Genomic DNA, 230,686 nt, shown 5'->3' on the forward strand with positions numbered 1-230,686 from the left:
TACGTTGCTTCCATTCAAGCTGCGACGTAATAAATTCCTGATCAATCATCAGCTCCGTAGTCATCTTTACCAGCTCTCCAATATCTTCCATATCATCTGGATCTCCGGTAACCCCGATGACTCCAATGATATTGTCATGAAAGACGATTGGGAGATTAATTCCTGGCTCCGATCCTTTCCATGCATCCCCCTGATCAGGATAAATAGTGAGTGTTTCTCCGCTTTTTAATACTTCTACGGCCCCCTCATGAACTGTGTGCAATCTTGATTTATCCCGAGTGGCAATAATCTCTCCTCTAATGTCCATAATATTAACATTTCTATTTAAGCGCAAAGAAGTTTCTCTGACAATTGCATTGGCAATTTCCTTTGTTAACATATCCATATTTTATTCTCCTTAAGCTATATCATACAAAAGTGAGTAGAATATTTCCTTTATTTTTGTATGATATAGCCATATACAAATTAAGTCAAGATTCGTATAATTTAAATTACATATTAATGAAAACGCTTACTGAAGGATGTGATTTAATGAAAATTATCGTCGCTCCAGACTCATTTAAAGGAAGCTTAAGTGCAGTCGAAGCAGCTAATTCCATAAATAAGGGAATCAAAAATGCTTTTCCAGAAGCAGAAACAGTGTTGATTCCTGTTGCTGATGGTGGAGAAGGAACTTTAGAAACACTTGTGGCTGCTACACAGGGGGAGATAAGGAAAGTGGTTGTCATTGACCCATTAGGGAATAAAGTTGAGGCAGAATATGGTGTTTTAGGAGATAAGAAAACATGTGTCATTGAAATGGCAGCAGCTTCAGGGCTTACCCTGATTTCTAATGAAGAGCTCTCACCCTTGGAAACAACAACTTATGGGACTGGCCAGTTAATTAAGCAGGCTCTTGATGATGGTTTTACTTCTTTTGTAGTTGGATTAGGCGGTTCCGCTACGAATGATGGAGGAGCTGGTATGCTGCAAGCATTAGGATTAAAAATTTCAGATGCAGATGGGAATGAAATTGGATATGGAGGTGGGGCTTTAGACAAAATTGATTCGATAGACACAAGTTCGTTTGATTCAAGGGTTAAAAGTTGTCAATTTTTAATTGCCTCTGATGTGGAAAATCCACTAATTGGTCCGAACGGAGCCTCTCATATTTTTGGACCTCAGAAAGGCGCAACACCAGATATAATAGAGCAGCTTGATAAAAATCTTGCACATTGGGCCGATCAAGTTGCTCAAGTCACAGGATTCAAACTGCACGATATGCCGGGTGCAGGAGCTGCGGGCGGTATTGGAGGAGCTTTTCAGGCTTTCTTTCCTTGTGAATTAGAAAGAGGAATTGATGTTGTCCTGGATTATAGTAACATAAATCAATCTTTAGCAGGAACAGATCTAGTCATTACCGGTGAAGGGAGAGTAGATGGGCAGACTGCTTCAGGAAAAACCCCGCTGGGTGTGGCACAAAGAGCAAAAACGCAAGGAATTCCAACAGTTATTTTAGCGGGATCAGTAAGTGAGGATGCAGGAGTGCTTCACAATTTTGGTGTTGTAAGCATCCATAGTATTATCAATAAACCAATGACTTTAGAAGAATCTGTCAGAAATGCATCTGTACTATTGGAATTAAGTGCCGAACAAGTTGTACGGTCTTACTTCCATTCTGCTAATTATATAAAAGGGGGAGCGATTTATGAGAATTAAGGATACGATTGAAAAAGTACCAGGAGGATTAATGGTAGTCCCGCTTCTGCTCGGAGCTTCTTTAAACACAATTGACCAAATGCATATTCCGGCAGTGATGAGAGTTCTAGAATTTCTTGGTGCACCGCAAACGGAAGAAGGTTACTATGAGTTTTTAAGAATTGGCGGATTTTCACAAGAATTATTTAAAGATAGTGCACTCGTACTGATTGCTTTATTCTTGTTCTGCGTTGGAAGCCAAATGAACCTGAAGGTTGGCGGGAAAGCATTGAAGAAGGGGGTATTACTTACCGGTTCTAAATATGGAGCAGGGGTAGCTGTAGGAATGGCATTTGGAATCTTCTTTGATCCTATTACAGGATTATTTGGACTATCGACACTGGCATTAATTGCTGGAATGACAAATAGTAACAGTGGGATGTATGCTGCCTTAACTGGAAAATTCGGGAATAGATCGGATGTTGGAGGTCTTTCTATTCTAGCTATCAATGACGGGCCGTTTCTGACATTAGTTGCACTAGGCGTATTAGGTACAGCCTTTCCGATGATTTCATTTATTGCTGTTTTACTACCAATTGGAATCGGAATGCTTTTAGGAAATTTGGATCCAAAAATCAGAGAATTTCTTAAACCGGGTGAGGCTGTTACCATCCCATTTTTCGCATTTGCTCTGGGTGCAGGTATGGATTTAGCAAACTTCTTCAACCCTGCTGTACTTACAGGAGGATTAACTCTAGCAGTTCTTACATTTGTTTGTTCAGCTGGTACAGGTATCCTTGTATTTAAATTATTTAAAGAAAAAAGTTATATTGCACCAATTTCAGAGGCTTCTACAGCTGGAAATGCTGCTGCAACACCTGCAGCTGTGGCAGCAGCAGCGTCTGTAGCCGTTGGAGCTGGAGCGATGACACAAGCAGAGTTTGAAGCAATCCAGAGTATCGTACCAATTGCAACTGCACAGATTTCTATATCAACAATTACGACTTCGCTACTTTGTCCTTTAGGTGTTATTATGATGGATAAGTATCAAAGGAGAAAAGGAATCGATGGTACAAGGGAAGATTTGGGGTTAATAAGGAATAAAAATGAAACAAAACATGCAGTGAACGACTGAAATTCTGTTTAACAAATAATTTTATGCACGTTTGTTAATTTTTTACTTACAGTTTCCTTTTAAATTTCAAGAATCTACAGGATTCAAGCTATTAAATGAAATGAGGTTTTTATATGAAAACAGATCTATTATATGGGAAGAATGGAATTTCATTAGATTTACCTGAAGATGCTTTGCTTATTGAACCAACAAATTTGCCAAAATTAGAAAATGATAAAGAAGCTATCAGACAGGCTCTGCGAAATCCTATTGGAAGTGAACCCTTGAAAGAGTCAGTAAAGTCAACAGATACAGTATCTATTGTTATTAGTGATATAACAAGACCAACACCGAATCATATCCTTGTCCCATTATTAATTGAAGAATTAAATCATGTCCCACTTGAAAACTTTGTTATTATTAACGGGACTGGAACGCATCGTGATCAGACAAAAGAGGAATTTGTGCAAATGTTAGGAAGCTGGGTTGTAGATAATATACGGATTATAAATAACCAATGTCATGATAAAAATACACTTGTTAACCTTGGCAAAAGTAAATTTGGCTGTGATGTCTATCTGAATAAAGACTACGTGGAGTCTGACTTTAGAATTGTTACCGGCTTTATTGAACCACACTTTTTTGCGGGGTTTTCCGGCGGACCAAAAGGAATTATGCCAGGAATAGCGGGAATTGAAACGATTATGACATTCCACAATGCAAGAATGATAGGAGACCCTCTCTCTACATGGGGGAACATGGAGAATAACCCTGTTCAAGACATGACCCGGGAAATTAATGCGATGTGTAAGCCTGACTTTATGCTAAATGTTACATTAAACCGGGAAAAAGAAATTACTAATGTATTTGCGGGTGAACTGTATCAAGCACACGATGAAGGCTGCGCTTATGCAAAAGACCATGCTATGTTCCGATGTGATAAGCGGTTTGATGTTGTTATTGCATCAAATTCCGGCTATCCGTTGGATCAGAACTTGTATCAAGCTGTAAAAGGGATGAGCGCTGCACATAAAATTGTAAAAGAAGGCGGAGCGATTATTGTGGCATCAGAGTGTTCTGATGGTCTGCCTGATCATGGAAACTATGCAAAAATTTTTGATATGGCTGAGAGTCCGCAAGATTTGCTGGACATGATTAATAATCCAGAATTTAAAATGTTTGATCAGTGGCAGGTGCAGAAGCAGGCGGTGATTCAGGTTTGGGCAGATGTCTATGTTTATTCAACGTTATCCGATGAACAAATAACTAATACAATGCTAAAGCCAACTCATGATATTGAACAGACATTAGAAGAATTAAAGGAAAAGCATGGAGATTCTATGACAGTTGCTGTTCTTCCACTCGGCCCGTTGACGATTCCTTATGTTGAAGAGAAAGTAAATTCCTAAGCTGAGAATTGTATATTGACAATAGAATTGAATCTGTTTGACAACTGAACGAAACAAAAGGTAAGATTTTTAGTATAAGTATCTATATTTAGATTTGTGAAAATTTTGTAAAAATAAAATAAATCCCCTATCAAGTCAGGGGAAATGAGGTGAATGAAATGATGGAAATCCGTGATAAAAATCGTCATTTAGGTAACACATTGAGAGAAATGGGCCGTGTAATGGTTGCGTTTTCAGGAGGTGTAGACAGTGCTGTCGTTTTGAAAAGAGCCCAGCAGGAACTAGGCGATAATGTGCTTGCAGTGGTTGTAGCTTCAGAGCTGTTCCGTGAATCCGAATTTAAAGCAGCTGTTCAATTAGCGGAAGATTTAGGGGTGAAGGTATATCAAACAGAGATAAAAGAACTGGACAGCCCACAAATTACAGCGAATAATCCTGATAGCTGGTATTACAGTAAAAAAATGCTCTACACACATCTTAATCAGCTGGCCCAAGAATTGGATTACCCATATATTTTAGATGGAATGATTATGGATGATGAGGATGATTTCCGTCCAGGACTGAAAGCGAGAACGGAAGAAGGCATTCGCAGTGTACTTCAGGAAGCGAATATTTATAAATCGGAAGTCCGTGAACTTGCAAAAAAGCTCCATCTTCCTGTGTGGAACAAATTAGCTTCTTGCAGTTTAGCATCGAGATTCCCATATGGAACAAAACTGGATAGGCAAAAAGTGAATCAAGTGAACCAGTCAGAACTTTATTTAAAGCGTATCGGTTTTGAAGAAGTTCGCGTACGTTATCATGATAATGTGGCGCGTATTGAAGTAACAGCCGATAAAATTGTGGAGTTACTGGAAAAACGCATGGAAATTCAGCATAAACTGGAATCTCTTGGCTTTGACTATGTGTCTGTGGATTTACGTGGTTATCGTACAGGCAGCATGAATAAAGTATTACCGGAAGCTGCTGCAGAACAAAAACACGTTGCCAACGCATAAAATAAAAATACTTGTTCTTTACGTGAAAAAGCAGTTGAAGCAACTGCTTTTTCACGTAAAATGAAAGTCAGAAATTACATAAAAAGGAGTTTTGTTATGAAAATTTTATATTTAGATTGTTTTTCTGGAATCAGCGGGGATATGACAATAGGAGCACTGCTTGATGCTGGCGGAGATTTTTCTCATTTGCAGAAGGAATTACAGAAACTGCCTTTGCAGGATGAGTATGAATTGAAAGTACATAAAATAGTGAAGAACGGTATTACGAGCACGAAATTTGATGTTATATTGAAAAATGGAGAGCATGTGCATTCTCGACATGGTCATAGTAAACATATCCACAAGCATTCCCGCGATCACGATCATAAACATCACCACCATGATGAACATGATCATCCTGGACATACCCACCATCATCGTTCATATCGGGATATTGTAAAAATGATTCAGGAAGCAGATCTATCAGAAAAAGTAAAATCTATAGCATTAAGGATCTTTAAAAAAATTGGTGAAGCGGAAGGCTGTATCCATGGTGTACCGTTGGGGGATGTTCACTTTCATGAAGTTGGAGCAGTCGATTCAATAATAGACATTGTTGGAACTGCTATTTTAATAGAAGAGCTTGATATTGATGATATTAAATCAGCACCTGTCCCCACGGGATCCGGAAAAATCCACATTGACCATGGGATTTACCCTGTCCCTGCACCAGCTACTTTAGAAATTCTACGCGGGGTGCCCATTGCGCAAAGTGACTTGAAAGCCGAGTTGACAACGCCGACTGGAGCAGCATTTGCTGCTGTATTAGCAAATGAATTTTGTGATCTTCCTTCCATGAAAGTGATGAAGGTAGGCTATGGTGCCGGAACAAAAACATTCCCGGACCATCCAAATGTACTTCGGATTATTCTGGGTGAACAAGCATAAGCGATTAAAAAAGTTTGAGAGAGTAGGACATCACATGGAGGAAATTTTAAAGGAAGTTCAAAATGGAACATTAAGCATAGATAACGCAAAGAAAAGATTGGCAACATATGAAGATCTGGGTTTTGCAAAAGTTGATCATCATAGGAAAAAGCGTCAAGGCTTTCCGGAAGTGATTTACGGAGAAGGAAAAACAATAGAACAAATCACTGCCATTCTCCGAGCAATAAAAGCAAAACAAAATGATGTTTTAATTACAAGAGTTTCTCAGGACAAGGCAGAAGTAATATTAGAAAGTCATCCTGAACTAACTTATCACGATATAGCGCAGATTCTTTCATGGAAAGCAAAAGAGAAGAAAGAAAATAAAGAAGGCTTTATTGCCATTATTTGTGCAGGGACATCTGATTTGAGGATTGCGGAGGAAGCAGCGATTACAGCTGAGGTATTGGGAAGCAATGTGCGCCGATTTTATGATGTTGGTGTAGCCGGAATTCATCGTTTATTAGACCAGGCGCAGATGATTCAGGAAGCAACGGCTTCAGTAGTTGTTGCAGGGATGGAGGGAGCACTTCCGAGTGTTGTTGGCGGCCTTGTTTCTCATCCGGTCATAGCAGTACCGACAAGTGTCGGCTATGGTGCGAATTTTCAAGGCTTGTCTGCACTGCTGACAATGCTGAACTCCTGTGCGAGCGGTATCAGTGTGGTTAATATTGATAATGGCTTTGGCGGTGCATATAATGCTGTACTAATTGATCGGCTGGCTCAAGGGAAGGAAAAGTAGCATTAGTTAATTAAGAAGGGAGTTTTCTGCTTGACATCAAAACATCCTCCAAACCATGAACATATTGATGATAATATGATGAAAATGGAAGTGAATCTGGATGATATAACGGGAGAGTGGCTTGGGTTTGTAATGGACCGTTTATTTGAAGCCGGGGCAAATGATGTCTTTTATACGCCCATTTATATGAAAAAAAATCGACCGGGTATATTATTGCAATTACTCTGTTCTAGTCAAGCTTTATCTAAAATAAAGGGTATCTTGTTACAAGAAACGACAACGCTTGGAATCCGCTACTATCCAATAACCGTTCATCGGATGGAACGAAGATTTATTAAAGTAGAGACGGAGTGGGGCCCTGTTACGGTAAAACAAGGAATCTCCAAAGGAGAGATTTTCCAAAGTTCACCAGAGTACGATGACTGTAAGAATATAGCTGAAAAACATCATATCCCATTAAAACAGGTGTATGAATCCGTTTGGAAGCAATTATAGAAATTTATCCAGGCTTTTTAACTTTGAAATAGTTTAAAGGATGTATGCTTTTATCTAAAAGTGGCAGCTCATAAGGCGTAATAAATTTTTAAGTAATTATGCTGGAGTTTTATGAGATAGTAAAGAAATGGAGACGTTAATAAGAAATGTCTGTAAAATATAGTATTAAACAGGTAGAAACAAAGGAAGCTGCACAAGTAGCAGAATTTATGAAATCCATTCGAAAAGAATTGTTTCCAATGTTGAACCATAATCAATTACCAGCGGATTTGGTTCATGTTCATACATATTATTTGGGTAGAAATGATTCTGCGTTATTTGCCGCTATAAGTGAAGAAGGAGAGGTACTTGGAACCATAGGGTATTTACCCTACGATAATCGGTTTGAGTATTTGCAGGATTATTATGCGCAAATACAAACGACAGAATTGGTAAGATGCTATATAGATCCCGGATATAGACGTTTAGGAATTGGCTCCGCTTTATATAAAACTGCTTTAAAATCTATTTGTGCAGCTGGTTATGAGAAGATTTACCTGCACACCCATCCATTTCTTCCAGGCGGGGTCCCATTCTGGAAAGCGCTGGGTTTTGAAGAAAAGCTGGCTGAACCGGATCCGATTTGGAAGACCTTACATATGGATAAGAAGCTGTAAAGACGGTTCAGTGTCAGATACTTCATTAGGTATAACACCAAGAGAATTAGGAGAACTCGAATGAGAAAATTTAGTATAGTACTGCTTGCAATATTGTTTTGTCTTTTACTGGTAAGCTGTAGTAATCAGGATAATGCAGAAATAGCTAAAGAGGAAATTGTATATGCCAGCTCTAAAGATATTCGTGATATTAATCCGCATTTATATAGTGGAGAAATGGCAGCCCAAAATATGGTATTTGAATCATTGGTTATTAATACGGAAGATGGGGTGGAGCCTTGGCTGGCGGAGAGCTGGGAAATTTCAGATGATGGTATGGAATATATATTTCATTTAAGAGAGGATGTTACCTTTACAGATGGAGAAAAGTTCAATGCTGAAGCAGTAAAACAAAACATGGATGCAATTCTGGATAATGAAGAACGGCATGCCTGGCTTGATTTAGTCAATTTAATAGAAGAGAATATAGTTGTTGATGAATATACCTATAAACTGGTCCTGAAGCATCCGTATTACCCAACATTAACTGAATTAGGACTTACACGTCCATTTCGTTTCTTGTCTCCAAATGATTTTGTGGATGCAACAACAAGAGATGGAGTTGATGGTTATTCAGGAACCGGGCCCTGGATTCTAACAGAGCATAATGAGAATCAGGAAGCAGTATTTACTGCAAATGTAGAGTATTGGGGAGAACAGCCGGAAGTTGACAATGTAAGGTGGAAAGTGATGCCTGACCATCAGACCATCCTGCTTGCACTTGAAAAAGGGGAAATTGATCTGATTTTTGGTTCTGATGGAGATATGATCGATCTTGACTCATTTTCAGCTTTGGAGGAGCAAGGGAAATATATAACGGAAATGAGTGAACCAATTGCTTCAAGGGCTATTTTATTGAACTCCAATCGTCCAATTACGAAGAATGTTGATGTGAGAGAAGCTTTGCAATATGCGATTGATAAACAATCGATTGCTGATGGTGTTTTAAACGGGACTGAGTCTGTTGCACCTACACTGCTTTCTTCAACAGCTCCTTATAGTGATCTTGGACTGGAGGCGCGGGAGTATAATCCCGATAAAGCGAGTGAATTACTAGATGAAGCCGGTTGGAAATTGGATGACAGCGGGTACCGGTATAAAGATGAGGAGAAATTAGAACTCAGCTTGTATTATAATTCAGACAATGCTCAAGAAAAGACAATTAGTGAATATATTCAGCATGATTTGAGAGAAATAGGTGTAGACCTGCATATAACAGGGGAACAGAAACAAGCATTTTTAGACAGGCAAAAATCTGGAGAATTTGACCTGCAATATTCTTTATCATGGGGCACGCCTTATGATCCACAATCCTATCTGTCATCCTGGAGAATTCCGGCACATGGTGATTATCGGGCGCAAATAGGATTAGACAGGAAAGTATGGCTGGATGAAACAATAACAGATTTGATGATTGAAAATGATGAAGCTGAGAGAGAAGCTATGTATGATGAGGTATTATCTTATATTCACGATGAATCCGTGTATATTCCACTCGTGTATTCACGTACAAAAGCTGTTCATCGCCCAGAGCTGCAGGGAGTCACTTTTAATGTTTCTCAGTATGAAATACCATTTGAAAAAATGTATTTTGAAGCGGAATAAGCCAAAAAAGCGGATTTCTATCCGCTTTTTTGGTTCTTTAGCGTAAGAATGTAGGTGAACTAAATGAAGCGTTATATTATTAAAAGATTATTAAGCGTCATCCCTTTATTAATTGGAATATCTTTTTTAGCTTTTATTTTAATTAATTTAAGTGAAAGTGATCCAGCTGAAGTAGCACTGCGCGTAAATGAAATCACACCAACCGATGAAGCTGTTGCACAAATGCGGGAGGAGCTGGGTCTTGATAAATCTTTTATAGAAAGATACTTAACGTGGGTGACAGGCAGTATCAAAGGCGACTTTGGAAACAGTTTTATTAATAATAAACCAGTGATAAATGAAATAGTACAAGCTTTACCGGCAACGTTACTGCTTGCGCTGGTTTCCTTCATTATTATTGTTGTTATCAGCGTCTCCGCATCCATTATATGTACTATTTTTGAGGAGAGCTGGATTGACCGTACGATTCGCGGACTTGTATTTATAGGCGAAGCTATGCCGGGCTATTGGATTGGACTTTTACTTATGTGGTTTTTCTCTATTAAGTTAAATTTACTGCCGACAAGTGGAATGACTTCATGGGCATCTGTTATCCTCCCTGGGGTAACATTAGCACTTGCTTATATTTCAACCTATGTAAGACTATTACGGAATAATATGGTACAAAACAAAAGTGAAAATTTTGTTTTGTACGCAAAAGCGCGGGGAATGAAAAAGAGAATTATTTTAAAGCGTATTTTTAAAAACTCCCTTCAAACAACAATTACAGCGCTGGGAATGTCTATCCCAAAATTAATTGCAGGTACGGTAATTGTAGAAAATATTTTTGCGTGGCCAGGAATAGGAAGACTAAGTGTGGCGGCGATTTTTAATTATGATTATCCAGTTATCCAGGCGTATGTTTTTCTGATGGCGGTATTATTTGTTGCTTGTAATTTGCTGGTAGACATCGTTACTGCTATGTTAGATCCAAGAATGAGAAAAGAGGTATAATCATGGGGACTCTAAATAAATTGATACAAAATCGTTTCGCCATGATTTGTATCATTTTTCTAGTCACTGTGGTATTAACAGGTTTTTTTGCACCGTGGCTAACACCGCATAATCCAGTTGATGTGAATGTAAAAGAAAAGCTTGCGGGAATAAGTACGACCTATCCAATGGGGACGGATCAACTAGGAAGGTGTATTCTTTCAAGACTGCTTTATGGTATTCGCACTACTGTATTAATTGCATTTATCACAATGGCGGCAACGATTATAATTGGTACTTTAATTGGTGGAATAGCAGGATTATTTCGAGGGAAAATAGATGAAATAATAATGCGAATCTGTGATATTTTTATGTCTTTTCCAAGTGAAGTAATGATTCTTGCTATCATCGGAATGATGGGACCGGGAATTACTAATATCATTATTGCCAGTATTATAGCAAAGTGGGCATGGTACACCCGTATGATTCGATCGATTGTAATAAAATATACAGATAAAAATTATATTCAATTTGCACGTGTTTCTGGTTTCAGCAGATGGCATATTTTCAGAAAGCATATTATGCCGAACGCCACTGGTGAAATAGCTGTGCTTGCTACCCTTGATATTGGTTCCGTTATTTTAATGATTTCAGCTTTATCATTTTTAGGTTTAGGTGTACAGGCACCAACGCCTGAATGGGGAATGATGCTAAGCGAAGCCAAGAACGTTATGATTATACATCCAGGGTTAATGCTTCCGCCAGGTATAGCAATTCTTTTTGTTGTAGCAGCTTTCAATTTCTTGGGAGACAGCTTACAAGATGCCTACAACGTGAAACATAGGAAAAGATGGAGGTGATTAATTAATGCTGCTGGAAGTGAAAAATTTATCGATATATGATGCAGAGACGAAAGACACTATCGTAGAGGACATCTCTTTTACATTAGAACAGCAACGTAATCTGGGAATTGTCGGAGAAAGCGGCAGCGGAAAATCAATGACAGTAAAGGGAATATTAGGTCTTGTTGCTCCCTGGATGAAAGTTTCCGGTACAGCATATTTTGAAGGGGAAGATATGTTAAAGATGAAGGCAAAAGCAATGCAAAATATACGAGCTCGACATATCAGTATGATTCTGCAGGATGCAATGTCTGCATTTGATCCCTTAGATACGGTTGGAAAACAGATGATGGAAACCTTATGCGAACATTTGAAAATATCCAGGAAAGAAGCAAAACAAATATCCTTGAATGAACTGGGAAGCCTGGGAATTCAAGAAGCATCACAGATGATGAAGAAATATCCGCATCAATTGTCTGGCGGGATGCTGCAGCGATGTATGATTGCCATCGCAGTTGCTATAAAGCCTGATGTTATCATTGCCGATGAGCCAACAACTGCGCTGGACGCAATTACACAAAGTGAAGTCATTGCCACATTTCAAAGGCTACACGCCCAAAAGAGAATAACCTTTATTTTTATTTCTCATGATCTTGGAGTAATCCGGCATTTGACCGAGGAAGTGCTTGTAATGAAAGATGGAAAATCTGTGGAATATGGCAGGACGAGGGAGGTATTTCGCTATCCTCAAAATAAGTATACAAAGTATTTGGTAGATACAAGATTAAATCTGGCCTGTTCTTTCGAAAAAATAATGAGAAAGGGTCCTTACGATGCTTGAAATGAAAAATGTCTACAAAAGTTACCCAAAAAAAGGAACAGGTTTTAGAAAGGAGAAGCTATCTGTATTAGCTGATTTGTCATTTCAGATAAATACTGGGGAGTGGGTCGCATTAGTAGGTGAAAGCGGCAGCGGAAAAAGTACATTAGGCAGACTGATATTGGGCTTGGAAGAAGCAGATAGAGGCAGCCTGCTGCTGGAAGGGAGAAATGCAACCGCATGGCGGAAAGAAAATAGAGGACAAATGAGCGTTGTTTTTCAGGATTATACGTCATCCGTTAACCCTGCATTCAGGATAAAAGATATTATCAATGAGCCTTTGAAGGTATCCTGCCGAAATAATTGCATTCGCGAAACTACGAAAAGTTTAATGGGAAAAGTCGGTTTGCCTTTATCATTATTGAATCGTTACCCGCATGAGTTAAGTGGGGGGCAGCTGCAAAGGATATGTATCGCAAGAGCGATTCGTACAAATCCGAGGTTTTTAGTTTTAGATGAAGCAGTCAGTTCATTGGATATTTCTATTCAGACTCAAATTCTGGATTTACTCCATCAACTCAAAGAAGAGATGGATATAACCTGTCTATTTATTGCCCATAATCTACAAACGGTTACTTATCTCTGTGATCATGTAATATTTTTAAATGAAAGAAAAATTGCTGAACAGATAGAGACAAAAAAATTGGCAGATGTTCAGAGTGATTATGCAAAGCGGCTATTGGCATCTGCGGTTCAATTTAATGGTTTAGATGAGGAATTAAGAATTTGAAGAAATAATCGATAATGTATCTAAGCGGGGGGGTTAATAGATGTCGATTGATAATCTTAATGGTTTAAGCAATAATTTAAGAAAAATTGAAAGAGAATTTAAACAGATAATAGAACCTTATCGCACCGATTTGTGGAGATATTGTTTAAATTTAACGCAATCACCATGGGATGCTGAGGATCTGGTTCAAGAGACACTATTAAAGTCTCTGTCGGTGCTGGCAAAATTATTTCAGTCCGTAGATACAAAAGCTTATTTATTTAAAATCGCTACAAATTTATGGATTGATCAGAAAAGAAAACAGAAGCATATTGATTTACCTTATAATGATTTGCTGTTTCAAGATATAAGTGCAACAGAATCATTTCAGCTTATGGAAAACCTTAGTGAATTAGTGAGTCACTTGACTCCAACTCAATATATAGCACTTGTTCTAACGGAGGCTTTTCAGTTTAAAGGAAAAGAAGCTGCAGAGATTATGTCCACCTCTGAATCTGCTGTATATACAAACATAAGCAGAGCACGACAGACTTTACGTGACATTTCAAATCCAGAAATAGCTGCCGCTTCCAAAAGAACAAAGCCGATTAATAATATTTCTCCAACAGCTGCTGTGGAATTATTACTGAAGGGCTTTAGAAATAAAAATCCAGAATTAATTGCCTCCCTCATGGCTGAAAATGTCATCACGGATATTACCCATTCAGGGTTGGAATATGGTAAAGATGAAGTGGAGAAGAATTCTTTAAAAGATTGGGCTGAAATTGTTCAGAAACAACATGAAATTGTTTCGGATTATATTGAGTTATGGGGACGTCCAGTTATTATAGAGTTAGAAAGAAAACTAGATACGCATCTTTATCTTAATAACATTCATTATGTGGAAATGAATAATGATAAGATTACTTATTGGAAGTTTTATTGTTTTTCGTGGGATATGATGCAATTAGCAGCTAAAGAACTGGATGTAAAATTGAATGCAGCATATTTTTATCATATTTTTTAAAAGAAAAACAAATTTGGCTGTAAGGTTTTCACTCTCAAAAACGTTATATAAGCTGAAGGAATTTTAAAATAAAGAGGAGTGAAAATATGAGCAGTCCAATAATGAATAAAATGAACACGATTTTTGTACATGTCAGTGATTTGGAGAGGTCAGTAAAATGGTATGCAGAATTACTTGGTCAGGAGTATGATTTAACTGCTGTAGAAAGACCGGTATATAATATCAAAATTGCTGATCATACCGGTTTAACTTTGGATGCTGGTCCGGAGGGGATTACAAAAAGGCAATCGTCCAGTATGTATCCAATATTCAATTTCCATACAGATAATATTGAGGAGTCCTACGCCTATGTAAAAGAGTCAGGATATGATGTTGAATCAGAAATTACCCGCCTTGATGATTTTTCATTTTTTACAATTTGTGATCCAGACAGGAATATTATTATGATTTGTACTGGCTAATTTTTTGAGATGTAAAGCTTTACTATCAGCTATTTAGCTTAGGGAAAGCTGAAGTGATATAAGAAAAGGAGCTGTTTCAGCAGTGAGAAAAAATGAGGTGATGAATGAAACTCCCAATATGAACCTTAATACGGAACGAATCTTTTTAAGACCAGTCATTGCCGAAGATATGAAAGAGTTTTACGAAATAGTGAAGAAAGACAGTGTAGGAAAATGGCTTGGTATAGGAAAAGGCATGTCGTTGGAAGAAACAGAGCAGTACGTGAGTAAAATTATAAAACATTGGAATCAATATGATTTTGGCGTATGGGCGGCAGTAAATAAATCCAGTGGGAAAATAATGGGACATTGCGGCTTAAGGTATATTGATGATACAGAGGATATAGAGATTATATACCTGCTTGATCCTGGTTTTTGGGGGATGGGATATGCTTCAGAAGCAGCGGACAGTATAATTAAATATGCATTTCAATCGCTTAAAATTGAAAAGCTGACTGCACGTGTAAGGATAAATAATATGAAATCAAAGAAGGTAATAGAAAAATTGGGATTTCAATTTATCGACGATAAGCATTATAACAATCGTAAGCTATCTTACTTTGAATTGTTTCAGGAGAATTTGATTAAATACTAGTAAAAGGTAAATGATTTTGAATTTCTAAAGTGTTAAAAAGGAAAAGAGCCGGCTATCTCACTCTTTTCCTTGTTTTAATAGGTAAATACTTATATAACCGGTATAATTTTGACACAGCGTACATAGCCCATTTGGGGATTTTTTTCGGGAAAAATGGATGTTGATAATACCGTATATATCCGCTTTTTAGGTCCTCCCATTGGGTACACATTTTCTTTTGTGAAAAGCGTGCTACATCAATAATACGTACTTCATCTTCCTTTGTAAGGATAAGATTATGCAGATGAATATCTGAAGGATTTAATCCTGCTGCTTTTGCAAATTCTAACCCATTGTCAACATGTTCAATATAGTGTGGCTTTAATGGGATTCCTTCTGCCAGGCATTCAAAGAATGTCTTTCCTTCAATAAAATCCATAACCAAGTAATTGGTTCCTGCTTCATATACAGTGGGATAATAAGGATTCCCATTTAATCTTTCGTAGTTTTGTTTTTCTTGAATTGCTGTTTTTTCAAAATTCGGGTAAAAAATTTTAATCACTCTATTTTCATTTTTTATTTTGAATACAGCAGCACTTCTTCCTGTTCCATGTAACTTTAAGTCATCGTGATGTCTGAGTACTTTTATACGTCCATTTCTTTTAGCAAATAAAACAGTGGATGCTAAATCATTGTATCTGGACTGATTCATTATTTCTTAAAACTGCCTTTTCTTTTTGCTAACTCTTTTTTGATGACAGGAAGGGCATGTTTTTGTGCCTGCTTAATTCCTTCTTTTACCATTTTAGATTTTAGAAGCTTTGTTAGTTTTGACATCTCTTTTCCTCCTTGAAGTAAGTGTGGCAAAAGCTAACAAAAAAGACCTTTGCCCACATAATTTGGACAAAGGTCTCGCAAGCAACGAAATGAAACTGCTGCCAGCAGTGCCGAGGATTTCTCCTGTAATGACGACAGCTGCTATTATGCTACTCCCCTTTGGGATTTATTTCAATTTAATATTTTAATTTATTATATAGGGCTAGTACGATAAGTGCAAATTTTAAAGTAATAAAATTTCTGATGAAGAATATTCCTCCCATTTTAATGATGAAATAGAGTAATGTGAATGCAGAGGTTATATTCATCATTTTCTGTGTTTTCTTGAGGAGAAGACACGTATAAAAGACACTGAAAGGAACGGTGAAGCGCGCTGGAAAAATGGTTTTTTATTTGCTCTGACAGGCTTTGTAATGATGTTTATTGTCAGCTTTATTCTTGGAGGGGAACCTTATTGGATCAATATTATTGGTTTTGGGACAGGTGGATTTATTTACGGAGTATTTATTCATCCAATGATGGAGAGGAAAATGAAGTATTGTCGTACTTTAAAGAGCGTGAAGACAAGAATGATAAAATGATTATTCTATGTATAAAATAGCTTTGTCAAAAGAAATGGATTGCTCTTAACACTATAATATACAGTTTAACTTCATTTGATATGTGTAATAAATACTATATAAGCATATTCTAATCAGGACAGTATATTTTAAGGAGGAAGCAACATGCAGCTTAATGCAGCTCAAAAATTAATTCATGATCATTTGCTGTCAGGAGAGATGAAGGCCGGAGAAGAAATTGGAATAAAGATTGATCAGACATTAACGCAGGATGCTACAGGTACGATGGTGATGCTGGAGCTGGAAGCAATGGGAATTGATCGGGTGAAAACAGAGGCTTCTGCACAATATGTAGATCATAACTTGATTCAGGAAGATTTTCGTAATGCGGATGACCATTTGTTTTTAAGAAGTGCAGCACAGAAATTCGGGATTTACTACAGCAGGCCGGGGAACGGAGTCAGTCATCCTGTTCATATGCAGCAGCTGGCACGCCCCGGGAAAACCTTATTAGGGTCAGATAGTCATACATGTGCGAACGGCTGTATGGGAATGCTGGCAATTGGTGCAGGCGGAATTGATGTGACAATGGCGATGACAGGAGAACCTTATTATGTAAAAATGCCCCGTATTATGGGGGTAGAGCTTACAGGGAAGCTTCCAGACTGGGTCAGCGCTAAAGATGTCATTTTAGAAATGCTGCACCGTCATGGCGTAAAAGGCGGAGTCGGTAGGATAATTGAATATTATGGACCGGGTATCAAAGAATTATCTGCTATGGATCGGCATGTTATTGCCAATATGGGTGCTGAGCTTGGGGCGACTGCAACCGTATTTCCTTCTGATAAAGAAGTGAAGCGTTTTCTGAAAACACAGGGACGTGAAGATCAATGGGTAGAATTAAAAGCTGATAACGGAGCGACATATGATGAACATGAAAAAATTGATTTATCTGCGCTGGAACCATTGATTGCAAAACCATCAAGCCCGGGTAATGTTGTACCAGTTACAGAAGTTGCAGGAGAAGCTATATATCAGTCTTATATCGGCTCCTCGGCCAACCCGGGATATCGTGACTTCGCGATTGCCAGTGAAATTGTTAAAGGGAAGCAGGCTGCTAACGGGATTTCTTTTGACATTAATCCAACCTCCCGTCAGTTGCTGGAGCAGCTTGTAGAGAATGGACATATTGCAAATCTTTTGTCCGCTGGAGCCCGGATGCATCAGGCAGGCTGTAATGGCTGTATTGGAATGGGTCAGGCTCCGGCTACAGGACGAAACAGTTTACGTACAACACCAAGAAACTTCCCGGGCCGATCCGGTACAAGAGAAGACAGTGTCTTCCTATGCAGCCCGGAGACAGCAGCCGCTTCTGCATTAACAGGTGTTATTACAGATCCAAGGACATTAGATATTTCTTATCCGAAAATAAAAGAGCCAACTACCTTTTCAACAAAAGGAATGCTGGAAGCACCACCGGAAGATAACAGTCAAATCAAATTGGAAAAAGGACCGAATATCACCGCTATACCAGATTTTCAGCCAATTGAAGATAACTTCGACTTGCCTATTTTATTAAAAATGCAGGATAATATTTCAACAGATGAGATTCTTGCCGGCGGTTCCCGAGTATTACCATTTCGCAGTAATATTCAAAGAATCAGTACTTTTGCGTTTGAGATTATTGATGAGGATTATTACGAAAAGGCCATGAAAAAACGTGATGATGGCGGCCATATGGTGGTAGCAGGCTTTAATTACGGACAAGGATCAAGCCGGGAGCATGCAGCGCTCGCACCACGTTACCTCGGATTAAAGGTTGTACTTGTGAAAGATTTTGCCCGTATTCATCTGCAGAATTTGATCAACTTCGGTATTTTACCGTTAACGTTTGTGAATGAGGAAGACTATGATCTGCTCCATCCGGAGGATATACTTGAATTTCGTCATATCCATCAAACAATTCAAAATCAGCGTACATTTGATATAAAACTGAAAGGAACAGATCGCACGATTACCGTCCAGCATGACCTTACCAAACGGCATCTTGAAATCCTGCTGGCCGGCGGGATTATAAATTGGATTAAAGAAAAACAATAGAAAGGAAGTCAGCTATGGGATCTCAGAAACACGCCTGTAAAGCTTGTGACGGGACTGGGTTATTAATGGACGACGAACAGTGGCACTATACATGTACCGTTTGTCATGGTGACGGGTTTGTTGCCGCTGTAGAAAAGACGGAAAAGCTGCAGGTAGATGAAAACCACAGAGTAATTGATTAATTTGAAGCGGCCGGAGCAGTGCTGTTCGTTTTTACAGTGCTTCTTAATCCGGCTGCTTTTATTATGTTTAAAATAAAAATTTTAAATCCTATCGACAGGAATCTGCTCTTGTGAAATAATATATAAAAAATCCCGTGGTCATATATATTGGTGTGGCACATAGAGAGAGGATGCTGTTTTGATGATACATATTGCTTCGCTGCAAATGGAGGATGAGGATAAGCTGTATGCATTTGAATCAAATAACAGAAATTACTTTGAAAAATTTGTTCCTTCCCGGGGCGATGATTATTATCAAAAGGATTATTTTCGTGACAGGCTTAAAGAATTACTGAAAGAACAAGCTGATAAGCAATCTTATTTTTTTTTAATTAAAGATACCAATGGAGAAATTTTAGGAAGAATAAATTTAACAGATATTGATTATTCTTTGAAGAGCGGTTTTTTAGGATATAGAGTAGGAGAAGCTTATACAGGAAAAGGAGTCGCAGGACAGGCATTAGAGCTTCTTAAAAAAGAAGCAAAGATGCTGAAATTGAAGGAAATCAAAGCGCAGACAACTGCTGATAATATAGCTTCTCAAAAAGTATTGAAAAAAAGGGGTTTTGAAGAAATAAGCAGAGAAGAAACTACTTATGAAGGGAAGCATCTCACTTTTGTATACTATCAGGCTGACTTATAATTTAGAAGACAGCTTTAGATCTTAATAAAATTTTAGCAAGTGTTAGAACAGAAAGAAAGACATTCTATGGGATATTAGTAGCACATGAAATATCTATTTAGCGGGTTCAGAATAGATCTGCTATATTCTCCAACCAGTACCTGAAGTGGTAGTGGTTTTTTATTTTTTAAAAGTCTTGAATGAATGAAATTCAGAATAAGCATATCCTCTTTTAATAATTATCTATCCCATTTAGAGATTTGAAATAGAGAGGTGATTTATCAGCCTCTCTATTTTCTTGCATGATGGAAAATATATAAGCTTCTAATTAAACATCCGTACCTAAAGTAAGCCCGCCGTCCACCACAATTTCTGCGCCGTTACAATAAGCACTCTCGTCAGAAGCAAGAAAAGCAGCTACTTGAGCTATATCATTAGCTTGGCCCAGTCTCCTTAATGGAATGGCATCAGCTTCATTGATATTCAGATTACTGCCGCTCACCATATTTGTTTGAATAACACCTGGATGGATAGAATTCACTCTAATCCCTTTTGGACCTAATTCGATTGCAGCAGATTTAGAAAGGTTGGAAACAGCTGCTTTTGATGCTGCATAAGCAGCTGCGTCGTTGATTGGCGCATAAGCAGAGATGGATACATTATTAACAATAGACCCTTTTTGCTGTTTTTCCATGTAAGGTGCGACTGCCTTTATTCCCATAAAAACACCGAGCTGATTCACATTGATTAACTGTTGAAAATCTTCCACAGATGTATCTAACAAAGGTTTTTTAATGAAAATACCGGCATTATTAATAAGTACATCTATTTTATTATAAGCTTCGATAATAGATTGGACAGCAGCAGTCCAATCAGCTTCGTTTGTCACATCCAATTGGACAGGAAGACTTTGATTCTTTCCGATTTCTGCGGAGAGTGCTTCAGCATCCTCAAAACTTCTGGCTCCTACTGCAACTTTTGCACCGAGTGAAGCGAAGTGTTTAGCAATACCTTTCCCTTGTCCGCGATTTGCTCCGGTTATTAGTACGACTTGATCTTTTAAATTTGGCATAATTTCTCCTTTGGTCTCAATTATTTTCAATTAGAATTTACCATAGTTTGTCTGTTTGTAAAATTTAATTGCTTTACTAAGGAGAGAATGGAAGGATGGACTCTTTTATGAATTGAATAGATGTCAAAAATGCATTCAGCATGCTATTATTATTTGGTAATGATCCTATTTATATTATTAATGTAAGAGGTGATTTTGAAATAGAAATGCTTGACCTCTTCTTAACAAAACAGAACGCAATCTCAGAGGAGGGGTAATAATTGAAACAGGGAACCATTAATCTACTATTAGTTATCACAATTATCTGCATATCCTTATCGGCAATACTTGTGAAATTATCGGATGCACCTTCTACCATCATGGTAATGTATCGGATGTTTTTAGCATGCGTATTAATTTTTCCTATGGTTTTTAAATATCGAAAATCATTTTTTAAGATAAACAGAAAAGAGTGGATAGCCATTGTATTTGCCGGGATTTTTCTGGCTGGTCATTTTGGATTATGGTTCGAGTCTTTAAATCATACGTCAGTGGCAAGCTCCACTTTGATCTTAGCGCTGCAGCCTGCAATTGCTTTAATTGGAGGTCTGATTTTCTTTAAAGAAAAATTAGATGTACGTATAGTAATAGCAATGGGAATTGCTTTTATGGGTGTCGTTATTGTTGGAGGAGGCAGCTTAGGAAGCGGCAGCTCTGCTTTGATGGGAAATATTTTATCCTTCCTGGCTGTTGTTTCTGTGGTACTTTATTTAATGATCGGTCAACGAAATGTAAAATCAATTAATCACTGGGTATACAGCTTTTTAGTATTTCTGGTAGCAGGGATTGCGGTTGCTGTTTTTAATCTTATTGGCGGAATAGCTTTTACAGGTTATACTGGAAATGATTGGCTGGTCTTTATCATGCTAGCTATTTTCCCGACCGGGGCACATATTATTTTTAACCTGCTGTTAAACTATGTAAATACCACAACAGTCTCTATGAGTACATTGGGAGAACCGGTTGGTGCATCTATCCTGGCTGTTATTCTTTTACATGAGATGCTTACTCATGTAGAGATGATAGGCGGCGTGCTGATTATTACCGGGATATTTTATTTCCTACGGCTGCAGGCTGGATCGAAACAGCCTGTACCAAAGGAATCGGAAAGAATATACAATGAGTAAGAGGGTGGACATTATTTTAGTTCATCCTTTTTTATAATAAAAAGGTTGGAGGTGGATATCATTGAAAGATAATAATTTTAAAAATGCAAGGAAAATCATTGAAAAATACGATATATACAAAAATGATCCAATCCAGGAAATCCAATTGGCTCACCGGGTCCATCTGGTGGAAGCTTTTGATATTAAAGAGGGGATGCATGTGCTGGAAATAGGATGCGGGCAAGGGGACACAACGTTGGTACTTGCAGATGCTGTCGGGGAAAGCGGAAGAGTAACAGCCATTGATATCGCAAGTAAGGAGTATGGAGCTCCATTAACTTTGGAAGAGGCGGCCAATCGAATAATGCGAACTTCACTTGGGGATAGAATTACCTTTCATTTTGAAACGGACTTTTTAGCCTTCGAGGAAGAAACAGCCTTTGACGCAGTCGTTTTATCGCATGCTTCCTGGTACTTTGAAAATGAACAGACTCTTATTGATTATATTGATAAAGTAAAGGAGATAGCGAATCAAATCTGCTTTGCAGAATGGGATTTGGATTATACAAGAAGCGGGCAACGGGCACATTTTTTAGCGGCATCATTATTAGCACTTCACAGCAGTCAAATCGGAAATGGTGGAAATATTCAATGCCTGTTTGGAAAAAGACAAGTGAAAGGAATTCTGGAGAACATAGGATTTCAAATAACCAGGGAGACCATTGTTGATGCGGCATACCTTCAGGATGGAGGCTGGGAAATCAATGAAGCAAATGATATCCGGACTGATTTTGATCAAAATGGAGAAGCATATCAATCTCTTATAAATATTTATTATCATTTAATGAATCATCAGCAAGAGGAAGCAAAATCTTTGGATAGCTTTGTTATCTGTGCGAAGTGGTAAGAAATTAGCTGTAATGGATGTATATACTTCATAAAATATTAAAAAGAAAAATCATTGACAATGAAATGAAATCGTTTTACAATATTGTGTAACGGGTTACATAAATCCGTTTTAAATTTATAATTGTATGTAACGGGTTACATAAATAATAGAAGGAGGAATGTTATGGCGACTATCCGAGAGGTTGCAAAGCTTGCCGGCGTATCTGTTGCTACTGTTTCCCGTGTGATGAATAAAAATGGTTATATCAATGAAAAAACAAAAGAAAAAGTAGAAGCTGCAATTAAAGAATTAGATTATCGGCCAAATGATGTAGCCAGGACTCTTTTTAAGGGGACGTCTAAAATGATTGCATTATTTGTACCGGATATTATGAACCCCTTCTTTCCTGAGCTGGCTCGGGCGGTAGAGGATACTGCAAATAAGTCGGGTTATACTTTTATTCTTTGTAATACAGACAACAACCGGGAAAAGGAAATGAAATATCTGTATGCCCTTCTGCAAAAAACAATTGGCGGTGTGGTAATGGTTTCAAGCTCTATTCCTTTAGAAACGCTAAATAAAGTAAACGTTCCAATTGTTGCTTTAGACAGGGAAATTGTGGATATGATTTCTGTTACGGTGAATAACCGGACAGGTGCAATAGAAGCAGTAAGGCATCTGCAGGAGTCAGGCTGTAAAAGGATTGCACATATAAGTGGTCCGGAAGATACAACAAGTGCAGTAGAACGTAAAAAAGGTTATTTGGAAGCAGTGGAACAAGAGAATTGGTTTTCAGAAGATTTTATTACCTCGGGAGAATATACCTTTGAGGGCGCCTATCAGGCAGTAAAGGAATTAATAAAAAAACACCCTGAAATTGATGGCATTTTTGCTGCGAATGATTTAATGGGGGTGGGCGTCTTAAAGGCTGCTGAAGCTTTGAACCTGCGTGTTCCAGAAGATTTATCTGTTATTGGATTTGATGGAATTGAATTAGGGAAAATTACAACACCGGCACTGACAACGATGGGGCAGCCCATTTATGAAATTGGACAGCGGGCTGCTGAAATAATTATTGACCGGATGGAAAATAAGCAGAAGGAAGTTACTTCTGAACAATACACTGTTCAATTAATCAAAAGACAATCAACAAAGTAAGGGAATGAATTGTATGAAAAAAAATCCAAGAGTCTGTGTTGTCGGAAGTATCAATATGGATATGGTAACAACAACGGATAAAGTGCCTGAACAGGGTGAAACGGTTCTTGGTGAGTCGTTTACAACTTACCCCGGCGGTAAGGGAGCAAATCAGGCAATTGCAGCAGCCAGACTGGGAGCTGAGGTTGTCATGGTTGGAGCTGTTGGTGATGATGCATTCGGAAAAAGCCTGAAAGAAAGATTTCGTAATGAAGGCGCTAATGATGAAGCAATTATAACCGTTTCTCATGAATCAACAGGTGTAGCAACCATTATTCTTTCTGATGGTGATAATCGAATTATTGTTGCTCCAGGCGCAAATAAATATGTAACACCGGAAATGGTGAAAGATAAACAGGAAATTATTCTTTCCTGCGATATCATATTAATGCAATTTGAGATACCGATGGAAACGATTGAATATACGGTAGAACTTGCATATAAGCATGGTATTCCTGTTGTTATTAATCCGGCCCCATATAACAAGGTTATGAAGAAAGTTGTAGAAAAAGCAACGTTTATTACACCGAATGAATCAGAGCATTCGGCAATGAAGCAATCCATAGATACTTTATCTATAAAAAAGAAGATTATAGAGACAAAAGGAGAGCACGGTGTTGCCTTCACCTTACCGGATGGGGAAGAGAAGACAATTTCTTCTTTTCAGGCAAAGGTAAAGGATACTACTGGAGCAGGAGATACCTTTAACGGAGCCTTTGTAACGGAATATGCAAAAGAAAAAGATATAGAGAAAGCAATTGAATTTGCGAATGCCGCAGCCTCTTTAGCTGTAGAGAAAATGGGAGCTCAGGAAGGAATGCCGACAAGAGCAGAGGTTATCAAAAGAATAAAGAGTCAATAAAGCAGCAAGGTTTTCTCTCAGGTAAGAACAGTAATTATACAGAAGAAAGATGCAGGCATCTGTTAAGCCGGGAGAGAAGATGTCCTGCTTATTATAAAAAAATATTTTTAAAGCATTGAACAAAATTCAACATAGAAAAATATTGGAGGAATTGTCATGAATAAGAAACCAGTTATTATTGATACAGATCCAGGAATTGATGATGCAGTTGCGCTGGGAATTGCTTTATACAGTGAAGAACTCGATGTCCGCTTAATTACAACGGTAAATGGAAACGTCAGCTTAGAAAAAGTTACGTATAACATGCTCCGATTAATGAAATTCTTTGATAAGCAGGTTCCTATTGCCAAAGGTGCTGCAATACCATTAATCGTTGATCCAGTTGATGCCAGTGATATTCATGGAGAGACAGGCATGGATGGTTATGATTTTGAAGAAGCAGATGAAAGCCTTCTTTTAGATGAACATGCTGTAACTGCGATGAAGAGAGAGATTCTAACAAGCGATGAACCAGTGACACTTGTACCGATTGGTCCATTAACAAATATTGCATTGTTATTTAGAACTTATCCGGAAGTGAAGCAGAACATTAAGGAAATTGTCATGATGGGAGGATCAACAGGCAGAGGGAATTCCTCGGTAATGGCTGAATTTAATATTTATGCAGATCCAGAAGCTGCTAAAATCGTTTTTGCAAGCGGTGTCCCTATTGCTATGGCTGGATTGGATGTTGGTCTAAAAGCACTTGTTTATCCGGAAGACAGCGAAGTTTTAAAAGATATGAATAAGACAGGAAATATGATTTATCATTTGTTTAAAAAATACCGGGGTGGAAGCTTCAATCATGGTTTGAAAATGTATGACAGCTGTGCAGTTGCTTATTTGCTAAAACCGGAGCTGTTTGAAGTAGCACATTCCTATGTCGATGTTGAATTAGATGGTGCTTTAACAAAAGGAACAACCGTTGTTGATTTAAAAGGAAAAATGAATAAAACGCCAAATGTAAACGTTTGTGTTGATATTGATGCGAAAGAATTTAAAAAATGGTTTATGGAAAGCATTCAAAAATGTAATTAAGCATTAACCATTCTTCGGAGGGAAGACATCATGTTAGATAATCTTATTATGTACGGTTCCGCTATTTTAGCTGTTGTCGTTATTGTCTATATGCTGATCAAGAAAATGGATATTAAAATTGCCTTATTTTTAATGGGAATTGTTCTGCTTTTGATTAGTTTAGCAATGGGAAAAGATATTGTATTTCAGGACTTTCAGTCTACCGGCTCAGCCCTGCTCGATCCATTACAGGTAATTGTTGAACAGTTCAAAGCAACACTGAGCTCAGCTGGATTAATTATTCTTATTCTTGGAGGATATACCGCTTATATGTCTTCCATTGGTGCAAATGATTTAACCGTTCAAGTATTGACAAAACCTATTAATAAAGTAAAATCGGTTTATTTTCTAGTTCCACTTACATTTTTGCTTGGAAACGTTTTATCTTTGGTTATTCCAAGTGCGTCGACTTTAGCAATTCTGCTTCTTGCAACCTTGTATCCTGTATTAAAACAAGCGGGGATGTCTACATTAAGTATTGGTGCTGTTATTGCCACCTCAGCAACGATCGTACCGACACCGCTGGGCAGTGATAACGTTGCTATTGCAGAGGAACTTGCTAAATATCCTATGTTTAATGATATGACAGTAACACAATATGTATTTAGCTATCACGCGCTTGTATCGATTCCTACCATTTTATTTATCGCGTTAGTTCACTATTTCTGGCAAAAACGAATGGATAAAAAAATGACGGCAGCGGAGTCAGAGGAACAGGTGGAATTAAAAGATATTGAAAAGGTAGAGGGTAGTAAACTTTATAAAACAGTTTATTCGATTCTTCCAGTATTTCCGATTATTATTTTACTCGTTTCTTTTATTGTTGAAATGACAACCTCAGCTACGATAGCTGTTAATGTAGAAATTGCTGTGTTAATTTCATTTATCCTGGCAATTGTCTGTGAATTGATTCGTCATCGTAAGGCGAAAGAGGTCTTTGCAAGCACAGAGAAATTCTTTACAGGAATGGGTAATATGCTCCCAGTTGTAGCATTACTGGTTGCTGCTTCTGTCTTTGTTGCAGGTTTACAATCGATTGGTTTGATTGACACATTGCAGGAAACAATGCAAAGCACACATGGCGAAGGAAACGGATTTATTCTGCCGCTTATTTTAGTAGCTGTCACAGCGTTAATAGTCCTGTTGAGCGGGAGCGGCATTGCCTTATTCTTTGCAATGGTTCCGCTGGTTGTACCACTTGCCGAGGCAGCAGGTATCAGCCCAATTGCTATCAGTGTTCCAATGGGAATGGCAGGGAACTTATTCCGGGCCGTATCCCCTGTAGCTGCTGTTATCTTAATTGTAGCTGGAACGTTAAAATTAAATCCAATTCATATTATTAAGCGTACTTCTGTACCGATGATATCAGGTGTTGTGTTTATGTTTGTGCTATCGATGATTCTTTTCTTGTAAAAGGATAAAATGAAGTTTGCTTCTATTAGAGTTTTACGAACGTTTATCTATGATGAAATTTTAAAAGGCTGTTCCTGATTGCCAGGGACAGCTTTTTTTATGTATGAAAATTAATTTTAAATAATAATGATTATTCCGAAAATATATATTTAGATGAAAAAAATAGCAATATACGAATGTTTAAGTATATCTTCCATATTATAACTTAGGACAACTTTTGTTAAATAGATTCATAATATTTATTGATTAAAAATTTAGAATATTATGTATTATGACGTGGATTTTAAGATCAGCTATTATCACTTTTCTTAGAATTTATTAATTCAAAGAATAAAACAGGGGGAGTATGAATGTCAGAGATAGTCCTGGAATTAAAAGAGTTACATACACATTTTTTTACTGATAATGGAGAAATACCTGCAGCAAATGGTGTAAGCATTAAGGTACACAAAGGAGAGGTAGTAGGTATTGTTGGAGAATCAGGAAGTGGAAAAAGTGTTACTTCTCTTTCCATTATGCAGCTCATTCCCAGCCCGCCGGGAAGAATTGTGAGTGGTGAAATAAATTTCAAGGGAGAAAATCTTGTAAGATCTTCCGAAAAGCGGATGAAAAAATTACGGGGAAATGAAATATCAATGATATTCCAAGAGCCGATGACATCGCTAAACCCGTTGTTTACCATTGGAAATCAGCTGATCGAAGCAATTCGTATTCATCAAAAAATAACGAAAAAAGAATCAAGGCAAAAAGCAATTAAGATGTTGAAACTTGTTGGAATCCCCAGAGCTGATGCGATCGTGGATGAATACCCGCATCAGCTTTCGGGCGGTATGAGACAAAGAGTTATGATTGCGATGGCGATGTCCTGTGATCCGGAGTTATTGATTGCAGATGAACCAACCACGGCACTGGATGTTACAATCCAGGCACAAATATTGGATTTAATGCGGAATTTAAATAAAAAAGAAAATACGGCTATCTTGCTGATTACACATGATTTGGGAGTAGTTGCAGAGATATGTGACAGGGTTGTTGTCATGTATGCCGGGCAGGTAGTAGAACAGGGGACAACCAGAGAAATATTAAAAGATCCACAGCATCCTTATTCTCAAGGATTGATTAAGTCGTTACCTAAGATTCATGAAAGAGAGCAAAAACTGTATTCCATACCCGGGATAGTTCCGAAACCGAAAACAGGAGGGATTGGATGCAATTTTGCTCCAAGATGCGAATTTGCCTTTGAACGCTGTTTTCATGAAGCTCCAGAGCTTTACTCTTTGGAAGATAATCGAAAAAGTAGGTGCTTTTTACATGATAACAACGAAGGGGAGGTAAAAAAACATGCAAAATCCGATATTGAAAGTTGAGGGTCTGAAGAAATATTATGATATCAAAGGTGGACCACTCGGAATAAAAGTCGGTGAGGTAAAGGCGGTAGACGATGTATCATTTTCAGTCATGGAAGGAGAGATTCTGGGGATTGTAGGTGAATCAGGGTGTGGTAAATCTACTACCGGAAAGTCTATTTTGCGCCTGGTGGAACCCACAGAAGGCAAAGTTGTATTTAACGATAAAGATATTACGAATTTAAATAATAATGAAATGCGTAAATTGAGAAGAGATATGCAAATTATATTTCAGGACCCCTATGCTTCTCTGAACCCCAGACATACAGTAGAAAAAATAATTGGTGAACCGTTGTTAGTGCATGGTATGAAATCTGCTAAAGAACGGATTGAAAGAATCCGGGAGCTATTAGAGGTTGTTGGTCTCAGTCCTTATCATGCAAAAAGATATCCACATCAATTCAGCGGAGGTCAGAGACAGCGGATTGGAATTGCCCGGGCACTTGCCAATAATCCCAAATTAGTTATATGTGACGAGCCGGTTTCCGCATTGGATGTATCTATTCAATCGCAAATACTTAATTTAATGGAAAAATTGAAGGATGAATTTAATTTAACATATATCTTTATTGCACATGACCTAAGTGTGGTTAAGCACATTAGTGATCGAATCGGTGTGATGTATTTAGGAAGAATGGTTGAGCTGACAAATAAAGACAGCCTCTATGATAATCCAAAACATCCTTATACGCAGGCCTTGCTTTCCGCTGTCCCGCTGCCAGACCCTGATTTGCGGAGAGATAGGATTATTTTGAAGGGGGATGTGCCAAGTCCTGCTAATCCTCCATCTGGCTGCGCCTTTCATACAAGATGTCCTTACGCTTCAGATATTTGCAAGGAAGTAAGACCTGAATTTAAATCTGTGGAAGATAATCATTTTGTTGCCTGTCATTTATATGGATAAGCAGGCTGACAGAATATTATTTTTATAAACTAAAAATGAGGGGGAATAGGAATGAGGTTGAAATATTCACTTTTTATTGCACTGCTGTTTGCTGTTTTATTGGTGCTGGCTGCATGTACAGGAGATGGCGGACAAAAAGGAGAGGATACCGCAGAAAATGAAGATCCGGCTGCAGAGGGCGACGAAGGAACAGAAGCTGAAGGTGCAGAAGGAGATCAGGTGTTGATATTTGCTCGAGGAGGGGATTCGGAAAGTCTTGATCCGGCGAGTACAACGGATGGAGAATCCTCTCGTATTACAAAGCAAATTTATGAAAGTCTTTTGGAGTTTGACAAGGATTCCTTTGAGATTATGCCGGGACTTGCCCATGACTGGGAGGTTGCTGATGATGGGTTAAGTTATACCTTCTATTTGGAAGAAGGTGTCACCTTCCATGATGGAACTGATTTTAATGCAGAAGCTGTAAAGATTAACTTTGAACGCTGGGCAGATCCTGAACATGCATATGCCTTTGCGGATGATGGCTATGTTTATTCCATGTATGGAACGATGTTTGGAGGATTTAAGGGGGATGAGAATCATGTCATTGAAGAGATTAATGTAGTCAATGATCATGAAATCGAATTTATATTGAGTCAACCTTTAGGGTTTTTCCTGCAAAATATGGCTATGACCTATTTCCCGATTACTTCACCTGCCGCATTAGAGGAATATGGTGCCGCAATTAATGAAAATCCTGTTGGAACAGGACCGTTTAAATTTGTCAGCTGGAGCAAAGACGACTCTATTGTACTGGATAAATTTGAGGATTATCGTAAGGACGGACTTCCTAAATTAGATCGAGTTGTATTTGAAGTAATTCCGGACAATGCTGCCCGCCTGATTGCTCTCCGGTCTGGAGAAATTGATATTATGGATGGGTTAAATCCTGATGATGCAGCAAGTGTAGAAGCGGAGGAAGGTCTGGAACTGTATGAACGGGAGGAAAATAATATTGGATATGTAGGATTTAATGTCCAAAAAGAGCCGTTCGATAATAAGGATTTAAGGCATGCAGTCAGTCATGCCATTGATAAAGAAGCTATTGCAAATGCATTATATGCTGGATATGCGACACCTGCTTCTGTTCCGCTTCCTCCTAGTTATATGGGTTATAACGATGAAGTAGAGAGTCTGGAGTATGATCCGGAAAAAGCTAGTGAATTATTGGCAGAAGCTGGCTATGAAGAAGGTTTGGAAATCGAATTATGGACCATGCCTGTAGCAAGACCATACATGCCAGATCCAGAAACAGTCTCAGAGATTATCCAGAATAATCTTGAGCAAATTGGTATAACAGTTACGATTGTCAGAGAAGAATGGGCTCCGTATTTGGAAAAAACGATGAACGGGGATCATCAAATGTATATGCTCGGCTGGTCAGGAACGAACGGGGATCCTGATTACTTCCTTAGCAGCTTATTGCATGGTGATAATGTAGGAAGCAGTAACAGGGAATTTTATGCCAATGATGAAGTGGATGGGCTTTTAAACCAAGCGAAATTATCTATAGACCAGGATGAGCGGGCTTCTTTTTATCAGCAGGCGCAGGAAATTATTGCAGACGATGCGCCAATGGTTCCTTTAGTACATTCCAGACCGGTGCTTGCGACAACAAATGCTGTAGAAAACTATGTACCGCATCCATCGACAAGCGAATCTTTAGCAGAAGTAGAACTGGTTGACTAATTAATAGAAATAAATAAAGGAGTCCCTTTTTCTACTGGAAATCTATCCTTCTCTTAAAAATCAGCTGATAAGTGCAATAATGATTTCTTTGATTCTTCAAGAGGAGGGATGCAGGACTTTTAGTAAGGGGCCTCCATTTCTTTACTCTCGGAAAGAACTAAAACTACGTAAAGTAGAATAGAGGTGAAATCATGGTTTCCTATATTATCCGACGATTATTGATGATGGTTCCCGTTCTGATTGGTATGACATTAATCACCTTTTCCATTGTTCATTTGATACCTGGAAATCCGGCCCAAGTCATCTTGGGAGAAACTGCCAATCAAACAGCAATAGAAAATCTGGAAGAAAGTATGGGGCTCAATGAACCTTATCTGAATCAATATGGATTATATGTAAAAGATCTGCTGCAAGGGGATCTGGGAACTTCCTTGCGTTCCAATGCAGAAATATCTGCTGAAATTTGGCCTTATATTGCTGCTACGTTTGAATTAACGATTTTTGCGATGCTTTTTGCAGTATTTATAGGTGTTAATGCAGGAATTATCAGTGCCTGGAAGCAAAATTCCTGGTTCGACTTTCTTGCGATGCTTTTTGCTTTAATTGGTGTTTCCATACCTGTTTTTTGGCTGGCGTTGATGGAACAATGGATTTTTGCTCAGGAGCTTGGATGGTTTCCGGCATATGGCAGGCAGGACAACAGAGATCCGATGGCGCCGATTACTTATTTTTATGTACTTGATTCACTGATTCATTTGGACTTTTCCAGAACAGGTACGATACTGAAGCATTTAGTTCTTCCAAGTATTGCATTGGGTACAATTCCAATGGCTATTATTGCCAGAATGACAAGGTCTAGTATGCTGGAGGTTATGAAATCAGATTATATTCGTACAGTACGTGCAAAAGGTTCAGGGCAATTTCTTATTATATACAAACATGCATTAAAAAATGCAATGATTCCGGTGTTGACTGTTATCGGTCTGCAGGCAGGAGTCTTATTAGGCGGTGCCATTTTAACTGAAACAATTTTTAGCTGGCCGGGGATAGGAAGATATGTATTTGAAGCAATAAATTATCGGGATTATCCAGTTATTCAGTCTGGCATTTTAGTTGTTGCATTTATTTTTGTTATTATTAATCTTGTTGTAGATATTCTATATAAAATCATTGATCCAAGGATTAATTATTAAGGGGGAGCTGTGATGAAACGACATGAGAGAAAACCGAAAGACACTGAGCAGCCACTAACGAACCCCATAAATAGAGAAGAGCCGGCAGATGAGGAGCAGTTAGAGGCGATATCTTCCTGGAGAGATACCTTTCGGCGCTTGAGAAAAAATCGTTTTGCTGTGGCCGGCCTGATTATTATTATTTTCTTCCTTATACTTGGACTTGTTGCACCGCTTCTTACATCATATTCATTTCAAGAACAAAATCTGGCCAATCGCCTCCAGCCTCCTTCTGGTGAGCATTGGATGGGAACTGACGATTTAGGAAGAGATATATTTACCAGAATAGCTTATGGAGCAAGAGTCTCGTTGCAGGTTGGTTTTTTTGCTGTTACAGGTGCTTTGGTATTCGGGACATTGCTTGGGATTATCGCAGGCTATTTTGGACGCTGGGTCGATATGATTATCTCCAGGGTATTTGATATACTTCTGGCTTTTCCAAGTATTTTACTAGCTATTGCAATTGTTGCGATTCTTGGGGCTTCCTTGCAGAATGCACTCATTGCAATTGCAATAATTAATATCCCGATTTTTGGAAGGATTGTTCGATCCAGAGTCATTAGCTTGCGGGAAGAAGAATATATTATGGCCGCCAGGGCGCAGGGAATGAAAAATGGCCGGATTATCTTCCGGCATATTTTACCCAATAGTATTACGCCAATTATTGTTCAGTCCACGCTTGGCTTTGGGACTGCCATACTAGAAGCAGCTGCACTTGGATTTCTTGGGCTTGGGGCACAGCCTCCAACACCAGAATGGGGACAAATGCTTGCTAGTTCCAGGGAATTTATTCAGCTGGCTCCATGGACATTGCTTATGCCGGGACTTTCTATCATGCTTGTTGTATTAGGATTTAATTTGATTGGTGACGGGTTACGGGATATTTTGGACCCTAAAATGAGAAATTGATACAGTTAATGTTTGCCGGGGAAAGACATGCCTTCACAACTTATAGAGTCTGCTGTACAGGAGAGGCTGGTCGGATAAATGTTTATAAAAAACCTCTAATCTGTTATTAAATTTTTTACACAGATTAGAGGTTTTTTAGAGCAGCAGATCAAATCATCTTTTGTCTATTCAATCGTAATTCCACCGTTACTTGTATGAGCTTTAATCAATGTCTCCCCATTTCCGTAAGTGATATCCCAATCCTTAGAATCAAATACGCGAATGGTTCCGTTATTTGTACGTAAATCAAAGGTTGCATTTTCAGGCTTTTTATTAGAAATAATAGTGATTTTTCCATTACTTGTTTCTAAATTCATTGGATAATCAAATCCTTTTGCCGCAATGGATACTGCTGCATTATTCGTTTTTGCTGTAATTTCCCCGGAAATATTCTGTAAATCAACCTTCCCATTTGTCGTTTCTACATTTACATTTCCTTGTATAGAATCCAAGGTCAGCTTTGCGTTATTTGTATTTGCTTTCACTTCGCCAATAATATTTTCTAAGGTGATTTTTCCATTTGAAGTTCTAACATTTGTATCTCCTTGTATATTATCCAATTCAATTTTTCCGTTGGATGATTGCAGATTGAATAAAGAAGTTTCTATATCTTCACCTTCAATTCGGCCATTACTTGTATGGAGCTGCAGTTCATCAACTTGCAGATGAACTGCAGCAATTTTTGTATTCGTTGTCTTCACTTTTATTTTATCTATTGTATCCTTAGGCACAAAAATTTTTAATGTAGCTTTGGAACGAAACAAAAAATCTAAATCGAAGAAAGAGAAGGAGGTTTCTTCGATTTGAATTGTTAATTTATCTCCATCAACTGAAGTAAGGATCTCTTGATCTTTAATCTTTTTTCCTGTTGCAGTATATTCTGCCCTGGGTTCTTCGCTGTTAGCTGCTTGAAGATGTATTTCTGTATTTTCAGCATCCACTTCAATTTCATTTATTTCATTAGCATTGATAGGAATAGATTCGGATTCTTCATAGAAAGCAGACTGCTTGTAAGATGAAAAAGTAGCAACCATGCCAATAATTCCGATAAGAAGCAGGAATATTGCTAAAATGATAATTCGTTTTCCATTTATCATGCTCGATCCTCTCCTTTTACCAAACGTACATTGAAAGCAATATACCTAGAAAATATGCGGATAGCTGCATTTGTAACATAATTGATTACGATAAAGATTAATAATCCTGATCCTGCCAGTGTAATGGAGGAAAATAGTTCAAATAGATAAAATGATTCAGGATGGATAATCCATTGAACACCTGCTATAAAAAGTTGTGCAACAAAAGAAAAAGCAATAACCCATATGCCCAAAATCGTCCCGGCAATACCGATAGAAGGGCCGAGGATAATAATAAGATTGAAGAAAAAGAGTCCAATGATTATACCTATTCTGGGAAATTGGTTTTGTTCAGAATGATTTACCGGCACTTTTTCATATTGTTGTGTGGACTGCAGGTCTTTCGCAATCTGTTGGGGAGAACCCAGCGAACGAACAATCTCTTCATCTGTTTTTCCTTCTGCCCGCCCCATTTCAAAATGCTCTTCAAAGTCTTGAGTAATCTCTTTTTGATCTTGTGATGATAAGTTTCTTAAGTAGTAGCGAAGTTCTTCTAAAAAATCTAATTTATTCATTATTCTCCTCCTTCATTAACGAATCAACGCCTCGCGTGAATTTCTCGTATTCTTCTTTAAGTTCCAGGAGGTAATCTTGCCCTTCATTTGTTAAATGATAATATTTTCTGCTCGGTCCTTCTGTGGACTCTCTAAGGTAAGTTGTGCAGTACCCCTGTTTCAATATTCGGCGTAATACTGGATAGACAGATCCTTCCGATATTTCGATTTTATCCGTAATACGTTTAATCAACTCATATCCATAGAAATCTTGTTTATCAAGCAATACTAATACACAGAGTTCAAGAACCCCTTTTTTTAATTGTGCAGACACTAAAGTCACCCTCTTTATAGGTTAGGTAATAAGCTGATTCATTTTACTATAGCATTTTGTTCAGTACTATTCAATAACAAGTAGTGGTGTTATTATTTTATGGCTTAATTTACCTCTATAGAAGTATGTGTTTAAAAAGTACAATGAAAGGAATTAAGAGTTTTAAGGAAGCGGAGAAGGAGTAACAGTTTTGATAAACTGAGTAATTGGAAATGTTTTAGATGGGGAAGTACCCGTGCCGCCAAAAACATTTGTGATAATTTTTACGTAGTTCATATGATATGAGCGATTTTAGTAGAAGGTCATTATCTTACCATGGCTATTTTATTGGATTTATTGACTCTTCTATAGAAGAAAGAAAAAGCTTAAAAGAAATAGACTATTATATTTAATGGGTGAAAGATAGCATGCAGGTATTTGCAGCTTAATTTTACTTCAATAGCGAACAAAGGTTTGATGCTGGAAGTTCAGGTGATTTTTACTTTATAATTTATGAGGCTAAAAGTTTAAATTTCTGAATTGAAATAACTATCAATAATAGAAAGGGGAGTCTTTTTTGAAAGAATAGTTTGATTATATTTTTTTGAGGATTTCCCCTTGCATCAATGATAAGGACATGCTATAGTATTAAAAGTCGATTGATTGCACAGGTGGTTGAGAGATTGATTGGAAAATTAACTTTTAAAAATTTATTGCATTGATTTAAGAGATGTGATAGTATATAAAAGTTCGTTTATAATGCGCCCGTAGCTCAATTGGATAGAGCGTTTGACTACGGATCAAGAGGTTAGGGGTTCGACTCCTCTCGGGCGCGCCATCGGGAAGTAGCTCAGCTTGGTAGAGCACTTGGTTTGGGACCAAGGGGTCGCAGGTTCGAATCCTGTCTTCCCGACCAGAAGAAAGTTTGGTTTTTTATTTGTATAAGCGGGTGTAGTTTAATGGTAAAACCTCAGCCTTCCAAGCTGATGACGAGGGTTCGATTCCCTTCACCCGCTCCATAAAGATTATGGGCCTGTAGCTCAGCTGGTTAGAGCGCACGCCTGATAAGCGTGAGGTCGGTGGTTCGAGTCCACTCAGGCCCACTCAACAGCTTATGTTTAAAAAGTTGTTGACAATGGTTTTGAAACATGATATATTAATTTGGTCGCTGTTTTTAAAAGCGACAAAGAAATTGCTCTTTGAAAACTGAACAAAACAACCAGTACGAAAGAAGAAAAACACCTCGTTTTTCTTGAATATTTAAGTCAGAAGTTGACTTCTGAAAGCTAAAGAAACAAACACTTTTATGGAGAGTTTGATCTTGGCTCAGGACGAACGCTGGCGGCGTGCCTAATACATGCAAGTCGAGCGCGGGAAGCGGACAGAACTCTTCGGAGGGACGTTCGTGGAACGAGCGGCGGACGGGTGAGTAACACGTAGGCAACCTGCCTGTAAGACTGGGATAACTCGCGGAAACGCGAGCTAATACCGGATAATACTTATCATCTCCTGATGGTAAGTTGAAAGGCGGCTTTTGCTGTCACTTACAGATGGGCCTGCGGCGCATTAGCTAGTTGGTGGGGTAATGGCTCACCAAGGCGACGATGCGTAGCCGACCTGAGAGGGTGATCGGCCACACTGGGACTGAGACACGGCCCAGACTCCTACGGGAGGCAGCAGTAGGGAATCTTCCGCAATGGACGAAAGTCTGACGGAGCAACGCCGCGTGAGTGATGAAGGTTTTCGGATCGTAAAACTCTGTTGTCGGGGAAGAACAAGTATGATAGTAACTGATCGTACCTTGACGGTACCCGACCAGAAAGCCACGGCTAACTACGTGCCAGCAGCCGCGGTAATACGTAGGTGGCAAGCGTTGTCCGGAATTATTGGGCGTAAAGCGCTCGCAGGCGGTTCTTTAAGTCTGATGTGAAATCTTGCGGCTCAACCGTAAACGTGCATTGGAAACTGGAGGACTTGAGTGCAGAAGAGGAGAGTGGAATTCCACGTGTAGCGGTGAAATGCGTAGAGATGTGGAGGAACACCAGTGGCGAAGGCGACTCTCTGGTCTGTAACTGACGCTGAGGAGCGAAAGCGTGGGGAGCGAACAGGATTAGATACCCTGGTAGTCCACGCCGTAAACGATGAGTGCTAGGTGTTAGGGGGTTTCCGCCCCTTAGTGCTGAAGTTAACGCATTAAGCACTCCGCCTGGGGAGTACGGCCGCAAGGCTGAAACTCAAAAGAATTGACGGGGACCCGCACAAGCGGTGGAGCATGTGGTTTAATTCGAAGCAACGCGAAGAACCTTACCAGGTCTTGACATCCTTTGACCGCTCTGGAGACAGAGTTTTCCCTTCGGGGACAAAGTGACAGGTGGTGCATGGTTGTCGTCAGCTCGTGTCGTGAGATGTTGGGTTAAGTCCCGCAACGAGCGCAACCCTTGATCTTAGTTGCCAGCATTTAGTTGGGCACTCTAAGGTGACTGCCGGTGACAAACCGGAGGAAGGTGGGGATGACGTCAAATCATCATGCCCCTTATGACCTGGGCTACACACGTGCTACAATGGACGGAACAAAGGGAAGCAAGCCCGCGAGGTCAAGCAAATCCCATAAAACCGTTCTCAGTTCGGATTGTAGGCTGCAACTCGCCTACATGAAGCCGGAATCGCTAGTAATCGCGGATCAGCATGCCGCGGTGAATACGTTCCCGGGTCTTGTACACACCGCCCGTCACACCACGAGAGTTCGTAACACCCGAAGTCGGTGAGGTAACCTTTTTGGAGCCAGCCGCCGAAGGTGGGACGAATGATTGGGGTGAAGTCGTAACAAGGTAGCCGTATCGGAAGGTGCGGCTGGATCACCTCCTTTCTAAGGATATATAACGGAATTTTGTACTTGGTTGTTTGGTTCAGTTTTGAGAGAGCAATCTCTCAAGGAACTTCTGTTAAAACCGTCACGTCCATGTGACAACACAGAAGTCACCACATCCGTGTGGAAGCTTGTACCTTGAAAACTAAATAAGAGTAACAACGACATCAAACTTTAGAAATAAGGCAAAAAAGCTATTGATATAGCAACACAACTGATTACGAAGTAATCAGCAAACTTATTCCAAAACTTTAGTTAAGTGAATAAGGGCGCACGGTGGATGCCTTGGCACTAGGAGCCGATGAAGGACGGGACTAACACCGATATGCCTCGGGGAGTTGTAAGTAAACTTTGATCCGGGGATTTCCGAATGGGGGAACCCACTGTTCGTAATGGGACAGGACATCTATCTGAATACATAGGGTAGATGAGGCAGACCCGGGGAACTGAAACATCTCAGTACCTGGAGGAAGAGAAAGAAAAATCGATTTCCTGAGTAGCGGCGAGCGAAACGGAAAGAGCCCAAACCAAGAAGCTTGCTTCTTGGGGTTGTAGGACACTCCATTGGAGTTACAAAGAAATTCTTTAAACGAATCGACTTGGAAAGGTCAGCCGAAGAAGGTAACAGCCCTGTAGTTGAAAAGGAATTTCCTCCGGAGTGTATCCTGAGTACGGCGGAACACGTGGAATTCCGTCGGAATCCGGGAGGACCATCTCCCAAGGCTAAATACTACCTAGTGACCGATAGTGAACCAGTACCGTGAGGGAAAGGTGAAAAGCACCCCGGAAGGGGAGTGAAATAGAACCTGAAACCGTGTGCCTACAAGTAGTCGGAGCCCGTTAATGGGTGACGGCGTACCTTTTGTAGAATGGACCGGCGAGTTACGATTGTATGCAAGGTTAAGTGGAAGACACGGAGCCGTAGCGAAAGCGAGTCTGAATAGGGCGAATGAGTATGCGGTCGTAGACCCGAAACCGTGTGATCTACCCATGTCCAGGGTGAAGGTCAGGTAACACTGACTGGAGGCCCGAACCCACGTATGTTGAAAAATGCGGGGATGAGGTGTGGGTAGCGGTGAAATTCCAATCGAACACGGAGATAGCTGGTTCTCTCCGAAATAGCTTTAGGGCTAGCCTCAAGATCGTGAGTACTGGAGGTAGAGCACTGATTGGACTAGGGGCCCCTACCGGGTTACCGAATTCAGTCAAACTCCGAATGCCAGTTACTTCAACTTGGGAGTCAGACTATGGGTGATAAGGTTCATAGTCGAAAGGGAAACAGCCCAGACCGCCAGCTAAGGTCCCAAAGTATACGTTAAGTGGAAAAGGATGTGGCGTTGCACAGACAACCAGGATGTTGGCTTAGAAGCAGCCATCATTGAAAGAGTGCGTAATAGCTCACTGGTCGAGTGACGCTGCGCCGAAAATGTACCGGGGCTAAACGTATCACCGAAGCTGCGGATTGTTCTTACGAACAATGGTAGGAGAGCGTTCAAAGTGCAGAGAAGTCAGACCGTGAGGACTGGTGGAGCGCTTTGAAGTGAGAATGCCGGTATGAGTAGCGAAAAAAGAGTGAGAATCTCTTTCACCGAATGCCTAAGGTTTCCTGAGGAAGGCTCGTCCTCTCAGGGTTAGTCGGGACCTAAGCCGAGGCCGACAGGCGTAGGCGATGGACAACAGGTTGATATTCCTGTACCACCTCATGATTGTTTGAACAATGGGGGGACGCAGGAGGATAAGGAGTGCGCACTGATGGATGTGCGTCCAAGCATGCGAGGAAGTCAGATAGGCAAATCCGTCTGACATATTTCTGAGCTGTGACGGGGAGGGAAATATAGTACCGAAGTTCCTGATTTCACACTGCCAAGAAAAGCCTCTAGTTAGATCATAGGTGCCCGTACCGCAAACCGACACAGGTAGGCGAGGAGAGAATCCTAAGGTGAGCGGGAGAACTCTCGTTAAGGAACTCGGCAAAATGACCCCGTAACTTCGGGAGAAGGGGTGCTCACTTGTGAGTGAGCCGCAGTGAATAGGCCCAAGCGACTGTTTAGCAAAAACACAGGTCTCTGCGAAGCCGAAAGGCGAAGTATAGGGGCTGACACCTGCCCGGTGCTGGAAGGTTAAGGGGAAGAGTTAGCGTAAGCGAAGCTTTGAACCGAAGCCCCAGTAAACGGCGGCCGTAACTATAACGGTCCTAAGGTAGCGAAATTCCTTGTCGGGTAAGTTCCGACCCGCACGAAAGGTGCAACGACTTGGGCACTGTCTCAACGAGAGACCCGGTGAAATTATACTATGCGTGAAGATGCGCATTACCCGCGACAGGACGGAAAGACCCCGTGGAGCTTTACTGTAGCCTGATATGGAATGTTTGTGCAGTTTGTACAGGATAGGTGGGAGCCTTTGAAGCGTGAGCGCCAGCTTACGTGGAGGCACCCGTGGGATACCACCCTAACTGTATGACCATTCTAACCCAGGACCGTAATCCGGTTCGGAGACAGTGTCAGGCGGGCAGTTTGACTGGGGCGGTCGCCTCCTAAAAGGTAACGGAGGCGCCCAAAGGTTCCCTCAGAATGGTTGGAAATCATTCGTAGAGTGTAAAGGCAGAAGGGAGCTTGACTGCGAGACCTACAAGTCGAGCAGGGACGAAAGTCGGGCTTAGTGATCCGGTGGTTCCGCATGGAAGGGCCATCGCTCAACGGATAAAAGCTACCCCGGGGATAACAGGCTTATCTCCCCCAAGAGTTCACATCGACGGGGAGGTTTGGCACCTCGATGTCGGCTCATCGCATCCTGGGGCTGTAGTCGGTCCCAAGGGTTGGGCTGTTCGCCCATTAAAGCGGTACGCGAGCTGGGTTCAGAACGTCGTGAGACAGTTCGGTCCCTATCCGTCGTGGGCGTTGGAAGTTTGAGAGGAGCTGTCCTTAGTACGAGAGGACCGGGATGGACACACCGCTGGTGTACCAGTTGTTCCGCCAGGAGCATAGCTGGGTAGCTACGTGTGGAAAGGATAAGTGCTGAAAGCATCTAAGCATGAAGCCCCCCTCAAGATGAAACTTCCCATCACTTCAAGTGAGTAAAATCCCTCAGAGACGATGAGGTTGATAGGTCCGAGGTGGAAGCGTGGCGACACGTGCAGCTGACGGATACTAATCGATTGAGGACTTATCTAAGTTTTTTGATGTCACGTTACTCTTATTTAGTTTTCAGGGTGCAAATCCTAAATAAATAAGTCTGGTAGCGATAGCGAAGAGGTCACACCTGTTTCCATGCCGAACACAGAAGTTAAGTTCTTCAGCGCCAATGGTAGTTGGGGGCTTCCCCCTGCAAGAGTAGGACGCCGCCAGGCACAATGAAAAAGAGTTAAGCATACTAATGCTTAGCTCTTTTTTTGAATAAGTAAGTATTAATGCGGCTGAAAAATAAGCCCAGTGTGCTTTGAGGATGGGCTTACTTGCTCCGCTAAGAAATGTTTAAATATTTTTTCACCTCATTCTTTTTATTTCATTGTTTTGGCCATTGCTGCCAACTTATTGACTGTTTTCCAATTACGAGTTGTAGATTGAATATCTAATTTTTGAAGCTGATTTGCCAGTTTAGAGTTACGGACGCTGTCATAAAACAGAAGATAGATTTCTTTGTTTTGAATATGATATTTTTCTTTTTCGTTTTGGAAGCTTTGTAAGCTTTCTAAATTAACTATAGACAGATTGCTTGGGAAAAAGGCCACGTAGAGACTCTCTCCTACAGAATCTGCTTCAGCTATTTTGATTTCTTCAGCGGAGAAGGGACAAGCTGTCGTTAATTGTTCCCATTCCTCTGCGGTTCTCAGAATGACTGGAATAGAGAGTCTGTAATCTTCCATAATTTTATGCTTTATTTCCTCTCTAAGTTTCTTTTCCTGCTTATCTGATTGAAATAAAATATTTCCACTCTGTATATACGTTTGAACGTTTTCTAAACCTATTGCTGTAAGGGATTCTCGTAATTTCGCCATCTTAATCATATTTTTTCCACCTACATTAATACCCCGTAACAATGCAATATATACTGTCATATTTCGCAAGCTCCTTTAGCGTGAGTGTAGTCAGATATTTTTATATTATTTTACTCTATGACCTAAAGTAATACAAAAGCAAAATAATAATAATTTGCTTTTTTTCTCAAAGTAGCTGCAGATAGGAAATCCTTTATTTTTTTGATATAATTAACTTAAACGTTAACTTTTAAATTAGTAAAGGAGGTGAGTAACTATGTTTTTAGAGTTGTTTAATAATACTTTTATAGATTCTTCCATCTTTTATATGTACTTTGGTGTTGTTTTGATGACAATGGGAATTATGTATTTTGTTAATCTGCATCATAATACCCCTGTTGTCTATGAATATTCTTTTGGGGGCAGGCACCAAAATATTAAAATTAATAAGAATCAAATGGGGAAGACGTTAATTATTAATGAACCCTTTATGATTTGGCTTATCATAACATTTAAAAGAATAGACCAAAAAGATGATAAAATAGACAACCTATCCTCTTGTTTTAAAAATGAGTTTAAAATAAGAGGAGGACAATTATGGAAAAACATGGCTTACTCACAGCCTTTAAAAAATACAGGTTTTTAATTTTAGTACTATTGCTTGTCTTTGTACTTGCGGGGTGCGGAGGTAATAACGCACCTATTGACAGCTCATCAACGGGGTTCTTTGATCATTATTTTGTATATTCCTTTTCTCTGTTGATAAAAAAGATTGCTTCTTTGTTTCAGGGTAACTATGGGATTGCTATTGTATTGATTACAGTTATTATCCGATTTGTGTTAATGCCGTTCTTTATTCGTCAGTCAAAGAATAGTAAAGACTCGCAAAAGAAAATGGCTGTTATGAAGCCTGAGATGGATGAGATTCAAAAAAAATACAAAGGGAAGAGCAGTACAGAAGATCAGTTAAGTATGCAGAGAGAGTTAAGTGAGGTTTATAAAAAGCACGATTTTAATCCTGTAAAGATGGCTGTAGGTTGTTTGCCGCTGATCATTCAGATGCCTATTCTCCTGGGATTCTATTATGCTATTATGCGAACTCCGGAAATAGCTGAACATTCATTTCTTTGGTTTAGCTTAGGTGAAACAGATATTTTGTTTGTTGTTTTTGCTGTACTTATTTACTATCTTCAAGCAAGAGTAAGTCTTATTGGTCTGGATGAAGCTCAGCGAAAGCAAATGGCAGTTATGAGCTTTATATCCCCAATTATGATTGGAGTAGTTTCCTTAAATGCGCCTGCAGCTTTGCCTTTGTATTGGGCTGTCGGAGGAATGTTTATGATTGTACAGACGCTGATTATAAAAAAATATGTGATTTAATATGAGAGAATGATAAATGAATATAAAAATATAGATTCCTTTTTCATACTGGAGTCAGATCGATAAGGTCTATTATTCTCAATAACAGTCTGTAAAAAACGCTTATTTTGTCTATTAGACTTGACAAAATAAGCGTTTTTTTTATAAATAATATCATCAGACAAGCAATTTATTTGCCTGATATTACTGCCTCAAAGGTTTCAACCTTTTGCTTTGTAGTAAACGAATGCTCGTTCCATTCACTGGCCTGAAAAGAATTTTTTCTTGGTTCTATGAGGAGATGTTCAGAATTTGGGTAATTGTTATATCCTCAAATAACTTTACAATAATTAATAGGATGAGGATAAAAGCAGTTATAAAGGTCAATTCAATATTCTCCTTATTTTTATTTGGTGCTTTTTGAAATTATAGATGATATAGATTAAATGGCACATATTAACAAATTATATCAGATGATATTTTGAATGATAATAGCTGCTTTAAAAAAAACATATATCGGTATCTTCTATCAAGTAATTATTTAATATCATTCAAAATAGTTATAATCACTCCACATTCTGGATAAACTCATGATAAGCAAATAAAAATAAAAAATTTTTTAAAAAGGTATTGCATTACTCCTTAAAAGGAGATATAATAAACCTTGTCCTTAAATAAGGAATTGAAAAAAATACTAATTATTCATATCGCGGGGTGGAGCAGTTCGGTAGCTCGTTGGGCTCATAACCCAAAGGTCGTAGGTTCAAATCCTACCCCCGCAACCAAATAAGATCCAGATTCACCATCGAAGTACTGGATAAGCTTTGATACTTTACATACTTTAGGTCCGGTAGTTCAGTTGGTTAGAATGCCTGCCTGTCACGCAGGAGGTCGCGGGTTCGAGTCCCGTCCGGACCGCCATGATTTTTTAAAATAATAGTAAACTGCAACACATGGTTTCCGCTAAGAAACATGTGTTTTTTTAATGCCATAAATGGGCCGGTATACTAATCAGCCTGTAAATAAGTAAAACGTTCTGCAGCAATAATTTGTAGCTATTTTTATGACATAAATTTTTATTTTTTGTCTTTGATTTGCTATGATAAGTAATAGATTAAAAAAGATTGTATTAAGGTCTCCTAATAACATAAAAATATGGCTGATCCAGTATTTCCGTAAATGAGCGGGGAATTGCAGAATCCAGTTCATAAGGAATGAAGCCGAACATTCTTTAACCTGTAATCTTTCTTATACTTTTCCAACCAGAAATAAAGGAATTGGTGATATCGTGGATGAATTTTCATTTATTAATGCTATTAAACCAAAAGCATATAATCAGCCGACATTGATCAAAGGAATTGGAGATGATGCCGCCGTTTTTCGCAGTACTTCAGACATTGTCACAACAGTAGATACTTTTGTGGAAGATATTCATTTTTCTTTAGATACGATGGAGCCTTTTCATATCGGATATCGCGTATTGGCTGCAAATATTAGTGATCTAGCCGCAATGGGGGCTGAACCGGCCTTTTATTTGGTTTCTATGTGTATTCCAAAAAAGTGGAGTCAGAAGGCATTAGAGGAAATTTATCAAGGAATGCATGAACTTGCGTCGATATATCAAATGGACTTAATTGGCGGAGACACGGTGTCGAGTGATCGTTTAATGATTTCGATTACAGCAATGGGCTATGTGCCAAAAGAAAGAGCAAGGTATCGAAGCCATGCCAAGCCGGGAGATATTATCTTTGCGACAGGAACATTAGGAGATTCAAGAGCTGGACTTGAGATATTGCTGCATCAGCAGGAATGTAAAGACAAAGACTATTATATAAGACGCCATCGATTACCGGAGCCAAAAGCAGCATTTGCATTAGGGTTACGGGAAATAGAACGTGTGGCATTAAATGATATTAGTGATGGAATTTCAAATGAAGCAAATGAAATAGCAGAGGCTTCCGGAGTGGAGCTTATTATTATAGAAGAGAAGGTTCCTGTTTCTCAAACCTTTTATCAATTTTCTGAAGAGCAGCAATACGAATGGAAGCTGTCAGGAGGAGAAGACTTTGAGCTTTTAGGGACAGTGCCAGAAAAGGAATGGTCAAGGGTGCAGGAAATCGCTCATCAGGCAAATACGCCGATTAAGCAGATTGGCTATGTTCGCAAAACAGAAGAACCTCGTGTTCTTATTCAATCAAAGGAAGAGATAAAGCAGTTAACGAAAAGTGGATACACACATTTAAAGTAGGTGGATACGTTGCAAATGCTTTTAAGAACAGAAAACGATACACAGGATTTTGCGTATCGTTTAGCGAAAGAATTACAACCAAATGATGTCTTGACACTTGAAGGACAATTAGGTGTTGGAAAGACTACCTTTACGAAAGGTCTGGCAAAAGGGCTGGATGTTAAGCGAAATATCAGCAGTCCGACTTTTACCATTGTAAAGGAATACCGTGGCCGTCTGCCGCTTTATCATATGGACGTGTATCGTTTGGAGAATTCGATGGAGGATATTGGCTTTGATGACTATTTCTTTGGGAATGGCATCACCGTGATTGAATGGGCCAGTTTTATTGAAGATTTTCTGCCAAAAGAGCGTTTGGATATTACGCTTTGTTATACAGGTAACGATAATCAGCGTGAAATAACACTTACTCCTTTCGGGGAGCATTTTGAACAAGTTGTCAAAGCATTGAGTTAGGAGTTTTTTTATGAAAATACTTGCGATGGATACTTCCAATCAGGTTTTAAGTGTGGCATTATTAGACGATAAACAATTAATCGGTGAAATCACGACCAATATTGCTAAAAATCATTCCGTGCGTTTAATGCCGGCAGTGGAAAAACTGATGAAGGATGTGAATGTTAAACCTTCTGAATTAGATCGGATTATCGTTGCCAAAGGCCCTGGTTCTTATACAGGAGTCCGAATTGGTTTAGCCACAGCGAAAACAATGGCCTGGGCATTAGATATACCGGTTATTGGTGTATCCAGCTTAGAAGCATTAGCTTATCAGGGGATTTTATTTGATGGAATCATTTGTCCATTTTTTGATGCCAGACGCGGTTTAGTATATACGGGTGCGTATCAATGGAAAAATGAAAAGCTTGAAACTGTGATGGAAGAAGAAAATATATTAATGACAGAATGGCTGGCAAAGCTGAAGAAGTCAGGCGAAAAAGTATTGTTTTTAAGTCAGGACACAGAGGTTTTTAAAGAGCTTATTACAGAGTGTTTACAGGACAAAGCTGTATTTGCTGATGCGTCATTGCAGTTTCCCAGAGCAGTACATTTGGCTCTATTAGGTAGAGAAAGAGAAGCTGGTCCTGCTCATATACTTGTGCCGAATTATCTCCGTTTGGCAGAGGCTGAAGCAAATTGGCAAAAGCAGCAAAAGGAAAAAGCAGATTCATGAGCGAGGCTATTATTCGGCAGATGAATTTGGAGGATGTTCCAGGGGTAATGAAAGTAGAAGAGGCGTCATTTTCAGGTCCATGGGATGTGGAGATTTTTCATAAAGAGCTGTGTGAAAACGATCATGCTTATTATTTTGTAGCCTGTCTGGATGAAAGAATTATTGGCTATATTGGCACGTGGATCGTATTTGAAGATGGACAAATTACAAACTTTGCTATACATCCCGATATGCGTGGACGCAAAATTGGTGAAAAGCTATTTGGGTATGCTCTAACATTTATGACGGGTAAAGGAGTAGAGCGGTTGTCCTTGGAGGTGCGCATTTCAAATATGGCTGCACAATCCTTATATAGGAAATTCGGGCTTGTTCCCGGCGGGATTCGAAAGCATTATTACACGGATAATTTTGAAGATGCTATTGTAATGTGGGTGAATTTAAAATGAAAAAAGATACAATAATTTTAGGCATAGAAACAAGCTGTGATGAAACAGCAGCGTCTATTGTAAAAAATGGGCGTGAAATCCTTTCTAATGTGGTTGCTTCTCAAATCGAAAGCCATAAGCGTTTTGGCGGAGTTGTTCCCGAAATAGCTTCCAGACACCATGTAGAACAAATTACAATGGTCTTGGAAGAAGCAGTAAAACAAGCAGAAGTAATCTGGGATGATATTGATGCAATTGCTGTTACAGAGGGACCGGGGCTAGTAGGAGCACTTCTTGTTGGTGTTAATGCAGCAAAAGCTCTCGCCTTTGCAAAAAATAAGCCGCTTATCGGTGTACATCACATTGCCGGCCATATTTATGCGAACCGTTTGGAAAACGAGTTTGTTTTTCCTTTATTAGCCCTGATTGTCTCAGGAGGACATACAGAGCTTGTTATCATGAAAGACCATTATGAGTATGAGCTGATTGGTGAAACAAGAGATGACGCGGCAGGAGAGGCTTATGATAAAGTGGCAAGAATGCTGAAGCTTCCTTATCCAGGCGGTCCGGAAATCGACCGTTTAAGTGCTGAAGGAAAAGTAACGATTGATTTCCCACGTGCATGGCTGGAGGAAGGAAGCTATGACTTTAGCTTCAGCGGTTTAAAATCGGCTGTTATCAATACGCTTCATAATGCAGAGCAGCGTGGTGAAACATTAGATCCTTCAGATGTTGCAGCAAGCTTTCAACAAAGTGTAGTTGAGGTATTAACTGAAAAAACATACCGCGCAGCACAGGAATATAATGTAAAGCAGGTTATTGTTGCGGGTGGTGTTGCAGCAAATAAAGGCTTACGGGAAAGTCTGAAAAAACGTTTTAGCAGCGAGGATATTGAATTGTACATTCCGTCGATTCATTTATGTACGGATAATGCAGCAATGATTGCAGCTGCGGGGACAATTTTATACAAAAAAGAAAAATTTGCTGCACTTGATTTAAACGCAAATCCTTCTTTAATGTTAGAATAATAATAGCTAATCAACGAAGTCTATGGATAAATACGTGATGAGGTCTTTATGGAATAATGGCTATTTTGAATTTTCGCTAATGAGAATTATGAAGAATTAAGGCTGGAATAGCTTCATAAAACGACAGGGTAGCGACAGAAGAAATTTGGTGGGAGTCCGATGAATAAAAAACAAAATTATTACTTTCAAACCGATTTAATCTTATTATTGATAGCTTTTGCGATAATAAGTTTTTTAGCGATATATAATGCACAGCAGCTGGAGCAGTATAATACAAACTTTGTGATCCGGCAAATGGTTTTCTACTGCATTGGAATTGGAATGATTGCAGCTGTGCAGTTTTTAGATTTAGAGCAATTATATAAAACGAGTCTTTATATTTATTTAGCAGGTGTTGTATTATTAGGTTTGCTTCCAATCAGTCCGGAATTTATTGCGAGATCCATAAACGGTGCAAAAAGTTGGTACACATTTATACCAGGGCTGACTTTACAGCCAGCGGAGTTTGTTAAGATATCTACAATTCTTTTTTTGGCAGCAGTGATTAGCAAACATAAAGAAAAATTTGAAGTAAGCACCTTTAAAACAGATATACGGCTTCTTGGAAAATTACTGTTGTATACGGCTATCCCTGTGTTTCTGATTATGCTGCAGCCGGATTTTGGAACAGCAATGGTATATTTATTTATTTCTGGGATGATGATTATTTTATCAGGGATTAATTGGAAAATTATCTTTTCTTTAATTATATCAGGAGTTGTCGTTGTTGCAGGTGCCTTACTAATAGTAATTGAATTTCCAAACTTTGCAGAAGAAACAATTGGGGTAAAACCTTATCAAATCGACCGTGTAATGACCTGGTTTGATCCGTCTCAGCAGTCATCGGATGCCAACTTTCACTTTGAACGTTCCCATATGGCACTTGGTTCAGGTCAATTGTTTGGAAAAGGAATGGGAAGCATTGAGGTGAATTATCCGGAAGCCCAGACCGACTTTATTTTCTCTGTTATAGGAGAAAGCTTTGGTTTTGTTGGCAGTGCCTTTGTTGTACTTCTTTATTTCATGTTTTTATATAAATTAGTAACACTTGGTTTAAATATTTATAAGCATTCGCCGTTTGGAGCATATTTTTGTTTTGGATTCTTAAGCTTAATGCTTGTCCATGTTTTTCAAAATATCGGTATGACAGTTGGAATTATGCCAATTACGGGTATTCCTTTACTCTTAATAAGCTATGGAGGAAGCTCGGTGATGTCAACGATGCTGGGTGTAGCAGTTATTTATAGAGTAGCCGTAGAAGAAACCATACAGAATGACTATTTATTTAAATAAAAATAATAAAGCAAAAGCGCATGAGAGATTTTTTAATCTTGATGCGCTTTTGCTTTATAATTAAAACTAACCGATAAATTGATGCTCTATAGTATCCTCATCATGCACGGTAACAATTACTGATTCAATTTTTCCGTTCTTCACAGACTGTATATTAAATAACAGATGTTTAAAGTGTATTTTGTTCTGATTTTCAGGCTGACTGGCAGTTAAATCAGATAAAAAGCTGTCTAATGTTTGATGTGGTGTATCTATGGGAAACTCTATACCGAGTGTACCTTCTAAATCAAATAAGCTGGTTGATCCATTAATCAGATAACGGCTGCCGGTAAGAGGCAGAATATCCTTTGATTCAGCCGCAATTGGCTTTTGATCCTCCAACAAGTCTTTTGTAATATCTCTGATAATATCTTCTAATGTAATTAATCCATGCGTTCCTCCAAATTCATCGAGAACGATGGCAATCGTATAATTTCTTTCCCTCATTTCCTTAAAAATATCATCAATTTCCTGGTTCATTCTGACATATACTGCAGGACGAATAATGTTTTTTAAGGAGAAGAAGGCAGGGGACACGCCTGTTTTTAGAACACGAAAGAAGTCTTTTACGTATAATATACCTGCAATTTGATCAATATCCTCTTCGTAAACCGGAATTCTTGTAAATTCTACCTCTTGAACGAGGGAAAATACTTCCTCCAGTGTTGCATCTATTTGCAGAACAGTTAAGTCGGTACGATGCGTTGCAATTTCTCCTACGTCTTTTCCACTGAATTCAATAATATTTTGAGCTTCACCTGGGCTTTTGTTCGAAGATGTCTGTAAATTTATTTCTGCTTTCCCGATGGAATTGCGGAATACCAGAGATAATCCTTTCCTGACAAGCTGAGGATGATTTTTAGTCAGCCACTTTGGTAATAAGAATCCCAAACTGACCCAAATTCCAAATAATAGCATGCTAAAACCAAGCACAATAATGAATTCATTTATTGCTTGAGAGAATGGCGAAACAGAATTGGAGAAATACCGGGCAATTGGAAGTGAAACAGCCACAGTAAGCCATACGCTGCTGAAGAGGCCGATAAAAATGACCGCAAAGGGAAGAAAACGAAGAATAGAATCGGAACGTACTTCTTCAGTGATTGGGGCAGATAACGTTGTTTCCTTAAATGCGTAGTACGTTAAGCTAACAAGAATAAAAAACAAAAAAGTAACGATGGGTATCGCCACGGGACAACAACCTCCATTTATCACATTAGATTATCTATCATAGGAAGAGTGATTACTGCTTTAAACCTGTACAGTATATAAAAAAAGCAGGCCATCATTATGCCTGCTCTATACAACAATCTGAAAATTATATCAATTGCTTAATTCTCTTCTAATACTGCCCATTCATTCATAAAGACATCCAGCTCTTCTTTTAAAGCTGATAATTTATCGGTTAATTCCATCGTCTTTTTATGATCATCAAATACATCTGGATTGGTCATTTCCAGTTCAATCGCAGCAATTTCTGCTTCCTTTTCTTCAATCAATGTTTCGAGTTCTTCAATTCGTCGTTTTCGTTTTCGTTCCTCGCGTTGGCGTTGTTTATCTTCCTGAAAGCTGAGCTTTTTTGCAGTGGAAGCAGGCTCTTCCTGATCCATCTGCTGTTCTTGTAATTTTAACAAACGCCGTTCTTCTTCTTCAGCCTTTTTTTCTAAATAATAATCATAGTCGCCAAGATATATTTTTACATTGCCAGCCTGCATTTCTGCAACTTGATCAGCGATTCGGTTAATAAAATAACGGTCATGAGAAACAAATACAATTGTTCCAGGAAAATCAATTAAAGCACTTTCCAATACTTCTTTACTATCAATATCTAAATGGTTTGTCGGCTCATCAAGTATCAGTAAATTTGCCTTTTGCATTTTTAATTTTGCCAGAGCCAGTCTTGATTTTTCACCGCCGCTCAGGGCTGATACAGGCTTTAATACATCCTCACCAGAGAACAGAAAATTTCCCAGGATAGTACGAATATCCTTTTCATTAATTAAGGGATAATCATCCCAAAGCTCCTGAAGAACCGTTTTATTAGAATTTAAATTTGCCTGTTCCTGATCATAGTAGCCTACTTGAACGTTTGTACCTAATTGTATCTCACCATGATTAGGCTGATGCTTACCTACAATATTTTTTAATAACGTTGTTTTGCCGACACCATTTGGACCGACCAATGCAATTCGGTCGCCGCGGTTGGCATGAAGTGAAATATTTTGAAAAATCGGCTGGTCTGTATCTGGATATTGAAAAGCTAAATCCTTTATTTTTAGTACATCATTTCCGCTTAAACGGTTAATCTGGAAGGAAATAGATGCAGAGGATTCATCACCCGAAGGGCGGTCGAGGCGCTCTATCTTTTCAAGTTTTTTTCGTCTGCTTTGTGCACGCTTGGTTGTTGAAGCGCGTGCCAGATTACGCTGGATAAAATCCTCCATGCGCTTGATCTCTGTCTGCTGCTTCTCGAATTCTTTCTTCTCCTGTTCATAATCCAGGGCTTTCTGAGTCAAATAATTACTATAGGTCCCATGGAACTTTTTGGAATGGTGTCTGGAAATTTCATAAACAATAGATACGGTTTTATCCAAGAAATAACGGTCATGCGATACAATAACGATGGCACCCGGATAATTTACTAAATAGCCTTCTAACCATGTGAGTGTGTCAATATCCAAATGGTTTGTCGGTTCATCCAGAATAAGAAGCTGCGGCTTTTGCAGGAGAAGCTTCCCGAGTGCTAGTCTTGTTTTCTGTCCACCGCTTAAATCCGTAATCAATGTGTCATAATCATAATCTCCAAAGGATAGTCCATTTAATACGGACTTGATTTCTGCTTGATAAACATATCCGCCGCTCAATTGATAATCATTTTGAAGCTTGTCATATCTTTCAAGCAGCTGTTGGTAAGCTGATTGATCGATTGCAGAAGGATCTGCCATCTGTGATTCCAGTTCACGTAATTTTTTCTCCATTGCCAAAAGCGGAGTAAATACATCCAGCATTTCCTTCCAAATTGTTTTTCCAGACTCTAAAGTCATATGCTGCGAGAGGTAACCGAATGTTAAATCTTTTGGTTTGAAAATCTCTCCTTCATCATAAGAGGTTTCGCCCGCCATGATTTTTAGCAGGGTCGATTTTCCGGCTCCGTTTCGGCCGACTATTGCAATACGCTCATTATTTTTAATCTCAATTTTTATATTAGAAAGAATCTCTTCTGCTCCAAAGGATTTAGAGATTCCATTTAATTGCATTAAAATCATCATTGCCATCCTTTCTAACTCACAAAAAAGCTGTTCAAAAAGTAAATAAAATAATGAAAGGATACATGCAGTTACTATCCTTTCTTTTTGAACAATCCTGTACAAGGGAATAGGGTTCCATCTATAAGTGTAACGTATCCAAATGGAAGCTACAATAAAATTATAATAAAGTTCGCCAACTCGGCTCTATTTCTGTTAATATTAATAGTATAGAATGCGCTAGCGCATTATTTATTTTTTGAAATATAAGAGGATGTTCAAAAAGTCCAATAAAGATGACGCAGCGATAAGAGGATCTTCTACTAAGAACGCCCACGTCGTGTGGGCAACGCAGAAGCCATCGCAACACGTGAGAAGTGCGTTGACTAGCTTTTTCCATTGGGACTGGGACTGCGATTACTCGTCCCACGGAAAACATTTGCGGACAACACAGAAGTCATCACATCCTGTGAAAGTCCGTTCGGAAAAAGCTAGTCGCCTTGAACTTCTTGATCCTATTTATCGAACTTTTTGAACACGCACTACAAAGAAAACTTATATTTACAAATATTTGATTATGGTAAAATATTTGTTTTCTATACTTAGTAACCGAAGAGAGGCCGTTTCAATGGAACAAAATAAAATTCCACAGGCAACAGCAAAGCGTTTGCCTTTATACTATCGATTTCTCAATAATTTATATCAGCAGGGGAAGATGCGCGTATCTTCTAAAGAGTTAAGTGATGCTGTTAAAGTAGATTCTGCAACAATCCGCAGGGATTTTTCCTACTTTGGGGCTCTTGGGAAAAAGGGATATGGATATAATGTTGAGTATTTATTAGGTTTTTTTAAAAGTACACTGGATCAGCATGAGATAACCAACGTTGCTTTAATCGGTGTCGGAAATCTGGGTACTGCATTTTTACATTATAACTTTTTAAAAAATAATAATATTCGGATCACGATGGCATTTGATGCAGATAAATCAAAAGTAGGGACAGAAGTTGGCGGAGTTCCGGTTTATCATGTGGATGAATTAGAAGAGAAAATAAAGGGAATTGAGGTCGCCATTTTAACTATCCCGGCTGAAGAAGCAGATGCAACTGCAAAGAGACTTGTTGATCTAGGTATTAAAGGAATCCTGAACTTCACGCCGGCACGTATTACTGTTCCAAATCATATTCGTGTGCATCATATCGATTTAACAGTAGAATTACAATCGCTTGTATATTTTCTCAAGCATTATTCCTTAGAAAAGGAATAGGATAGTCTGGACATTGTTTATCCATAAAAAAACTAGCCCCTTAAAGGTCTTCTGAAATGAAAGAGACTGTTTAAGAGCTAGTTTTTTATTTTTTATTCTTTATTTTAAAATAAAATCGCAGCATCCGAAATCCGGCATAAAAATTTAATGCTGCAAATGCGGCCAATATAAGTGTAATAGTATCCCAGACGGTTGCCCCTTTGCTTAGGATACCTAAATAAACAAATAAAGCACCGAATAAAACATAAACAATTGCTTTAACTAAATAAGGTCGATGCATGTTACCCTCCAAAGAATAAAATTGTTTGTTCAAGCTGTTGTTGAATTTTTTCCGGATCTAATGTAAGTTGAGCCACTACTACAAGAGTATTCATTCCTGCATGCACGATGATTGGTACAATAATACGCTTTGTCTGTACATAAAGGAATGCAAAAACAAATCCCATTGCTGTATACACTAGTATATGCAGAAAGTCTAAATGAATCACGGCAAAGATAAGAGATGAAATAAAGGCTGCAAAGAAAAAATTCATTTTTTTATACAAAGATCCAAAAATGATTTTCCGGAAAATAATTTCTTCCAATATAGGCGCAAAAATTGCTGGAAGAATAATGAATATAGGTGCAATACGAGCAAGATCCATAAGAACCTGTGTATTCTCTGAACCAGGATCTATTCCAAATACCTCTAATTCAATCGTAGCAGCCAGTCCTTGAGCAAGAAGTGCCATAATAATTCCTAGAACAGACCAGACAATGATAGCACCAGCGCCAGCAGCGTCGGGATGAGCCCGAACCTGCATATCTGGTCTTAACAGCCATAGAACAATCACAAGGCCGGCAGCAAAACTAAAAACAGCCCAATAAATATTAGCAAGCACCGGGTCTGCATGGAATACCAATACCAGTAATGGTACTGCAAGATAAACAGAAATTTGCATAATGATATATGTAAGCATGACATATATATATCTTCGAGTCATAAAAACGCTCCTTTAATCTAAAATTAAAAACAGCTGTAAAAAAGCATTGGGAAAAGGAACTGCCCATCTTGTCCCGTAAAGCAGAAAACATCATAAGTGATTTTGCTGGACGGGTAATGATACCACTGATCTAAAGACGTGCAAGTTCATCATAACGTATATTCTAACACAACTGTCACTGAAAATTATAATCAGAAGTACATGAAATCATGCATCAAACGATGAAAAAAATCAATTTTGCATATTTGTATTACAAAATTACTCCCAACGTTTTACGATGAGATGAGTAATCACTGCCTAAAAAAGTATTTTATCATAGTAAAAGTTTTAAAGTATGAAGTATAAAGAAAACAACGTATTCTCAAAAATGAATATAAGTTTTTCTAAAAATTCAACATCATGATGCTTGCATTTTTTACAAGAATTAATTATTATATTAATTGGAGTTAGCACTCACTCGACAAGAGTGCTAATAAAAATAAAATGATTTGGAATTAAGGAGGCAATTCTACATGATTAAACCATTAGGAGATCGTGTTGTTATCAAACTTGTTGAACAAGAAGAAACAACTGCAAGCGGAATCGTACTTCCAGACTCTGCAAAGGAAAAACCGCAAGAAGGTGAAGTAGTTGCAGTAGGATCTGGACGTGTGGAAAATGGAGAAAAAGTTGCTTTAGAAGTTTCTGAAGGAGACCGCATTATTTTCTCTAAATTTGCTGGTACTGAAGTAAAATATGAAGGTACTGAATACTTAATTCTTCGTGAAAATGATATTTTAGCTATTGTAGGCTAGACAAATATACGATGAATCTTTAAAAGGAAATTCAAAAAGTCCAATAAAAATGACACATCGAATTTCTTCGTTAGCTTGCTTTTCCGGTGCTCACGTATTAAAAGCATACGCTGCGCTACTCAAAGCTGCGCTGCCTTGAACTTCTCGGTCATTTTCATCGAACTTTTTGAACATGTATTTTAATGAAACCTTGAATCAATTTGAAGGAGGAATTTTTAATGGCTAAAGATATTAAATTTAGTGAAGACGCTCGCCGTGCAATGCTGCGTGGTGTTGATACATTAGCAGACGCAGTAAAAGTAACATTAGGACCAAAAGGCCGCAACGTGGTTTTGGATAAAAAATTCGGTTCACCGCTAATTACAAATGACGGTGTAACAATCGCAAAAGAAATTGAATTAGAAGATGCATTTGAAAACATGGGTGCCCAGCTTGTATCTGAAGTAGCATCTAAAACAAATGATGTTGCTGGTGATGGTACAACAACTGCAACAGTACTTGCTCAAGCAATGATCCGTGAAGGACTGAAAAACGTAACTTCTGGTGCTAATCCAGTTGGAATCCGCCGCGGTATTGAAAAAGCAGTAGCGTTAGCTGTAGAAGAATTAAAAAATATTTCTCAGCCAATTGAAAGCAAAGAAGCTATTTCTCAAATTGCAGCTGTATCTTCAGGCGATAATGAAGTAGGACAATTAATTGCTGAAGCGATGGAACGTGTAGGTAATGACGGTGTTATCACTATTGAAGAATCAAAAGGCTTCAACACAGAGCTTGAAGTAGTGGAAGGTATGCAATTTGATCGTGGATACTCTTCTCCTTATATGGTTACTGACCAGGATAAAATGGAAGCAGTATTAGAAGATCCATATATCTTAATTACTGATAAGAAAATTGGAAATATCCAGGAAGTATTACCAGTATTAGAACAAGTTGTTCAACAGGGTAAGCCGCTTCTTATGATTGCAGAAGATGTAGAAGGCGAAGCACTTGCTACATTAGTAGTAAACAAATTACGCGGTACATTCAACGCTGTAGCTGTTAAGGCTCCAGGATTCGGTGACCGTCGTAAAGCAATGCTTGAAGATATCGCTGTTCTTACAGGGGCAGAGGTAATTACAGAAGATCTTGGTTTGGATCTTAAATCAGCAACAATTGAACAATTAGGTCGTGCTTCAAAAGTTGTTGTAACGAAAGAAGATACTACAATTGTTGAAGGTTCTGGCGATCCAGAAGCAATTTCCGGCCGTGTTGCACAAATTCGTGCACAAGCTGAAGAAACAACTTCTGATTTCGATAAAGAAAAATTACAGGAGCGCCTTGCTAAATTATCTGGCGGTGTAGCAGTAATCAAAGTTGGTGCGGCTACAGAAACAGAATTAAAAGAACGTAAACTTCGTATTGAAGATGCGCTTAACTCTACCCGCGCAGGTGTAGAAGAAGGTATGGTACCAGGAGGCGGTACAGCACTTGTAAATATCCACGGTAAAGTAAGTGACCTTAACCTTGAAGGCGATGAAGCAACTGGCGCAAGCATCGTATTACGTGCTTTAGAAGAGCCTGTTCGTCAAATCGTTCATAATGCTGGATTAGAAGGTTCTATTATTGTAGAGCGTCTAAAAGGTGAAAAAGTCGGTATTGGTTACAATGCAGCTACGGATGAGTGGGTAAACATGGTTGAAGCTGGTATTGTTGACCCAACAAAAGTAACTCGTTCTGCACTTCAAAATGCAGCATCTGTAGCAGCTATGTTCCTGACTACTGAGGCTGTTGTAGCAGATAAGCCTGAAGAAGGCGGAGCACCTGCAATGCCTGATATGGGCGGCATGGGTGGAATGGGCGGAATGATGTAAGTCATTCTTAAACCCTTGATATATAAGGTGTTCACATCCTTTTTATGAAGCCTAAAGGCAAAAAGGTAACAAAAAAGTAACATTTTATTTCAAAAAAATATCTGAAAGGGCGTTTTCGTATAAAGTTTTCACTTTTGCGGAAGCGCCTTTTTTTATTTTCTTTGTAACATGTGTATATATTTATGATGTAGGTAATTAAACTTTATCTAGTAAGTGTAGCTATTGTGTATTGTCTATTTTAAGAAAAAAGCAGCGTCTGCCTATTTTTGCAGATGCTACTCTTTTTACCAGGTTTTGTCCCAGTCTCTATTAAAAAATATAATGCTTATTTGTTTAAATCTATTTCAACATCTATATCTTCACCAATAGTTTCGAAATTTTCATCACTTGTCCCACTGAAGATTAAGCGTACTGATTCAACATCTTCGGCTTTGGAATTCTCAAGTACATAATAGGAAGAGCCTGATTTATTAACATTACCGAAAAACTCACCATCAATATGATCACTCATAAGAAAATCTGGTTCTAATTGTTCTCCTGTGGAAGTTGTTAAAATAGCTTGTGAAGCATAAAAATCTACGTTATCATCAGATGTATTTTCCACTTCCATATCAACTTGTATATATTCCAATTGATCTGTTTCAAAAGCATCTACATAATCTTCATTTACAGCCATAGAAACTCCATTAACTTTATTAATAGTCAACTCAATTGGCCCAGATTCAAATGTACCAATATTATCTGTTTTGCTGACTAATGTTGATTCTCCACCTTCATTTGTTACAACGTCTCCAACTTCAGATTCAGTATTTTCATCATTTTCTTCTGTTGCTGATTCTTCGTTTTCCTCACTATTGCTTTCTTCTTCTGCACTTGCTTCAGCTGTACCTTCATCTTCCGTAGAAGTTCCAGCTGAAGAATCTTTGCTGTCATCACTACAAGCTGCTAAGAATAACATCATACCTACTAATAAAAATAATAATTTCTTCAAAAAATCGACCCCTTATAATTTTATATCTATATCAAAGCCAAACTACTTGCTGGCTATTAAACTCTTCTTCATTTTTATGAGAAGGCTATAAGTCTAGTAATTGCTTCTACATAAAGAATTTAAAGTGCACTTACCAATATTACCAGTTTCCATACCTGCAGAAACGTGATGAATTATAATAGTATCTAACGTTTAAACTCTCCTCGTTCTAATTAATAAATTATAAATCACACGATTACATAGCATGATAATTAACATCTATATAACAGAAAATATTTCTAATTACTAATAAGATAATATCATGAACGTACGTTCCCTTGTGATTACATATACCTAATTCGATTGTAAAAATTTTTGAGGTGATTTACCTCAACTTTTACTAATAGACATATTTCATTTGTTATTCGACAATTACCTTCCATATATTATCTATTTTACACTATTTATCAAATAAATACTATTGGATCAAATAAATAAAAATTATTAACTTTAGACTGTCTATGATTATTAGTTTGTTAAAAAATGTTCAGAGAGTCAGTGATTAAATGGGTTGTTCCTAACTCTTAAATAGCAGAGGTAAGAATTTAAATAAAATTTACTTAAAGTGGGGGCATATCCTGTATCCTTCAAAAATACATAATGATAACCGAATAGTTTACTCAATTAATACTATCCATATTTTGCAAGTGCTAAGAGGCTCTCCTGAAAATATAAGTGTACAATTATATCTGGCATGCCTGCTAATCAAAATACAATTTTAACAAGAAAAGGAAAGCACAATCTATGTAATCTATTCCAACATAAGTTGTGCCTAAACGTTGTTGTGACAATGTTGTAAGCGTTTTATAATTATAGTGAGAGGTGAGAGTAACATGTTAGATCAGCGCTCAATTCGACTAGTTGAAGAAATAATGAACCATGAACAGATTACGAAGCTGGAGCTGATGCAGCAGTTAAAATTATCCGATCGACAGCTGATGTATGACTTTGAGAAGGTGAATGGAATATTGGAAGGTTTTAATATTCCAAAGTTAGAAATCAGTCATCGATACTTTCGGATTTCGGCAGAAGCGAAAGAGGTTTTAAGGAAAAAATTACATTCTGACAGGAGCATAGGACAATATAACTTTTCAGAGGATAATCGAATTTATATGATTTATCTTTACGTTTATATCAAGAAAGAGCCTGTATCTAATTTTCACTTACAATCTCTGTTTAAAGTAAGTAAAAACACCGCTCTAAGTGATGTACGAAGGTTAAAAAAGAGTTGTCAGAATAAGGGTCTAATCTTCAGGTACAGCCGAAATGAAGGATACTGTATTGAAGGAAGTGAGATGGAGAAACGAAGAAGTGTTATTTCATGTATCCATCAATTGTTAGGCCAATCCATGGGAGAGGAATTTATCATTTATATTCTCAGAGCATGGAATCAGGAGGAGTCTCTAAAACAGACAAGGGACATCATGCAAAGATGGCTTGCAGAGCATGGGGTGCAATTAGTTAAAACAAGAAAAATAGAATTGATTTATTATTTTACATTTTTTCAGGCAGGTGGAAAAGAAGAACTATTCTTTTCGGAGGAAGAGAAGGAATTGCTGACAAAACAATCATTACTTCCTTTAGCAGGTTCTCTTTCTGAGCAGTTGTATGGAGAGGCGAGGGCAGTACAAGAAGTATATCTTGTAACGATTTTATTATTAACAGCAATAGAACATATTCAGCGGGTGGATACCCCTGAGCTACTAACATTATCAGAGGAGATTATTGAGGAGTTTGAAAAAAATACACTGCTTCCTGTGAAGAATAAACAGCTTTTGAAAGAAAGTTTATTTAATCACTTAGTTCCTGCCTACTTCCGAATTTTATTTGAAATTCCTTTTCATAATGCTTTATCAACAACTATCCAATCGGAGTATGCTGAGCTGTTCCAATTTGTAAAACGCTCCTTATTACCACTGGAGAGCTGGACAGGAAAAGAAATAAGTGAGGATGAAATTGGATTCTTCACCATGCATTTTGGCAGTATTATTGATCGTCAAAATACAATGGAAATTGGACGGGTTACGGGATTAATTGTTTGTGCAAATGGAATCAGTTCATCCATGATGCTCGCTTCTCAACTGAAAGAATTATTTCCAGAAATATATTTTTCAGAGGTGTTTAATGGAGATCAATTTGCTGATATATCTGTGCAAAACTATGATTTAGTATTTTCAACCATACCGGTAGAATCTTCTAAGCCGACATTTGTAGTGAAGCCGTTGATGACTCAGGTGGAGAAGAAGCATTTGCTGCAATCCGTTTATAAACATTTTCCTAATTTATCGAGCCATTCAAAGCATTTGATGATTGATGAGATTATGACTGTCATCAAAAATAATGCAACAGTCACCAATGAAGAAAAACTTTATGGAAGTCTCGTTCAATTATTTTACGCAACAAGTAATCAAAAAGAGGTGTATAAACCTATGTTATCCGAGTTATTGACAAAAGATATGATTCAAATCACAGAAGAGCATCTGGAATGGGAAGAAGCAATCCGTAAAGCTTCTATTCCATTACTTGACCAAAATAATATTCAAGAATCATATGTAGAAGCCATGATTAATAATGTGAAAGAATTGGGAACTTATATCCACGTTGGAAAGGGTGTAGGTATCCCCCATGCAAGACCTGAGAATGGTGTAAATAAGTTAGGTATGTCAATGCTTAAATTAAAAAGACCAGCCGCATTATTAGGAAAAGAGGAGCACCAGATTGATTTAATCATTTGCTTAGCAGCAGTGGATAATGAAGCACATTTAAAAGCTTTGGCCCAATTAACCAAAATATTAGGAAATGCTTCTTTCCTTAATCGTTTGAAAGAAACAGATTCAATAGACGAAATGATATCAACTATTCAAGAGGGGGAAAAGGTGTTATGAAAATTTTAACAGTGTGTGGATCAGGGTTAGGTACGAGTTTTATGGTAGAAATGAATATTAATCAAATTTTACAAGAATTAGGCGTGACGGGGATAGAGGTGGCACATTCAGATTTGAGTTCTGCAACTCCAGGTGATGCGGATGTCTTTTTCTTAGCGAAGGATATTGCTGACGGTGGAAGTCATTTAGGTGAAGTTATCGTCATGGAAAGTATTATTGATATGGATGAGCTGCGTGAAAAGGTAGAGAAATTGGTACGTGAAAAAGGTTATCTATAAACAGTCACTTAACTGAAAAGGGAGGTTTTCCATGTGAGTACAATGATTGATATTTTAAGTGAACCGGCGATACTTGTCGCTTTAATCGCTTTAATTGGTTTAATTGCTCAGAAGAAAGGTATTGCGGATACCGTTAAGGGAACAACAAAAACTTTTGTCGGTTTCCTTGTTATTGCAGCTGGTGCAGGCATTCTATCTGGATCTCTAACACCATTTGGATCGATGTTTGAAGAGGCTTTTAATGTATCTGGTGTAGTGCCGAATAATGAAGCAGTAGTTGCTTTAGCTTTAACGGATTATGGCACAACAACAGCCCTGATTATGTTTTTTGGGATGATTGTTAATATATTAATTGCCCGCTTTACCAGATATAAATATATCTTCTTAACAGGACACCATACGCTTTATTTAGCTTGTATGCTGGCTGTTATTATGGCAGTTGCCGGTTTTAATACATTCGGATTAATTGCGGCAGGATCAGTTGCTTTGGGTATTGTAATGACATTATCTCCAGCAATCTTGCAACCTTTTATGCGTCAATTAACAGGAAACGATAATGTTGCGTTGGGCCATTTCAGTGCTGTTGGATATGCAGCAAGCGGCCTAGTTGGAAAACTATTTAAAGGCAGTAAAGAAACGTCTACAGAGAATATCAAATTCCCAAATGGGTTAGGTTTTTTGAGAGATAGTACAGTAAGTATTGCTTTAACAATGATTGTAATGTATTTAATTGTTGCTTTTTTTGCCGGGCCAGCGTTTATTGAAGCGGAATTAAGCGGGGGGACGAACTTTCTTGTCTTTTCATTAATTCAGGCCGGTACATTTGCTGCAGGAGTATTTGTTATTCTATCTGGAGTACGTCTTGTATTGGCAGAAATTGTACCAGCATTTAAAGGTATCTCTACAAAACTTGTTCCAAATGCAAAACCGGCATTGGATGTACCTATTATTTTCACTTATGCACCGAATGCCGTATTAATTGGCTTTTTCTCCAGTTTTCTTGGTGGTATTGCAAGTATGGTAGCCATGATTTTTTTAGGAGGAGTAATTATTCTTCCGGGCGTAGTTCCCCACTTTTTTACCGGAGCAGCAGCTGGGGTGTTTGGTAATGCTACCGGCGGGTTTAAAGGATCAGTTGCCGGTGCCTTTGTAAACGGAATTATCATTTCCTTCTTACCAGTTTTCTTAATGCCGGTACTTGGAGATTTAGGGTTTGCCAATACAACCTTCTCTGATGCTGACTTTGGTGTATCAGGTATCTTCTTTGGAAGCCTGGCAAACTATGCAGGTCCGATTGCTATTACGATTAGCTTAGCAGTGATTATTCTTCTGATGATAGTTCCAGGAAAAAAGAAAAATAATAATCAATCAGAAGAATCAAAGGTTGGTTAAACAGAAAAGACGACAAAGAACAAGTACATATAAGTGAGCAGTAATTGTATGCACTTGTTCTGCTATATCAATAAACGAATCTTATCTTATATTGGAGGCAGATTTTTATGACTACAAAGGATTACACTATTTCTGAATTATCCATTAACACAATTCGAACACTAACCATTGACAGTGTAGAAAAAGCGCAGCATGGTCATGCAGGAATGCCGATGGGGGCAGCGGCAATGGCTTATGCTTTATGGAAAAAGCATTTAACGATTAATCCTGAAAATCCAAGCTGGTTTAATAGAGATCGCTTTGTACTCTCAGCAGGGCATGGGTCCAATCTTCTTTATAATTTATTACATTTGTCCGGTTATCCTGTTACCATTGACGATTTAAAGCAGACAAGACAGTGGGGAAGTAAAACACCTGGGCATCCAGAATACGGAATCACTCCGGGAGTAGAGGCAACTACAGGTCCATTAGGTCAAGGCATACCAGTAAGTGTGGGGATGGCCATTGCAGAAAAACATTTGGCTGAGGTTTATAATAGACCAAACTTTAAAATGGTAGATCATTATACGTATACAATTTGTGGTGACGGTGATCTAATGGAAGGCGTTTCCTATGAAGCTATCTCTCTTGCAGGTCACCTTCAGCTGGATAAGCTTATTGTTCTCTATGATTCTAATGATATCAGTTTAGATGGTGACTTAGATATTTCCTTTAGCGACCATATTCAAAAACGCTTTGAAGCAGCCCGCTGGCAATATTTAAAAGTAGAAGCTGGCAATGATACAGAAGCAATTTCAAAAGCAATTGAAGAGGCAAAACAAGATCAAGAGCGTCCAACTGTGATTGAAATAAAAACAACCATTGGCTACGGCTCTCCAAGCTTACAGGGAACCCATCATGCGCATAGTGATCCATTAGGAAAAGAGGAAATTGAACGTACGAAAGAAGTATATGGATGGCAATATGAACCTTTTCATGTACCAGAAGAAGTGTATGAGGATTTTGCGTCTATTAAAGAGAATGGAAAGGCTGCTGAAGAGAATTGGCATAAACAGTTTGAAGCCTATAAAGCAGATTATCCTGAACTTGCAGAGCAATTAAAACGAATTATTGACGGCGAACTGGCTGATGACTGGGATACAGAACTCCCAGCATATTCTCCAGAAGACACACTGGCAACACGAGTAGCATCAGGGGACACATTGAATAAATTAGCACAGAAACTCCCTGAATTTATAGGCGGTTCTGCAGACCTGGATTCCTCTACGAAAACAAGGTTAACGAATGAAGCTGATTTTAAAAGAGGTCAATATCAAGGAAGAAATCTCCGTTTTGGTGTTCGGGAGTTTGCAATGGGGGCGATTGCCAATGGCTTAGCACTTCATCATTTACGTCCATTTGTCAGCACATTCTTTGTATTTTCGGACTATCTGCGTCCGGCAATCCGTTTAGCCTCTTTAATGGAGCTGCCAGTTACGTATGTATTCACACATGATTCCGTTGCTGTAGGACAGGATGGTCCAACCCACCAGCCAATCGAGCATTTAGCATCCTTCCGGGCAATGCCGGGATTGTCTGTCATCCGTCCGGCTGATGCAAATGAAACGAAAGAGGCGTGGAAGCTGGCTGTAGAAAATACTTCTCAACCAACAATGCTTGTTCTTGGCAGACAGGGTTTGCCTACATTAAAGGATTCAGCGGAGCTTGCCAAAGAAGGTGTTGAAAAAGGGGCTTATGTGATTTCTAAAGCAGCTCAAGAACCAGAAGGAATTCTAATTGCTGCCGGCTCAGAAGTCAATTTAGCTGTAGAAGCTCAAAGAGAATTAGAAAAACAAGGTACATTTGTCAATGTTGTAAGTATGCCGAGCTGGGACCGTTTTGAAAAACAGCCGGAAGCTTATAAAGAGAGTGTTCTACCAAAAAATATAAAAAAACGAGTATCTGTTGAAATGGGCTCTAAGCTTGGCTGGAGAGAATACGTCGGGGATAGTGGAATTGTTATGAGTATTGATTCATTCGGCGCATCTGCACCTGGAAATGAGGTTATTGAAAGATATGGTTATACTGTTGAAAATGTAGTTAATACGTATAAAAAATTATAACGAAAAAGGTTGGGAGAAGAATAGTTAAAATGACAAATAGTGACTTTCCACTTTGAAGTGGGAAGTCACTATTTTTGTGGTGTGTAAATATTTATAAAAAAGCGGTCAATCGATATATTTTTAACTAAGATAATTACACAGTTTGTTTTAGAACTTTAATGAACGTGGGATACTGAAAATAAATAAGTCTTAAATAATAAAAAAAACACTGGCAAGGATAATTCCATATGATATTAAAAAAAATAAAACAAAAAACAGAATCTGATAGTTCTTTCCCTTGGATTCTACTCCAAAAATGGGAGCATATCTTGTTTCTTCACTATCCAATATCACCTGAAACAATAAAAACCTACCTTCCAAGAGAAGTAGAGCTGGATACATATAATGAACAGGCATGGATCAGTATTGTCTCTTTTACAGTTAGCAGGAACCAGTTTCGTTTTTTCCCAAGAGTTCCTTATACATATCCAATGCAGCAAATAAATGTAAGAACTTATATAAAGAGAAAAGGAGAAATAGGTGTTTATTTTTTTACAATGGATACAAATAAATTATCTGCTGCTTTGGGAGGAAGGATAGTAAACGCTCCTTTTCTTCATGCAGATATGGTTATGAGGAAATTTGCAAACACATATCATATATACAGTGCCCGTAAAGGAGAGCTGTCTGCTGAATTTGAGGCAAGGTATTTTCCAGCAGGAGCTGTTTTCTATCCTGAAAAACAGAGTCTTGATTATTGGCTGTTGGAGCGGTATATTTTCTGGTCTTATAAAAAAGGCAGGTTATATCGTGGAGATATTAAGCATGATCGATGGGAAATAAGAAATGCTGAGGTAAATATAGAAAAACAATCTTTATTTTTACCGGAGAATGCTATAGGAGAGCCCCAATTAGTACATTATGCCAGTTCTAAGGTTGCGCTAAACGGAGTGATTAAAAAAGTAAAATAAGATTCCATGTAAGACCAAAACTTAACATGGAATCTTATTTTTTATAGCACTATTTGAAATTAAACCAGCCGCTTCCTGATCTGCGCACTGATAATATCAATCAATGTAACTACAACAATAATAACCAGTAAAATCAATCCAACCTCGGACCAATTCCGGTTTGTTGTTGCAATGGTAATGAGTGTTCCAATACCGCCGGCTCCGATGATACCTAAAATGGTGGAGGCGCGGACGTCAATTTCAAACCGGTAAATTGCATAGGATAAGAATTCCGGAATAATCTGTGGAATAATTCCATACACAAGTACCTGAAGCTTATTCGCTCCGTTTGCCTCTAATGCTTCAACTACATTCATATCGATTGATTCAATAACTTCACTATAAAGCTTGCCCAGCATCCCGATGGATCCGATTGCGATGGCAATAACCCCGGCGAAGGGTCTCGGACCTACAGCTGCTACGAACATTAAAGCTAAAACAAGCTCCGGGAAAGCACGGATCGCATTCAATGCCCATTTTGAGGCAGTGTTTAAGAATTTATTTTTCACCATATTACGTGCAGCAAAGAAGCCAAAAGGAATAGCTAAAATTGCTGCCATCAAAGTACCTGTATAAGCCATCAGCAATGTTTCCCACATAAGCCCCATTACTTTCCCGAAGGCTGACCAGTCGGGAGAGAACAATTGAGGTATAACACGTGTTAAGCTTTCAATTGTATGCTGACTGAAAACACGGCTCCAGCGGATTTCAATACTTGTAAACGTCCAGATATAGATGGCAAGAAGAATAATTCCAATAATATATGGTCTCATTTTTTGCCAAGATGTTTTCTTCGGTTTAGGAGGTAGCGTAAATTCTGTCATATTAGTCGCTCCCTTATTTTGTTACTAATGTAATCAATAATCACAACGGATATAAAGATAATAATAATAATTGTCATTACGTTTGGATAGTTGGCCCAGCTTACCTGCTGATTTAACAGAAGACCGATACCTCCGGCTCCTACAAAACCGAGAACAAGAGATGCGCGGACATTTACTTCAAATACATACAGTCCAAACGAAACAAATTGAGGGAGTACCTGCGGCATGACCGCATATGTAATAACCTGCAGTGTATTTCCACCGGAAGCACGTATTGCCTCAATCGGATTCATATCAATGGATTCAATAGTTTCGTACAATAATTTAGCTAGTAAACCTAAAGAGAAAATGATTAATGCCATAATACCCGGAAAAACGCCAACGCCAAAGATACCTACAAAGATCAGTGCAAGTAATATATCTGGTATTGTACGTAACACGTTCATAATAAAACGAACCGGCTGATGAATAAATGGATTTGGAAAAAGGTTAGCAGCCGATAATAGGCTGATAGGAATACTGATCAGTGCAGCGACTGTGGTTGCAATGATTGCCATATGTAAGGTTTCAATCAGCTGTGGCATCACAGTTGATGCATAACTCCAATGTGGAGGAAAAAGGCTTTGGGCAATATTAATAAAACCATTTTTTCCGATCCATAAATCAAGAAGAGAAGATTCCGTTTTTATTGAAGTAAACAGATAAAAACCAACAATGATAATGAAAATAGCAGATATCCGTAATTTCGTTTTATTGGATGATATGCCCTGCAATGTTGGCTGATTTGTTTTACTCATCATCAGAACCTCCTACTCGGTCCTCATCACGAATTTTTCTTCCGTAAATCTCTTCGAATGTTGCCTCATTTACATCACTGACAGGTCCGTCATAAACAACTTCACCTGCTCTCATTCCGATAATACGATCTGCATATTCCATTGCCATGTCAATAAAATGCAGGTTGACGATGGTAGTAATATTGTCTTCTTTATTTACTTTCCGCAAATAGGTCATTACCTGATGGGACGTTGGCGGGTCAAGGGATGCAACCGGTTCATCCGCCAGAATGATATTGGGCTGCTGTGTAAGTACGCGCGCAATGGCTACTCTCTGCTGTTGACCGCCGCTTAATTGATCAGAACGCTGATACAGTTTGTCAGCTATATTTACGCGTTTTAAACTGCGATATGCCAAAGCCAGGTCTTCTTTTGGATACAGGTTAAACATACTCCTTAGCGTCCCTGTATGACCTAAGCGGCCGGAAATAACATTTTTCATTACGGAGGAGCGTTTTACAAGATTATAATTTTGAAAAATCATACCGACCTTTGTCCGCAGTTTACGAAGCTCACGGGACCCGTAATTTAAAATATTCTCATTATCAATCAGCAGCTCGCCGCCAGTTGGCTTAACCAGACGATTTATACTGCGGATCAATGTTGATTTTCCGGCACCGGATAATCCGACAACAACAACGAATTCTCCAGGATTGATTTGAAGATTGATATTTTTTAAACCTTGTGTTCCATTTGGATAAACAAGGGAAACATCTTTAAATTCTATCATGATGGAAATCTCCTTTTTATTTAAGGGTTATCAGGAGTCTATGAAGATGAAGTGCCTCCTTTTTTCAATAAGATTCTAAGAGAAAGATAATCTCTTCCTCTTAGAATCATAAGAGTATCCGGCAATCCTCTTGATTATTAAAGGTACTGTTTACTCGTCAAACTGATCTTGGAATTTTTTATAAACATCACGGACAATATCATATTCTTCATCTGTTGCTTCATCAAGACCAGTCCAGTTGTACACTTCATCCATTACGTTAATCATTTCTTCATCATCATTGAAGCCCAGAAAGATTTCTTTTATCTGTGCAATTTCTTCTTCACTTAACAGATTTGTATTTGCGCTGATTGTATCATTAGGAATACGCTCGGTGAAATCCAGCTGCACGAGCTCGTCCATTGCTTCTGGATAATCCTCGACAATGTTTGTACGTGCATCTTCAAATGTTGTTGCAAAGTCTGCATCACCTTCAAGGACAGTAACTAATGCTGCATCATGCGAACCGGTCTGAATTTGATTGCTGAAGTATGATTCTAAATCTTCTACACCATAGTCGTCCATTAGCTGTGCCGCCGGGAATAAGTATGCGGATGTAGATCCTTGATCAGCAAATGCCCAGATTGTTCCTTCTAAATCTTCTAAACTCTCAATACCTGAATCAGCACGGACAGTGTATTGAGCACGATAAGAAGATTCTCCGTCACGGATTGATTTTGCGAAAACTTCAACTTGATCATAGCGGTCAGTTGCCTGAACATAGCCAAAAGCGGGAATAAAACCAATATGAACCTGATCATTGCCTAAAGCTTCCACGAGTCCGCTGAAATTAGTCATTACACGTCCTTCCACATCACGATCAAGCTCTTCCTCCAGACGTTCTACCATCGGCTCGATATTGTCTGCGATTTTATCAGAATCTGTAGATGGAACAAACCCTAAGATGAGCGTGTCGTCCCCATCTCCTGAATCAGAGCCGCATGCTGCCAGCATAAATACCATTATTAATGTGAAAAATAAGAATATTCCTTTTTTGAACAATCTATTTCCCTCCCGGTGAAATAATTTATTTTGTTTCATATTTATTATAAGTGATTATGATAAAAGAAATCTACCGAATTTTGAGGAATTTTATCAAGATACGGAATTATTTGTAATTTAAAGACTCACTTTCCCTCTGTTGAACACATAATATATGCTATGATAAAAGGGATTGGGGGGGCGAATGTAATGTTGGAAGATTATAAGCTGGTTATCTTCGATTTAGATGGGACGTTATATGAAGGAACGGAGCATTTTGACTATTATGCAAAGCTCCTGCAAGAAAAAGTTACACCTGCACTTCGAGACGAATATTTACAGGAATATGAAGCGATGAAGGCAGGAAAGCATCTTGTTTCTATCGGGAAGATATATGATGTTGCACGGGATTTGATTTTAACAATAGATTCTTTAACCTTTGAGGTTTCCGCAGCATATCGCTGGAGTGGTGAAAAATTGTCTAAGACAGAGACACGAGAGTTCTACCCTGGACCACAGCAATTTGATTTCAATCATTTAGTTGCTATTGGAGATGGCTGGTGGCTGCCTTTTGCCAGTGCCAAGCATTATGGTGTAAAAGAACACTACAGCAGTTATTTGGCAACAAAGGAATTCATCGTGTCAGATGATTTTACAATAGAAAAACTGCAAGGCCTGCGTACTTATTTATTGCAATTAAAAGAAAAAACACAAATTGTATTGATGACGAACAGTGACCGGGAGGATGTAACACGTTTATTGAATGAGCTTGATTTAACGAATGTTTTTGACCATATTATTACCTCGGCGAAAAAGCCTGCATATACAAAAAAACTGATGGAGCACCTGATTGAACAGTATAAAATTGAACCGGTTGAGGCGGTATCGGTCGGAGATAATTTTATTAATGAAATTGCTCCGGCATTGTCACTGGGCATGGATGCTGTTTATATTCAGCCACATGGTCATGATGAGGAAGTAAAAGGTTTGACGGTAATAGATTCTTTAACGGATTTTATTAAGGAAAAGTAATTGGTTATATTTGAAAGGCAGGTTGTCATATGGCAGGCGGGGATTAATAGAATATTGAGCTGTGCTCATAAACTTAATTCATATCAGTGAGGAGCAATTGGTGATGCTCTGTTATATTATGCACAAGCGCCCATGCAAAAAGTATGTAATGAATTAGTAGGAGAGGAGGGAAACCCTCCTGCTAACCCTATATCTATTCATTCGTTTTGAAATGAAGTTAATTCAGCCATATTTTGATAGATAACGTTTCTTGCTAAAAACACCATCTTACTGGTATTTTCTTGAACAATGGATTTCATTTCTTCCGTATAGCCCATACAGTCCAGCACAATTGCTTTTATTGGCAGTTTTTCCAATTCACTTGCTACTTTAATTAACTCTGACTTATTAAAATTATATGGAGAGCATGCTTTTGGAATAGCAGTTAATCCTATGGTTTCCCATTTTTTAATGATGGAATCTTTTTGTTCAGGAAGGGGGACAATCACTCCGAGTGTTCCCTCTTGAATGACTCCTTTCACCACATGATTTAACAGATAATCTGGATAGATTAAAGGAACGTTACTGGTGAACTTAGGAAATTGTCCGGTACAAGCCAATAATATCATTGTTGTACCTGACAGGTTTAATTCAGAAATTAAATCTTGTATAAAAGGAAGTATTTTTTCCTTGGCAATAACTGTTTTATCTCCATTCGATAAACGAGAAACTAGAACAGTCTGATTTTCATTCGGAGATAAATTTAATATTTCCTGCTCTGTTTTATAATCAAGTACACCTCTTTCCACGATAGCTGTATTATCAGGGAAAATATGTTGCATCGCCGGTATCATATCCACTCTTGGTGTTTGTCCGACAGTAATAACGCCTATGGTTGGATGCATGATTTTTCCGTCTCCTTAGTGTAATAGTTTTTACCATTTACGTATGTCTCCAAAACATTGGCGTAGGTATGGAAAGGATGGTGGGACCATATAACAAAATCTGCATCTTTTTGTTCCTCTAGTGAGCCAACGCGATGTGCTATTCCGGTTAACTTTGCTGCTTCGATCGTGATACTTCTTAATGCAGCTGTTTCATCTAAGCCATATTTTACTGCTTCAGCAGCACAGATAACTAAATAATTAATCGGAATAAATGGGTGATCTGTCATAATTGCAAAAGGTATTCCTGCTTCATAAAATAGTCTGGGAGCTGCGGGAGTAGAGTTTCTGGTTTCATATTTTGTTGAAGGCAGCATAAATGGGCCTAATGTAACTTTGGCACCGCTTTTTTTAATTGCTTCCAACATGAAATGTCCCTCAGTGCAATGCTCCAATGATAATTGAATATTAAATTCTTTAGCTATTCGAATTGCTGTAGCGATATCATCGGCACGGTGAGCATGTAAATGTAATGGCATTTTATGATCAAGTACTTCTATAAATGGTGACAGCTCTGAATAATTATTCAATGCTTCTTCCTTTTCTTCGTTTGTCAGTTGACTTGCTTTTTCAAATCCATCACGTATTATATTGGCAATCGACATTCTGGTATACGGCTTTTTATGATAATTTTGACCAAATGTATTTTTTGGATTTTCTCCAAGTGCACCTTTAAGCCCGCTTTTCCTTGTAATCAACATCTCCTCCAGATAATTTCCGCCTGTTTTTAAAATGGTCCATACGCCGCCAATTGGATTAGCACTGCCGGCGCCGGTTTGAACTGTGGTTACGCCTCCTTTTCTTGCCAGGTCAAATGAAAAATGATGTATATCAATGCCATCTACCGCAGACATCATGGGAGTATAAGGCTCAGAATATTCATTGGCATCATTGACTCGTTCATTAATTTCTCCCCAAATTCCAACATGCGTATGAATATCAATTAATCCAGGAGTAATGAGAAGGCCATCCAGGTCTCTTACCTTTGCTTCTTCAGGGATGTCTGTGTTCACTCCAACTTTAATAATTTTTTCATTCTTAATCCATAAATCTGCGTGCTCTAATATGGTATTCTTTTCATCCATTGTATAAATTGTTGCATTTTTAAATATATGAAGCATTTTTTTCCGCCTCCCGATAAACTTCTTTTCCTTTTATAAACGTACGAACTGCTTTTGAAGTTAGACTTAGGGGGTGGCCATTCCATAGAACAAGGTCAGCAAATAAGCCTTCTTGAATATCACCGGTTTTGTGATCGATATTTAATAGTTTAGCAGCATCTTTTGTTAAAGCATTTAATACCTGGTGTTCTGGAACACCATTTTTTACTGCAAGAGAGCCTTCTAATTGCAGATGGGTTACAGAATTAGTCGGATGGTCTGTAGAAAATGTATAATTTATTGCTTGTTTATGGAAGAAAAAGCAGTCGGCAGGGTCCAGGTTTTTTAGTTCCGCTCTTTCTATTGGCTGAAAATAAGGACCTGCAACAATTGCTTTAGGGTAATTTAATATTGGTTTTTTTAATTTTCTATATTCTGTAGCATGGACAAATACAAAATCTATGCCAAATTCTTCTGCAATTCTATAAGCAGTCGCAATATCATCTGCGCGATGACAGCGAATAAATAAGAGCTGCTCTTTAAGATTCTTTTCTTTTTGTAAATCATTTAAAGATCGCCGGATTTTATGGGCAATCCCCATGCGGGTTAGGGGAGTACCAGTTCTTTCCCAAAATGTCTTCTTGGGGAGATCTCCCATGGAATAGGAATACCCCAGATTTTTATGGAGAGCCATATCTTCAACGGTATGGCCATGGGTATGAATGACTGCAGTACGTGCTCCGACAATACTTTCGGCCGATGAAACAATATGAGCAGCTGTGACACCTGAAGAAACAGCATCATGAAAGGCTTTATCAAATGGATAAATACCATCCAAGACATGCAGCTTTTCACTTTTTGTTTCGTCTGGTTCCATGCCGTCGTCGCCTTCCCAGCGAATTCCTTTTTCTTTCAATCCAATTTGCGAACAAGTATCAATAAAACCGGGAGTCAGAAATAAGTCAGAGCCATTAATAACAGAAATATGCTCTGGAATATGGTTTGCCGGTAAAATGGCATTAATTTTCTCATCTTTTATGAGAATGTTCTTTTTGGAAAAACTGCCGGATTCAGAAGAATATGTATTGATATTTGTGATAGCAGTTTCTGTCATTTTTACACCTGCTTTCAAAGTTTTATATAAGAGGATGTTCAAAAAGTCTAATAAAGATGACACGGCGAATTTCTTCGTTGATGATCTTTTTCCGATACTCACGTATTATAAAGCATACGCTCCGTTCGTAAAAGATCATCGCCTTGAAATTCTTGGTCCTATTTATCAGCCTTTTTGAACACACACTATAAGAAAGAAAAGCAGAGAAATAGGCTCTACTTTTCTTTCTTTTGTAATTTTATTCTTGAAAATTATTCGTCCAGCCAGACATTTGCTCCATTCGGACTTACTACGTTAATGGACATGTCAGCAGATATTTCAAAGCCTTTCACCTTTGGACTGATAGCTGCTGTTGAGTCTTGATTGTCAATTTCAATCCGGGAGTAATCACCCATTATAATTTTAATTGCTTCTTGGTAAAGCGCAGTTCTTTCTTCTTGATCGACACTTTCTGTAAGAGCCTGATCTAATAACGCATCTACTTCTTCATTAGAATATCCTCGGCCGTTACCTAACGAGCCGATTTGATCAGAATGGAACAGCTGATTTAGAAAGAAGTATGGGTCGGGATACCATGACCACCCGCCAATAGACATAGGGGCGTTATTTTTGGAAACAGTGTCACTGAGTGTTCCCCATTCTACTACTTTGATTTCTACATCTATATTTAAATTTTCTTTCATTTGGTTTTGGAAAATAGTAGCGGTTGGAACACGAGCTTCGCCAACATAGATTTCTGTATCAAATCCATCTGCATATTCGGTTTCAGATAAAATTTCTTTTGCTTCTTCCGGATTATATTCTGGTTTGTATTGCTCCAGATCCTCGGTGTACCCCCATGATTCTTGCGGGATAGGTGCGTAGGAAACAGAAGCTCCTCCATATTGATTGGCGCCGGAAACAAGTTCTTCTACATTGGTAGCCTTGTAGATGGCTTCGCGGACTTTTGGATCGGCAGTTGGCCCTTTCTGGTTATTCAGGTCGAGATAAGTAATCGACAAGCCTGGCTCTGAAAGCAATTCGAGTTCAGGATCCTGTTCAATAACTTCTCTGCTCTGCCCTTTAATATCCGTAGCAAGATCAATATCGCCTGACCGCAGTGCATTTGTCATCATGTTAGGATCTGAAATAATGGTATAAGCAACACTATCAAGGTGTGGTTTTTCTCCCCAATAATTGTCATGCCTTTCCAGTTCAACCTTCTGATCTGTTTGCCAATCTTTCAGCTGGAATGGTCCAGTGCCCACTAAATGAGACCCAAACTGTTCTCCCCAGCCTTCCACTTCTTCTTCTGGCACAATAATATTTCCTTTATCTGTTAACATAGCCAGTAATGCTGCATTTGGTTCTGTCAGATGTATAGTTACTTCAAATTCATCAGTTACTTCTACGCTTTCTACACCAGTCAGCCTGTTCATAACCGATTCATTTGCTGAGCGTTCAAGACTATACTTCACATCTTCAGCAGTCATCTGCCTGCCATCCTGATACTCTCCCGGCTGAAAATAGACATCATCTCTTAATTTGAAGGTGTACGATTTCAAATCTTCTGAGGTTTCCCATTCTGTAGCGATAGATGGTTCAAAATCACTAAAATCTTTATTATAAACGATAAGTGTATCTCCAATTGATCTCATAATTTGAGATTCATAAACACCTGTATAGCGTACAGGGTCTAATGTATTAGGATTGGAAGAAAGCCCGATGTTCAAGGTTCCACCATCCGTCGGTTCTCCTGACTCATCTTCTGCACTGCCATTTCCTGAAGAGTCTGCTTCTCCATTAGAGGAACAAGCTCCTAAAGTAAAAAGGATACATATAAACCCAAAGACTAAAAGCCACGACTTTAAATTGAGTAATTTCATTTTTTCTCTCCTTTTTGGTTTATTTGATTCATAATGTGAATCAGCAATTCGAATAAAGAATTAATAATAAATCTAGCACAACTATGAATGTAATGTAAAGAGTTTTTTGTAAATTCTAATTAGAATAATTAATTTAATAAGTTTGTATTTACAAATATATTTTCAAGTGCTAAACTATTTTCTAATTCATATATCAAACCATTGATTCACATAATGAATAAAATTGGAGGGGTAAAATTGGGAAAGTACATTTTCAGCAGACTGATAAATATGATACCAACATTATTTATTGTTGCCATTATCGTATTTTTGATTACCAGAATGATTCCTGGAGACCCGGCTTCCGTTATGCTCGGACCGCAGGCGAGCAGAGAAGATGTAGAGGCGTTAACAGAAGCTCTAGGATTAAATGAACCAATCCATATTCAATTTCTGCAGTACATTGGTAATTTATTGCAAGGAGATTTTGGAGTTTCACTATCTTATAATCAGCCAATTACTGATTTAATTATCAATCGTTTCCCGAATACAGTTGTTTTAGCAGTAAGTGCATTAATCATTGCATTTATGATAGGTGTTCCGGCTGGAATAATTTCTGCTTCAAAGCAAAATTCTCTCATCGATTATTCCATTACTACTATTTCTTTAATCGGAGTATCCATGCCGATTTTTTGGCTGGGAGTCATGCTTGTTCTGTACTTCAGTGTTAATTTAGGTTGGTTTCCTGCAACTGGGATGGGGTCAATGGACGACGGGTTTATCAGCTATCTGAAGCATTTAATTCTGCCAAGTATCACACTGGCTACAATACCGACTGCGACATTTGCGCGGATAACACGGTCAAGCATGCTGGAGGTAATTACACAGGATTATATTAAAACGGCACGTTCGAAAGGAATCAGTGAATTTATTGTCATTTCTAAGCATGCATTTAAGAATGCATTTAACCCGCTATTGACAGTATTAGGCCTGCAAATTTCCTCTTTGCTTGGCGGGGCTGTATTGACTGAGACAATATTCAGCTGGCCGGGAATGGGACTTTTAATCATGGATGCCATTGAAAAAAGAGATTTTGTAGTAGTACAAAGCACCGTATTATTTATCGCTTTAATTTTTGTAATGGTTAATTTAGTTGTAGATATCTTGTATAAAGTTGTCAATCCGAAAATTAGCTACTCTACGAACAAAGGAGGGACAAAATAATGACCTCAATACAAGCTGAAGAAGAGATTGTTAAAACAATGGAGGATAAAAGGAAAAAAGAACAATCTTTATTTAGAAAACTCATTAAAAATAGACTTGCTGCCTTTGGATTAATCGTCATTTTTCTACTAACCATTACTGCGATATTTGCACCATTAATAGCCACACATGATCCAAATTCAATGGATGTGACGAAATCACTGCTTGGTGTGGGAGAGCAGGGCTATCTATTAGGAACGGATAACTTTGGGAGAGATATATTCAGCAGAATAGTTTATGGTTCGAGGATTTCTTTGATTGTTGGCATTGCTGCAGTTTTATTTGGGGCAGTATTTGGATCATTATTAGGAGTTGTTGCCGGATATTTTGGCGGAAAATTAGACTCTATTATTATGCGATTTATGGATGGGTTATTTGCATTTCCTTTTATATTGCTTGCTATTACGTTAATGACAGTTTTGGGACAAGGTCTCTTTAATGTCATATTAGCAATCGGGATTGCTAATATTCCAGGGTTTGCAAGGGTAGTGCGTGGTCAGGTGCTGGGAGTAAAAGAATCCGAATTTATAGAAGTCACCCGGTCATTAGGTGCTAAACACAGAAGAATTATTTTTCAGCATGTATTACCAAACAGCCTTGCTCCAATTATTGTTTACGCAACGATGAGCGTAGCTGGTGCAATTATTTCTGAGGCCGCCCTAAGCTTTTTGGGTCTTGGTGTGCAGCCGCCGACTGCTTCATGGGGAAGTATATTGAAGGATGGAAAAGATTTTCTTGTATTAAACCCTAACATGGCAACTTTTTCAGGACTTTCCATTTTAATAACAGTCCTTAGTATTAATTTGTTTGGAGATGGTTTACGTGATGCGCTGGATCCAAAAATGAAAGTATAACTAAAGGAGGGTACTTGAATGTCAGATACGCTGCTAACAGTGGAAAACTTAGAGGTTCAGTTTCGTTCAGGCTCATCGACAACAAAGGCTGTGAACGGAGTCAGTTTTTCATTAAATAGAAAAGAAAATATTGGAATAGTGGGTGAGTCCGGTTCTGGAAAAAGCGTAACAGCCACTTCATTGCTGCGGCTGATTCCAAATCCTCCAGGAAAAATAACAGGCGGGAGGATTGTTTTTGAAGATAAGGATCTGCTGAGATTATCTGATAAGGAAATGAGAAAGATACGCGGGAATGAGATTTCGATGATTTTCCAGGACCCTTCTACAAGCTTGAACCCAGTTTATACAATTGGGAATCAAATTGTAGAATCGATAAAAACGCATCAGCATCTAAATAAGAAAGAAGCAAAAGAAAAAGCAATCCATATGCTTGAATTAGTCGGCATACCTGAAGCGAGAAAAAGATTCAGTATGTACCCGCATGAATTCTCAGGAGGAATGCGGCAGCGGGTAATGATTGCTATAGCTTTAGCCTGTAATCCCAAGCTATTAATAGCCGATGAACCTACAACTGCACTAGATGTAACGGTGCAGGCACAAATTTTAAATTTAATGAAGGATTTACAACATTCTATTGATACTTCTATTGTCATGATTACACATGATCTTGGGGTGATTTGGGAAACCTGCGACAAGATGCTTGTTATGTATGCAGGTAATGTAGTTGAATCTGGAACAGTTCAAGAAATATATGATAATCCATTGCATCCCTATACATGGGGATTATTAGATTCGCAGATTACAGAAAGTGTATCCAGTGAGGAAGAATTAAATGCCATTCCAGGGAGCCCTCCAGATTTAAGCTTAGATATTACTGGATGTCCTTTCGCAGCAAGGTGTCCTTTTGCAGAGGAAATATGCCTGAAGAAGACCCCTGAAATGATAGAAGCAGCGGAAGGCCATTTTACTGCCTGTCATTTTCAGACGAAGGAACACCGGTTAGATAGAAAGGAGGGGAAGGTGCATGACAGAAGCAATATTAAAAGTTAGAAATTTAAAAAAACACTTTTATCTTGATAGCCCGATACCTTTTAAAAAATCAGATCAAAGTGTCAAAGCTGTAGATGGTGTCAGCTTTGACGTATTCCCTGGAGAAACGCTTGGGGTTGTTGGTGAATCTGGATGTGGAAAATCAACAATGGCCAGATTGGTGAATCAGTTGATTGCTCCAACAGAAGGTACGGTAGAGTTAAATGGAGAAAATCTGGTGAATATGAATAAAGAGAAATTAAGAGTTTTCAGAAAAACAATTCAGATGGTATTCCAAGATCCATTTGCTTCGTTAGATCCAAGAAAAACTGTTGGGGAATTAATTGCTGAGCCGCTGGTTATTCATAAGATTGGGAATAAAACTTCCCGTAAAGAACGTGTGAAAGAATTATTAGAAGTTGTCGGGCTGAGAGGTTCTCATTCAGGGAGGTATCCGCATGAGTTTTCAGGAGGACAAAGGCAAAGAATAAATATCGCCCGGGCTCTGGCACTTAACCCGGATGTCATTATTTGCGATGAGCCGGTTTCAGCGTTAGATGTATCCGTCCAGGCACAGGTTATTAATCTGTTAAAGAAATTACAAAAGGATTTTAACCTAACTTATATTTTTATTTCACATGATCTTAATGTAGTTCGTTATGTGTGTGACCGGATTGCAGTCATGTATTTAGGAAAAATTGTTGAGATGGGGACTTATAAAGAAATTTATGAGGATTCCAAGCATCCTTATACAAGGGCTCTTTTATCCTCAATTCCAAAAGAGAGTCCCAATGAGATAAAAGAAAGAATTATTTTGAAAGGCTCTGTTCCAAGCCCGATTAATCCGCCATCTGGGTGTCATTTTCATGAAAGATGTCCATTTGCAATGGACGTTTGTAAAGTGAAATATCCGGAATTAATGGAAGTTGGGAATGGGCATCAATCATCCTGCCATTTATTAGAATTGGAAAATAATCCATTGTCAGATATACCAATAAAGAAAAAAGAGGAGGAAATGGAATGTCATTAAAATATGTTATGGAAGTTTATGAATTAATGGATAGTCTACATGTTACAGGGGAAGATGTAAAAAACTTTTTATGGGGAGTAAACAGCAATAGCCAGGTTGAAGTAAAAACAGTAGAAGGGGATGAAGGCTCTACTGATTTTGTTAAAATAACGATTCCAGGAGAAAATGGTAAATCAAAAGGAGGAGACGCACCGACCTTAGGGATTATTGGCAGGCTTGGAGGAATTGGAGCACGTCCCGAATTAAAGGGGTTTGTTTCCGATGGAGATGGTGCACTTTCCTGTATTTCCGCAGCTGCTAAATTGCTTGATATGCAAAATAAGGGTGATACTTTAAATGGAGATATTATTTTAACTACACACATTTGCCCAACAGCACCGACATTGCCTCACGATCCAGTTCCATTTATGAATTCACCGGTGGATATTTTAACAATGAACAAGCATGAAGTTACAAAAGAAATGGATGGAATTCTTTCTATAGATACAACGAAAGGCAATATGATTACAAATCACCGGGGATTTGCTCTGACACCTACTATAAAGGAAGGTTATATTTTAAAAGTAAGTGATGATTTGTTACATATTTACACTCAGTCTTCCGGAATTCTGCCAGTAACTATGCCAATTACTATGCAGGACATTACACCATATGGTAATGGAGTCTATCATGTAAATAGTATTCTTCAGCCGTCAGTAGCTACATCCAGTCCGGTAGTTGGAGTAGCAATCACAACAGAAACAGCTGTAGCAGGATGTGGAACCGGTGCTACGCATTTAGTAGATGTAGAACAGGCTGTCAGGTTTGTTATTGAAGTGGCCAAGTTATTTGGTGAAAACAAATGCTCTTTTTATGATAAGAAAGAGTTTACCCGTTTAGAAAGTTTATATGGAAAAATGACACAGCTGCAGACGCCTGGAAAAAAGGAGGTAATAAAATAGTATGGTTAATAAACAGGAACTAAAAGATAAGGTTATTAACGAAGTAGAAGCATGTAAAGAAGAGTTAGTTGACCTGTGCAGCTCTTTAATTAAAATACCCAGTGAAAATCCGCCTGGGGATTCAACGGAAATAAGCAGGTTCATAGAAAATTATCTGAAAAAATTTGATACGGAGGTAGATTTCTATGAATCCGCTGATAAAATGTATAATCTCGTTTCCAGCATTGGTTCGGAAGAGGGAAAACATTTAATCTATTGCGGTCATACGGATGTTGTTCCAGCAGGAAATCTGGAAAAATGGGATTTTGATCCGTTTTCCGGAGAAGTGAAAGATGGCTGGATGTTAGGAAGAGGAGCAAGTGATATGAAGGCAGGTCTTTCCGGAATTATATTTGCTTTTACTATATTAAAGCGCCTTCAAATTAAATTACCCGGGAAGCTTTCCCTTGCTATTGTTCCTGATGAAGAAACTGGCGGGGATTTCGGTGTACCGTGGTTACTTAAAAACAAAATCATTCATGGGGACGGCTGTTTGATTGCGGAGCCATCATCACCGTATAATCCAACCGTTGGACAAAAAGGATCCTATTGGTTTGAACTGGAAGTATTTGGCCAACCGGGCCATGGAAGCTTATCCCCTTTAGCTGGAAAAAATGCCATTACAGATGCTGTACTTGCCATAAGGGAAATCCAAAAATTATGGGATATTCAAATAACAGTACCAGATGAAGTGAAGCAATTAATTCATGTATCACAAAAATATATGAGGGAAGTTGAAAAGGACAGAGAAGCCTTTATGCCGGTTCTTGAACATATTACAGTAAATATAGGTACAATTGAAGGCGGGACAAAATCAAACGTGATTCCGGAAAATTGTAAGGTAGAAGTAGATTGCCGGCTACCATTTGGTATTACAGAGAAAGAAGTAACAGATTTTTTACATGAAAAACTGGGAGAACTGGGTATTAATTATAAAATTCGTCCCTTTGGTTTCAGAAGCAACGCCAATTTTACAGACCCTGATGACCCTGTTTGTAAAGCGATTATAGATAATATTTCCTTTGTAACAGACCACGAGGCATATGGAGTGATGCAGTGGGCAAGCAGTGATGCTAGGCATTTCAGGGATTATAATATTCCTGTTCTTCAATATGGTCCGGCGTTTCTGCCAACCATTCACGGCTATAATGAGAGAGTGCAGGTCGAACAAATAATCACTTGCGCAAAGGTCTATGCGGCAGCTGCAATCGATTTTCTTTATTCGGAGTAATAAAAAAGTGTGAAAATATGTAATTACTCTGTTTATTCAATTTTATATGTTAAGATAGGTCTAAATACTATTAGTTTAGATGATAAGTTGGGGATGCTTATGTTAAAAACATTAAACAGTGCACTAGAGGTGCTCAAAATGTTTACAAGGGAAAAGCCAAAATGGGGCGGTAGAGAGCTTGCTAATGAGATGCAGATGAATCATACAAAAATCTACCGTATTTTAGAGACCTTGGAAAACAACAATTTTCTTTTTAAAGATCCGGTGACCAAGAAATATTCATTGGGATTTGCTGTATGGGAGCTGGGAACTATTATGTATGAAGATCTTAGTGTAAAACAGCTGATACGGCCAATTTTAAAAGAGCTGAGCCGCCAAACAGGGGAATCTGTGTTTCTTACCTTATTAGATAAAGAAGAGGCAGTCACTCTTGATGTATTGGAACCGGAAAACAAAGTGAAATTTTCCGTTTCTGTAGGCAGCAGGGCACCTTTATATGTCGGTGCTTCCTATCGATCTATTTTGGCGTATTTAGATGAGGAAACTATTGAAAGAATTTTAACTCCTGAAAGATTAATAAAGTATACGAACGATACGATGACTGATCCGGATGAATTAAGAACAGAGCTGGACAACATTCGTCAGCAAGGGTGGGCGAAGAGCCAGAGTGAATACACGGAAGATATTATTGCGATTGCTGTTCCGTTATTTGGCAGTAAAGGTATTATTGGCTCCATTACTGTTTCTGGGCCAATCTATCGGATGCAGGATGAAAAAATAAAGAATTATTTATCTCTATTAATAGAGACCAGAAATGAGGTTGCTGAAGTAATCGATAAGTATCAATTACAGTTAAACAGCAGTAATTAAAAAGTTATACCTTTGAGAGGGAGTTTTATGGATGCTGGATTATTTAAATGTGGCTGAGAACGTATTAAAGAATAATTTATTTGTGAAACAAGATGAACAAATATTGATTATTACAGATATAGAGCTAAGGGATATCGCAAATATATTCTTCCAGGCAGGCTTAAGGATGAAAAATGAAACGATACTTATGGAAATGTCTCCCAGATTGAAGTCTGGGGAAGAGCCTCCTAAAACTGTAAGTAAAGCAATGCAAGCAGCGGAAGTGATACTATGTATTACAAAACATTCTCTCACTCATACAAATGCAAGAAAAAAAGCTTCTAATGCCGGGGCAAGAATTGCAACTATGCCGGGTGTTACCCTGGATATGCTAAAGAATGGCGCTATATCAGCAGACTATCATGAGGTTGTTGAACGGACAGCAAAATATTGTGAATTACTCAATCAGGGTAATCAAGTTGAAATAAAAAAAGGAGATACTTGCTTATCTTTTTCAATAAAAAACAGAGCTGGAATTGAAAGTACGGGTGTTTTTAAAGAAAAAGGAGAGGCGGGAAATCTTCCTTCTGGTGAAGCCTATATTGCACCAATAGAAGACTCGGCTAACGGTACAATAATGATTGATGGCTCCATTGCCGGGATAGGCGTTATAGAAGAGCCTCTAACTTTAGAAATCGAAAATGGCAGATTAACAGCTGCCAGTGGAGATAAGGGGAAGGAGCTGCTTGAATTATTGGGGAGCGGAGCCGGAAGAAAAATTGCAGAATTTGGGATTGGTACAAATAACAAGGCACGGCTGATTGGAAATGTTTTAGAAGATGAAAAGGTTTTTGGCACAGTACATATAGCTTTTGGCAGTAATAAATCCTTTGGCGGAGAAACAGAAGCAAATGTACATATTGACTGTGTTATCAAAAATCCGATTGTATCTATTGATAATAAGGAAGTACGATTTAATTAGATGAGCGGGCAGGAAAAAAGTCGATGTAGTAATTGCAATAACTTCCGTTTTCGTTTATACGGGAAGTTATTCTTTTAAAAAAGACTTAAGTCACAAATATAATAACTAATATTAAAATAGGCAATCTAATATATAAGAAAGAAGCTGTCACAAAATGCATATTACACATTTTGTGACAGCTTCTTTTCCATTTTTACCGCCGATTATAAAACACAATAACAATTTTTTCGATGTAAATCTGATATTCTATTTCAATTTTAACAAGCATATCCTAATACAAACCAAAAGCATGTTAGGATTCTCATACGAGAAATTCAATGTATAAGAACGATAACACCAAATGAAAGAAAAGGAGGGCAGATAATATATGAAGCTTCAATTAACAGGAGAGCTATCACAGGTGAAAAAAGGACTGCATCATCTGTTGAAAGATCTGGATATTGAATTGGCGAAGGAAGGACATCGGATCCATGTGACGCAAAGAGAAGGTCCTCTTTTGGTGAAAAATTATAACGGAAAAGGTGAAATTGTATTTCAGGATAAAATTCATTTTTTCAGAGGGCTTGGATTATGGCTGGAGCATTTTTATTCAGAAACAGATTTTGATCTTATAGAGAAACCAAAGTTTACAATGAATGGTGTGATGCTGGATGCTTCCCGCAATGCAGTAATGAAGGCAGACGGAATAAAGGATTTATTGCGTAATATAGCAGTAATGGGACTCAATACATTGATGGTATATACAGAGGATACATATGAAGTAAAAGCATATCCTTATTTCGGTTATATGCGTGGAAGATATACAGAGGAAGAGCTGAAGGAATGTGATCAGTATGCTGCAGAATTAGGAATTGAAATGATTCCCTGCATTCAGACATTGGCTCATTTAACAGAAGCTTTGAAATGGAATTATGCAATTGATATACGGGATACCGCTGATATTTTATTGACAGGCTCAGAAGCGACGTACACCTTTTTAGAGCATCTCATTGAAGCTGCAAGTTGTCCATTTCAATCGCAGCGGATTCATATCGGAATGGATGAAGCGCATCAGCTTGGTTTAGGAAAATATCTTGATAAACATGGTTATGAAAAAAGGTTCGATATCATGAATAAACATCTTCAAGAAGTAGTTGCCATTACCAATAAGAAAAATCTAAAGCCGATGATTTGGAGTGATATGTATTTCCGACTCGGATCCAAGCATGGAGGTTATTATGACTTAGGTGCTGAGATTCCGGAATCAGTCATAGCATCTATCCCGGAAACACAGCTTGTTTATTGGGATTATTATCATGATGATGAAAAATTCTATTGCAGCTTTATTCAAAAGCATAAAGCATTAAAAGCTGATCCTGTGTTTGCAGGAGGCGTATGGACATGGAATGGGATCTCTCCTAACTATGGAAAAGCCTTTGCTGCAAGTGAAGCAGCTTTACGTGCCTGTAAAAAAGAGAAAATCAGAGAGGTTTTTGCTACTATGTGGGGAGATAATGGTGCGGAAACACCCATGGTGACAGCTTTACCGGTTTTACAGTTGTTTGCTGAACATTCCTATCATGAATCCATCTCTGAAGAACATTTACATCGACGGTTTTGTTTTTGTACGGGAGCCGATTTTAATGACTTTATGCTTTTCAATCAATTGGATGAAACACCTGGGGTAGCTAAGAATAATCCGCAGACCTCCAATCCTTCCAAGCTTTTATTATGGCAAGATATTTTGATTGGTTTATACGATGCGAATATTAAAAATTTGCCGTTGAACAAACATTATACAGAGCTGACAGCTAAGCTTGAGAAAGCAGTGGAAAGAAATACAAATTGGAATTTATTATTTGATTTCTATAAACAACTATCGCGTGTTTTAAGTGTGAAAGCAGAATTGGGAAGACGTTTGAAGGAGATGTACGATGATCAGGATCGAAGTAAACTCCAGAAGAATGTGCTGCCTGATTTAGAGGACGTGAAAAATCGTGTCGATACATTAAGAAAAGCCCATCGTAAACTATGGTTTTCACTCAATAAGCCCTTTGGCTGGGAGGTTATCGAAATACGGTATGGCGGTGTACTGGCGCGGATAGATACTGTGATTTACCGTCTAAATCAATATATTGAAGGAAAAATTAGCAAAATTGAAGAACTGGAAGAGGTACGGCTGCATTTTGAAGGCCCGTATCCTATGTCGGAAGGTTCCTTGGGCAGAAATTTATATCATCGTATTGTAACAGCAGGGAATTTATCTTAAAGAGAATGTTCAAAAAGAAAATGAAATAAAGAAAAGGAGGCTGCTCCATGAGCAAGAAGGAATTAGAAAGAAAAATTGGTCAGCTGTTCGTTGTAGGTTTTGATGGGACGACAGTGAACCCAAAAATAAAAAAATTAATCCATGATTATCATGTAGGTTCTATTATTTTGTTTAGCCGGAATATTGGGGAGCCGGAAGAAGTTTTGCAATTAACCTCCGATTTACAAAAGGAAGCAAAAAAAGCCGGATATGAAAAACCATTGCTAATTTGTCTGGATCAGGAGAACGGCGTTGTCAGCAGAATTCATAAAGGATTAACTACCTTTCCTGGATCGATGGCATTGGGGGCAACAGATAATCCGCAATATGCCTATAAAATAGGTCTGGCAACAGGGAAAGAATTAAAAGCGCTCGGGATTAATTGGAATCTGGCACCTGTTTTAGATGTGAACAATAATCCCGATAATCCTGTCATTGGTGTCCGCTCCTTTAGTGAAAATGCTGAAAAAGTTGCTGCATTTGGAGAAGCCATGATGAAAGGACTGCAGGATGCCGGAGTGATGACATCTTTAAAGCATTTCCCTGGTCACGGGGATACCAATGTAGATTCCCATCTGGATTTGCCGGTAATTTCGCATGAGATGGAGCGTTTGGAAAATATCGAATTGGTACCATTTAAAGCTTGTATCGAAGCAGGTGCAGATTCTGTGATGGCTGCTCATGTGTATTTCCCGGCGATTGAGCCGGAGGAAGATATACCGGCGACTTTATCCAAACGGGTTTATGTTGATCTTTTACGTAAAAAGCTTGGATTTACAGGAGTAATTACAACAGACTGTATGGAAATGAAAGCGATATCGAATTCGATTGGAACTGAAAAAGGAGCTGTAAAGGCGCTGCAGGCAGGTACGGATTTTGTCATGATTTCTCATACGTATGCTGTTCAGGAAGGAGCTATACAGGAAATCGTAAGTGCGGTTGAAAATGGAAAGCTGTCTCTTTCCTGTATTGAAAAATCCATTCAACGCATCCAGATGTTGAAAGAAAAATATACGAGCTGGAGAGATTTTCATTTTCCGGAAGCAAAAGACGCCTTGCAAATTGTCGGATCACAAAAACATCGACAGCTGGCACAAACTGTTTATCGGGAAAGTGTAACGATGGTGCATAATCATCAGCTGCTGCCGTTAAACACAGAGAAACAGCCAAAAATCCTTGTACTTGAACCTGCACAAGGAGCCATGATGCAGGTGGAGGATAACAAGGGAAACCAAAAATCACTTGGCGCTGCGGTAAGAGAGCATGTCCCTGGTGCAGCAGTAGAAATATATGACTTGGATGAAATCAAAAAGGCTGTAAAAGGAATTATCACTTGTGTGCAGAACTATGATTATATCATTTTAGGAACATTGACTGTGACTGAGAATAGTCCGGTGATAACGCTTGTTAATCAGTTACTGAAGGAAAATAAGAAGGTTATTGGGGTTGGCATGCGGAACCCATATGATTTTCATTTTCTTCGTAATGTGCAAGCATTTATCAACACCTATGAACCCAGCTTCCCTGCCTTGCAAATTGCTGCAGGTGCAATTTTTGGTGAAGAAGAGGCAAAAGGAACATTGCCGGTCAACGTTTGATTTACTTTCATCTGCAAAGGGAGGGAGGAAAAAATGTACAACAGAGGCTAATAAACAGATAAAGAAAATCTGAGGGGGATTTTAGAATGAAATTCCAGAAAAAAGTCCTGTTTCTATTATGCATTTCCTTTATATTTATGCTGGCTGCCTGCAGTAACAATGAAAAAGAGGATGTGGGTGGAAGTGAGGAAGCACTTGATAATTTGAATCAAGAGGGTATGCCAATTGTAGAGAATGAAATTACATTGGATGTATTTGCTGGTCATGCAGCTTCCACAGCGGAAGATTGGAATGATGTTCCTGTTTTAAATGAATATGAAAACATGACGAATATAAACATGAACTGGAATCAAGTCCCTGTTGACGGGTTACAGGAAAAAAGAAATCTGGCTCTCGCAAGCGGTGATTTACCAGACCTTTTCTATGGATCTTATATGCCAAATTCAGATTTATATAAGTACGGTGAGCAGGGGATTTTTATTCCTCTGAATGATTTAATCGATGAGTTTGCTCCGAATATTAAGGCGTACCTGGAGAAATATCCGGAAATTAAAAAAGGTATTACCTTTCCAGATGGAAACATCTATGCGATTCCCAGGTTGAGAGACCCTGATTCTCCAACCTCATTGATGGATGATAAACCCTGGATTAACAAAGAAATTTTAGATGAATTAGGGATGGATAACCCGGAAACAACAGATGAATTTTATGAATATTTAAAAGCGGCAAAGGAATTATCCGTTGATGGCAATGATGTCATTCCGTTCAGCAGTGTCTCTATGGATCGTTTATTTCATTGGCTGACTGGTTCATTTGGCGTTTCGAATAAAGGAATTTTACATGGTTCGATTGATGAAGATCCGGAAACTGGAGAATTACGCTTTTATCGTACAGCCGATGAATACAAACAATTGCTGGAATACATGAACAAGCTTTACACAGAAGGTTTGATTGAACAAAATATCTATTCTATTGAAGTGGATCATTTTCTGGCCAATGGTGCAGAAGGAAAGTATGCTGCAATGAACTTTTTCAACCCGAAAGATTATTTTGGAGAAGAAGTGGGTGGCCGATATATTCCGGGGAACGCGCTGGAAGGCCCGGATGGAGATAAACTGTTTACTTCCGTCATTTCACCTGTAAACAGCCTGGGACACTTCTCCATTACGAATGTCAATGAAAATCCGGAAGCAACGATTCGCTGGATTGACTATTTCTGGAGTGATGAAGGGGCGAAGATGTTCTTTATGGGATTAGAAGGAGAAACCTATGAAGAAACACCTGATGGGCCGGAGCTGACAGAGGAAATTACAAATAATCCTGATGGATTAACCGTTCAGGAAGCATTGGCACAGTATATCATTAACCCGGGCGGAGGACATCCGGTTATTGAAAACCCTGAATATTCGACTGCACCGGAGTTTCAGCCTGAAGATCTCGAAAATGCCGAGAATATGGCTCCATACTTGATCGAAGAACCTTGGCCGTTTTTCTTCTATGAAGAAGAGGAGCAGGCAACATTAGAGTCTTTAGGAGCGGATATTCAGAAGTATGTTGCAGAGATGGAAGCGCAATTTGTTACAGGAGAAACACCATTTGATGAGTGGGATAACTATGTGAAGACATTGGAAGAAATGGGGCTTGATGAGTATATGGAAATTCAGGAGAAAGCATTGGAACGTTATGAAGAAGGTCAGTAATTAACACATTCATAAAAAGAATAAAAAGCCTGGAGGTATTTCCTGTGAATATCAAGAAGAAATTTATTATCTTAGCGGCGGTGCCATTCATCGCATTAGCCGCATGTAATAAAGAAAATAACAGTGATGTCGGCGGCAGTGAAGAGGCTTTAAATAATTTAAATACAGAAGGCATGCCAATTGTGGATGACACAGTTGAATTAGAAATCTTTGCCGGTAAAGCAGCAACAACAGCGGACGATTGGAATGACGTTTTACTTTTAAATGAATATGAAGAAATGACAAATATGGATATTACATGGAATATGGTACCGGCAGATGGGCTAGAGGAAAAACGAAATCTGGCTCTTGCAAGCGGGGATTTACCGGATGTTTTCTACTCTGCCAACCTGCCAGTTTCCGATGTTCAAAAGTACGGTGGTCAAGGCACATTTATCCCTTTGAATGATTTGATTGAAGAATACGCGCCAAATATTAAAAAGGTTCTGGATGAAAACCCGGATATCCGAAAAGGAATTACATTTCCGGATGGAAATATTTATTCTATTCCGACCGTTTACTCACCAGATTTTTCATCCTTACTAATTGGGGCTAAAGGATGGGTGAATGGAGACTGGTTAGAGCAGCTGGACATGGATAACCCGGAGACAACAGATGAATTCTATGAATATTTAAAAGCGGTAAAAGAAACAGACCTAAATGGCAATGGAAAAAATGATGAGATTCCATTAAGCAGTGTAGCGGAAATGTCCCGTATTATTCACTGGATATCTGGAGCATTCGGCGTTCAAAACCGCGGGCAGCTTCATACTTTGATTGACAGTGATCCAGATTCAGGGGATATCCGTTTCTACCCTATTGATGATCAGTATAAAGAAATGTTGACGTATCTGAATAAGCTTTATGAGGAAGAGCTGATTGAGCAGAATATTTATTCCTTAGAGGTTGATCAGCACTTGGCAAATGCAGCAGATGATCTTTATGGAGCTGTACAGTTCTATAATCCGATGGAATTGTACGGGAAAGAAGTAGGCGGCCAGTTTATTCCGGGGAATGCGCTGGAAGGTCCAGATGGTACGAAAATGTACACAGGAATTACCTCTCCTGTCCTTTCATTGGGTAATTTCCTGATTACAAGTGAAAATGAAAACCCGGAAGCTACGTTGAGATGGATTGATTATTTCTGGAGCGAGGAAGGGCAAAAAATGTTTTTCATGGGTATTGAAGGTGTGACCTATGAGGAAACAGAGGAAGGTCCGAAGCTGACAGAGGAAATTACAGATAACTCGGAGGGGTTAACGCTGACGCAGGCACTGGCGGAATATATTATTAATCCGGGCGGAAATCATCCGGTTATTATCACAGATGACTTTTTTACCGGCTCTGAGAATGCGCCAACTGATGTAGAAGCTGCAGAGCAATTAGAACCGTATTTAATTGAAGAAATTTGGCCGGCGTTTACGTATACAGCAGAAGAAAATGACCGTATTGCTGTACTGGAAACAGATTTACAGAAATATGTAGAAGAAATGCAGGCTGGTTTTATTACAGGGGAGAATGATTTCTCTGAATGGGATGCATATGTGGAGACTGTGAAGAACATGGGCTATGACGAATACATGGAAATCCAGCAAGCCGCTTATGAACGCTATAAAGAAAATTAAAAGCTTGTCAATTTGAACTGAAGTTGAATTTATCGATGGCTGGATCTATGTTCAGCCATCGATAAATAGGGGGTTAAAGAATGAAGGGAGTAAAAAATGACGTTTCTGTACCAGCCCAGAGTAAATTTTATCAAGTAAAAAAGAACTTCGCCCGAAATTGGCAAATATATGTTTTCTTACTTCCGGCGGTTGCGTATTTTATCTTATTACATTATATCCCAATGTATGGCGTGCAGATTGCCTTCAAAAACTTTTTTGCCAACCTTGGAATCTGGGGAAGTCCCTGGGTCGGGTTTGATCACTTCGAGCGTTTTTTTAATTCATACTATTTTTGGAGACTGCTTAAAAATACGTTGATATTAAGTGCGTATCAATTAATCTTATTTCCATTGCCTATTATTTTGGCACTCTCCCTGCATGAAGTGAAAAATAGTATATTTAAGAGATGGGCTCAAACATTAACCTATGCTCCGCACTTTATTTCCGTCGTTGTTGTAGTAGGAATGATTGTTATCTTTTTAGACCCTACAACCGGCTTAGTGAACCGTCTTATTTTATTCTTTGGCGGAGATCCTGTAAATTTTCTGACAAGCCCAGGCTGGTTCAGACATGTTTTTACATGGTCCGGTGTCTGGCAGACTCTCGGATGGGGGTCTATTATTTACCTGGCAGCATTATCCGGTGTTAATCCCGAATTACATGAAGCAGCAAAAGTGGATGGTGCATCAAGGCTGCAGCGTATTTTTCATATTAATATCCCAAGTATTCTTCCGACGATTGTTGTGTTATTTATTTTAAACATCGGCAGCTTTATGACAGTCGGCTTTGAAAAAGTATTACTTATGCAAAATAATTTAAATGCCAAAACATCTGATGTGATCCAGACATTTGTGTATCAGACGGGTCTCTTGGAAGGGCAATACAGTTTTGCGGCAGCTATCGGACTGTTCGATTCAGCAATCAACATTGCACTGCTTGTCTTATTTAACTCTGTAGCCAGAAAGGTAAGCGATAACAGTCTATGGTAAGGAGGTTTGGAAGATGAAGAGGTTTACGTTGTCGGATAGAGGGTTTGATCTGATAAATACGATATTTCTTCTCATAATTTTAGTATTAATTGTCTACCCATTAATTTTTGTTCTAAGTGCCTCTATCAGTGATCCGCAGGCAGTCAGCTCTGGTAAAATGTGGCTATGGCCGGTCGATATTACATTTAAAGGGTATGAGCGTGTATTTGCCAACGATGCCATCTGGCTTGGATACAGAAATACCATTATTTATACCGTTGTAGGAACGGCCATTCATTTATTTGTGTTGTTACCGTGCGCCTATGCTTTATCACGTAAAGAATTAATGGCGAAGAAGCTTATCCTTTGGTTTGTCTTATTTACAATGTTGTTTAATGGAGGTTTAATTCCAACTTACCTCGTTGTGAAGTCAATGGGGATGCTTGATACGATGTGGGCGATTATTATTCCGAACGTTGTAGGGGCCTGGTCTATTCTTGTAGCAAGAGCCTTTTTTCAGCAAAGTATTCCAGATCAATTAGTGGAAGCATCCAAAATTGACGGTGCCTCTGATTTCTATATTTTTATCCGGATGGTATTACCGCTGTCTCTGCCAATTATTGCAGTCATGGCGTTGTTTCATGCAGTGAATTTATGGAACCAGTATTTTAACGCATTGATTTATTTATCAGATCGTGATAAGTATCCGCTGCAGTTAATTTTAAGAGAGATTCTGGTGGTGAATCAAATGCAGCTGAATGACCCGGGCGGATCAGCGGAATCACTGGTAGATCAGGTGAAAACAGCCGGTCTTATCAAATATGCAGTGATTATTGTATCATCGCTGCCACTATTATTAATATATCCATTTGTCCAACGATTTTTTGTTCAGGGTGTTTTAATAGGTTCGATTAAAGAATAGGAAAGAATCCGGCAGTTGGGAGAGGAGTTTAGAAGGATTGGAGGGGGTACGATGAGTGGTTTTATTGATGGATATTATCGATTTGCCGTATGGGTTACCAAATTTGCTTATCTAAATTTACTATGGATTGCTTTCTCGCTGCTCGGACTTGGTTTATTTGGTTTATTTCCTGCTACGGCAGCGATGTTTGCAGTGGTAAGAAAGTGGATTAATGGAGAAAAGGATATACCTGTATTTCATGTTTTTTGGAGGTCTTATAAAAAAGAATTTCTGAAAATAAATATTTTAGGATATATTTTGGCTGGAACAGGCTATTTGATGACAATGGAATTTCAAATTTTACGGACACAGGAGCATATCGCATATACGATGGCAAGTTTTGCAGTTGTTGGCTTATTTTTGTTATTATCTGTGATTGCTCTCTATCTTTTCCCAATCTTTGTACATTTTCAACTACGCACATTGGACTATATTAAATGGGCATTACTCATCGGAATTGGACATCCTTTATTAACGGTGTTTCTTCTTGGAATTATTATCGCTTTAACGTATCTTTCGTTTATGACAATCCCTGCGTTATTATTTTTCTTCGGGGGAAGTATATTCGCATATATCATCATGTGGGGTGTTCATTTAACCTTCTCAAAAATGGAAGAAACCCTTGCGTGAAATAGATATGGAGGTGCTTAAGAATTGGTACGATCAGGTCTGGATATTTTTTTAGAAAAAGGATATAAGCGGGTGGAGGGTCTGCGGATTGGTCTCGTTACCAATATGACAGGTGTGAATGGAAGGCTTCAGCCCGCTGTCGATTTATTTGCTGAACATCCGGGAATTAACCTTGTTGCCTTATACGGTCCTGAACATGGTATTCGCGGAGATGCGAAAGAAGGGCAGAAAGTAACATCTTCAATTGATGACGCCACAGGATTACCTGTTTACAGCTTGTATGGTGAAATGAGAAAACCGAGTAAAGAAATGCTGGCAGATGTGGATGCCCTCCTATTTGATTTACAGGATATCGGCTCCAGATACTATACGTATATTTATACAATGGCTTATGTTATGGAAGCCTGTATGGAATACGGAAAAAAACTGATTGTCCTTGACCGGCCCAACCCTGTTTCCGGGCTGGAAATGGAGGGAAATCTGGTAGAAAAAGAATTACGTTCCTTTGTGGGTTTACTTCCAATCCCGAATCGTCACGGTATGACGATAGGGGAATTGGCATTATTATTCAAAAATGAGTTTGCTTATTCATGTGATCTTTCTATCATACCGATGGAAGGCTGGAAACGCAGTATGTATTTTGATGATACGAGTTTATTTTGGGTTCCACCGTCTCCGAATACACCTGCTATCGATACAGCTGTTTTATATCCTGGCACTTGCCTTATCGAAGGGACGAATGTATCCGAGGGGAGAGGGACCGCAAAGCCATTTGAATGGATTGGGGCTCCATTTATCGACGGGCAGAAGCTGGCAAAAGTATATAACGATAAAAAAATACCCGGGGTCCTGGCCCGCCCTGTTTCTTTTGTTCCCACCTATCAAAAACATGAAGGTGAACCCTGCAGCGGCGTGCAGCTTCATATTGAAAACCGCAATAAGCTGCATTCCTTAAAGGCAGGTCTAGCCTTAGTTGAAACAATCGTAAATTTATATCCCAACCAATTTCAGTTTATCCAAAATGAAAATGGGAAGTATTTCTTTGATTTACTGGCGGGAACAAAACGATTAAGAAAATATATTTTAGATGGGGAATCGGAAAGCTATTTGGAGGAAAGTCAACAAGAGCTGGAACTATTTAAAAAAATGAGGAAAAAATATCTTTTATACCGTTAGAAGAAATACAGCTTCGATGAGAGAAAAAGAAATGAGTTGATCATATTGCCTTTTATGAACGGTGGAATAACAAGAATGAACGAGATGCTGCCCAGTCTCCCCCCATCTGAAAAAAAGATTGCTGAATACATTTTAAAGAATCCGGAATCGGCTATATCATTAACTGCAAAGGAGCTTGGGAAACGCAGTGAAACAAGCGGGGCAGCAGTAATTCGATTATGCAAGTCTTTGAATCTGAAAGGCTTCCATGATTTAAAAATCCGCATCGCAGGTGATTTGCAAAGCAAAGAAGAATACGGCTTCCGCGACATTGATCCCGATGAGACATCTTTATCCATTATTGAAAAAATGACGAATAACAGTATTCAAACAATACGGGAAACAGCACAATTAATTGATATTGATCAGCTGCAGGAAGGTATACAATCGATGAATGATGCATCAAAAATACTATTTATCGGTATTGGTGCATCAGGAATGATTGCTCAGGATGCGGTACAAAAATTTATTCGGATTAATAAAAATGCCTATGCATTTGAAGATATGCATACGGCAGCATTAGTGCTGGCCAATATGAGTGAAAATGATGTCGTTGTCGGTATTTCTTTTTCTGGAGAAACCATTGAAATTGCAAATATGCTTCACCTTGCTAAAAAAAGAGGGGTGAAAACAATCAGTCTGACAAAATACGGGAAATGGCCTGTCACGGAGCATGCAGATATCAAATTGTATACGTCTACGACAAGAGAGCCTATTTTCCGAAGCGGAGCTACATCCTCCAGGATAGCACAGTTGCAGGTTATGGATATTTTATTTATGAGTGTGGCAGCATTGCAGTATCCTGTTACAGTGAAGCACCTGGATGAAACAAGGGCTGCTGTTGATTTCTTTAAACAAGGAAATGAAAAGATAAAAAAATAAGGATGCTAATGAATGCGTTTTTATTTGGGTTTTATTACGGTATGATAAAAGAAATAAATAAATTTTAGTATCAACACCCATCCAAAAAAGAAGGGATAATCAATAATGAGGTTAGAACCATGGAATGAAGAGCGGATAGAAGATATTGTTCAATTATGGAATCAGGAAATTGGAGCCGGATTTCCAATGCGTAAAGAGTTATTTAAACAAAATAGTTTCACTGACGAAAATATATGCAGTATAGCCTCAATGATTGCCGTCGATAATGAAGATAATGTTATCGGATTTGTTGCCGCAAAAATATATCAAGAAAAAGAGAAGATTGGTATGAGCAGGACGACCGGATGGATTCAGGTGCTTCTTGTCAGCCGGAAGCACAGAAACCAGGGCATAGGCTCAAAATTATTAGCAAACGCTGAAACATATTTAAAGGTCGCTGGTGCAAATCAAATTCTCTTGGGGCGCGACCCATGGCATTATTTCCCTGGTATTCCGGATGAAATGGTGGAAACAAAAGCCTGGTTTGCTCATAAAGGATATGAAAATTATGGTACTGAGCATGACATGATTAGAAAGTATAACGTTAATAATGAAATAAAAACCCCGAAAATAGAGGGGGTAGAATTTAGCGTTTTAAAGCTGGGAGAGAAGGAATTATTCCTTGAATTTTTACATCGCTGTTTCCCGGGAAGATGGGAATATGAAGCGATTCATTATTTTCAAAAAGGCGGTACAGGAAGAGAATTTGCTATTTTAAAGAAAGAGGAAAGAATCATTGGGTTCTGTCGCATGAATGATGAAAAATCCTTGTTAATTGCTCAAAATGTATACTGGGCGCCTTTGTTCAAGGAGAGCTTAGGCGGTATTGGACCTTTAGGAGTAGATGAGAGGGAACGCGGACAAGGATACGGCTTGGCAATAGTTGAAGCGGCTATTTCATTTTTAAGGCAGCGTGGTATTTCTCGCATTGTAATTGACTGGACAGGGCTGGTGGGATTTTATAATTTATTAGGGTATGATGTTTGGAAAACATATGCTGCGTATAAAAAAGATATCTAACATACTTATTTTTTATAAATAATTACTATTTTACAAAGTGCTTTCCTGAAAATAACAGGATGGCGCTTTTTATATTTCTTTTTTCGTTTAACTAGTCATGGCAGCATCGCAGTCACCTAGTTCCTTTGTATAGCACAGATATCATGCAGCTTTTGGAAGTATTTATTCATTTTATTACAGGTGGCTGTGAACGATAAATAAATACAACCTGTTTTATTATTTTTCCTTTTACAGTTGTCATTTTAAAAAATACATGTTAAAGTTCTAAATATAAAAATCATATACAAGATGTTAAATCACATATGTGATGGAGGAGATTTTATGTCAGTTAAATCCGCAGAACGTGTTTTAAGAATTTTTGAATTATTAAGTGCAAATATTGATGGGATGACAATTAAAGAAATTAGTGAAACTTTGCAGCTACCACAAAGCAGTACATCAGGGTTAATAAAAACACTGCTTAATGAAAATTACTTATCAGTTAATCAGCAGAATCACTTTATTTTAGGACCGAAACTTATTCCGGTGGGAAATGCAGCAATGGAGTCCCTAGATATATCTTCTTTAGGGCATTCTTCTTTAAAAGAATTAATGGAATTAATTGAAGAAACTGTATTTATGGCAGTGCTGGCAGATCAAGAGCTGGTTTATGTTGCTAAAATTGACAGTAACCGTTCAATCAGAACTTCAGCTTACCCAGGGGGACAGAAGCCGCTATATTGCACAGGACTTGGAAAGGCTTACCTGGCATTTATGAATGAAGCTGACCGGGCTGACTATTTAAATACTATTGAATTAAAGCCAATTACGAAGCAGACAATCACTGATAAAGAAAAATTAGAGGAGAAGCTCCAAGAATACAAACAGCAGGGATATTCCATTGATAATGAGGAAAATGAAGACGGTCTTTACTGTTTAGCAGCACCAATATTTGATATGAAGGGAGCTATCCAAGCAGCAATTAGTGTAGCTGGACCTAAAGAGAGGATGCTTAGACAGGAAGATAGCATTATTAAGCATTTAAAGCAAAAAGCAAATGATATTTCCGCAAAACTGGGATATGTGCGTAAGGAAGGTGTGTAAATGGACGTTTTAAGTGTTGGAGAAACAATGGTTCTATTTTCTCCTAAGACAAATGGACAATTGCGATATGCAAATGACTTTTCAGCAAGAATTGCTGGTGCAGAAACGAATACATTAATAGGCTTAGCAAAGCTTGGGCACAAGACCAGCTGGATCAGCAGAGTAGGAAACGATGAACTTGGTGCAAAAATTGTAAGCGCTGTAAGAGGGGAAGGAGTTGACACAACGCATGTAAAACACGATAAGGAAGCAGCTACCGGGCTTTTCCTGAAAGAAAAAACAAATGCACAAACAAGCTCAATTTTTTATTATAGAAAAGACTCCGCTGCCAGTAAAATGACTTCAGAGGATATTGAAAACATAGATGTTTCTGATACAAAGTACCTCTATATAACAGGGATTACTCCTGCGTTGAGCAAATCCTGTGAAGAGATGATTTTTGCACTTCTGCATAAGGCAAAGAAAGAAAAAGTAACAGTTGTTTTTGATCCAAATATAAGGAAAAAATTACTCGATAAAAACAATGGTGTAGAACTGATAAAGAAGATAATCGGCTTATCTGATATTGTGCTTCCAGGAAAGTCAGAAGGTGATTTTTTATTTGATACAACCGATGCAGCAGAAATTAGCAAGTACTGTAGAAATCTTGGAGCTGGGGCAGTGGTAGTCAAACTTGGGGAAAAGGGAGCTTACTATGAAAATAAAGATCAAAATGGATTTGTGGGTGCCTATTCCGTTCCTTATGTTATGGACCCTGTTGGTGCAGGAGATGGTTTTGCAGCAGGATTGTTATCAGGATTATTGGATGAGTTAGCTTGGAAGGATGCTGTGAAACGGGCCTGTGCTATGGGAGCTTTGGTAACTCAGGTTGATGGCGATATCGAAGGTCTGCCAACTCAAGATCAGCTACAGGCATTTATGGAATCAGACAATCAGGATGATGTAAATCGATAAGGAGGGTTTTTTTGAATACACTTGAAGCTATTTATCTGCATAAAATTATTGCGATTATCCGTGGAGCGAAGAAAGAAGATTTGTTGCAAATTGGAGCAGCTTTAAAAGAGGGAGGTGTCCGTCTTATTGAGGTGACATTAAATTCTCCAGGCGCAATAGAAGGAATTAAACAGTTGAAGGAAGCATTTGGAGAAGAAATGAGGGTTGGTGCCGGGACGGTTCTAGATCCGGAGTCTGCTAAAGGAGCCATAGATGCAGGTGCGGATTTTATTTTATCGCCAACAGTAAGTAAAGAAACAATAAAAATAACAAAACGCTATGGGAAAGTGAGTATTCCCGGAGCTTTTACGCCGACAGAAATATTGACAGCTTACGAAGAAGGAGCAGATTTAGTAAAGGTCTTTCCCGCAAGTATTGGAGCATCCTATATTAAGGATATACGTGGGCCTCTTTCTCATATTCCATTAGTTCCAACTGGGGGAGTAGGTCTGGATAATATTGTTGACTTCCAAAAGGCTGGAGCAGCAGCATTTGGAATTGGAAGCTCACTGGTAAATACAAAGAAAGACTTCGATGAAGCATACTTGTCAAAATTAACAGAAAATGCACGGGCATTTGTTCAGGCAGTTTCTGTTGAGTAGATAAAAATCTTTTGATTTTAAGAATTTAATAAAAAAGGATGATAAAAGCTATGAAAATTACAAACTATGAATTATTCCAGGTACAACCAAGATGGTTATTTTTAAAGATAGAGACGGATGAAGGAATAACTGGATGGGGAGAGCCGGTTATTGAAGGACGAGCTGCTACCGTAAAAGCTGCAGTTATTGAACTGATGGAGTATTTAATAGGGAAAGATCCATTGCAGATAGAAGATCATTGGAATGTAATGTATCGTGGTGGATTTTATCGTGGTGGACCTATTTTAATGAGTGCTATTTCAGGTATTGACCAGGCACTTTGGGATATTAAAGGGAAATATTTAAACGTACCAATCCATCAGCTGCTTGGAGGAAAGGCAAGAGAATCTATTAAAGTATACTCCTGGATTGGCGGGGACCGTCCATCTGACGTTGGAGCAGCTGCTAAGGAAGTAGTTGATAAAGGATTTACAGCTATTAAAATGAACGGTACCGATGAACTGCAATACATTGACTCTTATGAAAAGATAGATCGTGTATTAGCTAATGTTTCAGCTATTCGTGATGCAGTAGGTCCTTATATCGGAATAGGAATTGATTTTCATGGACGTGTTCATAAACCGATGGCAAAGGTATTGGCAAAAGAGCTGGAACAATTCCGCCCAATGTTTATTGAAGAACCTGTTTTACCAGAAAATAATGAAGCATTACGTGATATTGCCAATCATACAGTAATTCCGATAGCAACAGGGGAAAGAATGTATTCTAAATGGGATTTTAAAAATCTGTTAAAGGATGGATATGTGGATATTATCCAGCCGGATTTATCTCATGCCGGGGGAATTACAGAAAACAAAAAAATCTTATCCATGGCAGAAGCATTTGATGTAGCTGCTGCTCCACATTGTCCTTTAGGTCCAATTGCCTTGGCAGCTTGCCTACAGGTAGATGCGACATGTCATAATGCATTTATTCAGGAGCAAAGCCTGGGTATTCATTATAATCAGGGCTCTGACTTACTGGATTATTTAAAAGATGACAGCGTATTCAAATATAAGGATGGATATGTTGATATTCCAGATCGTCCAGGTTTAGGAATTGCAATCAATGAGGAGCATGTTCGTGAGATGGCTAAAAAAGGGCATAATTGGAGAAATCCGGTTTGGCGTCATAGAGATACTAGTGTTGCTGAGTGGTAAGAAGCAGATAGAGAAGGAGGAAAATAAATGTCATCAACTGGTTTAATATTAATAGCAATTTTGGGTATAGCCGTCCTATTGTATTTAATTATGCATTCAAAAATGCAGGCGTTCCTGGCTCTATTAATTGCCAGTATCCTCATCGGCCTTTTCACAGGAATGGAACCAGCTTTCCTGTTGGAAGTAATAGAAGTTGGGATGGGGGGAACTCTGGGATTTATAGCAATCGTAGTTGGACTTGGTGCCATGTTCGGGGAAGTACTCAGAGCATCCGGAGGTGCAGAGCGTCTTGCGTTTACCCTGGTTGATAAATTTGGTGAAAAACGTGCACAATGGGCACTTGGATTAACCGGATTTATTGTAGCTATTCCGGTATTTTTAGATGTTGCCCTTGTTATTCTGATTCCTATTCTTTATAGTTTGGCAATACGTACGCGTAAATCGTTACTTTACTATGGAATCCCGCTTCTGGCAGGCTTGGCAGTAGCACATAGTTTTATTCCTCCTACACCTGGTCCGATTGCGGTAGCATCTGTATTAGGCGTTGATTTAGGATGGATGATGCTATTTGGTGTTATTGCCGGGATACCAGCAATGGTTGTAGCTGGACCAATATTCGGGCGTTATATTGGAAATAAAATTCATGTTGATGTTCCTGAACATATTAAAGAGGAAGAAGAGAGAAAGAAAGCAAATAATGAGGAAGGTAAACTGCTTCCTAGCTTTGGAATGATTTGCTTCTTAATCTTGTCCCCATTAGTATTAATCCTATTTAACACAACTGGAGGTATCTTGCTGAAAGAAGGCATTTTTAAAGAAGTTGTAACATTTATTGGCCATCCATTTGTCGCTTTAATAATTGCAACATTACTTTCAATGTACTTTCTCGGTAAACGCCGTGGTGTCACAAAAAATGAAATGCAATCAATGACAACTAAAGCACTTGAGCCTGCAGGTATTGTTATTTTAATTACCGGGGCGGGTGGTGTCTTCAAAGAAGTGTTGATTGAAAGCGGAGTCGGCGATGCTATGGGAGAATTAATGGCTTCTTCCGGTTTCCCCTTAGTGCTGCTTGCTTTTTTGATTTCTACTTTTGTCCGCGTAGCTCAAGGTTCAGCAACAGTAGCAATGATTACAGCAGCAGGATTGATTTCTCCTATTCTTGACATGACTGAGCTTTCTCAGCCAATGCTGGCGCTTATTGCTATTTCAATCGCCTGTGGAGCAACTGTCTTATCTCATGTAAATGATTCTGGCTTCTGGCTTGTAAACCGGTTATTTGCGATGACAGAAAAAGATACCCTTAAATCATGGACAGTTATGGAAACCATTATTGGTTTAGTTGGATTTTTTGTGGTATTTGGATTAAGCTTTTTCATATCATAATACATGTAGAAATAAAAGATTATCATTATAGGGTACTCTCCTTAAAGATCCGGAGAGTACTTTTATTTTAATACTTACAAAGTCTAAGCTATAATTGCATTATAACCGGAATTTTTAAATTATTAATATTAGGCGTCTTTAAAAGGGGAAATGAAAGATGAGTAGTAAAGCTATTTTAAAAGAATTTGGATTTAATGTCGCTGAAGAACAAAAAAGCATTTATCCATTTTCTCCAGTCTATAAGCTTCATAATTATATAATCAAGAAAACGCAATACCCATTGGAAAGAGCACGAAATCTCGTCAGATATACTACGTACTTAAAAGAAAAAGGTATACCCGTCGTCACTCCAGTTAACGTAAACACCTGCAATCCAAAACAAATAGATGATGCATGCTATATTTGTTACCCGTTTATAAATGGAAGTAATTATCAGGGAACAGAGAAAGAAATTATCCGGGCAGGAGAGCTTCTTGGCCGTATACATGCGCTTTCCTCTTCTAAAAATACGTTTGGTTTAAGCGAATATGATGTTTTTGATTTTTATCATCATGAAGTGGATAATGATATGCAAAAGATTAGCAACTTTGTCAGCAGCTATCAAGTCAACATTCCTATTCAGAAGTTGAAAGAGTTATTACATATGGCAGTGGAGAATCAGGAAACATTGAAAAATACCTCATTAAAATGGGTGGAGACACCACATGATTATAAAGCGAATAATCTGGTATTTCAAAATAATCCTGTTCTTATAGATCCTGATAATGCCAAGTGGATTCCGCGCACTTTTGATTTAGCATTGGCATTATTATTGTTTCATAATGAATTATCTTCTGCCCCCAACCGTACTTTTACACCAAAAGAATGGAAACTGTTTTTAGAGGGCTATTCCAAACATCAAACTTTAACCAATGTAGAGATAAAAGCTTGGGAAGAAACAGTATTGCATGTATTTTTGGACGAAGTAATGTGGCTGATGGCCGAAGTGGAAGAGGATTGGGAAAGGAAAGAGCAAAGAGATCTATTCGTCAGTGTTACAGAAACGCTGTTTCATATAAAAGATTATTCTGTTTAAAAGAATAGAAGTAAGCAGAGGTTCATTAAGCCGCCGTATAGACAATGCAAAAGATTAAAATTGGAGAGATTAATATGAATATAGAACAGCAGCTATACAATGCTGCAGTAGATTTAATTAAAAAAAGATACCCATCTGGCTGGGGTGGTGCAGCAGCCATGTACACAGAATCAGGTCAGATATTAACAAGTGTTGCTCCTGAAGTTATTAACGCCTCTACAGAATTATGTATAGAAACAGGAGCAATTTTAGAAGCACATAAGCTTAATACAAAAGTAACCCGTTCCATTTGTGTTGCCAGAGAGGACGAAAATGCCCCATACCTCATTTTAACGCCATGTGGTGTTTGTCAGGAACGGCTATTTTATTGGGGAGAGGATGTAAAAGCAGCTGTAACAAATCCAGATAATGAGCTTGAATTTAAAACATTGAAAGAATTGCAGCCTTATCATTGGCTTAAAGCATATGAGAGTGGAAATTTAACTTGAAGAGAATAAAAAGAACGGCCAAATACAACATGTATCAGCCGTTCTTTTTTACAAAATTATTCATAAGCCTTTTCAGCAGATCTGAATAAAGACTTATCTTCCATTTTATGCGTAACAAACATCAATATCACTCCAAAGAAAATCATCCCGCCGGCGACAAAAGTGATTTGTCTGAATGAAAATTGATTCGTCAGCAGAAGACTTCCAAGGGTTGCCCCAATCGAGTTTGCCAGGTTGAACACCGATGCAGCAATTGTTCCTGATAAAGCTGGAGCTTCCGTTGCTGCCAGGATAATCTTTGCATTTAATATCGGTGTTGTTCCAAATGTGCCAGCTCCAAATAAGAAGCAGGCAACATACGTGAAGAAAGGGTTCGCAAGCAGGAAAGTGAAGCCGATCAGCACGGTGCCTAAAATAGTCATCGCTACAATTAAGCGCTCTGTCAATACCTCAGGCTGAATGCTTCCAGAAACAAAATTCCCTATCACAGCGCCAAGCCCGAATAAGAATAATCCAATCGTTATACTTGTTACATCAAAGCCTGCAATTTCTCTGAGCATCGGCTCTGTGAACGTATATGCTGTAAACACACCGGAAAAGCCTAAAACAATCACGGCAATCAGCATCCAGACATTTTTATTCTTTACTATAGCCATTTCGTTCTTTAACTTAGGAATTTCTTTTTGCTGGATATCGGGTGTGACAATCATGATTCCAATTAAATTGATAATACCCATCAATGCAATAAACCAGAATACGAGTCTCCAATCCAGCATGCCGCCGATGTATGATCCAAAGGGAACTCCAAGCATAATAGCAATAGTAAGACCTCCCTGCACAGCAGCAATTGCGCTGGTGCGTTTGTGAGGCGGAGAAATATCGACAGCCATGCTCATACACAACCCAAAGAATGGTGCGTGCATCGTTGCAGAAAGAAGTCTGGATAGAAGTAATATCTCAAATGTAGGAGCTGTGGCAGCCACAATATTACTTATTATAAAAATAGACATGAGTGCGATTAATAATGGTTTCGGTGAATATTTAACCGTCAGTATCCGGAGCACCGGACCGCAGACAGCGACACTGATGGCGTAGACACTGAGCAATAATCCAGTTGCAGAAACTGCTACATCCAGATCAGCAGCAAATTGTGTTAATAAGCCAGTTACAGCATATTCTGTCATCCCGATTGCAAACGTACCAATCATAAATACGGATAAAATCATATTACGGGAGAATTTCATTGTCACTATATAACACTTCCTTTCGTTCTAACTAAAAAAACAATAGCACTATCATAGTGGAAGAGATGTTCTGTGTCTAGGCATCTGTTTAAGAAAAAGAAAGAAATAATTTTCAGATTAATGGAAGCGTAAATCATTGGTTTAGCACGATAACAAGCGGGTTTAAAAAAGACGAAAAAAAGAGCAAACTAGAAGAAGCAGAGCAGGTTAGAAAATGGTATATTAAAAGTATCTTTTATCTTAAAGGAGGAAAAATAATGACAACGATTACGAAAAATATTGTTCCACATCTCTGGTTTGATAAAGAAGCAAAAGAAGCTGCGGCATTCTACACTTCCATTTTTCCTGATTCGCAGATTATCAGTGAAATTGTTTTAAAGGATACACCATCAGGAGATTGTGATTTGATATCCTTTGATTTATGGGGACAGCGGTTTATGGCAATCAGTGCAGGTCCATATTTTTCAATTAATCCGTCGATTTCCTTTATGGTAAATTTTGATCCGGCCAGGGATAAGAATGCATCCAGTCAGATTGAAGAGGTTTGGGAGAAGCTGTCCGATGGCGGGCAGGTACTTATGCCGTTTGATGCGTATCCTTTCAGTGAAAAATACGGATGGATACAAGATAAATACGGGCTTTCCTGGCAGCTTATCCTGACCAATCCGGAGGGAGAAGAAAGACCGCCAATATTACCGTCCATGATGTTCATTGGTGAAAATGTAGGGAAAGCGGAAGAAGCTGTACAATTTTATCAATCTATTTTTAAAAATAGTAAACAGGGAGTCGTTGCCCATTATCCGGCAGGGATGGATCCAAACAAAGAGGGAACAGTAATGTTTTCTGATTTTATGCTCGAAAATGTCTGGATGACAGCAATGGATAGTGCTCTGAATCATGATTTTCAATTTAATGAAGCTGTTTCTTTACTGGTTAATTGTGAAACGCAGGAAGAAATTGATTATTATTTTGAGCATTTATCGGCAGTACCTGAAGCAGAGCAATGTGGCTGGCTAAAGGACAAGTATGGTGTATCCTGGCAAATTTCTCCCAAAGATATGGATGAAATGATGAGTGAGAATGCAACAACAGAGCAAATTGCCAGAGTAAACAAGGCAATGATGCCAATGAAGAAATTGGATATAGAAACATTGCGAAAGGCATATGAGGGGTAAATAAATGTACAAATTAAAAACAAAAGAAACAGATAACAGTGTATTGAATTTATTGAACAGGTAGAGCAGCCAAAGAAGCGGGAGGATGCATACCGCCTGCTGGATATATTCGCGGAGACAACCGGATTTGAGGCAGCAATGTGGGGCCCGAGTATTATTGGCTTTGGTAAGTATCATTATAAATATGATTCAGGCCATGAGGGAGACGCACCTTTAGTCGGCTTTTCTCCAAGAAAGGCTAAGATAAGTCTTTACTTTGCAACAGGAGATACAGAGCGTGAACACTTGCTTGAAAAATTTGGTAAACATACAACAGGTAAGTCCTGTGTCTATATTAATAAAGTGGCAGATATTGATGAAGAGGTATTAAAGGAATTAATTAAGCAGTCTGTGCTTTTTTTACAGGAGAGATATCCGGGGAAGTAGGGGAAGCGCTATATATACAATCAGAAAAATAGAGCAAAGCCGGAAAGATACTGATTTTTTAACGGATATGCTATACGAATCTATATATATCCCGTCTGATAAGCCGCCAAAAGAAGAGCTGCTCCAAGCAGCGTATTTACGTAAATATCATCAAAACTGGGGAAGAACAGGAGATATGGCTCTTATTGCAATAAATCAACAGAATCAGGCTGTTGGAGCGGTATGGTGCCGCCTGTTTAACGAAAATGAAAAAGGATATGGCTTTGTCAGTCCTGATATTCCTGAGCTCGGTATTGCAATTGTTGAAAGTGAAAGAGGCAAGGGATTAGGAAAGCAATTATTGATTGAAATAATAAAAGGAGCTAAGAAAGCAGGATACATTGGGCTGTCTCTCAGTGTCGATCTAAAAAATACAGGAGCAATCAGCCTGTATCATCAATTGGGTTTTGAAGATATAGAGATAGAAGGAACATCAAAAACGATGTTATATTCGTTTTAATTATAGGAAAAGGTCGTGTGAGAAATTGAAAAATTTTTTCATGCGGCTTATTTTTTGATTCTTTAAAGATGTAGCAAATATAATTTTCTTTCTTATATTCACGATGTTTACTATGATTTATTTTTATTGTGAAAATGAATTACATAATTTAGTAACCCAATTTACATAGTTGTATTATCTAATAGTAGAGGTAATTATTTCATTGCACTCTATTTTGCTATAAAATATATAATAGCACTAAAGAAGAAAGGAATGTATGAGAACAATGAGTATTATCAGCCAAATCGAAGAAATAATCGAACAGAAGCGGGAAGCTTTTTTTAAAGTAAGTGATCAAATTTGGGAAACACCTGAAATTCGTTATGAAGAAAAACAGTCTTTTAAATGCTCAGCTGATTTTATGGAGGAGCAAGGCTTTCAGGTAGAACGTGGAGTAGCCAGTATTCCGACTGCATTCACTGCAACCTTTGGAAACAGTGGTCCGGTGATTGCAATATTAGGAGAATATGATGCTTTACCTGGTTTAAGTCAAAAAGCCGGTGTGACTGAATTTGATCCGGCAGTACCATATGGTCCAGGACATGGCTGCGGTCATAATCTGCTTGGCGTAGGTTCAATGTCTGCTGCAGTTGCTGTAAAAGAATACTTAGAGAAAAATAATTTAGAAGGAACGATCCGGTATTATGGCTGCCCGGCAGAAGAAAGTGGTTATGCAAAAACATATATGGTCAAAGCAGGGTTATTCGATGATGTAGCTGCATCCTTTTCCTGGCATCCGCATTATACAAACAGCTTGTTTCATGGACCATCACTGGCGGTTATCCACTCCACCTTTACATTTAATGGGATAAGCTCGCATGCAGCAGCTTCTCCAGAACTGGGGCGGAGCGCATTAGATGCTGTGGAACTAATGAATGTCGGTGCCAACTATATGCGGGAGCACATGATTGACGAAGCCCGGGTTCATTATGCAATCACAAACTCTGGAGGAATGTCTCCAAACGTTGTCCAAAAAGAAGCAGAAGTTTCTTATTTTGTCCGTGCTCCTCATGCAGATCAGGCCCGTGCTTTGTTTAAACGTCTGATAAAAATCGCGGAAGGTGCAGCGTTAATGACAGAAACCTCCATGGATTACCGTATCGAAGGCGTATGTTCTAATCTTGTACAAAATGCTACATTAGATAAACTGCTTCATAAAAATATGAAAGCTTTAGAACGCCCGCATTTTACTGAAGAAGAGCTGGAATTAAGTAAAAAATATTATAATACATTAAATGAAGATGATATCGCATTTGCTGCCTCACTGGTCGGCAAGAAGAAGGCGAAGGAGCTTGCTGAACGCCCGCTTATTCATGAAGTGGATGCCTACCGCGAGGCACCGGAATATGTGAAAGGGTCAGGTTCTACAGATGTTGGTGCTGTCAGTTGGGTGACACCTACTGCGCAGCTGATGGCAGCAACATGGACATTCGGTACACCATTCCATACTTGGCAGGTCGTATCTCAAGGAAAAACTTCCTATGCGAAAAAGGGGATGCTTTTTGCAGGAAAAGCGATTGCGAGCACTATTATTGACGTTCTGCAAAATCCAGAAGTACTGCAGAATGCTGCGAAAGAGCTTCGTGATCGTGAGGCAGGACCGGAAAATTATGATTCGCTGCTTCCTGAAGATCAGGATATGCCGTATATACTGAAAAAATAAATATATAACTATATAACAAATATAAGCTAAAACCCTCTTTGTATCAATGGAAGATGCAAAGGGGGTTTTTCGATTGAACCAAGTATAAATATTTGGTTTTGTGGAAACGTAAATAAGGATTTTATAAGCTTATTTATTGTTAAAATTATCCCCTATATTTCACTTGGAATATAGGCGGGGCTTGGGGTAGGAGGTAACCTGGAATGAGCCAATCTGTATTTACAAAATTAAAACAGCAGGAAAAAAAGGAAGAAGAAAAGCAACTAGGCAGTCATCCTGTCCAGCCAAAAGTACGTTCGAAGCTTTCGAATAAAGTCAGCGATAATCTCGATACATTAAAGAACGCGATTGGTAATCCAGAAGATTTAAATCTCCGTTATATCTCCATTGGAAAACTGCAAAAGAAATGTGGAATTGCTTATTTATCGGGAATAACAGATACAAATATGATTAATCAGGATATTATCCAGACTTTGCAGCAGAATTTAAAAGAAATGGAAGGCAGCCCTTTAGAAAATGTAAAGCTCGAAATGATTGCAGTTTCCTCCGTGGCAGAATTGAATGATATGAAGGAAATCATTAACCTTGTGCTGGACGGACAAACGGTATTCTTTCTGGAGGAAGAAGAAAATGCGTTAGTCATTGGGACATCTGGTGGAGACAAACGTGCTATTGAGCAGCCGCAATCGGAAAATTTAATCCAAGGGCCAAGAGAAGGATTTGTGGAGAGTTTAGAAGTCAATTTAGCGATGATTCGTCGTAATCTCCGTGATCCAAATCTGCGCTTTAAAGCATATGAAGTCGGTACGAGGTCAAAGCAGAAGCTCGTACTTTGTTATGTAGAAGATGTGATCAATCCCCAGATTCTGGAGGAAGTTATTTATCGGCTTGAATCGATTGAACTGGAATATATCACAGATGTTTCACAAATTGAACAGTGGATTGAGGATAGCTCTCTTTCTCCATTTCCGCAAATGTTAAGTACGGAAAGGCCGGATAAAGTTGCTTTTGAAGTTTTACATGGGCGTTTCGCGGTTTTGGTAGATGGGAGTCCTTTTTCGGCAATAGGGCCAGTTGTTCTCAGCGATATTAACAAATCGATGGAAGATTATAACCAGAGATGGATTACTGCATCCTTATTACGTATTCTTCGAGTTGTAGCAAGCTTGATAGCACTATTATTACCTGCTTTTTACATTGCAATGGTTTTATTTCATCCGGGGATGCTGCCGACAACATTGGTATTCTCCATTGCAGCCAGCCGTGAAGGAATGCCATTTTCTGCGATAGCAGAGATATTATTAATGGCAGCTACCTTTGAAATGCTTCAGGAAGCGGCTATTCGGCTGCCCCGGATAATTGGACAGACGATTGGTATCGTTGGCGGTATTGTTATTGGAGAGGCTGCTGTTAGTGCAGGAATAGCAAGCCCGATTATTGTCATTATTACCGCGTTAACTGCAATTGCCAGCTTTTGTTCCCCTTATTACAGTGTAGCTATCAGTTTTCGAGCTGTCCGTTTTGGTTTTATGCTGATTTGCGCTCTTTTTGGATTATTTGGACTGATTCTTGCGTTTCTTGTTCTTGTTATACACGTTACAAATTTAAAAAGCTTCGGTGTTCCATATAGCTTTACAGTTTTTCCTGCAGTAAAGCAGGATATGATGGACAATGTTATCAGAGGACCAATAACGAAAGTGGAAGAACAGTATATCTTTTTACAGGATGAGTTAAAAGATCCCAACAGACAAAGGAATGAATAATAGATGCGAACAGTAGGGTATGCCGATGGTAAAATATCAAACATAACTATATTAACAATTGTTCCCAGTATTGTTGTTGCTGTCGGGATATTGACTTACCCGCGTACGCTGGCCAGCCAGACAGAGGGCGCAGATGGTTGGATAACATTATTAATTGGAGGGGCAGTTTGTGCATGTTCTACTTTTCTGATTGCTAAAATTGCCTCTTTATTTCCTGGACAGTCTTTTTATACGTATACTTCTTCAATGCTGACGAAGCCGATTGCGATTCTGTTAAGTATGTTGTTTTTTTTATTATCAGTAACCATTGTCAGCTATGAGGCAGCTTTTATTGCTAATATATCTCATCATTATTTGTTTGAAAAAACCCCATCGGAAGCCATTAATCTCGTATTCTTATTTGTGGTTTTGTATGCTGTATGCGGAGAGCGTGTAGCAATTTTTCGGACTGGTTTTGGAATAATTATTTTGACTGCTGTTGCAACAATTGTTTTAGTTATTACGGCTCTTCCTTCTGCAGATTGGAACCGGATGCTCCCGGCCTTTACTACGGATTTCAAATCGTATTTAGGTGAACTGCCAAATAGCATTTTATCTTATTCTGGTGTTTTCGTCCTTTTCTTTTATATGAAGCTAACCAGAACACCATCGAAAAGTGTAAAGTCAGCAGTAATTGGTGCAATAGCCGTGACAGGATTTTATATCACTGTTTATCTAATGTGTATCGCCGTACTTGGAAATGTATCAACAGCTAATACTGTTTATCCGCTGGTTGAATTGGCGAATATGGTGCGATCTATAGGTTTTCTGGATAGAATTGAATCCTTATATTTTGTTATCTGGATTACTACTGTATTTATGACAACTGCCATTGCTTATGATATCAGTGTGTTAATCATTACAGATATTTTTCCGAAAGCAAATAAAATTTTTGTCGCTTTCAGTTTATTACCGTTTGTATACTTTATATCGCTTCTTCCAACCGATTATTATCAAGTGTCAGATTTAGGCACAATAATTGGGTATGCAGCTAAATGTTTAACTATAATCACCCTAGTTTTCTTATGGATAATGTACTGGGGAAAGGGCAGAAAAGGAAAGCGAGGTAAATCATGAGATATCTTTTTTTCTTATTTTGTGTTCCACTATTGTTAATATTGTCAGGGTGCTGGGACAGCTTGGAAATAGAGAATAGGGCTTTTGTGTCTGGAGTGGCAATTGATCCGGTTAAGGATAATGGTGATAAAAACTTAAAAATGATGACACAGGTTGTTATTCCAAACGGACTCGTTTCACTGCCAAATAACAGTAGTGGGGGAGAAAAAAGCTTTCGTAATGTCTCAAGTATTGGTAAAACTATTTTTGAAGTGAAATCGTCCATCGAGGAAAAAGAAGATGGAGATCTTGATAACAGTCATATTGAAATTGTAATTATTTCAGACGAGCTGGTAAAAAGTGAATATAAAATATCAGATATTATAGATGTGTTTATGCGGGAAAGCAGAATGAACCGGGATATTATTTTAGCAGTAGCCAACGGAAGCTCAGAGGAGCTGTTAAATATAGATCCAGAAAATGTAAAGCTTCCTTCTCAATACATTACAGAGCTCATTAAATCCAATTATAAATTAGCAGATTTAGAACCGGAAACTGCAGGAGTTATGCAATATTTTTTTATTAAGAATAAAAGTTTTTACCTTCCTTATTTAGAAAATACGCCCTCAACAACTGGTATTCAGTTAGGTGGAGTAGCTGTTTTTGAAGGAGAGAACGGGAAAATGGTTGGCATACTAAAAGGAGATGAAATAACGGGATTAGCATTAACGCGCCCCAGTTTTAGTGAAACGCTTATAGTAGATCATAACGGACAAAAGGGATCGTTCACCATTCCTGATGGACGGACCGAAATAAAACTTCTTAATAGTGATCCCGAAAACCTCCACTTTCAATTTGATGTATTTTTGACTGGAGAGCTTGTAGAAGCTTCTCAAGGACTGGATTTTATCAAGGAAGAGAGTATAGAGAATTTGAAAAAGAAATTCAGGCTGGAAGCGGAAAAAGTGATGTCAAAGACAATATCGAAGTTGCAGAACGATTATGGTGTAGATATATTGGAATTTCATGAATTTTTGTTTAGAAAGCATCCTGATATCTGGAAGCAGGTAGAAGGCAATTGGGACAGCGGGAAAAATTATTTTTCCAATGTAGACGTAACATTGAATGTAGACGTGACTATACGTGAACCAGGAAATACGAATTGATACAGAGCAGGTGAAAAAGAATGATGTGGATGAATTTTATCGAAAATAGAATTTCTATACAGGCGATAATTGGCCTAATATTAGCTATTGTTGTTCCTATCACAATTTATTGGATTAACCGGAAGTATCATGAATCGACAGACCCTATATGGAAGAAAGAAAGAAGACAGAAGGTACAAAATGACAATCCAGAAAGTAAGGTGTAAAGGAGTGTACAGACGATGCTTGACATAATTATTCTTATTCTGCTGATTCTGTTTTTAGTAAGCTGGCTGCTGCTTTTTATCATGCGACGGCATCTGATAAAGAGGATGGTTAATAAATTTGGAAAAATTCTGATGGAGGACCGTTATCAGGAGAATATATTTGAAATGGTAACAGGCTTTAAACATATGGGATTCCAACGAACCTTTGAGAATAATCTGCGGGCAGAATCTGGAGATGTCCTGCATCGGCCGCTTGGATCTGCAAAAACATGGCCCGATTTTGAAAAGCTGACCTTTATACCGGCTCAAGTAGCTAAATTTCCAACGGAGTACACGGAGCAAATAGATATGAAAGTAACGATCGGTCCAAAAGCCAAGAAACCGATGAAATTAGATATCCCATTAATGATCAGCGGAATGGCATATGGCATTGCATTAAGTAAAGAAGTAAGACTGGCGCTGGTTGATGCGGTGAACCAGCTTGGTACTGCGCTTAATTCCGGTGAGGGCGGGGTAATGGAAGAAGAAATTGACGGCACAGATAATTATATACTGCAATTTTCGAAGACAAGCTGGTCGAAGGAAAAAGAGCTGATTAAGAAAGCTTCCATGATTGAAATAAAATTTGGACAAGGAACTTTAATGAGCTCAGGTGTTGTTATCCCGGCTGATGAGCTGCAGGGCGATATTCGGAAGGTATTAAATTTGGATGATGGAGAAGAAGCGATTATTCATAATCATTTCTTTGAGAATCAAACATTAGAGGATTTTAAAAATCTTGTCCAGGAGCTAAGAGATATGACAGACGGCGTTCCAATCGGAGCGAAGATTGGCGCAGGCGGCAAAATTGAAGAGGACATAGATGCTCTGTTAGAAATCGGTGTAGATTATATTGCTGTGGACGGAGCGCAGGCAGCAACACATGGAGCACCGCCGATCTTATCAGAGGATTTTGGAATCCCGACTATTCATGGCTTACAGCGCGCTCATCAGCATTTGCTAAAACGGAAGGCGAGAGAGGATGTCAGTCTGGTTATTTCAGGTGGTATGTTCAATGCAGGTCAATTTTTAAAAGCAATTGCATTAGGCGCTGATGCTGTTTATTTAGGATCCGTTGTCTTATTTACCCTGTCTCATAAGCAGGTTTTAAAGGCTGTTCCCTTTGAACCGCCTACGCAGGTTGTCTGGTATGACGGAAAATATAAGGATGATTTTAATAGACAGGAAGGGACGAAGGCTTTAGTTAATTTTATCAATGCTTCCACAAAAGAAATGGAAGAAGGTATCCGGATTATGGGGAAAACCGCCTTGTCAGAGGTGAAAAAGGATGACCTCGTTTCCTATGATGAAGCAGTTGCCCGCGATATTGGCGTTCCGTATAGTGCACATTCTTATGAAGAAGAGGCTGCTAAACAGAATAAACCAGGTCCGATGATTGAACTGTAAAAATACTTGTTTTCTGGAAAAGAGAACCATTTGACGTATTCCTTCAAACTGTCTTATAATGAAAAAGTAAACTTAGAACGGAAGGGAAAATGTGCTGAGATGAGATTTCGATTCCTAGACTTGAACAACTAATTTGATAATATGTTCAAGCTCTGCCTGTGCTTTTTGCGCCTGCAGAGAAATAGGAGTCGTCTGTCTTTTTTCAGCTATTATAATAAAGGTATACATAAGGTATATCTTTTTCCTGAATGCAGTATGTGAAAAGGACAGCAGACCATTTGCTGTTCTTTTTTTCAATTTCAATACAGATATAACGAAAACTTCTATTTCTTAAAAGTGGGAAGCAGGGCATTCGTTCTGAAAAAAATAAAAGTGAGGGGAGATTTTTTATGCAGATGCTATTGTTCTTTTAATAGATACGGGCTTGTTATAAGAAAACACAAGCTCGTATCGATACAGTTTCAGGCTATCGATACGAGAAATTCAAAATCTCGGAGGTAGCAAAAATGCAAAACATTCAATTTGAAATAAAAGATGTAGAATTAACGTATTTAGACAGAGAAATCCTTTCCATCGACCGTTTAGCAATTCATTTTATGGACCGGATTGGAATTGTCGGTCCGAATGGATCAGGGAAAACAAGTCTGCTCCGTTTGCTGGCCGGTGAATTAGAACCGGCAAAAGGAAGAATTCACCGGCATGCGGACTTTGCTTATTTAAAGCAAATGGAAACACCTGGCGGAGAAGCAGCAGATCCAAAGGTTTTAGGAAAGCTTCAGGTGCCAGATTTAGAAGAAGGCATCAGTGGAGGAGAGCAGACCAAAATAAAAATTGCACAGCTCTTGGCAGATTATAACGAAGCATTGTTGATTGATGAACCAACAACGCATCTTGATCAGCAGGGAATACGATACTTGCGCAGAGAACTGGAAAATTATTACGGGACGCTTGTTTTAATCAGTCATGACCGTAAACTTCTGGATCAGCTGGTCACAACAATTTGGGAAATACGAGATGGAAAGATTCATGTTTATTCAGGGAACTATACCGATTATGAAGAGCAAAAAATATTAGAAGAACGTCAGCAGCAGGACGCACATGAACAATATCTGAAGGAAAAATCCCGTTTAGAAGCAGCAGCGCAGGATAAAATGCAAAAGGCTGCGAAAATGATGAAAGGTGAGAAAGCAAATGCCCGAAAAAAGCAGGGTGTAAATCGGATGTTTGCTACAAAGCCTAAGGATGCTTCACAAAAATCGATGCAAAAAAGTGCCAAAGCAATGGAGAAACGGCTGGAGCAAATGGAAAAGGTTGATGCTGTACAGCATGAACGGCCAATCACGTTTCATCGCTCTAAGGCGTTAGAGCTGCATCATTCCTTTCCCGTAATGGGAAATCAGCTGACCTTGAAGGCTGGTGAGAAGACTCTTTTAGAGAAAGTTCGTTTTCAATTTCCATTAGGCAAAAAAATTGCAATAACTGGAGCAAACGGTTCTGGAAAAAGCACCTTGCTTCAGGCGATTTATCATCGCCGGGAAGGGATGGAGATTTCTCCTAAAGTGGAATTTGGATTCTTTGAACAGCTTGCTTATCAGGAAAAGTCGAATGAAACGGTACTAAACAGTTTGAAGAAAACGACTGATTACGAGGAAGGCTTTTTACGCAGTGTTCTTCATTCTATGTATTTTAAAGGAAATGATATTTATAAAAAGCTTCGTTATTTAAGCGGCGGTGAGGCTATCCGGCTGCAGCTGTGCCAATTATTTCTCGGCTCCTATCATGTATTATTATTAGATGAACCAACGAACTTTTTGGATATCCAGACAACGAAAGCATTGGAATCTTTTTTTGAAGGGTATCCGGGAACGATTATTTTTGTATCACATGATGCTGCCTTTGTCGAAAACGTAGCGGATCATGTTTACGAAATTAAAAATAACAATATAATTGAGAAGTAGAGAAGGGCGCAGGAGCAGCTATTTGCTCCTGCTCTTTTATTATCCAGTGTAAATTCAGTGACCTTCTTGATGGACAAAACGTTTCATTATATTAATAATGAAAACAGACAATTAATTAATAGCAGGAAAAGGTGGAAGTAAGCATGAAAAAAATACTTATTATTTCATTGCTGATTGCAGTGGGAGTGTTTTTCTTCGTCGGAAAATTTGAGGGAGACAATAAACTATTTGCACAGGTGTTACCTTCTAATATAAATGAAGCTAATGAAATTAAAGAAATTATGATATATGAAGTAAATCCAACAGGAAAACCAAAAGCAATTTCGCTGACTGAAAAAGATGATATTAATAAGATATTAGAAGCTTCTGAATCGATGGAGCTCAAAAAAGGTGATGAATTTGTCAGCACGGGGTATCTGGTTCTTTTCCAGGGCTCCAAAGAAAGCTATACGATGACAGTTGACAAAGAGGGGAATCTTGATATGAATGATCATGAAGAACATTATGAGATTAAAGGAAAAAATGAATTACTTCATATTATTCAGGCGTTCAAGGACAAATGGGAGCCGATGGATGAGGAAGATAGGTAAACTTCTCACTCTCAGCATGTTAAGAAGGATAAAATTTTACGGATAAGGCGGGCAGAAAAATGCTGTTAATGATTGATAACTATGATTCATTTACCTACAATATTGTACATTATCTGGAGAATTTAGGTGAGAAGGTTGTTGTGAAATATAATGATCAGCTGACCATAGAAGAAATTAACCAGTGGAAGCCTGAATCCATTATCCTGTCGCCGGGGCCTCATTCACCTCAGGAAGCCGGTATAACCTTAAAAGTCATTGATCAGTTTAAGAGTAAGATCCCTATTCTTGGTATTTGCCTTGGTCATCAGGCGATTGGACATGCCTTTGGTGCAGAAGTGATAAAAAATGCTCCTGTTCATGGGAAGCAATCTCGTATTCTGAACGATCAGAATGGTGTATTTTCACAGCTTCCTGAAAACTTTACTGTAACAAGATATCATTCCTTAAGCATTCAGCCGGATACGGTACCGGATACCCTTATTGTCACTGCAACAACAGAGGATGGAACAATAATGGGCATCCGTCATAAAACGTATCCAATTGAAGGAATCCAATTTCATCCTGAGTCTGTATGTACAGAACACGGCTATGCGCTGTTAAATAATTTCCTGATGCAATATAAAGGGGCAGGAGAGCTGCAAAATGATGGATAATACAAAAATGATTTTTGATTTTTCTTTTGAAGAGGAAGCAGGCGTACGTCGTATTTTTGAAAATCCGGCAGAAATTTTAATTGCAAATACACATGCCGAGGTCGGTCAAGTATTTGAACAAATGGAAATCTATCAGCAAAGGGGCTTTTATCTGGCTGGTTATATTTCCTATGAAGCTGCAGCTGCTTTCGATAAAAATCTTATGACACATAGAAAAGGCAGCCTGCCTCTTATCATTATGGGTGTTTTTAAGCGAATGGAGCTGGAAAGTGTGAAGCCGGCAGCCAATCGAGCTTATCCTCCTGTAAATTGGCAGATGACAACAGAGAAGCAGCAGTATCAGCAAAATATCAAATCCATAAAAGCTGCCATTGCTGAAGGAGATACATATCAGGTGAATTACACTGTCCGAATGAAGGCAGATAGACCAGTGGATGCGGATTTATTATATGAACAATTATCGGGTGCCCAGCAAGCAAATTACTGTGCACATTTACAAATTGGCAATTATCAAATTATATCAGCTTCCCCGGAACTGTTTTTTGAACGAAGAAAGCAGTCTATCCGCACTAAGCCGATGAAAGGGACTATAAAACGGGGACAGACACCAGAAGAAGATATCCAAAATAAAAGAATGCTTTCTGAATCAGAAAAGGATCGGGCAGAAAATTTAATGATTGTCGATCTGCTGCGGAATGATTTATCTAAAATTGCTGTACCGGGTTCTGTCCAGGTTCCAAAGCTGTTTGAAATCGAGGAATATCCTACCGTATATCAAATGACATCAACGGTTATGGCAGAATTAAAAGAAAGCCTCAGCAGCTTTGATATTTTTAAAGCATTATTTCCCTGCGGTTCTATCACCGGTGCTCCAAAGCAAAGTACAATGAGTATTATTAAACAGCTGGAGGATTTCCCTAGAGAGATTTACTGCGGAAGTATCGGTTTTATCACGCCAGACCAGGAATCATTGTTTAATGTTGCCATTCGGACTGCATGGATGAAGAATGGAAAAAAAGCTGTCTATGGGGTAGGCGGAGGTATTACATGGGATTCAGAGACAGAAGCAGAATATGAAGAAGCATGGGCAAAAGCAGCGATTTTAAAAGGAAGCGCATCTTCATTTCAGCTTTTAGAAACAATGAAATATGATGGAACACAGATTCACCGTCTGAGCAGGCATCTGGCCAGACTTGAGCGGGCAGCCAATCAGTTTCAGTATCCTTATTCGATTGGAAAAATAAAACAGCAGCTGAAGGAACAAATGAAAAAATATTCTGGAACACACCGCATCCGTCTGTTGTTGGAGCAAGACGGAAAGATAGATATAGCGTTCACAGCACTTTCAGAAGAATCAAATGCTGTGAGGCGAGTTAGTTTGGCATCATCTCCCATTAATCGTAAGGATATATTTTATTATTATAAAACAACCAATCGCCAGAATTATAATGACTTTCGCGAGCAGGACAGTACATCATTTGATGTTCTTTTATGGAATGAGGAAGAGCAGCTGACGGAGTTTACGATTGGTAACTTAGTCGTTAAACTGCACGGGGAATACTATACACCTCCGATTTCTTCTGGATTGCTTGCCGGAACTTACAGAGAAGAACTGCTGGAGTATGGAAAAATAAAAGAGAAAATCATCTGGAAGAAAGACATCCCATCCTTTGAAGAGGTGTGGCTGGTTAATAGTCTGCGCGGCTGGGTAAAAGTAGAATTTTAAGAGGATGTTCAAAAAGTCCAACAAAAATGACACGGCGATAAGAGGATCTTCTACTAAAAACGCCCACGTCGTGTGGACAACGCAGAAGTCACCACATCCTGTGGAAGTAGCTCGTCGCCTTGAACTTTCGACGCACAGGACGTGCTAGTGTCGGCGGTGTAACACGATGTTACGGTCTTAGCCGACTGGTCCTTTTCATCGTACTTTTTGAACACAAATTTTAATAAAAATTTTTCAGGAAAAGATTGCATGATTAACCGATGCAATCTTTTTTTATGCATCCTGAAATAATAGGAATATCGCCATGACAAAAGGCTTTTTTAGCTATTCGTTTATTAACATGCATTTTGTATGCAGGTGAAAATAATAATAAAAATAGGTATAAAAATTTTGAGCAAAAGTATATCTGAAATGAAAAAGTTATGATATGATGTATCAGATTCCTGAGGGAGGTTTTAAATGAAATTTATAGTTAAGGAGAAATGAATTATGAAAAAACAAAATATGACGCTGTCTATCTTGCTGATGAATTTGTTTATTGCATTTTTAGGTATTGGGCTGGTTATTCCAGTTTTACCTACTATTATGAACGAGATGAATTTATCCGGTTCCGTTGTAGGTTATTTGGTAGCAGCTTTTGCAGTTGCGCAGCTTGTTGTTTCACCGCTGTCTGGAAGATGGGTTGATGTGTTTGGACGTAAACGCATGATCGTTATCGGACTCTTAATTTTTAGTTTTAGTGAGTTTTTATTCGCTATTGGGAATACCGTAGAAATCTTATTTATTTCCAGAATCTTAGGTGGAGTGAGTGCTGCTTTTATAATGCCTGCAGTTACAGCATTTATTGCAGATATCACTACACTTGAGTCCAGACCGAAAGCGTTAGGATATATGTCAGCAGCGATTAATACAGGATTTATTATCGGTCCTGGACTTGGCGGATTACTGGCAGAAATAGGCCCAAGAATTCCATTTTTCGCAGCAGCAGGTTTAGCGTTATTTACTGCGATTCTATCAACGATTACATTACGCGAACCAGAAAGAAATCATGAGGAACAAAAAGAAGAAGTTGGAGCGAGAAAGCCCGGCTTGGGAAGAATTTTTGTTCCAATGTACTTTATCGCGTTCATTGTTATATTTATAACAGCATTCGGTTTATCTTCATTTGAATCGTTATTTTCTTTGTTTGTGGATCATAAATTTGCATTTACGCCAAAGGATATTGCGATTATTATTACTGGAGGAGCAATTGTTGGAACAATTGCCCAAGTTGCTCTGTTTGGCAGATTGACAAATAAATGGGGAGAAATTCGTCTGATTCGTTATTGTCTGATTTTCTCTGCCATTCTTGTAACAACAATGACAGTTGTAGAAAGCTATGCAATGATTTTATTTGTAACAATTGTTGTTTTTATCGGTTTTGATTTATTAAGACCGGCTGTTACTTCTTATCTGTCCAGAGTAGCTGGAAATGAACAAGGATTCGTAGGCGGTATGAACTCCATGTTTACCAGTATCGGAAATGTATTTGGACCAATTGTCGGCGGGATTTTATTTGATATAAATTTAAACTACCCATATTATTTTGCAGCAATGGTACTCATGGCGGGTATTGCTGTGGCGATGGTCTGGAAAGAGCCTAAAGCTCAGGTCGAGCAGGCTGTAGAAGAATTAAAATAATTGCTAAAAAGAATAAATGGATAGAAGAAACGCACTTGTGAGGGCAGAAGCTCTGAAGCACAGGTGCGTTTTTATTTTTCGTAAAATGTAAATAAAGTGAAGTTGCAGCCAGTTATATTGCAATAAAATTAACGATCAATATTATCAATATTATCAATTGTAATCGAGTTCGATTTTCTTGCATCTCTTTGCTTATTTAAATCTTCTGTAGAAGCCCGCATAAATGACCATGCCAGCAAGATCATAATAAAAATGACCGGGAAACCGGCAACAATACTGGCAGTTTGTAATGTCTCCAGTCCACCGATAAACATGAGCACCATGGGTAAAATCATTAACGTAAATGCCCAGAAAATTCGATGCCAGCGGAGCGGCTCGCCGCCGATAAGTCTTTTTTGAGCAACGGCTGCCAAAATATAGGAAGCAGAGTCAAAGGTTGTTGCCAGAAAAATAATTGCAAGCACCGTGAACATTGGAATAATAAACCAGGAAATCGGCAGCTGATCCAAAATAGCTATAATCGCAGCTGATGCGCCATACTCGTTCATAAAGCCAATAACATCAAATGATTGCGACAGCTGCAGATAAAGGCCATAGTTTCCTAAAATTCCAAAGAACAGTACACAGCCGAGTGTTCCATAAATTAATGTATCCAGCGTCATTTCTTTGATAGTTCTCCCCCGCGAGATTCTTGCAACAAAAAGCCCGACAAATGGGGCGTAGACGACCCACCAGGCCCAATAGAAGATTGTCCAGGTTTCAGGGAAATTCGTCGCTTCATATCCCGGTATAGAAGCAAGCGGCTCAAGCCAGGTAGCCATTGTAAAAATATTATTAACGATTCGGCCAAGACTTGTGAAAGTCATTTCACTGATAAATAAGGTTGGTCCAAAGATAAATACAAAAACTAATAGAAAAAGGACAAGCCATATGTTTAGATCGCTGAGCACTTTAATCCCTCTGTTAATTCCAGAATAAGAGCTAGCTGCAAAAATGGCTGTACAAATGAGCATAATGATAGCCTGCATTCCCAGAGATACAGGAATTCCGGTGACATGATTAACTCCTTCTGCAATCATCGGAGTTCCTAATGCCAATGTTGTTCCTGCCCCGCCAAGCAAACCAAAAATAAATAAGACGTCAATTAAAGTACCAAGCGGCCCATCCGCATATTTTCCAATTACCGGTCTGGAGGCTTCGCTAATTTTAAGGATAGGCTTTTTCCGGACATAGTAAAAGTAAGCAATCGGCAGTGCAGGTAATGTATATAATGCCCATGCAATTGGCCCCCAGTGAAACATTCCATAACTCGCTGCCCAATTAATGGCTTCTTCGGATTCAGGCGTAATGCCAAATGGAGGTCCCTGATAATAGTACGCCCATTCGATCATTCCCCAATATAAAATACTGGATCCGATACCTGCTGAGAAAAGCATGGCGGCCCATGAAAATGTTCCGAACTCTTTTTTGGTATTTCTTGCACCAAGTTTGATATTACCGTTTTTACTAAAAGACACATACAGTAAAAAGATAAGAGCGCCCAGCCCTAATAATAAGTATAGAATACCAAAATTTCCTGTAATAAATTCATTTGCCTGATTAATGACAGCTGCGCCAGCTTCCGGAAATAAAGTTAAAGGAATAACAACACTAAACAGGATAACTAGTGCAAATATAAAAGTAGGCCAGTCAATTAAACGTTTATTCATTATTTCATCTCCCATCTATGTTGAAGCATGCTTTTAGCAGATAAAAAATGGTTGTTTAAAAAGCATAGTTATGTTTAAAGGGTGCCCTATTTATCAGATAAAAAACATTATTTAAGGCATTCAGCCCTGTATCTGAAGACAGTAAAGTACTCACTCCAGCAAGGCTGAATTTTTCACTGCTGTCTACAGATTTTTAAGTTATAAGTAAAAGCAGCATCATATCTGAACCTTTCTTAGGAGATTATAACTGTATCGTTTATACTGTAAATACGCTAAAATGGAGTTAGATAAGTTTTGTTCAATAAATTAAAAAGTATATGAAATTATTGGAGGAGAAGCTCATGACTATTTCAGAACAAATGAAAAAGATTCAAGCAGATGAAAATGTCCAAAAGGCATTGGAGCAAATTAAGGAAGAAGACAGTCTTACCATCGAGCAGCAGAAAATGCTGACAGAAATTCCTGCTCCACCCTTTAAGGAAGAGAAACGGGCGGAAGCATATAAAAAATTATTAGAAGATTATGATTTAGAAGATGTACATATTGACGAAGAGGGAAACGTCTTTGGAAAAAGAAGCGGAACAGGAGATGGACCGATACTGGTTGTTTCTGCACATCTGGATACCGTTTTTCCAGAAGGGACAGATACAACTGTCATAGAAAAAGAAGGCAAGCTTCATGCACCAGGTATCGGAGATGATACAAGAGGGTTAGCAGAGGTGTTAGCTGTTATCAGGGCATTGCAGGATTCCAATGTAAAAACAGTTGGTGATATTATTATCGGCGGAACAGTCGGTGAAGAAGGGGCTGGAGATCTGCGTGGGGTGAAGGCATATTTTAAAGAAAATAAAGCAGACGGCTATATTTCCGTTGACGGTTCTAATTTAGAGACGATGATATATTTGGGGACAGGCAGCTTCCGGTATCGTATTACTTTTCAAGGAAAAGGCGGGCACAGCTTTGGTGATTTTGGAACACCAAGTGCAACGCATGCCCTGGGCAGAGCAATTGCGGCAATCGCAGATTTGGAAACAAAGACAGATCCGAAAACAACCTTCTCCGTTGGACCAATTGAAGGCGGTTCATCTGTAAATGCAATTTCTGAGCAAGCATCGATGGAGGTCGATCTTCGTTCTAACTCTATGGAAGAATTAATAGAGCTTGATAAAAAATTCCTAGCCATTGTGGAAGAAGCATGTCAGAAGGAGAATGAGCGCTGGGGCAAAGACTCTATGACTGTAGAGGTTAAAAAATTTGGAAACCGTCCCCCGGCATCACAAAGTAAAGAGGCGCCTATTGTTCAAGCGCTTGCTGAAGCGATTAAAGGTGTAGGGAAGGAACCAGTATATGGCGAGCCAGTCAGTACAGATGCAAACTACCCGATGAGTTTAGGCATTCCTGCTGTTACTTCCGGTTTAGGCGGGAAAGCAGGCGGCACACATACGTTAAAAGAATGGTTCGATCCAGAGGATGCTTATCTTGCTGTCCAAAAGCATTTCTTATTTATTCTGAGTCTTGTTGGTGTGGATGGACTGACAACACCAATTCTTACAAAGGAAGCATAAAAGACACTCACCAGCTGCCTGTTTAATCAGCCAACTGGTGAAATAGAGTTAACTGTAAAAGGAGTGAGAAGGTGCAGTTTCGTGAATATAAAAACTATGATGCAACCGGTTTGGCAGAGCTTATTCAACGTAAGGAGGTCCACCCATCTGAGTTAATGAATATTGCTTTTAAACAGCTGCATCAAGTTAATCCGCAATTAAATATGATTACACATCATCGGGAAGAAGCAGCCAAAAAAGAAGCAAATCAATTTCCTGTTCAGCACGTAGCATTTTCAGGTGTGCCTATTTTGATGAAAAATATATCTCAATCTATCGAAGGTGAAAAATTAACCTCTGGCTCAAAGCTTTTACAGAATCATGTGGAAAAGCATGATAATTATTTTGTGAAAAAATTTCGGGATGCAGGATTTTTATTTATGGGGCATACAAATAGTCCTGAGTTTGGCTTGAAAAATATTACCGAACCAAAGCTGTATGGGCCGACAAGAAACCCTTGGGACCAATCCTGTTCTCCTGGAGGCTCAAGCGGAGGGGCTGCAGCTGCAGTAGCCTCTGGAGTTATTCCAATTGCAGGAGCGAGTGATGGAGGCGGATCTATCAGGATACCTGCATCCTTCAGTGGGTTAGTCGGATTAAAGCCGACAAGGGGAAGAACACCGGTAGGACCCGGAGCTGGCAGACAGTGGCAGGGAGCATCCATTAATTTTGTATTAACCAAAACCGTACGGGATTGCGCTGCAATGCTGGATCAATTACAGGTTGTTGAACCACATGCCGCTTTTCAGGCACCATTATATGAAAAAGGTTATCGAAATACTATGTCTGAAAAACTTCCTAAACAGCTGCGGATTGCCTTTAGCACAGAATCGCCGGTAGGAACCCCTGTTTCAGAGGATGCGAAAAAAGCGGTGCAGCAATTTGTCCGTAACCTGGAACAGGATGGGCATATTGTGGAAGAAAAACAAACATCAATTGACGGTATCCAGTTAATGCGTGATTACTATGTCATGAACAGCGGCGAAATGAATGCTGTCATTCAAGAACTGGAGAAAGCAATGCGAGCACCTTTAACTGCAGAAGATATGGAAATAGAATCCTGGCTGCTTCATCAAGCTGGGAAATCCGTTTCAGCTGCAGATTACTCTGACAGCCTGGCATCATGGGACCGAGCAGCTGAAATCATGTCTATTTTTCATCAGACGTATGATTTTTATATTTCTCCGGCAACAGCTTTCCAAGCGCCGAAAGTTGGAGAGCTGACGATGACAGAAAAAATGGAGCAGGAGTTTAAAGAAAGAATGGCTGTAGAAAAAGAGAAGCTGAGTATTATTTATGACATGTTTTTACCAAGCTTAACGTACACACCATTTACGCAGCTTGCTAATTTAACAGGACAGCCTGCGATTTCTCTGCCGCTACATCTGACTGAGGATGGATTGCCAATCGGTGTCCAGATAATGGCGGGAAAAGGTGAGGAACATCGTCTATTGCAGCTTGCTTATGAAATAGAACAAAGTGAATTATGGCAAGGAATGCAAGGAAATCCTTATTTTCAAGAATAATCTGTTAACCCCCTTTTGAAGCTATTTTTTTCAGCTTCAAAAGGGGTTTGTTATTCAAATGAGTTTAAGCAATTAACATAACAAATCAGCTATGCTGTCTTACTTTTCCACAAAATGAAAATCTGATTACTTGACCTAAAGTAGGCTTTAGGTATTAAGATAGGAATTATAATAAAAAGGAGATGAAAAGCAATGGAAAATAATTGGACAGAGGAACAGCTTCAACTATTTTCGAAAGCCGATGATATGTATATCTCGCCATTTTACGACGATGGAAAAACACCTGGAACACCAACCTGGATCTGGTCTGTAGTAGCAGATAATGATTTATATGTCAGAGCTTACAATGGACAGAACTCCAGATGGTATCAATCGGCTGGGAAACAAAGAGCAGGAAAAATAAAATTAGCAGGTCAGGAATATGACGTCTTTTTCGAGCCGATAGAACCAGGCTCTGCACTGACTGAAAAAATTGATCAAGCGTACAAAGAAAAATATAGTTCCAGCAGATATCTGGCACCTATGATTGGAAAAGGGCCGGTGAGTGCTACAGTAAAAATCTTGCCGCGAAATGAATAGATTATATAAGAAGCCGCCTAGCTTAAATTTTGTTTAGGCGGTTTTTATGTTTTTAGGCTTCCTATCTTTTCTCGAAAAAGTGTTGAAGATTTTAATTATCATTTTATTTATTCATCTGGAAAGACAAATAGGGAGGATAAGCATTATTAAATCATAGCAATGAATATCAGGCTATGTTTAAATAAAAGTAAGTTTGGCCGGGAAACATAGACATTACAAGGCCTGGTTTGAATAGCGGATGAAATTATAGATGGAAGGGAACGGTTAATATGGAATTAGAAGAACTTTTGTCAAAAATGGCGGCAGAAGGTGTGATTCAGGGTGGGTCAGAAGTTAATAAAGCAATGGTTGAAGTATCAAATGAAACAAGACGCTTATGTGCCATCCTGAATAATGGCGTTTATACGGATGAAGAAATCAGGAAGCAGGTAACTCAAATTATCGGGCAGGAGTTAGATGAAGGCTTTTCTTTATTTGTACCATTCACCTCTGATTTTGGGAAGAACTTAACAATAGGGAAAAATGTATTTATTAACTCTGGATGCCGATTTCAGGATCAGGGAAAAATCATTATCGGTGATGAAAGCTTAATCGGGCATAATGTTGTTTTTGCAACCATAAATCATGATTATAATCCCTTAAATAGAGGAACGATGTATCTTAAAACGATTGAGTTAAAGGAGAGAACATGGATAGGCTCTCATTCAACCATTCTGCCGGGTGTAACAGTTGGTGAAAATTCTGTTGTCGCAGCAGGATCAGTAGTTACGAAGGATGTCCCGCCAGATACGATTGTTGGAGGAAACCCAGCAAAATTCCTGGCAAATTTAGAGGATAAAATAAAGTAATCATTGTTATTAGTTTTCACCAACTGCTGTATATTTAAATATGAATTTGATACAGAGGAACAAACCTTTACCTTAATAGACTCGATTAGACCTGTTTAAGAAAGCAGCTGATTACCCTTTCTCATCTTTTTCGTGTTTCACCACCTTCCAAGAGTGGAACAAACATAGAAAGCAGATTGTAAAAAAGGAGTGCAGAAAATGAAAAAGGTGAAAATTGCGGGAAGAGAGGTATTGCCAATCGGGTTGGGTACCTTGAATATGGGAGACAAATCTGACACATTTGACCAGGAAGTGCAGGCAATCCGCACCGGTCTTGATAATGGTGTCCAATTAATTGATACTGCTGAAATGTATGGCAGCGGGAATGCTGAAAAGCTGATTGCCAGTGCTATTAAGCCTTATTCCCGTGAAGAGCTGTTTCTTATTTCTAAAGTACTTCCATCCAACGCATCGAAAAAGGATTTGCCAATCAGCTTAGATAACAGTTTAAGAAGGCTGGAAACAGACTATCTCGATTTATATTTACTTCATTGGAAGGAAGATGTTCCATTGGAAGAAACGGTGGAAGCTTTAGAGAATGCAAGAAATCAAGGTAAAATTAAAGCGTGGGGAGTTTCTAATTTAGATGTGTATGATCTGGAGCAGGCTATCCAATCACCCGGTGGAGAAAATTGTAAAGTGAATCAGGTACGCTATAATGTAGCGAATCGAGGTATTGAATTTGATTTAGTGCCCATGATGGATAAGTATGACATGCCAGTGATTGCTTATTCTCCTATTGATCGCGGTGATAGTTTTGGTGCGGATTTAACAAAACAGCAGGTGCTGAAGGATATTGCGGAAGAGCATAAAGCAGATGTATTTCAAATCCTGTTAGCCTGGTCCATTCGGAATGGAAAAACGATAGCTATACCGCAATCAAGTAATCCTGATCATGTGCTAAACAATGTGAAGGCAGCGGATATTTCATTAACGGATCAGGAGCTGAAGCATATAAATGATGCGTATCCTGAGCCTGACACCAAACAGCGCCTTACATTATGGTAGGGAGTGCACTTAAGAATTTTTCATAGTATATCAGAATAGGAGCAGCTGGGGAAGAAGAACCTCACGCTGCTTTTTATTTAGGAATGAAGAGAATTTATTCTAAAACTAAAAAGATAGAGTTATTCATTGACCTGAAGTTTACTTTATCCTGTAAGGTTTCATTATCGAAATAGAATGAGGACTGCTGAATATCTGCAGCGTAATTTGTCAATAATAAAAGATAACTAATTTAGAAGGCAATTCGTTTAAATATTGAGCCTGTTATAGTAACATAAAAGGTAGAAAGGTTCAGGCAGATGAGGAGGGTGATGATGGAACAGGAGAAAGTAATAGAAAATACACAGATTCAAGAAGTTTTAAATAATGTCAATAGCGTCATTTTCGGTAAAGCGGAAATTGTAAAGCTTAGTTTAGTTGCCTTATTAACAGAAGGTCATGTCCTGCTGGAGGATGTTCCTGGTGTAGGGAAAACGATGCTGGTCCGTACGCTGGCAAAATCGGTGAATTGTGATTTTACTAGAATTCAATTTACACCAGACTTGCTTCCGTCTGATGTGACAGGCGTTTCTATATACAACCCGAAGGAATTAGAATTTGAGTTTCGGAAGGGTCCTGTCTTTGGCAATATTCTGTTGGCAGATGAAATTAACCGGACATCTCCAAAGACCCAGTCAGCGCTGCTGGAGGCAATGGAGGAAAAAAGTGTTACAGTGGACGGAGAAACACGACGGCTGCAGAGCCCCTTTTTTGTAATGGCGACTCAAAATCCAATTGAATATGAAGGAACCTACCCCTTGCCGGAAGCACAGCTGGATCGTTTTCTATTAAAGCTGCGTATGGGCTACCCAACCTATGAGGATGAATTAGAGATGCTTGCGAGAAACACAAGCCACCATCCGATAGAAGAAATCCAGGCAGTCATGTCTCAGGAGGAGCTGCTGCTGGCACAAGGAGAGGCAAAGGATATTTATATGGATGAAACCATTCAGGCGTATATTCTGAATATTGTCACACGCACGAGATCGCATAGCTCTATTTATTTAGGAGTGAGCCCGAGAGGATCACTTGCTTTAATGGAAGCTTCAAAGGCTTATGCGTATATCGAGGGCAGAGATTATGTTATCCCGGATGATGTGAAGTACTTGGCACCGTTTGTTTTATCCCACCGGGTTATCCTGAAGGCAGAAGCACGTTATCAAGGAACAACCAATGAAGCATTAATCGATTCTATTATTCAATCTGCACATATTCCGATTAAGAAAGGCATTGCAGAATGAGAAAGAATCTTCGTATCATCTTTCGCAGCATTGGCGTTTTAGCACTGATGATTATTCTCTTCTGTTATGCCATGTTCCAGGGCGGATTTGTAAGCTGGTTTTTATTTTACAGCTTCCTTCCGATTGGAATATATCAGCTTCTGTTTGCCTGCTATCCATTAAGGACATGGCAGGTTTACCGGGAAATTGAACAGCCGGTCCGACAGGCCGGAGATGAAATTATAGTGAAGGTGCATATGAAGCGGAGGCTTCCCTTTCCTTTATTGTATTGTACCTTTGAAGAGAATTTTCCACAGTCTCTAATGAAGGAGGATACAAAAAAAGCGAAATATCTTACTTCCCAAACGTCTGGAAAAATGACAGTTTCCCGCAGACTGATACGCATGTTATTTCCTCTATTCCGCAGAAAATTCACATTCAGCTACTCACTGCAATCCTTACCGCGCGGAGAGCATACATTGGAGAAAATAACGATCCAAACCGGAGAAATATTTGGTTTTATAAAAAAAAGCTATGATTTTAAGGTTCAAAATACATTTGCTGTCTCCCCATATGTACACGACATCCGTTTAATGAGTGATATGGCAAGCTATGAACAGGGCGGAGTTATATCTAATCAGCTGCAGCAGACAAATACAACGGTTGCTTCAGGAATTAGAGAATATGCCCCGGGGGACCGCTTTACATGGATTGACTGGAAACAGACAGCCAGAAAACAAACGATGATGACAAAGGAATTTGACAGGGAAAAAAGCACAGATATTTTACTGATTCATGACAATTACAAGCATGAGAAGGAGAATCAACTGCTCTATGAAGCTTCCATTGAATTGAGCTTATCACTTATTGAAAAGCTGGAAAAGAAAGACTATGAAACAAGCTTTCTTTCTATCGGTAAAAGAGCACATCTATTTGAACTGGGGCATAATGAGCATCAAAAATCATTAATGAAGAACTATCTTCTGACAGTCAGACAGGAGGAAGAGAAAGCTTTTTCCATACGATTCCGAGAAGAAATGTCTCATTTAAATAAAGTCGACAGTATTTTCCTGGTGTTAACATCTATTGATCCCTTTTTGGCAGAAGCCATTTTAGAAGCAAGACAGCGTATCAAGCATTTTGCCATTATTTATATCCATCCGGAAAAGCTGCTATCAGGAGATGAAAAGCGTATTTTGGAGCCGCTTCGTTTTTCAGATATTGCTGTACAGGAATTAAGTCTGGAACAGCTGGCAACGGATCCTGTTGAGGTGAATTTCAGATGAAGAGGAGTCAGAAACAAGTAAAGACGCTGCATACGCTGTTATTATACATTGCAGGATTTTGCCTCTTCTTAGAATGGCTCTATCCGCTTGGTGATATTTCTGATACAAGCATCGGAGTATTTGTTTTATTTGCGCTGTATTGCTTTTTTATTTCCTACTTTCAATTACATTGGCTGATAAGTGTACCTGTAAAGGGATTGGGTTTACTTTTTATTATCCATATGCTTTATTTTGAAACGAGCTTTTTGGATCTTAACTGGATCGGGGAATCGCTCCAGGAAATAACGTATAATATAGAGCTGATGTTTTCCGGCCAGTGGTATATGCTCACTACCTTTTTCCGGAGTGTATTATTCCTGCTTCTTATTTGGCTGATGAGTTATCTGCTTTATTATTGGTTTGTCAGAATGAAAAATATTATTCTATTTATTATTTTGACATTTATATATATAGGGATCCTCGATACATTCACGGTATACGAAGGCTCTATAGCAATTGTACGTATTTTTATTATTTCTTTTCTTGCACTGGGGATGTCCAGTTTGAGCAGAGAAATCGAAAATAAGGACATTCCAATCTCTGTAGGGCAAAGGCTAAAATATTGGCTGTTGCCGCTGATTTTATTGGTTGCGGTTGTTACCTTCATTGGTTATCAAGCACCAAAAGCTGATCCGCAATGGCCGGACCCGCTGCCCTTCTTAGAAGGAGCTGCAGGTAATTTTGGGAATGGAAGTTTTGGAACTGGACGGGTTGGATATGGAGAAGATGACACGCAGCTGGGAGGCTCCTTTGTCCAGGACGATACGGTTCTATTTGAAGCTGTAGTAGAGGAAGATCATTACTGGCGGGTAGAAACAAAGGACGTATACACAGGCAAAGGATGGGAGACGTCTCAGGAGAGGTACCTTCTTGATCAGATGGACGGTCAGATTTCATTATCGACCTTCCGTAATAATGTGGAAACAGAAGCATTAGAAGCAGAAATCAACTTTACGGGAAGCAGCCGGCTGCCAAAGCTGGTCTATCCTTATGGTGTTTCCTCTATTACAACAGGAGAGAATGTGAGGTTCCAGCTTGATGAAAGTCTGGAGTCCATAGAAACGACACTAAATGGAGAAGAGAGAGTTCTGGAATCTTATGAAGTATCCTATGAGAATCCATCCTTTGATATTGACACACTTCGAGATAATTCTGAACAGGATTCCAGAACAATTCGTGACCGTTATACACAGCTGCCGGAGAATCTGCCGGCCAGAGTGGGTGATTTGGCAGAAGAAATAACAGCCGGACATGAAACGAGATATGATAAAGCAAGAGCTATCGAGCGTTATTTCAGCGCAAATGGCTTTGAATACCAGACAACGAATATTCCCCGGCCAAGAGAAGAAGAGGATTATGTCGACCAATTTTTATTTGAGACGCAGATTGGCTATTGTGACAACTTCTCCACTGCAATGGTTGTTATGCTCAGATCAGAGGGCATACCAGCCAGATGGGCGAAAGGATTTACAAGCGGCGAACGGATTGATTCAAACTTAGAAGAAGAAAATCATGTGAATCAAATTACCAATAGCAATGCCCATTCCTGGGTGGAAGTATATTTTCCAGGAGTTGGCTGGGTGCCTTTTGAACCGACACAGGGTTTTACAAATATGGCTGATTTCGATGCAGATGTAGAAGAAAATGATTCCCAAGTTAACGAGGAAGAGGATCCGGTAGAAGCACCGGATGTGGAACAGGATGAAGAAGCTGAAGAGGAAGAAGAGACAGATGAAACAGCAGAACAGGAAGAAGATACTGCTGCATCTGATGAAGAGACAAGCAATTCAATCCAACCGGGCTATGCTTTCATTGGGATAGGAATTATTCTTCTGCTCGCAGGATTTGTCGTTTTTAAGAAGAGAAGACAGATACGCATCTATTTCATCCAACGAAAGCTGGAGCATGATTTTGATGATACAGCATTCCAGGAAGCATATCTCTATCTGCTAAAGCTTGCTGATAAAAAAGGATACCAGCGGGGCAGTGATGAAACGTTGAGAGAATTATCCCAACGAATAGATGATGATTTACGCACCAAAGAAATGAGCAAACTAACCAGGGTTTATGAACGAATGATTTACAGTAAAAGGTTAACAGGTGGAAAAGAAGAAATAATTCAATTATGGAAAAATTTAATCAATCAAATAATGGCTTGACCCGGGGAGCATCAATTAGTAGAATGAAAAAGGAAATAGTGTAGGAAAGATTAAAATCTGCACATAAAATAGATGCTTATTAACATCTATGTAATAAAATTATTCGTTTGAATATGCCTTTCGTATATCCTCGAAAATAAGGTTCGAAAGTTTCTACCGAGTCACCGTAAATGATTCGACTATGAAGGCAGAAGAAGGTTCGTTTATGCTATCCGGATTCTGCCTTTCTATTATTTTTTGTGCGTCAGCTGCAGGAAATAGAAAGGTGAAATCCGGTTTTTTTATAGGTGAAACAGAGGCAAAAGAACGTATAGTTCATAAGTTATCCTTTAGAAAAGATATAGATTGGAGTCTAGTTATGGAAAATAATGAATTAGTACTGGTGTTAGATTTTGGCAGTCAATATAACCAATTAATCACACGCCGCATCCGTGAATTTGGCGTGTATAGTGAGCTTCATTCACATAAGCTTACAGCTGCAGAAATTAAAGAAATGAATCCAAAAGGAATCATTCTTTCTGGCGGACCGCATAGTGTTTATGGTGAAGACAGCTTCCGTTGTGATGAGGAAATTTTTGAGCTTGGAATTCCTGTCCTTGGTATTTGCTACGGCATGCAATTAATGTCCCTGCATTTTGGCGGAAAAGTCGAAGCATCCAAAAACCGTGAATATGGAAAAGCATTAATTGAATTAAATGAAAGCCCGGCTTTATTTAAAGATACACCGACAAAGCAGACTGTATGGATGAGCCATGGTGATAAAGTAACAGCAGCACCGCCTTCATTCATCGTAGATGCAACAAGCCCGTCTACACCTGTAGCGGCAATCAGTGACCAGGATAAAAAGATGTATGGTGTGCAATTTCATCCAGAAGTACGTCATTCCGAGTACGGAAATGATTTATTAAACAGCTTCGTCTTCGATGTATGTAAATGTACAGGTGACTGGACTATTGCTAACTTTATCGAAATGGAAACAGAAAAAATCAAAGAAACTGTCGGCGACCGTAAAGTACTTTGCGCATTAAGCGGCGGCGTAGACTCCTCTGTTGTTGCAGCTTTAATCCATAAAGCAATCGGCGACCAGCTGACTTGTATCTTTGTTGACCATGGTCTTCTTCGTAAAAATGAAGCAGATGATGTAATGGATGTCTTTGCAGAAGACTTCCAGATGAACATTATCAAAGTCGATGCAAAGGACCGTTTCTTAACTAAATTAGCAGGCATTTCCGATCCAGAGCAAAAACGTAAAATTATCGGAAATGAATTCATCTATGTATTTGATGATGAAGCAGCTAAATTAAAAGATATTGACTTCCTGGCGCAGGGAACACTTTACACAGATGTAATTGAAAGTGGTACAGATACAGCACAAACGATTAAATCACATCATAATGTAGGTGGCCTGCCGGAGGACATGCAATTTGAATTAATCGAGCCGCTAAATACATTATTTAAAGATGAAGTACGTGAACTAGGCTCCCAGCTTGGAATTCCTGACCGTATCGTTTGGCGTCAGCCATTCCCGGGACCAGGTCTTGCTATCCGTATTCTGGGTGAAGTAACGGAAGAGCATTTGGAAATCGTTCGTGAATCCGATGCAATCCTTCGTGAAGAAATTGCTAAAGCGGGTCTTGACCGTGATATCTGGCAGTACTTCACTGTTCTTCCAAACATCAAGAGTGTTGGTGTCATGGGAGATGCTCGTACGTATGCACATACAATTGGTATTCGTGCAGTAACTTCGATTGATGGAATGACTTCGGATTGGGCGAGGATTCCTTGGGATGTTTTGGAGAAGATTTCTACCCGTTTGGTGAATGATGTAGATAATATAAACAGAGTAGTGTATGATGTTACTTCTAAGCCCCCGGCAACGATCGAGTGGGAGTAGTTGGTAAATAATGTAAAATAATTTCAGAAGGCTATAAATCCTTACTATACAAGGGTTTATAGCCTTTTATGTATTTTTATAAAAAGGGAAGTAACATGGACAGAAGTAGTACATATTGAAAATGATAAGGGCACCTTGACGGAATCAAAGATTAACCACTTTAATATTCAGCTTGTGACAGTCAGAAATGAGTTTGTCTACACTGCGAAATTAGGAGACTAAAGAAAACAGCCCCGACAGCCTGCTGGTAGAGTATACTATTTAGCAGCTAATACTTCAAAATTCAGCGTACCCTGCTCGGTGCCGTTCACAATAAGTGTAACCGAATGGAGGCCGGTGTAATGCTTTCTTGTACTTAGATTTGCAAAGGAATGTGTTTTTGTGTAAGCCTTCCTCTCGCTTTTCTTTAAAGAAAGCTCGGATATTTGGAATATTTTACGGTTTCGCTTACCATTTGCTTTCACATAATCCATGCCATATTCCAGCCGTATCTTGGTTGCTTTTTTTGCTTCAATCTTAAAGGAAAAGGCCAAATTCTCTCCAATGGAAATGGATGTAGTATCCAGCGCGAAGTCGGCAACATTTACATAATCGGGATTTGCAAACCCAAAGATGCCTAACACATCTCTGTTGCCCTTTTTAAGAAGTGTCCTGCACCCATGTTTTACAATCCAATCAGTATGTTCGTTTTCACCGTACCAATCCTTGGCAATTTCTACAACCAGGTCAGGATGTGTTTTGGAAATATCGTTTAGGTTATTGGCCACGCTTTTACGGACATAGAGCGACGGGTCACCTTTCAGCTGCTCTAAAATACTAATAACTGGTGACGGGTCTTTTTTGAAACTAGTCAATGCTTGTCCCCATGGCAGCTGAGGGCGACAACCCTCGCTGGCAAGCCGACGGACATGCTCATTGTCATGCCTGGCCCAAGCCGCCATTTGAGACATCATACGCTCTTCATGGTTTATGATAAAGGGCCTCACGGCAAACTCAGAAGAGGAGGATGGGGTATATCTTTCTAACGCAGCAATTGACAAATCCCAATGGCACTCAGCCTGCCCATAGACTTCAACAAAATTCGGAAAGTACATTAAAGAAAAGTCGTTAAATCCTGCAGGATTTAACGCAATGACCTTATCAAGGATACCGAGCGCCTGTTCATAATCAGTTGGCAAATACTTTCCTAGATTTATAGCAATTTGCCGCATGCGGTCTTTTAGTCCTAACCCTTCCCATGTTTCGTCCATAATATCGTTGACAAAATCATCAACCTGAAACGAATGATATACAGCTCTAATATTTAAAGCCAGCCCGTGAACCGACTCGTAATTATACTTGCTCTTTAGTAATTCTGCCATATATTTGGTACTCCTTTTTAAATGGTGTTTAGCCGAGGAAACTCTCACAATCAATGGTATAACAAAGGAATACTGCCCTTATAATAAGACAGATTTACTCCCTTTCACATGCCAATATGTGACTATTATAGCTTAATATATTACAAAAGCATAGACACGTCATCATTCTTGAAGTGTCTACCTTTATATATTCAAATTCTAAAGAAAGGAGAATTTGTTTGAGGAGAATATGTTAAATATTGTGGTTCGGACAATCATTATTATGCTCTTTATTACTAGTTTTTGCTGGCACTATATTTCCAATAATCCAATCACTATTCGTATTATGGGGAGGATTATTACTGTATTACTTCATGATTTCAATTTATTCATTATCTATGTTTTATACTATCCAAAATTAGTGGAACAAAATAAAACACCCCATGATATGATATTCGAACAAGTACATTTATTGATACCTTTCCATTCGGAGAAGGCCTATCTTAATTATGAAAACTACCCAAAATCATAAAATCCACAACAATCCCACTCATTGGATTTTCCGAACCCAATACATTTATGCCTAGAACGGTGACACCACTAATATTTGTAACATTGGCCGAAACATATTTTCCAGTAATATTCTTCTCACGCATTTGCACTCTTGGTCTTGCATTTATCGTAGAATTTGTTGAATATACGCTTGACACTGCATAATCAATCGTATCTAATAATGGATTTCCATCAGCTAATCCATTGTCTGTGAAATAGAGTGTAGCTACACCATTTGCATTTGACGTAGCCTGTCCATAAACAATTCGTTTTGCTCTCCTGCCTTAAATATTTGAATAGCTGTCGGACCCAATGTAAAGAATTCAATACTCATAACTATCCCCCCAGTTATTCTTTAAAAGAAATTAAAAGTATGACAGTATAATGTTATTCAAGAGGATGTTCAAAAAGTATCAAAATGATAAGCTGCCAATCTCTACGTTGACGTGGCTTTTCCGATACTCACGTGTTTAAAAGCATACGATCCGTTCGTAAAAGCCACGTCGCCTTGACCTTCTTGCTTCTAATTTTCCTACTTTTTGAACACACACTTCAGACTTCCAAAAAAGTGCGGTAATTTAAACAAACTTTTATTTATATGAGGTGTTTATGGCGAAAATAGATAAATTTCTTTGTGCCCTACCAGTATCTGATGGGCACAAAGGTAGTACTTTTATTTTAGGTGTCAAATGTCCCTGAGGATGTTGCTGCGAAATTAACGACTTGCAAGATAACGGTTTGGTTTGCTGGAATTGACCCTCCACCAGCAGGAACAGCAATGTCTAATGAACCAGTTCCTGTAGCACCTGGTGTATATGTTGATATGCCTTGCATTTGTTCAACACCGTTAATTTCCACAGTGAAATAACTATTATCTTCTGCAAGTTCTGGAAGTGTCGTTACCTCTACACCATCATCCCCCAGAAAACTTGCAGCATCAATAGATAAGGTACTTCCTGCTGCCGTATCTTCTGTTGTGATGTAAAAGAATTTCGCGGAATCAGGATTAACATCTGTGTCAATTGTGCCGCTAATAGCGATTTTCATTAACTGAAGTGCCATGTTTATTTTCACCTCCAATTTTCTATCAACCACATTTTATTCTATGAAGAGGAGTTGGAAATGCTTGGTCAGACTAACTAGTCCGTATTGGAAGTTAACGAAATGTCCCATTAAAAAAGGCATATTTACTAGATGGAGAGGTAATATTATCTTTTAACCGTGACAAACAGAAGCGTAATTGGGGCATCCTTTGGAGGGAGGTCACTAGATTCTAAGTGAAGAATACCTTCCTCGACATTGTAAACAGATTGGGGCTGCAACACTCCATTGACAAATAAATTTAGAGTGGAAACATTGTCCGGATCAAGTATATCACTACTTCCATATTGCTTTAATGCATCTTTATTCGTGTAAACCTTTTTCCCTTCTTCGGCAAGGGTAAGGTATTGGACAGTCTCCACTCCTATGGGGGCTAGTGTATATTCAGGGGATATATTGACTGTAATGGATGGATTAAATACAGGATTAAATGTATTTGTATTGGATGTGCTATTTTCATTTCCCTCATGAATCTTTTTGCGCTCTTTACTGCAATGATGGCAGTGGCAATTTGGACAGGAATCCCTGCCACGTAGCTTTCTACTATGATAATAGCTTTCATTCAACGGTATTTCACCCCCTCCTACATGAAATTTTGATGTGCTTTTCTGTATCTTATTTAAAAAGAGGGTGATTTGACTGTGCAACTGGCTGTATTTGGCAAGTAAAAAATGTATGTCGCTTGCTGTCTCGAATTATTGGTGTATGAATGAATCCTTGTAACGGAAATTTTCACCGTTAAAAAGGAGTAAATGTGAATGATGAATAAGTCGGTCAATCACCGCTTCTGTTAATATTGGATCTTAAAAAACATGATTCCATTGTCCAAATGGAAGGTTAGTAGTAATCACCAAGCTTTTATTTTCATAAAGATGGAATTAGTTCCCTGCCAATAAAAAATTTTGACAGGGAATTTTGTTTTTTCATTGAATTTTGGTAGGGAGCATTTTCTGTGGACAACTTTGATATATTATAATAAATGGATTCAACTAATTTAATATAAAAAAGTAGGTTAGTGAGATATTTTTAAGCAAATTAATTAATATAAATTAGGGCTGCTAAGAGAATAAGTTCTATAGTTTATCTGTATTAACATTATTCCGTTTTAAAAAATGTAATAAATCTTTATTTAATTTTAATACTTCATTGTTTGCACTATTTGCAAATTCTGAAACTAACATATCATTTACCATTTTAGTGCGCAGCCAAATCATAAAGAAAAAATCGAGAATAAAACCTGGACATTTAAGTATGATTTTATAGAGTGATGGTTCAAGCGTAACACCAGCTTTTTGTATTGCATTTAAATATTTTTTTAAAGTGACTGTGATTCCATGTGCAGTTTTTCTGGATCTAATTGTTTTTTCATCGACTATCTTATTGTCAAGATGTAAAGCACCGATCATTGCAATATCTGATACAGAATGTGTTATTAAATAATCATTCATATTATTATTCATTTTGTAAGGAAGATTTGCTGCTTCAAATAATTCAGCAAGACTTTTTATCCGTTCTGTGACCGAACCGTTTACTTCTCCAAATACAGCTCCTGCCAGAAATTTAGGTGGAAATCGAGCATACAATACGCCATCTCTGATTTGACCGCCAATTCCAGGAAAAGCAGGTAAAAGTTTATCTCCAATAATACGTTGCCACAAAGAAAATCCAAATGAGTTATTCATCATTGTAACAATATTTTTGCTTTTGTTATTCTTTAAAGTTAGTAAAGCTGCTTCAGATTGTTCATAACGAACGGTAACAAAAATGAAATCATACACATCGTCATTTTCAAGTTTATTAATCACATTTACTTTTACAGATTTAGTCTCACCTTTCTTGTTGTATTGTAAGCCCTTTTCCTTCAATGCAATAAATCTGTTAGAACGTGCAAATAAGGTGACATCAAATCCAGCCTCTATGAATTTGGTTGCATACGCACTTCCTATAACACCTGCACCAAAAATTAAAATTCTACTTTTAGCTATCATATTTCTCCTCCATTTATTTCACTTTGATTATGCAACAACGTGTTGTATGATGAAAAGTATATGATTATAAACTAATTTCATCAACCATCAATTTTTTTATTATTGTTGGATAGTCTATTTATCAAAAAAGGAGACGAACTATGAAAAAGAAACCAGAAATCACCAAAAAAACGAAAAGAAATATTGTAGATAATTTTTGTGAATTGTACATGGAAAAGCCAATAGAAAAAATATCAATTCAGGAAATAACAAATAAAGCGGGGTATAACCGCAGCACTTTTTATCAATACTTTTCTGATATCTACGAATTATTAACATATGTTGAAGATGAATTACTGAGTTATATAAAAATGGGGTTAGAAAACAAACAACTATCTGCAAAGGAAGCTGTTAATAATGCGCTTTCTTGTTTAGAGGAAGAGAAATATATGCTAAGTTTTCGTGCTATTTTAGGGGATTATGGAAGTGTCCGTTTTTTAGACCGTTTAAAAAAAGAGGTTTTTCAAGATAGATTGAAATTAGATTACTCAAAAAATGATTTACTGACACCATACTTAATTGAATTTCAAATAACAACCTCATTTTCTTTGTTTCGTCTTTGGATTCAACGAAATAAGGACTTATCTTCTGAGGAGTTTTCTCAATTAGTTGATACATTATATAGAACTGGAGCATCACTTTACTTTGAAAAATGATGCTCTTTAGAATGTATAAGGATAAAATTAAGATTCTTGATTTAATTTTCATATAACTTAGCTAGATCATCTATTTTCCGTTTTAATGCTGTCCGGATATATAAAGGCTCTAAGCATTCACATTTATCACCAAAGCTTAAAAGGATATTGTAATAATAGTCGTTTTCTATAAAAGGAAAAGTAACAATGTAGTGCTCAGCACCATCTGGTGAAAAATCTTCATACATACAATAATCAAGTGCTCTATCCATGACAGATTTATGAATACGAAGTTTGATCTTTGATTGTATCGTTGACAAAATATCCGTGAAATCCAATAGTGGTTTTTGATAATCTCTTGGTGTAAAGAAAATCTCTTCTAATTTTAAATTTGATATACGAGCTAATTTGAACAGACGGAAATCATTTCTTTTATAACAGTATCCTTGAAAATACCAATGATTACTCTTCAATACAATTTGATAGGATTCAACTTCCCGTTTCGTTTTATTTCCATGACGGTCGGCATATTCAAACGAAAGCAGCTTGTTTTCTTGCAAAGCTATTTTTATGATTTCTAAATATGGCTGTACGTTCCTATAACCTATCCACTGACTTAAATCGATATGTATTTGATCTGTTTTTAATTTTATCTCGTCAGCTCTATCCACCGGGATAAAACTTTTTACTTTCGCAAGAGTATTTACCAGTTCGTTACTTTGCATCATATTGGAGAGGCTAGAAAGTCCTGTCAAAATAGTAGAAATATCAGTAGTTGAAAAAACCTTACTATCCATTTTATAGTTTTTCATGATTTCAAAGCCGCCTCCTACTCCTGATGTTGAGTAAATTGGAATACCTGCCATGTTGATGGCATCTATATCACGGTAGATTGTGCGTTTCGAAACTTCAAACATATTTGCTAACTCCTGTGCGCTTATCCGTTCTTTATCGAGTAGTACCATAATAATGCTAACAAGCCTGCTAACTTTCATCTGTTAACCGCCTTTCAAAAAAATTCTCCATTCCAGATTGTTGCCATATTGGTGTCAACAATAGATACGTATAATAATAGTGAAACAACCAATCTATTACAATTAAATGGAGGAAAATGATGAAAACAATTTATATTTATGTACTTGATACTTTAGCTGACTGGGAACTAGGATATGTTACTTCGGAGTTGCATTCTAGGAGGTTTTTCAAAGAAGAAGCGAACCAAGTATCGATTAAAACAGTCAGTTACTCCAAACAATCAATCCGTACAATGGGCGGAATGACAATAGTTCCTGACTACTTAATTGATGACATTAATGTAAGTGAAGCAAGTATGCTGTTATTACCAGGTGCAGATACATGGAATGATCCAAAGCATGAAGCTATTCTCGTAAAAGCAAGCGAGCTGCTCTCTGTAGGCGCTGCAGTATGTGCAATCTGTGGAGCTACCGCAGCACTTGCTAATTTTGGGATACTAGATAACCGTCCACATACTAGCAATGGTCCGGGATTCCTTGAAATGGTTTGTTCTGATTATAAAGGACAAGATTTTTATATAGACCAGCCATCTGTTGCATCTAATAACCTTATTACTGCCGGTTCTACTGAAGCTTTGCTATGGACGAAACAAATCATTGAGTACTTAGATGTTTTTAAGTCAAACACATTAGAATCTTGGTATAACTATTTTAATACGGGCGATTCTAAATACTTCTTTGAACTTATGCAAACTCTGCCAGCTAATAATAAAAATTAAACAAATGAGGATTGCATTTATGATTAAGTTTCTTATTCAACAAAAAGGGTCCATTAATAGAACAAGAAGACCGTCTTTTAAATATATAAAGAAGACGGTATCTTTTTTGAGTGACATGTGTTATGCTATAAATAACTTAATTGTTCGTGCTAGCAATACAGGATTTATGTCATAACATCACAATTTATATCATCGTCTTGAATTATTATCAGAACAACCAAAGTAATAAACGTGTACATTGTGCACAATGGAGGAATTTCATATGAACACAGGTTCAGTAAAATGGTTTAACGCAGATAAAGGTTTTGGATTTATCGAGGTTGAAGGTGGAGACGACGTATTCGTACACTTCTCAGCAATTCAAGGCGAAGGTTTCAAATCTTTAGAAGAAGGTCAAACAGTTACTTTCGACATCGAAGAAGGTAATCGTGGACCACAAGCAGCTAACGTTGTTAAATAATAATTTATAATCGATAAAAAGAGGCTGGGACAAAAGCCAGTAAAAATAGAAAAAGTGACTTTCTACTATGATTTTAAGTAGGAAGTCACTTTTTTAATTTGATTAAAAAATGAAATAAACGTACAAAAAAAGGATACCTTCTGATAAAGTTAAAGTACCACTACAAAAACAGAATCGAGGTATCCTTATGTTTAAATATTATAACGTAAATCAAGTCGTTTTGCCATTAGATTTCGAGATGAAATTACAAGAAAATGATATTGCTTATACCATCCATGAATTTATCGAACAGATTCCAGAAGAAGCTTTCACCGGTTTTACCCGTCAAACAGGCTGTCCCGCCTATCACCCGCGTATGATGATGAAAATTATTTTATGTGCTTATACCCAGTCGGTGTTCTCTGGCCGAAAAATCGAAGCATTATTAAAAGATAGTGTGCGAATGATGTGGCTTGCGCAAGGATATGAGCCGAGTTACCGTACTATCAACCGTTTTCGTGTGAATCCAGAAGTAAAAGAACTATTGCGTCAGTGCTTCGTCCAATTTCGTTGTCAGCTGGTGGAAAAAGAGTTGATCGATGCGGAGGCTATCTTTATTGACGGGACCAAAATTGAAGCCAATGCCAATAAATTCACCTTTGTCTGGCGAAAATCGATCGAGCGTTATCAAACGAAACTTGTAGAGAAGTCCCATGCCCTCTATGAAGAATTAGTGGAAAAAGAAATTATTCCAGAAATCAACCGGGAAAACCCGGAAGCTCTATCGACGCAAGAACTTCAACAGATGGCAGCGAATTTGGATAAGTCAGTCCAAACGTATACGAAACAAATCGAATCGATTGAAAAAGCACAAGACCGAAAAGCCCTGCGTTCGGAACGAAAGCAGCCAAAACAAGCCTTAAAACAGGTGCACGATTTCATCTGTCGTCAAGAAAAATATGAAGAAGCCTTGGAGATTTTAGAAGAACGTAACAGCTATTCCAAGACGGATCACGACGCAACCTTTATGCGATTGAAAGATGACCATATGAAGAACGGACAGTTGAAAGCTGCTTATAATGTGCAATTGGCAACAGAAGGACGTTACGCATTAGCCTATGATATTTTTCCGAACCCTACCGATACACGAACGCTGATTCCTTTTTTAGATCGTATTGAAAAGGATTATTTTGCGTTGCCTGATGTCCTCGTAGCTGATGCGGCTTATGGAAGTGAACAGAATATAGAAGATGTCACCCTGAACCGGTTACGAACTGCCTTGATTACCTATAGTATGTACCGCAAAGAGAAGAAGAAAAAATATAAAAATAATCCCTTTAACACCGCTAACTGGGATTATGATGCCGAAATAGATGCCTTTACTTGTCCAAATGGTCAAGCTGTTACTTATCGCTATAACTCCAAACGCACAGACAAGTATGGTTACCAGCGACAATTTAAGGTCTATGAATGTGAAGATTGTACAGGCTGTCCTTTGCGAGAGCAATGTACCAAGGCAAAGGAAGGTAACCATCGGAAAATATTTTATAATGAAAAATGGGAAGCACAAAAGAAAATGATACGAGAACAGCTTTCAGATGAAGAAATGGGCAAGCTTTACGGAAAACGTAAGATAGATGTGGAGCCTTTCTTTGGATTTTTGAAGGCTAATTTGGGTTTCACTCGTTTCTCTGTACGAGGAAAATCCAAAGTGGATAATGAATTGGGATTCGCCTTAATGGCAGTGAATCTGAGAAGATACACTGCCTCTAGCTGCTTTTTTATGTATCTACTTATAAATGATTTCAAAAAAGATGGATTTCACATCAAAACCCAATGTGAAATCCATCTTTTCATTATTTTTGGCTAGTTATGTCCCAGCCTCTTTTTATTTTTTTTCGTATAATATAAATAGAAAATAATTTGAGCTGAAATAAGTTAAAATAGTTAATATAAATATTCCATATGAACAAAGGAGAACAGAAAATGAGCTGACTTGTTCTATTTTTGCACACATCGCAGACGGTTTTACAGAAGGTCCAAATGGTGAAATGGGCATAGGCTGGGTTTTCTGCGATTCTGATTTGGAAAAAACCAAACGAAAGAAATTCTGAGTACTGCCGGCCCTGTTATTTGAAACGTGGGACTTATCAGATGATGCACAGTTACTGGCCGGCTGTACCTTCGAATTCATCTGCTTCAGAGTATGAACTAACTCGTGCCCAATAGATCGAAAAACAGCAAAAAATCGTACCGCTATATTCATTAGTAGATAGCAGTACGATTTTTATCAAACATTTTGAATTTTTTCCATTTGCTCTAGCCTTGGTTTGGATACCGAAAACGAACAAAAGTTACTTAGCAGGCAACCCAAGCGCTTTAGCTATTCCATCCGCATGCGCTTGTGCTATTTCTTCTATAAAGGCAACGCTTTTTAGCTTGTTCGCATCTGCTGCATTATCAATAAATCCATTTTCTGTTAAGACGGCTGGTGCACTTGATTCACGTAAGACATGTAAATTGGCTTGTTTTGCGCCGCGATCCGTAAACCCTGTTTGTTCCACTGTTTCATTGTGGATTGTTCTTCTTATGGCGTTGGTTCTTTCTTTATTATCATAGCTTCCGTTCCATGTATAAGATTCAAAGCCTGTAGCCCCGCCTGCATTGATATGTATGGAAACAAAAAAGTTAGCTCCCCAATTATTTGCTTCATTTGTTCTCGCACCTAATGACTTGGTAATATCGGACGTTCGCGAAAGCTTAATCGTGTGACCGCTATACTGTTCATTTAAAATGTCTCTTGTTTTCAATGCGATATCTAACGTTACATTCTTTTCCTGTAACCCGTTCGCTGATGCTCCAGGGTCAGATCCGCCATGTCCTGGATCAATATAAATGCGTGTGTCTGCTGCTTCTGCTGAATCATGAGGGATAGTCATACCTGTTAAGGCGATTCCCAAAATGATAGAAATAAACAGAAACTTTTTTAATTCTGGTTTTCCTTGTTTTGAAAAGATAATACTACTCCTCCTTCTAAATAGTTATTCACCCATTTTAGATTCTATAGAAAAATTTGTCGATAGGTCGATATGTTGATAGAATATATATTTCCGTATGGTTGAAAGTTTGTAAAATAGGAATAATTGTAATTTAAGTTTTTCCCTGTTAGATAGCAAGCTTATTAGAATAGGGGCAACAAGCTATACTAGAAAAAATTGCAAGTTTAAGCATTTTTAAACTTACCATGCAATTTTTCTTGATTTTAATGATAAAAATGAAGTGCAAAAATTTGATTTTTATTGTATCCAATAAGCTATTTTGCTTTTTGTCAGTAAAAAAATAGTTGTTCATTTTTGTCTTGTGAAGATGGAAGAACTATACTGGCATTAGTGCAGAAACGAAACTTATGATTAGGCTTGAAAAAATCTGTTTCATTAATTTGGAGGTAAGATTAGATGAATATGAAATTTGATCCAAATAATGCCGTTATTAAACTTTGTATGCGTGGGATGAGTCTGGAAGATAGCGGAAGCATTGAAGAGGCAATTACGATGTTTCATAAAGCATGGCACGAAGCAACGGATGGCTATGAAAGATTCCTTGCAGCATATCATTTAGCACGTCTGCAAAAAGAGATTGCAGATAAATTGAAATGGATGGAAGCCTCTTTAAAGTATGCCCAGGAAATAAATGATGAAAATGTTAAAAGTGCATACGCGACGTTATACCTAAATATTGCCCAATATTATGAGGAATTAGGTGATTCTGATAACGCAAAAAGAAATTTTGAATTGTCAAATTCTTATAAGGGTGCACCTTCTGATGAAGGGCCATTCTATCACGGGACAAAGGCAGATTTGCAAGCCGGCGATTTACTGACAGCGGGTGGAAATTCAAATTACGAACCTGAGCTTAAAATGAACCACATTTATTTTACTGCTAACGCCAATGGCGCAGGACTTGCAGCAGCATTAGCAAAAGGAGAAGGAAGAGAGCGCGTTTATATCATTGAACCAACAGGTGAATTTGAAAACGACCCAAATGTTACTGATAAAAAATTTCCTGGAAACTTAACACGTTCTTACCGCTCGAAATCTCCTTTAAAAATCGTTGGTGAAGAAATAGAGTGGGCGAAACTAACAACTGCAGATCGACGTAAATGGCACAAAAATTTAGCGGAAAACAAAGGAGACATTATTAACTGAAGAATGTATTCCTAATGACTGGAGTAGTTCCTATTGCAAGTTTGTCTGCGGTCTTACACATAAAATGAAGGCACTCAACTTTGTAATTACTTAGCGTGCCTTTATATTTCCAGGTGTATATATTTCACCATGTAATCATACAGAATGTAGGTTACATGGTGAAGTAGTATGCGTAACCAGTGATTATTGTTAGGTTGCCGGGCAGTCTTACAGAATAGAATGGAACAATTCCAGACTGGTGAAAGAAAATATTGAGGAAGAAATCAACAACCTTAAACAGCAGCCAGGAGAAGATATGGTCATCCTCGGAAGTCCCAGGTTTGCACACTACCTTATGCAGCTTAATTTAATAGATGAGTATAAAATTACGGTTTCCCCCGTCCTGATTGGCAGCGGATTGCCGTTATTCGATGGCATCGAGGAGAAGGACAATCTTAAGCTGATCGAAAACAAGTCCTTTAATTCTGGAGCCTTAGGTCTTGTTTATCAGACGGTAAGATAACCTTGTCATATAAAGACGGTTAAGGAATAATAGCTCAATAAGAGGCTGGGACAAACCCATTAAATAACAAAAGACGTGGTGCTTACACAAAAGTGTGAGTCCCACGTCTTTTATTATTTTAATCAAGTTATTTTGCATATAACGTAATAGACATCAATGGTAATTACTTATCTATACCCTTAAAACACAATATTAAAGAGCTGTACCTTTTGCAGGAATAAACAATTGGGACATGTCAGCACCCTCTAATTCAAGCAATTTTACTTTTGTGGCAAGCCCGCCGGCATAACCTGTCAAGCTGCCATTCGTACCTACAACTCTATGACAAGGAATAATAATAGAGATGGGATTATGACCAACAGCGCCGCCTACTGCTTGGCTTGACATGGTTTTCTTGTTCATTTTAGCCGCTGCCTTTTTGGCAATTTCACCATAGGTGATTACCTCGCCATATGGTATTTCACATAAAATATCCCATACGATTTGCCGAAATTCTCCGCCGATAGGAGATAGCGGCAATTCGGAAATGGCAGGATTCTTCCCCATAAAATATTGATCCAGCCATTTTTTTGCTGCTTCAAATACAGGGATATCATCTTTGATGTTCATTTCTGCGGGAATACTAGCACCGTAATATTTCTGTCCTTCATTCCATAGACCAACGATAGTATTACCGTCACACGCCAGTGTAATTGCACCCACAGGTGACGTATAAGTTGTTTTATAATACATTTGAATCCCTCTATTCCGTTTTATAACATAATCGTAGCATAACTGTGCCAAGGCCGTCATGCTTCCGACATCACAAAAATATAAAAAGAATTTACCAGGCAAGCAGTCAAAAGGAAAAGTCATATGCATAGCATGCTTCAGCACGTTATTAATCTATTGAACAGGACATTTACAAATATATTCCGTTATGATAATATGTATGATGTACCAATCATCCTACAAATTTTCTGGAGGCAAAGAAATGATTCTCAAAACCAATCGCAAATCGCTTGTAGAGCAGGTTGCTGAACAGATAGAACAATTAATTGAACAGAAGCATTGGAAGGTGGGGGACAAGCTTCCGCCGGAAATGGAATTAATAGAAGAATTCGATGTCAGCCGTAATACATTAAGAGAAGCGGTACGGGCATTAGTACATGCTGGGTTATTAGAGACAAAACAAGGAAGCGGAACAATGGTGCGTTCAACAAGTGCGCTTGATGCCGCATTGAAACGCCATGTCAAAAAATCAACCATGCTGGAAACATTGGAAGTACGATTAGCCTTGGAAAAACAAGCGGCTCAGATGGCAGCTGAACGCAGAACCGAATCAGATTTAATAGATTTGGAAGTCTGTATTAACAACTGTAAAGAGGCTTCTGCAAAGAAAGATTTAGAACAGTTTATTTCTTCGGATATCCAGTTTCACAAAACAGTTGTAGCAGCTTCCAATAATCAGCTGCTGATTGATTTATATGAAAATATGACAGAGGTATTATTTTCTTTTGTACAGGATTTTATGACTATCGAACCCCTTTTTCCATTTGAACAGGGAATACATCTGGAGCTTTTTAAAGCGATACAGAAACAGAACAAGGAATCTGCAGCAGCCTATGTAGAGAATGATATGGAAGTATTAAAAGAAAGCATCATAAAGATATTGAAAGAATAGAGGATTAAGATGACGAAACAAGCAGGAACATTAACAGATCAAAACAGCACAAAAGCCAGATGGTTATTGCTTATCGGCGTTATTTTGGTTGGAGCAAACTTAAGAGTGCCTATTACCTCCGTTGGAGCATTGATTACCTTTATTCGTGAGGATCTTGGCATCAGCAATGCCTCAGCTGGAATGATAACAACGTTGCCTTTGATTGCATTTGCATTGCTTTCTCCGTTTGCTCCAAGAATAGCGAATAAAATAGGGATGGAATGGACAATTGCCTTATCTTTAGTATTACTTATCACAGGCATGATCGTACGGTCCATTGCGGGAATAGGATATCTATTTACAGGTACCATTTTCGTAGGATTGGCTATTGCGATTGGAAATGTTTTAATTCCAGGTATTATCAAAATGAGTTTCCCTTTAAAAATAGGAATCATGACCGGTGTATATGCTGTTTTTATGAATATATTCGGTGCCTTGGGCTCTGGTCTCAGCGTCCCGATTTCTTCTGTTGGCAGTATGGGCTGGCAGGGAGCATTGAACATTTGGGGAATAATTACAATCATCGCATTACTCATTTGGTTACCGCAGCTTCGCAAACATCCGGATGAATCACCTAAAGCAAATGTGGAAAAAGATAAGAAAACCAATTTATGGCGTTCACCAATTGCCTGGAGTGTGACCTTATTTATCACCCTATGGTTAATAATCTTAAAAATTCAAAAGAAGAGGATACTCCTTCACTGGAAATGGAGGATTATGGACGTAAGTATTTTAATGGAAGTATTTTATGGTTTTGTATTAATGGCGATATCAGAATTTTTTCAGATGATGAAATACTTGTTATTTGCACCAATCAAGAAAGCTATCAAAGAAAAATAGCAAACTACACGTATTTTTCATCTTTCTTTCGAATTCCTGCGTTACTCAAGCAAGATGCTAAGCACAATATGGTGACGGAAGCATTCATTCATTTTGAAAATCAAACAGAGAACGATGAAGCGTTCATTTTAAAAACAATATATGATGATTACTATCGTTATTTCAATTACCTAATGCTTCATTCAAAGGTTGACTATCAAACGTTGAATAGCTTATTCGATACAAGTTCAAATGTGGTTCATATTCAGCAATTTGAAAAAATAATAGAAAAAGTTGCCCCGGAATTGCTTTCCCTGAAGCTGCCGTTTATCGACCTGCATGGCGATTTGTGGTCTGATAATATTCTTTTAAACGATGAGGCAGGGGAGAAGACCTTATGGTATATCGACTGGGAGACTGCGGATAAATATGTTTTCTTCTACGATTTCTTCAAATTTATTTGGAATGAATTAGATGTCCATGATAATTATTCCTATTATAAGAGGTATATTGCTGGGGAATTTGATGAAGGCCTGACCCGCCTGTTTGCTATTTTTCATCTGAAGTTTCAGCCCAAATACAGGCAATCTTATTTTTGTCTCTTTTTCCTAAATAGTATTCTAAATGATACAGACAATATTGCGTTTAAATTTAAACTTGAGGAAATAAATGACTTTAAGCGTAAGGTTTTTCCGTTAATGATTTAATGAGGTTCCCAATACTTTATAATGTAGTAAACCGAATTGAGCGTATTATTTAGGAATAGGCAACTTGAAATAATATCGTTTTCTACAAAAAGTCCTACTGATAAAATTTTAGCAGGATTTTTTGTGTTTCCTTTTTTCTTAGAAAAGATTTGACGCTTACATCGATTTGCTCGTATAAAATTTTTCGTATCTTAATTGTGTTGAATAAAATTGAAATGAAAGCCTGCCTATATAATAAAAATTGTTAATTTCAAACATTTAACCCTGCTTATTCAAATAATTAAGTAAAAAAACTTGAAATTGACGTTACGTCATTTTGTATAATGAACATAGTAAAAATAAAACAAGGGGTTGGCTATACTTGATTTCGATTAAAGAAGTAACAAAACAAACAGGGATTACAGTCAGAACGATGCGCTATTACGATCAGATAGGTCTTCTCCACCCAGCAGATAAAACAGAGGGCGGCCATAGATTATATGGAGAGAAAGAAATGAAAAAGCTGCAGGAAATCCAATTTTTAAAGACAATAGGGTTTAGTCTGCAAGAAATCAAAGAAATGTTAGCTGATAAGAATCATGATTGGTTCACTGGTCTAAAGAAACAATTGGGCTATATTTCAAAGGAAAAAGAGAGATTAGAACAAATTGAAGGAACATTACGAGGGTTAATAAATGAAATAATGCTGAATGGCAATATTGATTTGTTTAGTGTGCAGAAGCTCATCCAATTATATCAACAAAATATGGACAAAAGAGAAGGGTATTTAAACCAAATATTTAATGAGGAAGAAAGTAAATTGCTTCAAAATCTTCCAAATATAAATAGAGACGATCCTGAAACGCTGGAATGGATTGCCTTAATAGCACAATTAAAAAAGCATATGTCAAAAGGAATTTCGGCACCGGAAATACAGCGACTCATAAAACGTATGTATGAAAAAGAACAGGAAACATTTGGGGATAACAAAGAATTTGTAGAAAAGATATGGGATATTAGAAAGTCACCTCAAAAATCGGAGAGCGTCGGGTTTTATCCTATCGATGTGGAAACATTGGATTTTTTTGAGAAGGCATATGAATTTTATGTAAACAAGAAAAGCAATTTTTGAATGAGAAAGTGACAATCCCTGATGAATTTACAGAAAAGCTGGTTATCAATGGAAATTCAGGAGATGTTTCTTCAGACCAGCTTTCAACAAATAACCTGGATATAGAAACGAAAAGCGGGGATGGAATGATCAATATCCCTATTTCATCTGATGAATCACAAGATGAAAAAGAAATAAAGGACACTGCAGGTAAAGGAAGTTTTGAGATTGACGTTGAAACAATATCAGGTAACATCACAGCCAGGCAGAACGCAAATGGCATTCGACGAAGGACGAATTTTGCTGGAAACGAATATTATCAAAGAGTTTCATAATATAAATGATTAGATTTGGGGTGTCTTTTTGAATTTTATTGCTTGGATGATTGTTGCTTGTGAAATAGGGTTTTGGATAGTAATTATCTTAGGTTTATTTACAAGATATGTTCTCAAGAAGAATAAACTTGGATTATTTTTCTTAGCCTTAACACCAATAATTGATTTAATTTTATTAATTATTACGGCTGCCGATTTATATCGAGGGGCCACTGCAACAGCTGCACATGCGATTGCGGCAGTTTATATAGGCGTTTCGATTGTATTTGGAAAAAGTATGATTAGATGGGCTGACGAGAGATTTCGCTACTACGTGATAAAAGAAGGTCCAAAACCAATTAAACTGTATGGAATAGAATATTCAAAGCATTATTTAAAGGGGTGGGGGAAACACGTTTTATCTTATTTGATTGGTGCTGGTATTTTGGCAGGAGTCATTTTCTTAATCAATGATCCTTCTCGAACAGAAGCATTACTTAGGGTCTTACAAATATGGACATTTGTGTTAGGTATTGACTTTATTATTTCTATTTCATACTTCGTCTGGCCAAGAAAGAAGGGTGTTTAATTAGTAAGATAGATTTACAATAGGTGTGATAAGCTAATTAATAAAGACTCCATTATAGTATTCCCGTTATATAAAGATTTATGTTTTTTATTTCATCTTAGATGGAGTCTTTTCATCAATTGTAATGAAAGATTGGTAATGGTTTATACATTTGTGATGGTAAACTATCGTATGCAACGGCACTAATGATAATCGCTATGAAAGCAGTAACAATTGAAACAAACCATTTTCTCATTGATGATCATCTCTTTTTGAATGTTGAATATCAAGCATCCATTTAATCAATTCTTGAAATACCTTAGTATTCAAACAGTATATAATGTGTTACCCCTTTCGCTCTGCCCAGACCAACTGGGCATTTTTTAATAGATTAAGCTGATTGGAAACGCTTGGCTTTGACTTTTCAAAATGTTCAGCGATGTCACCGAGGTTAAATCAGAGAAACAATCAATCCGCTTGATCCGCTTCAAGGTATAATTCATTTAGTATGTTAAGAAATTTGTAAGATTTATATACATAAGATTGAAAGATTAAATCATTAATCTAGATATATAGGTTATAGGAGGTACGTTATGGAAGGTGCAAACATATTAGTTGTGGACGATGACAAGGAGATAGCAAATGCACTAGATAAGCTTCTGACGATGGAAGGATTTAAAGTTATGAAGGCTTATAATGGCTTAGAAGCATTGGATGCTTTAGTTCAACATGATATTCAATTAATACTCCTGGACGTTATGATGCCAAAGCTGGATGGTCTTTCTACTACTTTGAAAATTAGAGAGGAAAAAAATATACCAATTATTATCATATCAGCAAAGTCAGAGGACAGTGATAAAATACTGGGGCTATCTATGGGAGCAGATGATTATATAACAAAACCATTTAATCCAGATGAGCTGGTTGCCAGAGTAAAAAGCCAGCTGAGACGATATATCACTTTAGGGAATATCGGCAATATCACTCCAGGTTCTCAAATTGTGGTTGGAGGATTAAATCTAAATAAGGAATCTAAGCAATTATTCGTGTACGGTACCCCGATTCGGTTAACTCCTACTGAATACAAAATTTTAGATTTTCTAATGACGAATGCTGGAATGGTTTATTCATCTGAACAAATCTATGAAAAAGTGTGGAAAGAGCCTGCGTATTCTGTTGAAAACACCGTCATGGTCCATGTAAGACGTATCCGCGAAAAAATTGAAATAAATCCTAAAGAACCTAAATATTTAAAGGTGGTGTGGGGTATTGGGTATAAAATTGAAAAACTTTAGCAGAAATACAATTACTAAATTTGCAGTATTTTTGATAACAGCTGCCATGATTTCGATGGCTGTCATCCAAATATTTTATGTGGATTGGAATAGGTATAATATAGAGCCGCTGATGATAGAAACTTATGAAGAAAGCAATACATTTATGAATGAGCTGCAAAATAATTTCAGTGAGATAGATTCGCATTTTAATAAACCTGAAATATTAGAAATAGAGGATTTAAATTATATATATTATATAACAGATGGTAACGAAACACAGACGAACAGAGAAGACTTTAGCCGTGAGGATTTCCTAAACTACAGCAATTATGTCTATGAGTATAATCAGGGCAGAGTCACATCAAATGGAAATGTTTTTGAAAATTTTACGTATTTGTTTAGTGAGGATGTAACCATATATATCGGCTTTCCAGATGAATATATGAAGGGGAAGCAGGAGGAATGGAATAATGCTAATGAAATATTAAGTGCGCAGGTAATAGATTTTGCTTTGTATACCATCGTAGCGTTAGCACTCATTATCTATTTAATCACTGTTACAGGGAGAAAACCAAATAAAGAAACATTACAAACGAATTGGCTGGACTTATTATATAGTGAAATTTTATTAGCACTAGTCGTGTTACCAATCATAGCTTGCTGCATTTATCTATTCGATCTCCACTATTATTACAATTATGTACTTCGAATATCTGCAATTCATAAGTCTTATATGTATTTAATTGGAATAGTAACAGCTATAGCTGCCTTATTATCTGGAGCAGGATTATTAGCACTGGTAAGAAAGATCAAGGATAGAAGGTTTATAAAGGGTTTTCTTTTATATAAAATTGGTTATAAGATAGTAGTCTTCACAGTAGACTTTACAAAAAGTTTTTTTGATGGCAGAAGGTATGTAAAATCTCCGCTAACCAAGAATTTGCATCAAAGGCAGTTAGCTTTCATTATAGCTAGTTTTATTTTAGTATTACTGACTCTTATGTTCATCTTTATAGTATTAATAAGTGGTATACTCATCTTTATCCCTTTAATTTTTATCCCGCTAGTTCTTGAAATTGTGCTTATTTACTGGTATGTGAAATATAATAATAAGACATATGACGAAATAAATAAAGGCTTCAATGAAAGCTTGGAGGAACAAATGAAATCGGAGAGAATGAAAATTGAACTGGTGACCAATGTTTCTCATGATTTGAAGACTCCATTAACGTCCATCATAAGTTATGTAGATTTACTGTCTAAAGAAGAAAACCTTTCAGAAACGGCAAGAGATTATATTAAGGTGCTAAGTGAAAAATCTGACAGATTAAAGAATATCGTTTCAGATTTGTTTGATTTAGCGAAAAGTAACAGTGGAGATATAAATCTGCATTTAGAAACGATTGATATGAAAACACTAATTGAACAAATTTTAGGAGACATTGAGGACGATATAGAAAGAGCAGGAAATAAGATAAAATTGAAGCTTCCTGAGTCATCTATAGAAATCGTTGCAGATAGTAACAGACTTTACAGAGTTATTCAAAATGTACTTGATAATGCACTGAAGTATGCTTTAAATGGAACACGGATATTTATAGAGATGGAAAAGAGAGAGGGCAGGGGAATAGTCACTATAAAAAATACTTCCTCTTATGAAATAGATTTTACAGCAGAAGAGATACTTCAGAGATTTAATAGAGGGGATAAGGCCAGAACGGCTGATGGAAGCGGTCTGGGATTGTCTATTGCAGAAAGCTTTACAAATGTAAGCGGGGGAAGTTTCAAAGTAGATATAGATGGAGATACATTTAAAGTCATTATTAGTTTTCCTTTGGCATCAGAGTAAAAAAATAGTTTTGTTCCAATTCTATAAGAAATTGGAACAAAACTAACCCAGTAATCTTAGTATGTTTTCAGCCCTTGGATTCCTCCGCAAGCTTTTTAATAACCTCTATCGTTTCTTCCCAGTTTTTATCCGAATGCTCATACATCGTTGGCGTAGCAAAGTTGCTATGTTTTAATCTCAGTGTTGTGTGTTTGCTATTGTTACTTAGGTTAAATGTTATGATTGAGTAATTTTCCGGGCTGTCAGGAGTACCTGAAAAGCCGCTCCAGTAATCATAGGAGAAAACGCTCTGCGGCTCATATTCCAGGATATGACCTTTGTCTTCATATTCTGTACCGTCCCATGTGAATGAGAAAGTAATTGGGCTGCCTACATTCCAATCTGTATTCACAGTTACCCCTAACCATTGTTTGATGAAGTCAGGATTAGTAAGTACGTTCCATACTGTTTCGGTTGCTGCCGAAATTTCCCTTTGCTTTTCAATGGATAAATTACGCACACCTTTACACTCCCCTTATCAAATCGGTCATAGCTAATATTGCATCGCGATGTTGAAATATCATTTGTAAGTTGTCATCAATTATAGCATGAAAATAGAGTTGGCAGAGCGAATTATTCTAGTGTGTATTGTGTTTTTACAAAAGGAACGATATAGAAAACCATAATTTTTAACACTTCTTTCAAAGATTGTTAAAAGATACGCTAAGTTACAAGTATAAAAAATTCAAGTAAAGGGATTGAAACACTTTCATATCACCTATCGGGCAAATATTAATATTAGAATTGTTGATGGAAGGGTATATAAAAATAGAAACAGCTGCTGAAAATCAATCACTAAAAAATAATCTGAGAAGGAGTGCCCAAATGTCAACAATATATTCTATCAGTGATATTCACGGATGTTATGAAGCTATGCTTGATACTTTGAATTTAGTAGATTTAGAGTCTGATAAGAATAATAAACTTCTTTTTTTAGGAGACTATATAAGTCGAGGAAAGAATAGCTGTAAAGTTCTTTATCATATTAAAAACTTGGAAGAAAAATATCCAGATCAAGTAGTTGTGTTAATTGGAAATCACGAGCAGATGTTTTTAGACTGGTATTGTAATGAGCAGGAATTTTTATGGTTATCACAAGATCAACAATTGGTGACGACAAAAAGTTTTTTTAAAGCAGAACAATGGGATTATGTTTTTAGAGAATTGCTCCATCTGAAACGTTCTACAGTAAGAATGAGCAGTTTTATCAAAGCTGAGATAAAAAAAGAACATCCGGAATTACTGCAATGGCTCTTTTCTAAAAGGAAAGAATTCTATTATGAAACGGAACCCCAAATCTATGTACATGCCGGAGTATATGAGGCCGAACCAGAATTATGGAAGCATGCAACAGAGCCATACGAATTTATATGGAAATACCCGGCGGAAACAGGTTCGTTTTATAAAGACATCATTGCGGGGCACATCTCCACAGTTGAGGTTTCCAATGATAACAGTTATTTAGGTAAGGTATTTTGGGATGGTCAAAGCCACTTCTTTATTGATGGTGAAACGGTAGAAAGTAATATAGTTCCTTTGTTAAAGTTTGATACTTGTACGGGTGGCTATTCGAGCTATGAGAAGCAAATGGATGGTTCCTGGATGGAATATTCAATAACAAAAAGATTGTTTAAAGATTAGTATTATTGCTTACCTATAAAGCTTATTTACATTAGTTTTTATAGGATTATCATTTATTATAGAGGGGAAATAAGAACAAAACTTAATTTGAAAGGAGAATACCTATATATCTGCATCTATCCATATATAATATGAAAAAAATTAGCTCAAAATAATCCCTGCCAGGCGATAATTTGGCAGAGATTATTTTTCGTTATATATCAAACCAGTTTTTATTGAAAAAACACCAAAAAGCATACCCCTTACCCCATATAAACACTTTCACACGTTCCAGGAGCCGGTTCATAAAAACAATGATCCATAAATTGACCGGAAAAGGGCTGATCATACCATGTTGGAGGACATGGGGCATATGGATTAAAGTACCAAAGAGCATATTTTGCCGGGTGACTTCTCCAGCTTTCCAACGTCTGCCTTGCTAATTTTCTTTCTGTTTCTCTTGCTCTCTGATAAAACATATTCCCTTTTTGAACAGCTTCGAAAGAGTAATTTCCTCCCTGTACATGAAAAATGACATCATCAACTGTTCTCAAGTCAATAAAATCGCCACAATCTGCTACGACACGGTTAACAATAACATTTCCTACATAAAGCATTCCTTGTTTTCCTTCACCCTCAGCTTCGGCTCTCATCATTCTTGCCATTAAGTCAACGTCTGCCTCTCGGTAAGCTATTCTTCCCATTATCTCACCTCTAAAATATGTTATGACGGAAAACTTGCATTCATGACTTGGGGGCTTGTATTTTTTTAACGTAAATGAACGCTTTATAATGTGTCTTGGCATTTTAAACGAATCAAAACAAATCTATTGACCTAAAGTCCACTCTAGGGACTATAATAAATTTCAAAATGGGTATACAACGAATATAGTTTATTCATTTTACCAAAGGAGATGTTCAAATGATTTTAAATGAAAATTATCAGCTGTCCAATGGGATTGAAATTCCTAAATTAGGTCTTGGAACATGGTTTATTGATGATAAAGATGCTGCTCAGGCAGTAGTTGACGCTGTAAAGGCAGGTTATCGCCATATTGATACAGCGCAGGCATATGGAAATGAAAGCGGCATTGGCCAGGGAATAAAAAATTGTGGTCTGAACAGGGAAGATTTATTTATTACGACTAAACTTGCTGCAGAAGTAAAATCTTATGAGGAGGCTGTTTCATCCATTAATCAATCTCTGGAGACACTGGACCTTGACTATATTGATATGATGATCATTCACAGCCCGCAGCCATGGGCGGATTTTGATGAAGAAGAGCGCTTTTTTGAAGGAAACCGGGAAGCTTGGCAGGCTCTTGAAGAAGCCTATCAGGCAGGAAAACTTCGTGCCATTGGTGTATCTAATTTTCAAAAAGAGGATTTGGATAACATTCTAAGTAACTGTACTGTTAAACCAATGGTAAATCAGATTTTAGCGCATATCAGCAATACACCATTTGATCTGATTGCCTATACGCAGGACCAGGGCATTCTTGTTGAAGCTTATTCACCAATTGCTCATGGTGAGTTGTTTAAAAACGAGAAAGTGGCAGCTATTGCTGAAAAATATGATGTTTCGATTCCACAATTGAGTATTCGCTATACGCTGCAGCTGGGCTTACTTCCACTGCCTAAAACAGCTAATCCGGAGCATATGAAAAATAATGCCGAAGTGGACTTCACTATTTCAGATGAGGATATGGAAGCTTTGAAAAATGTAGAGCGTATTGAAGATTACGGTGAAGCGAGTGATATGCCAGTATTTGGCGGGAAATTAAAATAACAAAATCCTAAAGTACCTTATAATAAAACTGCATTTCATGGGAGCTTTGATTTTTTCCTTTGAAATGCAGTTTTTTATGTCTCTTCTAACTTAGTAAAAGCTGATTGTTGAGCCAATAATCACTTGTCATTCATATTTGTTTTGTTACAATTATTGTGGGGTAATACAATCTTAAGCATATAAAAATTAGGAGGAGTTTTATTGAAGAAATTCATATTTTTAGTATTAATTTTCTTAATGCTGGCAGCATGTAATAATGTGGAAGAAAATACAGAAATGCAGGAAAAAGAAAGTACAGATACAACAGAAGAAACGGATACAGTGACTTCAGAAGAGGAAGAAGAAAAGCCTACATATCAGATTGGTGAAACAGCTGCAATTACAAGTGATTTATATGAGTTTGACTATGAGGTAACAGTGAATGATTTTCAGTTAACAAGAGAAGTAGATGAAGTACCTATCGAAGACTACCTTATCGGGGCAAGAGAAGAAGACAGGTTTGCGGTTGTTGATGTAACCATAAAAAATATATCGGATGAAGCTTATGTGCCGAATCAAATGTTTTCTGCCAATTTTTCAGCAATAGATGAAAATGGGGGAGATATATCTGATGATGAATTCTTTACAGGGGGAGATGAAGAATTAGCTCCCGGTGAAGAGCTGACCGGACATTTAGTATACTTAACGGATATTAATTACGCGGATACATTTGTATTAAAATATGAATTGATGTCAGATCAGGAAACACATTTCGAACTGCCTAATCCTGAACAATAAGATTTTGGATAATCTAAATTAATCATGTTAAAAATGATTACAGCTGGCGGGAGAGGAATACTCTAAAACAAAATTGCATTCCATGGGAGTAAAGCTATAATTCTCCCGGTGGAATGCAATTTTTATGATAAACTTTAATTTAAAGAGTATTTAAAGGAGGGTGCTATGTCTAAACAATATCAAAATTTACTTGCTGGAAAATTGTACAAAACAGATGATAAAATTCAAAGCATAAAAAATAAAGGCAGATATTTATCCAGACTTTTTAATGAGACGACAGAGGAAGAAAACATTGAAAGGAAGAATTTAATTAAACAACTATTTGGAAGCACAGGGGAAAACTATACTGTAAAACCGCCATTTTATTGCAGTCATGGTGTACATATTTTCGTGGGGGATAATTTCTTTTGTAATTTCAATTGTATTTTTCTGGACTTAAATACGATTCATATTGGTAATAATGTTGCGATTGGCCCAAGAGTCAGCATTTATACTGCTCTTCATCCAATTGACCGGGGTATAAGGAATACAGGTTTAGAATATGCACTGCCAGTTACCATAGAGGATGATGTTTGGATAGCAGGAGATGTTGTAATTAATCCGGGAGTAACAATAGGAGAAGGCAGCATTATCGGCTCTGGATCTGTTGTGACAAAGAGCATTCCCAAAATGTGATTGCCATGGGAAATCCTTGCAGAGTTCACAGGGAAATTACAGAAGAAGATAAAAAGCAATGGGAAGTGATGTACGAAGAGTATCAAGAAAGTATTGAATAAAACTTCCTACATTAAAATATACTGTACAAGCTGGCTAAAGAGTTTGCTTCCAGAAATTTTATTTGCTATTATCATTAATATATACTTATTAAACCTATTTAATAAGTATATACTTACTTTTTAAACAGATTAAATAAGTGTGTGATATAGGAGGCATTGAATTATGGAATCCAGCCCAAAATCTATGAAGAAAACAATCCAGATAAGCATTCGTAAAGCTCTTTTAGAACTGGGAAGTGCTACCAAGGTTGAACTTAATGACTATTTAGAAATAAGTTTCCCTACCATAAGCAAGTTCCTTACTCAAATGGAGAAAGAAGGGGAAATCTTATCTGCAGGATTCGATAATTCAAGCGGAGGTAGAAGAGCAAAACGCTATAAATATAATCCTGAGCATATGTTAGGTCTGGCTATTTTTTTAGAGGAAAAAGAAATAAATTATATTATTTTCAATTGTTATGGAGAACTAAAAGATAAAGGAACAAATACTGGTATTTCAGATTTAAATTCTTTCACTAAATGTATTCAGGACATAACAAATCAGTACAATAAAATCAGTTCATTATCCATTGGTGTACCGGGATCTGTTGATAATGAGCGTATTTTCTATATTCCAGATTACAAGCATCTTCAAAATGTAGATTTAAAAGGATACTTGGAGGATTATTTCTCTATTCCTGTAGTGGTAGAGAACGATATGAATGCAGCAGTGCTTGGATATTACAATCGTTTAAAAATCAAAGAAAACAAATCAGTTGTCTATTTATATTTAGGTAAAAATGGACCGGGTGCCGGAACGATAGTTAATGGCATTGTTTTGCGGGGCAGCACGAACTTTTCAGGAGAAATTTCATTCGTGCCGCAATATGATGATAAGCGTTTCTGGCAAACCTTAAGTGAAAATAAAATGAATACTTCCCCGGTACATAAGGATTATATGATTGATGTCATAAGCAGACTGGTGGCATCATTTACGGCCATCATAAACCCTCATATGATTATTTTTTGTAACGAAGAAGTAGAACAAGAAACATTAAATAGAATTGAAGAATGTAGTTCCGGATATATTCCGTCAGAACATCTACCTGACCTCGCTCTAAGCGATTGGAAACGGGACTATTTATATGGATTACAAAGTCTTGGATTAGATCTCATGATAAAAGAGACGGTCTAAAAAGGAGAGAAAAAGAATGAAAATTGAACATGTGGCGATTTGGGTCAAGGATTTAGAAAAAATGAAGAATTTTTATGAAACATATTTTCATGTGGATACAAGTGCTAAATACCATAATGAAAAGAAGGAATTTGAGTCTTATTTTTTAACATTTGATGAATCGGCACGTTTAGAAATTATGCGTAAAACAGGCATTGATAAAACAAGTACAACGGAACATCTGGGCTGGGCTCACATTGCTATTTCACTGGGAGATAAGGAGCTCGTTGACCAAATGACAGCCAGATTGAAAAAGGATGGTTACCCACTCGTAAATGGTCCACGTGTCACTGGGGATGGCTATTACGAAAGTGTCATTGAAGACCCTGAAGGCAATCTTATCGAACTGACAGTTTAACCGAAAATAACTTCCAACGCCTTTTTAGTTACAGAATTTATCTTATAGGGAGAAGAGAAGATGAGGACAGAAAAGGAAAAGATGTTGTGTGGAGAATTATATGATGCTGCCGAACCGGAATTACACGGGGAAAGACAATATGCAAGAAAAATGACCAGATTATTCAATGACTCACATGAAGAAGATGGAAATATTAGACGTGCATTATTAAAAGATATATTTGGAACTACTGGAAATAATCTAAGTGTACGACCGCCGTTCCGTTGTGATTATGGCTATAATATACACGTCGGTGAAAATTTTTACGCTAATTATGATTGTGTGTTCCTGGATGTATGTGAAATCCGTATAGGTGACAACTGCTTTATTGCACCGGGAGTACATATTTATACAGCAAGCCATCCCTTAGATGCAGAAGAAAGGATTTCCGGTGCAGAGTATGGAACCCCGCTATCTATTGGTCATAATGTATGGATTGGCGGAAGATCTGTTATAAATCCCGGTGTCACAATAGGAAATAATGTGGTGATTGCTTCGGGTTCCATCGTAATAAAAGACGTACCCGATAATGTTTTGGTTGGTGGGAATCCCGCAAAAATAATTAAAAGAATAGATTGATTTTATTCTATAAAAAAGGAGCAAGAAGCAAATGAAGATGAAAACAGAAAAAGAAAAAATGATAGCTGGAGAGATGTACAATCCCGAGGATCCGGTTTTATTAAAAGATCGAAAGGAAACGAGGGGAAAGGTTCGAATATATAATCAAACTTCGGAAACAGAAGAAGAAAAGCGAACGAAATTATTGAAGGAATTGCTTGGTTCAACTGGGGAAAATGTATATATGGAACCAAATATAAGGTTTGATTATGGATACAACACGCATGTAGGAGAAAACTTTTTCGCAAACTTTGATTGTACTATTTTAGATGTTTGTGAAGTTCGGTTTGGAGATAATTGCCTGCTCGCGCCAGGAGTGCAAATTTACACTGCAACTCATCCAATCGATCCAATAGAGCGTAATTCAGGAAAAGAATATGCAAAGCCAATTACTATTGGAAATAATGTATGGATTGGAGGAAGTGCGGTAATTAACCCGGGAGTGACTGTTGGAGATAATGCTGTTATTGCATCAGGGGCAGTGGTTGTGAAGGATGTTCCAGACAATGCTGTTGTAGGTGGAAATCCGGCCAGGGTTATTAAAATGATTGACGATGTAGCAGGTGAAAAAGTATCGGAAAGCATTCTCACGTAAAAAAGGGGAAAAATATTAGATGTATTTTTGCAGTACATCAAGTGATGCCCATGTGGTAACATGACTTTTGAGTATAAAGCATCAGGTGATATTAAGCTGCTGCTTTTGGGTCTCTTATTCAATCCTCAAAATTGTATCATCATGAGTATGGCGCGTTCCCTTAGTATTTATCCAAGTCTAATATGATGGATAAAACAAATTGATATCATTCCTTACCCGAAATCCCTGTCATTCTATTTTTGACGGGGATTATCTTTTAGAATTGAATTAATCTGAGTTCTAAATTATATACAACAGATGGCTTAGCCTACTTAGGCTTTATCGAATTTCTTACCTCAAAAAGCTATTTAAAAAATACGAATACTTCTTTTTAGCATATGATATACTGTTAGACAATATCCGATATAAATTGTAAAAAATTCAAATTATGAGAATTGAATTTTCAGAAGATAGTCTGGAAAAGATTTCTTTTTAAAATGGTATGGTAAAAATATTTAGTGTGTTTTTAGGAAGTAAAAGAGGCTGTAAAGTCTCTTTTAAACAAGCTATTGAACATGCAATATTATTATGGTTAAATCATAGAGCCTGAATAAGCGCCAAGTAATCTTGAAAGAACAGTGAAATTTCAATAAAGGAGATTCAAGCTATGAGTCGTATTCTGATTGTGGATGATGAGAAGGATGAAAGAAGCGTCATTCGTTTCCTGTTAAAAAAATTTAATTTCGAATTAGAAATAGTGGAAGCGGCAAATGGGAAAGAAGCTTTGGAGGAGTTGATGAGAAGCCCTGCTGATATTTTACTTACTGATGTGAAAATGCCTTTTGTAGACGGAATGGAATTAGCAACGAAAGCAAGAGAGCACTATGATGATATGGAAATTATTTTTTTTAGTGGCCATGATGATTTCAGTTTTGTGAAGAAAGCGCTGACATTAAGAGCTGATAATTATATATTAAAGCCTGTTAAACCAGAAGAGTTTAAACAGACAATGACAGAAGTAATGAGGAATATTAGAAAACATAAGGATGAACAGGAAAAAAAAGAAGCAAATCAACAATTTATAAAAAAGCATATTCTATATCGTTTATTAAATCAAACGCCGGTAGAGGTATTACAAAATGAATATCCTTTCCTAAGCTTTGATTTTTTGAATGATTATCATCGGATGATTCTTGTTCATTCTGATACTGCTTTTTTGGATAGTTTGTTTGAAGAAGAAAATGAATATTTTTATGAGTTAATAAGGAAAGTCACATTAGACAGTAAATACGACGTAATCAATCTAAATCCTTTTCAAATTGTCCTGCTATTTAAAGATAATCCAAATAGCTTCATTACATATAAGCAGGCTGCGAAGCAAATACAGCAAAAAATTCAGGAAACGTATGGCATCAGCTGTATTCTATCAGTAAGTAATCATATGAACAATCCAGTTCAGATGGCTCAAACGTATTGTGAATTAGAAGGCTACTTAAAAGATCGTTTTTTTTATTCAGATGTTTTTATTTATCCAATTGATACACCGTTAACAGATAGTCAAGAGTATAAAGAGGACGAGTATTTATTAGAAGAAATGGAAAGAGCGATTCAACAGGCGGATACGATAGAGTTAGAGAAAAAGATAAGTCTAATTATTCAAAAGTACGATAAAAATACAAAGACTTCACAGGGGTATCTCCGCTTCTTGTTCGCCCGGATGCTGCAGCTGTTTTTTCAGACAATGCCGGAATACAGTAAAGACAGTATGAATAGATATATTGAATTAATATACTCCTATAAGCATTTCTCTGCTATCAAACAAACTTTATTCGAAGTGCAAAGAGAAGTAATAAAGAGATTAGAAGAAGAAAAGAATTCACCAAAGCATGTCATTGATGTAGTGAAACAATATATTATAGAAAATATGGAAAAGGACTTAGGGTTAGATATGTTAGCGGAAAAAGTATACTTAACGCCGGGTTATTTAAGTGATAAATTCAAACAAGAGACCGGGTCGGGAATTAACAAATATATTAAACAGGTGAGGATGAATAAGGCGGAGGAATTACTAAGTAATACCAATATGAAAGTGAATAATATTAGTAAAGCAATCGGCTATAAAAACGATTCCTATTTTATTAGGATTTTTAGAGAGCATTTCGGCGTCAGCCCGAAGAAGTATCGGGATATGAAAAGAGTATAAAGGTGAAGTGAATGTAATGAATCTTTTTAAACGAGGCTTTATTAATTTAAAATTCCGGAAAAAAGTATTATTGATATGTATTGTTGCAAGCTGCTTGCCTATCATTACATTAGGAAGTATGTGGTATTATCAAATACAAGATTCATTAGTTGCCCGTGAGAATGAAAATCTATCTGAAGCATTAAATCAGTCTATTTTAAATATAGATTATAAACTCAACAATTATGTAAATATTATTAATCAAATTGTATGGAATGATGAAATTAAAAATGGATTAACAGCAGAGTATAACAATAATTTTGAAATGTATAAGTTTTATAATGATACATTGGCTCCTTTGCTGGTTACCCCTCCGACTTTACAGACGGACATTGATTCTATTACCATCTATACGGACAATCAAATGAATCCTTATGGCCAATTGCTCAGACCGTTGGCAGACATTAATCAAAATAGCTGGTTTGGCAACATCATGGATTCGAATCAGCCTAATTTGATAGCATCATCGGAGGATGAAACATTTAAGCTGATTTATAAAATATTTGATGAGAGCAGAAAGTTTAATAATATTGTTCAAATGGAAATAAATTATCAGCAGTTTTTTGCTTCCATGCCGAGTTTATTTGAAGAGGATTATGGTGTCGTTATTTTTGATAACGAAAAGAAGCCAGTTTATTCATATGAAACGTTTTCCGATACAAACCTGGCAGGTCAATTCCTATCTTCAGAGTTAGCTGAGAATAAGGATTCACTGGAAGGTGATTTTGTTCTCCAACAGGATGAATTACCGTCCTATGGATGGACTGTTTATTTATATCGGCCAACGGATATTATTTCTGCTGCCACGCTTCCGATGAGAATAACGGTTGTATTGGTTATCTTTTTAAGCATTGCAATTATGGCAGTATCTATTTACCTGCTGGCAAAAGTTGTGGTTAGACCACTGGAAAAGCTGTCGAAAAATATGGAAAAGATAGAAAAAGGGGATTTAACGGTTTCCGTCTTTAATAGCGGTACGGATGAAATCGGGAGTTTAATTAAACAATTTGGGAATATGGTCAACAAATTAAAAGATATGATTAATCAGGTATATAAGAGCAAAATTGCTCAGCAGGAATATGAAATGAAAGCTTTACAGGCACAAATTAATCCGCATTTTTTCTACAATAGTCTTTCATTAATTAATAGTAAGGCTATTATGGCTGAACAAGAGGATATAAGCCAGATGGCTCAGCATCTGTCCACTTTTTATCGGACCACTTTAAATAAAGGGAGAAGTATTGTAGAGGTGGAAAAAGAACTTGAAAATGTGATTTCTTATATAAATATTCAACAATTGATGCATTCGAATTCATTTGATGTATACTATGAACTGGACAAATCAACCTATCATTATACTATACTAAATTTGCTCTTACAGCCCTTAGTAGAAAATGCCATTAATCATGGTATAGATCATAAAGAAAGTTCTGATCGCGGGAAATTGATTATCAGATTAAAAAGGATAGAAAACACTTTGGAATTTTCTGTGTTTGATAATGGCGCAGGAATAGACCCAACGAAGCTACAGTCCATTTTGACTACTGAAACAGAAGGATATGGTGTTAGAAATGTCCATAACAGAGTGCAATTATATTATGGTTCTTGCTACGGTTTAACGTATGAAAGTGAGAAGGGTCACTATACGAAGGTAACGTTGGTTATACCAATTGTCCACGGGGAAGCACAATCGTTTCACCATGTAAGAGAATAGGAGAAAACTCCACAAAATAGTTGTGGGGTTTTTTAATTCCAGAGTTTAAATAATAGGAGGTTCCGGAAAATAGGATATGAAAACGGATTATTTGATATTTCGCATGAATCAGACATCAATTAAAATAAAATTATACGAAATCAATGGCCATGATTTTGCTCTGGAAAGACAAAATAATAAGGGGGATTACATGAAATGAAAACGGATTCATTAAGAAGGATGAAATTGCTATTAATCTTATTACTGCTTACTAGTGCACTAGCTGCATGTGTACAGAAATCTTCCAATGAAGGGGAAACAACTACAGAAGATGGTAAGGTTATTATAAATATTGGGCGTTCGGTTGGTTCAAATCCTAAATTACCTGAAGGGGATACCTTTGAAGATAATGCCTATACTCGTGCCGCAGAAGAACAATTAGATATTGATATTCGGAATGCTTTTGAGGCAGAGGGCGCAGACTATGACAGGCAGGTAGCCTTGGCTATTTCTTCTGGGGATTTACCAGATATGATGATCGTTTCCCGAGAAGAGTTAAAAGATTTAGTCGATAATGATTTAATTGAAGATTTAACGGATGTATATGAAGATAATGCAAGCGATTACATTAAAGAAACCTATGCCAGTTATGATAATCGGCCTTTGGAAGATGCAACTTTTGATGGCAGTCTGATGGCAATTCCGGGAACTGAATCGTTGGCAGCTCCGCAAATGACTTGGATACGTGAGGATTGGTTAGAAGAATTAGATTTATCTATAGATGAGGATGGAGATCGTCTTATTACTTTGGATGAATTAGAAGAAGTTGCCAAAACTTTCATTGAAAAAGATCCAGGAGATTCTGGCAACCCGGTTGGAATACCTTTTGAAAATTATCTGAATGCTGGAGATTATGGTTCATTTACGATGAATTCTATTGCAGCGGTTTTTGAGGGACAGCCTAAAAGATATTTAATAGAAGATGATGGCAGTATTACTTATGGATCAACATCAAAAGGTACAAAACAAGCACTTGAATTAATGAATAACTGGTTTGAGGAAGGTATCATTGACCCGCAATTTGGAACGAGATCATTTGACGACATTATGGCATTACTTACAAATGGTCAAACAGGTATCGCAACGGGTCCTTGGCATATACCAGACTGGGGATTATCGAATGTCAGGGAGATGGATAATAACGCAAGATTTGCAGCTTATGTATTAGCTGATGACGAGGGGAGAGTAAACGTACCTGAACAGAAAACAACAGGCGGCAGTTTTATAGTTGTCAGAAAAGGATATGAGCATCCAGAAAAAGCAGTTCAAATGTTGAACTTCTTTTATGATGATATTGAAAATACAACGGAAGAGGACATGGAAAGTACGTTTCCTGAGGTAGCAGAATATTTGGAACAGGGTGTAGATGATTCGACGAAACCATTTAATATCGTAGTTCTTCCTATGCAGACATATTTGGAAGATTATCAAGATGTTCAAGCTGTTTTGAATGAGGAGATGGCTGTTGAAGAAATTACTAATTCTCAAGTTAGACAGAAGTTAAAAGGGATTGAAGAATATATAGAAAATCCTGAAGACACTTCAACGGGCAACTGGTCCAGCTATCATTCCCGTATTGTAGGGTGGGGGCTAATGAATAAGGTGACAGAGGAAGATCGATTTAATTGGGCAGAAGCAGCTTATGTTGTTAATACACCAACTATGGAGCAAAAAGGTGCTAATTTAATAAAGCTAGAAGAAGAGGACTTTATTAAGATTATAACAGGAGCAGAGCCAATTGATTATTTCGATACGTTTGTTGATAAATGGAATAACCAAGGCGGTAAGGAGATTCTGGAAGAAATAGAAGAAGAGCTGGCTCAACAAGAATAGATAGGAAAGAGGGGCTGATAAACAGCCCCTCTATTAAAAAGGGGGGACGGAGGTTGGCAGTAAATAATCAGGTTGCACCTGCACGTGATCGGAAGAAAGATGTAAAAAAAGCGAAATTAACCTATCACGCTATGCTAGCGCCAGGAATGATTTTCTTACTTATTTTTAGTTTTGCGCCAATGTTTGGGATTATCATGGCTTTTCAAGATTTTGTGCCGGCAAAAGGTTTCTTTGGCTCGGAATTTGTAGGACTGGAACATTTTAAATATATGTTCAACCTGCCTGATATTGGAAAAGTGTTTCGAAATACAATTGTGATTGCATTAGGAAAGATTATTTTTGGTTCTTTACTGGCAATTGCATTTGCGATTTTACTAAATGAAATTCGTTTAAAATTGGTTAAAAAATCTGTACAGACAATTGTTTATTTACCTCATTTCTTATCATGGGTGGTTTTGGCGACGGTAGTAGTCAATTTATTTAGTCTGGATGGAACGGTTAATCAAATTTTGCATTCGTTCGGTCTGGATAGAATTAATTTTCTTGGAAGTAATACATGGTTCCAGCCCTTATTAATCGGGTCGGATGTCTGGAAAGAGTTTGGCTTTAACTCAGTAATTTATTTAGCGGCTATTGCTTCTGTGGATCCGGGTCTGCACGAAGCTGCCAGTATAGATGGAGCAAATTGGTGGAAGCGTGTTTGGCATATTACCTTACCAGGGATGCTGCCGATTATTCTGCTCTTGGCGATTTTAAGTTTGCCAAATGTATTAGAAGGCGGCTTTGATCAGGTATATAATCTCTATTCTCCGATTGTATATGAAACTGGAGATACGATTGATACCTATGTATACAGGGAAGGTTTAGTTGGACGGGATTACAGTTTTGGAGCGGCTGTAGGTTTGTTTAGATCCGTAATCGGTTTGATTCTAATACTGTCAGCTAATAATGCAGCTAAAAAATTCACAGAAAGAAAATTATTCTAAGGGGGAGTATAGATGATACAAGGAAATAGTCTCTCCACAAAAATTGGGAAATTTATCATTTATTTTATTGTTATTTCTTTGGGGTTAGTTTGTCTATTACCCTTGTGGAATATCGTTGCCATATCCTTCAGTGGCGGGGCAGCAGTGGCAGCCAATATAGTTGGGCTTACGCCGGTCAATTTCTCGACAAAGGCTTATGAAATGATTATGGAGGATGCACAATTCTGGAGATCATTCTTTATATCTGTACAACGTGTGGTGCTTGCTTTGGCAATTAACCTGATACTGATTGTGTTAATGGCTTATCCATTATCAAAAACAAAACGCGAATTTAAGAGTAGAAATATTTATATGAATATTATTATTTTTGCGATGTTATTTAGCGGCGGGCTAATTCCGACATATATTGTAATCAGAAATCTGAATTTATTGGATACAATTTGGGTGTTAGTTTTACCAGGGGCGGTGCCGATTTTTAGTGTGATTTTAATCATGAATTTTTTCGTCGGTGTACCAAAATCCCTGGAAGAAGCAGCGGTTATTGACGGTGCCAGTCCACTGCAAATATTATTTAAAGTCTATATTCCGGTATCTTTGCCGGCTCTGGCAACAGTGGCATTGTTTAGTATTGTAGGTAACTGGAATGATTTTATGTCGGGGCTGATTTATATGAGTCAAGTAAGTAATTACCCGATTATGACCTATATTCAGTCTCTTACAATTGATATCGCTGAATTAGTGAGATCTGGCACAAACAGCGACGCACTGCAGAATATTGCAGAAGTACAGAACCGTAATCTTAATGCTGCCAAAATAGTAATTTCTACTATTCCTTTATTGTTAATTTATCCTTTTCTTCAAAAATACTTTGTTACAGGTATTGTTGTAGGATCTGTTAAAGAATAGTGTCAACAGGGGGCGAACAAAACATGAATAGTATTTTAAGTATAGATGGTCCAGTGTATCACTTTTTGTCTAGAGCAGTAGAATTAATTTTATTAAATATATTGTTTCTCCTTTGTTGTTTGCCAATTGTTACAATTGGTGCTTCCCTCACTGCCATGTTTTCCATCACATTGAAAATGGTCAGAGGGGAAGAGGGTGGAATAATTAGCGGATTTTGGCTGGCATTTAAAAAAAATTTTAAACAAAGCACGCTTGTATGGGGATTTTTATCTTTATTCGGTATGATTTTAGCCTTGAATTATTTCTTTCTACAATTCTATACAGGAGATTTTTCGACGTTAATTTTAATGAGTTTAGTCATGTTCTCGATGATTTTCTGCATGTATCTTGTATTGATTTTTCCTTATATTGCACGTTATAAATGTACTATAAAGCAAGCATGCGTCAATGTATTAAAATTAGGTATAGCTAATCTTTATCCAACATTACTAATTATAGCTATTACACTTGGTCCAACTATTTTAATGTTTTATTCGCCGTATGTATTCGTAATAAAATTATATTTAGATATTTTTATCGGCTTTTCTTTAATTACTTATATTAGCTCCTTTTTGATTAGAAATATGTTTGAAAAGTATGAGGGATAACATTTTTTAATCTATTCCTGTTAAAAAATTCTGTCCAGACATGACACAAATAAGATAATGCGAGGAGAATAAATATGAATATAGTTGTATGGAATGAAAATAGACACGAAAAAACAAATGAAACAGTAGCTTCTATTTATCCAGATGGTATTCATGGAGCCATCGCCAACTTTTTAAAAGAAGCAGGACATGATGTCACAACAGCTACTCTGGATGAACCGGAACATGGGTTGACTGAAGAATTATTAGAGAAGACAGATGTTTTAATATGGTGGGGGCATATGGCGCACGGAGAAGTGCAAGATGACATAATTGAGAGGGCCAAGCAGCGTGTTTTAGATGGTATGGGATTAATTGCACTTCATTCAGCGCATTTTTCTAAAATATTTAAATCTTTAATGGGTACAGGCTGTGATTTAAAATGGCGTGAATCGAACGATAAAGAGCGTGTTTGGAATGTGGACCCATCTCACCCAATCGCCAGGGGCGTTGGTGAATATTTTGAAATTGAAAAAGAAGAAATGTATGGAGAGCATTTTGATATTCCGGCACCGGATGAGCTGATTTTTGTCAGCTGGTTTACCGGCGGAGAAGTATTCCGCAGCGGGGCAACCTTTAAACGCGGCAAAGGAAAAATATTCTATTTCCGGCCCGGCCATGAAACCTATCCGACTTATCATCAGACTGAGGTACAGCAAATAATTAAAAACGCTGTAGAGTGGGCGCAAAATCAAGATACACCTAAGCATACGTATGGCAATGTTCAACCAGTTGAACAAGGATAAATAATATGAGATAGAGGGGGAAATAAGTATGATATTAAATATAGCAGTTATCGGATGCGGGAGCATTGCAAAGTATCGCCATTTACCGGAATACGCACAGAACAAACATGTTAACATTGCAGCTGTCTGCGACATTGTCGGGGAACGTGCGGAAAAAGCAGCCCTACAATTTGATGCCAAAGCTTATACGGATTATAAAGAGCTTCTAAAAAGCGAAAAAATTGATGCAGTAAGTGTGTGTTTACCTAACTATTTACACGCACCTGTGAGCATTGATGCGCTAAATGCAGGCGTGCATGTGCTTTGCGAAAAGCCGATGGCAACCTCTGAAGAAGAAGCGGATAAAATGATTGAAGCAGCGGAAAGAAACGGTAAGAAATTGATGATTGGGCATAATCAGCGTTTTGTAGCTTCTCATCAAAAGGCAAAAGAATTAATTGAATCAGGAGCTATTGGAAAAATCTACAGCTTCCGTACAGCATTTGGACATGGTGGTCCTGAAGGATGGAGTGCAGATGGAAAGGACAGCTGGTTCTTTCAAAAAGATAAAGCTTTCATCGGCGCAATGGGGGATTTAGGCGTACATAAAGCAGATTTAATCCGTTATCTGTTACAGGATGAGTTTGTGGAAGTCGGTGCCTTTGTGGAAACAAGTGCGAAGGAGGGCACAGATGTAGATGATAATGCAGCCTTAATTCTGAAATCGAAAAAAGGCACGATTGGTACGTTAGCAGCAAGCTGGGCATATACAGCGAAAGAAGATAATTCAACCATCATTTACGGTGAGAAAGCGATGCTCCGCTTAGAAGATGATCCAGCCTATTCTTTGGTGGCTCAATATGCGAATGGAGAAGTCGTAAAGTATGAACTTGGTGCGATTCAGTCTAATGACGAAGGCGGACAGACGACAACACATGTAATTGATCATTTTATCGAATCCATTCAAAACGATACAACGCCATTAATTAATGGCGAAGAAGGAAAGAAATCGTTAGCAATTATCCTGGGGGCATTGGAATCAGTTCAAACGAAAAGAATCTATTCATTGGAGAAGTTATGACACTGAAGCGGTTGATGCCGATGACCATGTGAGCGCGTATATCCGTTTTGATAACTAGAGCACGCTTTTTTTGAATGTTCCTGGGCAGCGAAGATCAGACACATATTTCGATATCCGGAGATAAAGGCAGTTTAAGTGTTTTTCCTTATGAGGTCTATCAGCCAAAGTACGGTAAAATGATGGAAACACATACAGAAATAATAGAAGATCATCACCAGGCAGGTATATTACAAGCGAAGAATTTTATTGATGCTTGTTTAGGAAAAGAATCACTAAAGAGCAGCCCTGAAGAAGCATTACGCGTAACGAAGGTAATCGATGCTATTTACGAAAGCAGTGAGCAAGGAAAAAGCATTTTTCTATCATACTAGGGGAGGTAAAGTTAATGAAACTAGGTGTATTTACCGTTTTATTTGCAGAAAAAAAGTTTGAGGACATGCTGGACTATGTAAAGGACGCCGGATTAGATGCGGTGGAGATCGGAACAGGCGGAAACCCGGGGGCAGCACATTGTCAAATTGATGAGCTCTTAGAAAATAGTGAGAAGCGAAAAGAATTCAAGGATAAGGTGGAATCACGGGGATTAACAATTAGTGCATTCAGCTGTCATGATAACCCTGTTTCACCGAATAAAGCACATGCAAAAGCCAGTCATGAAGCTTTTGTAAAAACGGTTCGTCTGGCAGAAATGCTCGATGTTCCTGTAGTGAATACTTTCTCCGGGACACCGGGGTCTAATGTAGATTCTAAGTACCCGAATTGGCCGGTCACACCATGGCCAACGGAATATTCCGATATTTTGAAATGGCAATGGGAGGAAAAATTAATTCCATATTGGAAAGAACAAGGACAATTTGCTGAGGATCATGGTGTGAAGGTCGGTTTAGAGCTGCATGCAGGTTTCTTAGTCCATACACCGCATACAATATTAAAGCTTCGTGAAGCAACAAATGATGCTATTGGTGCGAATCTTGACCCAAGTCACCTATGGTGGCAGGGAATTGATCCTGTTGCAGCAATTAAAATTCTGGGGAAAGCAGGAGCGATTCACCATTTCCATGCGAAGGATACCTATATTGATCAGGATAATGTCAACATGTACGGCTTAACCGACATGCAGCCGTATGGAGATGTGCAGACCAGGGCCTGGAGCTTTCGCTCGGTAGGGTATGGGCATAGTATTCAGGAGTGGTCAAATATTGTAAGTGCATTAAGAACGTACGGGTATGATTATGTGATTAGTATCGAGCATGAAGATCCGATTATGTCTATTGATGAAGGTTTTCATGCAGCAGTGAAAAATCTGAAACAGGTGAATATGGAAGAAGCACCAGCAGCAATGTGGTGGGCTTAGATTGAGAGAAGGTTTAATATGTTATACAAGGAAAAGAGGCCACCATAAAATATGTAGAGATTGGCAATAAGTAATGCCATCAGAATAAAGTCTTACTAGCCCAATCCAGCTAAAAATTTATTTTTTCTGGATTGGGATTTTTTTCTCAAAAAAACTGCTAACTTTAACGATAAAACAAAAAGTCTTCCCTATTTAAGGAAAGACCCGATTAGAAAAATATTAAGACTTTTCGCTAAGCTTTATAATGAAGATCAGAGATACTTTGCTCTTCATTATAAAGCAGTGGAAGGTATTGCTTATTTTGAACTGGCTTTTTATGTTTAGATTACAACAAAAGTCAGCCTCAATCTGGTCCTTAGATTAAGCAGAAAACCACTATCCTTAATTGTTTAACAGCCATAATGAGAACCAAACAATCTTTATAGGAAGAAATTCAAAATATAATAAATAACTCCACCTAATGTAGCGGTAATCGGCAAGGTGATTACCCACGTAACAACCATCCGTTTTGCTACACCCCAGTTAACACCCTTGGGCCGATGAGAAGCTCCAACCCCTAAGATACCGGATGAAATAACATGGGTTGTACTTACAGGTAAATGAATAAGTGTTGCTCCGAAGATAACGGCAGCACCAGTAAGGTCAGCTGCAACGCCGTTTACTGGACGGATTTTCATAATTTTTCCGCCAACCGTTTTAATGATTCGCCATCCGCCTACAGAAGTTCCAAGTGCCATTGCTGCAGCACAGGAAACTTGTACCCAAAATGGGATATCTGTGGTTGTGTGCATACCTCCGACAATCAATGCCATGGTAATAATCCCCATCGATTTTTGCGCATCATTCGTACCATGAGCGAAGGATTGCACAGATGCAGTTAATACCTGCACAAGTCGGAATCGTTTGTTTGTCTTTGCTAAATTACTGTTTTTAAAAATAACTTTAATAATCCCATACAGGATAAACCCGACTACAAAAGCTAAAACAGGGGAGAAAATCAAGGCTTCAAGTATAGAGAGGAATCCTTGGAAATGAATCGCATCAAACCCTGCTGACACAATAACTGCACCAGTTATGGCACCGATAATTGCGTGAGATGAGCTGCTTGGGATTCCTGCATACCACGTAACCAGATTCCAGATAATCGCCGCAATCAAAGCGGCTAAAATGACGGCCAGTCCATTATCCAATTTAAATGGGTCGGTAATGCCGCTGGTAATCGTTTGAGCGACACCAGTAAAGGTTAATGCTCCGACAAAATTCATTACAGCAGCCAATATAATTGCTCTCCTGGGTGTCAGGGCTTTCGTTGATACAGATGTTGCAATTGCATTTGCTGTATCGTGAAACCCGTTTATAAAGTCAAAGAGAAGAGCAAAAATTACAATCAATACAATAATTACAGTAAGAAACTCCATATTTTAACCACACTTTTACGCATTTTTCATAATGATGCTTTGTAATGTACTTGCTACGTTTTGACAATAATCGGCTATCTCTTCCAGAATTTCATAAATTTCTTTATACTGGATTACTTTAATGGCATCCTTTTCTTTTTGGAATAAATTCCTTAAGGATTCACGATATAACTCGTCACAGTTACTTTCATAATCTTTAATACGGATAGCATGCTCTTCCACATCTTTTAATTGATAATTCGCGATCAATTCCATTGATGTCAAAATTTCTTTGGAGCATTTTAGTATATAATTTGTAAATTGATCGATGTAATCATCGGAAGATATTATATTATAAATATCCATTCTGGAAGAGAAATCCTCCATTCCATCCATAATATCATCCAGATTATTTACAAGCTGGAGAATATCCTCCCTTTCAATAGGAGTAATAAAAGCCTGATTTAAATCTTTAATGATTTCATGAACTTTATCATCGGCAATGGATTCATGTTTTTTTATGGTATCGGAAAACTGTTGCAGTGTATCCGAATCTTTCACCTTAAAATGAAAGAAATAATCTGCCGTTTCATGTAAGTGCTTTGCGAAATCAACGAGATAAAGGGAAAATTTATCTGGTTTTTTCTTGAACATATTTTTTAACCTCCATATTAACAAAAGAAAACTTAGTATCCTTGATTATTATATATTTTTAATCCGCGTTTTGCACGAAATAAAAAAATAGCTGGCCGATTTTGTCGATTTTTCGTCACGAATTTCATTATACACTTTCATTGGATATTTTGTCGCTATCAAGTGAAGAATATCCAAAATTTTTTCTTATCTTTTTGCCGTTGGCCGATCATATTTATTTTCAATCTGGAAACTTCTATTATATATGCCCTGAAAAAATCCGCTTAAGTAGAAGGGAAATCATAAAAATATTACTTCAACCAGCATGTCCTAGACTTGGTTTATCTAATGTTATGGATTTTTAATCGCTGTAAGTTATAAGGAGAATGGCGAAGTATTTGGAGGAAACAAAAAATCCATCTTTCTCAAGATGGATTATAAATAGGAAAGTATTCTAATGGAATAAGGGAACTGGCCGTATAAAAGTATAATTAATAACACTTGTTCAAAATGGGTACAGTAAATAGAGATAAATTCTAGTCTTATATAGATAAGACAGATTGTTTTGTTTTTAAAAATTTATCATCATTTACCATCCTTTTTAAATGCTTCTTTCTCCATCAATCTTAAGTTCATTACTTTGTTATTTCTCAGCTCTTTGGATGTTTTAGTTAAATAATCATTTAATCTTTTTTTATAAAGGTATTCAGCGACTTCTCTAAAATGGTCATTTTCCCATGCAAAGTGATCTATAATTTCATGTAAAACTTTAGCTTCTTGCTTTTCTTCTCCATCCTCTTTATATTTTTCTGCCTTTGCCCATAAATCTTCAACTATTGTCATTTCCTGTTCCAAACCTTTTATGGAATATTCTAATTGATCAGGGCTCTCTGCTACCCATTGTAACCGTTGTGAATCCTCCAATAGCAGTTCGTTAGGAGTTGTATATAGTTCGTTACATATTTTGACTAACAGTGAAAAGGAAGGAGAGAAAACACCGCGTTCTATTTTGGAAATGGTCTGTTTTATAGCTCCTACTTTGTTCGCTAATTCTTCTTGTGTAAGCTGACGTTCGTTTCTAATTCTTTTGATATTCTTTCCTACATTTTTATCGATGCTCATTTAATTACCTCTCCTTATGAAACAATATAATTTATTTTGATAAAAGAGAACGTACGTTTGTTTTTATAACTAAATATGTTATAATAAATTTAAAGTAACCTATAAAGTTATTTTTAAATAAAAAATAAAAGAGGTGATTTTGAATAACCCCAATTATCACCAAATATAATTTGATAGAAATTGAATGATGCGACAACTATTGAACGAATTAAATTGATCATCTTACTGGAATTTGATAACAAGTTTATTTTCATTTCTTTAATAAAAGATTATCTATTCACAGAAAGTATAACATGAAAGATATTGACTAAGGAATCTTCTTAGGGAGAGTGATAAAATGACATCAGAAAAAACACCAAAAGATTTATTAATAGACAAATTAAGCCGTAAATTAGATTTTGCAGAAATGGCAGAGAAATTACTTCATGTGACTTATAACCTGGCTTCAGATAAATTATATACAATAGATGATGCACTTCCTGAGTTAATAAGAATTATTAGATTATTGGATTATGAACAGGAAAGCATAATGGATGATATAATCCGCTTAGAGGGAGCGGTATTTGAACAAAATGAGTAAAAAAGCAGATTTTGCAAATCCAGATATTCTGTTCGTTATATTATGAGGAGGTATACAATATGATTTTTCGGAAGGCTCAAAAAGAAGATCTGTCTATAATTGTCCGCTTATTAGCTGATGATGCATTAGGTTCCGGACGTGAAAGGTATGAAGAGCCATTACCGGAGGAATACTATCAAGCTTTTGATGCGATAGAAGCGCAAACAGGCAATCAAATTCTTTTAGCCATTGAAGATAAAACGGTAATCGGATGTCTTCAATTAACCATTATACCCGGATTAGCAAGAAAAGGGATGAAGCGTGCGCAAATAGAGGGCGTACGTATTGACAAGAATTTTCGTGGGAAAGGAATAGGAGAGGCTTTGTTTAAAGAAGCAATTGCTATTGCAAAAGCTGAAAAATGCGGTCTTGTACAGCTGACAACAGATAAGCAGCGGGATGATGCACATCGCTTTTACAAAAAATTAGGATTTTCAGCAAGTCATGAAGGAATGAAGCTAGTCTTTTAAGTAATAAAATGAAGATACTCATATAAAAGGGTGCAATCCTGTAAAACAGGGATTTGCGCCCTTATTTAGTTTTTTTAATTCGTTGACATAATGTCAACATTCGTATATATTATCTAATAGATTATTATTAGAATACCTAGGTGATTATATTTAAAATGATGTAGAAAAAATATTAGCAGTGTGTGCCTTTTGTGGACTGTCTTAATTCGGAATACATGCATCGTGACCAATCACCAAATATATAAATGGAAGGATAATGCATATGACTGCGGACAATTTCGGAAATAGATTAAAAGAGTTATTGCATACCCGTGCAATGTCGATAAGAAAATGCAGTGAGCACACTGGCATAGATAAAGCGACCATTTCACGTATTATCAATGGAAAACGTAAAGCAAACATTCAGCATTTAGAGAAATTTGCTTCCTATTTGGATGTACCACTGGCGGAGCTTATGGAGGCTGCCGGTTATCCGATCCGTTCAGCAGAATCACAAGGCACTTCGGATATGTATACATCTGTAAAAGAGATTCAGCAAACGCTAAAAGCATCAGAGCTTTATGATGGTAATTTTAGTATGGATGAGGTTCAACAGCAATTAGGCAGTTATGAAAAATACGCTCAAACAGAAGAAGGAAAACAAATCATCCACAATAAATTTAAGAAAAAGATTGATGAAGTAGGCAGTATTGGACCATTTATCAAACAGCTGAAGAATTTTTATGCCCAATTTGAGCAATATAAGGGGACACCCTTCACGCTTACAATTATGGGAGGCGTACTATTGTACTTTATTACACCGGTAGATGTTGTCCCGGATTATATCTTTCCGATTGGATATATGGATGATGCTGTTGCTGTACAAATTGCTTTAAAATCACTTTCCAATTAAAGAGGAAGTTCAAAAAGTCATCAAATGATAAGCGGCGAGATAATGAATTTCCACAGGAAGTGCGTTGACGTGGATTTTTCGATGGGCTGGGACTGGGACTGCGATTACTCGTCCCACCGAAGAGCTTTTGCGATTACTCGTCCCACCGAAGAGCTTTTGCGATTACTTGTCAGAATAAAAAAACGATGTCTACTTTTTGAACCCTCGATTAAAGAAAAATACAAGGAGCGTTACATATGAAAAGACGTGAAAGAAAATCTGCGAAACGTAAATGGAGACGTCGTGTCCTGTTGTTTATTTTTGTATGTATTATTGCAGTGGGAGCTTATGCCATAACGCAATACTACCAAGGTTTATCAATAGCAAAAGAAGGCCCATACAAAGATGACGGCACAACCTTTGTTCCTTTTGAAGGTTCAGAACCGCAATTTGGAGAAATCAATGTTTTAATGATTGGCAGTGATACTCGCGGGGAAGAACGTGGTCTTTCCGATACGATTATGATTGCCCATTATAATCAGGACACACATGACATTAAACTTGCCTCTATTATGCGTGATACTTATGTAGAGATCCCTGGACACGGAATGCAGAAGATTAATGCTGCCTTTGCATTTGATGGTCCCGAGCTGCTCAGACAGACGCTGAAGCAAAATTTTGATATAGATTTGAATTATTATGCTGTTGTCGATTTTGAAGGTTTTTCAAAAATCACAGACATTATTGCACCAAATGGTATAGAAGTGGACGTCCCGCATCAAATGTCAGAAGGTATCGGTATGACACTTGAACCGGGCAGACAAGTATTAAATGGCGATGAGCTGCTTGGGTATGTACGTTTTCGTAAAGACGCAGACGGTGATTATGGAAGAGTACAGCGGCAGCAGGAAGCAATTACCAAGCTGAAGGACGAAGCGGTTAGTCTTCATGGTTTGGTGAAATTGCCAAAGCTGTTAGGGGTTGCTGATCCGTACGTTGACACAAATGTAGATAATAAAACCATTCTTACAATAGGCAAAGGATTAATTTCCGGAAGCGATCATCCAATGGAAACCTTAAGAATTCCTGTAGATAATTCTTTTTGGAATGCCCGTACAGACGCTGGAGCTGTATTGGAAATTGATATAGAGCAAAATAAACAGGCACTGCAGGAGTTTTTATCAGGGGATACTGAATAGAAAAAGTTATCAGTCCAGACTCTAATGAATTTGTGCAAGTATAAGACAAGGCGCTATCCTGACATAGTAAGGGTTAGCGTCTTTTTTATGAACTATTTTAAGAAGCTTGCCTGTTTGCATATAGAAAAATAAGGGTGAAAATATTATATAACAAAATTATGGCTTACGATCAGCCTCTTTCTAAGAAAAAGATTTACTCTATGAAAAGGAGTGATTGGAAATGACAAACAGCAAGATTAAATTAAAGAAAAAAGAATTAGTTGCGAAAGATACAGTGGCTTTCCATTGGGAAATGCCAGAAGGATTTGAATTTAAAGCAGGCCAGCTGACGCACATCAAACTAATCAATCCAAGTGAGATAGATGAGGAAGGAACAAAAAGAGCATTATCATTCGTTTATGGACCAAGTGAAAATGAATTAGTTACGACAACCCGTCTGAGAGATACCGCTTTTAAACGGGAGTTAAAAAATCTTCCAGAAGGCAGTGAAGTTGAGTTTGATGGGGCAAATGGAAGCTTTACCCTGCATAAAACGGAATCAACCCCAGCTGTATTTATTATTGGCGGTATTGGTATAACTCCTATTCGAAGCATGATTGCGGAGGCAACAAATCAGAAAACAGGTCATGACCTTACGTTGCTGTATTCGAATAAAACGCCGGAGGATGCGCCGTTTTTATCTGACTTGGAGGATTTGGAAAAAAGAAATCCTAATTTTAACTTTGTCCCGGTCATGACGAGAGCAGAGGCCGGCGAATGGGACGGAGAGCGTGGGCATATTGATGCGGAACTGCTTAAACGCCATGTCTCAGATGTCAATAAACCAATCTATTATTTGTCCGGACCTGGTGATATGGTAGAAGCAATGCAGAAAATGCTTGTGGAAGCCGGTGTAAATGAAGACAATATTCGTTCAGAGGAGTTTGCAGGCTATTAAGAGAGATGAACTGCCTTTTTAATCATGCAGTATTCAAAACTTCTCAGTATGTTAACTAATATAAACCAAGTGAAATGATTTAGACTCAAACGAGCTGGAAAAGATACCAATCTAGTATCTTTTCCAGCTCTTTTTGTGCTTTATAAGAATATAACAAGTATTCTCTTATCTATCTGTTTAATTGATTAAAAAATACTATTGCCAGGTAATACAGAATCTGTATATGATAATAACAACTTCTCCTCTGTACGGAGATAAAAGAAGGAGCAGATTATGATAACAGATGAAATTCTTTCTACTCTTTTTGTAGTTGGCGGCTGTGTTGTACTTTTTATCATTATTTATATTTTCAGTAAAATACCCGGTTCCGGCCTTATTTTTGGGCTTATTCGAAGACTTTTCTTAATTCTCTGGAGTATTGTTGTTTTATGTCTCACCTTTTTTATGTTTTTTATGGTCGGTTATATGGTTATTGTATTCTTCACTTTTAACGGAAGTGAAGAAGGAATTCTGTTCCAGGGCGAGCCAATAAACTTTCTTATTGGTGATAATGCGAAGGATGCAGTATTTTTTACAATGCTCTATGCAGGGTTTTGTCTCGTGTCTGTGTATATTATTTCCTTTATCCTGGTGATGGGGCGGAAAGTTACACGTATCAGCGGCAGATTTCATGCTGAAATCATTTTAGTTATTATGATAGGCCTGTTGTTTACTGTTTTCCCTATTGTAGTTGAGGCTATTTTGCCAGATTTTGAAGTTGGACGTTATGGGAGGTATGCACTTGGTGTATTGCCGCTGATGATGTATATTCAGGCACAAATAAAAAGAGCCAGAGAGCGCAGGGGACACGGACGCTATCTTTCTCGTAAGGAGCGATTTTACAGGGATTTAGATGAGAAACAGTCAAATAGAGCGGGGAAACAATAAATTATTTTATATCGGTTGTAAAGGTATAGAGAAAATGATAGGAATGGAAAAGCCTCATTTATCAGGTTTATCGTGATGATAGACTTTGTAAATGAGGTTTTTTATATCGTTGACAGTTATATCGGGTCGCGATATAATATATTGTATCGGAATACGATATAACGTAGGTAGATATAAAAAGGAGATAATAAGATGCAAAATGAACAGATAGCTTTAACAGAAGCGATTTATTATACGCTGCTTTCCCTGTATGAGCCTCTCCATGGCTACGGTATTATGCAGAAAGTAGAGAAGATGTCGGAAGGAAGAGTAACCCTGGCAGCAGGGACGTTATACGGAGCTTTAAATAACCTCTTAAAAAAGGGCTGGATTGAAGCATTACCAAAAAGCGTAAACAATCGCAAAAAAGAATACCTTATTACCACGCAAGGAAAGGAAATAGTGGAGATGGAGCTGTTAAGATTGCAGGAGCTTATTGACAATGGAATGAAAATAGTTGAATCCGGAGGTGAGAAATAATGGAGAAAAAAATAAAAAAACTATTCACCGTTTGGAAATTTGCAGAAGAAGAACAGTGGCTAAACGAAATGGCTGCAGATGGCTGGGAATTGACCAAAGTAAATGTACCTCAGTATACATTTAAAAAGAGCACTCCTAATGAATATATATACAGATTAGAACTACTTGATCCAAAATTATCGAAAAAAGAACGTGAAGATTATATCGATTTTATTGAAGAAACTGGCGCGGAGAAAATTGGTGAGTTTTCTAATTGGATTTATTTTCGTAAAAAGTCCGAACTGGGAACATTTAATCTTTTCTCTGATTTGGATTCAAGAATTGGTCATTTAAAGAGGATGTTCCGCCGCCTTTTGGGAGGATTCATTTCTATTACAGCAGTTCTGCTTTTTCTAATTATTTTAATTGCAAATCAATCTTATTCAATTATTTTACCAATCATCACAGTTACCATATTTGCACTCATTCTGTGCTTGTTCGGATACGGGTTAACCCAAATAAATAATAGAAAAAAAGTACTGGTAGAAGAACGGAAATTCAGAGAGTAAAAAAATACAAGCTTCTTTTATCCCCGATATTCAATTCCATTATCCATCATGAAACAATAAAATGATCTGCCACTTCATGTGAAAAATATCTGAGATTTTGTCTCAGGTATTTTTTATATTCAATAGCGTTGATTACTGCAATTTAAATAAGAAGAATTGGAATTTCTAAAACTGTTCAGCCAGCTCCAACTGCTAAATCGGACAGGTGTCTATCGTTTACATTACTTTATGATTTCTTTAATGCCTTTACATGAGTTTTTCTCTTATTTTTATTTCCCCGGAATTATCTTTTCTTTATTTATGGATACAACTCATCCCACCGAATTTTGATATATGTCTCTTAATTGTGAATTTACCATGCTTTCAATAAAATTTGTCACCATTTCTACAAACAATTAAAAGAAAAGTATGCTATACTATTTATAATAATTATAATTTAATATTTGTTATAAATAAATGAAAATGAGAATCAATATCAGAAATACAAATCGCATTAAAGGAGGCTTATAAAATGGAAGAAATAAAAACAAATCAGTATCCTTTTTTTATACCCAACCTTAAAATACATGGAGAAATAATTGCCGCAGCCATAAGCGGAATCCTTATTTTAATAGCCTGGGTGTTATCCAGCCGTATAGATTATGCTCTATGGGTGAGTTTATTAATTGCTTCTTTTTTGATTGGGGGCTTTGCCAAGGCAAAGGAAGGAATCACAGAAACATATAAGACAAAACAATTAAATGTAGAATTATTAATGATTATTGCAGCAATTGGAGCTGCTTCTATAGGCTATTGGGCAGAAGGGGCTATATTAATTTTTATCTTTTCCTTATCCGGTGCATTGGAAAGCTATACAGAAAATAAAAATAAGAATGAATTGCAAAGTCTGATGCAGCTGCAGCCAGAAACAGCGACCCTGCTAAACGGTGAGGTGGCAGCCATTGACCAATTAAAACCTGGAGATCAGATTACTGTGAAAACAGGAGAAAGAATCCCTGCTGACGGGTTCATTGTCAAAGGTCATACAACAGTTGATGAGAGTGCTTTATCTGGTGAATCAATCCCAATTTCCAAGGAATCAGGCGATGAGGTGTTTGCTGGAACGGTTAATCTCAGCGGCAGTCTTCAAATTGAAATAAATACATTGCCAACGGAGACGATGTTTCAAAAAATTATTGAGTTGGTTCAAAATGCACATGAAGAACGCTCGCCTTCCCAGCAATTTATTGAAAAATTTGAAGGATTGTATGTCAAAATAGTTCTTCTAACAGTCGCGGTGATGATGTTTCTTCCGCATTATCTATTCGGATGGACCTGGACGGATACCGTCTACCGTGCAATGATTTTACTGGTTGTTGCTTCACCTTGTGCTTTAATTGCTTCGATCATGCCGGCAACTTTATCTGCTATTTCCAATGGAGCCCGGCAGGGTATTCTATTTAAAGGCGGCGTCTATGTAGAAGCTTTAGCTAAATTAGATGCTGTTGCTTTAGATAAAACAGGTACGTTAACCAAAGGAGAACCAGTTGTCGTTGATTACTTTATTAATCAAGGGCAGGATACTGCGTATCTGGCAAATATAATCTATATGATGGAAAGTGAATCCATCCACCCGCTGGCTCAGGCAATGAAAAATTGGGCTGATGAACATCGGAAAATCCAAAGGGAGATAACTGCATCTGTACAACATCATAACGGCAGAGGACTGTCAGCGGGAGTAGATGATGACTACTGGATGATCGGTAATGCAGAAATGGTCGGAAAGCAAGAAGCAGATAAGTTTCTACAAACCTTTACTACTCAAGAACAAGCAACGACCAATATCTTTGTGAAAAGGAGTAAAAAAATTATTGCCGTATTTTTGCTGAAGGACACACTTCGGCAGGATGCGGTAGAAGCTATTCAAGAATTACATGGCCTTGGTTTAAGAACGATTATGCTGACTGGTGACAATCAGGCTACAGCAGAAAGCATTGCTCAGGAGGCTGGTATAACAGAGTTCCATGCCAATTGCTTACCGGAGGACAAAGTAAATTACTTAAAGCAGCTGAAACAGCAAAAGCAGCAGACCGCAATGATTGGCGATGGAGTAAATGATGCACCGGCTCTGGCTACAGCAAATATTGGTGTTGCCATGGGGACAGGAAGCGATATTGCTTTAGAAACCGCCAATGTTGTGCTTATGAAAAATAATCTGGCAAAAATGGTAAATGCGATTTGTTTATCTAAAAAAATGAATGCGATTATTAAGCAGAATATCATTTTTTCCCTTGCTGTTATAAGCATTCTGATTGCCAGTAATTTTTTACAGATTATCAATATGCCGCTTGGTGTGATTGGGCATGAGGGGAGCACTATTCTAGTTATTCTAAATGGCTTGCGGATGTTAAAGGGGAATTAAAGAATCGGATAAAAGGCTTTGAGTGTTGATTAGCATTCAAAGCCTTTTTTATTGGATAAAAATATGGTTGTGGCTTTTATCAACCTTACAATAAGTTTACAAAAGTAGTGAATTATCTTAATAAACAGTAAGTATATTAAGAGTTGTAAGTATATAGATACATTGAATATGCAAAAGGAGGACAAAGGATTGTCATTTATTCGCAGACACCAGAAATCATAAATTACTATTTGGAGGGGTCTCACAGCATAATCAGATAAAAGAGCACAATAATTCACATTGAAGGAGCATAAACAATGTATAAAAATTTATTTAAAAGTTTTCTACTTATTGGATTGATTTTATTTTTAGCAGCTTGCGGCAAGACTGGAGAAGCATCCTCCGGGAAAGGGGAAAATGGCGATTGGCCGGAGGAAATAGCTATCGTTCAAATGCCAAATGAAGACAATCCCAATTCACCAACGCTTCATACCCAGCTCAGAGAGCATATTGCAGAAGAAGTCGGTATTGATGTAGTGGAGTATCAGGGAGGAAGTTATGCAGTGGGTATTGAAGCAATGGCGAGCGGGAATATTGATGTGATGCTTGCAAGTCCGATGAGCTATTATCAGGCACAGAAAAAGGCAGGTGCAGAGCTGCTCGTAACACCGCAAGCAGATGATATCCCAGAATATTATACTTCTTTTATTACACAGGGTGATAATGACGATATTAATAGTATAGAAGATTTAGAGGGCAAGAATTTCGCTTTTGTAAATGCAGCGTCCTCCTCTGGTTATCTATATCCAAAGGGGACGCTTGTTCAAGAATTAGATCTTGATCCAGCTTTAATAGAGCAATCTGGATACTTTTTCGAAAATGTAACGTTTACAGAATCTCATCCAAACAGCCTGATGGGGGTAGCCATGGGAGACTTTGATGCGGCAGCAGTTGTTAATGGACAAATTGATCAGATGCTGGAAGCGGCAGATCTTAATCCGGATGATATCAAAATAATTGGCCGTACACAAAGTATTCCTGATGCATCTTATATCATTCGCGGTGACATGCCGGAAGACTTAAAGCAGGCTATTGAAGATGCATTTGTAAGCTTTGAGGATGAAGAATATTTTGAAGCATTACATCAGACGCCGAATGCACGCTTCTATCCGACTGAAGATAACTATTATGAGGAAACGATTGAAATGTTAGAAACGATTAATGCTTTAGAGGGGGCAGAATAATAAATGGAACCATTATTATCCATTAAAGACTTAGTGAAGGTATATGGAAAATCAACACGTGCTTTGAACGGTATTTCCATCGATTTTTATCCTGGTGAATTCATTGTAGTTATTGGTCCTTCCGGTGCTGGTAAATCTACCTTTATCCGCTGTATTAATCGTCTGATTGATTCAACAGAAGGGAATCTGGTTTTTCATGGAGATAATCTGGAAAAAGCCAGTGGAAGTAAGCTGAGAAAAGAACGCTCGAAAATAGGGATGATTTTTCAGCATTATAATTTAATTGGCAGGACAAATGTGATAAAAAATGTGCTGCATGGCAGATTGCACGATACGCCACTGTACAAAAGTATCTTTGGGCTTTTCAAGCATGAAGATAAAAAGGAAGCAGTAGAGCTTTTAGAAAAAGTAGGTTTAAAAGATCAAATCTACAAGCGTGCTGATGAGCTGTCCGGAGGGCAAATGCAGCGTGTAGGAATTTGCCGTGCGCTGCTGCAAAGACCAAAGTTATTGTTGGCAGATGAGCCGATTGCATCCCTTGATCCAATATCAGCTAATATTGTTATGGAGCAGCTGCATAATATTTCAAAGGAGAAGAAGCTGACATGCATCGTTAATTTGCATCAAGTGGATTATGCGAAGAAATATGCAAGCCGGATTGTCGGCATTAAGAAGGGCAGGGTTGTGTTTGACGGGAAGCCGGCAGAATTATCGGATAACATAATTCGTTCTATTTATGAAGGAAAAGAATCACAAATGACGCTGCAAAATGATGCAGCTCAAACAGGGATATCAACCGGAGTTAAGGAAGGGCCGGCGTTACAATTAACTGGGGGACAGAAGGCATGAGTAATCTCAACCAAAAAATAAAGCTTGATCAGGAAGATTCGAAAAAGCCGTTGTTAATTGCTGCTCTTATCTGTGCAACAATTCTATTTTCTGTAATTTACCTGAAGATATCTATGATTGATATGATGATGGGGCTGCCAAACTTTATTCTCTTTTTCTTCCAGAATTTCTTTCCGCCTAGTCTAGAAAATGTGCAGCAATATATTCCGGCAGTTTTGGATACGATTGGTTATGCTGTGATTGCCACCTTTTTATCAAGCATTCTGGCGCTTATTTTGGGAATTCTTATTTCGGAGAATACGAATAAGTATAAAAGCATCCGCATGATTTGCCGTGCACTTGTCTCAGTTATGCGTAATATTCCCTTTGTTATCTGGGGAGCATTACTCGTCTACATATTTGGATTAGGCGGTATCGTCGGTGTGCTGGCACTGATTTTTGTAACCATCGGATTTTTAGGAAAAAGTTATGCCGAATCCATTGATGAAATCTCTGGTGAAAAATTAGAGGCACTTCGGGCAAACGGCGCATCTTATTTTCAAATTTTATTGCATGGGGTCCTGCCGCAATTTGTCCCTTCATGGATAAACTGGACGTTATTTTCATTTGAGATCAATGTCCGTGCTTCAGTAGTGTTAGGTCTTGTCGGAGCTGGCGGAATCGGTGTCCTGATTGATACAAACATTAATTTATTCAACTATGGTGAGGCATTGGGGATTATTATTGTGATTGTTTCTATCATTCTGTTAACGGAGTTTGTCACCAATACACTTCGTAAAAAACTGATATAATGAAGGGAGTGAATTTCAATGGAAATGAATTATATCCGTGTAACATCTAAAGGATCTATTTGGAAAATGATTCTATTGGTTGCTGCACTTGTATCGATATTTGTATTAGCTGCAATGTTGATAAATCTCAATTTAGAACAATTTTTTGCAAGGCTGGAGAATGTCCCTGGCGTTTTGAACAGTATGATGGCGATTGACGCTTCTATTATTCCAGCTGCGCTATTAGAGCTTGTGACGAGTTTATCTTTAGCCTTTTTAGCATTAGTCGTTGGGGTATTTTTAGCGATAATTCTTAGTTTCTTAGCAGCATCAAATATAACACCAAATAACTTTTTATCCAGTTTTATAAAAGGTTCCTTTGCGGTTATTCGTTCGATCCCATCATTGGTCTGGGGATTAATGGTTATCGCAAGCCTGGGTTTTGGAAATACATCCGGCTTCATTGCCATGTTATTTTCTGCCATTGGCTACCTGGTAAAAATGTTTACAGGAAGTATTGAAGATGCTGGATATGATGTTATTGAGGCAATGCGTTCAACAGGTGCTTCTTGGTTTAATATTGTCTATCACGGGCTGTTGCCGCTTTGCATCACTTCCTTTGTCGCTTGGATTACGGTCCGGTTTGAAGGAAATATATCCGAATCTATCAGTCTGGGAATCATTGGTGTGGGTGGAATTGGACTGCTGCTTACACAGGCAATAGGAACATACAATTATGCGCAAACAACAACAATAGTTATTATTATCTGCAGCTTTATGCTTATCATTGAATTTTTAATGACACGAATTAAAAGTAAAATTACACATGGCAGCAGGTAATGAATGAATAAATAAAATTATAGTGGAGGAGAGAATACTTTATGAAAAATGCAGCATTAAACTGGGTTCGTTTACCGCTTGAAGGTGTGGAGAATTGCCGTGAATTAGGCGGGTACAGTACTGAAAATGGAGAACAGGTGAAATGGCATGCATTCATAAGATCAAGTGATATGCATAATTTAACGAAGGATGACAGTTCCTTTTTAGAAGCTTATGGTGTGAAAACGGTCATTGATTTACGCGGAACAGATGAAGTGGAAGAGCACCCGAATCCGCTCGCTGAAGCTAATTTTTGTGATTATCACAACATCCCGTTTGCTGGGCAGCCGATATTGGAGGCCGGCGCTTTGAAGAATCTGACTATGGGCGATTTTTATGTAAAAATGCTTGAGGAAAGTCCTTATGTACAGGTAGTTTTTAACATTATTGATCAGGCAGCAGACGGAGGCGTGCTATTTCACTGTGTAGCAGGAAAGGATCGTACCGGAGTTTTAGCCATGTTATTGCTGGGACTAGCCGGCGTGGGGAAAAAAGATATTATCTCCAACTACGAAGTGACATATACCAATTTGGAGTCTTTTCATCAATTTGATAAAGGTGGCACAGCTCTTTTTGAGGTACCTAAAGAATTCCTGTATTCCAGCAGAGAATATATAATCCGTGCTTATGATTATCTTGAGGAAACATATGGAAATGTTGAGAAATATTTATTAGCAAAAGGTGTGGAACAGGATGCTTTGGATCGGGTAAAAGGAAGGCTTGGACAAGAAACTGGTGCAGCTTCTGTTGTTGAATAGAATTTCTAGTGAAATAGCATTATACTTATGGATACATATTACTGATTGAATGATTTATAGATAGATAATTTTAATTGAAAAAGGATTTTCGTATCGAAATATGACGCGAAAATCCTTTTTCTACGGGTAAATTTTCTGTGCCCGATTCTTTTAGAGCTTACTAGCTAAAAATATCTAACGCAGATAACGTATTCTTCAGGGTTATCTCATCCCAAGGTAAAAACTCTGCTACAGTCAAGCCTACAACTTGATTTTCTTTAAAAATATCTGTCAGTATATTTAATAATTCTTCTGGTGTCATTTTGCCAGATTCTGAAGGGAATTCCGTAACTCCTGGTTCGGAAAAGTATAAAGACCGGAACAACGCAGGGTCTAACACGTCTAAATCAAGATGAACAGCTATTTTAGTAAAACCATTTTCGTTAATCCATTTTTGGATGCCTTCCATTTTTAAATGCTCTTTATCCTGCACCGTATAATTTAATTTTAAATCATTTAATATATTCGCTTCTAAATCATTTGGTGCCTGCATTCCGACATATAAAAAGGAATCAGGAGTAAAGGGGAATTTTACATCTTTAGATAATTCTGGATCTCCTTTACCTAAGAGATTACCTAGCACCATAGCATGTTCATGATAAAAGATATCTGGAGTAGAAACATCAGGATGAGAATCTATCCAAATAACACCAAGTTCATTTCCATATTTGCCATGCAGATAATCAAAAGGGGCCTGAGATACTAAGCAGTTTCCTCCAAATGTAATAATTTTATCGGTCATTTCTTCAGCTAGCACCTGAGCTGCCATATTTACATTTTCTTTCACAACAGATTGAGCAACGACACCATTTTCTTTTTCTAATCCCTCGCCTTTTGGCTTTTCAATCTCTAATTTAATCTCTTTTTGATTATCATTTTTCGGAGCTAAACATGAAAGCAGCTCCGCACCCAAATAATACGCCTGCTTGTTACCTCCTTGCCAGTCGGGAGCTATTAACCGAATTGTTTTCATCATATTATCTACTCCTTTCATGATTAAATCATAAAGTCTATAGCAGCTATAGAGTCAATCTTTTTCTTTTAATTTAATTCTAAGTTCTGTTATAAAATCATCTTCTTCATAGGAGAAGTATCTATTAGGCAAAGAAACCTCGTAGACAGGCCCTGTAGTATTCAGTTTATTTTTACGAAGGTAATCATATAACGTTTTGTAGTATTGAAAATATTGAGCCTCAGACCATTGAAAGCAAATGCAGATATACCTTCCTTCTGAAATATGTTTTTTTGTTATATCTGATTGTGATTCTTCAGGTAATTGTTCATCTCCAAGTAAGGTTGTATAGATACTGGAATAAATAATGTGATCAGTACCCTGATAGTCTTTCAAATCATAAACACATCCATAGAAGTTATCAACGGACCTATTTTTCTGTGTTTCTAATAAGTATGCCAAATCACGCATGTATACGTCCGGATTGCCGTAAGGGGTAAGGTCTGTTGTAGAGAGATGCAGCTGAACCTGTTCTGCTACAGAACGGATATAAATTTGTCCATGTGGCCGATTTGCTAACGTGTTTTGTTCTTTTATCTGGAGTTTGCGGTGATGAAGCATTCTTTGGGCTTGTTTAAGCTGATGTATTTTATTATCAATAATACCCCCTTGCTCCTCTAAAAAAGGCAGCATTTGTACGGCGTCTTTTTTCATTACTTCTCTAATTTGATTTAGTGGTGTATCTATATATTTTAGGTATTTTATAATATCCAGATAAAAGAATTGTTTTTCATGATAATATCTGTAATTACTTTCAGGATCTATAAAAGCGGGTGTGAATAAACCCATTTTATCGTAATATCTTAATGTCTGGATAGGAATATTATTTAATTTAGCCGTCTCTCCAATAGAGTACAAATTTTTGTACATATAACATTCTCCTCGTTTGGTTAATCTCTTTCTAATAATAAGGTAAACAATCGCTCTAACAAAAGAATTTAACTTCAAATAAGAGCATCAAGACATAGTCATTGCTATTATTTCTGCGAAGTATATCCCTGTTTGTTTATATTGTGATTATTATAAAGTCATGAAAAATGTCGTTTTCTCAGTATTTATTGTCGCAATATTTTGCCCTTTTTGTCTCACTTTGTAATATTTTAGATAGATTCTACTTCTGATTATTCTAAAATCAAAGGATTCAAAATGCAAATGTGGGAGGAATATCCATGAACAGTCTCAGGCATTTGTCAGATGAACTCTTAAAGGAGTCTCTGAGAAATGCAACCGAATTAAAGCTGGAACAGAATTTTTGTACAACTTTAAAGAATGAAATCAAGAAACGGGAAGAAAGCAGTGGGGAAAAATACTACGAAAGCGGTGACATGAAGAATACTTTAGAATGATGATAGAGATAGAATAATTATAGTTTCACCGCTCTGTAATCAGTAATTGTCGAAATCAGAAGTAGAATCCTTCCAGCCTTATACTGAGGCTGGAAGAGGCAGCGTTCGTACTGAATTGTACGTAACGCTGTCTTTTTTTATAGCTAGGTCATTATTTGTATATAGGCGGGCAGAGGAAGCATAGTTTTTACTTTTTCAAAAAACGGGTATATGTAGAAGCAAGACATTCATGTGTTATAAAGAAATATTGAATAATCTGGGAGGAGAGAAAAACATGGAACAAATGATATTTATTCAGACAGGTACAGGAGTAGATTTACATGGGCAGGATGTCAATCAGGCAGCAGAGCGCGCTGTTATTAACGCGATTTATACTAATTCAATGCCAGGCATTCAGAACAGCCTGCCTGATCAAAATCTAAATAATATGAAGGTAAATGTGAAATTAGGTATTCCTAGGGATATAGAACATTTGGATGAGGAAAAAATTAAAAAATTGGTACCGTATGGAACAGTAACGGTGGAAAAATTAGAGGGCGGATTAGCTACTACGAGTGGAATCTATTTAAGCGATCAAGAAGATAAAAATGATTTAATGTACATTGTTAATGCAGTAGTTGAAGTGGGATATTAGGAAGAATGGGAAGGTCATGAAGGCAAATCTTTGAGCAGTACCAGTATCCCATATTGGCATGAAATATGACTAGTTATGCAAAAGAAGTTGGGTGACCCCCAGCTTTTTTTGCGCCAAAGTATAAAACTCTCCTACTGCATAAGCGCAACTAACGGTTATCATTTAAAAGCTTGATGACTACTAAGTTTTATAATAAAAAAACCACCCTTTGTAAAAAGAGTGGGAAATTCCACAAGAACCAGTCACGAATCACAGAAATTACCTTAGCCAGGTTGGCGAGGCTTCTAGGTTAAGATAGCTTTTTTGAAGAAAAAAGGATTAAAGAGTCTAAAGCTGGTCAAAAGAAAATGTAGAAGAGCACTTTAAGCATTAATCTTTCTTCGGCGCAATTCCTTTAATTAACATTTCTGTCCACTCTTCCGTATAAGGTGCAATTCTTTCATATATCTGCGGGCTGGAAATTCCTTCTACAATCGCTTGAAAATACAAAAGCAGAAATTCATCTGAATATTTTAAGTCCACCTTTCCTTCTTTACGGCCCCTATGAAATAAATCCAGCATCATGCCGTAATTTTCCTGAGTATATTTTTGCATCATGACGGACCAGCCTTCCTCGTCTTTTTCCGTTAAATATGCCATCATTTTAAGATAGAAGGATTGATTAATTTGATTTAAAAATTTGATTTTATTTTGACTTAATGCAATGAGTGTTTCATCAAATGGCTTATTTTCATTCATAATATCACTTGCAGTATCGATCATTTTTTCTAAGTAATACTTAAAAACCTCATGAATAAGATTGTCTTTGCTGCCAAAATACTTAAAGAGGGTGGCTTTCCCCACATTGGCATGTTTAGCAATTTTATCCATGGTTATATTTTTGCCTACCTCATTTCTATTCATCAGCTCAAAGGCTGCTTCCAATATATTCTTTTTCTTTTCTTCTGTTCTTTTTTCAAAACCATTCAAATTTATTACCTGCTTTCTGTCACGCATTCATTTCAAAAATTTCTTCACAGAAGCGTGTTTCTTCCTATTTATTATATATGTCTAATTATGAACTGGCAAATAAAAAATAGTATTTATCTTATTGACTAATGACTAAGAAAGGAATAATATTGAACTATAAAATATTGTTATGGTTTAAAATTTTATTTTTAATGCATTAAAATGAACTGAAATCATATTAATAGTTTTATTCGGATGTATTACGTTCTTAAATGAAAAAGCAAGCTAAAACAGGATATTAAATTGCAGAAAGAAGGAGTGTCAGCATTATGACAGAAATTGTGAAGATAAAAGGTCTGCAAAAGAAGTTTGGTAAATTTCAGGCGTTAAGTGATGTGACATTCAGAGTTGGAGCAGGAGAAGTTGTCGGCTTTATCGGCCCCAATGGAGCTGGTAAATCAACAACAATCCGTGCTTTATTAGGAATTATCAAGCGCGATGCCGGGATAGCAGAGATTTTTGGAAAGGACGTCTGGAAGGATAGCTTGGAAATTCATAAACGTATTTCATATGTTCCAGGAGATGTTGCACTTTGGGGGAGCCTGACAGGTGGAGAAATTATTGACTTGTTTATGAAGCTGCATGGCGGCGGAGATAAGCAAAAACGTGATTATTTAATTAAACGTTTTGAATTGGATCCGAAGAAAAAATCGAAAGGGTACTCGAAAGGCAACCGTCAAAAGGTTGGGTTAATTGCAGCATTATCCGTGGATTCTGACTTATATATTTTTGATGAGCCGACTTCCGGACTTGATCCTTTAATGGAAGCAGTTTTTCAGGAGGAGGTAGAAAAAATCAAGGAAGCAGGAAAATCTATTTTGCTCTCTTCTCATATTTTGAGCGAGGTAGAGCGTTTAGCTGACAGGGTTGTTATTATTCGTCAGGGGGAGATTGTAGAATCGGGGACATTGGATGAATTAAGGCATCTGACCCGTTCTGCTGTAACCTTAGCAACGGAAAAAGATGTTTCGAAAATGGAGACTGTAGAGGGTGTGCATGATTTTATGCAAAAAGATAATCAAGCAACCTTTTCTGCTGACAACAAGTATATCAATGACATTTTAATGGAAGCAACCAAGCTGGGTGTGAAGAAATTTGAAGCGGTTCCGCCAACACTTGAGGATTTATTTATGCGTCATTATGAGGGTTAAGCGTTGATGGGGAGGTGAAAGAACAATGAAAGAAAAATTTGCACGATGGGATATATTGTTTTTGCAATATCTGAAGCGTGATTGGAAAAAAATTATTTTTTGGATTCTCGGAATTGGCTTATTTTCAGGAGGATTTGTACCTGCTTTTGAAGAAATAGCAAAAGGGCAGAGTTTGATAGGGATGTTTGAGACATTGCAAAACCCGGCGATGGTTTCCATGGTTGGTCCTACCCCGGTTGAAACAGCGGCTGATTATACAATAGGCGCGATGTATGCGCATGAAATGTTATTGTTCTGCAGTTTGTTTGCAATGATTATGGCTGTTTTACACGTGATTGGACATACCCGTAAGGAAGAAGATCTCGGATTGACAGAGCTGGTACGCTCCTTTCAAATTGGACGGCAGGCCAACTCACTTGCGGCAATGGCAGAGGTTGTTGTCATTAATATCATATTAGCGCTTTTCATTAGTGCTCTGCTTATCGTTTTTAATGTAGATACGATTTCATTCCAAGGCTCCTTTTTATTTGGAGCATCTATTGGAATGGCTGGTGTCATTGGAGCAGTAATCGGCCTGGTGATGGCGCAAATTATGCCGGCTTCCTCCAGTGCAACAGGTTCTGCCCTGGGAATCGTTGGTCTGCTTTATATTGCTCGTGCCGGCACGGATGTTTCCAATGTGGACTTTTCTATGTTTAATCCGCTCGGCTGGACGTACTTGACCTATCCATTTACAGATAACAACTGGCTGCCAATTATTTTTGCCTTGATTTTCAGTGTTGTGATGGTAATCCTTGCTTTTGCGCTCGAGGGCGGTCGTGATATAGGCGCTGGTTATCTGCCGGAAAGAGAAGGACGGGAAAATGCAAAAAGGTCTCTATTATCTGTTCGGGGATTATTCATCAAGCTGAATAGAGGAGTTACTATCGGCTGGCTGATTGGTTTTGGAGTAATGGGCGCTGCTTACGGTTCCATTTACGGAGATATGCAAACCTTTCTGGAAAGTAATGAGATGATGAAGCAAATGTTTGCCCAATCTGGTGTATCCATTGAAGAATCCTTTACTGGTACGATTATGATGGTGATGATGGTGTTAGTTTCGATTCTTCCGATTGTGGTTGTGAATAAGCTTTTCGCTGAAGAAAGCCGTCAGCATTTAAGTCAGCTTCACGCTACCAAAGTCACCCGGGGCCAATTTTACTGGACGACAATCGGTTTAGCTGTTATTGCCGGATTAATCGGTACGCTGCTAGCTGCGGGAGGGCTTGGCGGTACAGCTATTTCAGTAATGGAAGACAGTGCTGCAATGGATATCAGTGATTTTCTGGCAGCGGGTTATAACTTCCTTCCATCGGTTTTATTCTTTACGGCATTGGCAGCTTTAGCACTTGGCTGGGCTCCTAAACTCGGGAAGGTTGTTTATGCGTATCTCGGTTATTCCTTTATCTTAAATTACTTTGACGGTATTTTGGATTTACCGGAGTGGTTTTTAAAAACAGCTGTACAAAGCTGGATTCCACAAATGCCGACAGACAGCTTCGATGCGCCTGTGTTTATTACGATTACCGTAATCAGTATCGTTCTGATGATTGTTGGTTATCTCGGCTATAACAGACGGGATATGATAGAAGGAGCTTAACCCTGAGTAAGTAAATATATGTTTAAATATTAAAAGTCAATTTGATCCATATGTATATGGGGCGGATTGGCTTTTTCTATATTCGATTCGTTTGTAAAGTTTATGTAAAGTCTTATTGTAATGGGTTGCAAGGGTTATGTACCGATGATAAATTAATAACGAAATCCGATATCAAGTTTAGATATTGATAGTGCAGGAGACGATTCCATTGGAAGATAAATTATTAAGAAAGTTATTTTTAGGATTTATGCAAATACATATTCTGTATCATGCAATGGAAGAACCTATTTTTGGTGCATGGATGCTGGGTGAGTTGAGAAGGCATGGCTATACGATAAGTCCTGGCACCCTGTACCCAATTCTTCATTCCATGGAAAAGGATGGACTTTTGCGTATGGAGGAACGTAATGTAGACGGGAAAATAAGAAAATATTACACTGCTACAGAAAAAGGGGAGGAGGTTCTGGTGGAAGGCCGGGAGAAGGCATATGAACTGTTTAAAGAAATAATAGATTGATAGGAAAGGGTGTGTAAAATGAAGCATAGTGAAGAAAAAGGAAAATTAAAGCTTCTATTAGAAATTCTGTTTATTTCTGCACGGCTGGGATTGACATCCTTTGGCGGACCGATAGCGCATCTTGGATATTTTCATGAAGAATATGTCCGGAAAAGAAAATGGATGGATGAAAGAAGTTACAGCGATCTGGTTGCCCTGTGTCAATTTTTGCCGGGGCCTGCCAGCAGTCAAGTCGGTATAGGAATCGGCGTCATGCGTGGAGGGGTACCCGGAGGAATTCTTGCTTTTATCGGCTTTACACTTCCTTCTGTACTGGCATTAATTATACTTGCTTTGTTTTTACAAGGCTCATCTATGGAAGGAGCCGGTTGGATTCAGGGACTAAAAATTGTCGCAGTAGCTATAGTGGCGCATGCGATTTTGGGAATGGCCCCAAAATTGACACCTGATTTAAAGCGCAAATCGATTGCATTGTTTGCTTTAATAATAACTTTATTATGGCAAACTGCCTTTATACAAGTTGGTGTTATTTTACTAGCAGGACTGATTGGCTATATAGTTTATAAAAATCATGCTGATAATGAGAAAGCGGATTTTATTTTCCCGATTTCCCAAAAGCTGGGGGTAATCTGTTTATCGTTATTTTTTGGACTGCTTGTTTTTCTTCCTATTTTAAGAGAGATGACCACATTGAATTGGATTGCTATGTTTGATAGTTTTTATCGCTCTGGATCTCTTGTTTTTGGTGGAGGACATGTTGTTTTGCCGTTGCTGGAGCGTGAATTTGTCCCGACAGGCTGGATGGACGAAGCTTCGTTTTTAGCTGGCTACGGGGCCACACAGGCAGTTCCCGGTCCATTATTTACATTTGCTGCCTATATCGGAGCTGTTATCAGCGGGTGGAAGGGTGGATTAGTAGCAACTGTGGCTATTTTTTTACCGGCATTTCTGCTTATCTTAGGCGCACTGCCTTTTTGGAATCAAATAAGAAGCAATCATAAAATGAAAGGTGCGCTTATGGGTGTGAATGCTGCTGTAGTAGGAATATTAATTTCCGCTTTCTATCATCCTATTTGGACGAGCACAATTCTTGAGCCGATTGATTTTGCTTTTGCTGCCATCCTTTTTAGTATGCTGGTTTACTTCAAGCTGCCTCCTTGGATCATTGTTGTGACTGGAGCTCTTGGGGGTACGTTTATATCCATGTTATAAAGTAAATTCTAAAAACAGTGGGCTACGAAGAAGAACCCGCTGTTTTAGGATGATAGCTGAAGCTGTTTCACCATATAATGCCAAGCTATTAAATGTGATTAAATTCCTAACGCTTTATGAACAGCCTCTATGGCATGTATTTCAGCAGTATCAAATAAAGGTACTTCGGAATCCTCCTGCTTAACTAACATTCCAATTTCCGTACATCCCAGAATGATTCCTTCTGCACCCTGATTAATTAAGTGATGGATAACTTCCTTGTAATCGTTTCTTGATGATTGTTTAATATTACCCAAACACAGCTCTTCAAAGATAATCTTATTAATTATTTCTCTTTCCGTATCGTCAGGTATTAAAATGTTTATCCCATTTGACTTGATCCGCGCTTTATAAAAATCCTGTTCCATCGTGTATTTGGTGCCCAGCAATCCAACTGTATGCAGATTGGACTTTGCTATTTGATTGGCGGTTGCATCTGCAATATGAAGGACAGGAATATCAATTCTTGCTTCTATATCCTTCACTACTTTATGCATGGTGTTTGTACAAATAACGATAAAATCTGCTCCTGATTTTTCTAATGAATAAGCTGCATCTCCTAAGCGTTTCCCTGCTTCGTCCCATCTGCCTTCTGCCTGGAATCGTTCAATTTCTTCAAAATCAACGCTGTATAAAAGACATTTAGCAGAGTGTAATCCACCTAACTTACTTTTAACTTCTTCATTGATGATTCGATAATATTCAGCTGAAGATTCCCAACTCATTCCACCTATCAGGCCAATTGTTTTCATAAGAATACCTCCGCTATCTGCTTTTTTTATTTCCTTCATTATACAGTATTATATATATACTATCTGCTGGTATATAAACCTTTTTTGTTTTTTAGACAAATAATAATAATTCGACATACCTTATAGGGGTATAGTATGATGGATTTATAAACAAATTAGTCTTAACTAATCCTTGAAATAAGAGAGGAGAATAGATATGGGGAAAACAGCGGAACAAATGAATCCGATAGATCAGAAGAAAATGTGTTATATGGAAGAAGGAGAAGAGTCCGGCACGCATATGCCGGATGAGCTTCAACGAAATTTAATGAATCGCATGAGCCGGATTGAAGGACAGGTCAAAGGAGTTAAACGAATGATTGACCGGAATGTATATTGTGATGATATTTTAACGCAAATGTCGGCGGTACAATCTGCACTGCATTCTGTTTCACGTCTGCTTCTGGAAAGTCATATAAATACTTGTGTAATTGATAGGTTAGAGAATAAAGATCCTGAAATCGTAACAGAATTTATGACAACTATCTCAAAAATAATGAAATAAAAAATTTTATTATTGACAATACCTATCTAGGGTATGGTAATATAAAAGTGGATTTAAAATTAGGAGGTAATTTACATGGAAAATATAACACTTAATGTACAAGGAATGTCATGTGGCCATTGCGTCAATTCTATTGAAGGAAACGTAGGAGAATTAGATGGAGTTGAATCAGTAAAAGTGCATTTAGAAGATGGAAAAGTAGATGTAACATACAATGCTGATAAAGTAGAATTAAAAGATATTACAGAAGTAATAGAAGAACAAGGCTATGATGTTGCTTAAATAAAAGGGAGTAATCGTGCTGCTTCAGCACGATTCCCTTTTTGAAATTTAAATACCCCTATGCGGTATATAGAGAGGTGAGAACAATGGGAGCACAAAAGGAAGTAAACTTACAAATACAAGGGATGACTTGTGCTGCATGTGCCAATAGAATTGAAAAAGGTCTCAATAAAATAGACGGCGTGGAAAATGCAAATGTCAACTTTGCTATTGAAAAAACAAAAGTTGTTTATGATCCTGACAAAACAAATGTACAGGATTTTGAAGATAAAATTGAGAAATTAGGCTATCACGTTGCACACGATAAACAAACATTCGATATTTCGGGTATGACCTGTGCTGCATGTGCTAATAAAATTGAAAAACGTTTAAATAAAATGGAAGGCGTCTCTAACGCTTCTGTTAACTTTGCTTTAGAAAATGTGGCAGTAGATTATGATCAGGGTCAGGTCACTGTCAACGATATGATGGAGGCAGTAAAAAAGTTAGGATACAGCTTAAAAGTACAGGCATCTAAAGAAGAAACAGCAAATAATAAAGAGGAAGAAATTCGTCATCAGACAGGGAAATTTATCTTTTCAGCTATTTTGACATTACCATTATTGTGGACGATGGTAACACACTTTGAGTTTACGTCGTTTATCTATTCCCCGGATATGTTAATGAATCCGTGGGTACAATTAGCTTTAGCTGCACCTGTACAATTTATCGTCGGGGCACAATTTTATAAATCTGCATATAAAGCACTGAAAAACGGCAGCGCTAATATGGATGTCCTTGTCGCATTAGGTACATCGGTTGCTTTCATTTATAGTATTTTCTTAGGGATTGAGTGGCAAATACAAGGCCAGGTTGGCATGCCAGAGCTTTATTTTGAAGCAGCTGCAGTAATTATCACTTTAATCCTGCTTGGAAAACTATTTGAAGTTCGTGCTAAGGGAAGAACAGGTCAGGCAATACAAAAATTGCTTGGTATGCAGGCAAAAACTGCCCGTGTGATAAGAAATGGGGAAGAACAGGAAATTGCAATTGAAGAAGTAATCGTTGGCGATACTGTTATGGTTCGTCCTGGTGAGAAAATTCCTGTGGATGGCCAAATCGTTAAAGGGGAGTCCGCAGTTGATGAATCGATGATTACTGGGGAAAGTATCCCTGTTGATAAGAAAACAGGCGACGCAGCTATTGGTTCCACAATCAATAAGAATGGATTGTTAACCATTGAGGCTACAAAGGTTGGTAAGGATACGGCCCTTTCTCAAATTGTAAAGGTCGTTGAGGAAGCACAGGGAAGTAAAGCTGATATTCAGCGCGTTGCTGACCGTGTATCTGGCGTATTTGTTCCCATTGTTGTAGGAATAGCACTGGTGACCGGGCTTGTATGGTATTTCTTCGTAGCACCTGGTGACTTACGTTCTGCTTTAGTCCCTGCGATTACAGTATTGGTTATTGCCTGCCCTTGTGCGCTTGGTCTGGCTACTCCGACATCTGTGATGGCTGGTTCAGGAAGAGCAGCAGAGCTGGGAGTCTTGTTTAAAGGCGGAGAGTATTTAGAAAATACACGTAACCTGAATACGATTGTTTTAGATAAAACAGGAACGGTAACCAAGGGGGAACCTGAATTAACAGATGTTCTGCCAGAAAAAGGATTTTCAGAAGAAGAAGTGCTTGCTTTAGTGGCTACTGCTGAAAATAATTCAGAACACCCGCTTGCAGAAGCAATTGTAAAAGGTGCAAAAGCAAAAGGTGTTCAGATTAGAGAAACCGATTCTTTTGAAGCAATACCAGGATACGGTATCCAAGCTTCTGTAGATGGAAAAATGATTTTTGTCGGTACAAGGAAACTGATGAAACGGGAGAATATTGATGTTTCTTCTGTAGAAGATAACATGGCAAAGCTTGAATCAGATGGGAAAACAGCGATGTTAATCGGTTTGGAAAATCAATTAGCGGGCGTTATCACAGTTGCTGATACAGTAAAAGAGACATCTAAAGCGGCTATTCAGAGAATGCACGAGCAAGGTCTGGAAGTCATTATGCTGACCGGGGATAATCAACGGACTGCCAATGCGATAGGGAAACAGGTCGGAATTGATCGTGTAATCGCAGAAGTAGTACCGGAACAAAAAGCAGATGAAATAAAAAATCTTCAACTGGAAGGTAAAAAAGTCGCTATGGTAGGTGACGGTGTTAATGACGCACCAGCATTAGCCGTAGCAGATATTGGAATGGCAATTGGTACAGGAACAGATGTAGCCATTGAAGCTGCAGATATTACACTGATGCGCGGGGACTTAAATAGTGTGGCAGACAGTGTAGAAATTAGTGCAAAAACAATGCGTAATATCAAACAAAACCTGTTCTTTGCCTTCTTCTATAATTCAGCTTCCATTCCGGTTGCAGCAATAGGACTGCTCGCTCCATGGGTTGCGGGAGCGGCTATGGCATTCAGTTCTGTATCGGTTGTATTAAACGCTTTACGATTACAACGCTTGAAGCTGAAAGGGGGACAATAATATGTCTATTAAGAAATGGGTTTCCTTAGGGATTATTTATGTAGCAGCTGTTTTTGTAGTGTTTAGTGTTGTTTCTGGCCAAAATCCGTTTGCAAGTGGAAAGATGGAACATGATGGACACTCTAATGAAGAAACTCAGAGTCATGAGGAACATGCCGGTGAACATGAAGAGATGAACCATTCAGCTGAAGAAATGTCAAGCTCTGGAGAAATCCCTGCAGTTCTTCAAGAAGCAGTCGATCCGACATTTGAAATCGGCAGTGAAGCAATAATCAGCGCGGACCATATGCCAGGTATGGACGGTGCTGTTGCAGAAATCTCCGGTGCATTTGATACGACAGTTTACACTGTATCTTATACGACAGATGATGGGCAGGAAGTCGAAAATCATAAGTGGGTTATCTATGAAGAGCTGGAAAACGCAGATGCTGCATCACTAGAACCTGGTACGGAGGTTGTATTAAATGCAGACCATATGGAAGGAATGGATGGTGCTAATGCAGAAATCGATTCAGCAGATGAAACGACTGTTTATATGGTTAATTTTGAAACAACAGATACTGGCGAAAAAGTCCAAAACCATAAATGGGTAACAGAGGAAGAGTTATTACCGGCAGATTAAGTTTTATCGTCGTGTAAATGGCTGTAAGATTCCTGTTTCACGATAGGAAAGAAAATCAAAGGAGGAAGATAATATGGATCATAGTCACCACCACCATAATTATTCAGATGAGTCAGAGGTTAAAGCAACGGTAACGTATAAGGATGGAAAAATATCTATATCCTTAGAAGATAATACTGGAAAAGCGCCGGAACTGGCCTTGGCACATGAAAAAGAATTGCATTTTATTATGGTATCCAACGATTTGAGCATTATTATCATTTGCATCCAGAAAAAGAGCAGGATGGACTTTATACGATTAACCACCATTTAAATGATGGTACGTACAAAGCTTTTGTTGATATTACGCCAAAGAAAAAAGCATATCAGGCAGCTCCAAATACGGTTCAGGTCGGAACGAATGAAACAGGTAAAGCCGCCTTAAAGCCTGACGATGATTGGACCAAAGAAATGGATGGAAAAACTGTTACGTTAGAGGATGTCAAAGCAGAGGCAGGTAAAGCAGTTCCTTTAAATTTTAATATGCACGGAGAAACTCCTGAGCCGCATCTAGGTGCTTTAGGTCATGTGGTCATTGTAGATGAAGCTGCAGAACAATATATCCATGTTCATCCGGATTCAGATGACACAACAACATTCCATGCTCATTTTCCGAAGCAGGGAATGTATAAAATTTGGGCAGAATTTCAATTTGGTGATAAGGTGCACATCTATTCATTTATTATTGAAGTAAGTAAATAACAGATAGCATCATATCTGGAGGAGGTAAGTTAACAGATGACTGAATATCATTTGGAAATCTATACGAGACCGACTTGCTCAGATTGCCAGAACTTGAAAAATTTCTTGGAAGAACATCAAATCCCGCATAAACAATACGACTTAGCAAAGCAGCCTGAAAAAGAGAAAGAATTAAAAAAGATAACAGGAAACAGAATCGTTCCCGGCATCGTTTTTTCTCGATCTTCTATGCTGGGTTTAAGGAAAAAAGTGAAGAGTATGACTGGATTTGAGCAAAATAAACAAGAAATTAAAAAGCTGTTAGAAGTCAGCTGATAAAAATATACAGATTCCATAAAGAGATTGGAAGAATATTTTATTTCTTTATGGGATCTAATTATTTTTTATCATTATAAATACCTTACAGGCGTATCGTATAAAAGATGATAAAAGTAGAGGCAGGGGGACTGCAAATGGAAAATGATGATAAAAAGATAAAAATAGCTGTCAATGGAGGTATTGGATTTGGATCAAAACTAAATGCCAAGCAGCTGCTGACCATTTCCAAATATATGGATGAAAAGGAGGAGCTGGAATTAACCACTTTTCAACAGCTTTATATTAAAATTGCAGAAAACAAAAAAGAAGAGATTATAAAGGAATTTGAAAGTGTAGGATTAGCTTGTTATCCAGTCGGAAGTTATGTTAAGAGCCTGAGAACCTGTAATTTCTGTAAAGGGGAAGAACGGGAAGGGATGCCTGTAGCGAAAGAGCTTAATAAACGGTTTGCCGGCAAACAAGTTCCTTTTACATTAAAGATGGCTTATACGGGCTGCCCGATCGGCTGTGGAGAACCAATGATCAGTGATATAGGCGTGATGAAATTCAAGGATCAATACAATTTATATGTAGGCGGAAAAGGCAAGGGATTTGATGCAGAAGTGGGGATGCTTTTGAAAGAGAATCTCGAGCCGGAAGAATTATACGAAATTGTAGAGAGAATTATCGAGAGCTATGCACAGCTGGGAAAGAAAAGAGAGTCTTTCTTTAAATTCTGGAGAAGAATCGGGAAGGATCAATTGATAAATATATAAATAGCATCTTGTGATTTTCCCGTCCAACTTGAAAGTATAATTTACTCCGTATACATTCCATATATTTGATCCAGCTTCTCTTCTAATTGATCAAAACGTACGAAACGGTCCTCACGTATATATTCTTTGCCTTCTATCATCAAAAGCATGATGGGAACAGTGAAGATCAGGAACTTTTCTGCTACTTCTTCTACCTCGGAAGCATCAATATGACCGAGGTGGATAAGAGGATAGTTATCCAGCAGCTCTCTTACCTTTGGTAATATAGCATGACATACACTGCAATCCGGTCTGGATACAAAAAGGAAACTTAACGCATGATTATTCAAAAATTCTTCAGTCATTTTTATGTTAGTTAATTCATGTATCTTTTTCATACTGAGCCCCCTTATGGATAAACATCAATCCATTTATTTTTCTCTCCATATATTATATGACAGAAATATTTTTTTCAAAAATAATTCGTATTTCATACACTGAAACGATACGTGAGTCAAAAAATGTCGTGGAGAAATTAATGCGAAACAGTCTAAAAGAACATGTTACACTAAAATAAATCCATATATAATAACTTTGCCTTTGAATCGGTATTAGATCTAGGGCTCGGCAACTATACGCAGTAATAAGGAAGAATAGGATAATGACAAAACAAATGAAGCGTTTTGAAAACAAAGTTGCGGGGGGCGCTCTGGGATTGGTCATGCCATTGCCCGTCGGCTGCATGATGAAGGAGCGACTGTTATCACTGCACAGCGCAGGAAGGGCGAGGAATTTGATTGGATAGAGGCTGACTTCTCCAATCCACAAACACCAACTCAGGTCATTGAGGAGGTCATTACCCGTGCTGGAAGGCTGGATGTACTGGTCAACAATGCAGGCATGATGCAAGAGATTGCGGTTGAAGAAATGAGCCTTGAGGATTGGGAACGTAATCTCAATGTGAATCTGACTACTCCCTTTCTTCTGATCAAAGCAGCGCTCCCCTATCTGCGTAAAACAAAAGGCAGTATCGTAAACACCGGTTCAGTGGAAGGCTTAGCTTCTAATCCTGGACATGCGGCTTACGATGCTTCTAAAGCTGGACTTCATGGGCTGACGCGGGCGGTAGCTGTAGATCATGGTCATGAGGGAATTCGCTGTAATGCGGTGGCTCCAGGCTGGATTGATACGGAGCTAAACCTTAACTTTATTGAAAACACATCTGATGCAGAGGCATTCCGAAACGACATTGCACGTATTCACCCTGTTGCCCGTACAGGTTCTCCTGAAGAAGTAGCAGCACTTGTCGCCTTTCTTGCGCCGATGAGGCAGCGTTTATCACTGGGCAGGTCTATACAGTGGACGGAGGGAGAATGGCCAAGCTTAGTCTCCCTTGAATAGAGAAAGATAACACAGGCGAGAGAAGTATTTAGAATAATAATGGGCAGTAGATAGTATTTAATAAAAAGAAGAATCCATTTTTTGATACAAAATGGATTCTTCAGATGATATATTTACATTTTTCGATCCAGCAGCATGGTAGTCAATTCATACAAAGTCTCCTTATACTCCCCGTCCGGCAGTTTGCTCAGGGATTTTAATGCTTTGTCTATATACTTTCGGGCAAGCCGCTTGGATTTCTCTATCCCTTTCGTCTGTTCAACAATAGCAAGGACCTCCATTAATTCATCATCTGTCAAATCCGCTTTTTTATTTAGATAAGGAGACAATTTTTCCGGCCGCTCACGTAAGGCATAAATCAGCGGAAGCGTATAGATGCCCTGACGAATATCTGCCAGGGTTGGTTTTCTCACAGTGTTAAAATCCCCTTTAAAATCTAACACATCATCAATAATTTGGAATGCCATGCCGATATAGTGTCCCATACTCCAGGCAAGCATCGTCTGTCTTCGTGTTGCCTGGCTGGTAATGGCACCTGAATAGCAGCTGACGGCAAACAGCTGTGCGGTTTTACCAGAAATACGGGCTAAATAGTCTTTGATACTGGTACCTATTTGATAACGTGCATGGAGCTGATCCAGTTCACCTGTTAAAATTTTTTCCATACTGCGCGCATTAAATTCAAGATGTGCTAATGTACGGGCATATTTGGACAAAATGGTAAAGCAGACACAGAATAAATAATCACCGGAATAGATGGCAAATTGATTGCCTTGCTGTGTATGAATAGTGGGGTTCCCGTGGCGGAAGTCTGCTTCATCAATGACATCATCATGAATCAGCGTTGCCATATGCAATGTTTCCAGTGCTGCAGCAACAGCTATGGATCTTTCTTTATCCTGATTTGATATATCGCCAATCTGAGCGCATAAAAGCGTATAGGCCGGACGCAATAATTTTCCGCCAGAATAGACTAATTCTTTAATCGTGGCTTCGATACGCTTATCATGGATTTGCAGGTGAGATTCAATCACCTGTAGAACCGATTGTAAATCAGATTGTAAGCGGGGATAAGGCCCCCACATCGGGTGAACGGGGATAGCCATAGTTATAACCTCCATTTAACGAACATAGGGAATTTGTTTCGCACTAGGATACTTGATTGAGCTGTGTGTATTTCATTTCCTGCAGACTTCGATAATAGTGAAGCTGTTCTACGTGATTTAATAAATAATTAGCAACCATTCCCATAGCAATACCTGATAGAATACCGAAAAAAGATAAAACAGGAAGGTAGAGCAGAACGTTCCAGGTTTGAGCAACCCAGCTGGCGATTGTTAATTGTCCGATATTATGCAGGATGGCCCCGGCGACACTGACGCCAATTAAGCTGATGCGGGATGGACCGAGCTTTTTCACGCTGCACATTCCAATAAAGCTTAAAGCAGCTCCAGCGGCACTATACATAAAGGAGGAAATCGTACCACCCAAGAGCGTAGCAAGGATAATCCGTATCATGACAACCTTGGATGCGTCTTTAACAGGCAATGTATACAATGCCATACACGTAATAATATTAGCTAAACCGAGCTTTGCCCCTGGAGCGATGGCGAAGGGAGAGGGGATAGCTCTTTCTATTAAACTTATAATGACCGCCTGAGCAGCTAATAACGCAATATATACAAGACGCTGATTATTTGTCATCGCAGACCCTTCCCATCTCTACACAAAGCATTCATAAATTCTCACAAACAGGGTTAAGAACTGATAATGATATCCTCTGTCCCGCCGCTGTCAGATTGAATTTCTACCACGAGCTTATGCGGCAGGCAGACGATTGTCTGACCCGGTCTTGAGATATACCCTGTGCGGACACATATCTGATCGGGACAGGTGGCGCTTTTTATATGGATGCGCTCATTGTCTACTTCAATAATATTATTATCATAATCGGATATCGCAATTTCTATTTCTCTTGTTTCCATATTATCTGTCAGTTGAATTTCTTCTACGACTTCATTATCTACTGTAATCACCGCAACATTTACTGAATCCTCTTCAGCGTACTGAGACTGCTGAGAAACAAAGATGGCAATAGGAAGAAAAGATAGAAGCACCAACAGGACAGTTAAGATAACATCCCACGGTTTCAGCATATGATAGATATCCTTCATTCCCATTCACCCCCTGACGACTTAACCTGTAAGCCTTCATTGTAATCTATAAAATATATAATCTGGTTTTCATCACATTAAAGAAATTGTTCAAGGAAACCGGCCGGAGTTTGCGGATAGTTTCCCTGTTTGTTTTCTAAAGAAAGAAATACCGGGTTTTATTCTCGATCTTTATAAATAGCACGTTCTTTACCATACCAAAGCAGTCCTGATTTTCTTTGCAGCCATGGAACAACCCAGTAATCTAAACCAATGGAACGTCCAGATCCATTCATTAAGGCAATGGAAGCAGGAAGAGCCCAGATTTGATCCCAGCCCAGCATCGCGGATAAAGTAAACATCACCAGGAATCCGGCACTTGCAGCACTTGCAAGCCACGTGAATAAACCAAATACAATAGCGAGCCCAATAAATAATTCGATAAAGGTCATGACCTTCTGCATAAAGATAGCTACTTCCGGTGTCGGCAGCATAATCTGCATAAACCATTCAAAAATACCCGGCATTTTACTCAAAAGTGGTGTAGCCCACTCAGCACCGCCATCAACCGCTTCACTGGCACTGCTGGTCGTTGTTTGCAGCCATTCAAATGGCATGTTCACACTATTTCCTGTCAGCCAGGAGTCTTCTCCGATTCCTTGAAATAGCCTTGAGATACCGGCAGATCCTGAAGTGACTTCGCTCCAGACCGATTCACCCCAAATTTTAGAGGCTGCCTCCTCGAGCCAAAAACCCCCGACAAACAACCGCAATGGTAAGCTCCATAAAACATTGCCATATCTGGTAATCGTATCTCTGAAAATATTGCGTTTATCTTTTGTCTGGAAAAATTCATGCATAATATAATGAAACATATAATAGCCGCTTCTTATTCCGAAAAAATAATACAGATTAACCAAGTGCTTCATCAGATTTGCCAGCCAGCCGCTTAAGCGGAGTCCCATCAAATTAGCTACGCCATATCTGGCGCCAATGGAAACCATCGTACCATGATATTTTCCTTCAAAGGCTTCTTTTTGGCCGTTATCTATTTCTGCAATAATAGATTTAGCTGCTGTGACACCTGTCTGTTCGGCAGCTTCTACAATCTGTGGAGTTGGTTTACCTTCCTCTTCTTCAAAATAAGCCAAGTCGCCAATAACATAAACGTTCTCTAAATTTTCTGCTTCCATATATTCGTTTACTTTGAGACGTCCTGCTCTGGCGGTCGGGATACCGTAATCTTCTGTATCGGAATTTGCTTTGACTCCGGCTGTCCAAATCAGGGTATGGGTGGAAAGTGCTTCACCTGATTTAAATACGACGGCATCTTCTTTTACCTCCACAATTGGAGAGTTTTTAAGCAATGTAACGCCTTTTTTATTTAAATATTTCTCTGCTTTATCCGCACTTTTCCGGTCCAGCATATTTAGGATAGATGAGGCTGCTTCAACAACATACAGCCCGATTTCTTCTTCATCCAGCTTGTTTTCCTTTGCTAAACGATGCTTCCACTCGATGAGCTCTCCTATCATTTCAATGCCGGTAAAACCGGAACCACATACTGTGAAGGTAAGCATTGCACGGCGCTTTACAGGATCATGTTCTAATGCTGCCCGTCTGACAACATCTTCTAAATGCTGCCGGATTCGGACAGCATCCTCCCAGGACCAAAGGGTAAAACCATGCTCTTTTACACCAGGTGTGCCAAAGTCGTTTGCTTCACCGCCCATCCCCAGAATCAGGTAGTCATAAGCAAACTCATCATGCTCTGTTGTAACAGTCTGTGCCGCATGATCGACATTAGTGACATTGTCTGTGATAAGCTTCACTTTCGTACGATTGAATAATTTCCGTAAATCAAACTGAATAGCAGAAGGCTCTACACGGTGTGCAGCTACTTCGTGTAATTCTGTCATCATCGTATGGTAGGAATGCCGATCTATAAGAGTAATAGAAACAGAATCGTCACGTTTGTATTTTTTTGCAAGCTTTTTAGCTGCATGCACACCAGCGTAGCCAGCACCAATAATGACAATATTCTTCTCCGCCATTGTATTCACTCCTCTGTAATCTATAATGTTAACTTTGTGAACAACTGAACAATTTTATTCTAACATATAAAGAAATAATGTCCATACATTTGATAAATAGTTCACAAATTAAAAATATATTTTAAAATATTAAGCTGTGTCATATTAATGACAAAATCGTTGATATTAAAAGATTTATTTGTATTTTTTATAGACATGATACAATATAAATTATACAATTGACATATAAAATTGTGAAACAATTCACATTTAAAACAAAGGAAATTAATGTGATTATTTTCACATATTAAACGATATTTATTATATTAATTGTAATTTAAAAGAATTAAGGGAGGCATGGGAATGAAAAGACAAATTTATATCCTGATGATACTGATGATACTATTCACCGCAGGCTGTTCTACAAGCGCCGATCCAGCAGATGATGAATCACCATTAATCAATAATCCATATAGCGAAACAGAATTCTTATTAGGAACAGTTGTAACGATTAAGATTTATGACGAGGATAAAGAATCGGCATTAGATAAGGTCTTTGATCGAATGGAAGAGCTGGAGCAGCAAATGACAGCAAATGAAAATGGTTCAGAGGTTGCTGAAATTAATGAACAGGCAGGAATAGAACCTGTTCATGTGTCGGAGGATGTGTGGGAGGTTATTAATCAAGGCAAGGATTACAGTGAAATGGCTGAGGGTTCTTTTGATATTGCTGTCGGCCCGTTAACCAGTCTTTGGAATATTGGCATGGAGGGTGCCCGAAAACCGTCACAGGATGAAATCGATGATATACTGCCGCTGATTGATTATGAAAAAATAGAACTGGATGAAACGGAGCAAACAGTTATGCTGAAGGAGTCAGGAATGCGATTAGATTTAGGAGCCATTGCTAAAGGATATATCGCTGATGAAGTAATGGAGCTGTTAGATGAGGAAGGTGTTACAACAGCCGTCATTGATTTAGGAGGGAACATCTATGTGATGGGAAATCAAACATCAGGTGATCCCTGGGTAGTCGGCGTCCAAAATCCATTCTCAGGAAAGGGGGAGACAGTTGGCAGATTAACTGCAACAGATCAGTCCATCGTTACTTCAGGGATTTATGAGCGTTATTTAGAAGTGGATGGTGAAATATACCATCATTTGTTGAATCCAAAGACTGGATATCCATTTGAGGGTGACCTTGCCAGTGTTTCTGTTGTCAGTGAACATTCTGTTGATGGAGATGGGCTTTCTACCTTATTGTTTTCAAAAGGCCTGGAAGAGGGCATAGAATTTATTCAGGATTTCGATGGTGCAGAAGCTATCTTTGTGATGGAGGATAAAACTGTGTATATCACGGATGGTTTAGTTGATAACTTTGAACTGACAGATGAGGACTTTACATTAGTAGAATAGATGAGAGGGAGCTGGCTGTGATGACACTGCCTACGTTTTTGAAGCTGGTAGAAATCCGCACTAAATTGGCAAGTTTGTTTCCATTTCTAATTGGAATATTATTTGTTATCTATCGTTATGATGAGTTTGCCCCGCTGAATACGGCTATCTTTTTTAGCGCCATGCTGCTGTTTGATTTAACAACAACAGCAATTAATAACTACATGGATTATAAGAAGGCACTGAGTGATGACTATCGCAGGAAATCTAATATTATCGGACAGAAGAATATTCCTGAAAAAGTTGTCGTGACATCGATCATTACTATGCTGACGATAGCTTCTTTATTAGGGATTTGGCTCGTATTCCGTACTGATTTATTTGTGCTGATTATTGGTATGCTGTGCTTTGCAGTCGGTATTTTTTATACATTTGGACCTATTCCGCTGTCCCGTATGCCGCTTGGTGAAGTGTTTTCTGGTGTAACGATGGGGCTGGGTATCACCTTCCTGGCTATCTATGTAAATGCTGCTGATCAAGGGATTGCGCATTTTGGCTTTAGCGGATACACGCTTATTTTTGAAATGAATGTTCTTTTACTGCTGGAGATTTTGCTGGTTTCCCTTCCATGCATGCTGACTATTGCAAATATCATGCTGGCCAATAATATCTGTGATTTGGAAGAGGATATTGCCAATCAACGCTTTACCCTTCCTTACTATATTGGCAGAAAAAATGCCTTAATGTTATTTCATCTGCTCTATTTGCTTTCGTTTGCAGCGATTGTAAGTGCTGTGCTGCTTCAGGTGCTGCCTGTTTATGTATTACTTGTCTGTCTGGTTCTGATTCCAATCACAAAAAGTATCAGACAATTTCGGCAAAAACAAAGCAAGCTGGAAACTTTTCCATTATCTTTGAAAAATATGATGCTTGTAAATGGAACGATGGCTATTACCTTACTTATATCCGTCATTCTGTAATATTGGAAAGAGGGGTGGGGAAATGTCAATGACTTGTATTAAAGTAGAAAATGTAAACTTTCATTATAATTTGCAAAAACAGGAGCATACCATTACAGACCTTTCCTTTACGGCCCGGCGTGGAGAGTGGCTGGCTGTTGTAGGACATAATGGTTCTGGAAAGTCGACATTAGCCAGTTTACTAGTTGGCCTTCATACGCCCTCCTCTGGAAAAATCTATATTAATGGTATGGAGCTGAAGGAGGAAACGAAATGGGAGCTTCGCAATCAGATAGGACTGGTATTTCAAAATCCGGAAAATCAATTTATTGGAACTACTGTAAAGGATGACGTGGCATTTGCATTGGAAAATCAGAATATGCCTTATGACGAAATGAAGCAGCGCGTCGATAGAGCGTTAGCAATGGTTGGTATGACCAGCTATGCTGATTATGACCCGTCCCGCTTATCAGGGGGGCAGAAGCAGCGAGTGGCCATTGCCGGGATTTTAGCGTTACATCCAGCAATTATCGTATTAGACGAGGCAATGGTTATGCTCGATCCCAAAAGCAGGCAGGATTTCATGAGCCTCTTAGATGAATTACGGAAGCAGCATCAGCTGACCATTATTTCGATTACACATGATATGAATGAAGCGGCAGCAGCTGATAGAATATTAGTTTTAAAAAAAGGAAAATTGATGGAAATAGGCAAGCCTGCCAAGATTTTTCAAAGGGAAGAGCGGTTAGATGTTCCATTCACCGAGGCATTAAGAAGAAAGTTAAAAGAACAGGGGAGCACCATACCTGATGCCTATATGACAGAAGATGAAATGGTGTGGTGGCTATGCAGATAAATCTTCATCAAGTAACGGCAGATTATCAGGCGGGACCGATTAGAAGTCCGGAGATATTAAAATCAATCAGTACAACAGTAAAGTCAGGATCTTTTACGGCAGTAGCCGGCAAAACCGGATCCGGAAAATCGAGCTTGCTGAAACTGATGAATGGATTGCTTGTTCCGGTAAAAGGGCGAGTATCGATCGGGGAAATAATGATTACATCAGAAAACGCGAAGCAATCAGTGAAGGAAGCACGTCAAAAGGTGGGAATGGTTTTTCAATTCCCGGAATCGCAATTATTTGCTGAAACCGTTGAAAAGGATATTATGTTCGGCCCGATGAATTTTGGTGTACCGGAAGCAGAAGCAAAGCAGATTGCTCTGGAGGTTATCAAGCGTGTTGGTTTAGATGCCTCTCTATTATCTAAGTCACCATTTTCTCTATCCGGCGGCCAAAAAAGGTATGTGGCAATGGCCGGGATATTGGCGATGAGCCCGGATATTCTTGTTTTAGATGAGCCTGGTGCAGGGCTTGATCCAAAAGGGAAAAAAGAAGTGATGGATCTTCTTCATGCCTGGCATAAAGAACGCGGATTGACAACCTTGCTGGTTACTCATGATATGGACGATGTTGCTTTGTATGCAGATGAAGTTATCGTAATGGACGGAGGCAGGATTGTTTTTCAGGATAATCCGGAGAGGTTATTTGCTGATATGGCTGCGATTCACCAATGGGGCCTGGATTTGCCGCAGGCCAGAAAGCTGCAAATAAGGATAGAGCAGGAAGCGAATGTAACCTTATCACAAATCTGTCTGACACTGGCTCAGCTGGCAGATGCTTTAATAGAGGCGGGATTGGCATGAACAAATTAATCTTAGGACGCTATTTTCCGGGTAATTCGCTTCTTCATCGTATTGATCCGAGAGCTAAATTACTGGCCGGGATTTCTTTTATTTTTATCTTATTTATCGCTAATAATTGGATAACATATTTGGTACTTTGGCTTTTCACCTTTACGATGATGAAGTTATCTGGTGTATCCATCCGTATATACATCCGGGGAGTCAGACCATTAATATGGTTGATCTTGTTTACAGTATCACTGCAGGTACTGTTTACTGCAGGCGGAGAAATTTATATTGATTGGGGACCGGTTACGATTTCATCATTTGGATTAATAAATGGTATGTATACATTTAGCCGATTTACCATGATTATTTTTGTTTCAACCGTGGTAACCTTAACCACAAAACCGATTGATTTAACGGACGCAATGAATTATCTGCTTCAGCCATTAAAAAGGCTGAAACTGCCGGTTGATGAGATATCGCTTATGCTGGCAATAGCACTTCGTTTTATCCCGATTATATTGGATGAAACACAAAAAGTAATGGACGCGCAACGTGCAAGAGGTACCACATTTGGAGAAGGATCACTGCCTCAGCAAATAAAAAAAATTGTTCCTATTTTTATTCCTTTATTCGTCAGTTCTCTGGTAAGGGCAGAGGATATGGCTAATGCAATGGAGGTAAGAGGTTACCAGTCTAACAATCCAAGGTCATCCTTTCGCCGTTTGCAGTGGCAGAAAACAGATATAGCAGTCCTTATTGCTATGGTGCTGCTGGCAGTTATCTTATTTATACTGCGGACAGAGGGGCATCACTTTCATTGATTATAGAGAAAAATAAAATTACATGATGAGGTCTCATCTCTGGTTGTGGAATGGAGATGAGACCTCATCATGTAATGGGAAAGTATTTGATGAGAGCGGAAAGTATATAAATGAAGCGGACAAGCTTTGGCCTGCCCGCTTTATTAGCGTGGTATAAATTAATTCGATTTGAAGCGGGGAGGGAGCCAAGGCTCAATTGATAATAAGCTTTCTGTTATTATTCGATTTCGCCTGTAACTTCACCATCAATAGTAGCTGAGCTTTCTGCTTCTTCATTAGCAAATTTTAAATTTCCGTCAATGGTAGCTGTTTCATCAAGCATAAAACCATTTGCTTCGACAATCACATCACCCTGTAATGTACCACCTTGGAAATTCAAGTTTTCACTCTGTACAGTAAGGCTTGGGACTGTGATAGTAAATGAATCTGTAATGTTATGATCTTCATCTTGTGTATATGGGGCAATTTTACGATAAATATCACTGGATTCGTCATCCTTATCGTAGAATTCACCTGCGACCACTACATCTTCATCTATTGTAATATCATCCAGTGTAGCAATAATCCATGTTCCATTCTCGCTGACAGCATTGACAAAGGCGTCGGGTTCATTAACCAATGAGGCTGTTGTTACGACATCTTCTTCTGTTTCTTCTGTACCTTCTGTTTCTTCCGTATCGTTTGCTGTATTTTCATCAGCCTGATCCTCGTCATTCGAGCCGCATGCGGCCAAAAAACCTACCAGTAACAGGGATAAAAAGGACATTAAAATCAGCTTGAATCTCATTATAAAACCTCCTAGTATATTATTGTGATCTATTTCACAATAATTATATCATGGAATGTTGTGTGACTCCGTGAAGTATTTGTGAAATAATGAGCAATATATGTAGGAAGTGTGACAAATTTGAATCAATTGAAAGGCTAACAACTAAATTTTCTAATTGCTATTGGTTGCTGAATAAATAAAGCGTTATTTGTATGGGAAGTTCCTTCATAATTTTTAGTTGCAATGATGATGTCTGGAGGTTAAGAGTATTAGAAAAGAGGAGCATATTTCAAAATTATTAAGTTAATAGTTTGAAGTATGATCAGTACTATGTTTTTAAATATATATTCATTTATCTTCTATTTGCTTTATTAGCATTTAAATCGCAGGGTAAATAATAGAAATTATGGTGCCCGACTTTTTTCATTCAGCCGGGCTTTTTATTTTTTCACTCATCCCAATGCAGACGATGTTCTTTCATCAATGAAATCATAGATTTGATGGCAGGAGAGAGTTGTTTGTTTTTATGATAAGCAATAAAAGTAGTGTTTCCTGTATGATTTAACTGAATATTTTCCCCTTGTATCTGCTTTGTTGCAAGCTCCTTTTCCACTGAAAAATATGGCAGAATAGAAAATCCAAGACCTGAAATCACACACTGTTTTATTGCTTCCAGACTTGAAAAGTTTAGCGTATTTTTTACTTCGATTTGGTTTTCCTGGACATAGGTTTCCATCATACTTTTATAACTGCAAGTCTCTTCCGTAACAAGAATGGTGTTTTCGACATTTTCCTGATTGACAGGGTATGTGAGAACAACGGATTCTTCCTTTAATTTTTCAATAGTCAGCTCCTTGTCAAACCAATCATTTCTTTCTAACACAAAAGCCAGATCAATTTGCCCGTTTTTGAGTGCAGCAGAAATTTCTTTATTTTCCAGTGACCGTAAAGATAAATTTACATCGGGATATCTTTTTTTGTACTCCAATAGCAGGGAGGGGATTCGGTATTGAGAGAAAATCTCTGTAACACCGAGAACAAGATTCCCTTTTGGTTTATCGTCTATCTGCATAATTTCCGTTGCCTCTTTATATAAATCCGCGATTTTAACTGCATAAGGATGAAATTGTCTGCCGTAGTTTGTCAAAAAGACTTTTCTGCCAATACGGTCAAATAAAGGTTTTCCAAGTTCTTCTTCCAGCTCCTTTACATGTACCGTAACCGATGATTGTGAGTAATCAAGAGATTCTGCTGCCCGTTTAAATCCTCCCTTTTCGACGATTGTCTTAAAGGTAATTAAATGACGTAATTCCAAATGCATTTCCTCCTTAATTTATAGTTTAATTTTATTAAACTATAAATCTAAAAAGATTCGTTTTATTAAACTGTTATGTATTAGTATAATCAAATCAAGTTTCGTTGAAAAGGGGGAGAGTAAAAAGAAATAGAAATAAAAAGGAGGAATTTTTAAAATGAAAGAAAGATACCCGACATTATCTCAACCGGCTACATTATTAGGCTTACTTATTCTTTTATTAGCCGGTTTTATGACTATCCTTGATCTTTTTATCGTGAATGTGGCAATTCCTAGTATACAAGGAGATTTAGGCGCAAACTTTTCACAGGTTGCATTTATTGTGGCAGGCTATGAGCTTGGGTTTGGCGTGCTTTTGATTACAGGTGGAAGACTGGGTGACCGTTTTGGCCGCAGACGTCTATTCATCGCAGGTATGCTCGGTTTTACTATTACATCTGCATTTTGCGGTCTGGCAGTTAACCCGGACATGCTTATTATTGCCAGAGTACTTCAAGGCTTGACCGCAGCAATGATGCAGCCGCAAATTTATTCTTCTATTCGAGTGAATTTCTCAGGCCGTGAAAGAGGAATTGCTTTCAGTCTGCTTGGCATGGTGTTAGGTCTCGCTGCGATTGCAGGTCAAGTACTTGGCGGTTTTATCGTAGAAGCTGATTTTGGAGGACTTGGCTGGCGTATGATTTTCTTAATTAATGTTCCAATCGGGATCTTTTCGATTATTATGGCAAGGTTTATTCCAGAATCCCGTGCTCCAGAGCGTCCTTTACTTGATTGGTCCGGCGTAGTCATTGTCAGCCTTGGACTGATTTTATTCCTGGTGCCGCTGATTGAGTCCCAAAATCATGGGTGGACAATTTGGAGTTTCTTATCATTGGCATCTTCTGCGCTGCTATTATATGGATTTTGGCTTCACCAGGAAAGGCGACGTATTGCTAAAAGACAGCCATTGATAGATACGCAGCTTTTACGCCAATCCCGGTTCGCGATGGGGGGAAGTCTTGTATTGCTCATCTATTCTACTTCTTCTGTATTTTTCTTATCCTATGCACTCCTGGTACAAACAGGTCTGGGATTGAGCCCGCTTTCTTCAGGACTTCTTTTTGTACCCTGCAGTATCGGGTTTACAGCAGCATCGATAGCAGCGCCACGTCTGGTAGAACGCTTCGGTACAAAGACAATCTTTTGGGGAGCTGTTTTTTATACATTCTCCTTTGCTGTATTAATTGGGCAGGTATGGATTGCAGGAGATGAATTGATTGCATCTCACTTAATCACGGGGCTAATTTTTGTAGGAATCGGTCAAGGATTAGTCATGACACCGCTGTTAAATCTTGTATTAGGACTCGTAGAAGAAAACAAGGCTGGAATGGCATCAGGGGTTATTTCTACTTTGCAACAGGTTGGTGCAGCTATCGGACTGGCAGCAGTAAGTATCCTTTTTGGCGGTGTTATTGCTAATGGTGCTGGAGAGGATGCTCAGAGCGGACTTTATGCTTCTGCGTTTGTCAGCTCGATGTTTTACAATCTGATTGCTTCACTGGTTTCAGCGATTCTGCTTTGGAAAATGGCAAAAGAACAGAAAAAATAGAAATTTTTATACAACGGAAAGCCACGTTTTTAATCATCAGGAACAAATAAAAAGAATCGGGCATATGCCTATACTAAAAGAATGATTTGTGTATAAACCAATAAAAGAGATGCTTTTTGATGGAAGATCGAACTATTAACCCGTGGAATGGAAATGTGCCACAGCCTATTCGGAGTGGCGGAGCCGGTGCAATTGATGCAGGACCACGTAACATTATGCGAGATATACAAAATCCGGATATGCTTATTCCGCCATCTACGGACACAGGATTGCTTCCTAACTTAAAATTCTCATTCTCTGATACCTCGATGAAATTAAAAAAAGAGGATTGTCCCGAGAGGTTACTGCGAGGAAGCTTCCAGCTGCTACTACACTTGCAGGGGGAAATATGAGTTTAACAGCCGGTGGCGTCGGCTATGTTCCTCTTGCTAATGGACATTATATCCAGAATACAGGTAATGAAACATTATGGTTTTTAGAAATGTTCAAAAGCAGTCGATTTGCTGATGTGTCGCTGAATCAATGGCTGGCATTAACACCTGAAGAACTGGTCCCAAGTAATTTGAACGAGGGTTCCGAATTCATTGATTCGCTGCGTAAGGAAAAATGGGCTGTTGTGAAATATCCTAGATTTTCTTATTTTTCTAGGAATAAATAAGTGTTAAATGAATTCATTTTGGTTAAAACCCTTCTCTAATGGACAACATAAAAAGAAACAAAGCAGGAGGTATAGAGATGCAGGAAAATAAGGATAATAAATTTACTGCTGCAGGGACAGACATAGAGGCTGTGAAAAAAGCAAATAAAAACTCAGGGATGTCTTATAATGAGGCCAAGGAATTCATAGCTAGAACAACAGGAGGACATGGAACTGAAATATACAGTGATACCGATTTTGAAGATGTGAGTGCGCAGAATCAGCAATCTCAGAAAAATAGTAAATGATAATGATGTAAATAAAACAAAAAATAACATGGTCAATTCTCTTGCAGAGTGATCATGTTATTTTTTAGGCGGCATATACCCCATAGCCTGTGAAATGAAGAAATATTATGTAATATATATTGAATGTTAAAGTGGAAAGGAGTGATGAAAATTGTGGAAAACAATCTCAAAGTAGCCCGCATCCAAGTAGATTTAACACAATAGCAGCTGGCTGAAAAAACAGGAGTTACCCGGCAAACCATCAGCTTAATTGAAAAGGGAAATTATAATCCAACCTTAAACCTCTGTCTTGAAATTTGTTATGCAGTGAATAAAACTTTAGATGAAGTCATTTGGAGGGAAAAGGAGTAATGCCAGATGAAGAAAATTAAAGATGAACGGTTAAAATTAAAAAACTTAAAAGATATTAGAGTACTGTTTTTGATTCAAACCATTGGTATTGTTGTGGGGATATTAGGGTATGATTTTGTTACAAAAGGAATAGACGGAATGACGGATAATCCATTGTGGTATGTTTTTATGATTACAGCTATTGTTTCCGCATATTTATCCATTGGTATTAGCGTAGATCATGAAGCCCAGTGATAAATCTCCTGAAAAAGGATTAGCTTATCTCTCTAGCTGTAACAGTGTTTATATCCGTTGTTATTGGAATTCTGGCATAATTAGGTGAAGAATTTCCAGCAATGAATGGTGTTTTAGTAGGTGGAATAATTTTTATATGTGGATTCATTCCATGTTATTATGTATATCGTTTGCGAAGAAGGTCAAATGAAAGCTGAGAAAGATAAGCTAATAAACATTGCAGGATAAATTGTTCCCCAAAAGGATTTTATAGCTCCTTTTGGGGAACAATTTATGCTTTACAGCAGTCTGTTCTCCTATTCATTTGTCACGGGAACCCACAATTCCACCTCTGCATTCGCAGGATTCCCATTCAAAAGAACCTCCAAAACTTCTTTACCGTTATATTGCACACTTTTCTCCTTGTCTGTAAAAAATGTATCCTCCAATTGATCGAATAAGTTTCTGGATATCCCATCTTGTGCAGCAAGTACTACATAACTCTGTGAGGTAATCTCCAGCTTTTCATACCCTTCGATATAAACATCTGATAGAATCCCGGCAAAATATCTGATTCCATTTTCAATTGGAATAATAAGGGCATAGCCTTTTTTATCCTTTGATACCGGCATTAATTCTTTCATCATACCTAGCTTAAATAATTCTTGATAAAATGCTGTTTTTTCCTGCGAGTATTTTTCATCATGTATTCCTTTTCCTGCTATTTCAATACTTCTGCCAATAAACTGACCTGCATCCTTCTGTTTAATCTGCATGTTTACTACCTCCTTATTTTTTATGCTATAATGCTACCAAAGATAATATGGCAACTGTATGTCATATTAAAAATAAAAAGGACGTGTTTATCATTAAAATAGATAGACATATGGGGATCGTCTCTTATTTAATCGACCATCAACAAACAACAGCAAAAGAACTATCGGAAAAGTTTCATGTAGACAGAAGAACGATTATGCGCGATATTGATGATCTGTCACTAGCTGGAATCCCTTTATACTGCAAGAAAGGAAGAAACGGAGGGATCTATTTAATGGGCTCGGTTGAAATGAATAAACCTCCTTTGTCAAAGACAGAACTAATGACCATTGAAACCAGCTTAAAGAGCAGGATGCAGGTACTCCATGATGACGCCGCCTTTAATGCCATCTTAAAATTAAATAAAATGGAAGGAATCGCTGATTTTGAAATAGATTTGTCTCTTTCCACAGGTAATATTGAATTAAGAAAAATTGTTTTGGAAATACTTTTTGCGATTCGGAACAGCAGACTTATTTATTTTGACTATATTAACTCACAGGGAGAAGAATCAAATAAAATAGCAGAGCCCTATCGTGTCGTCTTTAAGGACAGAAGCTGGTATATGGACGCTTATTGTTATTCCAGAGAACGATTCAATGTTTATAAGCTTGCAAGAATATCCAATCTAAATACAAGAGGGACATTTTCCAAGAGGGATTATCAACCAATCTCTTATAATGGCGGGGAGTGGATGGAAAAAGATAATGTTCCCGTTACATTACTTGTCAATAAAGTGGTTATTGATAAATTTCTGGAGCTGTTAGGAAGAGAAAACGTGAAAAAAGTAGATGATACGTGGTATTCTGTCATTTATCCGTTAAAGGATAATGTATTTGGATACAATAAACTTCTTGGCTATGGAAAATTTTTGAAAGTGATATCTCCCGATTCCTTTCTCAGCCATTTCACAGCATATATAGATGAAGTGAAAGCTTTCTATCAATATAGTAACTAAGATAAACCATAATCTAAGTTTAGTTCACAAAGCTTATTTTTAACAAGAGAAATGAAGCGTTCATCCGGTTTTATAAGATAATATTTAAGGCAGATTTTATACTTTATAGAGAAAGCTGGACAGCTGAAGAAAGCTATTATATATTGATTTAAATCTTTAAGGTTTATTTTGATTAAGTTTCAGATTCTTAAAACAGGGAAAATATTTATTAGCTGAAATTCAAAATATCTGTATCACCAATTATATAAATGGAAAGATTGGAGAGTTATTTAACAGGTAGTGATTTCGGGATGGAAAATAATCCCTTATGTATTTAGAATTTATTATTTTTTTCAAAAGATGTTATGATATTTTTACGCTAATTGAATAGTAGGAGGAAAAAGCATGACAGAAACAATCGATAAAAATGCATCATTGCGAAATGATGTCAATATGCTTGGGAATATATTAGGGGAAGTACTGAAGCTGCATGGAGGTACAGAGCTATTTGATAAGGTTGAATCGATTCGTGAAATGACGAAAAGTATCCGAAATGAATTCGACGAAGATACATATCATACCTTAAAAAGAGAAATCAGCAATCTAAAACCGCCGCTGCGTCAGCAAGTAATCCGTGCTTTTTCTATCTATTTTCATTTGATTAATATCGCGGAGCAGAATCATAGAATCAGGCGCAAACGCCAGTATCTGCTGGATGAAGAGACCAGTCAATCCTTTTCTATTGAAAAAGCGGTCTCGAAAGTAAAAGAAAGCAGTCTTACAAATGACGGAATTCAAGAAGTGCTGAATGACTTATCGATTGAATTGATTATGACAGCCCATCCGACAGAGGCCACAAAACGAACTGTGTTGGAAATACAAAAACGTATATCGGCACATCTGCGGACATTGGATAATCCACAGACTTCACAAAGAGAGAAGGCAGACGTGGAAGAAAGTTTGTTTAATGAAATTACTGCTTTATGGCATACAAATGAACTGCGGCAAAAGAAGCCGGGAGTACTGGATGAAGTGAAAAATGGTCTTTATTATTTTGATCAAACATTATTTGAAACATTACCTGATGTCTTTCAAGAAATGGAAATACAGCTGCAGAAGCAAATTCCAGAAGGAAACTGGGAAGTACCAAATTTTATTCATTTTGGTTCCTGGATTGGGGGAGACCGGGATGGGAACCCAAATGTCACACCTGAAATTACTTGGGAGACATTGAAAATGCAGCGGAAATTGATATTGAAGAAATATGAAGCTTCCATCGTTGAGCTGATGAGACGGTTCAGTCAATCCAGTGAACGTATATCTATCAACCAGCAGTTTATTGACAGAATGGAAAAAGAAGAGAATAGCTATTTAACTGAGAGGGATAGATGGCCAATCAAGTCGGAAGTATATCGCCGTAAATTTGCCATTATTCTAAAGAGATTGCGTGAAACAGGGAAAACGTCACAAGGTTATCTTTATCCAGAAGAGCTGGTTCGTGACCTCAAAGAAATTAAGGAAAGTGCCGAAGCACATTTACCGAAGACGAAAAAACTGAAAGCAATTCGAAAGGTCATCCGACAAGTAGAGCTGTTTGGCTTTCATTTAGCGACATTGGATGTACGAAATCATAGTGGAGAGCATGAAACAGCTGTGCATGAGATTCTAACAGCCGTCCACGTTACAGATAATTACGCTGCGCTTACAGAAGAGGATAAACAAAAAGTATTATGTGAGGTTTTGAATGAACCGAGACCGTTGTTGCTTTTCGATGGGGGTTATTCTAAAGAAACGCAGGATATTTTGAAAGTCTTCAGAACAATTAAAAAAGCGCATGAGGAATTTGGAAAACGAGCTGTTGAAGTTTATTTAATCAGTATGTCTGAATCACCGAGTGATCTCTTAGAAGTCTTATTACTTGCTAAAGAAACAGGTATTTATCGTCTTTATCCAGATGGGACAGTGGAAAGTGATCTTGATGTCGCTCCATTGCTGGAAACAATTGATGATTTAATTGCAGGTCCGGATATTATGAAGACATTATTTGAAACAGAAGTATACCGTAAACAATTAGAAGCACGCGGTGAACATCAGGAAATCATGCTGGGCTATTCGGATGGAAGTAAAGACGGTGGTACATTAAGTGCAAACTGGAATCTGTTTAAAGCTCAGGAGGAAATCCATAATATAGCAAGACAATACCATATCCGTTTGAAATTCTTCCATGGCCGCGGAGGCTCTCTTGGTCGTGGTGGCGGTTCGTTGAGTACCAGTATTCTCTCTCAGCCGGCAGAGACGCTGGAGGATGGTGTGAAAATCACAGAGCAGGGAGAAGTACTTTCTTCCAGATATCTGCTTGAAGATATTGCTTACCGTAATTTAGAGCAGGCAGCCTCTGCTTTATTTACAAGGTCTGCCAAGGTTTCCAATACACCTGCTCAAGAAGAGTTGCGCCAAAAAGAATGGGAAACTATAATGGAATCCATTTCAAAAAAATCATTGAAAAAATATCAATCACTAGTGTTTGGTGACCCGGATTTTCTGACATTTTTTAATCAGGCAACCCCTTTGACAGAATTAGGTGCTTTAAATATTGGTTCACGGCCGATGAGCAGAAAGAACAGTCAGCGTTTTGAAGACTTAAGGGCTATTCCATGGGTGTTTGCGTGGACGCAATCCAGATATATGCTGCCTGCCTGGTATGCTGCAGGAACAGGACTGCAAACTTTCATCGAAGAAGACAGTAGTCATTTGAAAATATTACAAATGATGTATAAGGAATGGCCTTTCTTCAAAGTGACCATTAACAACTTACAAATGGCATTGATGAAAGCTGATATGAAAACAGCTAAGGAATATCTGGCTTTAGTTGAGGACCAGGATACAGCGAAACGGATATATGAAGACATCGCTGATGAATACGATCGGACAAAAAGGGCACTTCTACAAATTTCCGGGAATGAAGAGCTGCTCAGCCATACGCCGAATATACAAGGGTCTGTTCACCTTCGAAATCCGTACGTTGACCCGCTCAATTTCCTGCAGGTGGATTTAATTCATAAATTAAGAGAAACAGACAATCCTCCTGAAGATTTAGTGACTGAGGTGTTACTGACGATTAATGGTGTAGCAGCAGGGTTGGTGAATACGGGTTGATCAAAGGTTAAAGAAAATACTGAACGAAAAAACAATTGGTCATTTACGGTTTGAAGTGACCAATTGTTTTTTTGATGAAAAATTGCATAAGGAAGGTCAAAATGCCGCAGGGTATTGGTTGAGAAATTCAGGAAAGGGAGTGGATAAATAAGTGTGATTCTAGCTGTTGAAATAATTTTATTGCGGTGTAATCAGTTGTTCTATCGAAACCATTTGTGCATCAAAAAAATCTCCATTGAATGAAGTTTCAATATATATATATATATATATTGATTCCATAATAGGAAAAATCCCCCTGATAACATGACATGTGTCATATTGAATTACTGACAACTGTGTCTAATATTTCATTGCGTTATTCTTTATACTTAAAGCCACAGTATGTTTTAAAGGGCGGGGATATAAATGAGCAAACAAAAGCAAGTACAACTTAGAAAAGACGTTATGCCATTTGCAAAATCTAAAATGAAGACAAGTATTGTTCAACTTTTAAATACGATTCCTCCATTTTTTATCTTATGGTTCTTAGCTTATCAGAGTTTAGCTGTTTCCATTTGGTTGAGTTTAGTATGCAGCATTGCCGCTGCAGGCTTTATGGTCCGGACGTTTATTATCTTTCATGACTGCGCGCATCAATCTTTTTTCAAAAATCCGAAATATAATAGACTGCTCGGAACCATTACAGGTGTGATTACTCATTTTCCTTTTGAAAAATGGAAAAGAGAACATGCGATTCATCATGCGACAAGTGGAAATTTAGATCAGCGAGGTACTGGTGATATCTGGATAATGACCGTTGAGGAATATAAGCAGGCAACAAAATGGGAAAGACTGCAATATCGCTTATATCGTAATCCAATCATCCTGTTTGGTTTAGGACCATTTTCTTTGTTTCTCTATAGCAATCGTATCAATCGTAAAGATGCGAGAAAAAAAGAACGTAGGAATACCTATATTATTAATATCGTATTGATTGCAATCTATTGTCTTATCGGCTTCCTGCTTGGCTGGCAAGCGCTTGTATTCGTTCAACTGCCGATTGCTTATATCGCTGGAGTATTGGGAATTTGGTTATTTTATGTCCAGCACCAGTTCGAGGATTCTTATTTTGAGAATGAGTCGGAATGGGATTATGTGAAGGCAGCGGTAGATGGAAGCTCTTATTATAAGCTGCCAAAATGGTTAGAGTGGATGACAGGAAGTATTGGTTATCATCATGTGCATCACTTAGCACCAAAAGTTCCTAATTACAATTTGGAGCAGGCACACCGTGAAACTCCGCCATTACACAAAGCAACTACTATTACGTTAAAAACAAGCTTGGAATCAATCAAGTTTCGTCTCTATGATGAAGAACAGAAAACATTTATCAGCTTTCGGGCAATGAAACATCGTTTAAAGCAAATAAAAGATCAAGAGATAACGGCAGTAAAGTCAACTCCTACGATTCGTTCCTAAATAATTACAACCCTCTAATCGTTTTAGGGGGATTCTTTATCTGGGAAGAGAAATATTTGGTACAATAAATAATATCCAGCAGGAACATAGGAGGCTAAATTGTGCGGCAATGGTATCATATTTTTCCGAGGAATACAGGATTAAGCATATATATTTGGGTTATTTTTTGTGTGTTGCCGTTTTACTTTATTTTTCGCTCTACTTCCATTTGGGAAATCGGGGTCGGTGTACTGCTGACGTTACTTTTCTTTGCAGTTTACTGGTTTACCTTCAATTCCCATCAACAGCTTATGTACACAGGATTAACAATGGAATTTATTATTAATATTGTGATGACGATTCTATATGGATATGTTTATTTTGCTTTATTTACTGCGTTTTTTGTAGGTAATGTTCGCGGTAAAGCAGGATTTATTACGATGTATGTGATTCATATGGTGGTAATTGTAGGGTCTATCACGGCAGGCTTCTTCTTTAACTATTCTCTGTTTTTGAATCAACTGCCGTTCTTGATTATAACCTTGTTAGGGGTTATTCTGATACCTATCAATCGTTATAATCGCTTGAAACAGGAAGAGTTAGAGGAGAAATTAGAAGATGCCAACCGCAAAATTGCTGAATTTGCTATTGTTGAAGAACGACAAAGGATAGCACGTGATTTACATGATACATTGGGCCAGAAACTGTCGATGATTGGACTGAAAAGTGAACTCGTTGCGAAGTTATTGGATAAAGATCATGTGCGGGCGAAGAAGGAGCTGCAGGATGTGCAGAATACTGCCAGACATGCTTTAAAAGAAGTACGGGAAATGGTGTCAGATATGAAAAATATTCGCTTGACGGAAGAAATTGCACATGTTGAACAATTAATGGAAGTTGCACAGATTAAGCATAAAATTGTGATGAAGGTTGAACAATCTTCTTTACCAATGTTAATGGAAAGTGTATTAAGTATGTGCCTGAAAGAAGCAGTAACAAATGTTGTAAAGCATAGTCAGGCAAATCATTGTTCCATTGAGTTTTCTGAAACAAAGGAAGAAGTCAGGCTGCAGGTAGAAGATGATGGAGTAGGAAAGAATAGTATTCCTGAATTTGGAAATGGGCTTCAGGGTATGAGAGAACGCCTGTCCTTTATCAACGGGACCTTAGCTATCTCTGCACACGTTAAAGGCTTTAAAATTGATATGACGGTGCCAAAGGTTCTAAGACAGATGGAGGAGGTTTAAATTTGATTCGGATTGTAATTGCAGAGGATCAGCAGTTATTGTTAGGAGCACTAGGTGCGCTTTTGGATTTAGAGGAAGATATGGTAGTGGCAGGTAAAGCAGGTAACGGAGAAGAGCTATTGGCATTAGTCAAACAAGAGCAGCCGGATATTTGCTTGATGGATATTGAAATGCCGGTCATGACAGGGCTGGATGCTGCAGAGCATTTAAGGAATGATTCATGTAAAATTATTATTTTGACTACCTTTGCCAGACCGGGCTATTTCGAAAGAGCTAGAAAGGCGGAAGTCGATGGTTATCTGTTAAAGGATAGTCCAAGTGAGGATTTGGTTCACTCTATTCGTCAGATTATGAAAGGGAAACGAATGTATTCTCCAGAATTAATTGACCTTGCTTTTGCGGAAGAAAATCCCTTAACCAAACGAGAAATAGAAGTATTACAATTAATAACAGAGGGGAAAACAACCAAGGCGATTGCCAAGGAATTATTTTTATCCAATGGTACCGTTCGAAATTATATTTCGATTATCTTGGATAAGTTAGAGGTTGATAATCGGATAGAGGCTGTAACAAAAGTAAATGATA

The 230,686-nt window shown here is 38.1% G+C and carries 218 protein-coding genes, 6 tRNA genes, 3 rRNA genes, 6 pseudogenes and 1 riboswitch (2 of these 234 cut by a window edge); of the genes and pseudogenes, 184 read left to right on the forward strand and 49 right to left on the reverse strand.

All coding sequences use genetic code 11. The features are described from left to right. Positions 1–385, reverse strand: the 5' end (the start) of a protein-coding gene (locus tag MKY30_RS11990) for a CdaR family transcriptional regulator (protein ID WP_341084022.1). The gene continues 710 nt to the left of window position 1, outside the view; 385 of the gene's 1,095 nt are visible here — the first part of the coding sequence; the start codon lies at positions 383–385; the stop codon falls past the left edge of the window. Between the two features lie 146 nt (positions 386–531). Between MKY30_RS11990 and MKY30_RS11995 the strand changes: the two genes are divergently transcribed. The 16 genes from MKY30_RS11995 to MKY30_RS12070 all read left to right on the forward strand — a co-directional run bounded on the left by MKY30_RS11995 (position 532) and on the right by MKY30_RS12070 (position 15,226). After that, complete coding sequence (locus tag MKY30_RS11995; protein WP_341084023.1) at positions 532–1,698, forward strand: glycerate kinase; 1,167 nt, start codon at positions 532–534, stop codon at positions 1,696–1,698. Further along, positions 1,688–2,812 (forward strand): 2-keto-3-deoxygluconate permease, encoded by a 1,125-nt coding sequence (locus MKY30_RS12000; RefSeq protein WP_341084024.1) that lies wholly within the window; start codon positions 1,688–1,690, stop codon positions 2,810–2,812. Before MKY30_RS11995 ends, MKY30_RS12000 begins: the two co-directional genes overlap by 11 nt. Before the next feature lie 113 nt (positions 2,813–2,925). Continuing rightward, positions 2,926–4,200, forward strand: coding sequence for a nickel-dependent lactate racemase (larA, locus tag MKY30_RS12005; protein ID WP_341084026.1), 1,275 nt, complete (start codon positions 2,926–2,928; stop codon positions 4,198–4,200). A 158-nt stretch (positions 4,201–4,358) separates the two neighbouring features. Next, the gene (gene larE, locus MKY30_RS12010) at positions 4,359–5,198 is read left to right on the forward strand and encodes an ATP-dependent sacrificial sulfur transferase LarE (protein WP_341085626.1); all 840 of its coding nucleotides are present in this window, start codon (positions 4,359–4,361) and stop codon (positions 5,196–5,198) included. Between the two features lie 96 nt (positions 5,199–5,294). Next, a complete protein-coding gene (locus MKY30_RS12015; RefSeq protein WP_341084028.1) occupies positions 5,295–6,125 on the forward strand; it encodes a LarC family nickel insertion protein in 831 nt (276 codons plus the stop codon). 34 nt (positions 6,126–6,159) lie between these two features. Continuing rightward, on the forward strand, positions 6,160–6,906 hold the full coding sequence (gene larB / locus MKY30_RS12020; RefSeq protein ID WP_147211110.1) for a nickel pincer cofactor biosynthesis protein LarB: 747 nt from the start codon (positions 6,160–6,162) through the stop codon (positions 6,904–6,906). A gap of 30 nt (positions 6,907–6,936) precedes the next feature. Further along, a complete protein-coding gene (larC, locus tag MKY30_RS12025; protein ID WP_147211109.1) occupies positions 6,937–7,401 on the forward strand; it encodes a nickel insertion protein in 465 nt (154 codons plus the stop codon). 146 nt (positions 7,402–7,547) lie between these two features. Next, complete coding sequence (locus tag MKY30_RS12030; RefSeq protein ID WP_156985625.1) at positions 7,548–8,057, forward strand: GNAT family N-acetyltransferase; 510 nt, start codon at positions 7,548–7,550, stop codon at positions 8,055–8,057. A 60-nt stretch (positions 8,058–8,117) separates the two neighbouring features. After that, positions 8,118–9,701: a nickel ABC transporter substrate-binding protein gene (gene nikA, locus MKY30_RS12035; RefSeq protein ID WP_341084030.1), complete on the forward strand. Its 1,584-nt coding sequence runs from the start codon at positions 8,118–8,120 to the stop codon at positions 9,699–9,701. Between the two features lie 63 nt (positions 9,702–9,764). Further along, entirely contained in the window at positions 9,765–10,694 is a 930-nt protein-coding gene (gene opp1B / locus MKY30_RS12040) for a nickel/cobalt ABC transporter permease (protein ID WP_341084032.1), read from the forward strand. A gap of 2 nt (positions 10,695–10,696) precedes the next feature. After that, positions 10,697–11,533: a nickel/cobalt ABC transporter permease gene (opp1C, locus tag MKY30_RS12045; RefSeq protein WP_341084034.1), complete on the forward strand. Its 837-nt coding sequence runs from the start codon at positions 10,697–10,699 to the stop codon at positions 11,531–11,533. A gap of 7 nt (positions 11,534–11,540) precedes the next feature. Beyond that, entirely contained in the window at positions 11,541–12,356 is an 816-nt protein-coding gene (locus MKY30_RS12050; protein WP_147211104.1) for an ABC transporter ATP-binding protein, read from the forward strand. Continuing rightward, positions 12,349–13,125 (forward strand): ABC transporter ATP-binding protein, encoded by a 777-nt coding sequence (locus MKY30_RS12055; protein ID WP_339284930.1) that lies wholly within the window; start codon positions 12,349–12,351, stop codon positions 13,123–13,125. Before MKY30_RS12050 ends, MKY30_RS12055 begins: the two co-directional genes overlap by 8 nt. A 40-nt stretch (positions 13,126–13,165) precedes the next feature. Beyond that, the gene (locus MKY30_RS12060; RefSeq protein WP_341084035.1) at positions 13,166–14,131 is read left to right on the forward strand and encodes an RNA polymerase sigma factor; all 966 of its coding nucleotides are present in this window, start codon (positions 13,166–13,168) and stop codon (positions 14,129–14,131) included. Between the two features lie 86 nt (positions 14,132–14,217). Next, positions 14,218–14,592, forward strand: a complete 375-nt coding sequence (locus MKY30_RS12065; protein ID WP_341084036.1) for a VOC family protein — start codon at positions 14,218–14,220, stop codon at positions 14,590–14,592. A gap of 100 nt (positions 14,593–14,692) precedes the next feature. Further along, positions 14,693–15,226, forward strand: coding sequence for a GNAT family N-acetyltransferase (locus MKY30_RS12070; RefSeq protein ID WP_341085628.1), 534 nt, complete (start codon positions 14,693–14,695; stop codon positions 15,224–15,226). Positions 15,227–15,278: 52 nt separating this feature from the next. Here MKY30_RS12070 and MKY30_RS12075 read toward each other — a convergent pair whose 3' ends face one another. After that, positions 15,279–15,917: an RIO1 family regulatory kinase/ATPase domain-containing protein gene (locus MKY30_RS12075; protein WP_156985619.1), complete on the reverse strand. Its 639-nt coding sequence runs from the start codon at positions 15,915–15,917 to the stop codon at positions 15,279–15,281. After that, positions 15,917–16,042 carry a hypothetical protein gene (locus tag MKY30_RS12080; protein ID WP_255473807.1) on the reverse strand — a complete coding sequence of 42 codons (126 nt, stop codon included), beginning with the start codon at positions 16,040–16,042 and terminating at the stop codon, positions 15,917–15,919. The genes MKY30_RS12075 and MKY30_RS12080 overlap by 1 nt, the downstream gene beginning before the upstream one ends. Before the next feature lie 454 nt (positions 16,043–16,496). On the opposite strand from MKY30_RS12080, the gene MKY30_RS12085 reads away from it, so the two are divergent. The 4 genes from MKY30_RS12085 to MKY30_RS12100 all read left to right on the forward strand — a co-directional run bounded on the left by MKY30_RS12085 (position 16,497) and on the right by MKY30_RS12100 (position 19,566). Further along, the gene (locus MKY30_RS12085) at positions 16,497–16,643 is read left to right on the forward strand and encodes a hypothetical protein (RefSeq protein WP_156985618.1); all 147 of its coding nucleotides are present in this window, start codon (positions 16,497–16,499) and stop codon (positions 16,641–16,643) included. 124 nt (positions 16,644–16,767) lie between these two features. Then, a complete protein-coding gene (locus MKY30_RS12090; protein ID WP_156985617.1) occupies positions 16,768–18,702 on the forward strand; it encodes an aconitate hydratase in 1,935 nt (644 codons plus the stop codon). Positions 18,703–18,716: 14 nt separating this feature from the next. After that, complete coding sequence (locus tag MKY30_RS12095) at positions 18,717–18,884, forward strand: hypothetical protein (protein ID WP_175637143.1); 168 nt, start codon at positions 18,717–18,719, stop codon at positions 18,882–18,884. A gap of 181 nt (positions 18,885–19,065) precedes the next feature. Next, positions 19,066–19,566 (forward strand): GNAT family N-acetyltransferase, encoded by a 501-nt coding sequence (locus MKY30_RS12100; RefSeq protein WP_341084039.1) that lies wholly within the window; start codon positions 19,066–19,068, stop codon positions 19,564–19,566. Positions 19,567–19,873: 307 nt separating this feature from the next. Here MKY30_RS12100 and MKY30_RS12105 read toward each other — a convergent pair whose 3' ends face one another. Beyond that, positions 19,874–20,617, reverse strand: coding sequence for an SDR family NAD(P)-dependent oxidoreductase (locus tag MKY30_RS12105; RefSeq protein WP_341084041.1), 744 nt, complete (start codon positions 20,615–20,617; stop codon positions 19,874–19,876). A gap of 260 nt (positions 20,618–20,877) precedes the next feature. Between MKY30_RS12105 and MKY30_RS12110 the strand changes: the two genes are divergently transcribed. The 11 genes from MKY30_RS12110 to nikC all read left to right on the forward strand — a co-directional run bounded on the left by MKY30_RS12110 (position 20,878) and on the right by nikC (position 33,418). Then, on the forward strand, positions 20,878–21,783 hold the full coding sequence (locus MKY30_RS12110; RefSeq protein ID WP_341084043.1) for a DMT family transporter: 906 nt from the start codon (positions 20,878–20,880) through the stop codon (positions 21,781–21,783). A 61-nt stretch (positions 21,784–21,844) separates the two neighbouring features. Next, entirely contained in the window at positions 21,845–22,669 is an 825-nt protein-coding gene (locus MKY30_RS12115; protein WP_341084045.1) for an SAM-dependent methyltransferase, read from the forward strand. A gap of 165 nt (positions 22,670–22,834) precedes the next feature. Beyond that, the gene (locus MKY30_RS12120; RefSeq protein ID WP_147211094.1) at positions 22,835–23,809 is read left to right on the forward strand and encodes a LacI family DNA-binding transcriptional regulator; all 975 of its coding nucleotides are present in this window, start codon (positions 22,835–22,837) and stop codon (positions 23,807–23,809) included. Positions 23,810–23,822: 13 nt separating this feature from the next. Beyond that, positions 23,823–24,710 (forward strand): ribokinase, encoded by an 888-nt coding sequence (gene rbsK / locus MKY30_RS12125; RefSeq protein ID WP_147211093.1) that lies wholly within the window; start codon positions 23,823–23,825, stop codon positions 24,708–24,710. A gap of 156 nt (positions 24,711–24,866) precedes the next feature. Next, entirely contained in the window at positions 24,867–25,787 is a 921-nt protein-coding gene (rihC, locus tag MKY30_RS12130; RefSeq protein ID WP_147211092.1) for a ribonucleoside hydrolase RihC, read from the forward strand. Between the two features lie 30 nt (positions 25,788–25,817). Further along, positions 25,818–27,239 (forward strand): C4-dicarboxylate transporter DcuC, encoded by a 1,422-nt coding sequence (dcuC, locus tag MKY30_RS12135; protein WP_147211091.1) that lies wholly within the window; start codon positions 25,818–25,820, stop codon positions 27,237–27,239. A 350-nt stretch (positions 27,240–27,589) separates the two neighbouring features. Beyond that, complete coding sequence (locus MKY30_RS12140) at positions 27,590–28,606, forward strand: oligopeptide/dipeptide ABC transporter ATP-binding protein (protein WP_156985612.1); 1,017 nt, start codon at positions 27,590–27,592, stop codon at positions 28,604–28,606. Further along, on the forward strand, positions 28,581–29,549 hold the full coding sequence (locus MKY30_RS12145; RefSeq protein ID WP_147211089.1) for an ABC transporter ATP-binding protein: 969 nt from the start codon (positions 28,581–28,583) through the stop codon (positions 29,547–29,549). Before MKY30_RS12140 ends, MKY30_RS12145 begins: the two co-directional genes overlap by 26 nt. 51 nt (positions 29,550–29,600) lie before the next feature. Beyond that, positions 29,601–31,277: an ABC transporter substrate-binding protein gene (locus MKY30_RS12150; RefSeq protein ID WP_147211088.1), complete on the forward strand. Its 1,677-nt coding sequence runs from the start codon at positions 29,601–29,603 to the stop codon at positions 31,275–31,277. 191 nt (positions 31,278–31,468) lie between these two features. Continuing rightward, a complete protein-coding gene (locus MKY30_RS12155; RefSeq protein ID WP_147211087.1) occupies positions 31,469–32,470 on the forward strand; it encodes an ABC transporter permease in 1,002 nt (333 codons plus the stop codon). 12 nt (positions 32,471–32,482) lie between these two features. Further along, positions 32,483–33,418, forward strand: coding sequence for a nickel transporter permease (nikC, locus tag MKY30_RS12160; RefSeq protein WP_147211086.1), 936 nt, complete (start codon positions 32,483–32,485; stop codon positions 33,416–33,418). 164 nt (positions 33,419–33,582) lie between these two features. Here nikC and MKY30_RS12165 read toward each other — a convergent pair whose 3' ends face one another. The 3 genes from MKY30_RS12165 to MKY30_RS12175 are packed head-to-tail and all read right to left on the reverse strand — an operon-like array spanning position 33,583 to position 35,421. Next, the gene (locus tag MKY30_RS12165) at positions 33,583–34,554 is read right to left on the reverse strand and encodes a DUF4097 family beta strand repeat-containing protein (RefSeq protein ID WP_341084049.1); all 972 of its coding nucleotides are present in this window, start codon (positions 34,552–34,554) and stop codon (positions 33,583–33,585) included. Next, the gene (locus tag MKY30_RS12170; RefSeq protein ID WP_147211084.1) at positions 34,551–35,108 is read right to left on the reverse strand and encodes a DUF1700 domain-containing protein; all 558 of its coding nucleotides are present in this window, start codon (positions 35,106–35,108) and stop codon (positions 34,551–34,553) included. Before MKY30_RS12170 ends, MKY30_RS12165 begins: the two co-directional genes overlap by 4 nt. Beyond that, positions 35,101–35,421, reverse strand: a complete 321-nt coding sequence (locus MKY30_RS12175; RefSeq protein ID WP_147211083.1) for a PadR family transcriptional regulator — start codon at positions 35,419–35,421, stop codon at positions 35,101–35,103. The genes MKY30_RS12170 and MKY30_RS12175 overlap by 8 nt, the downstream gene beginning before the upstream one ends. Before the next feature lie 740 nt (positions 35,422–36,161). Between MKY30_RS12175 and MKY30_RS12180 the strand changes: the two genes are divergently transcribed. The 7 genes from MKY30_RS12180 (at position 36,162) to rrf (ending at position 41,612) form a co-directional block, all read left to right on the forward strand. Next, a tRNA-Arg gene (locus MKY30_RS12180) sits at positions 36,162–36,238 on the forward strand. A gap of 1 nt (position 36,239) precedes the next feature. Further along, positions 36,240–36,316: transfer RNA gene (locus tag MKY30_RS12185), tRNA-Pro, on the forward strand. Between the two features lie 29 nt (positions 36,317–36,345). Beyond that, positions 36,346–36,419 (forward strand) — tRNA-Gly (locus MKY30_RS12190). A 10-nt stretch (positions 36,420–36,429) separates the two neighbouring features. Then, positions 36,430–36,503, forward strand: a tRNA-Ile gene (locus tag MKY30_RS12195). A gap of 200 nt (positions 36,504–36,703) precedes the next feature. Further along, positions 36,704–38,266, forward strand: a 16S ribosomal RNA gene (locus MKY30_RS12200). A gap of 253 nt (positions 38,267–38,519) precedes the next feature. Further along, positions 38,520–41,436, forward strand: a 23S ribosomal RNA gene (locus MKY30_RS12205). Between the two features lie 60 nt (positions 41,437–41,496). After that, positions 41,497–41,612, forward strand: a 5S ribosomal RNA gene (rrf, locus tag MKY30_RS12210). Together the 16S, 23S and 5S rRNA genes with 4 tRNA genes alongside form the textbook arrangement of a ribosomal RNA operon. Positions 41,613–41,762: 150 nt before the next feature. Here the strand turns inward: rrf and MKY30_RS12215 are convergent. Next, positions 41,763–42,320 carry a DUF1697 domain-containing protein gene (locus MKY30_RS12215; protein ID WP_147212131.1) on the reverse strand — a complete coding sequence of 186 codons (558 nt, stop codon included), beginning with the start codon at positions 42,318–42,320 and terminating at the stop codon, positions 41,763–41,765. Positions 42,321–42,516: 196 nt separating this feature from the next. On the opposite strand from MKY30_RS12215, the gene MKY30_RS12220 reads away from it, so the two are divergent. The 10 genes from MKY30_RS12220 to MKY30_RS12265 all read left to right on the forward strand — a co-directional run bounded on the left by MKY30_RS12220 (position 42,517) and on the right by MKY30_RS12265 (position 49,802). Beyond that, complete coding sequence (locus MKY30_RS12220; protein WP_147212132.1) at positions 42,517–42,885, forward strand: hypothetical protein; 369 nt, start codon at positions 42,517–42,519, stop codon at positions 42,883–42,885. Then, complete coding sequence (gene yidC / locus MKY30_RS12225) at positions 42,837–43,619, forward strand: membrane protein insertase YidC (RefSeq protein ID WP_147212133.1); 783 nt, start codon at positions 42,837–42,839, stop codon at positions 43,617–43,619. The genes MKY30_RS12220 and yidC overlap by 49 nt, the downstream gene beginning before the upstream one ends. 687 nt (positions 43,620–44,306) lie before the next feature. Next, a tRNA-Met gene (locus MKY30_RS12230) sits at positions 44,307–44,383 on the forward strand. 59 nt (positions 44,384–44,442) lie between these two features. Next, positions 44,443–44,519, forward strand: a tRNA-Asp gene (locus MKY30_RS12235). A gap of 367 nt (positions 44,520–44,886) precedes the next feature. After that, positions 44,887–45,846, forward strand: coding sequence for a thiamine-phosphate kinase (gene thiL / locus MKY30_RS12240; protein ID WP_147212134.1), 960 nt, complete (start codon positions 44,887–44,889; stop codon positions 45,844–45,846). Between the two features lie 15 nt (positions 45,847–45,861). Next, on the forward strand, positions 45,862–46,302 hold the full coding sequence (gene tsaE, locus MKY30_RS12245) for a tRNA (adenosine(37)-N6)-threonylcarbamoyltransferase complex ATPase subunit type 1 TsaE (protein ID WP_341084052.1): 441 nt from the start codon (positions 45,862–45,864) through the stop codon (positions 46,300–46,302). Between the two features lie 10 nt (positions 46,303–46,312). Beyond that, positions 46,313–47,017, forward strand: a complete 705-nt coding sequence (gene tsaB, locus MKY30_RS12250) for a tRNA (adenosine(37)-N6)-threonylcarbamoyltransferase complex dimerization subunit type 1 TsaB (RefSeq protein WP_147212136.1) — start codon at positions 46,313–46,315, stop codon at positions 47,015–47,017. Next, positions 47,014–47,463: a ribosomal protein S18-alanine N-acetyltransferase gene (rimI, locus tag MKY30_RS12255; RefSeq protein WP_341084053.1), complete on the forward strand. Its 450-nt coding sequence runs from the start codon at positions 47,014–47,016 to the stop codon at positions 47,461–47,463. The genes tsaB and rimI overlap by 4 nt, the downstream gene beginning before the upstream one ends. Next, on the forward strand, positions 47,460–48,470 hold the full coding sequence (tsaD, locus tag MKY30_RS12260; RefSeq protein WP_341084054.1) for a tRNA (adenosine(37)-N6)-threonylcarbamoyltransferase complex transferase subunit TsaD: 1,011 nt from the start codon (positions 47,460–47,462) through the stop codon (positions 48,468–48,470). The genes rimI and tsaD overlap by 4 nt, the downstream gene beginning before the upstream one ends. 159 nt (positions 48,471–48,629) lie before the next feature. Then, entirely contained in the window at positions 48,630–49,802 is a 1,173-nt protein-coding gene (locus tag MKY30_RS12265) for an FtsW/RodA/SpoVE family cell cycle protein (protein WP_147212139.1), read from the forward strand. A 66-nt stretch (positions 49,803–49,868) separates the two neighbouring features. On the opposite strand, the gene MKY30_RS12270 is transcribed toward MKY30_RS12265, so the two are convergent. Next, positions 49,869–51,032: a CBS domain-containing protein gene (locus tag MKY30_RS12270; RefSeq protein ID WP_341084057.1), complete on the reverse strand. Its 1,164-nt coding sequence runs from the start codon at positions 51,030–51,032 to the stop codon at positions 49,869–49,871. A gap of 140 nt (positions 51,033–51,172) precedes the next feature. Continuing rightward, positions 51,173–53,107: an ABC-F family ATP-binding cassette domain-containing protein gene (locus MKY30_RS12275; protein ID WP_147212205.1), complete on the reverse strand. Its 1,935-nt coding sequence runs from the start codon at positions 53,105–53,107 to the stop codon at positions 51,173–51,175. A 607-nt stretch (positions 53,108–53,714) separates the two neighbouring features. Here MKY30_RS12275 and MKY30_RS12280 point away from each other — a divergent pair. Next, on the forward strand, positions 53,715–54,350 hold the full coding sequence (locus tag MKY30_RS12280; RefSeq protein WP_147212141.1) for a redox-sensing transcriptional repressor Rex: 636 nt from the start codon (positions 53,715–53,717) through the stop codon (positions 54,348–54,350). An 85-nt stretch (positions 54,351–54,435) separates the two neighbouring features. Here the strand turns inward: MKY30_RS12280 and MKY30_RS12285 are convergent, their stop codons facing one another. Beyond that, positions 54,436–54,630: a YdiK family protein gene (locus MKY30_RS12285; RefSeq protein ID WP_147212142.1), complete on the reverse strand. Its 195-nt coding sequence runs from the start codon at positions 54,628–54,630 to the stop codon at positions 54,436–54,438. Between the two features lies 1 nt (position 54,631). After that, the gene (locus MKY30_RS12290) at positions 54,632–55,333 is read right to left on the reverse strand and encodes a CPBP family intramembrane glutamic endopeptidase (protein ID WP_147212143.1); all 702 of its coding nucleotides are present in this window, start codon (positions 55,331–55,333) and stop codon (positions 54,632–54,634) included. A 512-nt stretch (positions 55,334–55,845) separates the two neighbouring features. Here MKY30_RS12290 and groES point away from each other — a divergent pair. Further along, positions 55,846–56,127, forward strand: coding sequence for a co-chaperone GroES (gene groES, locus MKY30_RS12295; RefSeq protein ID WP_040983890.1), 282 nt, complete (start codon positions 55,846–55,848; stop codon positions 56,125–56,127). 218 nt (positions 56,128–56,345) lie between these two features. Then, positions 56,346–57,977: a chaperonin GroEL gene (gene groL / locus MKY30_RS12300; protein ID WP_147212144.1), complete on the forward strand. Its 1,632-nt coding sequence runs from the start codon at positions 56,346–56,348 to the stop codon at positions 57,975–57,977. A gap of 325 nt (positions 57,978–58,302) precedes the next feature. On the opposite strand, the gene MKY30_RS12305 is transcribed toward groL, so the two are convergent. Then, positions 58,303–58,968, reverse strand: coding sequence for a hypothetical protein (locus MKY30_RS12305; protein ID WP_341084062.1), 666 nt, complete (start codon positions 58,966–58,968; stop codon positions 58,303–58,305). Between the two features lie 872 nt (positions 58,969–59,840). On the opposite strand from MKY30_RS12305, the gene MKY30_RS12310 reads away from it, so the two are divergent. The 5 genes from MKY30_RS12310 (at position 59,841) to MKY30_RS12330 (ending at position 66,614) form a co-directional block, all read left to right on the forward strand. Continuing rightward, positions 59,841–61,892, forward strand: a complete 2,052-nt coding sequence (locus MKY30_RS12310) for a BglG family transcription antiterminator (RefSeq protein WP_341084064.1) — start codon at positions 59,841–59,843, stop codon at positions 61,890–61,892. Beyond that, the gene (locus MKY30_RS12315; RefSeq protein WP_077604330.1) at positions 61,889–62,170 is read left to right on the forward strand and encodes a PTS sugar transporter subunit IIB; all 282 of its coding nucleotides are present in this window, start codon (positions 61,889–61,891) and stop codon (positions 62,168–62,170) included. Before MKY30_RS12310 ends, MKY30_RS12315 begins: the two co-directional genes overlap by 4 nt. A 42-nt stretch (positions 62,171–62,212) precedes the next feature. Continuing rightward, positions 62,213–63,562, forward strand: a complete 1,350-nt coding sequence (locus tag MKY30_RS12320; protein WP_156988298.1) for a PTS ascorbate transporter subunit IIC — start codon at positions 62,213–62,215, stop codon at positions 63,560–63,562. Positions 63,563–63,669: 107 nt separating this feature from the next. After that, entirely contained in the window at positions 63,670–65,664 is a 1,995-nt protein-coding gene (tkt, locus tag MKY30_RS12325) for a transketolase (RefSeq protein ID WP_341084066.1), read from the forward strand. Between the two features lie 227 nt (positions 65,665–65,891). Next, on the forward strand, positions 65,892–66,614 hold the full coding sequence (locus MKY30_RS12330; protein ID WP_341084067.1) for a YqjF family protein: 723 nt from the start codon (positions 65,892–65,894) through the stop codon (positions 66,612–66,614). A gap of 59 nt (positions 66,615–66,673) precedes the next feature. Here the strand turns inward: MKY30_RS12330 and phnE (MKY30_RS12335) are convergent, their stop codons facing one another. The 4 genes from phnE (MKY30_RS12335) to MKY30_RS12350 form a co-directional block, all read right to left on the reverse strand. Continuing rightward, positions 66,674–67,477, reverse strand: coding sequence for a phosphonate ABC transporter, permease protein PhnE (gene phnE, locus MKY30_RS12335; RefSeq protein ID WP_341084068.1), 804 nt, complete (start codon positions 67,475–67,477; stop codon positions 66,674–66,676). Beyond that, positions 67,474–68,274: a phosphonate ABC transporter, permease protein PhnE gene (gene phnE, locus MKY30_RS12340; RefSeq protein WP_156988296.1), complete on the reverse strand. Its 801-nt coding sequence runs from the start codon at positions 68,272–68,274 to the stop codon at positions 67,474–67,476. The genes phnE (MKY30_RS12335) and phnE (MKY30_RS12340) overlap by 4 nt, the downstream gene beginning before the upstream one ends. After that, on the reverse strand, positions 68,267–69,043 hold the full coding sequence (gene phnC / locus MKY30_RS12345; RefSeq protein WP_341084074.1) for a phosphonate ABC transporter ATP-binding protein: 777 nt from the start codon (positions 69,041–69,043) through the stop codon (positions 68,267–68,269). Before phnC (MKY30_RS12345) ends, phnE (MKY30_RS12340) begins: the two co-directional genes overlap by 8 nt. Before the next feature lie 150 nt (positions 69,044–69,193). Next, entirely contained in the window at positions 69,194–70,123 is a 930-nt protein-coding gene (locus tag MKY30_RS12350) for a phosphate/phosphite/phosphonate ABC transporter substrate-binding protein (RefSeq protein ID WP_147212153.1), read from the reverse strand. Positions 70,124–70,273: 150 nt separating this feature from the next. Here MKY30_RS12350 and MKY30_RS12355 point away from each other — a divergent pair, with 150 nt between their 5' ends. Continuing rightward, on the forward strand, positions 70,274–71,095 hold the full coding sequence (locus tag MKY30_RS12355) for an HAD family hydrolase (RefSeq protein WP_341084075.1): 822 nt from the start codon (positions 70,274–70,276) through the stop codon (positions 71,093–71,095). Positions 71,096–71,292: 197 nt separating this feature from the next. Here the strand turns inward: MKY30_RS12355 and MKY30_RS12360 are convergent, their stop codons facing one another. From MKY30_RS12360 to MKY30_RS12375, 4 genes are all read right to left on the reverse strand, one after another. Beyond that, the gene (locus tag MKY30_RS12360; RefSeq protein ID WP_339284980.1) at positions 71,293–71,979 is read right to left on the reverse strand and encodes an AroM family protein; all 687 of its coding nucleotides are present in this window, start codon (positions 71,977–71,979) and stop codon (positions 71,293–71,295) included. Beyond that, the gene (locus MKY30_RS12365) at positions 71,964–73,139 is read right to left on the reverse strand and encodes an amidohydrolase family protein (protein WP_339284981.1); all 1,176 of its coding nucleotides are present in this window, start codon (positions 73,137–73,139) and stop codon (positions 71,964–71,966) included. Before MKY30_RS12365 ends, MKY30_RS12360 begins: the two co-directional genes overlap by 16 nt. Beyond that, a complete protein-coding gene (locus MKY30_RS12370) occupies positions 73,123–74,232 on the reverse strand; it encodes an amidohydrolase family protein (protein ID WP_339284983.1) in 1,110 nt (369 codons plus the stop codon). Before MKY30_RS12370 ends, MKY30_RS12365 begins: the two co-directional genes overlap by 17 nt. A gap of 251 nt (positions 74,233–74,483) precedes the next feature. Beyond that, complete coding sequence (locus MKY30_RS12375) at positions 74,484–76,097, reverse strand: ABC transporter substrate-binding protein (RefSeq protein ID WP_341084077.1); 1,614 nt, start codon at positions 76,095–76,097, stop codon at positions 74,484–74,486. Positions 76,098–76,334: 237 nt separating this feature from the next. Here MKY30_RS12375 and MKY30_RS12380 point away from each other — a divergent pair, with 237 nt between their 5' ends. From MKY30_RS12380 to MKY30_RS12500, 25 genes are all read left to right on the forward strand, one after another. Continuing rightward, positions 76,335–77,300 carry an ABC transporter permease gene (locus tag MKY30_RS12380; protein ID WP_147212159.1) on the forward strand — a complete coding sequence of 322 codons (966 nt, stop codon included), beginning with the start codon at positions 76,335–76,337 and terminating at the stop codon, positions 77,298–77,300. A 38-nt stretch (positions 77,301–77,338) separates the two neighbouring features. Beyond that, positions 77,339–78,193: an ABC transporter permease gene (locus MKY30_RS12385; protein WP_379548104.1), complete on the forward strand. Its 855-nt coding sequence runs from the start codon at positions 77,339–77,341 to the stop codon at positions 78,191–78,193. Between the two features lie 18 nt (positions 78,194–78,211). Next, positions 78,212–79,243, forward strand: a complete 1,032-nt coding sequence (locus MKY30_RS12390) for an ABC transporter ATP-binding protein (protein WP_147212161.1) — start codon at positions 78,212–78,214, stop codon at positions 79,241–79,243. Beyond that, entirely contained in the window at positions 79,218–80,252 is a 1,035-nt protein-coding gene (locus MKY30_RS12395; RefSeq protein WP_341084079.1) for an ABC transporter ATP-binding protein, read from the forward strand. Before MKY30_RS12390 ends, MKY30_RS12395 begins: the two co-directional genes overlap by 26 nt. Further along, entirely contained in the window at positions 80,243–81,193 is a 951-nt protein-coding gene (locus tag MKY30_RS12400; protein ID WP_147212163.1) for a DUF1177 domain-containing protein, read from the forward strand. The genes MKY30_RS12395 and MKY30_RS12400 overlap by 10 nt, the downstream gene beginning before the upstream one ends. Position 81,194: 1 nt before the next feature. After that, positions 81,195–82,463 carry a M20 family metallopeptidase gene (locus MKY30_RS12405; RefSeq protein ID WP_341084080.1) on the forward strand — a complete coding sequence of 423 codons (1,269 nt, stop codon included), beginning with the start codon at positions 81,195–81,197 and terminating at the stop codon, positions 82,461–82,463. Between the two features lie 99 nt (positions 82,464–82,562). Continuing rightward, complete coding sequence (locus tag MKY30_RS12410) at positions 82,563–83,333, forward strand: IclR family transcriptional regulator (protein ID WP_147212165.1); 771 nt, start codon at positions 82,563–82,565, stop codon at positions 83,331–83,333. Positions 83,334–83,364: 31 nt separating this feature from the next. Further along, positions 83,365–84,294, forward strand: coding sequence for an aminopeptidase (locus tag MKY30_RS12415; protein ID WP_341084082.1), 930 nt, complete (start codon positions 83,365–83,367; stop codon positions 84,292–84,294). Between the two features lie 367 nt (positions 84,295–84,661). Further along, the gene (locus MKY30_RS12420; RefSeq protein ID WP_341084085.1) at positions 84,662–86,542 is read left to right on the forward strand and encodes a beta-N-acetylhexosaminidase; all 1,881 of its coding nucleotides are present in this window, start codon (positions 84,662–84,664) and stop codon (positions 86,540–86,542) included. 47 nt (positions 86,543–86,589) lie between these two features. Beyond that, entirely contained in the window at positions 86,590–88,179 is a 1,590-nt protein-coding gene (nagZ, locus tag MKY30_RS12425; protein WP_341084087.1) for a beta-N-acetylhexosaminidase, read from the forward strand. A gap of 86 nt (positions 88,180–88,265) precedes the next feature. Continuing rightward, entirely contained in the window at positions 88,266–89,879 is a 1,614-nt protein-coding gene (locus MKY30_RS12430) for an extracellular solute-binding protein (RefSeq protein ID WP_341084089.1), read from the forward strand. Positions 89,880–89,923: 44 nt separating this feature from the next. Beyond that, complete coding sequence (locus MKY30_RS12435) at positions 89,924–91,543, forward strand: extracellular solute-binding protein (RefSeq protein ID WP_339284998.1); 1,620 nt, start codon at positions 89,924–89,926, stop codon at positions 91,541–91,543. Between the two features lie 80 nt (positions 91,544–91,623). After that, on the forward strand, positions 91,624–92,571 hold the full coding sequence (locus tag MKY30_RS12440; RefSeq protein WP_147212171.1) for an ABC transporter permease: 948 nt from the start codon (positions 91,624–91,626) through the stop codon (positions 92,569–92,571). 13 nt (positions 92,572–92,584) lie between these two features. Further along, positions 92,585–93,472, forward strand: coding sequence for a carbohydrate ABC transporter permease (locus MKY30_RS12445; protein WP_147212172.1), 888 nt, complete (start codon positions 92,585–92,587; stop codon positions 93,470–93,472). Between the two features lie 51 nt (positions 93,473–93,523). Beyond that, complete coding sequence (locus MKY30_RS12450; protein ID WP_156988116.1) at positions 93,524–94,141, forward strand: DUF624 domain-containing protein; 618 nt, start codon at positions 93,524–93,526, stop codon at positions 94,139–94,141. Positions 94,142–94,165: 24 nt separating this feature from the next. Beyond that, positions 94,166–95,317 carry an exo-beta-N-acetylmuramidase NamZ family protein gene (locus MKY30_RS12455; protein ID WP_339284999.1) on the forward strand — a complete coding sequence of 384 codons (1,152 nt, stop codon included), beginning with the start codon at positions 94,166–94,168 and terminating at the stop codon, positions 95,315–95,317. Positions 95,318–95,392: 75 nt separating this feature from the next. Next, the gene (locus tag MKY30_RS12460; RefSeq protein WP_246145243.1) at positions 95,393–96,238 is read left to right on the forward strand and encodes a MurR/RpiR family transcriptional regulator; all 846 of its coding nucleotides are present in this window, start codon (positions 95,393–95,395) and stop codon (positions 96,236–96,238) included. A 105-nt stretch (positions 96,239–96,343) separates the two neighbouring features. Next, positions 96,344–97,297: a GNAT family N-acetyltransferase gene (locus MKY30_RS12465; protein WP_341084091.1), complete on the forward strand. Its 954-nt coding sequence runs from the start codon at positions 96,344–96,346 to the stop codon at positions 97,295–97,297. 321 nt (positions 97,298–97,618) lie between these two features. Then, complete coding sequence (locus tag MKY30_RS12470) at positions 97,619–98,380, forward strand: IclR family transcriptional regulator (RefSeq protein WP_147212175.1); 762 nt, start codon at positions 97,619–97,621, stop codon at positions 98,378–98,380. Beyond that, positions 98,381–99,334 carry a sugar kinase gene (locus tag MKY30_RS12475; RefSeq protein ID WP_147212176.1) on the forward strand — a complete coding sequence of 318 codons (954 nt, stop codon included), beginning with the start codon at positions 98,381–98,383 and terminating at the stop codon, positions 99,332–99,334. Positions 99,335–99,345: 11 nt separating this feature from the next. Beyond that, the gene (locus tag MKY30_RS12480) at positions 99,346–99,975 is read left to right on the forward strand and encodes a bifunctional 4-hydroxy-2-oxoglutarate aldolase/2-dehydro-3-deoxy-phosphogluconate aldolase (RefSeq protein WP_147212177.1); all 630 of its coding nucleotides are present in this window, start codon (positions 99,346–99,348) and stop codon (positions 99,973–99,975) included. 50 nt (positions 99,976–100,025) lie between these two features. Next, complete coding sequence (dgoD, locus tag MKY30_RS12485; protein ID WP_147212178.1) at positions 100,026–101,174, forward strand: galactonate dehydratase; 1,149 nt, start codon at positions 100,026–100,028, stop codon at positions 101,172–101,174. Between the two features lie 27 nt (positions 101,175–101,201). Continuing rightward, positions 101,202–102,560, forward strand: a complete 1,359-nt coding sequence (locus MKY30_RS12490; protein WP_341084095.1) for a GntP family permease — start codon at positions 101,202–101,204, stop codon at positions 102,558–102,560. 157 nt (positions 102,561–102,717) lie between these two features. Further along, positions 102,718–103,635, forward strand: a complete 918-nt coding sequence (locus MKY30_RS12495) for a phosphotransferase (RefSeq protein WP_341084096.1) — start codon at positions 102,718–102,720, stop codon at positions 103,633–103,635. Between the two features lie 74 nt (positions 103,636–103,709). Further along, positions 103,710–104,123 (forward strand): cytidine deaminase, encoded by a 414-nt coding sequence (locus MKY30_RS12500; protein WP_147212180.1) that lies wholly within the window; start codon positions 103,710–103,712, stop codon positions 104,121–104,123. A 56-nt stretch (positions 104,124–104,179) separates the two neighbouring features. Here the strand turns inward: MKY30_RS12500 and MKY30_RS12505 are convergent, their stop codons facing one another. Beyond that, complete coding sequence (locus tag MKY30_RS12505; RefSeq protein ID WP_341085632.1) at positions 104,180–105,367, reverse strand: MFS transporter; 1,188 nt, start codon at positions 105,365–105,367, stop codon at positions 104,180–104,182. 257 nt (positions 105,368–105,624) lie between these two features. On the opposite strand from MKY30_RS12505, the gene MKY30_RS12510 reads away from it, so the two are divergent. The 14 genes and pseudogenes from MKY30_RS12510 to MKY30_RS12575 all read left to right on the forward strand — a co-directional run bounded on the left by MKY30_RS12510 (position 105,625) and on the right by MKY30_RS12575 (position 121,452). After that, positions 105,625–106,542: a VOC family protein gene (locus tag MKY30_RS12510; RefSeq protein WP_156988098.1), complete on the forward strand. Its 918-nt coding sequence runs from the start codon at positions 105,625–105,627 to the stop codon at positions 106,540–106,542. 4 nt (positions 106,543–106,546) lie between these two features. Beyond that, positions 106,547–106,968 (forward strand): annotated as a pseudogene (locus MKY30_RS12515) (DUF1801 domain-containing protein). Positions 106,969–107,035: 67 nt separating this feature from the next. Continuing rightward, positions 107,036–107,467 carry a GNAT family N-acetyltransferase gene (locus tag MKY30_RS12520; RefSeq protein ID WP_246145245.1) on the forward strand — a complete coding sequence of 144 codons (432 nt, stop codon included), beginning with the start codon at positions 107,036–107,038 and terminating at the stop codon, positions 107,465–107,467. Positions 107,468–107,732: 265 nt separating this feature from the next. Next, entirely contained in the window at positions 107,733–109,169 is a 1,437-nt protein-coding gene (locus MKY30_RS12525) for a M20 family metallopeptidase (protein ID WP_445254571.1), read from the forward strand. Between the two features lie 203 nt (positions 109,170–109,372). Beyond that, positions 109,373–110,932: a spore germination protein gene (locus MKY30_RS12530; protein WP_341084099.1), complete on the forward strand. Its 1,560-nt coding sequence runs from the start codon at positions 109,373–109,375 to the stop codon at positions 110,930–110,932. A gap of 3 nt (positions 110,933–110,935) precedes the next feature. Next, entirely contained in the window at positions 110,936–112,048 is a 1,113-nt protein-coding gene (locus MKY30_RS12535) for a GerAB/ArcD/ProY family transporter (RefSeq protein ID WP_147212186.1), read from the forward strand. Then, positions 112,045–113,193, forward strand: a complete 1,149-nt coding sequence (locus tag MKY30_RS12540) for a Ger(x)C family spore germination protein (RefSeq protein ID WP_341084102.1) — start codon at positions 112,045–112,047, stop codon at positions 113,191–113,193. Before MKY30_RS12535 ends, MKY30_RS12540 begins: the two co-directional genes overlap by 4 nt. A gap of 20 nt (positions 113,194–113,213) precedes the next feature. Then, the gene (locus MKY30_RS12545) at positions 113,214–113,399 is read left to right on the forward strand and encodes a hypothetical protein (protein ID WP_246145250.1); all 186 of its coding nucleotides are present in this window, start codon (positions 113,214–113,216) and stop codon (positions 113,397–113,399) included. 15 nt (positions 113,400–113,414) lie between these two features. Beyond that, the gene (locus MKY30_RS12550) at positions 113,415–114,845 is read left to right on the forward strand and encodes an FMN-binding glutamate synthase family protein (protein WP_341084103.1); all 1,431 of its coding nucleotides are present in this window, start codon (positions 113,415–113,417) and stop codon (positions 114,843–114,845) included. A gap of 506 nt (positions 114,846–115,351) precedes the next feature. Continuing rightward, positions 115,352–116,803 carry an Msr family ABC-F type ribosomal protection protein gene (locus tag MKY30_RS12555; protein WP_341084106.1) on the forward strand — a complete coding sequence of 484 codons (1,452 nt, stop codon included), beginning with the start codon at positions 115,352–115,354 and terminating at the stop codon, positions 116,801–116,803. A 143-nt stretch (positions 116,804–116,946) separates the two neighbouring features. Further along, the gene (locus MKY30_RS12560) at positions 116,947–117,393 is read left to right on the forward strand and encodes a hypothetical protein (RefSeq protein WP_341084108.1); all 447 of its coding nucleotides are present in this window, start codon (positions 116,947–116,949) and stop codon (positions 117,391–117,393) included. A 59-nt stretch (positions 117,394–117,452) separates the two neighbouring features. Continuing rightward, on the forward strand, positions 117,453–118,046 hold the full coding sequence (locus tag MKY30_RS12565; RefSeq protein ID WP_156988088.1) for a glutamine amidotransferase-related protein: 594 nt from the start codon (positions 117,453–117,455) through the stop codon (positions 118,044–118,046). Further along, a complete protein-coding gene (gene pabB / locus MKY30_RS12570) occupies positions 118,036–119,772 on the forward strand; it encodes an aminodeoxychorismate synthase component I (RefSeq protein WP_339285024.1) in 1,737 nt (578 codons plus the stop codon). The genes MKY30_RS12565 and pabB overlap by 11 nt, the downstream gene beginning before the upstream one ends. 489 nt (positions 119,773–120,261) lie before the next feature. After that, complete coding sequence (locus MKY30_RS12575; RefSeq protein WP_147212194.1) at positions 120,262–121,452, forward strand: MFS transporter; 1,191 nt, start codon at positions 120,262–120,264, stop codon at positions 121,450–121,452. Between the two features lie 128 nt (positions 121,453–121,580). On the opposite strand, the gene MKY30_RS12580 is transcribed toward MKY30_RS12575, so the two are convergent. After that, complete coding sequence (locus tag MKY30_RS12580) at positions 121,581–123,161, reverse strand: BCCT family transporter (RefSeq protein ID WP_341084111.1); 1,581 nt, start codon at positions 123,159–123,161, stop codon at positions 121,581–121,583. 341 nt (positions 123,162–123,502) lie between these two features. Between MKY30_RS12580 and MKY30_RS12585 the strand changes: the two genes are divergently transcribed. From MKY30_RS12585 to guaA, 9 genes and pseudogenes are all read left to right on the forward strand, one after another. Further along, positions 123,503–124,726: a M20/M25/M40 family metallo-hydrolase gene (locus MKY30_RS12585; RefSeq protein ID WP_341084112.1), complete on the forward strand. Its 1,224-nt coding sequence runs from the start codon at positions 123,503–123,505 to the stop codon at positions 124,724–124,726. A 71-nt stretch (positions 124,727–124,797) separates the two neighbouring features. Beyond that, positions 124,798–126,291, forward strand: a complete 1,494-nt coding sequence (locus MKY30_RS12590; protein ID WP_341084114.1) for an amidase — start codon at positions 124,798–124,800, stop codon at positions 126,289–126,291. A gap of 192 nt (positions 126,292–126,483) precedes the next feature. Continuing rightward, positions 126,484–126,870, forward strand: a complete 387-nt coding sequence (locus MKY30_RS12595) for a DUF2255 family protein (RefSeq protein ID WP_147212198.1) — start codon at positions 126,484–126,486, stop codon at positions 126,868–126,870. Positions 126,871–127,139: 269 nt separating this feature from the next. Continuing rightward, a complete protein-coding gene (locus MKY30_RS12600) occupies positions 127,140–127,718 on the forward strand; it encodes a DapH/DapD/GlmU-related protein (RefSeq protein WP_147212199.1) in 579 nt (192 codons plus the stop codon). A gap of 198 nt (positions 127,719–127,916) precedes the next feature. Further along, on the forward strand, positions 127,917–128,765 hold the full coding sequence (locus MKY30_RS12605) for an aldo/keto reductase (protein WP_339285042.1): 849 nt from the start codon (positions 127,917–127,919) through the stop codon (positions 128,763–128,765). A 311-nt stretch (positions 128,766–129,076) separates the two neighbouring features. Further along, complete coding sequence (locus MKY30_RS12610) at positions 129,077–130,042, forward strand: AAA family ATPase (RefSeq protein WP_339285043.1); 966 nt, start codon at positions 129,077–129,079, stop codon at positions 130,040–130,042. Continuing rightward, positions 130,039–131,307, forward strand: coding sequence for a DUF58 domain-containing protein (locus MKY30_RS12615; protein WP_341084117.1), 1,269 nt, complete (start codon positions 130,039–130,041; stop codon positions 131,305–131,307). The genes MKY30_RS12610 and MKY30_RS12615 overlap by 4 nt, the downstream gene beginning before the upstream one ends. Beyond that, positions 131,304–132,929, forward strand: a pseudogene (locus MKY30_RS12620) (transglutaminase-like domain-containing protein); the annotation flags it as partial. The gene MKY30_RS12615 and the pseudogene MKY30_RS12620, both read left to right, overlap by 4 nt. Positions 132,930–133,605: 676 nt before the next feature. After that, a riboswitch (purine riboswitch) is annotated at positions 133,606–133,707 on the forward strand. 156 nt (positions 133,708–133,863) lie between these two features. After that, positions 133,864–135,399, forward strand: coding sequence for a glutamine-hydrolyzing GMP synthase (guaA, locus tag MKY30_RS12625; RefSeq protein WP_341085633.1), 1,536 nt, complete (start codon positions 133,864–133,866; stop codon positions 135,397–135,399). 257 nt (positions 135,400–135,656) lie between these two features. On the opposite strand, the gene MKY30_RS12630 is transcribed toward guaA, so the two are convergent. Then, positions 135,657–136,760, reverse strand: a complete 1,104-nt coding sequence (locus tag MKY30_RS12630) for a DNA alkylation repair protein (protein ID WP_339285046.1) — start codon at positions 136,758–136,760, stop codon at positions 135,657–135,659. Positions 136,761–136,989: 229 nt separating this feature from the next. On the opposite strand from MKY30_RS12630, the gene MKY30_RS12635 reads away from it, so the two are divergent. Further along, positions 136,990–137,271 carry a hypothetical protein gene (locus tag MKY30_RS12635; RefSeq protein ID WP_339285047.1) on the forward strand — a complete coding sequence of 94 codons (282 nt, stop codon included), beginning with the start codon at positions 136,990–136,992 and terminating at the stop codon, positions 137,269–137,271. Between the two features lie 698 nt (positions 137,272–137,969). Here the strand turns inward: MKY30_RS12635 and MKY30_RS12640 are convergent. From MKY30_RS12640 to MKY30_RS12655, 4 genes and pseudogenes are all read right to left on the reverse strand, one after another. After that, positions 137,970–138,353 (reverse strand): DUF4183 domain-containing protein, encoded by a 384-nt coding sequence (locus MKY30_RS12640; protein ID WP_212973661.1) that lies wholly within the window; start codon positions 138,351–138,353, stop codon positions 137,970–137,972. Between the two features lie 146 nt (positions 138,354–138,499). Then, positions 138,500–138,958: a DUF4183 domain-containing protein gene (locus MKY30_RS12645; RefSeq protein WP_341084121.1), complete on the reverse strand. Its 459-nt coding sequence runs from the start codon at positions 138,956–138,958 to the stop codon at positions 138,500–138,502. Positions 138,959–139,087: 129 nt separating this feature from the next. Next, positions 139,088–139,261 (reverse strand): annotated as a pseudogene (locus MKY30_RS12650) (ATP-binding protein); the annotation flags it as partial. A gap of 204 nt (positions 139,262–139,465) precedes the next feature. Next, positions 139,466–140,380 (reverse strand): ketopantoate reductase family protein, encoded by a 915-nt coding sequence (locus tag MKY30_RS12655; protein WP_339285051.1) that lies wholly within the window; start codon positions 140,378–140,380, stop codon positions 139,466–139,468. A gap of 140 nt (positions 140,381–140,520) precedes the next feature. Here MKY30_RS12655 and MKY30_RS12660 point away from each other — a divergent pair, with 140 nt between their 5' ends. Continuing rightward, positions 140,521–141,075 carry a TetR/AcrR family transcriptional regulator gene (locus MKY30_RS12660; RefSeq protein WP_339285053.1) on the forward strand — a complete coding sequence of 185 codons (555 nt, stop codon included), beginning with the start codon at positions 140,521–140,523 and terminating at the stop codon, positions 141,073–141,075. Between the two features lie 41 nt (positions 141,076–141,116). On the opposite strand, the gene MKY30_RS12665 is transcribed toward MKY30_RS12660, so the two are convergent. Beyond that, positions 141,117–142,049, reverse strand: a complete 933-nt coding sequence (locus tag MKY30_RS12665) for a helix-turn-helix transcriptional regulator (protein WP_339285055.1) — start codon at positions 142,047–142,049, stop codon at positions 141,117–141,119. A gap of 119 nt (positions 142,050–142,168) precedes the next feature. Between MKY30_RS12665 and MKY30_RS12670 the strand changes: the two genes are divergently transcribed. From MKY30_RS12670 to MKY30_RS12680, 3 genes are all read left to right on the forward strand, one after another. Then, positions 142,169–142,807: a type 1 glutamine amidotransferase family protein gene (locus MKY30_RS12670; protein WP_339286265.1), complete on the forward strand. Its 639-nt coding sequence runs from the start codon at positions 142,169–142,171 to the stop codon at positions 142,805–142,807. A 262-nt stretch (positions 142,808–143,069) separates the two neighbouring features. After that, entirely contained in the window at positions 143,070–143,267 is a 198-nt protein-coding gene (locus tag MKY30_RS12675; RefSeq protein ID WP_077604139.1) for a cold-shock protein, read from the forward strand. Between the two features lie 187 nt (positions 143,268–143,454). After that, complete coding sequence (locus MKY30_RS12680) at positions 143,455–145,116, forward strand: IS1182 family transposase (RefSeq protein WP_339282663.1); 1,662 nt, start codon at positions 143,455–143,457, stop codon at positions 145,114–145,116. 484 nt (positions 145,117–145,600) lie between these two features. Here MKY30_RS12680 and MKY30_RS12685 read toward each other — a convergent pair whose 3' ends face one another. After that, the gene (locus tag MKY30_RS12685) at positions 145,601–146,185 is read right to left on the reverse strand and encodes an N-acetylmuramoyl-L-alanine amidase family protein (protein ID WP_341084125.1); all 585 of its coding nucleotides are present in this window, start codon (positions 146,183–146,185) and stop codon (positions 145,601–145,603) included. Between the two features lie 717 nt (positions 146,186–146,902). Here MKY30_RS12685 and MKY30_RS12690 point away from each other — a divergent pair. From MKY30_RS12690 to MKY30_RS12700, 3 genes and pseudogenes are all read left to right on the forward strand, one after another. After that, positions 146,903–147,031: pseudogene (locus MKY30_RS12690) on the forward strand (NAD(+)--rifampin ADP-ribosyltransferase); the annotation flags it as partial. A gap of 6 nt (positions 147,032–147,037) precedes the next feature. Next, positions 147,038–147,451, forward strand: a complete 414-nt coding sequence (gene arr / locus MKY30_RS12695; protein ID WP_254846866.1) for an NAD(+)--rifampin ADP-ribosyltransferase — start codon at positions 147,038–147,040, stop codon at positions 147,449–147,451. A 211-nt stretch (positions 147,452–147,662) separates the two neighbouring features. After that, positions 147,663–147,953 (forward strand): annotated as a pseudogene (locus MKY30_RS12700) (dihydrofolate reductase family protein); the annotation flags it as partial. 192 nt (positions 147,954–148,145) lie between these two features. Here the strand turns inward: MKY30_RS12700 and MKY30_RS12705 are convergent. Further along, entirely contained in the window at positions 148,146–148,685 is a 540-nt protein-coding gene (locus tag MKY30_RS12705) for a methylated-DNA--[protein]-cysteine S-methyltransferase (RefSeq protein ID WP_341084127.1), read from the reverse strand. Positions 148,686–148,926: 241 nt separating this feature from the next. On the opposite strand from MKY30_RS12705, the gene MKY30_RS12710 reads away from it, so the two are divergent. The 6 genes from MKY30_RS12710 (at position 148,927) to MKY30_RS12735 (ending at position 153,174) form a co-directional block, all read left to right on the forward strand. Then, positions 148,927–149,616: a GntR family transcriptional regulator gene (locus MKY30_RS12710; RefSeq protein ID WP_156988442.1), complete on the forward strand. Its 690-nt coding sequence runs from the start codon at positions 148,927–148,929 to the stop codon at positions 149,614–149,616. Positions 149,617–149,625: 9 nt separating this feature from the next. Continuing rightward, a complete protein-coding gene (locus MKY30_RS12715; RefSeq protein ID WP_341084129.1) occupies positions 149,626–150,495 on the forward strand; it encodes an MFS transporter in 870 nt (289 codons plus the stop codon). A 68-nt stretch (positions 150,496–150,563) separates the two neighbouring features. Then, the gene (locus MKY30_RS12720) at positions 150,564–151,181 is read left to right on the forward strand and encodes a phosphotransferase (protein ID WP_341084130.1); all 618 of its coding nucleotides are present in this window, start codon (positions 150,564–150,566) and stop codon (positions 151,179–151,181) included. A gap of 361 nt (positions 151,182–151,542) precedes the next feature. Beyond that, positions 151,543–152,292, forward strand: coding sequence for a MerR family transcriptional regulator (locus MKY30_RS12725; RefSeq protein ID WP_341084132.1), 750 nt, complete (start codon positions 151,543–151,545; stop codon positions 152,290–152,292). After that, positions 152,289–152,606, forward strand: a complete 318-nt coding sequence (locus MKY30_RS12730; protein ID WP_339285068.1) for a hypothetical protein — start codon at positions 152,289–152,291, stop codon at positions 152,604–152,606. The genes MKY30_RS12725 and MKY30_RS12730 overlap by 4 nt, the downstream gene beginning before the upstream one ends. Positions 152,607–152,634: 28 nt before the next feature. After that, a complete protein-coding gene (locus tag MKY30_RS12735; protein ID WP_156988432.1) occupies positions 152,635–153,174 on the forward strand; it encodes a hypothetical protein in 540 nt (179 codons plus the stop codon). A 324-nt stretch (positions 153,175–153,498) separates the two neighbouring features. Here MKY30_RS12735 and MKY30_RS24145 read toward each other — a convergent pair whose 3' ends face one another. After that, the gene (locus MKY30_RS24145) at positions 153,499–153,594 is read right to left on the reverse strand and encodes an ArsR family transcriptional regulator (protein ID WP_156988482.1); all 96 of its coding nucleotides are present in this window, start codon (positions 153,592–153,594) and stop codon (positions 153,499–153,501) included. A 152-nt stretch (positions 153,595–153,746) separates the two neighbouring features. Here MKY30_RS24145 and MKY30_RS12740 point away from each other — a divergent pair, with 152 nt between their 5' ends. Together MKY30_RS12740 and MKY30_RS12745 are read left to right on the forward strand one after the other, a co-directional pair. Continuing rightward, complete coding sequence (locus tag MKY30_RS12740; protein WP_156988430.1) at positions 153,747–154,448, forward strand: response regulator; 702 nt, start codon at positions 153,747–153,749, stop codon at positions 154,446–154,448. Continuing rightward, complete coding sequence (locus tag MKY30_RS12745; RefSeq protein WP_341084137.1) at positions 154,423–156,279, forward strand: sensor histidine kinase; 1,857 nt, start codon at positions 154,423–154,425, stop codon at positions 156,277–156,279. Before MKY30_RS12740 ends, MKY30_RS12745 begins: the two co-directional genes overlap by 26 nt. A 67-nt stretch (positions 156,280–156,346) precedes the next feature. On the opposite strand, the gene MKY30_RS12750 is transcribed toward MKY30_RS12745, so the two are convergent. After that, complete coding sequence (locus tag MKY30_RS12750; RefSeq protein WP_341084139.1) at positions 156,347–156,778, reverse strand: SRPBCC family protein; 432 nt, start codon at positions 156,776–156,778, stop codon at positions 156,347–156,349. A 365-nt stretch (positions 156,779–157,143) separates the two neighbouring features. Between MKY30_RS12750 and MKY30_RS12755 the strand changes: the two genes are divergently transcribed. Further along, positions 157,144–157,959: a metallophosphoesterase gene (locus tag MKY30_RS12755; protein ID WP_147212571.1), complete on the forward strand. Its 816-nt coding sequence runs from the start codon at positions 157,144–157,146 to the stop codon at positions 157,957–157,959. A gap of 242 nt (positions 157,960–158,201) precedes the next feature. On the opposite strand, the gene MKY30_RS12760 is transcribed toward MKY30_RS12755, so the two are convergent. Beyond that, positions 158,202–158,642 carry a cell wall hydrolase gene (locus MKY30_RS12760; RefSeq protein WP_147212536.1) on the reverse strand — a complete coding sequence of 147 codons (441 nt, stop codon included), beginning with the start codon at positions 158,640–158,642 and terminating at the stop codon, positions 158,202–158,204. A gap of 218 nt (positions 158,643–158,860) precedes the next feature. On the opposite strand from MKY30_RS12760, the gene MKY30_RS12765 reads away from it, so the two are divergent. The 17 genes from MKY30_RS12765 to MKY30_RS12845 all read left to right on the forward strand — a co-directional run bounded on the left by MKY30_RS12765 (position 158,861) and on the right by MKY30_RS12845 (position 175,648). Next, positions 158,861–159,727: an aldo/keto reductase gene (locus MKY30_RS12765; RefSeq protein ID WP_341084140.1), complete on the forward strand. Its 867-nt coding sequence runs from the start codon at positions 158,861–158,863 to the stop codon at positions 159,725–159,727. Between the two features lie 201 nt (positions 159,728–159,928). After that, positions 159,929–160,504, forward strand: coding sequence for a DUF4352 domain-containing protein (locus MKY30_RS12770; protein WP_341084141.1), 576 nt, complete (start codon positions 159,929–159,931; stop codon positions 160,502–160,504). A gap of 165 nt (positions 160,505–160,669) precedes the next feature. After that, the gene (locus tag MKY30_RS12775) at positions 160,670–161,179 is read left to right on the forward strand and encodes a sugar O-acetyltransferase (protein WP_341084142.1); all 510 of its coding nucleotides are present in this window, start codon (positions 160,670–160,672) and stop codon (positions 161,177–161,179) included. A 264-nt stretch (positions 161,180–161,443) separates the two neighbouring features. Further along, entirely contained in the window at positions 161,444–162,454 is a 1,011-nt protein-coding gene (locus MKY30_RS12780; protein ID WP_147212532.1) for an ROK family protein, read from the forward strand. Between the two features lie 16 nt (positions 162,455–162,470). After that, positions 162,471–162,851, forward strand: a complete 381-nt coding sequence (locus MKY30_RS12785) for a VOC family protein (protein WP_147212531.1) — start codon at positions 162,471–162,473, stop codon at positions 162,849–162,851. Positions 162,852–162,911: 60 nt separating this feature from the next. Next, complete coding sequence (locus tag MKY30_RS12790) at positions 162,912–163,469, forward strand: maltose acetyltransferase domain-containing protein (protein ID WP_341084143.1); 558 nt, start codon at positions 162,912–162,914, stop codon at positions 163,467–163,469. 37 nt (positions 163,470–163,506) lie between these two features. Beyond that, positions 163,507–164,103 (forward strand): sugar O-acetyltransferase, encoded by a 597-nt coding sequence (locus MKY30_RS12795; protein ID WP_341085636.1) that lies wholly within the window; start codon positions 163,507–163,509, stop codon positions 164,101–164,103. 646 nt (positions 164,104–164,749) lie between these two features. Beyond that, complete coding sequence (locus tag MKY30_RS12800; RefSeq protein WP_339285085.1) at positions 164,750–166,285, forward strand: response regulator transcription factor; 1,536 nt, start codon at positions 164,750–164,752, stop codon at positions 166,283–166,285. A gap of 16 nt (positions 166,286–166,301) precedes the next feature. Further along, the gene (locus tag MKY30_RS12805) at positions 166,302–168,038 is read left to right on the forward strand and encodes a sensor histidine kinase (protein ID WP_341084144.1); all 1,737 of its coding nucleotides are present in this window, start codon (positions 166,302–166,304) and stop codon (positions 168,036–168,038) included. 195 nt (positions 168,039–168,233) lie between these two features. Next, a complete protein-coding gene (locus MKY30_RS12810) occupies positions 168,234–169,910 on the forward strand; it encodes an extracellular solute-binding protein (RefSeq protein ID WP_341084146.1) in 1,677 nt (558 codons plus the stop codon). 131 nt (positions 169,911–170,041) lie between these two features. Continuing rightward, positions 170,042–170,896: an ABC transporter permease gene (locus MKY30_RS12815; RefSeq protein ID WP_147212570.1), complete on the forward strand. Its 855-nt coding sequence runs from the start codon at positions 170,042–170,044 to the stop codon at positions 170,894–170,896. A 12-nt stretch (positions 170,897–170,908) separates the two neighbouring features. Beyond that, complete coding sequence (locus MKY30_RS12820; protein ID WP_156988414.1) at positions 170,909–171,802, forward strand: ABC transporter permease subunit; 894 nt, start codon at positions 170,909–170,911, stop codon at positions 171,800–171,802. Positions 171,803–171,825: 23 nt separating this feature from the next. Continuing rightward, the gene (locus tag MKY30_RS12825; RefSeq protein ID WP_147212524.1) at positions 171,826–172,449 is read left to right on the forward strand and encodes a YesL family protein; all 624 of its coding nucleotides are present in this window, start codon (positions 171,826–171,828) and stop codon (positions 172,447–172,449) included. Positions 172,450–172,523: 74 nt separating this feature from the next. Then, entirely contained in the window at positions 172,524–173,234 is a 711-nt protein-coding gene (locus tag MKY30_RS12830; RefSeq protein WP_341084150.1) for a ThuA domain-containing protein, read from the forward strand. A gap of 28 nt (positions 173,235–173,262) precedes the next feature. Continuing rightward, positions 173,263–174,294 (forward strand): Gfo/Idh/MocA family oxidoreductase, encoded by a 1,032-nt coding sequence (locus MKY30_RS12835; protein ID WP_156988408.1) that lies wholly within the window; start codon positions 173,263–173,265, stop codon positions 174,292–174,294. Between the two features lie 74 nt (positions 174,295–174,368). After that, positions 174,369–174,665 carry a Gfo/Idh/MocA family oxidoreductase gene (locus tag MKY30_RS12840; protein ID WP_156988406.1) on the forward strand — a complete coding sequence of 99 codons (297 nt, stop codon included), beginning with the start codon at positions 174,369–174,371 and terminating at the stop codon, positions 174,663–174,665. Between the two features lie 14 nt (positions 174,666–174,679). After that, complete coding sequence (locus MKY30_RS12845; protein ID WP_341084152.1) at positions 174,680–175,648, forward strand: sugar phosphate isomerase/epimerase family protein; 969 nt, start codon at positions 174,680–174,682, stop codon at positions 175,646–175,648. Between the two features lie 419 nt (positions 175,649–176,067). Here the strand turns inward: MKY30_RS12845 and MKY30_RS12850 are convergent, their stop codons facing one another. The 3 genes from MKY30_RS12850 to MKY30_RS12860 form a co-directional block, all read right to left on the reverse strand. Continuing rightward, complete coding sequence (locus MKY30_RS12850; protein WP_147212037.1) at positions 176,068–177,066, reverse strand: inorganic phosphate transporter; 999 nt, start codon at positions 177,064–177,066, stop codon at positions 176,068–176,070. Positions 177,067–177,081: 15 nt separating this feature from the next. Then, positions 177,082–177,699 (reverse strand): DUF47 domain-containing protein, encoded by a 618-nt coding sequence (locus MKY30_RS12855; protein ID WP_147212036.1) that lies wholly within the window; start codon positions 177,697–177,699, stop codon positions 177,082–177,084. Positions 177,700–178,263: 564 nt separating this feature from the next. Then, complete coding sequence (locus tag MKY30_RS12860) at positions 178,264–178,800, reverse strand: helix-turn-helix domain-containing protein (RefSeq protein ID WP_147212035.1); 537 nt, start codon at positions 178,798–178,800, stop codon at positions 178,264–178,266. Positions 178,801–179,137: 337 nt separating this feature from the next. On the opposite strand from MKY30_RS12860, the gene MKY30_RS12865 reads away from it, so the two are divergent. The 14 genes from MKY30_RS12865 (at position 179,138) to MKY30_RS12930 (ending at position 191,770) form a co-directional block, all read left to right on the forward strand. Then, a complete protein-coding gene (locus MKY30_RS12865; RefSeq protein WP_147212034.1) occupies positions 179,138–179,380 on the forward strand; it encodes a hypothetical protein in 243 nt (80 codons plus the stop codon). 59 nt (positions 179,381–179,439) lie between these two features. After that, positions 179,440–179,889 carry a GNAT family N-acetyltransferase gene (locus MKY30_RS12870; RefSeq protein WP_147212033.1) on the forward strand — a complete coding sequence of 150 codons (450 nt, stop codon included), beginning with the start codon at positions 179,440–179,442 and terminating at the stop codon, positions 179,887–179,889. 262 nt (positions 179,890–180,151) lie between these two features. Next, on the forward strand, positions 180,152–180,781 hold the full coding sequence (locus tag MKY30_RS12875; protein ID WP_339285101.1) for a helix-turn-helix domain-containing protein: 630 nt from the start codon (positions 180,152–180,154) through the stop codon (positions 180,779–180,781). 236 nt (positions 180,782–181,017) lie between these two features. Continuing rightward, the gene (locus tag MKY30_RS12880) at positions 181,018–181,959 is read left to right on the forward strand and encodes an LCP family protein (RefSeq protein WP_147212031.1); all 942 of its coding nucleotides are present in this window, start codon (positions 181,018–181,020) and stop codon (positions 181,957–181,959) included. Between the two features lie 220 nt (positions 181,960–182,179). Next, the gene (locus tag MKY30_RS12885) at positions 182,180–182,896 is read left to right on the forward strand and encodes a ferredoxin--NADP reductase (protein ID WP_341084154.1); all 717 of its coding nucleotides are present in this window, start codon (positions 182,180–182,182) and stop codon (positions 182,894–182,896) included. Positions 182,897–183,169: 273 nt separating this feature from the next. After that, positions 183,170–183,823 carry a hypothetical protein gene (locus tag MKY30_RS12890; protein ID WP_339285102.1) on the forward strand — a complete coding sequence of 218 codons (654 nt, stop codon included), beginning with the start codon at positions 183,170–183,172 and terminating at the stop codon, positions 183,821–183,823. 192 nt (positions 183,824–184,015) lie between these two features. After that, complete coding sequence (locus MKY30_RS12895; protein ID WP_339285103.1) at positions 184,016–184,342, forward strand: PadR family transcriptional regulator; 327 nt, start codon at positions 184,016–184,018, stop codon at positions 184,340–184,342. Then, complete coding sequence (locus MKY30_RS12900) at positions 184,342–184,890, forward strand: DUF2812 domain-containing protein (RefSeq protein ID WP_147212027.1); 549 nt, start codon at positions 184,342–184,344, stop codon at positions 184,888–184,890. Before MKY30_RS12895 ends, MKY30_RS12900 begins: the two co-directional genes overlap by 1 nt. A 511-nt stretch (positions 184,891–185,401) precedes the next feature. Continuing rightward, a complete protein-coding gene (locus MKY30_RS12905; RefSeq protein ID WP_341084156.1) occupies positions 185,402–187,291 on the forward strand; it encodes a heavy metal translocating P-type ATPase in 1,890 nt (629 codons plus the stop codon). Positions 187,292–187,587: 296 nt separating this feature from the next. Then, positions 187,588–188,514 (forward strand): phosphate/phosphite/phosphonate ABC transporter substrate-binding protein, encoded by a 927-nt coding sequence (locus MKY30_RS12910; RefSeq protein WP_339285106.1) that lies wholly within the window; start codon positions 187,588–187,590, stop codon positions 188,512–188,514. Between the two features lie 3 nt (positions 188,515–188,517). Next, complete coding sequence (gene phnC / locus MKY30_RS12915; RefSeq protein WP_339285107.1) at positions 188,518–189,363, forward strand: phosphonate ABC transporter ATP-binding protein; 846 nt, start codon at positions 188,518–188,520, stop codon at positions 189,361–189,363. Continuing rightward, positions 189,360–190,154 (forward strand): phosphonate ABC transporter, permease protein PhnE, encoded by a 795-nt coding sequence (gene phnE / locus MKY30_RS12920; RefSeq protein ID WP_339285108.1) that lies wholly within the window; start codon positions 189,360–189,362, stop codon positions 190,152–190,154. The genes phnC (MKY30_RS12915) and phnE (MKY30_RS12920) overlap by 4 nt, the downstream gene beginning before the upstream one ends. An 18-nt stretch (positions 190,155–190,172) precedes the next feature. Then, complete coding sequence (locus MKY30_RS12925; protein ID WP_341084158.1) at positions 190,173–190,973, forward strand: PhnE/PtxC family ABC transporter permease; 801 nt, start codon at positions 190,173–190,175, stop codon at positions 190,971–190,973. Positions 190,974–191,014: 41 nt separating this feature from the next. After that, positions 191,015–191,770 carry a tyrosine-protein phosphatase gene (locus MKY30_RS12930; protein ID WP_341084160.1) on the forward strand — a complete coding sequence of 252 codons (756 nt, stop codon included), beginning with the start codon at positions 191,015–191,017 and terminating at the stop codon, positions 191,768–191,770. Between the two features lie 160 nt (positions 191,771–191,930). Here the strand turns inward: MKY30_RS12930 and MKY30_RS12935 are convergent, their stop codons facing one another. Together MKY30_RS12935 and MKY30_RS12940 are read right to left on the reverse strand one after the other, a co-directional pair. Beyond that, positions 191,931–192,785, reverse strand: coding sequence for an arginase family protein (locus MKY30_RS12935; protein ID WP_341084161.1), 855 nt, complete (start codon positions 192,783–192,785; stop codon positions 191,931–191,933). Positions 192,786–192,836: 51 nt separating this feature from the next. Beyond that, a complete protein-coding gene (locus tag MKY30_RS12940) occupies positions 192,837–193,691 on the reverse strand; it encodes a MerR family transcriptional regulator (protein WP_341084162.1) in 855 nt (284 codons plus the stop codon). 299 nt (positions 193,692–193,990) lie between these two features. Here MKY30_RS12940 and sda point away from each other — a divergent pair, with 299 nt between their 5' ends. Further along, the gene (sda, locus tag MKY30_RS12945; RefSeq protein ID WP_147212018.1) at positions 193,991–194,167 is read left to right on the forward strand and encodes a sporulation histidine kinase inhibitor Sda; all 177 of its coding nucleotides are present in this window, start codon (positions 193,991–193,993) and stop codon (positions 194,165–194,167) included. Between the two features lie 274 nt (positions 194,168–194,441). Beyond that, positions 194,442–194,801: a Lin0512 family protein gene (locus MKY30_RS12950; RefSeq protein WP_147212017.1), complete on the forward strand. Its 360-nt coding sequence runs from the start codon at positions 194,442–194,444 to the stop codon at positions 194,799–194,801. Positions 194,802–195,170: 369 nt separating this feature from the next. Here the strand turns inward: MKY30_RS12950 and MKY30_RS12955 are convergent, their stop codons facing one another. After that, positions 195,171–195,770: a TetR/AcrR family transcriptional regulator gene (locus MKY30_RS12955; RefSeq protein WP_147212016.1), complete on the reverse strand. Its 600-nt coding sequence runs from the start codon at positions 195,768–195,770 to the stop codon at positions 195,171–195,173. Positions 195,771–196,078: 308 nt separating this feature from the next. On the opposite strand from MKY30_RS12955, the gene MKY30_RS12960 reads away from it, so the two are divergent. From MKY30_RS12960 to MKY30_RS12975, 4 genes are all read left to right on the forward strand, one after another. Beyond that, positions 196,079–196,960, forward strand: a complete 882-nt coding sequence (locus MKY30_RS12960) for an ABC transporter ATP-binding protein (RefSeq protein ID WP_339285115.1) — start codon at positions 196,079–196,081, stop codon at positions 196,958–196,960. A gap of 25 nt (positions 196,961–196,985) precedes the next feature. Next, positions 196,986–198,599 carry an ABC transporter permease gene (locus tag MKY30_RS12965; RefSeq protein ID WP_341084163.1) on the forward strand — a complete coding sequence of 538 codons (1,614 nt, stop codon included), beginning with the start codon at positions 196,986–196,988 and terminating at the stop codon, positions 198,597–198,599. 208 nt (positions 198,600–198,807) lie between these two features. Continuing rightward, positions 198,808–199,116: a helix-turn-helix transcriptional regulator gene (locus MKY30_RS12970; protein WP_156988379.1), complete on the forward strand. Its 309-nt coding sequence runs from the start codon at positions 198,808–198,810 to the stop codon at positions 199,114–199,116. Positions 199,117–199,134: 18 nt separating this feature from the next. Further along, on the forward strand, positions 199,135–200,328 hold the full coding sequence (locus tag MKY30_RS12975) for a chromate transporter (RefSeq protein WP_339285118.1): 1,194 nt from the start codon (positions 199,135–199,137) through the stop codon (positions 200,326–200,328). A gap of 98 nt (positions 200,329–200,426) precedes the next feature. Here the strand turns inward: MKY30_RS12975 and MKY30_RS12980 are convergent, their stop codons facing one another. Continuing rightward, positions 200,427–201,119 carry an aspartate/glutamate racemase family protein gene (locus MKY30_RS12980; protein WP_339285120.1) on the reverse strand — a complete coding sequence of 231 codons (693 nt, stop codon included), beginning with the start codon at positions 201,117–201,119 and terminating at the stop codon, positions 200,427–200,429. Positions 201,120–201,315: 196 nt separating this feature from the next. Between MKY30_RS12980 and MKY30_RS12985 the strand changes: the two genes are divergently transcribed. From MKY30_RS12985 to MKY30_RS13020, 8 genes are all read left to right on the forward strand, one after another. Next, positions 201,316–201,663, forward strand: coding sequence for a metal-sensing transcriptional repressor (locus MKY30_RS12985; RefSeq protein ID WP_341084165.1), 348 nt, complete (start codon positions 201,316–201,318; stop codon positions 201,661–201,663). Between the two features lie 75 nt (positions 201,664–201,738). Further along, positions 201,739–201,945 carry a copper chaperone CopZ gene (copZ, locus tag MKY30_RS12990; protein WP_077604021.1) on the forward strand — a complete coding sequence of 69 codons (207 nt, stop codon included), beginning with the start codon at positions 201,739–201,741 and terminating at the stop codon, positions 201,943–201,945. A gap of 86 nt (positions 201,946–202,031) precedes the next feature. After that, the gene (locus MKY30_RS12995; RefSeq protein WP_341084166.1) at positions 202,032–204,458 is read left to right on the forward strand and encodes a heavy metal translocating P-type ATPase; all 2,427 of its coding nucleotides are present in this window, start codon (positions 202,032–202,034) and stop codon (positions 204,456–204,458) included. A 7-nt stretch (positions 204,459–204,465) separates the two neighbouring features. After that, positions 204,466–205,080, forward strand: a complete 615-nt coding sequence (locus MKY30_RS13000; protein WP_445667734.1) for a YdhK family protein — start codon at positions 204,466–204,468, stop codon at positions 205,078–205,080. A gap of 73 nt (positions 205,081–205,153) precedes the next feature. Then, positions 205,154–205,393 (forward strand): hypothetical protein, encoded by a 240-nt coding sequence (locus MKY30_RS13005; protein ID WP_341084170.1) that lies wholly within the window; start codon positions 205,154–205,156, stop codon positions 205,391–205,393. Continuing rightward, positions 205,342–205,821 carry a hypothetical protein gene (locus MKY30_RS13010; protein ID WP_341084172.1) on the forward strand — a complete coding sequence of 160 codons (480 nt, stop codon included), beginning with the start codon at positions 205,342–205,344 and terminating at the stop codon, positions 205,819–205,821. The genes MKY30_RS13005 and MKY30_RS13010 overlap by 52 nt, the downstream gene beginning before the upstream one ends. A 36-nt stretch (positions 205,822–205,857) precedes the next feature. Next, positions 205,858–206,136: a glutaredoxin family protein gene (locus MKY30_RS13015; protein WP_341084174.1), complete on the forward strand. Its 279-nt coding sequence runs from the start codon at positions 205,858–205,860 to the stop codon at positions 206,134–206,136. Positions 206,137–206,273: 137 nt separating this feature from the next. Continuing rightward, complete coding sequence (locus MKY30_RS13020) at positions 206,274–206,894, forward strand: nitrite reductase (RefSeq protein ID WP_341084176.1); 621 nt, start codon at positions 206,274–206,276, stop codon at positions 206,892–206,894. A gap of 41 nt (positions 206,895–206,935) precedes the next feature. Here the strand turns inward: MKY30_RS13020 and MKY30_RS13025 are convergent, their stop codons facing one another. After that, a complete protein-coding gene (locus MKY30_RS13025) occupies positions 206,936–207,271 on the reverse strand; it encodes a thioredoxin family protein (protein ID WP_339285133.1) in 336 nt (111 codons plus the stop codon). 263 nt (positions 207,272–207,534) lie between these two features. Between MKY30_RS13025 and MKY30_RS13030 the strand changes: the two genes are divergently transcribed. Continuing rightward, positions 207,535–207,678: a hypothetical protein gene (locus MKY30_RS13030; RefSeq protein WP_341084178.1), complete on the forward strand. Its 144-nt coding sequence runs from the start codon at positions 207,535–207,537 to the stop codon at positions 207,676–207,678. Further along, positions 207,612–208,274, forward strand: a complete 663-nt coding sequence (locus MKY30_RS13035; RefSeq protein WP_341085638.1) for an SDR family NAD(P)-dependent oxidoreductase — start codon at positions 207,612–207,614, stop codon at positions 208,272–208,274. The genes MKY30_RS13030 and MKY30_RS13035 overlap by 67 nt, the downstream gene beginning before the upstream one ends. Positions 208,275–208,387: 113 nt before the next feature. Here the strand turns inward: MKY30_RS13035 and MKY30_RS13040 are convergent, their stop codons facing one another. The 4 genes from MKY30_RS13040 to MKY30_RS13055 all read right to left on the reverse strand — a co-directional run bounded on the left by MKY30_RS13040 (position 208,388) and on the right by MKY30_RS13055 (position 212,481). Further along, the gene (locus MKY30_RS13040) at positions 208,388–209,374 is read right to left on the reverse strand and encodes a polyprenyl synthetase family protein (RefSeq protein WP_341085639.1); all 987 of its coding nucleotides are present in this window, start codon (positions 209,372–209,374) and stop codon (positions 208,388–208,390) included. A gap of 49 nt (positions 209,375–209,423) precedes the next feature. Continuing rightward, on the reverse strand, positions 209,424–209,978 hold the full coding sequence (locus MKY30_RS13045; protein WP_341084180.1) for a Gx transporter family protein: 555 nt from the start codon (positions 209,976–209,978) through the stop codon (positions 209,424–209,426). 53 nt (positions 209,979–210,031) lie between these two features. Next, positions 210,032–210,448, reverse strand: a complete 417-nt coding sequence (locus MKY30_RS13050; protein WP_341084182.1) for a NusG domain II-containing protein — start codon at positions 210,446–210,448, stop codon at positions 210,032–210,034. A 158-nt stretch (positions 210,449–210,606) separates the two neighbouring features. Then, positions 210,607–212,481, reverse strand: coding sequence for an FAD-dependent oxidoreductase (locus tag MKY30_RS13055; protein WP_341084184.1), 1,875 nt, complete (start codon positions 212,479–212,481; stop codon positions 210,607–210,609). A gap of 342 nt (positions 212,482–212,823) precedes the next feature. Here MKY30_RS13055 and MKY30_RS13060 point away from each other — a divergent pair, with 342 nt between their 5' ends. From MKY30_RS13060 to MKY30_RS13080, 5 genes are read left to right on the forward strand one after another with little or no spacing between them, the layout of a single operon-like run. Continuing rightward, the gene (locus tag MKY30_RS13060; RefSeq protein WP_341084186.1) at positions 212,824–213,876 is read left to right on the forward strand and encodes an FAD:protein FMN transferase; all 1,053 of its coding nucleotides are present in this window, start codon (positions 212,824–212,826) and stop codon (positions 213,874–213,876) included. Positions 213,877–213,896: 20 nt separating this feature from the next. Next, the gene (gene menA, locus MKY30_RS13065) at positions 213,897–214,835 is read left to right on the forward strand and encodes a 1,4-dihydroxy-2-naphthoate polyprenyltransferase (RefSeq protein WP_339285144.1); all 939 of its coding nucleotides are present in this window, start codon (positions 213,897–213,899) and stop codon (positions 214,833–214,835) included. A 28-nt stretch (positions 214,836–214,863) separates the two neighbouring features. Continuing rightward, the gene (locus tag MKY30_RS13070; RefSeq protein WP_307725858.1) at positions 214,864–215,670 is read left to right on the forward strand and encodes an energy-coupling factor transporter ATPase; all 807 of its coding nucleotides are present in this window, start codon (positions 214,864–214,866) and stop codon (positions 215,668–215,670) included. Further along, positions 215,661–216,518 carry an energy-coupling factor transporter ATPase gene (locus MKY30_RS13075; protein WP_341084189.1) on the forward strand — a complete coding sequence of 286 codons (858 nt, stop codon included), beginning with the start codon at positions 215,661–215,663 and terminating at the stop codon, positions 216,516–216,518. The genes MKY30_RS13070 and MKY30_RS13075 overlap by 10 nt, the downstream gene beginning before the upstream one ends. Beyond that, complete coding sequence (locus MKY30_RS13080; RefSeq protein ID WP_339285149.1) at positions 216,515–217,327, forward strand: energy-coupling factor transporter transmembrane component T family protein; 813 nt, start codon at positions 216,515–216,517, stop codon at positions 217,325–217,327. Before MKY30_RS13075 ends, MKY30_RS13080 begins: the two co-directional genes overlap by 4 nt. 217 nt (positions 217,328–217,544) lie before the next feature. Here MKY30_RS13080 and MKY30_RS13085 read toward each other — a convergent pair whose 3' ends face one another. Together MKY30_RS13085 and MKY30_RS13090 are read right to left on the reverse strand one after the other, a co-directional pair. Further along, positions 217,545–218,114 carry a hypothetical protein gene (locus MKY30_RS13085; RefSeq protein WP_147211973.1) on the reverse strand — a complete coding sequence of 190 codons (570 nt, stop codon included), beginning with the start codon at positions 218,112–218,114 and terminating at the stop codon, positions 217,545–217,547. A gap of 430 nt (positions 218,115–218,544) precedes the next feature. Further along, positions 218,545–219,411 (reverse strand): LysR family transcriptional regulator, encoded by an 867-nt coding sequence (locus tag MKY30_RS13090; protein WP_147211971.1) that lies wholly within the window; start codon positions 219,409–219,411, stop codon positions 218,545–218,547. A gap of 157 nt (positions 219,412–219,568) precedes the next feature. Between MKY30_RS13090 and MKY30_RS13095 the strand changes: the two genes are divergently transcribed. From MKY30_RS13095 to MKY30_RS13115, 5 genes and pseudogenes are all read left to right on the forward strand, one after another. Beyond that, the gene (locus tag MKY30_RS13095) at positions 219,569–220,999 is read left to right on the forward strand and encodes an MFS transporter (protein WP_341084194.1); all 1,431 of its coding nucleotides are present in this window, start codon (positions 219,569–219,571) and stop codon (positions 220,997–220,999) included. A gap of 119 nt (positions 221,000–221,118) precedes the next feature. Next, positions 221,119–221,657, forward strand: a pseudogene (locus tag MKY30_RS13100) (cupin domain-containing protein). Between the two features lie 77 nt (positions 221,658–221,734). Further along, positions 221,735–221,944 (forward strand): gamma-type small acid-soluble spore protein, encoded by a 210-nt coding sequence (locus tag MKY30_RS13105; protein WP_147211968.1) that lies wholly within the window; start codon positions 221,735–221,737, stop codon positions 221,942–221,944. 207 nt (positions 221,945–222,151) lie between these two features. Then, positions 222,152–222,295, forward strand: coding sequence for a helix-turn-helix transcriptional regulator (locus MKY30_RS13110; RefSeq protein ID WP_246145231.1), 144 nt, complete (start codon positions 222,152–222,154; stop codon positions 222,293–222,295). A gap of 6 nt (positions 222,296–222,301) precedes the next feature. After that, complete coding sequence (locus tag MKY30_RS13115) at positions 222,302–222,529, forward strand: hypothetical protein (protein WP_307725857.1); 228 nt, start codon at positions 222,302–222,304, stop codon at positions 222,527–222,529. A gap of 296 nt (positions 222,530–222,825) precedes the next feature. Here MKY30_RS13115 and MKY30_RS13120 read toward each other — a convergent pair whose 3' ends face one another. Next, positions 222,826–223,284 carry an effector binding domain-containing protein gene (locus MKY30_RS13120; protein ID WP_339285158.1) on the reverse strand — a complete coding sequence of 153 codons (459 nt, stop codon included), beginning with the start codon at positions 223,282–223,284 and terminating at the stop codon, positions 222,826–222,828. Positions 223,285–223,394: 110 nt separating this feature from the next. On the opposite strand from MKY30_RS13120, the gene MKY30_RS13125 reads away from it, so the two are divergent. From MKY30_RS13125 to MKY30_RS13145, 5 genes are all read left to right on the forward strand, one after another. Beyond that, positions 223,395–224,282, forward strand: a complete 888-nt coding sequence (locus MKY30_RS13125; RefSeq protein WP_341084197.1) for a helix-turn-helix transcriptional regulator — start codon at positions 223,395–223,397, stop codon at positions 224,280–224,282. A 384-nt stretch (positions 224,283–224,666) separates the two neighbouring features. Further along, positions 224,667–227,417, forward strand: coding sequence for a phosphoenolpyruvate carboxylase (gene ppc, locus MKY30_RS13130; RefSeq protein WP_339285164.1), 2,751 nt, complete (start codon positions 224,667–224,669; stop codon positions 227,415–227,417). A gap of 405 nt (positions 227,418–227,822) precedes the next feature. Beyond that, positions 227,823–228,875, forward strand: a complete 1,053-nt coding sequence (locus MKY30_RS13135; RefSeq protein WP_341084200.1) for a fatty acid desaturase — start codon at positions 227,823–227,825, stop codon at positions 228,873–228,875. A 101-nt stretch (positions 228,876–228,976) separates the two neighbouring features. Next, positions 228,977–230,101 carry a sensor histidine kinase gene (locus MKY30_RS13140; protein WP_147211962.1) on the forward strand — a complete coding sequence of 375 codons (1,125 nt, stop codon included), beginning with the start codon at positions 228,977–228,979 and terminating at the stop codon, positions 230,099–230,101. Between the two features lie 2 nt (positions 230,102–230,103). Next, positions 230,104–230,686: the 5' portion of a response regulator transcription factor gene (locus MKY30_RS13145; protein ID WP_147211961.1), read on the forward strand. It continues 17 nt past the right edge of the window; the window shows 583 of its 600 coding nt (coding positions 1–583); the start codon lies at positions 230,104–230,106; its stop codon lies beyond the right edge, outside the window.

Source organism: Oceanobacillus sp. FSL W8-0428, from assembly GCF_038004405.1.
Lineage (GTDB): Bacteria > Bacillota > Bacilli > Bacillales > Amphibacillaceae > Oceanobacillus > Oceanobacillus sojae.

What these genes read in the sequence shown, in the direction of transcription:
- MKY30_RS12470 (WP_147212175.1), top strand. Translation starts at nt 97,619, where the DNA reads ATGTCAGTTAAATCCGCAGAACGTGTTTTAAGAATTTTTGAATTATTA.
- MKY30_RS12965 (WP_341084163.1), top strand. Translation starts at nt 196,986, where the DNA reads ATGAAAGAAAAATTTGCACGATGGGATATATTGTTTTTGCAATATCTG.
- MKY30_RS12310 (WP_341084064.1), top strand. Translation starts at nt 59,841, where the DNA reads ATGTTAGATCAGCGCTCAATTCGACTAGTTGAAGAAATAATGAACCAT.
- MKY30_RS13015 (WP_341084174.1), top strand. Translation starts at nt 205,858, where the DNA reads ATGACTGAATATCATTTGGAAATCTATACGAGACCGACTTGCTCAGAT.
- tsaE (WP_341084052.1), top strand. Translation starts at nt 45,862, where the DNA reads ATGCTTTTAAGAACAGAAAACGATACACAGGATTTTGCGTATCGTTTA.
- MKY30_RS13135 (WP_341084200.1), top strand. Translation starts at nt 227,823, where the DNA reads ATGAGCAAACAAAAGCAAGTACAACTTAGAAAAGACGTTATGCCATTT.
- MKY30_RS12170 (WP_147211084.1), bottom strand. Translation starts at nt 35,108, where the DNA reads ATGAATAAATTAGATTTTTTAGAAGAACTTCGCTACTACTTAAGAAAC.
- rihC (WP_147211092.1), top strand. Translation starts at nt 24,867, where the DNA reads ATGAATAAGAAACCAGTTATTATTGATACAGATCCAGGAATTGATGAT.
- MKY30_RS12575 (WP_147212194.1), top strand. Translation starts at nt 120,262, where the DNA reads ATGAAAAAACAAAATATGACGCTGTCTATCTTGCTGATGAATTTGTTT.
- MKY30_RS12395 (WP_341084079.1), top strand. Translation starts at nt 79,218, where the DNA reads ATGACAGAAGCAATATTAAAAGTTAGAAATTTAAAAAAACACTTTTAT.
- MKY30_RS12715 (WP_341084129.1), top strand. Translation starts at nt 149,626, where the DNA reads ATGACGAAACAAGCAGGAACATTAACAGATCAAAACAGCACAAAAGCC.
- MKY30_RS12315 (WP_077604330.1), top strand. Translation starts at nt 61,889, where the DNA reads ATGAAAATTTTAACAGTGTGTGGATCAGGGTTAGGTACGAGTTTTATG.
- MKY30_RS12165 (WP_341084049.1), bottom strand. Translation starts at nt 34,554, where the DNA reads ATGATAAATGGAAAACGAATTATCATTTTAGCAATATTCCTGCTTCTT.
- MKY30_RS12550 (WP_341084103.1), top strand. Translation starts at nt 113,415, where the DNA reads ATGCTTGACATAATTATTCTTATTCTGCTGATTCTGTTTTTAGTAAGC.
- MKY30_RS12565 (WP_156988088.1), top strand. Translation starts at nt 117,453, where the DNA reads ATGCTGTTAATGATTGATAACTATGATTCATTTACCTACAATATTGTA.
- MKY30_RS12835 (WP_156988408.1), top strand. Translation starts at nt 173,263, where the DNA reads ATGATATTAAATATAGCAGTTATCGGATGCGGGAGCATTGCAAAGTAT.
- MKY30_RS12720 (WP_341084130.1), top strand. Translation starts at nt 150,564, where the DNA reads ATGGTGACGGAAGCATTCATTCATTTTGAAAATCAAACAGAGAACGAT.
- copZ (WP_077604021.1), top strand. Translation starts at nt 201,739, where the DNA reads ATGGAAAATATAACACTTAATGTACAAGGAATGTCATGTGGCCATTGC.
- MKY30_RS12640 (WP_212973661.1), bottom strand. Translation starts at nt 138,353, where the DNA reads ATGGCACTTCAGTTAATGAAAATCGCTATTAGCGGCACAATTGACACA.
- MKY30_RS12830 (WP_341084150.1), top strand. Translation starts at nt 172,524, where the DNA reads ATGAATATAGTTGTATGGAATGAAAATAGACACGAAAAAACAAATGAA.
- MKY30_RS12785 (WP_147212531.1), top strand. Translation starts at nt 162,471, where the DNA reads ATGAAAATTGAACATGTGGCGATTTGGGTCAAGGATTTAGAAAAAATG.
- MKY30_RS12935 (WP_341084161.1), bottom strand. Translation starts at nt 192,785, where the DNA reads ATGATGAAAACAATTCGGTTAATAGCTCCCGACTGGCAAGGAGGTAAC.
- MKY30_RS12060 (WP_341084035.1), top strand. Translation starts at nt 13,166, where the DNA reads ATGTCGATTGATAATCTTAATGGTTTAAGCAATAATTTAAGAAAAATT.
- MKY30_RS12530 (WP_341084099.1), top strand. Translation starts at nt 109,373, where the DNA reads ATGAGCCAATCTGTATTTACAAAATTAAAACAGCAGGAAAAAAAGGAA.
- MKY30_RS12810 (WP_341084146.1), top strand. Translation starts at nt 168,234, where the DNA reads ATGAAAACGGATTCATTAAGAAGGATGAAATTGCTATTAATCTTATTA.
- MKY30_RS12355 (WP_341084075.1), top strand. Translation starts at nt 70,274, where the DNA reads ATGTTGGAAGATTATAAGCTGGTTATCTTCGATTTAGATGGGACGTTA.
- opp1C (WP_341084034.1), top strand. Translation starts at nt 10,697, where the DNA reads ATGGGGACTCTAAATAAATTGATACAAAATCGTTTCGCCATGATTTGT.
- MKY30_RS12875 (WP_339285101.1), top strand. Translation starts at nt 180,152, where the DNA reads ATGACTGCGGACAATTTCGGAAATAGATTAAAAGAGTTATTGCATACC.
- MKY30_RS12525 (WP_445254571.1), top strand. Translation starts at nt 107,733, where the DNA reads ATGAGTATTATCAGCCAAATCGAAGAAATAATCGAACAGAAGCGGGAA.
- MKY30_RS12610 (WP_339285043.1), top strand. Translation starts at nt 129,077, where the DNA reads ATGGAACAGGAGAAAGTAATAGAAAATACACAGATTCAAGAAGTTTTA.
- larB (WP_147211110.1), top strand. Translation starts at nt 6,160, where the DNA reads ATGGAGGAAATTTTAAAGGAAGTTCAAAATGGAACATTAAGCATAGAT.
- MKY30_RS12560 (WP_341084108.1), top strand. Translation starts at nt 116,947, where the DNA reads ATGAAAAAAATACTTATTATTTCATTGCTGATTGCAGTGGGAGTGTTT.
- MKY30_RS12800 (WP_339285085.1), top strand. Translation starts at nt 164,750, where the DNA reads ATGAGTCGTATTCTGATTGTGGATGATGAGAAGGATGAAAGAAGCGTC.
- MKY30_RS12030 (WP_156985625.1), top strand. Translation starts at nt 7,548, where the DNA reads ATGTCTGTAAAATATAGTATTAAACAGGTAGAAACAAAGGAAGCTGCA.
- MKY30_RS12825 (WP_147212524.1), top strand. Translation starts at nt 171,826, where the DNA reads ATGAATAGTATTTTAAGTATAGATGGTCCAGTGTATCACTTTTTGTCT.
- MKY30_RS12880 (WP_147212031.1), top strand. Translation starts at nt 181,018, where the DNA reads ATGAAAAGACGTGAAAGAAAATCTGCGAAACGTAAATGGAGACGTCGT.
- MKY30_RS12615 (WP_341084117.1), top strand. Translation starts at nt 130,039, where the DNA reads ATGAGAAAGAATCTTCGTATCATCTTTCGCAGCATTGGCGTTTTAGCA.
- groES (WP_040983890.1), top strand. Translation starts at nt 55,846, where the DNA reads ATGATTAAACCATTAGGAGATCGTGTTGTTATCAAACTTGTTGAACAA.
- MKY30_RS12375 (WP_341084077.1), bottom strand. Translation starts at nt 76,097, where the DNA reads ATGAAATTACTCAATTTAAAGTCGTGGCTTTTAGTCTTTGGGTTTATA.
- MKY30_RS12285 (WP_147212142.1), bottom strand. Translation starts at nt 54,630, where the DNA reads ATGCATCGACCTTATTTAGTTAAAGCAATTGTTTATGTTTTATTCGGT.
- MKY30_RS12865 (WP_147212034.1), top strand. Translation starts at nt 179,138, where the DNA reads ATGACATCAGAAAAAACACCAAAAGATTTATTAATAGACAAATTAAGC.
- MKY30_RS12520 (WP_246145245.1), top strand. Translation starts at nt 107,036, where the DNA reads ATGCTATACGAATCTATATATATCCCGTCTGATAAGCCGCCAAAAGAA.
- MKY30_RS12580 (WP_341084111.1), bottom strand. Translation starts at nt 123,161, where the DNA reads ATGAATAAACGTTTAATTGACTGGCCTACTTTTATATTTGCACTAGTT.
- MKY30_RS12600 (WP_147212199.1), top strand. Translation starts at nt 127,140, where the DNA reads ATGGAATTAGAAGAACTTTTGTCAAAAATGGCGGCAGAAGGTGTGATT.
- MKY30_RS12685 (WP_341084125.1), bottom strand. Translation starts at nt 146,185, where the DNA reads ATGACTATCCCTCATGATTCAGCAGAAGCAGCAGACACACGCATTTAT.
- MKY30_RS13020 (WP_341084176.1), top strand. Translation starts at nt 206,274, where the DNA reads ATGGAAAATGATGATAAAAAGATAAAAATAGCTGTCAATGGAGGTATT.
- MKY30_RS13105 (WP_147211968.1), top strand. Translation starts at nt 221,735, where the DNA reads ATGCAGGAAAATAAGGATAATAAATTTACTGCTGCAGGGACAGACATA.
- MKY30_RS12495 (WP_341084096.1), top strand. Translation starts at nt 102,718, where the DNA reads ATGAGTAGTAAAGCTATTTTAAAAGAATTTGGATTTAATGTCGCTGAA.
- pabB (WP_339285024.1), top strand. Translation starts at nt 118,036, where the DNA reads ATGATGGATAATACAAAAATGATTTTTGATTTTTCTTTTGAAGAGGAA.
- MKY30_RS13070 (WP_307725858.1), top strand. Translation starts at nt 214,864, where the DNA reads ATGACTTGTATTAAAGTAGAAAATGTAAACTTTCATTATAATTTGCAA.
- phnE (WP_339285108.1), top strand. Translation starts at nt 189,360, where the DNA reads ATGAGTAATCTCAACCAAAAAATAAAGCTTGATCAGGAAGATTCGAAA.
- MKY30_RS12330 (WP_341084067.1), top strand. Translation starts at nt 65,892, where the DNA reads ATGATATTAAAAAAAATAAAACAAAAAACAGAATCTGATAGTTCTTTC.
- tkt (WP_341084066.1), top strand. Translation starts at nt 63,670, where the DNA reads ATGACTACAAAGGATTACACTATTTCTGAATTATCCATTAACACAATT.
- MKY30_RS12140 (WP_156985612.1), top strand. Translation starts at nt 27,590, where the DNA reads ATGTCAGAGATAGTCCTGGAATTAAAAGAGTTACATACACATTTTTTT.
- MKY30_RS12710 (WP_156988442.1), top strand. Translation starts at nt 148,927, where the DNA reads ATGATTCTCAAAACCAATCGCAAATCGCTTGTAGAGCAGGTTGCTGAA.
- MKY30_RS12290 (WP_147212143.1), bottom strand. Translation starts at nt 55,333, where the DNA reads ATGACTCGAAGATATATATATGTCATGCTTACATATATCATTATGCAA.
- MKY30_RS12890 (WP_339285102.1), top strand. Translation starts at nt 183,170, where the DNA reads ATGATAACAGATGAAATTCTTTCTACTCTTTTTGTAGTTGGCGGCTGT.
- guaA (WP_341085633.1), top strand. Translation starts at nt 133,864, where the DNA reads ATGGAAAATAATGAATTAGTACTGGTGTTAGATTTTGGCAGTCAATAT.
- nikA (WP_341084030.1), top strand. Translation starts at nt 8,118, where the DNA reads ATGAGAAAATTTAGTATAGTACTGCTTGCAATATTGTTTTGTCTTTTA.
- MKY30_RS12860 (WP_147212035.1), bottom strand. Translation starts at nt 178,800, where the DNA reads ATGAGCATCGATAAAAATGTAGGAAAGAATATCAAAAGAATTAGAAAC.
- MKY30_RS13125 (WP_341084197.1), top strand. Translation starts at nt 223,395, where the DNA reads ATGGGGATCGTCTCTTATTTAATCGACCATCAACAAACAACAGCAAAA.
- phnC (WP_339285107.1), top strand. Translation starts at nt 188,518, where the DNA reads ATGGAACCATTATTATCCATTAAAGACTTAGTGAAGGTATATGGAAAA.
- MKY30_RS12095 (WP_175637143.1), top strand. Translation starts at nt 18,717, where the DNA reads ATGGGATCTCAGAAACACGCCTGTAAAGCTTGTGACGGGACTGGGTTA.
- MKY30_RS12215 (WP_147212131.1), bottom strand. Translation starts at nt 42,320, where the DNA reads ATGACAGTATATATTGCATTGTTACGGGGTATTAATGTAGGTGGAAAA.
- MKY30_RS12840 (WP_156988406.1), top strand. Translation starts at nt 174,369, where the DNA reads ATGTTCCTGGGCAGCGAAGATCAGACACATATTTCGATATCCGGAGAT.
- MKY30_RS12905 (WP_341084156.1), top strand. Translation starts at nt 185,402, where the DNA reads ATGGAAGAAATAAAAACAAATCAGTATCCTTTTTTTATACCCAACCTT.
- MKY30_RS12790 (WP_341084143.1), top strand. Translation starts at nt 162,912, where the DNA reads ATGAGGACAGAAAAGGAAAAGATGTTGTGTGGAGAATTATATGATGCT.
- MKY30_RS13095 (WP_341084194.1), top strand. Translation starts at nt 219,569, where the DNA reads ATGAAAGAAAGATACCCGACATTATCTCAACCGGCTACATTATTAGGC.
- MKY30_RS12155 (WP_147211087.1), top strand. Translation starts at nt 31,469, where the DNA reads ATGGTTTCCTATATTATCCGACGATTATTGATGATGGTTCCCGTTCTG.
- tsaD (WP_341084054.1), top strand. Translation starts at nt 47,460, where the DNA reads ATGAAAAAAGATACAATAATTTTAGGCATAGAAACAAGCTGTGATGAA.
- MKY30_RS12275 (WP_147212205.1), bottom strand. Translation starts at nt 53,107, where the DNA reads ATGATTTTAATGCAATTAAATGGAATCTCTAAATCCTTTGGAGCAGAA.
- MKY30_RS13050 (WP_341084182.1), bottom strand. Translation starts at nt 210,448, where the DNA reads ATGAAGGATATCTATCATATGCTGAAACCGTGGGATGTTATCTTAACT.
- MKY30_RS12450 (WP_156988116.1), top strand. Translation starts at nt 93,524, where the DNA reads ATGAGTGGTTTTATTGATGGATATTATCGATTTGCCGTATGGGTTACC.
- MKY30_RS12960 (WP_339285115.1), top strand. Translation starts at nt 196,079, where the DNA reads ATGACAGAAATTGTGAAGATAAAAGGTCTGCAAAAGAAGTTTGGTAAA.
- MKY30_RS12670 (WP_339286265.1), top strand. Translation starts at nt 142,169, where the DNA reads ATGAAAACAATTTATATTTATGTACTTGATACTTTAGCTGACTGGGAA.
- phnC (WP_341084074.1), bottom strand. Translation starts at nt 69,043, where the DNA reads ATGATAGAATTTAAAGATGTTTCCCTTGTTTATCCAAATGGAACACAA.
- sda (WP_147212018.1), top strand. Translation starts at nt 193,991, where the DNA reads ATGAACAGTCTCAGGCATTTGTCAGATGAACTCTTAAAGGAGTCTCTG.
- MKY30_RS13120 (WP_339285158.1), bottom strand. Translation starts at nt 223,284, where the DNA reads ATGCAGATTAAACAGAAGGATGCAGGTCAGTTTATTGGCAGAAGTATT.
- MKY30_RS12420 (WP_341084085.1), top strand. Translation starts at nt 84,662, where the DNA reads ATGAAGCTTCAATTAACAGGAGAGCTATCACAGGTGAAAAAAGGACTG.
- MKY30_RS12415 (WP_341084082.1), top strand. Translation starts at nt 83,365, where the DNA reads ATGCTGGATTATTTAAATGTGGCTGAGAACGTATTAAAGAATAATTTA.
- MKY30_RS12490 (WP_341084095.1), top strand. Translation starts at nt 101,202, where the DNA reads ATGTCATCAACTGGTTTAATATTAATAGCAATTTTGGGTATAGCCGTC.
- MKY30_RS12545 (WP_246145250.1), top strand. Translation starts at nt 113,214, where the DNA reads ATGATGTGGATGAATTTTATCGAAAATAGAATTTCTATACAGGCGATA.
- MKY30_RS12320 (WP_156988298.1), top strand. Translation starts at nt 62,213, where the DNA reads ATGATTGATATTTTAAGTGAACCGGCGATACTTGTCGCTTTAATCGCT.
- MKY30_RS12995 (WP_341084166.1), top strand. Translation starts at nt 202,032, where the DNA reads ATGGGAGCACAAAAGGAAGTAAACTTACAAATACAAGGGATGACTTGT.
- MKY30_RS12780 (WP_147212532.1), top strand. Translation starts at nt 161,444, where the DNA reads ATGGAATCCAGCCCAAAATCTATGAAGAAAACAATCCAGATAAGCATT.
- MKY30_RS12080 (WP_255473807.1), bottom strand. Translation starts at nt 16,042, where the DNA reads ATGTCAAAACTAACAAAGCTTCTAAAATCTAAAATGGTAAAAGAAGGA.
- menA (WP_339285144.1), top strand. Translation starts at nt 213,897, where the DNA reads ATGACACTGCCTACGTTTTTGAAGCTGGTAGAAATCCGCACTAAATTG.
- MKY30_RS12605 (WP_339285042.1), top strand. Translation starts at nt 127,917, where the DNA reads ATGAAAAAGGTGAAAATTGCGGGAAGAGAGGTATTGCCAATCGGGTTG.
- MKY30_RS13085 (WP_147211973.1), bottom strand. Translation starts at nt 218,114, where the DNA reads ATGAGATTCAAGCTGATTTTAATGTCCTTTTTATCCCTGTTACTGGTA.
- MKY30_RS12360 (WP_339284980.1), bottom strand. Translation starts at nt 71,979, where the DNA reads ATGCATCCAACCATAGGCGTTATTACTGTCGGACAAACACCAAGAGTG.
- MKY30_RS12000 (WP_341084024.1), top strand. Translation starts at nt 1,688, where the DNA reads ATGAGAATTAAGGATACGATTGAAAAAGTACCAGGAGGATTAATGGTA.
- MKY30_RS12065 (WP_341084036.1), top strand. Translation starts at nt 14,218, where the DNA reads ATGAGCAGTCCAATAATGAATAAAATGAACACGATTTTTGTACATGTC.
- MKY30_RS12850 (WP_147212037.1), bottom strand. Translation starts at nt 177,066, where the DNA reads ATGGAGTTTCTTACTGTAATTATTGTATTGATTGTAATTTTTGCTCTT.
- MKY30_RS12585 (WP_341084112.1), top strand. Translation starts at nt 123,503, where the DNA reads ATGACTATTTCAGAACAAATGAAAAAGATTCAAGCAGATGAAAATGTC.
- MKY30_RS12630 (WP_339285046.1), bottom strand. Translation starts at nt 136,760, where the DNA reads ATGGCAGAATTACTAAAGAGCAAGTATAATTACGAGTCGGTTCACGGG.
- MKY30_RS12845 (WP_341084152.1), top strand. Translation starts at nt 174,680, where the DNA reads ATGAAACTAGGTGTATTTACCGTTTTATTTGCAGAAAAAAAGTTTGAG.
- MKY30_RS12015 (WP_341084028.1), top strand. Translation starts at nt 5,295, where the DNA reads ATGAAAATTTTATATTTAGATTGTTTTTCTGGAATCAGCGGGGATATG.
- MKY30_RS12820 (WP_156988414.1), top strand. Translation starts at nt 170,909, where the DNA reads ATGATACAAGGAAATAGTCTCTCCACAAAAATTGGGAAATTTATCATT.
- MKY30_RS12705 (WP_341084127.1), bottom strand. Translation starts at nt 148,685, where the DNA reads ATGTATTATAAAACAACTTATACGTCACCTGTGGGTGCAATTACACTG.
- MKY30_RS12105 (WP_341084041.1), bottom strand. Translation starts at nt 20,617, where the DNA reads ATGCCAAATTTAAAAGATCAAGTCGTACTAATAACCGGAGCAAATCGC.
- yidC (WP_147212133.1), top strand. Translation starts at nt 42,837, where the DNA reads ATGGAAAAACATGGCTTACTCACAGCCTTTAAAAAATACAGGTTTTTA.
- MKY30_RS12760 (WP_147212536.1), bottom strand. Translation starts at nt 158,642, where the DNA reads ATGGGAAGAATAGCTTACCGAGAGGCAGACGTTGACTTAATGGCAAGA.
- MKY30_RS12440 (WP_147212171.1), top strand. Translation starts at nt 91,624, where the DNA reads ATGAAGGGAGTAAAAAATGACGTTTCTGTACCAGCCCAGAGTAAATTT.
- MKY30_RS12120 (WP_147211094.1), top strand. Translation starts at nt 22,835, where the DNA reads ATGGCGACTATCCGAGAGGTTGCAAAGCTTGCCGGCGTATCTGTTGCT.
- MKY30_RS12390 (WP_147212161.1), top strand. Translation starts at nt 78,212, where the DNA reads ATGTCAGATACGCTGCTAACAGTGGAAAACTTAGAGGTTCAGTTTCGT.
- MKY30_RS12220 (WP_147212132.1), top strand. Translation starts at nt 42,517, where the DNA reads ATGTTTTTAGAGTTGTTTAATAATACTTTTATAGATTCTTCCATCTTT.
- MKY30_RS12365 (WP_339284981.1), bottom strand. Translation starts at nt 73,139, where the DNA reads ATGCTTCATATATTTAAAAATGCAACAATTTATACAATGGATGAAAAG.
- MKY30_RS12635 (WP_339285047.1), top strand. Translation starts at nt 136,990, where the DNA reads ATGTTAAATATTGTGGTTCGGACAATCATTATTATGCTCTTTATTACT.
- larE (WP_341085626.1), top strand. Translation starts at nt 4,359, where the DNA reads ATGATGGAAATCCGTGATAAAAATCGTCATTTAGGTAACACATTGAGA.
- MKY30_RS12150 (WP_147211088.1), top strand. Translation starts at nt 29,601, where the DNA reads ATGAGGTTGAAATATTCACTTTTTATTGCACTGCTGTTTGCTGTTTTA.
- MKY30_RS12740 (WP_156988430.1), top strand. Translation starts at nt 153,747, where the DNA reads ATGGAAGGTGCAAACATATTAGTTGTGGACGATGACAAGGAGATAGCA.
- MKY30_RS13060 (WP_341084186.1), top strand. Translation starts at nt 212,824, where the DNA reads ATGAAAAGACAAATTTATATCCTGATGATACTGATGATACTATTCACC.
- MKY30_RS12805 (WP_341084144.1), top strand. Translation starts at nt 166,302, where the DNA reads ATGAATCTTTTTAAACGAGGCTTTATTAATTTAAAATTCCGGAAAAAA.
- MKY30_RS12475 (WP_147212176.1), top strand. Translation starts at nt 98,381, where the DNA reads ATGGACGTTTTAAGTGTTGGAGAAACAATGGTTCTATTTTCTCCTAAG.
- MKY30_RS12410 (WP_147212165.1), top strand. Translation starts at nt 82,563, where the DNA reads ATGTTAAAAACATTAAACAGTGCACTAGAGGTGCTCAAAATGTTTACA.
- MKY30_RS12910 (WP_339285106.1), top strand. Translation starts at nt 187,588, where the DNA reads ATGTATAAAAATTTATTTAAAAGTTTTCTACTTATTGGATTGATTTTA.
- MKY30_RS13055 (WP_341084184.1), bottom strand. Translation starts at nt 212,481, where the DNA reads ATGGCGGAGAAGAATATTGTCATTATTGGTGCTGGCTACGCTGGTGTG.
- MKY30_RS13075 (WP_341084189.1), top strand. Translation starts at nt 215,661, where the DNA reads ATGCAGATAAATCTTCATCAAGTAACGGCAGATTATCAGGCGGGACCG.
- MKY30_RS13005 (WP_341084170.1), top strand. Translation starts at nt 205,154, where the DNA reads ATGGATCATAGTCACCACCACCATAATTATTCAGATGAGTCAGAGGTT.
- MKY30_RS12815 (WP_147212570.1), top strand. Translation starts at nt 170,042, where the DNA reads ATGCTAGCGCCAGGAATGATTTTCTTACTTATTTTTAGTTTTGCGCCA.
- MKY30_RS12975 (WP_339285118.1), top strand. Translation starts at nt 199,135, where the DNA reads ATGAAGCATAGTGAAGAAAAAGGAAAATTAAAGCTTCTATTAGAAATT.
- MKY30_RS12535 (WP_147212186.1), top strand. Translation starts at nt 110,936, where the DNA reads ATGCGAACAGTAGGGTATGCCGATGGTAAAATATCAAACATAACTATA.
- MKY30_RS12400 (WP_147212163.1), top strand. Translation starts at nt 80,243, where the DNA reads ATGTCATTAAAATATGTTATGGAAGTTTATGAATTAATGGATAGTCTA.
- MKY30_RS11995 (WP_341084023.1), top strand. Translation starts at nt 532, where the DNA reads ATGAAAATTATCGTCGCTCCAGACTCATTTAAAGGAAGCTTAAGTGCA.
- MKY30_RS13045 (WP_341084180.1), bottom strand. Translation starts at nt 209,978, where the DNA reads ATGACAAATAATCAGCGTCTTGTATATATTGCGTTATTAGCTGCTCAG.
- MKY30_RS12100 (WP_341084039.1), top strand. Translation starts at nt 19,066, where the DNA reads ATGATACATATTGCTTCGCTGCAAATGGAGGATGAGGATAAGCTGTAT.
- MKY30_RS12505 (WP_341085632.1), bottom strand. Translation starts at nt 105,367, where the DNA reads ATGAAATTCTCCCGTAATATGATTTTATCCGTATTTATGATTGGTACG.
- MKY30_RS12925 (WP_341084158.1), top strand. Translation starts at nt 190,173, where the DNA reads ATGGAAATGAATTATATCCGTGTAACATCTAAAGGATCTATTTGGAAA.
- MKY30_RS12940 (WP_341084162.1), bottom strand. Translation starts at nt 193,691, where the DNA reads ATGTACAAAAATTTGTACTCTATTGGAGAGACGGCTAAATTAAATAAT.
- MKY30_RS12870 (WP_147212033.1), top strand. Translation starts at nt 179,440, where the DNA reads ATGATTTTTCGGAAGGCTCAAAAAGAAGATCTGTCTATAATTGTCCGC.
- MKY30_RS12050 (WP_147211104.1), top strand. Translation starts at nt 11,541, where the DNA reads ATGCTGCTGGAAGTGAAAAATTTATCGATATATGATGCAGAGACGAAA.
- MKY30_RS12075 (WP_156985619.1), bottom strand. Translation starts at nt 15,917, where the DNA reads ATGAATCAGTCCAGATACAATGATTTAGCATCCACTGTTTTATTTGCT.
- dgoD (WP_147212178.1), top strand. Translation starts at nt 100,026, where the DNA reads ATGAAAATTACAAACTATGAATTATTCCAGGTACAACCAAGATGGTTA.
- MKY30_RS12385 (WP_379548104.1), top strand. Translation starts at nt 77,339, where the DNA reads ATGGAGGATAAAAGGAAAAAAGAACAATCTTTATTTAGAAAACTCATT.
- MKY30_RS12555 (WP_341084106.1), top strand. Translation starts at nt 115,352, where the DNA reads ATGCAAAACATTCAATTTGAAATAAAAGATGTAGAATTAACGTATTTA.
- groL (WP_147212144.1), top strand. Translation starts at nt 56,346, where the DNA reads ATGGCTAAAGATATTAAATTTAGTGAAGACGCTCGCCGTGCAATGCTG.
- MKY30_RS13030 (WP_341084178.1), top strand. Translation starts at nt 207,535, where the DNA reads ATGACAAAACAAATGAAGCGTTTTGAAAACAAAGTTGCGGGGGGCGCT.
- MKY30_RS12055 (WP_339284930.1), top strand. Translation starts at nt 12,349, where the DNA reads ATGCTTGAAATGAAAAATGTCTACAAAAGTTACCCAAAAAAAGGAACA.
- MKY30_RS12895 (WP_339285103.1), top strand. Translation starts at nt 184,016, where the DNA reads ATGCAAAATGAACAGATAGCTTTAACAGAAGCGATTTATTATACGCTG.
- MKY30_RS12510 (WP_156988098.1), top strand. Translation starts at nt 105,625, where the DNA reads ATGACAACGATTACGAAAAATATTGTTCCACATCTCTGGTTTGATAAA.
- MKY30_RS13080 (WP_339285149.1), top strand. Translation starts at nt 216,515, where the DNA reads ATGAACAAATTAATCTTAGGACGCTATTTTCCGGGTAATTCGCTTCTT.
- MKY30_RS12265 (WP_147212139.1), top strand. Translation starts at nt 48,630, where the DNA reads ATGAATAAAAAACAAAATTATTACTTTCAAACCGATTTAATCTTATTA.
- MKY30_RS12465 (WP_341084091.1), top strand. Translation starts at nt 96,344, where the DNA reads ATGAGGTTAGAACCATGGAATGAAGAGCGGATAGAAGATATTGTTCAA.
- MKY30_RS12540 (WP_341084102.1), top strand. Translation starts at nt 112,045, where the DNA reads ATGAGATATCTTTTTTTCTTATTTTGTGTTCCACTATTGTTAATATTG.
- phnE (WP_156988296.1), bottom strand. Translation starts at nt 68,274, where the DNA reads ATGAGTAAAACAAATCAGCCAACATTGCAGGGCATATCATCCAATAAA.
- MKY30_RS12405 (WP_341084080.1), top strand. Translation starts at nt 81,195, where the DNA reads ATGGTTAATAAACAGGAACTAAAAGATAAGGTTATTAACGAAGTAGAA.
- MKY30_RS12765 (WP_341084140.1), top strand. Translation starts at nt 158,861, where the DNA reads ATGATTTTAAATGAAAATTATCAGCTGTCCAATGGGATTGAAATTCCT.
- MKY30_RS12595 (WP_147212198.1), top strand. Translation starts at nt 126,484, where the DNA reads ATGGAAAATAATTGGACAGAGGAACAGCTTCAACTATTTTCGAAAGCC.
- MKY30_RS12930 (WP_341084160.1), top strand. Translation starts at nt 191,015, where the DNA reads ATGAAAAATGCAGCATTAAACTGGGTTCGTTTACCGCTTGAAGGTGTG.
- MKY30_RS12280 (WP_147212141.1), top strand. Translation starts at nt 53,715, where the DNA reads ATGGAACAAAATAAAATTCCACAGGCAACAGCAAAGCGTTTGCCTTTA.
- MKY30_RS12985 (WP_341084165.1), top strand. Translation starts at nt 201,316, where the DNA reads ATGGGGAAAACAGCGGAACAAATGAATCCGATAGATCAGAAGAAAATG.
- MKY30_RS12680 (WP_339282663.1), top strand. Translation starts at nt 143,455, where the DNA reads ATGTTTAAATATTATAACGTAAATCAAGTCGTTTTGCCATTAGATTTC.
- MKY30_RS12655 (WP_339285051.1), bottom strand. Translation starts at nt 140,380, where the DNA reads ATGATAGCTAAAAGTAGAATTTTAATTTTTGGTGCAGGTGTTATAGGA.
- MKY30_RS12660 (WP_339285053.1), top strand. Translation starts at nt 140,521, where the DNA reads ATGAAAAAGAAACCAGAAATCACCAAAAAAACGAAAAGAAATATTGTA.
- MKY30_RS12445 (WP_147212172.1), top strand. Translation starts at nt 92,585, where the DNA reads ATGAAGAGGTTTACGTTGTCGGATAGAGGGTTTGATCTGATAAATACG.
- MKY30_RS12755 (WP_147212571.1), top strand. Translation starts at nt 157,144, where the DNA reads ATGTCAACAATATATTCTATCAGTGATATTCACGGATGTTATGAAGCT.
- larA (WP_341084026.1), top strand. Translation starts at nt 2,926, where the DNA reads ATGAAAACAGATCTATTATATGGGAAGAATGGAATTTCATTAGATTTA.
- dcuC (WP_147211091.1), top strand. Translation starts at nt 25,818, where the DNA reads ATGTTAGATAATCTTATTATGTACGGTTCCGCTATTTTAGCTGTTGTC.
- MKY30_RS12950 (WP_147212017.1), top strand. Translation starts at nt 194,442, where the DNA reads ATGGAACAAATGATATTTATTCAGACAGGTACAGGAGTAGATTTACAT.
- MKY30_RS12145 (WP_147211089.1), top strand. Translation starts at nt 28,581, where the DNA reads ATGCAAAATCCGATATTGAAAGTTGAGGGTCTGAAGAAATATTATGAT.
- MKY30_RS12430 (WP_341084089.1), top strand. Translation starts at nt 88,266, where the DNA reads ATGAAATTCCAGAAAAAAGTCCTGTTTCTATTATGCATTTCCTTTATA.
- MKY30_RS12775 (WP_341084142.1), top strand. Translation starts at nt 160,670, where the DNA reads ATGTCTAAACAATATCAAAATTTACTTGCTGGAAAATTGTACAAAACA.
- nikC (WP_147211086.1), top strand. Translation starts at nt 32,483, where the DNA reads ATGAAACGACATGAGAGAAAACCGAAAGACACTGAGCAGCCACTAACG.
- rimI (WP_341084053.1), top strand. Translation starts at nt 47,014, where the DNA reads ATGAGCGAGGCTATTATTCGGCAGATGAATTTGGAGGATGTTCCAGGG.
- MKY30_RS12885 (WP_341084154.1), top strand. Translation starts at nt 182,180, where the DNA reads ATGACAAACAGCAAGATTAAATTAAAGAAAAAAGAATTAGTTGCGAAA.
- ppc (WP_339285164.1), top strand. Translation starts at nt 224,667, where the DNA reads ATGACAGAAACAATCGATAAAAATGCATCATTGCGAAATGATGTCAAT.
- MKY30_RS12090 (WP_156985617.1), top strand. Translation starts at nt 16,768, where the DNA reads ATGCAGCTTAATGCAGCTCAAAAATTAATTCATGATCATTTGCTGTCA.
- MKY30_RS12900 (WP_147212027.1), top strand. Translation starts at nt 184,342, where the DNA reads ATGGAGAAAAAAATAAAAAAACTATTCACCGTTTGGAAATTTGCAGAA.
- MKY30_RS12795 (WP_341085636.1), top strand. Translation starts at nt 163,507, where the DNA reads ATGAAAACAGAAAAAGAAAAAATGATAGCTGGAGAGATGTACAATCCC.
- MKY30_RS12665 (WP_339285055.1), bottom strand. Translation starts at nt 142,049, where the DNA reads ATGAAAGTTAGCAGGCTTGTTAGCATTATTATGGTACTACTCGATAAA.
- MKY30_RS12070 (WP_341085628.1), top strand. Translation starts at nt 14,693, where the DNA reads ATGAATGAAACTCCCAATATGAACCTTAATACGGAACGAATCTTTTTA.
- tsaB (WP_147212136.1), top strand. Translation starts at nt 46,313, where the DNA reads ATGAAAATACTTGCGATGGATACTTCCAATCAGGTTTTAAGTGTGGCA.
- MKY30_RS13025 (WP_339285133.1), bottom strand. Translation starts at nt 207,271, where the DNA reads ATGAAAAAGATACATGAATTAACTAACATAAAAATGACTGAAGAATTT.
- MKY30_RS12460 (WP_246145243.1), top strand. Translation starts at nt 95,393, where the DNA reads ATGAACGAGATGCTGCCCAGTCTCCCCCCATCTGAAAAAAAGATTGCT.
- MKY30_RS12500 (WP_147212180.1), top strand. Translation starts at nt 103,710, where the DNA reads ATGAATATAGAACAGCAGCTATACAATGCTGCAGTAGATTTAATTAAA.
- MKY30_RS13115 (WP_307725857.1), top strand. Translation starts at nt 222,302, where the DNA reads ATGAAGAAAATTAAAGATGAACGGTTAAAATTAAAAAACTTAAAAGAT.
- MKY30_RS12370 (WP_339284983.1), bottom strand. Translation starts at nt 74,232, where the DNA reads ATGACAGAAACTGCTATCACAAATATCAATACATATTCTTCTGAATCC.
- MKY30_RS12675 (WP_077604139.1), top strand. Translation starts at nt 143,070, where the DNA reads ATGAACACAGGTTCAGTAAAATGGTTTAACGCAGATAAAGGTTTTGGA.
- MKY30_RS12980 (WP_339285120.1), bottom strand. Translation starts at nt 201,119, where the DNA reads ATGAAAACAATTGGCCTGATAGGTGGAATGAGTTGGGAATCTTCAGCT.
- nagZ (WP_341084087.1), top strand. Translation starts at nt 86,590, where the DNA reads ATGAGCAAGAAGGAATTAGAAAGAAAAATTGGTCAGCTGTTCGTTGTA.
- MKY30_RS12855 (WP_147212036.1), bottom strand. Translation starts at nt 177,699, where the DNA reads ATGTTCAAGAAAAAACCAGATAAATTTTCCCTTTATCTCGTTGATTTC.
- MKY30_RS12350 (WP_147212153.1), bottom strand. Translation starts at nt 70,123, where the DNA reads ATGAAACAAAATAAATTATTTCACCGGGAGGGAAATAGATTGTTCAAA.
- phnE (WP_341084068.1), bottom strand. Translation starts at nt 67,477, where the DNA reads ATGACAGAATTTACGCTACCTCCTAAACCGAAGAAAACATCTTGGCAA.
- rbsK (WP_147211093.1), top strand. Translation starts at nt 23,823, where the DNA reads ATGAAAAAAAATCCAAGAGTCTGTGTTGTCGGAAGTATCAATATGGAT.
- opp1B (WP_341084032.1), top strand. Translation starts at nt 9,765, where the DNA reads ATGAAGCGTTATATTATTAAAAGATTATTAAGCGTCATCCCTTTATTA.